180 protein-coding genes, 1 tRNA gene and 2 pseudogenes (1 of these 183 only partly in view) are annotated in these 230,686 nt (G+C 38.2%); 124 read left to right on the forward strand and 59 right to left on the reverse strand.

Translation table 11 applies throughout. From position 1 onward, the window contains the following. From F777_RS18565 to F777_RS0105150, 13 genes are all read left to right on the forward strand, one after another. Positions 1-153, forward strand: a 153-nt coding sequence (locus tag F777_RS18565) for a DUF6617 family protein (RefSeq protein ID WP_369791994.1), incomplete at its 5' end; no start/stop codon positions are given. Positions 154-258: 105 nt separating this feature from the next. Beyond that, a complete protein-coding gene (locus tag F777_RS15780) occupies positions 259-564 on the forward strand; it encodes a helix-turn-helix domain-containing protein (protein ID WP_037369145.1) in 306 nt (101 codons plus the stop codon). A gap of 30 nt (positions 565-594) precedes the next feature. Continuing rightward, positions 595-2,844 carry a DUF3987 domain-containing protein gene (locus tag F777_RS0105100; RefSeq protein ID WP_026751101.1) on the forward strand — a complete coding sequence of 750 codons (2,250 nt, stop codon included), beginning with the start codon at positions 595-597 and terminating at the stop codon, positions 2,842-2,844. A gap of 160 nt (positions 2,845-3,004) precedes the next feature. Next, positions 3,005-3,307 carry a helix-turn-helix domain-containing protein gene (locus F777_RS0105105; RefSeq protein WP_026751102.1) on the forward strand — a complete coding sequence of 101 codons (303 nt, stop codon included), beginning with the start codon at positions 3,005-3,007 and terminating at the stop codon, positions 3,305-3,307. Positions 3,308-3,334: 27 nt separating this feature from the next. Next, on the forward strand, positions 3,335-7,558 hold the full coding sequence (brxF, locus tag F777_RS0105110) for a BREX-3 system P-loop-containing protein BrxF (protein WP_026751103.1): 4,224 nt from the start codon (positions 3,335-3,337) through the stop codon (positions 7,556-7,558). 20 nt (positions 7,559-7,578) lie between these two features. After that, on the forward strand, positions 7,579-10,059 hold the full coding sequence (locus F777_RS0105115; protein ID WP_026751104.1) for a DNA methyltransferase: 2,481 nt from the start codon (positions 7,579-7,581) through the stop codon (positions 10,057-10,059). Positions 10,060-10,063: 4 nt separating this feature from the next. Continuing rightward, on the forward strand, positions 10,064-11,506 hold the full coding sequence (locus F777_RS0105120) for a PglZ domain-containing protein (protein ID WP_161631483.1): 1,443 nt from the start codon (positions 10,064-10,066) through the stop codon (positions 11,504-11,506). Further along, positions 11,503-12,207 carry a hypothetical protein gene (locus F777_RS0105125; RefSeq protein ID WP_026751106.1) on the forward strand — a complete coding sequence of 235 codons (705 nt, stop codon included), beginning with the start codon at positions 11,503-11,505 and terminating at the stop codon, positions 12,205-12,207. The genes F777_RS0105120 and F777_RS0105125 overlap by 4 nt, the downstream gene beginning before the upstream one ends. Before the next feature lie 27 nt (positions 12,208-12,234). Further along, on the forward strand, positions 12,235-14,289 hold the full coding sequence (locus F777_RS0105130) for a Piwi domain-containing protein (RefSeq protein ID WP_026751107.1): 2,055 nt from the start codon (positions 12,235-12,237) through the stop codon (positions 14,287-14,289). Positions 14,290-14,307: 18 nt separating this feature from the next. Further along, on the forward strand, positions 14,308-22,062 hold the full coding sequence (locus F777_RS0105135; protein ID WP_026751108.1) for a UvrD-helicase domain-containing protein: 7,755 nt from the start codon (positions 14,308-14,310) through the stop codon (positions 22,060-22,062). A gap of 104 nt (positions 22,063-22,166) precedes the next feature. Next, positions 22,167-22,445, forward strand: a complete 279-nt coding sequence (locus F777_RS0105140) for a hypothetical protein (RefSeq protein ID WP_026751109.1) — start codon at positions 22,167-22,169, stop codon at positions 22,443-22,445. 77 nt (positions 22,446-22,522) lie between these two features. Next, positions 22,523-24,283: an AAA family ATPase gene (locus F777_RS0105145; protein WP_026751110.1), complete on the forward strand. Its 1,761-nt coding sequence runs from the start codon at positions 22,523-22,525 to the stop codon at positions 24,281-24,283. Further along, entirely contained in the window at positions 24,283-25,650 is a 1,368-nt protein-coding gene (locus F777_RS0105150) for a 5-methylcytosine restriction system specificity protein McrC (RefSeq protein WP_026751111.1), read from the forward strand. The genes F777_RS0105145 and F777_RS0105150 overlap by 1 nt, the downstream gene beginning before the upstream one ends. Before the next feature lie 614 nt (positions 25,651-26,264). Here F777_RS0105150 and F777_RS17980 read toward each other — a convergent pair. After that, positions 26,265-26,432, reverse strand: a complete 168-nt coding sequence (locus F777_RS17980) for a hypothetical protein (RefSeq protein ID WP_161631484.1) — start codon at positions 26,430-26,432, stop codon at positions 26,265-26,267. Between the two features lie 527 nt (positions 26,433-26,959). On the opposite strand from F777_RS17980, the gene F777_RS0105175 reads away from it, so the two are divergent. Further along, positions 26,960-27,388: a DUF6943 family protein gene (locus tag F777_RS0105175; protein WP_026751113.1), complete on the forward strand. Its 429-nt coding sequence runs from the start codon at positions 26,960-26,962 to the stop codon at positions 27,386-27,388. Positions 27,389-27,899: 511 nt separating this feature from the next. Here the strand turns inward: F777_RS0105175 and F777_RS0105185 are convergent. After that, complete coding sequence (locus F777_RS0105185) at positions 27,900-28,649, reverse strand: hypothetical protein (RefSeq protein ID WP_026751114.1); 750 nt, start codon at positions 28,647-28,649, stop codon at positions 27,900-27,902. Positions 28,650-28,895: 246 nt separating this feature from the next. Between F777_RS0105185 and F777_RS0105190 the strand changes: the two genes are divergently transcribed. From F777_RS0105190 to ygiD, 4 genes are all read left to right on the forward strand, one after another. Continuing rightward, positions 28,896-29,084: a hypothetical protein gene (locus tag F777_RS0105190; RefSeq protein WP_037369874.1), complete on the forward strand. Its 189-nt coding sequence runs from the start codon at positions 28,896-28,898 to the stop codon at positions 29,082-29,084. 446 nt (positions 29,085-29,530) lie between these two features. Next, complete coding sequence (locus F777_RS0105195; protein ID WP_026751116.1) at positions 29,531-30,598, forward strand: Fic family protein; 1,068 nt, start codon at positions 29,531-29,533, stop codon at positions 30,596-30,598. Between the two features lie 151 nt (positions 30,599-30,749). Next, positions 30,750-31,217, forward strand: coding sequence for a phage tail protein (locus tag F777_RS0105200; RefSeq protein WP_026751117.1), 468 nt, complete (start codon positions 30,750-30,752; stop codon positions 31,215-31,217). A 139-nt stretch (positions 31,218-31,356) separates the two neighbouring features. Beyond that, on the forward strand, positions 31,357-32,190 hold the full coding sequence (ygiD, locus tag F777_RS0105205; protein ID WP_026751118.1) for a 4,5-DOPA-extradiol-dioxygenase: 834 nt from the start codon (positions 31,357-31,359) through the stop codon (positions 32,188-32,190). Here ygiD and F777_RS15785 read toward each other — a convergent pair. Then, the gene (locus F777_RS15785; protein ID WP_051408441.1) at positions 32,187-34,379 is read right to left on the reverse strand and encodes a TonB-dependent receptor family protein; all 2,193 of its coding nucleotides are present in this window, start codon (positions 34,377-34,379) and stop codon (positions 32,187-32,189) included. The two genes, ygiD and F777_RS15785, sit on opposite strands and share 4 nt — an antisense overlap. Positions 34,380-34,689: 310 nt before the next feature. Between F777_RS15785 and F777_RS0105215 the strand changes: the two genes are divergently transcribed. Genes F777_RS0105215 through F777_RS0105230 form a run of 4 tightly spaced genes read left to right on the forward strand, consistent with a single transcriptional unit; the run spans position 34,690 to position 39,251 of the window. Next, entirely contained in the window at positions 34,690-35,667 is a 978-nt protein-coding gene (locus tag F777_RS0105215) for a formylglycine-generating enzyme family protein (RefSeq protein WP_235785889.1), read from the forward strand. A 2-nt stretch (positions 35,668-35,669) separates the two neighbouring features. Next, positions 35,670-37,076, forward strand: a complete 1,407-nt coding sequence (locus F777_RS0105220; protein WP_026751120.1) for an arylsulfatase — start codon at positions 35,670-35,672, stop codon at positions 37,074-37,076. A gap of 3 nt (positions 37,077-37,079) precedes the next feature. Further along, positions 37,080-38,231: a galactokinase gene (gene galK, locus F777_RS0105225; RefSeq protein WP_026751121.1), complete on the forward strand. Its 1,152-nt coding sequence runs from the start codon at positions 37,080-37,082 to the stop codon at positions 38,229-38,231. Between the two features lie 3 nt (positions 38,232-38,234). Further along, positions 38,235-39,251 carry a UDP-glucose--hexose-1-phosphate uridylyltransferase gene (locus F777_RS0105230; protein WP_037369148.1) on the forward strand — a complete coding sequence of 339 codons (1,017 nt, stop codon included), beginning with the start codon at positions 38,235-38,237 and terminating at the stop codon, positions 39,249-39,251. Between the two features lie 58 nt (positions 39,252-39,309). Here the strand turns inward: F777_RS0105230 and F777_RS17180 are convergent, their stop codons facing one another. Further along, positions 39,310-41,091 (reverse strand): sensor histidine kinase, encoded by a 1,782-nt coding sequence (locus F777_RS17180; RefSeq protein ID WP_161631485.1) that lies wholly within the window; start codon positions 41,089-41,091, stop codon positions 39,310-39,312. Between the two features lie 217 nt (positions 41,092-41,308). On the opposite strand from F777_RS17180, the gene F777_RS15795 reads away from it, so the two are divergent. The 6 genes from F777_RS15795 (at position 41,309) to F777_RS0105265 (ending at position 50,248) form a co-directional block, all read left to right on the forward strand. Beyond that, a complete protein-coding gene (locus F777_RS15795; protein ID WP_081720468.1) occupies positions 41,309-44,695 on the forward strand; it encodes a VCBS repeat-containing protein in 3,387 nt (1,128 codons plus the stop codon). 20 nt (positions 44,696-44,715) lie between these two features. Further along, positions 44,716-46,029, forward strand: coding sequence for a vanadium-dependent haloperoxidase (locus F777_RS0105245; RefSeq protein ID WP_026751123.1), 1,314 nt, complete (start codon positions 44,716-44,718; stop codon positions 46,027-46,029). Then, positions 46,026-46,460, forward strand: a complete 435-nt coding sequence (locus F777_RS0105250; RefSeq protein WP_026751124.1) for a 6-pyruvoyl trahydropterin synthase family protein — start codon at positions 46,026-46,028, stop codon at positions 46,458-46,460. The genes F777_RS0105245 and F777_RS0105250 overlap by 4 nt, the downstream gene beginning before the upstream one ends. Before the next feature lie 70 nt (positions 46,461-46,530). Beyond that, positions 46,531-47,883, forward strand: coding sequence for a Gfo/Idh/MocA family protein (locus F777_RS0105255; RefSeq protein ID WP_026751125.1), 1,353 nt, complete (start codon positions 46,531-46,533; stop codon positions 47,881-47,883). Then, positions 47,883-48,923: a phosphotransferase enzyme family protein gene (locus F777_RS0105260; RefSeq protein ID WP_051408445.1), complete on the forward strand. Its 1,041-nt coding sequence runs from the start codon at positions 47,883-47,885 to the stop codon at positions 48,921-48,923. The genes F777_RS0105255 and F777_RS0105260 overlap by 1 nt, the downstream gene beginning before the upstream one ends. Further along, on the forward strand, positions 48,920-50,248 hold the full coding sequence (locus F777_RS0105265; RefSeq protein WP_026751127.1) for an alpha-L-fucosidase: 1,329 nt from the start codon (positions 48,920-48,922) through the stop codon (positions 50,246-50,248). Before F777_RS0105260 ends, F777_RS0105265 begins: the two co-directional genes overlap by 4 nt. A gap of 34 nt (positions 50,249-50,282) precedes the next feature. Here the strand turns inward: F777_RS0105265 and F777_RS15800 are convergent, their stop codons facing one another. The 4 genes from F777_RS15800 to F777_RS0105285 all read right to left on the reverse strand — a co-directional run bounded on the left by F777_RS15800 (position 50,283) and on the right by F777_RS0105285 (position 55,119). Further along, positions 50,283-50,930, reverse strand: a complete 648-nt coding sequence (locus tag F777_RS15800) for a PAS domain-containing protein (RefSeq protein WP_051408446.1) — start codon at positions 50,928-50,930, stop codon at positions 50,283-50,285. After that, entirely contained in the window at positions 50,908-52,974 is a 2,067-nt protein-coding gene (locus F777_RS0105275; RefSeq protein ID WP_369791995.1) for a PAS domain-containing protein, read from the reverse strand. The genes F777_RS15800 and F777_RS0105275 overlap by 23 nt, the downstream gene beginning before the upstream one ends. Positions 52,975-52,989: 15 nt before the next feature. Then, complete coding sequence (locus tag F777_RS0105280) at positions 52,990-53,994, reverse strand: IS30 family transposase (RefSeq protein ID WP_037369150.1); 1,005 nt, start codon at positions 53,992-53,994, stop codon at positions 52,990-52,992. 93 nt (positions 53,995-54,087) lie between these two features. Beyond that, a complete protein-coding gene (locus F777_RS0105285) occupies positions 54,088-55,119 on the reverse strand; it encodes a PAS domain-containing protein (protein ID WP_026751130.1) in 1,032 nt (343 codons plus the stop codon). A 65-nt stretch (positions 55,120-55,184) separates the two neighbouring features. Here F777_RS0105285 and F777_RS15805 point away from each other — a divergent pair, with 65 nt between their 5' ends. The 11 genes from F777_RS15805 (at position 55,185) to F777_RS0105345 (ending at position 79,245) form a co-directional block, all read left to right on the forward strand. Beyond that, positions 55,185-55,919 (forward strand): NIPSNAP family protein, encoded by a 735-nt coding sequence (locus F777_RS15805; protein WP_037369151.1) that lies wholly within the window; start codon positions 55,185-55,187, stop codon positions 55,917-55,919. A gap of 22 nt (positions 55,920-55,941) precedes the next feature. Then, the gene (locus tag F777_RS15810) at positions 55,942-56,337 is read left to right on the forward strand and encodes a hypothetical protein (RefSeq protein ID WP_037369152.1); all 396 of its coding nucleotides are present in this window, start codon (positions 55,942-55,944) and stop codon (positions 56,335-56,337) included. A 51-nt stretch (positions 56,338-56,388) separates the two neighbouring features. Then, positions 56,389-60,741: a CusA/CzcA family heavy metal efflux RND transporter gene (locus tag F777_RS0105300; RefSeq protein WP_026751131.1), complete on the forward strand. Its 4,353-nt coding sequence runs from the start codon at positions 56,389-56,391 to the stop codon at positions 60,739-60,741. 2 nt (positions 60,742-60,743) lie between these two features. Further along, positions 60,744-61,880: an efflux RND transporter periplasmic adaptor subunit gene (locus tag F777_RS0105305; protein WP_152530859.1), complete on the forward strand. Its 1,137-nt coding sequence runs from the start codon at positions 60,744-60,746 to the stop codon at positions 61,878-61,880. A gap of 26 nt (positions 61,881-61,906) precedes the next feature. After that, on the forward strand, positions 61,907-63,445 hold the full coding sequence (locus F777_RS15815) for a tetratricopeptide repeat protein (protein ID WP_081720470.1): 1,539 nt from the start codon (positions 61,907-61,909) through the stop codon (positions 63,443-63,445). Between the two features lie 112 nt (positions 63,446-63,557). Continuing rightward, positions 63,558-64,259, forward strand: a complete 702-nt coding sequence (locus F777_RS0105320) for a LolA-like protein (RefSeq protein WP_152530860.1) — start codon at positions 63,558-63,560, stop codon at positions 64,257-64,259. A gap of 8 nt (positions 64,260-64,267) precedes the next feature. Beyond that, complete coding sequence (locus tag F777_RS15820) at positions 64,268-67,306, forward strand: WD40/YVTN/BNR-like repeat-containing protein (protein ID WP_051408449.1); 3,039 nt, start codon at positions 64,268-64,270, stop codon at positions 67,304-67,306. A 350-nt stretch (positions 67,307-67,656) separates the two neighbouring features. Beyond that, on the forward strand, positions 67,657-70,716 hold the full coding sequence (locus tag F777_RS0105330) for a SusC/RagA family TonB-linked outer membrane protein (protein WP_026751134.1): 3,060 nt from the start codon (positions 67,657-67,659) through the stop codon (positions 70,714-70,716). Between the two features lie 114 nt (positions 70,717-70,830). Then, on the forward strand, positions 70,831-72,336 hold the full coding sequence (locus F777_RS0105335; protein WP_201767573.1) for a RagB/SusD family nutrient uptake outer membrane protein: 1,506 nt from the start codon (positions 70,831-70,833) through the stop codon (positions 72,334-72,336). Positions 72,337-72,441: 105 nt separating this feature from the next. Next, positions 72,442-75,861, forward strand: a complete 3,420-nt coding sequence (locus tag F777_RS0105340; RefSeq protein WP_026751136.1) for a VCBS repeat-containing protein — start codon at positions 72,442-72,444, stop codon at positions 75,859-75,861. Between the two features lie 3 nt (positions 75,862-75,864). Continuing rightward, positions 75,865-79,245, forward strand: a complete 3,381-nt coding sequence (locus F777_RS0105345) for a VCBS repeat-containing protein (RefSeq protein ID WP_051408450.1) — start codon at positions 75,865-75,867, stop codon at positions 79,243-79,245. A 37-nt stretch (positions 79,246-79,282) separates the two neighbouring features. Here the strand turns inward: F777_RS0105345 and F777_RS0105350 are convergent, their stop codons facing one another. Next, positions 79,283-80,209 carry a hypothetical protein gene (locus F777_RS0105350; protein WP_026751138.1) on the reverse strand — a complete coding sequence of 309 codons (927 nt, stop codon included), beginning with the start codon at positions 80,207-80,209 and terminating at the stop codon, positions 79,283-79,285. 80 nt (positions 80,210-80,289) lie between these two features. On the opposite strand from F777_RS0105350, the gene F777_RS0105355 reads away from it, so the two are divergent. The 3 genes from F777_RS0105355 to F777_RS0105365 are packed head-to-tail and all read left to right on the forward strand — an operon-like array spanning position 80,290 to position 83,339. Continuing rightward, complete coding sequence (locus F777_RS0105355) at positions 80,290-80,844, forward strand: hypothetical protein (protein WP_152530861.1); 555 nt, start codon at positions 80,290-80,292, stop codon at positions 80,842-80,844. A 52-nt stretch (positions 80,845-80,896) separates the two neighbouring features. Next, positions 80,897-82,225, forward strand: a complete 1,329-nt coding sequence (locus F777_RS0105360) for a vanadium-dependent haloperoxidase (RefSeq protein ID WP_026751140.1) — start codon at positions 80,897-80,899, stop codon at positions 82,223-82,225. A 34-nt stretch (positions 82,226-82,259) separates the two neighbouring features. Then, positions 82,260-83,339, forward strand: coding sequence for a transporter family protein (locus F777_RS0105365; RefSeq protein ID WP_026751141.1), 1,080 nt, complete (start codon positions 82,260-82,262; stop codon positions 83,337-83,339). A gap of 9 nt (positions 83,340-83,348) precedes the next feature. Here F777_RS0105365 and F777_RS15825 read toward each other — a convergent pair whose 3' ends face one another. From F777_RS15825 to F777_RS0105380, 3 genes are read right to left on the reverse strand one after another with little or no spacing between them, the layout of a single operon-like run. After that, entirely contained in the window at positions 83,349-85,331 is a 1,983-nt protein-coding gene (locus F777_RS15825; RefSeq protein ID WP_051408451.1) for an alpha-amylase family glycosyl hydrolase, read from the reverse strand. Positions 85,332-85,333: 2 nt separating this feature from the next. Then, the gene (locus tag F777_RS0105375; RefSeq protein WP_026751142.1) at positions 85,334-86,284 is read right to left on the reverse strand and encodes a carbohydrate kinase family protein; all 951 of its coding nucleotides are present in this window, start codon (positions 86,282-86,284) and stop codon (positions 85,334-85,336) included. Between the two features lie 11 nt (positions 86,285-86,295). Continuing rightward, a complete protein-coding gene (locus F777_RS0105380; protein ID WP_201767574.1) occupies positions 86,296-87,600 on the reverse strand; it encodes an MFS transporter in 1,305 nt (434 codons plus the stop codon). A 108-nt stretch (positions 87,601-87,708) separates the two neighbouring features. Between F777_RS0105380 and F777_RS0105385 the strand changes: the two genes are divergently transcribed. Further along, positions 87,709-88,188, forward strand: a complete 480-nt coding sequence (locus F777_RS0105385; protein WP_026751144.1) for a YcxB family protein — start codon at positions 87,709-87,711, stop codon at positions 88,186-88,188. 54 nt (positions 88,189-88,242) lie between these two features. Here F777_RS0105385 and F777_RS0105390 read toward each other — a convergent pair whose 3' ends face one another. Continuing rightward, positions 88,243-88,677: a GNAT family N-acetyltransferase gene (locus tag F777_RS0105390; protein ID WP_026751145.1), complete on the reverse strand. Its 435-nt coding sequence runs from the start codon at positions 88,675-88,677 to the stop codon at positions 88,243-88,245. A 57-nt stretch (positions 88,678-88,734) separates the two neighbouring features. On the opposite strand from F777_RS0105390, the gene F777_RS0105395 reads away from it, so the two are divergent. The 3 genes from F777_RS0105395 (at position 88,735) to rnc (ending at position 91,020) form a co-directional block, all read left to right on the forward strand. Continuing rightward, positions 88,735-88,971, forward strand: coding sequence for an acyl carrier protein (locus F777_RS0105395; RefSeq protein WP_026751146.1), 237 nt, complete (start codon positions 88,735-88,737; stop codon positions 88,969-88,971). Positions 88,972-89,055: 84 nt separating this feature from the next. Continuing rightward, positions 89,056-90,309 carry a beta-ketoacyl-ACP synthase II gene (gene fabF, locus F777_RS0105400; RefSeq protein ID WP_026751147.1) on the forward strand — a complete coding sequence of 418 codons (1,254 nt, stop codon included), beginning with the start codon at positions 89,056-89,058 and terminating at the stop codon, positions 90,307-90,309. A gap of 3 nt (positions 90,310-90,312) precedes the next feature. Then, positions 90,313-91,020 (forward strand): ribonuclease III, encoded by a 708-nt coding sequence (gene rnc, locus F777_RS0105405; RefSeq protein WP_026751148.1) that lies wholly within the window; start codon positions 90,313-90,315, stop codon positions 91,018-91,020. Here the strand turns inward: rnc and mce are convergent. Continuing rightward, positions 91,015-91,437, reverse strand: a complete 423-nt coding sequence (mce, locus tag F777_RS0105410; RefSeq protein ID WP_026751149.1) for a methylmalonyl-CoA epimerase — start codon at positions 91,435-91,437, stop codon at positions 91,015-91,017. The two genes, rnc and mce, sit on opposite strands and share 6 nt — an antisense overlap. A 125-nt stretch (positions 91,438-91,562) precedes the next feature. On the opposite strand from mce, the gene F777_RS0105415 reads away from it, so the two are divergent. From F777_RS0105415 to F777_RS0105440, 6 genes are all read left to right on the forward strand, one after another. Then, positions 91,563-92,777, forward strand: a complete 1,215-nt coding sequence (locus F777_RS0105415; protein WP_037369895.1) for an IscS subfamily cysteine desulfurase — start codon at positions 91,563-91,565, stop codon at positions 92,775-92,777. Between the two features lie 57 nt (positions 92,778-92,834). Continuing rightward, complete coding sequence (gene iscU / locus F777_RS0105420) at positions 92,835-93,251, forward strand: Fe-S cluster assembly scaffold IscU (protein ID WP_026751151.1); 417 nt, start codon at positions 92,835-92,837, stop codon at positions 93,249-93,251. A gap of 19 nt (positions 93,252-93,270) precedes the next feature. Continuing rightward, complete coding sequence (locus tag F777_RS0105425; RefSeq protein WP_026751152.1) at positions 93,271-93,627, forward strand: HesB/IscA family protein; 357 nt, start codon at positions 93,271-93,273, stop codon at positions 93,625-93,627. A gap of 117 nt (positions 93,628-93,744) precedes the next feature. Beyond that, the gene (gldG, locus tag F777_RS0105430) at positions 93,745-96,174 is read left to right on the forward strand and encodes a gliding motility-associated ABC transporter substrate-binding protein GldG (protein ID WP_051408452.1); all 2,430 of its coding nucleotides are present in this window, start codon (positions 93,745-93,747) and stop codon (positions 96,172-96,174) included. 12 nt (positions 96,175-96,186) lie between these two features. Next, positions 96,187-97,200, forward strand: a complete 1,014-nt coding sequence (locus F777_RS0105435; RefSeq protein WP_026751154.1) for a TerC/Alx family metal homeostasis membrane protein — start codon at positions 96,187-96,189, stop codon at positions 97,198-97,200. Between the two features lie 4 nt (positions 97,201-97,204). Further along, positions 97,205-99,787: a bifunctional UDP-N-acetylmuramoyl-tripeptide:D-alanyl-D-alanine ligase/alanine racemase gene (locus F777_RS0105440; protein WP_026751155.1), complete on the forward strand. Its 2,583-nt coding sequence runs from the start codon at positions 97,205-97,207 to the stop codon at positions 99,785-99,787. Positions 99,788-99,823: 36 nt separating this feature from the next. On the opposite strand, the gene F777_RS0105445 is transcribed toward F777_RS0105440, so the two are convergent. Beyond that, positions 99,824-100,750 carry a tetratricopeptide repeat protein gene (locus F777_RS0105445; protein WP_026751156.1) on the reverse strand — a complete coding sequence of 309 codons (927 nt, stop codon included), beginning with the start codon at positions 100,748-100,750 and terminating at the stop codon, positions 99,824-99,826. A gap of 154 nt (positions 100,751-100,904) precedes the next feature. On the opposite strand from F777_RS0105445, the gene F777_RS0105450 reads away from it, so the two are divergent. The 5 genes from F777_RS0105450 (at position 100,905) to F777_RS0105480 (ending at position 107,165) form a co-directional block, all read left to right on the forward strand. Continuing rightward, positions 100,905-101,513, forward strand: coding sequence for an outer membrane beta-barrel protein (locus F777_RS0105450; protein WP_026751157.1), 609 nt, complete (start codon positions 100,905-100,907; stop codon positions 101,511-101,513). A 37-nt stretch (positions 101,514-101,550) separates the two neighbouring features. After that, entirely contained in the window at positions 101,551-103,497 is a 1,947-nt protein-coding gene (locus F777_RS0105460) for a SprB repeat-containing protein (RefSeq protein ID WP_152530862.1), read from the forward strand. A gap of 50 nt (positions 103,498-103,547) precedes the next feature. Then, on the forward strand, positions 103,548-104,225 hold the full coding sequence (locus F777_RS0105465) for a lipoprotein signal peptidase (RefSeq protein ID WP_026751159.1): 678 nt from the start codon (positions 103,548-103,550) through the stop codon (positions 104,223-104,225). A gap of 144 nt (positions 104,226-104,369) precedes the next feature. After that, positions 104,370-105,533, forward strand: a complete 1,164-nt coding sequence (locus F777_RS0105475; protein ID WP_152530863.1) for an ATP-binding protein — start codon at positions 104,370-104,372, stop codon at positions 105,531-105,533. 9 nt (positions 105,534-105,542) lie between these two features. Next, complete coding sequence (locus F777_RS0105480) at positions 105,543-107,165, forward strand: amidohydrolase (protein ID WP_026751161.1); 1,623 nt, start codon at positions 105,543-105,545, stop codon at positions 107,163-107,165. Between the two features lie 230 nt (positions 107,166-107,395). Here the strand turns inward: F777_RS0105480 and F777_RS0105485 are convergent, their stop codons facing one another. The 5 genes from F777_RS0105485 to gltX form a co-directional block, all read right to left on the reverse strand. Next, the gene (locus F777_RS0105485; RefSeq protein ID WP_026751162.1) at positions 107,396-109,804 is read right to left on the reverse strand and encodes a TonB-dependent receptor; all 2,409 of its coding nucleotides are present in this window, start codon (positions 109,802-109,804) and stop codon (positions 107,396-107,398) included. Positions 109,805-110,179: 375 nt separating this feature from the next. Then, complete coding sequence (fumC, locus tag F777_RS0105490) at positions 110,180-111,580, reverse strand: class II fumarate hydratase (RefSeq protein WP_026751163.1); 1,401 nt, start codon at positions 111,578-111,580, stop codon at positions 110,180-110,182. Between the two features lie 41 nt (positions 111,581-111,621). Further along, complete coding sequence (locus tag F777_RS0105495; protein WP_026751164.1) at positions 111,622-112,401, reverse strand: enoyl-CoA hydratase/isomerase family protein; 780 nt, start codon at positions 112,399-112,401, stop codon at positions 111,622-111,624. A gap of 50 nt (positions 112,402-112,451) precedes the next feature. Further along, positions 112,452-112,859, reverse strand: a complete 408-nt coding sequence (locus tag F777_RS0105500; protein ID WP_026751165.1) for a cobalamin B12-binding domain-containing protein — start codon at positions 112,857-112,859, stop codon at positions 112,452-112,454. Between the two features lie 8 nt (positions 112,860-112,867). Further along, positions 112,868-114,466 (reverse strand): glutamate--tRNA ligase, encoded by a 1,599-nt coding sequence (gene gltX, locus F777_RS0105505; RefSeq protein WP_026751166.1) that lies wholly within the window; start codon positions 114,464-114,466, stop codon positions 112,868-112,870. A 48-nt stretch (positions 114,467-114,514) separates the two neighbouring features. On the opposite strand from gltX, the gene F777_RS0105510 reads away from it, so the two are divergent. The 5 genes from F777_RS0105510 to F777_RS0105530 all read left to right on the forward strand — a co-directional run bounded on the left by F777_RS0105510 (position 114,515) and on the right by F777_RS0105530 (position 120,521). After that, entirely contained in the window at positions 114,515-115,117 is a 603-nt protein-coding gene (locus F777_RS0105510; RefSeq protein ID WP_026751167.1) for a polysaccharide deacetylase family protein, read from the forward strand. Between the two features lie 207 nt (positions 115,118-115,324). Further along, positions 115,325-116,092: a TatD family hydrolase gene (locus F777_RS0105515; RefSeq protein ID WP_026751168.1), complete on the forward strand. Its 768-nt coding sequence runs from the start codon at positions 115,325-115,327 to the stop codon at positions 116,090-116,092. A gap of 71 nt (positions 116,093-116,163) precedes the next feature. Then, positions 116,164-116,250 (forward strand) — tRNA-Ser (locus F777_RS0105520). 334 nt (positions 116,251-116,584) lie between these two features. Continuing rightward, positions 116,585-117,751 (forward strand): ATP-binding protein, encoded by a 1,167-nt coding sequence (locus tag F777_RS15830; RefSeq protein ID WP_051408454.1) that lies wholly within the window; start codon positions 116,585-116,587, stop codon positions 117,749-117,751. 52 nt (positions 117,752-117,803) lie between these two features. Next, entirely contained in the window at positions 117,804-120,521 is a 2,718-nt protein-coding gene (locus F777_RS0105530; RefSeq protein ID WP_026751169.1) for a CHAT domain-containing protein, read from the forward strand. Here the strand turns inward: F777_RS0105530 and F777_RS0105535 are convergent. Together F777_RS0105535 and F777_RS0105540 are read right to left on the reverse strand one after the other, a co-directional pair. Next, the gene (locus F777_RS0105535) at positions 120,504-121,118 is read right to left on the reverse strand and encodes a tetratricopeptide repeat protein (RefSeq protein WP_026751170.1); all 615 of its coding nucleotides are present in this window, start codon (positions 121,116-121,118) and stop codon (positions 120,504-120,506) included. The genes F777_RS0105530 and F777_RS0105535 overlap by 18 nt on opposite strands. Continuing rightward, positions 121,111-121,623 (reverse strand): RNA polymerase sigma factor, encoded by a 513-nt coding sequence (locus F777_RS0105540; RefSeq protein WP_051408455.1) that lies wholly within the window; start codon positions 121,621-121,623, stop codon positions 121,111-121,113. Before F777_RS0105540 ends, F777_RS0105535 begins: the two co-directional genes overlap by 8 nt. A gap of 108 nt (positions 121,624-121,731) precedes the next feature. Between F777_RS0105540 and F777_RS15835 the strand changes: the two genes are divergently transcribed. Together F777_RS15835 and F777_RS0105550 are read left to right on the forward strand one after the other, a co-directional pair. Continuing rightward, the gene (locus F777_RS15835) at positions 121,732-123,102 is read left to right on the forward strand and encodes an OmpA family protein (RefSeq protein ID WP_081720471.1); all 1,371 of its coding nucleotides are present in this window, start codon (positions 121,732-121,734) and stop codon (positions 123,100-123,102) included. A gap of 24 nt (positions 123,103-123,126) precedes the next feature. Continuing rightward, the gene (locus tag F777_RS0105550; protein ID WP_026751172.1) at positions 123,127-124,320 is read left to right on the forward strand and encodes a hypothetical protein; all 1,194 of its coding nucleotides are present in this window, start codon (positions 123,127-123,129) and stop codon (positions 124,318-124,320) included. 1 nt (position 124,321) lies between these two features. On the opposite strand, the gene F777_RS0105555 is transcribed toward F777_RS0105550, so the two are convergent. Continuing rightward, entirely contained in the window at positions 124,322-125,029 is a 708-nt protein-coding gene (locus F777_RS0105555; RefSeq protein ID WP_026751173.1) for a FadR/GntR family transcriptional regulator, read from the reverse strand. Between the two features lie 182 nt (positions 125,030-125,211). Here F777_RS0105555 and F777_RS17890 point away from each other — a divergent pair, with 182 nt between their 5' ends. The 13 genes and pseudogenes from F777_RS17890 (at position 125,212) to F777_RS15850 (ending at position 146,159) form a co-directional block, all read left to right on the forward strand. After that, positions 125,212-125,922, forward strand: coding sequence for a carboxypeptidase-like regulatory domain-containing protein (locus F777_RS17890; RefSeq protein WP_152530864.1), 711 nt, complete (start codon positions 125,212-125,214; stop codon positions 125,920-125,922). A 29-nt stretch (positions 125,923-125,951) separates the two neighbouring features. Next, entirely contained in the window at positions 125,952-128,558 is a 2,607-nt protein-coding gene (locus F777_RS15840) for a SusC/RagA family TonB-linked outer membrane protein (protein WP_152530865.1), read from the forward strand. 29 nt (positions 128,559-128,587) lie between these two features. Continuing rightward, positions 128,588-130,111, forward strand: a complete 1,524-nt coding sequence (locus tag F777_RS0105565; protein ID WP_026751174.1) for a RagB/SusD family nutrient uptake outer membrane protein — start codon at positions 128,588-128,590, stop codon at positions 130,109-130,111. A 91-nt stretch (positions 130,112-130,202) separates the two neighbouring features. After that, positions 130,203-131,144: a dihydrodipicolinate synthase family protein gene (locus F777_RS0105570; protein ID WP_026751175.1), complete on the forward strand. Its 942-nt coding sequence runs from the start codon at positions 130,203-130,205 to the stop codon at positions 131,142-131,144. Positions 131,145-131,146: 2 nt separating this feature from the next. Then, on the forward strand, positions 131,147-132,289 hold the full coding sequence (locus tag F777_RS0105575; RefSeq protein WP_026751176.1) for a Kelch repeat-containing protein: 1,143 nt from the start codon (positions 131,147-131,149) through the stop codon (positions 132,287-132,289). Next, entirely contained in the window at positions 132,282-133,574 is a 1,293-nt protein-coding gene (locus tag F777_RS0105580; protein WP_037369155.1) for an MFS transporter, read from the forward strand. The genes F777_RS0105575 and F777_RS0105580 overlap by 8 nt, the downstream gene beginning before the upstream one ends. Before the next feature lie 44 nt (positions 133,575-133,618). Next, positions 133,619-135,175 carry a sialidase family protein gene (locus F777_RS0105585; RefSeq protein WP_026751178.1) on the forward strand — a complete coding sequence of 519 codons (1,557 nt, stop codon included), beginning with the start codon at positions 133,619-133,621 and terminating at the stop codon, positions 135,173-135,175. Between the two features lie 166 nt (positions 135,176-135,341). Beyond that, positions 135,342-136,399: pseudogene (locus F777_RS15845) on the forward strand (AGE family epimerase/isomerase). Continuing rightward, positions 136,396-140,277, forward strand: a complete 3,882-nt coding sequence (locus tag F777_RS17780; protein WP_152530866.1) for a family 20 glycosylhydrolase — start codon at positions 136,396-136,398, stop codon at positions 140,275-140,277. Before F777_RS15845 ends, F777_RS17780 begins: the two are co-directional and overlap by 4 nt. 7 nt (positions 140,278-140,284) lie before the next feature. Beyond that, positions 140,285-142,879, forward strand: a complete 2,595-nt coding sequence (locus F777_RS0105600; RefSeq protein ID WP_026751180.1) for a family 20 glycosylhydrolase — start codon at positions 140,285-140,287, stop codon at positions 142,877-142,879. A 43-nt stretch (positions 142,880-142,922) separates the two neighbouring features. Beyond that, the gene (locus tag F777_RS0105605) at positions 142,923-145,112 is read left to right on the forward strand and encodes a glycoside hydrolase family 2 protein (RefSeq protein ID WP_201767575.1); all 2,190 of its coding nucleotides are present in this window, start codon (positions 142,923-142,925) and stop codon (positions 145,110-145,112) included. 48 nt (positions 145,113-145,160) lie between these two features. Further along, on the forward strand, positions 145,161-145,310 hold the full coding sequence (locus tag F777_RS17985; RefSeq protein ID WP_161631487.1) for a hypothetical protein: 150 nt from the start codon (positions 145,161-145,163) through the stop codon (positions 145,308-145,310). Between the two features lie 60 nt (positions 145,311-145,370). Continuing rightward, on the forward strand, positions 145,371-146,159 hold the full coding sequence (locus F777_RS15850; protein WP_026751182.1) for a type II toxin-antitoxin system HipA family toxin: 789 nt from the start codon (positions 145,371-145,373) through the stop codon (positions 146,157-146,159). Here F777_RS15850 and F777_RS18330 read toward each other — a convergent pair. From F777_RS18330 to F777_RS0105625, 3 genes are read right to left on the reverse strand one after another with little or no spacing between them, the layout of a single operon-like run. Beyond that, complete coding sequence (locus tag F777_RS18330; protein ID WP_369791996.1) at positions 146,156-146,929, reverse strand: type II toxin-antitoxin system HipA family toxin; 774 nt, start codon at positions 146,927-146,929, stop codon at positions 146,156-146,158. The genes F777_RS15850 and F777_RS18330 overlap by 4 nt on opposite strands. Continuing rightward, entirely contained in the window at positions 146,920-147,303 is a 384-nt protein-coding gene (locus F777_RS18335; RefSeq protein WP_235785890.1) for a HipA N-terminal domain-containing protein, read from the reverse strand. Before F777_RS18335 ends, F777_RS18330 begins: the two co-directional genes overlap by 10 nt. Continuing rightward, positions 147,303-147,602 (reverse strand): helix-turn-helix domain-containing protein, encoded by a 300-nt coding sequence (locus F777_RS0105625; protein ID WP_026751183.1) that lies wholly within the window; start codon positions 147,600-147,602, stop codon positions 147,303-147,305. Before F777_RS0105625 ends, F777_RS18335 begins: the two co-directional genes overlap by 1 nt. A 189-nt stretch (positions 147,603-147,791) precedes the next feature. On the opposite strand from F777_RS0105625, the gene F777_RS0105635 reads away from it, so the two are divergent. From F777_RS0105635 to F777_RS0105655, 5 genes are all read left to right on the forward strand, one after another. Further along, positions 147,792-148,889, forward strand: coding sequence for a Fic family protein (locus F777_RS0105635; protein ID WP_026751184.1), 1,098 nt, complete (start codon positions 147,792-147,794; stop codon positions 148,887-148,889). A 17-nt stretch (positions 148,890-148,906) separates the two neighbouring features. Next, on the forward strand, positions 148,907-150,493 hold the full coding sequence (locus F777_RS0105640) for an LTA synthase family protein (RefSeq protein WP_026751185.1): 1,587 nt from the start codon (positions 148,907-148,909) through the stop codon (positions 150,491-150,493). 102 nt (positions 150,494-150,595) lie between these two features. Beyond that, positions 150,596-153,397, forward strand: a complete 2,802-nt coding sequence (locus F777_RS0105645) for an outer membrane beta-barrel protein (protein WP_026751186.1) — start codon at positions 150,596-150,598, stop codon at positions 153,395-153,397. A gap of 53 nt (positions 153,398-153,450) precedes the next feature. Further along, on the forward strand, positions 153,451-154,818 hold the full coding sequence (locus F777_RS0105650) for a hypothetical protein (protein ID WP_026751187.1): 1,368 nt from the start codon (positions 153,451-153,453) through the stop codon (positions 154,816-154,818). Between the two features lie 183 nt (positions 154,819-155,001). After that, entirely contained in the window at positions 155,002-155,607 is a 606-nt protein-coding gene (locus F777_RS0105655) for a hypothetical protein (protein ID WP_026751188.1), read from the forward strand. Positions 155,608-155,617: 10 nt separating this feature from the next. On the opposite strand, the gene F777_RS0105660 is transcribed toward F777_RS0105655, so the two are convergent. The 4 genes from F777_RS0105660 to F777_RS0105675 all read right to left on the reverse strand — a co-directional run bounded on the left by F777_RS0105660 (position 155,618) and on the right by F777_RS0105675 (position 157,195). After that, on the reverse strand, positions 155,618-155,977 hold the full coding sequence (locus tag F777_RS0105660; RefSeq protein ID WP_026751189.1) for a type II toxin-antitoxin system PemK/MazF family toxin: 360 nt from the start codon (positions 155,975-155,977) through the stop codon (positions 155,618-155,620). 9 nt (positions 155,978-155,986) lie between these two features. After that, a complete protein-coding gene (locus F777_RS0105665) occupies positions 155,987-156,277 on the reverse strand; it encodes a hypothetical protein (protein ID WP_026751190.1) in 291 nt (96 codons plus the stop codon). Between the two features lie 266 nt (positions 156,278-156,543). After that, a complete protein-coding gene (locus F777_RS0105670; protein WP_026751191.1) occupies positions 156,544-156,963 on the reverse strand; it encodes a type II toxin-antitoxin system VapC family toxin in 420 nt (139 codons plus the stop codon). Continuing rightward, positions 156,953-157,195 (reverse strand): DUF6364 family protein, encoded by a 243-nt coding sequence (locus F777_RS0105675; protein ID WP_026751192.1) that lies wholly within the window; start codon positions 157,193-157,195, stop codon positions 156,953-156,955. Before F777_RS0105675 ends, F777_RS0105670 begins: the two co-directional genes overlap by 11 nt. A 46-nt stretch (positions 157,196-157,241) precedes the next feature. On the opposite strand from F777_RS0105675, the gene F777_RS0105680 reads away from it, so the two are divergent. Then, positions 157,242-157,766, forward strand: coding sequence for a DUF983 domain-containing protein (locus F777_RS0105680; protein WP_235785891.1), 525 nt, complete (start codon positions 157,242-157,244; stop codon positions 157,764-157,766). A 36-nt stretch (positions 157,767-157,802) separates the two neighbouring features. Here F777_RS0105680 and F777_RS0105685 read toward each other — a convergent pair whose 3' ends face one another. The 9 genes from F777_RS0105685 to F777_RS0105730 all read right to left on the reverse strand — a co-directional run bounded on the left by F777_RS0105685 (position 157,803) and on the right by F777_RS0105730 (position 168,800). Beyond that, positions 157,803-158,216 (reverse strand): type II toxin-antitoxin system VapC family toxin, encoded by a 414-nt coding sequence (locus F777_RS0105685; protein ID WP_026751194.1) that lies wholly within the window; start codon positions 158,214-158,216, stop codon positions 157,803-157,805. Next, entirely contained in the window at positions 158,213-158,455 is a 243-nt protein-coding gene (locus F777_RS0105690) for a DUF6364 family protein (protein WP_026751195.1), read from the reverse strand. Before F777_RS0105690 ends, F777_RS0105685 begins: the two co-directional genes overlap by 4 nt. Positions 158,456-158,495: 40 nt before the next feature. Then, a complete protein-coding gene (murF, locus tag F777_RS0105695) occupies positions 158,496-159,920 on the reverse strand; it encodes a UDP-N-acetylmuramoyl-tripeptide--D-alanyl-D-alanine ligase (protein ID WP_026751196.1) in 1,425 nt (474 codons plus the stop codon). A gap of 41 nt (positions 159,921-159,961) precedes the next feature. Then, positions 159,962-160,291 (reverse strand): helix-turn-helix transcriptional regulator, encoded by a 330-nt coding sequence (locus F777_RS0105700; RefSeq protein ID WP_173399626.1) that lies wholly within the window; start codon positions 160,289-160,291, stop codon positions 159,962-159,964. Between the two features lie 4 nt (positions 160,292-160,295). Continuing rightward, complete coding sequence (locus F777_RS0105705; RefSeq protein WP_026751198.1) at positions 160,296-160,634, reverse strand: type II toxin-antitoxin system RelE/ParE family toxin; 339 nt, start codon at positions 160,632-160,634, stop codon at positions 160,296-160,298. Between the two features lie 143 nt (positions 160,635-160,777). Further along, a complete protein-coding gene (gene porV, locus F777_RS0105710) occupies positions 160,778-161,944 on the reverse strand; it encodes a type IX secretion system outer membrane channel protein PorV (protein ID WP_026751199.1) in 1,167 nt (388 codons plus the stop codon). 229 nt (positions 161,945-162,173) lie between these two features. Next, a complete protein-coding gene (locus tag F777_RS0105715; RefSeq protein WP_081720473.1) occupies positions 162,174-164,606 on the reverse strand; it encodes an SLBB domain-containing protein in 2,433 nt (810 codons plus the stop codon). Between the two features lie 78 nt (positions 164,607-164,684). Next, a complete protein-coding gene (gene porU, locus F777_RS0105720; RefSeq protein ID WP_026751201.1) occupies positions 164,685-168,278 on the reverse strand; it encodes a type IX secretion system sortase PorU in 3,594 nt (1,197 codons plus the stop codon). Positions 168,279-168,569: 291 nt separating this feature from the next. After that, positions 168,570-168,800, reverse strand: a complete 231-nt coding sequence (locus F777_RS0105730; protein WP_026751203.1) for a type II toxin-antitoxin system HicB family antitoxin — start codon at positions 168,798-168,800, stop codon at positions 168,570-168,572. A 258-nt stretch (positions 168,801-169,058) separates the two neighbouring features. Between F777_RS0105730 and F777_RS0105735 the strand changes: the two genes are divergently transcribed. From F777_RS0105735 to F777_RS15860, 4 genes are read left to right on the forward strand one after another with little or no spacing between them, the layout of a single operon-like run. Then, positions 169,059-170,624: an SUMF1/EgtB/PvdO family nonheme iron enzyme gene (locus F777_RS0105735; RefSeq protein WP_026751204.1), complete on the forward strand. Its 1,566-nt coding sequence runs from the start codon at positions 169,059-169,061 to the stop codon at positions 170,622-170,624. A gap of 18 nt (positions 170,625-170,642) precedes the next feature. After that, entirely contained in the window at positions 170,643-171,116 is a 474-nt protein-coding gene (gene ispF / locus F777_RS0105740; protein ID WP_173399627.1) for a 2-C-methyl-D-erythritol 2,4-cyclodiphosphate synthase, read from the forward strand. Next, positions 171,113-171,850 carry a YdcF family protein gene (locus F777_RS0105745; RefSeq protein WP_026751206.1) on the forward strand — a complete coding sequence of 246 codons (738 nt, stop codon included), beginning with the start codon at positions 171,113-171,115 and terminating at the stop codon, positions 171,848-171,850. The genes ispF and F777_RS0105745 overlap by 4 nt, the downstream gene beginning before the upstream one ends. 7 nt (positions 171,851-171,857) lie before the next feature. Continuing rightward, a complete protein-coding gene (locus tag F777_RS15860; protein ID WP_037369912.1) occupies positions 171,858-173,033 on the forward strand; it encodes a nucleotide sugar dehydrogenase in 1,176 nt (391 codons plus the stop codon). Here the strand turns inward: F777_RS15860 and F777_RS0105755 are convergent, their stop codons facing one another. After that, positions 173,034-173,987: a methylenetetrahydrofolate reductase gene (locus F777_RS0105755; RefSeq protein ID WP_026751207.1), complete on the reverse strand. Its 954-nt coding sequence runs from the start codon at positions 173,985-173,987 to the stop codon at positions 173,034-173,036. It lies immediately after the preceding gene. A 56-nt stretch (positions 173,988-174,043) separates the two neighbouring features. Between F777_RS0105755 and metK the strand changes: the two genes are divergently transcribed. From metK to F777_RS0105915, 32 genes and pseudogenes are all read left to right on the forward strand, one after another. After that, the gene (gene metK, locus F777_RS0105760) at positions 174,044-175,291 is read left to right on the forward strand and encodes a methionine adenosyltransferase (RefSeq protein ID WP_026751208.1); all 1,248 of its coding nucleotides are present in this window, start codon (positions 174,044-174,046) and stop codon (positions 175,289-175,291) included. 132 nt (positions 175,292-175,423) lie between these two features. Then, complete coding sequence (locus F777_RS0105765; protein WP_026751209.1) at positions 175,424-176,509, forward strand: hypothetical protein; 1,086 nt, start codon at positions 175,424-175,426, stop codon at positions 176,507-176,509. A gap of 93 nt (positions 176,510-176,602) precedes the next feature. Beyond that, positions 176,603-177,214: a P-loop NTPase family protein gene (locus F777_RS15865; RefSeq protein WP_051408457.1), complete on the forward strand. Its 612-nt coding sequence runs from the start codon at positions 176,603-176,605 to the stop codon at positions 177,212-177,214. 247 nt (positions 177,215-177,461) lie between these two features. After that, positions 177,462-178,471 (forward strand): annotated as a pseudogene (gene pseB / locus F777_RS15870) (UDP-N-acetylglucosamine 4,6-dehydratase (inverting)). A 9-nt stretch (positions 178,472-178,480) separates the two neighbouring features. Beyond that, positions 178,481-179,668, forward strand: a complete 1,188-nt coding sequence (pseC, locus tag F777_RS0105780) for a UDP-4-amino-4,6-dideoxy-N-acetyl-beta-L-altrosamine transaminase (protein ID WP_037369161.1) — start codon at positions 178,481-178,483, stop codon at positions 179,666-179,668. Continuing rightward, on the forward strand, positions 179,658-180,329 hold the full coding sequence (locus F777_RS0105785; protein WP_026751211.1) for a class I SAM-dependent methyltransferase: 672 nt from the start codon (positions 179,658-179,660) through the stop codon (positions 180,327-180,329). Before pseC ends, F777_RS0105785 begins: the two co-directional genes overlap by 11 nt. Then, complete coding sequence (locus F777_RS0105790) at positions 180,330-181,193, forward strand: aldo/keto reductase (RefSeq protein ID WP_026751212.1); 864 nt, start codon at positions 180,330-180,332, stop codon at positions 181,191-181,193. It begins immediately after the preceding gene. Further along, positions 181,184-181,945, forward strand: coding sequence for a cytidylyltransferase domain-containing protein (locus tag F777_RS18155; protein WP_201767576.1), 762 nt, complete (start codon positions 181,184-181,186; stop codon positions 181,943-181,945). The genes F777_RS0105790 and F777_RS18155 overlap by 10 nt, the downstream gene beginning before the upstream one ends. Then, on the forward strand, positions 181,942-183,252 hold the full coding sequence (locus tag F777_RS18160; RefSeq protein ID WP_201767577.1) for an aminotransferase class III-fold pyridoxal phosphate-dependent enzyme: 1,311 nt from the start codon (positions 181,942-181,944) through the stop codon (positions 183,250-183,252). The genes F777_RS18155 and F777_RS18160 overlap by 4 nt, the downstream gene beginning before the upstream one ends. A 3-nt stretch (positions 183,253-183,255) precedes the next feature. Beyond that, positions 183,256-183,813, forward strand: coding sequence for a GNAT family N-acetyltransferase (locus F777_RS0105800; protein ID WP_026751213.1), 558 nt, complete (start codon positions 183,256-183,258; stop codon positions 183,811-183,813). Next, a complete protein-coding gene (locus tag F777_RS15880; protein WP_051408458.1) occupies positions 183,810-184,247 on the forward strand; it encodes a GNAT family N-acetyltransferase in 438 nt (145 codons plus the stop codon). The genes F777_RS0105800 and F777_RS15880 overlap by 4 nt, the downstream gene beginning before the upstream one ends. Before the next feature lie 5 nt (positions 184,248-184,252). Further along, entirely contained in the window at positions 184,253-184,939 is a 687-nt protein-coding gene (locus F777_RS0105810) for a formyl transferase (protein WP_051408459.1), read from the forward strand. Further along, entirely contained in the window at positions 184,917-185,627 is a 711-nt protein-coding gene (locus tag F777_RS0105815) for a PIG-L deacetylase family protein (RefSeq protein WP_026751215.1), read from the forward strand. The genes F777_RS0105810 and F777_RS0105815 overlap by 23 nt, the downstream gene beginning before the upstream one ends. 12 nt (positions 185,628-185,639) lie before the next feature. Then, positions 185,640-186,677, forward strand: coding sequence for a pseudaminic acid synthase (pseI, locus tag F777_RS0105820; RefSeq protein ID WP_026751216.1), 1,038 nt, complete (start codon positions 185,640-185,642; stop codon positions 186,675-186,677). Beyond that, positions 186,677-188,020 carry a capsular polysaccharide export protein, LipB/KpsS family gene (locus F777_RS0105825; RefSeq protein WP_026751217.1) on the forward strand — a complete coding sequence of 448 codons (1,344 nt, stop codon included), beginning with the start codon at positions 186,677-186,679 and terminating at the stop codon, positions 188,018-188,020. The genes pseI and F777_RS0105825 overlap by 1 nt, the downstream gene beginning before the upstream one ends. Next, complete coding sequence (locus tag F777_RS17185) at positions 188,004-188,999, forward strand: acyltransferase (RefSeq protein ID WP_051408460.1); 996 nt, start codon at positions 188,004-188,006, stop codon at positions 188,997-188,999. Before F777_RS0105825 ends, F777_RS17185 begins: the two co-directional genes overlap by 17 nt. Further along, entirely contained in the window at positions 188,996-190,216 is a 1,221-nt protein-coding gene (locus tag F777_RS0105835) for a polysaccharide biosynthesis protein (RefSeq protein WP_026751218.1), read from the forward strand. The genes F777_RS17185 and F777_RS0105835 overlap by 4 nt, the downstream gene beginning before the upstream one ends. Before the next feature lie 12 nt (positions 190,217-190,228). Continuing rightward, the gene (locus F777_RS17190) at positions 190,229-191,122 is read left to right on the forward strand and encodes a phytanoyl-CoA dioxygenase family protein (protein WP_051408461.1); all 894 of its coding nucleotides are present in this window, start codon (positions 190,229-190,231) and stop codon (positions 191,120-191,122) included. Between the two features lie 127 nt (positions 191,123-191,249). Continuing rightward, positions 191,250-191,696 (forward strand): acyltransferase, encoded by a 447-nt coding sequence (locus tag F777_RS17195; RefSeq protein ID WP_152530867.1) that lies wholly within the window; start codon positions 191,250-191,252, stop codon positions 191,694-191,696. A gap of 12 nt (positions 191,697-191,708) precedes the next feature. Continuing rightward, positions 191,709-192,857, forward strand: a complete 1,149-nt coding sequence (locus tag F777_RS0105850) for an NAD-dependent epimerase/dehydratase family protein (protein WP_026751219.1) — start codon at positions 191,709-191,711, stop codon at positions 192,855-192,857. Between the two features lie 6 nt (positions 192,858-192,863). Beyond that, positions 192,864-193,850 (forward strand): WaaS/CpsH family glycosyltransferase, encoded by a 987-nt coding sequence (locus F777_RS0105855; protein ID WP_026751220.1) that lies wholly within the window; start codon positions 192,864-192,866, stop codon positions 193,848-193,850. A gap of 16 nt (positions 193,851-193,866) precedes the next feature. After that, positions 193,867-195,066 (forward strand): hypothetical protein, encoded by a 1,200-nt coding sequence (locus F777_RS0105860; protein ID WP_152530869.1) that lies wholly within the window; start codon positions 193,867-193,869, stop codon positions 195,064-195,066. Further along, positions 195,041-196,147 carry a glycosyltransferase gene (locus tag F777_RS0105865; protein ID WP_026751222.1) on the forward strand — a complete coding sequence of 369 codons (1,107 nt, stop codon included), beginning with the start codon at positions 195,041-195,043 and terminating at the stop codon, positions 196,145-196,147. Before F777_RS0105860 ends, F777_RS0105865 begins: the two co-directional genes overlap by 26 nt. Positions 196,148-196,186: 39 nt before the next feature. Beyond that, positions 196,187-198,100 carry an asparagine synthase (glutamine-hydrolyzing) gene (gene asnB, locus F777_RS0105870; RefSeq protein ID WP_026751223.1) on the forward strand — a complete coding sequence of 638 codons (1,914 nt, stop codon included), beginning with the start codon at positions 196,187-196,189 and terminating at the stop codon, positions 198,098-198,100. After that, a complete protein-coding gene (locus F777_RS0105875) occupies positions 198,091-199,242 on the forward strand; it encodes a glycosyltransferase family 4 protein (RefSeq protein ID WP_026751224.1) in 1,152 nt (383 codons plus the stop codon). Before asnB ends, F777_RS0105875 begins: the two co-directional genes overlap by 10 nt. After that, positions 199,239-200,246, forward strand: coding sequence for an NAD-dependent epimerase/dehydratase family protein (locus F777_RS0105880; protein ID WP_026751225.1), 1,008 nt, complete (start codon positions 199,239-199,241; stop codon positions 200,244-200,246). Before F777_RS0105875 ends, F777_RS0105880 begins: the two co-directional genes overlap by 4 nt. A gap of 2 nt (positions 200,247-200,248) precedes the next feature. After that, positions 200,249-201,229, forward strand: a complete 981-nt coding sequence (locus tag F777_RS15900; RefSeq protein ID WP_051408463.1) for a class I SAM-dependent methyltransferase — start codon at positions 200,249-200,251, stop codon at positions 201,227-201,229. Between the two features lie 820 nt (positions 201,230-202,049). Continuing rightward, entirely contained in the window at positions 202,050-202,991 is a 942-nt protein-coding gene (locus F777_RS0105895; RefSeq protein ID WP_037369163.1) for an NAD-dependent epimerase/dehydratase family protein, read from the forward strand. A gap of 3 nt (positions 202,992-202,994) precedes the next feature. Further along, positions 202,995-203,546: a sugar transferase gene (locus tag F777_RS0105900; protein ID WP_026751227.1), complete on the forward strand. Its 552-nt coding sequence runs from the start codon at positions 202,995-202,997 to the stop codon at positions 203,544-203,546. 70 nt (positions 203,547-203,616) lie between these two features. Then, positions 203,617-205,569 carry a polysaccharide biosynthesis protein gene (locus F777_RS15905; RefSeq protein ID WP_051408464.1) on the forward strand — a complete coding sequence of 651 codons (1,953 nt, stop codon included), beginning with the start codon at positions 203,617-203,619 and terminating at the stop codon, positions 205,567-205,569. A gap of 5 nt (positions 205,570-205,574) precedes the next feature. Beyond that, positions 205,575-207,026, forward strand: coding sequence for a capsule assembly Wzi family protein (locus F777_RS0105910; RefSeq protein WP_161631489.1), 1,452 nt, complete (start codon positions 205,575-205,577; stop codon positions 207,024-207,026). Positions 207,027-207,076: 50 nt separating this feature from the next. Continuing rightward, positions 207,077-208,522 carry a capsule assembly Wzi family protein gene (locus tag F777_RS0105915; protein ID WP_026751229.1) on the forward strand — a complete coding sequence of 482 codons (1,446 nt, stop codon included), beginning with the start codon at positions 207,077-207,079 and terminating at the stop codon, positions 208,520-208,522. On the opposite strand, the gene F777_RS0105920 is transcribed toward F777_RS0105915, so the two are convergent. From F777_RS0105920 to F777_RS0105980, 13 genes are read right to left on the reverse strand one after another with little or no spacing between them, the layout of a single operon-like run. Then, complete coding sequence (locus F777_RS0105920) at positions 208,488-209,552, reverse strand: hypothetical protein (protein WP_026751230.1); 1,065 nt, start codon at positions 209,550-209,552, stop codon at positions 208,488-208,490. The genes F777_RS0105915 and F777_RS0105920 overlap by 35 nt on opposite strands. 9 nt (positions 209,553-209,561) lie before the next feature. Beyond that, positions 209,562-211,877, reverse strand: coding sequence for an SLBB domain-containing protein (locus tag F777_RS0105925; RefSeq protein WP_161631490.1), 2,316 nt, complete (start codon positions 211,875-211,877; stop codon positions 209,562-209,564). A gap of 56 nt (positions 211,878-211,933) precedes the next feature. Further along, entirely contained in the window at positions 211,934-213,556 is a 1,623-nt protein-coding gene (locus F777_RS0105930; RefSeq protein ID WP_152530871.1) for a hypothetical protein, read from the reverse strand. A 10-nt stretch (positions 213,557-213,566) separates the two neighbouring features. Then, the gene (locus F777_RS15910) at positions 213,567-214,976 is read right to left on the reverse strand and encodes an undecaprenyl-phosphate glucose phosphotransferase (RefSeq protein WP_051408465.1); all 1,410 of its coding nucleotides are present in this window, start codon (positions 214,974-214,976) and stop codon (positions 213,567-213,569) included. Between the two features lie 18 nt (positions 214,977-214,994). After that, complete coding sequence (locus tag F777_RS15915) at positions 214,995-215,792, reverse strand: WecB/TagA/CpsF family glycosyltransferase (RefSeq protein ID WP_051408466.1); 798 nt, start codon at positions 215,790-215,792, stop codon at positions 214,995-214,997. Next, the gene (locus tag F777_RS0105945) at positions 215,734-217,002 is read right to left on the reverse strand and encodes a glycosyltransferase family 4 protein (RefSeq protein ID WP_026751233.1); all 1,269 of its coding nucleotides are present in this window, start codon (positions 217,000-217,002) and stop codon (positions 215,734-215,736) included. The genes F777_RS15915 and F777_RS0105945 overlap by 59 nt, the downstream gene beginning before the upstream one ends. Next, positions 216,986-218,077 carry an acyltransferase family protein gene (locus F777_RS0105950; RefSeq protein ID WP_037369165.1) on the reverse strand — a complete coding sequence of 364 codons (1,092 nt, stop codon included), beginning with the start codon at positions 218,075-218,077 and terminating at the stop codon, positions 216,986-216,988. Before F777_RS0105950 ends, F777_RS0105945 begins: the two co-directional genes overlap by 17 nt. Further along, complete coding sequence (locus tag F777_RS17200; RefSeq protein WP_051408467.1) at positions 218,064-219,242, reverse strand: glycosyltransferase family 4 protein; 1,179 nt, start codon at positions 219,240-219,242, stop codon at positions 218,064-218,066. Before F777_RS17200 ends, F777_RS0105950 begins: the two co-directional genes overlap by 14 nt. Beyond that, the gene (locus tag F777_RS0105960) at positions 219,242-219,763 is read right to left on the reverse strand and encodes a hypothetical protein (RefSeq protein ID WP_026751235.1); all 522 of its coding nucleotides are present in this window, start codon (positions 219,761-219,763) and stop codon (positions 219,242-219,244) included. The genes F777_RS17200 and F777_RS0105960 overlap by 1 nt, the downstream gene beginning before the upstream one ends. Beyond that, on the reverse strand, positions 219,760-220,608 hold the full coding sequence (locus F777_RS0105965; RefSeq protein ID WP_152530872.1) for a hypothetical protein: 849 nt from the start codon (positions 220,606-220,608) through the stop codon (positions 219,760-219,762). Before F777_RS0105965 ends, F777_RS0105960 begins: the two co-directional genes overlap by 4 nt. 9 nt (positions 220,609-220,617) lie before the next feature. After that, positions 220,618-221,610, reverse strand: a complete 993-nt coding sequence (locus tag F777_RS0105970) for an NAD-dependent epimerase/dehydratase family protein (RefSeq protein ID WP_026751237.1) — start codon at positions 221,608-221,610, stop codon at positions 220,618-220,620. Between the two features lie 9 nt (positions 221,611-221,619). Next, positions 221,620-222,552, reverse strand: a complete 933-nt coding sequence (locus F777_RS0105975; protein ID WP_026751238.1) for a glycosyltransferase family 2 protein — start codon at positions 222,550-222,552, stop codon at positions 221,620-221,622. A gap of 13 nt (positions 222,553-222,565) precedes the next feature. Next, positions 222,566-223,192 (reverse strand): hypothetical protein, encoded by a 627-nt coding sequence (locus F777_RS0105980; protein WP_152530873.1) that lies wholly within the window; start codon positions 223,190-223,192, stop codon positions 222,566-222,568. Between the two features lie 113 nt (positions 223,193-223,305). Between F777_RS0105980 and F777_RS0105985 the strand changes: the two genes are divergently transcribed. After that, on the forward strand, positions 223,306-224,220 hold the full coding sequence (locus tag F777_RS0105985) for a class I SAM-dependent methyltransferase (protein WP_152530874.1): 915 nt from the start codon (positions 223,306-223,308) through the stop codon (positions 224,218-224,220). On the opposite strand, the gene F777_RS0105990 is transcribed toward F777_RS0105985, so the two are convergent. Then, positions 224,189-225,472: an oligosaccharide flippase family protein gene (locus F777_RS0105990; RefSeq protein ID WP_026751241.1), complete on the reverse strand. Its 1,284-nt coding sequence runs from the start codon at positions 225,470-225,472 to the stop codon at positions 224,189-224,191. The two genes, F777_RS0105985 and F777_RS0105990, sit on opposite strands and share 32 nt — an antisense overlap. A gap of 187 nt (positions 225,473-225,659) precedes the next feature. Between F777_RS0105990 and F777_RS0105995 the strand changes: the two genes are divergently transcribed. Beyond that, positions 225,660-226,295 (forward strand): acyltransferase, encoded by a 636-nt coding sequence (locus F777_RS0105995; RefSeq protein WP_235785892.1) that lies wholly within the window; start codon positions 225,660-225,662, stop codon positions 226,293-226,295. Next, entirely contained in the window at positions 226,283-226,720 is a 438-nt protein-coding gene (gene dut / locus F777_RS0106000) for a dUTP diphosphatase (protein ID WP_026751243.1), read from the forward strand. The genes F777_RS0105995 and dut overlap by 13 nt, the downstream gene beginning before the upstream one ends. A 178-nt stretch (positions 226,721-226,898) precedes the next feature. Here the strand turns inward: dut and F777_RS0106005 are convergent, their stop codons facing one another. The 3 genes from F777_RS0106005 to F777_RS0106015 form a co-directional block, all read right to left on the reverse strand. Next, positions 226,899-227,759, reverse strand: a complete 861-nt coding sequence (locus F777_RS0106005; RefSeq protein WP_026751244.1) for a sugar phosphate isomerase/epimerase family protein — start codon at positions 227,757-227,759, stop codon at positions 226,899-226,901. Between the two features lie 81 nt (positions 227,760-227,840). Next, positions 227,841-228,437, reverse strand: a complete 597-nt coding sequence (locus F777_RS0106010; protein WP_026751245.1) for a mobile mystery protein B — start codon at positions 228,435-228,437, stop codon at positions 227,841-227,843. Continuing rightward, a complete protein-coding gene (locus F777_RS0106015) occupies positions 228,428-228,886 on the reverse strand; it encodes a mobile mystery protein A (protein ID WP_026751246.1) in 459 nt (152 codons plus the stop codon). Before F777_RS0106015 ends, F777_RS0106010 begins: the two co-directional genes overlap by 10 nt. 173 nt (positions 228,887-229,059) lie before the next feature. Between F777_RS0106015 and F777_RS17990 the strand changes: the two genes are divergently transcribed. Continuing rightward, positions 229,060-229,224, forward strand: coding sequence for a DUF6364 family protein (locus F777_RS17990; RefSeq protein ID WP_161631491.1), 165 nt, complete (start codon positions 229,060-229,062; stop codon positions 229,222-229,224). Positions 229,225-229,275: 51 nt separating this feature from the next. Here F777_RS17990 and F777_RS17785 read toward each other — a convergent pair whose 3' ends face one another. Both F777_RS17785 and F777_RS0106030 read right to left on the reverse strand, forming a co-directional pair. After that, positions 229,276-229,914 (reverse strand): zeta toxin family protein, encoded by a 639-nt coding sequence (locus F777_RS17785; RefSeq protein ID WP_026751247.1) that lies wholly within the window; start codon positions 229,912-229,914, stop codon positions 229,276-229,278. A gap of 1 nt (position 229,915) precedes the next feature. Then, positions 229,916-230,176, reverse strand: a complete 261-nt coding sequence (locus F777_RS0106030) for a hypothetical protein (RefSeq protein WP_026751248.1) — start codon at positions 230,174-230,176, stop codon at positions 229,916-229,918. Positions 230,177-230,475: 299 nt separating this feature from the next. Here F777_RS0106030 and F777_RS0106035 point away from each other — a divergent pair, with 299 nt between their 5' ends. Further along, positions 230,476-230,686, forward strand: the start of a protein-coding gene (locus F777_RS0106035; RefSeq protein ID WP_026751249.1) for a lipoprotein insertase outer membrane protein LolB1. It continues 617 nt past the right edge of the window; the window shows 211 of its 828 coding nt (coding positions 1-211); its start codon is at positions 230,476-230,478; its stop codon lies beyond the right edge, outside the window.

Raw genomic sequence — 230,686 nt, forward strand, 5'->3', positions numbered from 1 at the left:
CTATCATTATCGAACATTGAGAGGTCAAAAATCTTCTATTCTAAAAAGGATACACTGATTACTGCAAACAACCTTTCAGCAAGTGGTTCAAAGAACAAAATTGAACCAAAGGAAAAGGCAAACATTGATAAGATTTTTAAACATCTGCAATAAAAAACATTAAGATTATTCAGTAATGTGAGTAAGGGATTAACCCCTTAACCATTGCCCCTCTTGCATTTAAGAGGTTTGTGCCATCATTCATAAAAATAAAAAAAGATGGCACACGAAGAATTAATCTTAGACAAGCTCACCGAAATCGCTAACAAGCTGGATGAGCAAAACCTGTTACAAAAAACAGTACTGAACTTTAATGAGGCTTGCAAATATTTAGATGTAAGTCCATCGCATTTGTACAAACTCACCAGTACAAAACACATTCCCCATTTCTGTCCTCAGGGCAAAAAACTCTACTTCAAACGGGAGGAGTTGGATACCTGGTTACAACGTAACCGCAAATCAGCAGCAGATGAAATTGATCAGATGGCTGCCGATTATGTTATCCGCAACAAACGCAAGAAGTAGGATTTTTTTATTAACTGAAAGAACAGAACAATGGCATCAAGTACCATATTTAAAAATTTCACCGTGCCGGTGGAAAAGAAATCATTGCTTTTAATAGCCAATGATATTGCCTCCGGCAAATACAAAGCGGAGGTTGAAGAAATCAGGGCATTGCTGGAGCAAGGCAAAACGGAAGAAGCGGCCAATAAGAAAAAGCAATTGTTAGCCTTCACTCCATCCGCAGTATTCAGCGAGAAAAGGCAAATGCCTTTCCTTGAAATGTACAGCGGCTTTGTACATCTTGATTTTGACAAGCTGACACCAGAGCAGTTGGATGCAGCTTTCAAAGTCATTGCCGAAATCCCTTACACCTTCTTATGCTTTATCAGCCCAAGCGGTAACGGCCTTAAAGTGTTCATTGAGGTGAATACTGAAATTGAACACCACGACATTGCATATTTGCAGGTACAGAAGCATTACGAAGATGCAACAGGTTTAAAAGCAGACCCAAGCTGCAAGGATATTACAAGGCTTTGCTTCATGAGTTATCACCCTGGACTGTTTAAGAACATCCGTAACGAAAAGTTCAAAGTGCAGTTGCCCGAAATTTTCACGCAACCGGAAGTGCAACCAAAAGCAGAACCAGTAAACCCACCAGTTCAGGAACAACCCGAAGAGGATTTGAACATCGCTTTCATTTTCAATCAACAAATTCAATTCACCAATCAAAAAACCCAATACACCGATGGAAACAGGAACAATTATATTTATCGGCTTGCTTCTAATTGCAACAGAGCTGGTTTATCGCAGCCCGATACTGAACTTTTATGTACGCAACATTTTGACCTACCTGAAAGAGAAATTAAAGAGGCAGTAAAAAGTGTTTACTCCCACCACAAACCCGAGTTTGCAAAGTTTGCAAACACTGCAAAGCTGCAAAGTACAGAACAGCAAACACCACAGGAAGACTATTTAAAAGCTACTCCAACCATTCCAGAAGAATTGTATTTACAAATGCCTGAAATATTGCAACACGGTGCAATGGCATTTACCGATGAAAGAGAACGGGATGTTTTTCTCACAGGAGCATTGGCAATTCTCAGCGGATGTTTGCCCGGTGTAAAAGGAGTGTATGCAGGTAACGAAGTTTTTCCGAATGTCTTTTCATTTGCCATTGCCCCTGCCGCCAGTGGAAAAGGTGCATTGAAGTTTGCAAAGATGCTGGCAGACGAATACCACAGCTTTGTACTGAAAGCAAGCCGTGAAGCAGAATCACAATACAATCAGGAACTATCCGAACACAAGCAAAAAATCAGCAGCAAGAAAAAAGGCGACACCTCCACAGAAGAACAGCCCACCAAACCCACTTTTAAAGTGGTGTACATTCCGGCAAATACAAGCTATGCAAAAATCCTTTGGCACTTGGAGCAGAACGAAGGAACAGGTATTATTTGCGAAACAGAAGCCGACACCCTGGGCAATGTATTTAAACAAGAGTGGGGTTCCTATTCCGATATGCTTCGCAAATCGTTTCACCACGAAAGGCTATCCAGTTCCCGTAAAGGCAACAATGAATTTACAGAGGTAAATGCACCCAGCTTGTCTATTGCTTTATCAGGTACACCCAATCAGGTAACGGGCTTAATATCTTCTTCCGAAGATGGCTTATTCAGCCGTTTCATATTCTATGCTTTTAAGGTGGAGCAAAAATGGAAAGACGTTTCTCCCAATGCCAATAACATCAACCTCACCGAGCATTTCAAAGAACTATCCTTAAAGGTGTTTAACATGGTCCAGTTCCTGCAACGGGAAGAAACCAACGTAACCCTAACCAATCAACAATGGCAACAACTAAACCAAACCTGTGAGGCATGGCTCAATGAAGTAACCATGTTCACAGCCGAAGAAGCCGCCAGTATTGTAAAACGCTTGGGCTTGATTCTGTATCGTATGGCAATGCTATTTACCGCCTTGCGGAAATTTGAAAACGGAGAGGCAGCAAGCCAGGTGCTTTGCACCGATGAAGATTTCAGCACCGCTTTGCGGTTGGCCGAAATCTACCTCCACCACAGTATTTTAATGTTCAACAACCTGCCAAAGCAAAGCGAAGCCACACAGTTCAAAACAGGCGATAGCAAACGCAAATTCTTTGATACTTTACCATCAGAATTTACCCGCCAACAAGCCGTTGAAACCGGCAAACAGTTCCAGCTTTCTGCCCGTACCGTGGATGATATACTCCACAATGCCACCGGCAAGGCTTTGGAAAAGCTGAAGGCCGGGCTTTACCGCAAAATCTAAGCACAATTCCCTCCCTGCATTGCTCCCCATGCCGCCAAACGGATGGGGTTTTTGCATTGTTTGCAGACTTTGCAAGTTTTGCACATTGCTATTTTTCTTAGTATGCACTTGCTTTTCTTTTCTTATATTTGCCAATATTTGACAAGTCAATATTAAAACGATGAACAGCCAATTTGGTGAGAGGATCAGAACACTCAGGGAGAAGCAGAATTTATATCTGCGGCAAGTTGCACCATTGCTTGAAATGGACACGGCTCAACTGAGTAAAATTGAAAAAGGGTTGCGGCAACTCAAACGGGAACAGATACCCATCCTTGCCGAAATACTCAAAGCAAGTAGCGATGAATTAATGACACTATGGTTAGCCGACCAAATTTATGCAGTAGTGAAAGATGAGAAGCTGGCAAATGAAGCAATGCAAGTGGCTGAGAAAAATATTAACCAAACAAAACGCAAGAAATAAAACCAACAATTTAAAAGTAATCACATAATGGAAAATAACAGCAGACACATAGATACATATCTTGCTTTAGCGAATAGTCTTCGTTTTAAGCTATGGGCAATTGTTGGTGAGGACCTGATAAAAAAAAATACAGTAATCCAATATTTGCAAAAGCAGGGTTATCTGTTGGTTGATGTTGGTTCGGAATTGAGCAGCCTATACAAAGAATTAGATGCTAATGAAGAACCTTCACACGACATAGGCCAAAAAATAAAAGATTGGTTCCTGTCAAAACCGGAGAAGCTGATCTTAACCAATGCAAGCATTCTTTACCATAATGCTTTTACAAAGATTTCACCTGTTGGTGCTTTCAAATATAACTCCCGTAATAAGAGCAGTGTTCTGTTCTTGGAAGATGAAAAGATTATAAGCAATCGTATTTCTTATGGTCAGGCAGGTTCAGAAGAGTATTACGATAAGGATATTAACGACATTCTAATTACTAAAATCGGTGATATAGAAGAAAACTATGAAACACTTGCAGCAGAAGATGCAGTAGAATATAAAACTGGCGATAAATTACCTGATGATGCCATTGGTAATTTATTCAACTACACCGTAATTAAAGATGTTGTAGATATTGATACCGACTTAAAACAAGAAGATTTACAAAAGGAATTAATATCGAGTTACATTATTTCCGAAGGGCTTGAGCAGCAGATTATCGACTTCTTTGATAATCTGCAAAAACCAAATCATAAGGCTGTAAAGATTATTGGTAACTACGGTAGTGGTAAATCTCACTTAATAGCGTTCTTGGTAAGCATCATTAATAATGAAAGTTATCGTTCACTTATTAAAAATGCAAAGGTTAGAAAAGCGGCTGAAAAAATATCTCGAAAGTTTTTTACAGTTCAATTTGAATTGCAGCCGGTAGATGTTGACTTGTCTTTTTTCTTTTTCAGGGAATTAGAAAAGCAAATAAAACAGGCATACGGTATAGAAATACCGAAGCTGACAAAGGACACAATTAATTTCAAAGACCATTTAGCGGAGATAATTGAAATACTAAAAGCAAAAGACCCTTCAAAGGGTTTGATGGTAATTGTGGATGAAGTTTCTGACTTCTTACAAGCAAAGCAATCATTCCAGATAAAAAGAGATTTTCAATTTCTAAGAGTTGTTGCACAGGTTTGCCAGGATCAAGATATGCTTTTAGCTATTTCTATGCAGGAGGATATTTATTCAAGTCCTAAACTCAGCGATATTGCAGGTGATGAAGCTCGAATAAGTGAACGATTCCAGAATATCATTATCCGCAGAGAAGCAGTAAAGCAGGTTATAGCACAGCGTATTGTTTCTAAGACCAAACAACAACACATCGAAATTGAACAAAAGCTAAAACCTTTCATTGATAAAATTGAAGATGTTGCAAACAAGCAGGAGGAATATATTGAGTTGTTCCCTTTTACACCAGGCTTGCTAAACCTATTTCATGAATTGCCTTATTTTGAAAAACGGGGTATCATCCAGTTTGCTCAGAATGAATTGAAGTATGTTATTGCCAAACCTTTTCCGTACTTCTTTACATTCGACCGCATCTATGATATTTTAGCCAATAACCCCAATAACCGTAATCTCGAAGGGGTTTACGACTTGGTTAAAGTAGTGAGCATCGTAAACCAAAAGATTGCAGCCAACCTCGACAAAAAGCTGCAAAGTGATGCCTACAAATTAGTAAAAGGCTTAGCCGTTTATTCTCTTTGGAGCAAGGGTCAAAATGGAGCAACAGCAAAAGAATTGGCTGAACAGCTTTTAATTATTCCGCAGAATAATGCCTTAGAAGCCTTTATGCAAGTGTCTTTGATTGTTAAGAAAATAAGAGAGGCAACAGATGGTTTTTATATTAAGGTAGTTAAGGACGATGCTACAGGTAATGACTATTTTAAATTCGATCCTGCAATTGATGGCAAAGACCCGGAAGAGAGAATTGATAATGAAATTGTAGCAGTTGGCGGTGATGAAGATAAACAGGAAGCAGTACTATTTGACCAGATTAAAGAGATATTGGATTTAGACCATTACAAGAATACACCAAATGTATTTTCGGATGAATGCACCTGGGTATCTGTAAAATCATTCAGAAAAGGATTGGTTGTATTTCAGCGTAAAGAACAAGAGATTGAAAATCTTGATAAAGCAGATTATGTAATCAATCTTATTTCCCCATTCAGCAAAAAAGAACCAAAGAAATGCAGCGAAAATCAACTAAATATTAAAATCAAAGTTGGGAGCCAGGAAAGTATTGAAGTAATTAAACGTATCGTTGCTATCAAGTCATTGATAAGTAAAAATATTTTGGTATCGGCCATGAACAAGAAATTAACCGATACCATAGAAGGATACAGAAATCCGGCAGGTGTTGTTGTGCCTGGCATTAAGTACCGTATTGCCATGTGGATAATGAATTTATCAGAAGCAAAGCTCAATGATGATGCAATTTCTATCAAATCGCAATTAGGAAAAGACTTCAATAACCTTTCTGAAATCGTTTCAGAATTAAAAAAGAAAGTGTTTGACAAATGCTTCAATGATGAGTTTCCCGAACATCCTAAATATGCTGAAATATTATCCTCAAACAACATTACCAATACCATTTCAACAATTAGCGATGAAGTGACCAATGGAAATTTCAGGTCCTTGTCGCTTCGGAGTAAAAGTTTCCTAAATACTTTAAGCCTTTTAAATGCCAACGGTGATCCTGATGTAGCTTCTAATAAGATAGCTCAAATCATTCTTACCACAATAAATGCTAAGGCTGGCAAGGTGGTTGATATTGAAAAGGAAATTGATACTCCACTTGCCAAAATTCCTTATGGTTTAGAGCCAGAAATAGTTCATTTCTTTTTGATAATACTTACCACTTTGGGTAAGATTGCTTTGAAAGGAAAAGGCGGTGATGAAATAGATATTTCAAACATCAAGGAAAAATTCAAAAGCATTACCCAGTTTGAGAACATTGTATATGCAATTAAGAAGGATGATTTGTCTTATGACTTTGCAAACAATTTGCTCAATGCACTCGGTTTAAATGGTGCTAAGATGCTGCGGGAAAATACCCGTAATGAGAGCTTCCTCGAGTATAAAAACAAAATCAGGGCAATTGCTGATGATATTAGGGCTATCAATCTTCAAATAAGCAAGGCTGAAGCAAAAGCTGAGCTTTATATAAACCTTGACAGTGTTAAAAAGGAAGCTGTAAAAGTTACAGGCATCGATTGGGCAACATTAGACATTACCAACCATGCCAGATTCAATACCATCGAAAGTTTTAGTGGCAAGCTCACCGAGATTAAGGAGATACTAAGCACCATTGAGGAATTGAAAATTACTCTTATAGAGTACAATGAAAAAACACACAATGGCATTCGGTATATGAAAGATGCTTTGGATATTATAGAAGCAAATCAAAAATACTTGAGTGACCCACAAGTAGAAGTTAAGCTGAAACAATTCAGCAACGATACAATTAATGTTGTTAAAGATTTTGGTAAATACATACAGCTAAAGGAGAGGTTTCCGCTTGCAGGAAAGATTGATGCTTTTAAGAAAATGTATATCAATGAATTTTACTATCCTGCTTTACAGAACACCATTGGTAATAAAGTAGATTGGAAACCATTTGAAAGTTTTACCCGAAATACATTGTTTGAAAAGATTGGCATTTTGGCAAATGCAGATTGTAACGTAAAACAGAAAATAGATGGTAAAATCACATTATGGACTGGCATCCTGGCAATGAGAGCAAAATCAGTTGATGTAGATAGTTTGAACGATATTCCATTTGATACCCAAACTAATTTCATGAAAGTAGAGAGGGATTATTCAAGTATTGCAACTGAGGGCAAAAATATAGATGCTACACTGAAGGCAATTTTTGAAGACTACGCTTCTACTACAATCGCTGAGGTTAAGAACAAAGCCGACCAATTAGCAATTGTAAAAATACCGGCAGAACAGAAGAAGGCTATTGAAGCAATTGTCAAAACAGGAAAATTACCTGATACAATAAATCAGCAACTAATTGATGCTATCAACAAGCTGTTTGTAGATATAAAAATTGTTCAGTTGAAAAAGGAAGATATAATAAATGCCTTATTCAAAAAAGATGAATTGGTAACACTTGCACAGCTAAGTGAAGCCTTTTTTAACTTGAAAGAAAAACTGGAAAAGGAAAACAAAGGGCAGGAAGTACGTTTCAAAATTGATTAACAAACTTGAAAATAAACAGAATGGATTATAAAAAAGATTTGGCTGAACGCCTACCAGAATTAAAAAAAATGGATAGTTTTCCAATTGGGAATGACGAAGATATTATTTCGTTATCTCAACCTCCATTTTATACGGCTTGTCCAAATCCCTACCTAACGGAATTATTAGAACCAAATATATCAGCCGATGATAATTATCATTGTGAGCCATACATTGGTGATGTAAGTGAGGGAAAAACAGATCCGGTTTATTTAGCCCATACTTATCATACAAAGGTTCCATACAAAGCAATCATTCATTATATTGAACATTACACTAAAGAAGGTGATTTCGTCCTTGATGCTTTTAGTGGCTCTGGAATGACAGGTGTTGCTGCCAAGGTTACAAATAGGAACTGCATTTTATCAGATTTGTCACCCGTTGCAAGCTTAATGGGTGCATCAATAACTGGTCGCCCCGATTCCGTACGATACAAAGCAGAATTTATAAAATTACTGTCTCAGGTAAAGGATGAATTTAATTGGCTTTATGAAACGAATCATAAAGAAAATATTAAGGGTGAAATTAATTATATTATTTACAGTGAGATTTTAGCTTGCCCATATTGTAAAACCGAATATTCTTTTTGGGATGAGGCGTTTATCGAAAGTGATAAAATATTACAATCTAAGTTTAATTGTCCATCGTGCAAAGCTGTAATATCCAAAGCCGATTCAGAAAGTGTTATTGAGGATTATTTTGATGAGTTTATTCAAAGTAATTCACAAAGACTTAAATACAGACCGGTATTAATTAATTACAAAGTTGATAAAAAGGTTTTTGAAAAGAAGCCTGATGAAACAGATTTGTTGCTTTTTCGCAGAATTGAGGAATATAAAATTCCATATTGGCTTCCTTCGTATCAATATATGTTTAAGGATGGCAAGTGGGGTGATATGTGGCGAGCAGGTGTACACTTCGGTATAACTCATACTCATCATTTTTTTACTAAGGGAAGTCTTATTGTATTGTCACGTTTATTGTCACTTGCTAACAATTCAAACATGAAGCATTTGATGCTTTATACAATTACATCTTTTTTGACGAAAACGGGAAGCAAGTTGCATAATATTGGTTTTAAGGATGGAAAAATTAATTTAGCTGGAGCACAGCCAAATTCCCTTTATATCCCCAGCCTCTTTGCAGAAAGAAACTTATTCACATTATCTCTTGGTAAATCAAGAGATATTGAAAAGGCTTTAGAAAGTATTTACGACAGCAATAAATCGAAAGTATTTGTACAAGTTTCATCGGCAACACAGTTGCTTATACCAAATAATTCAATCGATTATGTTTTTACTGATCCCCCATTCGGTGAAAATTTAATGTATTCAGAAATGAATTTTATTTGGGAATCTTGGTTGAAAGTATTTACAAATAATCAGAAAGAAGCAATAATTAATAATTCACAAAATAAAGATATTGATTCATATTTTGATCTAATGCACGATTCGTTTAAAGAATATTATCGTGTTTTAAAGCCAAATAGATGGATTACTGTAGTATTTCATAACTCCAAATCTTCAATTTGGAATGTTTTGCAAAACGCTTTGTCAAGGGCTGGCTTTATCATTAGCCAGGTTTCAATTTTGGATAAACAGCAGGGAACAAAAAATCAACAGACTGCCGCTGGTGCAGTTGAAAAAGACCTTGTTATTTCTGCTTTTAAACCAAGGGCAGTTTTTGAACAAAAGTTGCTAAAAAATGGCGGTTTAAATTTGGAATATGACTTTATATCGGAGCTTCTTTCAAATCAACCAATTAAGCCTGTTTTAGAAAGGACTGAGAAAATGTTGTACTCAAAAATGATAGCCTTCTACATTCAAAGAGGTTATGAGGTAAAATATGATGCAAAAACATTTTATGCTTTACTAAAGACTTCCTTTATAGAAGAAGATGGCCTTTGGTTTACATCAAATCAAATAAACTCTTTTCTTGAATACAAGAAGAAAATGAAACTTGATGGCATTACGGAGCTGAAAACCGGCTCAATGTTTCTTTTCATTTCTGATGAAAAATCCTCTCTTATTTGGCTATACAGTTTTTTAGATTCTCCTAAAACGCTATCAGAGATTCATAGTTCTTTTACTGAATTGGCAAATTTTCAAAGTGATAAAGTGCCTGAATTAAAAGAAATGCTTAACCAAAATTTTATCTATGAAAATGAAAAATATAGAAGACCAAAATCCGAACCCGAACATAATTTGATTACTGAAAAAAGAGAAAAGGCTTTGCAAAGAGAATTTGAGGCATTGCTAATAATAGCAAAAACCGAAAAAGCCAAAATCAAACTTGTAAGAATGGAAGCATTATCATACGGTTTTGAATTGTGCTATAAGACAAAACGATTTGAAGATATTTTGTCGCTTGCGAAAAAATTGGATAAAACTATTTTAGAAAACAGCCCTGAACTCAGCGACTTTGTTGATGCTGCTGAGATTATGGTACAAGGTATTTCATAAAAATATGCAGTGGAAACTATACATATATACCAAGCTCAACTTAGAGGATAATACACCAAAGGTCATATCAGACCATACAGGTATTTTATCTTCTGCTTCTTTTTTGTCCTTCTTGGATGAAATGGCAGTTAGCTATTTGGTTACGGATAAAGTGCCTGAAATGCTTGCAGCATCCGGCACAATGCCGGTATTGGTAATCCTTACCAATATTAAGGACGTACCTGCATTTATCACAAATAAATTCCAGCACAAGCAATTTACATATGCTGATATTCCATTGAATGGCGATATAGCAGGCATTCTAAAAGGGTTATCTGCCGAATCCCTAATCCATCTCTTAAACTACGTTTATTCCACAGACAAGCACCTGGTAGTTACCAAGTATAATACTGAAGGTCTTTTGTCATTTGCAAAATCTCATGCTGCTATATCAGTAGTTAGTTCTTTGATTGAGCAAATTACTTTGTTGCTTCAAACTGTTCCGCAATTTGATACCATTCTACAATTAGGCAAGCTATGGGGCAAAGTAGTGTACCTGTCGGTTATCCATCAGGATACTCGTTATGAAAACTATATCAAACAAATTGATGCATTTGCAGCTTCGTTTATTGCCTCCGATGGAATGCAGCAAGCTACGTTTGCATCAACCGTAAAAAATCCCAAATCAGTCGACCGCATTTTAGCCAATATTAAAAGTCAGAACGATAAAAAAACGGCACTGATTTGTTTTGACTGCATGGGCTTTGCAGAATGGTATCTTTTACAGGAATATTTATCAGACATCAATCTCAACTTTACTGATATTGCTTTATTCACCATGTTACCTTCTGTAACATCCGTTTCAAGGTCCGCAATATTTCATGGCTCACAAGATGTTTACAATATCAAATCCCCAGGTAGAGCAGACGAAGCGAAGGCTTTTACAAATTATTTCAATGAGAAGGAAGTCAAATATTTTACTGATTCAGATATTATAACCGAGGACACTTTGTTAGGATATGACTGTATCAGTATTCTATACTCTTTCTTTGATGACCTTTCGCATTCAGCACAGTTTCCGCCAAACCATAGTAATAAGTCATTATACTTTGATGCTGTAAAAGGTTACCTGAATAATTCAAAAGTGTTGCAAACATTGCAAACATTGCAGGGCAATGATTTCACCGTTTATATATGTTCAGACCACGGCTCTGTTGTTGCCTTTGGCAACGGCCAAAAGCTGGATAAATACCTTATAGACAATTTTGCAAAAAGAGCTGTTATTGTTCCAGAAGTATCAGCAGATTTAATTGAGCACACTAAAATTAAAATTCCTTTTGTTGAAGGAAAGATTATTGTATTGCCTGAAGGCAGAACAATGTTTGCAAACAACAACCAAATAGAAATCAATCACGGAGGCATTACCGTTGAAGAAATGGTAGTGCCATATATTAAGTTACAGAAATGATAGGATACGATAGACCGTTAAAACCGGAATGGATATATAAAACCTTACAAATGGTGGAGGCAGGTAAGAAGCCTGAAGAATATTATGATGCCTATAATCAAATAGCAGTCGAACTCACCGGTAAGGATGGAAGAAGAAAAACACGTACCGTGTTATTCCGGACATTCATTTACAGCTTTCAGGAAAAAACAAGTGTTATAGAAAACAATATTCTTATCAGCCTATGTAAGCAAAAGGATTATGAGTACATGAAGCCAATTTTATTGGCAATGTTTATTCTGGATTACGAAATCTTGAAATACTTCACCCAGATGTATTTTAAAATATTCGACCCGTCTCAATCAGTTAGTTCGACAGCTCTAACAAAGAAAATGACAGAGGCTTATGGCGATACTGAAATAGTAAAAAGATCCACAAGAGCATTCCTTAAAACATTATCTGACTTTGGAATCATTGAGCCAACAGGCACAAACACTTTCCATCAAATAAATAAATCAAAATTGTCGGCAGAGCAGGTTTCAGATATTCTGAAACTCTATGCAACTGTAAAACACACAAAGCAAGTAGATATTCAAAACATTGATAAATCAATTTTTGCCTTTTACAATATTCCTGATTTGAGCACTGTAGCACACCAGTTTCACACTACCGAATGGGAATATATTAAAGGCATTGAAAGAGGATTATTGATGTTACATTAAAATTAAATAATAAAATAATGAAATAAAATGCAGCAAGAAATTCAACTAAACATCATTCCATTTACAGCTCCCGTTGAGGAAGCTGAATTTGCTTTTTACACAGCAAAGCAAGATGGATATTGCCCCATACACAAAGACGATTTAAACGGAGCAATTGAAGGTTTAGTTGATGAAAGTGACCTGCATTATGGAAACTGGCTCTACACCGATTTTGCACCCGCAAAAGAAAACGCCATTATCATTTCGGTAAACCTCAATGATTGTAAATACTTTGCCCAGCACTATTACAGGCATTTAATCCGTACTCATTTCAAAGGAGTTGCGGACATCATGCGGAAGAACTTCACCAATGAAATTGAAGTTTGGTTTCACAATACAAAAGCAAGCAGTACAAAATTCAAAGTGTACAATCAGTTTACACTGAAAGTACAGCACAACAGGGTTACCGATGGTCCCGAATTGGTTGTTTCATTTGATGGCACAACGAAAGTGCTGAATAAAAGCATTGCCGAAATACACAACTTTAAAACAGAGTTATACAACTGGATAAACTGCAACGGTGAATTGAACCGATGGAAATACCTCACCGATGATCAGAAATTGAACCATGAAAAAAACTATCCGGTAGTGAGCAATACATTAAAGCCACACTTTGATATTGCTTTTGATGTGCCGGATTTCAAAAACCGTTATCCCAAGTATTTCACCCTGCTTAACGACTTTTATAACAATTACCTCAATACAGATGCTTTCACAGCAATCCTGCCGCTTTCAGCGGACGGATTTTTCAAACCTAACGGTTTGTCAGTGCAACGCATCAATGGCACATCAAATGAATTGCAGTTTGGCAATGGTGTAGGTGTTGAACCCAAGAGAGATTTAAAAAGATTGAAGCCTTACAAGCCTGTTCCAAAGCCAAGCAACGTAAAGTTCTTTTTCATTTACCATAAGCCAGACAGAGAACATGCAGTAAAGAATATTTGGCAGTACTTTAAAGATGGCTACAACGGCCAATATCCATTTCCAAAAATGGAAGAGTACATCAGCCAGCCATTTGAATTGGAGGAGAACGGCAGCATTTCATTTGATAATATTGATGATGCAGTTTCAGTAGTTCAAAAAGCAATCAAGAATAAAGACAGGTTGCCCGATACAAAATATTTTGCGGTATACATAAGCCCTGTTCCTAAGTGGGAGAAAGACCCCAAGCGTAACAGCATTTACCACCGCATGAAAGAAATATTGTTGTACGAAGGCATCACCTCACAGGTGATTTGGAAAGAGAACATTTCCAAACCTGCATTCAACTTATTTCTGCCTAACATTGAAACAGCAATTTTAGCCAAGCTGGGCGGTGTTCCCTGGAGGCTGAAAAGAGATACTACCAATGAATTGATTGTTGGCGTTGGTGCTTTCTATTCCATTACCCGTAAATCAAAATATGTAGGATCAGCTTTCTGTTTCAACAACGAAGGCATTTTCAAAGGCTTTGATTGTTTCGGTGCAAATGATACAGATAGCATCGCAGGTTCAATCAGGGAAGCAGTAGGCAAATTCATTGCCTCCAATTACAAAGCCACAAGGCTGATTATCCATTTCTACAAAGACCTCAGTAAAAAGGAACTCAAACCCATCATTGACACCCTCCATGCGTTGGGCTTACCTATTCCAGTAATTGTAGTAACCATCAATAAAACAGAGAGCAAAGAACTATTGGCATTTGATACCAGCAGTCAAAAGCTGATGCCTTACAGCGGAACCATTGTGAAAGTGGGTGCAAAAGAATACTTGCTATTCAACAACACCCGTTACGAAGAAGCATCTGCACCAACAGACAGGGAGCACCACTTCCCGGTAAAGATTTCATTCTTCAGCGATAAAGCAGAATTATTAGATGACCCTGCATTGATAAACCAACTCATTGACCAGGTCTATCAGTTCAGTAGAATGTATTGGAAAAGCGTAAGCCAGCAGAACCTGCCGGTTACAATCAAATACCCCGAAATGGTGGCCGAGATATTCCCATACTTCACCCACGACAAACTACCCGACCACGGCAAGGAGAGCCTGTGGTTTTTGTAAAAACACCAGAACTGATTAATGGAACTAAACAACATTCTAAATACTGAAAATATAAATATTGAGCAGCTTCAAAAAGGATTGAAGCACATTGGGCTTAATCTATCCAGATTTGATGGTGTTGTGGAAGAACAGGTTCCGGGACTTTTAGAGTTATTTAAAATAGCAATTGATATTGATCCAAAGACTACAACCAAGTTTACCAAAATGGATCTTCGGTCAAAACTTGAAAAGGTTTTAAAAGGACAGCCAATTAATAATCACAGTAATACTGTTGCTGCCAAAGAGGTAACAGAAAAAAAAATACCAGCAAGTGATCAACCAAAAAACAATCACCAAACTTCAAATGTCAACCGACAGCCACAATTAGCTTCAATAAATAAAAAGCTTGGCAAAGTCAAATTTTTTGATTCTACAAAAGGATTTGGGTATGTGCATAGTTTCACGGATAACAAAGATTGTTTCATCCATGTATCAAAACTTATTACCTCAGGTATTGATGAGGATGATATAGTAATTTTTGAAACAGTTGCCTCAAGAAAAAAGCCTGGAGAATTAGATGCAATCAAAGTTTCTAACAAAATTCCTGTTTTTATTTTCAATAAAGATTCTTCGTCAAAATCCTTTGCCTATCCACTCTTAGATAATCAATTAGAAAAAGAAATTGCTTTAACAGAGAAATATGAGACTGGATTTGCTACAGTGACTGCTCATTATCGGGCATCAAGTTGGAGGACTTCGGTTATACCTTCTGAAATAATTCAAAAAGCAGAATCAATTTTATTTGGTAAGGCCATAATTGTAAAACTTTTACCCAACCTTAATGAATATAAGGGCACAATTGAATGGCTAACATCATTGCTACAAACAGAACTCAAAGAAGCCGAAATAAATTCAATATACATTGATGTAATTAACAATTTTGAGCAGAAGACAATTCCTGAAATAAATAAGGAAATAAAGAACATCAAGGACATTTCATTCTTTAAAATATACTTAGAAGAAAAGAAGAAAACACTAAATAAAATTAGCTTCGTTTTGTGGGCAATGGGCGAAGTTGAAAAGTTACCCAATCCCTCTAAGCAAGAAGAAGTTGACATTTGGCGATTTGAAGTGTTACCATCATTAGATTGGAAGACATTACAACAGGTATTAACAAAACTTCTTTCTGAACAAGGTCCAACAAAGCAAGTTGAAGAATCATATAAGTATTTAATTGGCCAAGGCTGGGAGATTAACAGTAAAGAAGAACTGCAAGCTGTTACTATATTTCTGGAAGCATTTAAAACTGCCTTCCCTTCCATCCCATTGGAAGAAACTAATTATAGATGCAATGCCAATCAGTTTTATATAGAACTATATAATTCAGGTTCAATAAAAGAGCTTTCGGAAGCTCGTACAAAGCAATACATTGAAGAGTTAAAGACTGATGATGAAAAAGCTGGCTTCATAGAAAAGCTGCCGTCTGATAAAATTCTATCTTATTATTTTTCTTTTCCATCCCTGTCAAATTATCAAGAAAAATACATTGCTGGTATACTTGAAAGCGAATTTTCAAAAATTGACTTTTTGTGTTTCGACTTAGAATCCGATGGTGAGAAAATAAATGAGTTTGCCTGGAAAAGCAGATTAGGCGTTAAAAGCGAATCAGATTTTAAAAAGCCAGAAGATGGTATTGCAGAACTGGTAACTCTTATAAATTCAGGTTCTATAATTATTGGTCAGAACATTAAGGAGTTTGACTTATCTGTATTATCAAATCATGGGGCTTCGCCATCTTCTGATTTTATTTGGGATACTCTCGATGTTGAAATGTTGCTTAACCCAGAACGATTTAGTTACGGACTTAAAACACAACACAGTGCAGCATCAGATACGGAACTCACTTACCGATTATTCAAAAATCAATTATCAAGGATAATAGTTTCGCAAAGTAATTTAGATGCAGTTAAAGAATTATTGCCTTCAAAAGCAATCGAAGCAATTAATCAAATTAGCAGTAATTCAAATTGGGCTTTGTTGGATTATGAATATTTTGTAAAACAGTCCAATGAGTTTTTCCGTCCTAATCCCACAAACCAAAATATTTCTGAACAAACATTTAATCAACTCACAGAAAAATTAAATGAAGAGGGGAACAAGGTTGTAATTGCTCCCGAATTTCTTTGGAATACATTATCTCATCAATTTGACCTCACATTTTATTCGGATAATAAGTCTTTAGGTTTTTGTTTAAATAAAGAAAAAATAGAAGTGACTCTTGGGGATGACAAGTTGCTCAAAGCTATCCTTTTTCGATTTGTGGATTCATGCATTTCAAAAGGGTTGCAGCCTTATTTTCAGCACCTGCCAATAGCCATACGTTTAAAGCTAAGCATTGAGCAATCAACGTTAATATGCGACAACATTGATGTTGACTTTGGAAATATTAATCACAAGCCTATCTGCATTAAGCCAACTGATATCGAAATCCTAAAACAGTATGGTAATCAAGTTTCAGATTTAAAAGTAATTGTAGTTGGTAATGAATTATACAATCTAACAAGTAAATTACAATTAGGCCAAGACTTTGATTTTGCGACAATTTTCGACAGATTAAAAAATGAACCTATATGGCTGCAAATGTCTGGTGGCAAAAGTTTCATTAGTCTCGAACAAAGTCATTGCAGGCAATTGGGTATAACAGAGTTTCCTGAATTTGTTCAAAATATTTGGTTAGAAAAAATTGGTAAGGGCAAATTCAAAGTATGGTGTAATCTCAACTTCGAAGCCTGTATAAATGATTTGCCTATTAATGAGGCTCATTATATTGATTGGGTAGATGAAACCTTTACAAAAACAAATTCATTCATTATAAGGCCGGATGCCAGGAAGTCTGGTTATATAGCTGAACAAAAAAGGGTTAATCCTGAATCGTTGTATAGGAAAATATATTGGGTATATCAATTCAAATTATTTGAGGGTATTGGCAATACAAATAATCCTAAAGTCTTAATTGTAAACGATGAATTGGAAACTGAAAAGCTGTCGGCTTATGCAAGGCGTAAGGGGTATTTTATTCCTGATACAAAGGCTTCATTGGCAAGACAGGTAGAATTACTGCATACACATAGATCACCTAACAAACTTTTAATAGCTTCTTTCCTAACCTTAGACAAAATAATTTCAAGCAACTATACTGGCCCATTAGATTTTATATGGGATAGTTTTTTGCTACAGGAGAAATTGCAAATATTGAAGGGAAAGATACCGGTAGAATTTGAAACTAATGAAGAACAAAAGGAAGATGACTATCAAGCTGACATTAATGCGGTTCAAAAGGATTACGATTTATTTTCGCTAATAAAACTGCACAAACCACTTATTGATTATTACTATAAAATGCTTTATGATAATAATCCAGATTCACAGCTATTCCTTTGTGATACAAGACTGACTGACTATTATGGTATTGAGAAAAGTTTAAATCTTAATGCTAAAAGTGTTCAGATGTGGTTTAAGGAAGCAGATTACGATACAGATAAGGAAATTGCAGCGGAGTTCTTTTCATCAGCTCATGAGAATGCAGACACCGACTTTAATATTGATGAAGCGAAAGAAATACTCCGGCAAATCTTTTTGATTCCAGAAGAGGGTGGTGTTCCATATCCGTGGCATGATTATCAGCACCCATGTTTAAATGAAATTTTACCGGCAAAAAAGGATTTGCTGATTTCCTTACCAACTGGAGCAGGTAAATCTTTGTTATTTCAAGGACCGGCCTTATTCCGTTCAGCATTTTCGTGTAAGCTTTCAATTGTTATTAGTCCACTTCGAGCTTTAATGCAAGATCAGGTAGATGCCCTTTGGAATAAGGGCTTTTATAGCAATGTTGAGTTCCTAAGTGGAGACAAATCTCATGTAGAAATTAGAGATATTTATCGAAGGATTTCTGGTGGCGAGGTTACTCTTCTTTATATAACACCAGAACGGTTTAGGTCTCGTTCATTTGAAAATTGTCTTCTTACAAGATTGGATGCTGATAGTGGATTAGAGTATGTTGTATTCGATGAGGCACACTGTATTTCGCAATGGGGTCAGGAGTTTCGTCCTGATTATTTGAATGCAGGCAGAAAAGTTGCAGGTTATTCCGGAGTCTATCAAATGCGAAAGCTGCTATTTTCAGCTACAATTTCCGAACAGGTTTTTGAAGAAATAAGTATTCTCATGCCAGGCGTTGTAACTGTAGAAGGCACAGAGAAAAGTTACAATCCAGTAAGAGACCACATCAAAATGGATTTCAAACATAATGTGGTTGAAGATGATAGGCTTCTTGAAGTAGCGAATTACTTAAAATCAGGCAAATTCAATCCAAAATTAAGCCGGGCAATCATTTTTGTTAAGAGCAGAAAAAAAGTTGAAGAATGCTCTCTAATAATGTCGGATAGTTTAAAAGATGTATTTGGAGCTGACTGTAGTTTTGCGGAAAAGGTAGGTGCGTTTCATGCTGGAATGGATGCAGAAGATAGAAAGGACACTTATGAAAAATATAAAACGGGTGAAATTCTAATTTTATTTGCAACAAAAGCATTTGGTATGGGAATGGATATCCCAAATATTCATTTTGTAACCCATTATTCACCACCCAGTACGTTTGAGGATTTTCTTCAAGAAGTTGGCAGGGCTGGTAGAAACGAGAAACAACGATTAGAAGCAGGTTTTAATAATAGTGAAAATCCGATTAAGACACTTTGTCTTACCACCAATAATGATTTCGCAAAATTAAAAGACCAACTGCATGAAAGCAGAATTTCATGGCATGAGGTAAAGGATATTAAACAGGTATTGGAAGAATATATCGCAAGGTTTAAACCCTTGACACCGGATACTGAAATTCCAGTGGCAGTGCCGTTCAATCTATATTCAAATGAAAAAGGTTCTGTAAATGATGACCTTGATAACAAATTCAGAATTGCATTGCATTGGCTGGAACGATTAGAAAGAATTAAATTAGGGTATTTCACAATTACTCATTTAGAATTTGATTCTGCATCATTAAACAAATTAGCCGAACGTATAAATAAATGTCCGGATAAGGATTGCGAAAAAGTATGTCATGCTATACTTGAATTACTTCCAAGTGATGCTCAATCTAATAAAGTAGTACAACTTTCTATTGCATCGTTACGAAGCATTTCAAAGCTAAGTCTTGAAAACCTATTTACTGCTTTATTAAAAAATCATGCTGCGGGTATATTAAAGCTATTGCAAGATGTAGTTATTGTGCCAACTAAAATACGTTTAGATGAAACAAATCATTGCAAGAATATTTATTATGAGAATGAAAAGTACCCAGCACTGCAAGTGGTATTTTCATTAGCATCTAAAATACTGAGCTCAGTTCCTTCTAACAGCTCCAAGTTTTTTGAAGGAGAAGAATTAGATGATTACTTAAAGGAATCTGTAAATGAAAATATAAACTTTAAGAAGCTACCCTGGACAAAGAAAGACAATGCAGAAGGTCAAACAAAGGAATATAACAATTACATCAAGGATATTTTCAAAAAGAGAAGCAAACATGCCTTTACTATCATTCGGTTGTTGGGGAAGACTAAACACGAAACCAAAATGGAAAAGGTTACTGATGGTAACCGGAAAGTCAGAATAAAGCAGTCAATATTTAATGGCTATCACAAAAAGGAAGAATGGTCAAATAAAATCACACAATTAGAGAAAGACTGCATAAAACTATTGGATTATGTAGCAAAGCAATACTTTGATAAAAACATAAAGAATTTCAACTGGCCGGATATTATTTCTGATTTGGATTTCAAAGGGAACGTACAATATTTATCTGACTTGCTCTTTATATTATCTGTATTAGGATATAGTAAAACAGGAGGCTTACTTCCTACCGGTATTGAGATTTACCTTACCTCAATCGAGAATATTGACGAAACAGATTTGCAATCGCTTGATAAAAAAATATTTGAAGAATTTGAGGAAACCAGAAAAGTAAGAGAACTTAAATTGATAGCATTAGAGGTGTTGGCTGGATTCCAAAAAGGTGGATTAGGTAATGATGCAAGTACAGTCAGAAAAAAGCAAGATACTTTTATTAGGAAATACTTCGGATGTAATTCATTGGAAAGCTTATTGCAATTATTACAGGATGAACTTCCACCGAATGACCCATTGCTTGTTAAATGGAGGGGTGATGCTATAAAAACTGAAGAAGACCGCCTGAATGAGGAACAACGTAAAGTTTATGATGCCGAAATAAACCAGCATATTAATGTTATGGCTGGTCCTGGTTCCGGTAAAACACATACATTGACTCTTCGTGTTGCAAGATTAGTACATCATATTGGGACAAATCCAGAAGAAATTTTAGTGCTGGCATATAACAGAGCAGTTGTTTCTGAATTGAAAGAAAGGTTAGGCCGCCTATTCAACGACTTGGGTTACGGAAATTTAGCTAAGAGAATCAAGATATTTACCTTTCATGGTTTGGCTAAAAGATATTGCCAAAATGAAATTAAAGGTCAACCATTTGATGAATGGGAAACAATTTTACTTGATCAACTGAATAATGCTCCTGGGCAAATAATGAATCAATTAGCCCCATTAAAGCATATTTTGGTAGATGAATTTCAGGACATTAATAATGTAAGAATTAGGCTTTTAAACAAACTGCATGAATTAACCGATTCTCATTTGTTTATTATAGGCGACCCAAATCAAAGCATATATGGCTATGAAAGAATAAAAGAAGGTGGAAGCATGAGCCCTTGGCCATACTATGCTGATTTTAATGAGATATTCAGTCCAACTCAATTTGAATTGTATGACAATCACCGGTCTTATCCGGCAATTTTGAATTTAGCAAGTCAGATATTGACACTTCCAGAAGAGCACCAGCATTTAATTCCAAGACCAACAAGAGTTCCTGATGAGAATTTCATCGCTAATTATGCTCAAATTATAGACAGGACACAGCAAAGGGTTGATTGGTGGGATCAGATTTCAATATTAATGCAAGAAAGAGTTGGGCAACGGCCATATAAACAGATAGCAATTCTTTTCAGAACAAACAATGAGGTGTATAGAGGCTTTCAAAAAATAAAAGGACTTAATCTTCCCAATATTAGAATCCGTATTCAAGGTAGCTTACCTTATGAGTTCACTCGTATAAGAGAATGTCATGCAGTTATATTGTTCTTGAAATCTAAAATAGGTCAACAAATTCCGTTAGATTTCAAACAAACATTTCGTGTATTTATAAACGACCTGATAAACAACAACCAAAATTGGAATCATTTTTACATTAGAGTAATTCATGCACTTGTTTTGGAATACTTGGAAGAACAAGATGAAAGTCAGGTATTCGATAATTTATTAGAGTTCATAACCGAATTAACCTATAAGGATGATGGTCAGTTGTATAAAATATATGAAAAACATTTAGATAGAATTTCGGCTGCAACTCATGAAACGGAAATAGTTTTAACTACAATGCACAAGGTTAAGGGGCTCGAATTTGATAGCGTTATTATCCCTCCATCATTCTCAAATCTACCTTTAAAAATCAACGACCTGTTAACTCAAGCAGAACTTGATGAACAGTTAGACGAAGAAAAACGATTGGCATTTGTAGCTTATACAAGAGCAAGGTATCGTTTGCTAATCTTCAAGCATTTCAGAGAAATTGCGTTAGCAAATAATAACCGCTATGTCATTCCTGAAAATGCAAATGTGGGCCTGGGCATCCCTGTACAGCCGGAAATTAAAAACTAAAAATAGGCTGGGCTGCTAAAGCATTTAATTTTAATGGCGGTGTAAACAGTTATATTAATACTTCGGTCAAAAGTGGTGATTTTGTTTTTGTAAGAAGGAGAGTTGTGCCATACAACGGCACACAATTCATTGTTCATGAACTGCTAAAGGAAAACACAACAAGACCCATCGGAGAATTAGCGGGTAACGCCAATATTGTCAGAGACCACCAAACTGTTTCAGGATTTGTTGTGAACGAAGTGGTGGTTTGGTCATATGAGGACACTTGCAAATTCGATTCAGAGAATGATACAAATTTTGCAAGAGATTGGTGTCAGGAAGCAAGGAATCAAGGTTACATTTATTTGGTAGATTTTGCTGGCTTTGGTGTTCCGGCTGATTGATTGGTAGGGTAAATATGATTTCAGAAATAGTACGTAACATAATTTGCTTTTTGCAAATAGAGATAAAAAAATAAAATATGAAAGTAAATTCGGCATTGCCAGTGTATGATTTATACACACAGTTCATTGAAACTTGCATCCTTCAAGGGAATAGCTTATTAACTGATGATAAGGACATTTTTACCATTGCAGTTGCTGATGAGGTTATTGATAGGTTTATTACCAAAGGCTTGGTAGGTGGAGATAACTTTGAAACTAAAATTCGCAAACAATTTGATGGTGCAGATTACAAAACCCTTTTATTCTTTGCCCATGCAAATTGGCTTTGGGCAATGTCTCCAAGTGACATAACTCAATGGAGGAAACAGCAGGTAGTTAAGGACGTGATGAATGATCAGGGCATTGTCTTGCATCAGGATAAATTTCCAGCTCAGGGTTTTGGTTCGGCAGGTCAATGGCACCGGCAAAATAAACATGCTGAAATTACTTTCATCATATTTCTGATTAAGCAATTGCTTTTGTCAAAGGAAGCCGGTAATTTAAAAACAGTTGAAGATGCTAATACCATTGCGGAAAAGATATGTTTGAAGTGCAAATACGATTGGGATGGCGATAAGGAATTTATTGATGAAGCAATTTGGAAAGCAATTCCGGAAGGAAAACTTGCGATGTATAATATTTTGCCTCATTTATGTAATCCGGCACATTACGAGCCAATAGCATCAGAGAATCATAAGCATAGAATTATTAATACATTTCACAGTCTACTGTCTGATGCTCCAAAAGAAATAATGGACGGTAATACAGACCAGAAGATATTAGCCATTCGACAAAAAATTGCCGAATACTGGGGTGTACCAGATTTTAGTTTTTATGATGATGAATTAATAGAGATATGGAATTATTATAGCGGAATTTCTGACTTCGATGCTTTTCAAGCAATTCAATATAAGAAGGCTATTATATTTTATGGTCCTCCAGGCACGAGTAAAACACACTCAGCTGAGCAATTGGCTACCAACTTGATATATCAGCATTATTTTGCAAAACCAGAGAATGTAAGGGCTTACTTTAAGGATAACCCGGAAATTAAAAAAGAACGTATCCATCATCTACAATTGCATCCAAATTACACCTACGAAGATTTTATTGGCGGTACGCAGTTTAAAGACGGGAATACAATTAAGCAGGAAGGTTATTTATTAAAACTGTTAGAAAAGGTAAGAAAAGATGATTACCCAAATGTTTTGATCTTGGATGAAATAAATCGTGTTGATTTATCGCGTTTGTTTGGTGAACTGTTCTCAGCTTTAGAAAAAAGAGAAACAGATATTGCAACATCAGTCGGTGATTTCATCATCAATGTTCCGAAAAATCTGTATGTCATTGGTACTATGAATGAAATTGACTTTTCATTAGAAAGGCTTGATTTTGCTTTGAGAAGAAGGTTTGTTTGGTTTTTCTTTGGATACAATCAGGATACATTAAAAAATATACTTAGGCAAAAACGCACTGCATCAGGTAGCAATATTAAGGATGAGGAAATTGAGGAGTATATCGCAAAATGCACAGCTCTAAATATAGCAATTGAAGGCATTGAAGAGTTGGGGAAACAATATCAAATTGGGCACACATTTTTTGCAGAGATTGTAGATATTCATGAATCATTCAGAGACTTAGAGGGATTCCCCCGACTTAAACTATTGCGTAAAAACGCATCGGTAAAAGTTCTTTGGGATATATCAATTAAGCCAATGTTGGAAGCATTTTTAGGGAATATGGACAGGGCTACAAAAGAAGAGCATATTAATAAATTAGCTCTAATACTATTGCCATAATGCAAGTAAATGACTGCATAAATATTGAAACAAAAGATTGCAGCTTGCTGCAAATTTCTTCTGAACATTTGGAAGCTATAAAGTCATTCAATACAAATGCTGTGGCATTTAATTGTTTTAATTTTAAAGCAAATCCATACTCAGAAGAAAGTACTTCTTTACTTGAATATGACTACAAAAATAATTCATGGTGGTCAAGTAGGTATATAGGTGAGGCAAACTTTAAACACAATGGTCAGGAATATAAATTGACAATTCAGCCAAGATTTGGTGAATTATTTTTATTTAGGATGTTCGAAGAAATATATAACATTCGTCTTACACATTCAACAAATAAAATTACTAAGTCAACCGATATTCAGTTTTTAATTCGCAAGGTCATTTCATTTATTTGGGTTCAACTTTTAGCAAATGCAAATAAGCATGGTGTGCCAAAGAGAAATGTTACACGTTCTTATCAAGGTTCAAAAATCAAAGGTAAAATTGACATCACAAAAACGATTCAGTCTTTGACAAAACTGAATTTAATAACATCATCATACAAGGAGAAAGCAGTTGATTCCACAATTTCGAGCATCATTTTACGGGCGTACAAAATACTTAAATCAGATTATGGATTAGACAGTATAAACTTACCCGACAATGCACAAGATGCGTTGAATGATTTGTTTATAGAAACCAAAGATGTAAGTAATATAAGTAGTCATCAATACAAGAATATAGTTTACAAGGATATATATGTTTCTTTTAAGCCATTAGTCGATTTCTCCTGGGATATAATTCAAAGGAAAAATATTCTAAATCAAGAAAAGAATAATAAGCAAAATAAAGGGTTTAGCTTTTTTATTGACATGGCAGAGGTTTGGGAATTATATCTTAAATCGCTTTTGAAGAAGAAATTGCAACCGCAAGGTTGGAAACAGATAGATGCTAATCATTTTATTTACAAGGATAAATTTTACCGTAGAAGTATTATCCCGGACATTGTTTTATTGAACGGTAATAAAAGTATTGTATTAGATGCTAAGTATAAGCGAATGTATTTTTTTGGAACAGAGTTAGATCGAACTGATTTTTTTCAAATACACACCTATTCTGGCTTTTATTCAATAAACAGTAATTTAATCACAGCTGGTTTATTATATCCGATTACTTCAAAAGCAGATAGCACAAAGTTGTTATCTCATCATTCTAAAGGACTTTTTGGAGAATCGACTTCTAACACAAATTTTGTTGTAGATGGTATTGATATTTCATTCTTAAATGAAGACTCAATTTCTCATGATGATAAAATGGTTTTAATGAAGGAAAAGGAAACCGAGTTTATTGATCGCATTTCAGTAACATTAAGCGAAGTCATTAATTAGGCATTTTAGTTCCTTTAAGACATTCTCCCCCCAGCCAGCCCACAAGCACTGCTTATGCAGTGGCTAACACACAAAGCCAACGCTTCCACTGCATCTATGGTGTTGCCGCCATTTTTAACTGTCATACTTTTTGTGGCTATGCTCCCCACGCTTTTGGCACATTGCCTGTTCCGCTTCGCTACACAGCCAAAGAGCCAAGCCAACCCAAGCATAGCAACAAAAAGACGCTGCACTCCAACCACCACCACCGTTTCGCTTATGCCAGTATAAAAATTGGCGGAAGCATACTTAAACATAATGCGGTCTTATGTGTTCGCTTCGCACAGCCACCCATCGCTTATGCAAGCATCCCACCGCAGTGGCTGTCACATAAGTCGCCATTATGTTAAGTAGCCAACACCATAGCATCCCGTGAAAAACGGGATGAAGCCGTGCTTTTTGCCACCGCACCCCCCAAGAGCCACACACCCCTCCACCCTTTCAATGGTGCAGCAAAAAATAAAGCATGATTTGTTTAATGGCCATGTGCTTGCGGTAGGTTCATTCACTTCATCTCCATTCCGTTCAGGCGTTCCGTTCATTCCGCTTCGCTTCATTCTCTACACTATCCTTCACTACATTCCGCCTACGTTCATTTCACCAACCTCAGCACCGCACAGCAAAAGCAATTCCTTCTCTGCATTCCGCAAAGCCATCACACAGGCTTTCCGTGTCTTGGCGTCCCGATAGCCCAAGCACAAAGCCATCCCACAATCGGGACTGCTCATGCCACTCCAAGCCACCAACCCGGTTTGCTCCATTCCGTTCAGTCATTGCATTTGCTCTTGACCCACCGCACGATTGAAAGCGGTATGCTTTATTTTTTCCTGCGAAGTGTTTACCCCAGCCGACCCTCGAAAGACATCTCCGTTCCAATTGAAATTTAATAGCGATTGATAAGCATTGTAGAAATACAATTCGGATTTCCTTTTTGTAAAGAAGAATAGAAATTGAAAAGATGATCCTGAAAAAAATAAAAATAAAAAGTGCAGCAAAGGTAGGTGGCTGGCACAGGCCAACGCTTGAAAAAAACCAAAAGACTACGGCATAATGAAAGGCAAATAATCTGTTTATTTTTTTATTGGTATTTGCCTTTCACCCTTCGGGACTTATTCCGTTTCCTTTTGGTTTTTTAGCCACGCCACCTCTGCGATTGCTTTCTTTTTTTTTCTGTTTTTTTTCTTTGTCAAATTATATATGTGTTGCGTAGCGTAAGCGAAGCAAGCGGTTGGCAAGGGCAAAAGCAGATACAAACTTAAAAGCGAGTATTATGCACAGTCCAAAAATTCACTCATTCAATCCAAAAAATCAAAGCACCAGTTTTGAATTTTACATTCTCTCAAAAGGTTTAAATAGTGGTAAGCCACTAACTGCACCTTGTCCAAATTCGTTTGTTTGCACTTGCAACAGTCAGGAGCAAAAAGATTTTTACTACTGGTTGCTTTTCGGTTTGTGGAAGGCAAAATATTTTCATCAGTTCCTTACTGGTTCCGTTATTCCATTCCTTCGTATATCAGATTTGAAAAATGAAGTTTGCATACAAGCCGAGAAGGTGGGCAGGCAAAAAGAGGAATATAAAAGCACCGTTGATAAAATCAAACTACTGGAAGAAAAGGAAAAAGCCATCAGGCAAAATCTGGCATTAATCAACGACCTGAAAAGAGCAATGATTTACCGCCACCTAAAAAGCAAAATGTAGGGCAGCCCTCTACATGTGGCTACTCGTTGCATAAATAAATTTTAATGTGCAAAGGTAGCATGGCGGGCAGACGCACAGAGCCAACCAAAAAAAACCAAAAGACTACGGCATAAACACAGACCCACCGCACAAGGCTATCTTTTATTCCGTTTCCTTTTGGTTTTTTTATCCGCCATGCTGAGAGATGCACATAAAATTTATTTATTATGCAAAAGCATCCACGTATCAGTTCCGGCAGCCATCCAGGCATTTGCCCATTTACTCCGCAGGTCCTTCATCAGTTCTTGCAGCTTGCACCTCATGGTTATAGTCGCTATATCCGCAGGTCGTCACTCATTGCCCAGCATCACACAGGTGTTAAGGTTTATCGCCTTCCATGTGGTTGTTGCCTTTGGCGTTATCCTTCAGGTGTTCGCCAGCTTTCAGCATTGCCCTTTTAGGGGCTTTGCTTAAATGAAAAAGCCCCACCATTTCGGCAGGGCTTTTTCCTAACTGAAAGAACGAACAAAGGTTATGCAGCATCAACAATATTCAGCACGTTGTATGAGCCATTTTTAAGCGAATACTGGATACCGTTTACTTCCTGAAAGAACTCAATCAGCAACAGGTAAAACTTAGTACCTGCACCGGCAGGAACGCCAGCAGGGGTCAGTGTTACAGGAGTGTTGGTTCCGTCAATCGGCAAATTGGTTACAGGACTGTACTCAATTGCACTGATTTCGTTGGCGAAGTCCACATTTGCGAAAGCACCTTTCATGCTGATATGCGTTGCCCCTGAAGGGTAAGAAATATCGTTAATCGGCACAAACGCAGGGATATTGATTTCCCCAGTAGCAGGTGTTACGGTGAACGGTGCGAACATCACACCACTCAAAAGAGCTTTGTCGTTGAAATCAAAATCTTTCAACAGTGCCAATGCATCAGGATCAGCAATACCATCAGCAACGGTACGTTCACCACGTACAGAAGCCACATCGTAATTTTTAATTTGCGTCATGATTTGCGTTAAACGACTGGTAACACGATTGTCAGCAGCGTTCATCATCAAATTACGAACTGCATTGCGTAATACTTTACCGGCAGTCGCAGAGCTTCCAAATTCAGAACCGTTTTCACGGGTACGCTGAAAGTTTGGATCATTTGCGATACGGTCAGCAGATACACCACCTTTGGTTTTCACCAGGTGGCCATCTTGTGTTTTGTAGAAGGTTAACTCATCCAGAGTCCCTTCAATTTTTAAAATACCTTTTAATTTTGCCATTGCTTAAAATTTTTATGAGTTAGTAAAACCGTTTCTTTTTTAGCCGTTTTATCAGCATTTGAAAACAAAAATAGAAGCAGTATTTAGGCTATGCAAAAGTTGAAAGTCATCCGTTCCGTTTCTTCCGCATTATTCCAACAAACACACTTTTACCACCCATGAAAATGAATTATCTTTGCAATGTCACTTTCATAACAGAGGTATATCATCGATATGGATAGTGTATTAAAAAGTATAATTGAAATAATGAATAGACTGTGCATTTATCCGAAAGACATTCAGGTAATCACAGGCAGAAGCGACAGGTATGGCAGAAATCTTATTAAGAAGATTAAGGACCACTTCAGTAAACAACAACACCAGGTTGTTACAGTTGATGAGTTTTGCCAGTACATGGGCTTGCAACCGGAAACGGTTGCCAAGCAACTCAGATAAGTAGAAACCTTATCTTTGCTTTTGCCTTTGGTAAGGCACAGCACACCCTGACCACATCAGGATTTTTTCTTTTCTTTGTGTAGCGTTTTCCTTTACTTAATCATTCCTTGTTGGCTATTTGTTGCCCTATCACCACAAACCCTTGATAGTAAAGGGGTCACTATTTTTTGTATCGGGAAGTAGCCCCTCTACTAGTCATTACTATTCTACAGTGTTTACATTGATTATCAGCAGGTTTTATTTGCCTTTACTTGCCGTTTCTTGCCTTTAGTAGCCAAATAGTTGTGACTATTTCGGTTACTACTTTTTATTAGTAACAGATTTGGGAAATGAGGGGGAAATTAAGGGGTCGATACATACTTTTCAGATATAGATAAAATAAGGATAAAATAAAGATATCTATAAAATCATTACTTTTATGGATAAAATAAAGGTAAAATAAGGATATGCATACCCCTAAGCTTGACTTTGACAGTAAGACAATGCAAAAGGTCATCCAATCAATTGGAAAGATTGACGCTTTTAAAGGAAGGTGGGGGAGCATTGAAAACAAAAGCGATCGCTATCTGAGAGAACTAAGGAAGATCGCCACCATTGAAAGTATCGGTTCATCGACCAGAATAGAAGGGGCTGTTTTGACTGATGAAGAAGTTCAGCAATTGGTCAATAATATCAAGGTTACAGAATTTAAAAGCAGGGATGAAGAAGAAGTGTTCGGCTATTACGAGGCACTGGACATTATTTTAGACAATGCACCCAGCATTGAGTTATCCGAATCCTACATTCTACAACTGCATACCATATTATTAAAGTACAGCAGCAAAGATCAAAGACATAAGGGCACATACAAGAACCTGCCCAATTCTGTTGTCGCCAACTATCCGGATGGGAATCAAAGAACCATATTCAACACAACTGCACCCCACCTTACCCAAAAGGAAATGCAGGAAATGATTGATTGGGTGAATACAGCTTTACAACAATCATCCGTCCATCCATTATTGGTTATTGGATTATGTGTATATGAGTTCTTATCTATCCATCCGTTTCAGGATGGTAATGGAAGATTATCACGCTTGCTCACAACGTTGTTATTACTAAAGACAGGATATGGTTTTGCACAATACATATCATTTGAACATATCATCGAAGAAAGAAAAAAAGAATACTACCAAGTGTTGATGCATGACCAACAGCATAGAGGAACTGATAAAGAAATCATCAGCGAGTGGATACTGTTTTTTTTAAGTAGCCTTGAAATATTGATAGAGAAACTGGAAAATAAATATGCTTCTTATAAAGAGCGCGGTAATTATACAAACGAAAGGCAGCAACAGATCATACAATATATTGAAACAAAGCAACCAGTTAAACTGAATGATATTGTAAAAGGATTTCCTGATCTTTCAATGCACACTATCAAGAAGGATCTGCAATTATTAGTACAACAACAAATGATTAGTAAAGCGGGTGAGAAGAAAGGAACGGTCTATGTAAAACTGATAAACAAATAGCGTCCTAAGAAACAATATTTTTAGTCGAAATCTGTTACTATTCTGGTTCTAATTTCTCTGTAACCCACTAAAATCAACACAAGTCATTTTCTGCATTGGGAAGTAGCCGACGAGCAAAACATTTTTTACCCACAGCAAAAATTTATTATTTATGCCTCCAGATACTAGTTTTAGACAGGGACCTAATTGGCCTTTACCAAAATTCAGATATGAAGTTGATTTTGGAACAGAATTAACAGGTGTTGTATTCCAAGAAGTATCAGGTATGGAATTAGAAAGCCAAGTGATTGAATATCGTGTGGGTGGAGGTTCTAATTCCTCAACAGTAAAAATGCCTGGCATAGTTAAGTTTGGAAACATCACAATGAAAAGAGGTGTCTTTGTAAACGACAATACTTTTTGGGATTGGCACAACGAAATTAAATTGAATACTATTAAACGAAGAACTGTGCTAATTAAATTGCTTGATGAGAATGGAGAGGTAACTATGCAATGGCAGTTGAATAATTCGTGGCCTATCAAAATCACTAGTACAGACCTTAAATCAGATGGCAATGAGGTTGCAGTAGACACCATAGAAATGGCATATGAACAATTGATTCTTATTAGCAATCAGTAGTCATAGAAAATTTTTTAATGAACTTGTATATAAATCAAAGTGGCAACTGAGTTGATGTAAATCAATATTTTCCGTTATCAAAGGTCATTGTGTACAAGTAGACAGCTGACTAACTTTGCATTTATAAATGCTGGAGGATATGACCACATTATCTGAATTCAAAAGCTTTACGCAGGGTTTACCAAAGAACGACTACCTGATGCCCGTTTTATTTATTGGGCATGGTTCTCCTATGAATGGAATAGAAGACACCGAATTCAGCAGAGGCTGGAAAAAAATGGCTTCAGAAATTCCAACCCCTGCAGCTGTATTGGTGATTTCTGCGCACTGGTTTACTCGTGGTACACAAATTACGGCCATGGATTTTCCTAAAACCATTCATGACTTTGGTGGTTTTCCTCAGGCCTTATTTGATGTTCAGTATCCTGCACTGGGTAATCCGGTTTTGGCAAAGGAAACCGCATCCATGATTCTGTCTACACAGGTAGAGCTGGATCACGATTGGGGTTTGGATCATGGAACCTGGACTGTTGTGCGACATATGTATCCCGAAGCCAATATTCCTGTATTGCAATTGAGTATTGATTATACAAAAGGTCCACAATTTCATTATGACTTAGCTAAGGAATTATATGCCTTGAGAAAGAAAGGCGTATTAATTATTGGTAGCGGCAATATGGTACACAATTTAAGAATGGTAGCATGGGATAAGCTTAATGAAGATCAATATGGCTATGATTGGGCAATTCAAATGAATAACCAGTTCAAATCATTAATTGAATCAGGAGATCATGCACCTTTAATTCATTACACCCAATTAGGCAGGGAAGCCCTGTTGGCTATTCCTACTCCGGAACATTATCTGCCATTACTGTACACTTTAGGAGTAGGAACAACCAGGGATGAAATCTCTTTTTTTAATGATAAAGCCGTAGGAGGATCATTAACCATGACCTCGGTTAAGCTTGGTTAAAGTTTTGCCTGCAGTGAAATAAAAAACGTTCTGCCATCAGCTGGTAATGCACCAGGTCCGGGATAACCTCCTGCTCTTCTGGTGAAGTATCTTGCATCGAATAAATTATTCAGCCCGCTTTTTATATTGAATTTGTTATTCATTTTATAAGTCAGGGTGATATCTGTAATATTATATGCAGGTATCAGGCCATTGTTCCCATTGGCTGTTGGCGTTAGGGTGTTATTCGCATCACTGAATGCCTGACCTACATGACTGTATTGCCAGGTAAACAACCATTTTTTATATCCTGCGGTTATACCTGCTCTCATAATATGTTCAGGCGCATTTTCAACGCGCTTTCCTTTGGTGTTTGCGTCCTTATGATTGCCACTGTACCTGGCATCTGTATAGCCATAGGAACTGAATACAATCAGATCAAAGGGAGTGGGTGCATTAAATGCCCTGGCAGGATTAAACTCCAGATAGCTTTCAATCCCTTTGCTGGTGCTGGCCCCAACATTGGTGATTAAGCGATAGTTTGAACCATTCGGCGTAACAACTCCAACCCGATTATTATACTGTAGGTAAAAACCACTGATGTCAAATTGTAAAAAGTTTTTAATTTTCCCTCTGTAACCAATATCAAAATTGTATCCCTTGGAATCTCTTAAATCAGGATCTACCATATCGGTAGTGGGTGGTGCCTGTAAATTGGCAAACTGAATGGGACGATAAGCCTGTGAATAATTGGCATAAATCTCTGTAGTTTTGGTAATATGGTATTCTGCACCCATTCCTGCTAAAAGAAAGCCTCTGTTTCTGGTAATATTTTGTAGCAGAATTTCATTTCCATTCGGCGCAAAGCCATTTCTGCCTGAGGCTGATCCTTGTATCCATTCATATCTGAAACCGGGAATAAGAATCAGCTTTTCATTAATACGGAAAATATTTTCAACAAATGCAGCTACATTGTTTGATCTGAAAACAATATCTCTGGGATGTTGGCCGCTGATGCTGATATCATAGTTGTTGCCTGTTGACCCAACTCCATCTGCCTGTCTGCTGGTAGTGCCGGTATATAATCGAATACCAGCCGACAAATTGTTCTGCATTTTGCCTAAAGTATAGCTGGTTATTATGCGGCTCTCCAATCCATAATTTCTATACTGATCTAAGCTGACTGTTCTGGAGTTATAGTTTCCGGTTAGGGTATTGATAGAATCTTTCACTGTAATTGGCAACATGAAACCTACGCTGTTTCTATCTCCGAATGTGGTAAACAATTTTGTGTTCCATCTTGTGTTTTCGCTGATTTCGTAATTCGCAATCAATGCTGGTGTGGTCCAGGTAATATCGAACCAATTTCGGCTCCTCAGGCTTTGTTGTGCATTCTGAACAATTTGATTATCTGTTAATCCACCTGGTTGCTGTGATCGCATATTTGAACGCATCACTTCAGCTGTTAGCGAAAACTTATTGGTAAAATGATAAGTGATAGTTGCGTATCCGGAATTATTATAGAATCGGCTATTCTCTCTCCATCCATTCCCTTCCCTGTGATCAAAGAAAGAGTAGTAATGAATTTTTCCTTTTTTACCTCCTATTGCGTTATACGAATTGAATAGTCCGTTGCTTCCAAAGCTCTGTTGTGTTTCTAATTCAATAGGTTTGTTTATTTCACTGCCGTTGCGAAGAATGTAATTGATTAAACCTCCAAACTGCGGTCCGTATTGTAAGGATCCCTGACCTCTGACCACTTCAATTCTTTGCACTGCCTGTAACTGGGGGTTATAATACGCTTCAGGATAGCCATAAGGATCTGCTGCAATATCGTATCCATTTTGTCTGACATTGAATTCCCAACTTCTGTTGGGGCTTAAGCCTCTGGCTGCAATTCCAATTTGAATACCACTCGGGTCGCTTTCCCATATATGAATACCGGGAATTTTTGCCATCACCTGGCGCATGGTATTATTCACCACATTTCCCTGCACATTGTCCATTACTATTAAGGCATTTTTTTTACCTGCATAAATATTGGTTCCAACAATCTCGGGCATTTGCTGATAATCGCTTTTACTGTTTCTGCCAACTACGGTTATATCAGGTAAATTTTTGCTTGCTGCTGTATCTGTTAAAGAAGGTGACGTTTGTCCATTTAAAACCCAAGTGATACACACCAATGCTAACACTGCAATTCCTCTCATTTTTTAAAATTTGAGCTGCGAATTTCAGCATTCTCCATTTTTGGGGTTTATTAAATCAGGAATTCGGTTTACATAATCGGGAAATCCTGAATCCGATGTATCTTTAAAATTGTAATTGTTAAATACTTTGAATTTATTTTGCCATAATATATTTAATAGCCATTTTTTCTTTAGAGAAAGTGTTGTCTTTTTTCTATTTTTTTTAGTTGTTAGTTGTAATTACAATGATTCCACGAATGGGTTATCTGAGGGATTGCATCAGCCTAGAGACTCTGTGCATGTCTGCATGCAAGTGCCACAACGATTTGGAATGTCTGATGACACTTCCATTAAATTTAATAGCGATACCTCATTACGGAATATGGTTTTAATTCCCGGTGGAAGTTTTGATATGGGAGGCGATAATGATCAGGCAGACAAAGATGAATACCCTAAACACAAAGTGACGGTTGATTCCTTTTATATGGACATCACTGAAGTAACGAATGCACAATTTGCTGCATTTGTAAAATCAACCGGCTATATCACAACTGCGGAAAGAAAACCCAACTGGGAAGAGATTAAAAAAACGGTTCCACCCGGTACCCCTAAACCCGCTGATAGCTTACTGGTGGCGGCCTCTCTCGTTTTTAAGCAAACCAGTGGTCCTGTGAATCTGAATGATTATAGTCAATGGTGGAGTTGGGTTGAAGGCGCTAACTGGAAGCAGCCGCAAGGGCCTGGCAGCAATATCAAAGGCAAAGAGAATTTTCCTGTTGTGCATGTAAGTTGGGACGATGCCATGGCCTATTGTAAATGGGCAGGAAAGCGGTTGCCAACAGAAGCAGAATGGGAATATGCAGCCAGAGGGGGAAGAGTCAATCAGATTTATCCATGGGGAAATCAGCCGGTTAATCAGGGTACACCAAAGACCAATAGTTGGGAAGGTAATTTTCCTTATTACAATGAACAGATAGATGGCTTTCTAAAATATGCACCTGTGATGTCATTCACATGTAATGGTTTTGGACTTTTTGATATGGCAGGAAATGTATGGGAATGGTGCAGTGACTGGTATCATGCAGATTATTATAAAACCCTTGCAGGTAAAAATACATTGAATCCAAAAGGGCCTGCAAAAAGTTTTGACCCACAGGATCCTTATACACCCAAAAAAGTATTAAGAGGCGGAAGCTTCTTGTGTAATGATGCCTATTGCAGTGGATATCGTGTTGCCAGAAGAATGAAAAGCAGTCCTGATACAGGTTTGGAGCACACAGGGTTTAGAGGTGTAAAAGATATCCGCTAAGTATGATAATAAATATTTTCTGTCTTTGGCTTACGCTTTTTACAGCTCCGCTTTTAATGGCGCAGGTAAAGCAAAAACAAGCTACTCAAAAGCAACCCAATATTGTTTTTATTCTCGCTGATGACCTGGGATACGGCGATCTGGGCTGTTATGGTTCAGCCCGGATACGCACTCCCCATTTAGATGCATTAGCTAAATCAGGTGTAAGATTTACCCGGTTTTATTCTGGCAGCACGGTTTGTGCTCCTTCCAGGGCTTCTTTAATGACTGGTCAGCATACGGGTCATGTTAGCGTTAGAGGGAATGGAGAAGTACCACTTTCTGCATCAGATAAAATACTGCCCCAATATCTAAAGGAAGCAGGATATACAACCGGACTATTCGGCAAATGGGGTCTTGGTCAAAAGGATACCGATGGAGTGCCGGAGAAAAAAGGATGGGATTATTTTTCTGGTTTATTGCATCATGTTGAAGGGCATTACCAAAAACCAGATTCCGGTTGGCAAATCATCAATGGGGTTTCATCAAGAGTTGCCATTCCGGATAGTCAATTCAGTAATGGTTGGTTTACTCAGGAAGCAAAGTCATTTATTAGTAATCATACTCAACAACCATTCTTTGTTTATCTGGCATTCACTTTACCTCATGCAGAATTAAATGTTCCTGGTAAGTATTTGGATACTTATCTGAATCCATCGGGCAAAAGTATTTTCGAACCAGAAATAGCCCATGTTCCCGGCAAGCATTATGGCCCGCAACCATTTCCTAAAGCGGCCTATGCCGCTATGATAACGCAAATGGACAGTTATGTAGGTGAGCTGGTTGATCTGTTGAAAAAGAAAAACCTTCTCGATAATACCATTCTGATTTTTACCAGCGATAATGGAACACATAAAGAAGGTGGAAGAATACAGGATGATATTGCGTTTTTTAAAAGCAGCGGAGAATTTCGTGGGGCAAAAAGAGATTTATACGAAGGGGGTATTCGGGTACCTTTTATTATTAGCTGGAAGAATGGACTCGAAAAAAACATAGTTAAACAGGATATGGGTGCGTTTTGGGATCTGCTTCCAACATTGGGCGAAATGGCGGGTACAAAAGCGATTGATAAACTAGATGGAATTTCATTATTGCCAGCTTTAAAGGGGAAGAATAAGGTAGCACATCCGCCATTGTATTGGGAATTTTATGAAGGTGGATTTAAGCAGGCAGTTATTTCCGGAAGCTGGAAAGCAATCAGATATTACAAAGGAGAAGAACCCAGTCATACAGAGTTGTATAATCTTGCAGCTGATCCGTCAGAAAAAAACAACCTGGCTTTACAAAACCCTGAAAAACGAATTGAATTGGAAGCAATCATGCAGAAGGAGCGAACCCCTTCAACAAATCCTTTATTTAAAATTAAATAAGTTATGAAAAATGAGTTGACAAGATTATTTATAGAACAATTTCAAACTTCGCCTCAGGTAATTGTTCGCTCTCCAGGAAGAGTCAATATAATAGGGGAACATGCCGATTACAATAATGGCTTTGTATTACCTGCAGCCATAGACAAAGCAGCTTATATTGCTATTTCGTTAAGAGCCGACGATGAAATTCATTTGTGTGCTGTGGACCTGAAAGAAAACTTTTCAACGAACATTCATAATTTAAAACCCATTGGAGATGTAAGCTGGTCCAACTATATTTTAGGTAGTGCTGCTCAATTTGTTAAAAAGGGTATTTCCCTAAAGGGATTTAACGCGTTACTCACCAGCGATGTGCCTATTGGAGCAGGTCTTTCTTCCTCTGCAGCAGTAGAATGCGCAACTGTTTTTGCATTAGATTATTTATTACGGACAGGTTATGAAAGGATAGAAATGGTTAGTATGGCCCAAAAAGCCGAACATGAATATGCTGGCGTAATGTGCGGTATCATGGATCAGTTTGCTTCCATGATGGGAAAGGCAAATCAGGTTATTAAACTGGATTGCAGATCACTCTCGTATCAATACGTGCCTTTTAAATTAGATGGAATTAAAATTTTACTATTAAATACAAATGTTAAGCATTCACTGGCTTCTTCTGAATACAATACCAGAAGAGCCGAATGCGAGAAAGCAATTGAATTAATTAAACCCCATCATCCTTCCGTAGCTTCTCTTAGGGATGCAACGGTTGAAATGCTGGATCAATATGTATTGCCTGTAAATGAATTGGTGTATCGCAGAAGTAGGTTTGTGGTAGATGAAATGGAAAGGCTGAATGATGCCTGCAAGTATCTGGAACAGAATGATATCGCATCTATGGGGGAATGCATGTTTGAAACCCATGAAGGATTAAGTAGTCAATACGAAGTAAGTTGTAAGGAGCTGGACTTCCTGGTCAATTTTGTAAAAGACAGACCAGAAGTAATAGGAGCCAGAATGATGGGGGGAGGATTTGGCGGATGCACCATTAACCTTGTACAGGAAAATGCCATTGCGCAACTGATAAGCGAGATAAAACCAGCATACGAAGCTGCCATGAACTTACCACTCGATTTTTATATCGCATCTATTGAAAACGGAACCGAAATTTTATAAATCATGTTTAACCGATCCGAACATCCGCATACACGTTTGAATATTTTAACCGGGGAATGGGTGCTGGTTTCCCCTCATCGCATGAAAAGACCCTGGCAGGGAAAAGTTGAAGCATTACCCAAACAGGACAGACCTGCCTACGATCCCGGATGTAACCTATGTCCCGGGAATTCCCGTGCAGATGGAACGATAAATCCTGCATTTACTGGTCCCTTTGTTTTTACGAATGATTTCTCAGCTTTACTCCCCGACACTCCTGTTGGTGGAGAGAATATCAACGGATTACTCGTAAGTAAGAGTGCCAGTGGAATCTGCAGGGTAATCTGCTTTTCGCCAGACCATAGTTTAACGCTACCTGTTATGTCAGAGGACGCCATTGAACAGGTTATTAAATTATGGAAAGATGAATTTGAAAGTTTAGCATCCAATCCCAATATCAGGTATATCCAGATATTTGAAAACAAGGGAGAAATCATGGGATGCAGTAACCCGCATCCGCATGGACAAATCTGGGCTTCTTCAGATATTCCTGTTGAATTAATGAAGGAAACCAATCAGCAGGAAGCTTATTTTAAGCAACACGGTAAATCTCTGTTATCTGCTTATCTGGATATTGAATTGGAGCAAAGTGAGAGAATCATTATTGAGAATGATCATTTTGTTGCGCTGGTTCCTTACTGGGCAGTTTGGCCTTATGAAACAATGATTATTTCAAAGCGACATATACAGCAAATAACAGAATTTACAGCTGAAGAAGACAAATCATTTGCAGAGATTTTAAAAACTTTGACTATTAAATACGATAAGCTTTTTGATATGTCTTTCCCTTATTCGGCCGGAATGCACCAGATGCCTGTAAATGATGTTGAATACAAGGGCTGGCATTGGCATATGCACTTTTATCCTCCCTTATTAAGAAGTGCAACGGTTAAGAAGTTTATGGTGGGATATGAAATGCTGGCAAATCCACAGCGGGACATCACGCCCGAGCAGGTAGCGAAAACGCTGCAAGGGCTATGAATATACGGCAGGACTTCTCTTAATCAGATTTCGTGAATATTTTTTTTGAGCCGTTCTATTAATTGTGCGAAAGCGTAAAATGAAAAGTTAACCCTTTGTCGGTATCAGACTCTGCAAATATAGTGCCCCCATGTTTGTCTACTATTCTTTTCACAATTGCCAGGCCTAAGCCATTCCCTTCAAATTTGCTATGGTAGCGTTTGAAGGGAGTGAAAAGGGTTTTCATTTGATCTTCATTTAATCCTACACCATTGTCTTTAACGTAATAATAAGTCTGATGCTCCTTTTGATAGGAACCGATTTCAATTTCCGGTTTATCTTTTTTCGATGAATATTTAAAGGCGTTGGAAAGCAGATTATTGAATAGTTGTTTCAGGGCCGCTTCATTCCCATAAGCATTAGGTAAATTATGTAGTTGAATGGTCCCCTTAAAGTCTAACGGTTGTTGTTGTTTAATTACTTCTGCAACCAGTACCTGGAGGTCTACATCTGCTTTTTCCAACGGTTGTTTGCCTAAACGGGAGAAAGTTAAAAGATCTTGCGTCAACATTTTCATATTCTGAACAGTGGACTTAACCATATATAAGAATTCTCTGTTCTCTTCGTCGAGTGTACTGGGGTCAACTAAATCAACAACGGTCATGATTTTGTTGATTGGATTGTTCAGGTCATGAGCGGCAGAGGAGGAAAAAGCCTTGATGTCTTCGAGTTGTCTGATTTCTTCGGTAATATCATTGATGCTAACTACATAGGCTACTCGAGAGCCATGTTCGTCCATTAACGAATTAGATTTAATATCAATGATGATTTTCTCCCCATCTTTGCGAATGATTTCCGTCTGGTAATTTTCGGAAATACCTTTTTTTCTCCTTTCCAGTCTTTCATAAAACTCTTTTCTTCTTTCAATAGGTATAATCATATCAACCACAACTTGACCTATCAGTTCTTTCTCTGTGTAGCCGAGAATATTGCAGTAACTCTGATTACAATAGATAAGCCTGCCTTCATAATCAATACTTCCCACACCCTCTTTTAAAGAAGAAACCAGTTCTCTGAATTTTCGTTCACTTTCACTGAGTTTTTTCTCTAATGCAATACTTGCTTTTTGCTTTTTGTTAAGCAGATTGGCGTAAGTGTAAATTAAAATGAATGCGATTATCGTTAATGCAATAGTAAATAGCTCAGTACCCATTTCAGTGTTGTAAAGGCCCAGATTTTCACCTTTTAGTCTTAAATAACCTAGAAACGGCGGTAAAAATAAAATTAAAAAGGTTGATCTTCTTAATAAGGTGCTGCCTTCTAATAAAGAAGCAAATAGTTGAGGTGTTCCAGTTTTAATATTTGTTAAAAACAATCCTGTGCTCAGTAAAAGAAAAAGTATGGCTGTACTAAGTGCAATGGTCGAAATCCCCTCTACTCTGTATGCAGAGTCCCTACCATAGACATAGCCTAAGATAGAAGTATACGATAAAATGAAAATGACAATGCTAAAAAAGGCCCGCAGTTTTAAAATCCATTTTTTGTTTGCTTCAATGCTAATCATATTAAACCCGCAAAGGGTAAATAAGACTGCTGTAATTGGGGCCATATGTGCATTGATACTGCTCGACTCTATTTTGTTCTTAAATAAAAAATGATCAAATCGTATCCAATCTATGTGCAGCAAATAAGCAAGTGAATGCAAAGTCCCAATCAGAAAAATGGCAGCAGCAATAATCAATTTAGTAAATCCAGGTATTTGTTTTGATTCCCTAAATCCCATTAACCAAAATCCAGATAAAATAAATGTTATGGCTGTAACTGGATTCATAGCGGTCATTTCCGGGGTTATGCTTTTCAACAGTGTAATATTGAATTGCCAGCCAATTAATACCAGAAGGGCTATAAGCTGAAGCATATATCCAAGAACCTCTAAGTATAGTAAACGTTTTTTGATGTACATGTGGTTATTGAATGAAAGTGTGTTAAATCAATGGTTAAACACTTAAATTGTATTGTAATTTTTTAGTCTCTTATAAAATTAACATTTACTTTGAATCAGAATTTTAAATCTTAGTATGCGCCGGTCTTTTTATCTCTTATTTAAAAATACACTCCTTTTGTGTGTGTTTGTCCTTTTTGCTTGTAATCAGAAGAAACCATTATTTCAAAATATAGATCCGGAAATTTCTGGCCTGAAATTTTCCAATGATATTATTGAAACCAACCAATTGAATGTATTAAACTACGAATACATTTATAATGGTGGTGGGGTAGGCATTGGTGATTTCAATAACGATAGTCTACCTGATGTTTATTTTACCGGAAACCGAGTACCCAATAAATTATTTCTGAACAAGGGCGATTTACAATTTGAAGACATAACAGCTAAAGCAGGTGTAGATGGTCAGGGGAAATGGAATAAAGGAGTAAGCATTATTGATATCAACAATGATGGTTTACTGGATATTTATGTGTGTGCCGCTGTATTGCCGGATAGTAATGCCCGGAAAAACATATTATATGTAAATCTGGGCATTGATGCAAAATCCGGAATCCCCTCTTTTGCAGACAAAGCGCAGGAGTATGGTCTGGATGACGCTTCCAATACCCATATGTCTAGCTTTTTTGATTATGACAACGATGGAGACCTGGATGTGTATTTGTTGATTAATGATTTGGATGGAACCTACCCGAATGAATTCCGGCCTATCCGGAAAGACGGCAGCTGGCCCAATACAGATAAACTACTCCAAAACAACTTTGATTCTTCTTTAAAACATCCGGTATTCAAAGATGTATCCAAGCAGGCAGGTATACTGATTGAAGGACACGGACTTGGCATCAATATCACGGATATCAACGAAGATGGTTGGAAAGATATCTATATCAGTAATGATTATTTATCTAATAATATACTTTATATCAATAATAAAAACGGAACCTTTACCGATCAGTGTGCCCTTTATTTTAAGCATACCAGTAAGAATGCTATGGGCAACGATATTGCAGACATTAATAATGATGGCAAGGCAGATCTGATTGAAACGGATATGATGCCGGCAGATAATTACAGACAGAAAATGATGCACTCTGATATTAGTTATCAGACTTTTCAGAACAGCGATCGGTATGGTTATATCTATCAATACCCAAGAAATACCTTACAGTTGAATCAGGGGTTCCTTCCTGAAGGATATGATTCTGTTAACCGTCCTGCATTCAGTGAAATAGCCTACTTCAGTGGTGTTGCACATACCGATTGGAGTTGGGCGCCCTTGCTGGCAGATTTTAATAATGACGGTTGGCGGGATTTGTTTGTTACGAATGGTCTGCCCAAAGATATGTCAGACAAGGATTTCATGGCATACAGGCAAAATGCTTATGCTGCTTCTTCGCTTGATGAAGTTTTAAGACAGGTTCCGGAAGTTAAAATCAGTAATTATGTTTATCAAAATAACAAAGACCTGACTTTCACTGATCAAACTAAAAACTGGGGTATTGACTTTCCTACTTTTTCTGCCGGAATGGCCTATGCAGATTTGGACAGAGACGGAGACCTCGATCTGGTAATCAATAATACCAATATGCAGGCTACTTTACTAGTGAATAGATTTCAACAACAAAATGAAGAAGCCCGCTATTTAAAAATAAAACTGAAAGGACCTGCTAATAATGTTACCGGGATTGGGTCACAAATTTTTGTTTATGACAAGTCCGTAAAGCAGTTGGCTGAAGCAAACCCATACAGAGGTTACTTGTCCAGTGTTGAGTCGGGTGTACATTTTGGAATGGGGAAAGTTGAAATGGCAGATTCCATTCTGATCATCTGGCCCGATCAAAAAAGACAGGTATTAAAAAATATAGTAACCAATCAACAACTCATACTGGATTATGCGAATGCAAAAATTTCAGCATCGCCAATTGATCAATCAGCACCTGGCAATTCTCTAATGACAGAAATAACCAAAGCTTCAGGATTGCAATTTGGTTTTTCTGAGGTTGATTTTATTGATTTTGATATTCAGCGCATGTTATTGCATAAGCTTACACAATATGGTCCGTCTTTAGCCGCAGGCGATATTAACGGGGATGGATTGGATGATATAGTAGTTGGTGGCGGTTCCCCTTTTCATGCCTCTCTTTTTGTTCAGAACGATCAGGGTAAATTTACCAGAAAATATTTGCCGGGATATAAGGAGCCTCAGTTGCAGGACGATGCTGGAATACTTTTATTTGATGCAGACAAAGACAATGACCTGGATATTTATATTGCTGCTGGGGGTGCTGAAAATCAGCCTGGGGCTAAAGCATATGCAGATCATATTTATCAGAATGATGGGAAGGGTAATTTTACAGAAATCAATGGCGCAATCCCTGAGAATTTAATTGCAAAGAGCGTAGTTGTGTCAAACGATTATGACGGTGATGGAGATTTGGATTTATTTGTAGGTGGAAGGGTAACCCCTGGCAGATATCCTTTGCCGCTGAATAGTTTTATATACAGAAACGATTCGCAAAAAGATAAGATTCAGTTTTCTGATGTAACCAAAACCGTTGCGCCTGCACTCATGAATACAGGCATGGTAACAGCTGCTGTTTGGTCAGATATTAATAAAGATGGTAAGACTGATTTATTTATCACAAAAGAATGGGGAGCGCCCATGATCTTGCAGAACAATGGCAACCAGCTATTGCCAGTAGCCACTTCATTGGATTCCGCCAGAGGCTGGTATAATAGTGTGGTGGAAGCTGACATGGATAATGACGGGGATATGGATTACGTGTTGGGTAATTTTGGTAAAAACTCCTTTTTAAAAGCTTCACCAGAATATCCCATATCTGTTTATGCAAAAGATTTTGATAATAATTTTAGTCTGGATGTTGTTTTTTCACATTGGCAGTTGGATAAAGTAAATGGTGTGCAAAAAGAAGTGCCTGTAGCTGGCAGAGACGTCTTGTTAAGAGAAATGAGTTCTTTTAAAGAGCGATTTCCTAACTACAGCAGTTATGCAAACGCATCCATTCAGCAATTGCTGAGTCCGGAACAATTAAAAGATGCCATGAAGCTGAGTGTAAATGAGTTGCAGTCATATTGGGTAGAAAACAAAGGTGGATTTAAGTTTGAAAAACATGCATTGCCCTCTGGAGCACAGATGGCGCCCATATTTGGAATATTGGCAAAAGACGTTAACGGAGATGGTTGGCTGGATATTATTCTGAATGGGAATGAATATGCCATGTCACCTTATCTGGGAAGACAGGATGCTTTGAATGGATTGGTTTTATTAAATACAGGGAAAAAATCCTTCAGAGAAACCAGTATTGCAGAGAGTGGTTTTTACAGCCCGGCTTGTGGACGATCACTGGTTGAATTGACCATCCAAAATAAACCGGCAGTGCTCATTGGTCAGAACAGAGATTTTTTGAGGCTGTTCCAAATAAATGTGGCGCAAAACAAATAACCAGAATATTTAACCCGCAGATGATGAAGACATTTCAATATTATAAACTGATTTTATTGTTACTTTTCTTTACAGCTTGTAAGCAATCAAAAGTGAAGCGCATTAATGAGGATCATATTCAATTTTTTTGTGAGGAAAAATTGACGAACGTAATTGTGCATGATATAAATACTCCTCCGGTTGCAGCAAGAATGTATGCATACAGTAACCTTGCATTTTATGAAGCACTGCGACCTGCCTATCCGGAAGCCATTTCTTTTCTGACACGATTAAAAGGTTTTGATACCCTGGTAGCTGATAACGATAAAAGCGCTCAAGTGAATTATTCTTATGCCGCTGCGCTGGCATTTATGAATGTGGCAGAATCATTGGTATTTTCAAAAGACAGTATTCGTGTAGTAAAAGATAGTTTAGACTTCCAGTATGAATACTTAGATAAATCGGTTATTGAGCAATCCATTTCCTGGGCCAATCAAGTATCAGCAGTGATTTTGAAAAGAGCTTCGCAAGACGGATACAAAATAACGCGGGGTATGCCCAAGTTCAGTGTATATAAAGAGAGAGGTATCTGGCAGCAAACACCTCCCGATTATGAGGAAGCCATTGAACCGAACTGGAGGTATATCAAGCCCTTGCTGATGGACTCTGCTGCTCAGTTTAAACCGGTAAGACCACCCGCTTATGACTTGAATAAAAACAGCCAGTACTACAAAGAGTTGAATGAGCTGTATCTGATGAGTCTTAACTTGACAGATGAACAAAAGCAGATAGCTAAATTCTGGGACGATAATCCCTTTGTTTCAGAGCATAAGGGGCATTTTACCTATGCCACGAAGAAAACAACACCCGTAGGTCACTGGATGGGGATTATCGGTATATTGGGCAAACAATCCAAATTGAAGCCTATTGAAATTGCAAAAGCCTATGCCATGGCATCAGCTGCTGTGTTTGATGGATTTATTTCTACCTGGGAAGAAAAGTTCACCAGTAAAACGGTAAGGCCTATTACAGTTATCAGAGAACAGTTTAATTCTGAATGGAATGCATTTTTACAAACGCCACCATTTCCGGAATATACCAGCGGGCATAGTGTTATTTCTGCTGCTGCCGCAACCGTATTAAGTAGTATTTTTGGAGATCAAACACCATTCAGAGATACGGTTGAATTAAAGTATCTGGGGATGGAGCGCTCTTTTCCTTCCATCAATGCCGCTGCCAATGAAGTAAGTATCAGTAGAATGTACGGAGGGATCCATTATCGTTCAGCTGTTGAGAACGGCCAGAAGCAGGGACAGACTATCGGAAATTATTTTATTCAAAAGTTACAGAAATGATTCAGGTTACAAAAATTTTCAGGTTCGAAACGGCACATGCCATTCATGGATACAACGGGCATTGCAGAAATATTCATGGTCATTCTTATGTATTACATGTAACAGTTGGATCAGATGCCGATGATGTGGCATACCTGCCTAAACCAGGATTCGTGATTGACTTTAAAGACCTGAAAAAGATTGTGAACCGGATCATCGTTGATCAGCTCGATCATCGGTTGATTTTATCCAAGGATTTTCTGGCAGAACATCCGCATGCAGCTGCATCCGAGAACCTGATTGTATGGGAAATGGAGCCTACAGCAGAAAATATACTTTTATACATCCGCAATATATTACTCGCAGAGTTGCCATCTGATATACGTTTGAGAAAATTAAAGATTTATGAAACCAGCGATTCCTATGCAGAATGGGAAAACACAGCCAGATAAATCATATCTTGAATATTGCTCAAACATACTTAACTATACTACTCATAATTAAAAGATTAATCCTGCAAAAATGAATCGCAAAAACTTCCTGCAAAAAACTGCCATGGCATCAGGTGCAATGGTGTTGTCTGCGAATATCTTATCTGCTAAGCCTTTGGCTTCTAAAGTAAAAATGGTGATTATAGGAACGGGTTTGCGCGGGCAAAACCATCTGGATCTCTTGCTGAGAAGAGAAGACGTAGAGTTAACAGCCATCTGTGATATTAACGACAGAATGCTGGCAACAGCAAAAGGGATGATTGAGAAGTCTGGAAAGAAAATGCCGAAAGTATATACAGGCTCTCCGGTAATCTGGAAAGAAATGGTGACAAAAGAAAAACCGGATGGGGTAGTTATTGCTACCCCTTGGGAACTCCACAAGGAAATGATTATTGGGTCTTTGCAGGCTGGAATAAAATATGTTGGAACGGAAGTAATGCTGGGTACAACATTACAAGATCACTGGGATGTGGTGAAAGCGGCAGAGCAATACAATGGTCAGGTAATGATGCTCGAGAATGTTTGCTATAGAAGAGATGTAATGGCTGCATTGAATATGGTCAGGCAGGGATTGTTCGGAGAAATTATTCATTTGCAGGGAGGATATCAGCATGACCTAAGAGAAGTCAAATTCAATGATGGGGTTAAGCCTTATGGCGGCGGTGTGGAGTTTGGTGAAAAAGGCTTTTCTGAAGCGGCATGGCGAACAACTCATTCGGTTTACAGAAACGGCGATTTATATCCCACCCATGGCATTGGTCCGATTGCACATTATATCAATATCAATCGTGGGAATCGATTTTTATCTTTATGCTCTTTCTCTTCTAAGGCAAGGGGCTTACATAACTACGTTGTAAAGAAAGGAGGGGAGTCTCATCCCAATGCAAAAGTTCAGTTTAAATTGGGCGATGTAGTAACAACTTCAATTGATTGTAATAATGGCGAAACCATTTTATTACAACACGATACCAATTTGCCCAGACCTTATTCGCTGGGTTTCAGGGTGCAGGGAACAGAGGGTATGTGGATGGATCTGAACAAGTCTGTTTATATAGAGGGTAAATCACCCAAGCCCCATCAATGGGAATCTCAGACAGAATGGTTTAATAAATACGATCATCCGCTTTGGGTAAGATGGAGTAAGGAGACAGCTGGTGCAGGTCATGGTGGCATGGACTTTTTTGTTATTCATGCTTTTGTTGAGTCAATCAAGAATCAAACACCCACGCCAATGGATGTGTATGATGCAGCTTCCTGGAGTGCCATTACCCCATTGAGTGAGCAGTCGATAGAATTGGGTAATCAAACGGTAGAGTTTCCCGACTTTACCGGCGGTCAATGGATGTTTAGAAAACCTGTATTCGCCTTAAATGATCAATATTGATGGAAGCGGTTCTGCAGAAATTTGGTATCCCCTCCGACGCGTTGATGATTCCCATCACTTCAGGAATCATCAATAAAACATGGAAGGTTACCAGTACCAAAGGAAACTTTATTCTGCAGCAGATCAATGATCATGTTTTTATTAATCCGGAACTGATACACGGAAATATTGCAGCCATCGCTGCCTATTTAAAAAAGAACTATAGTAATTATTTATTCCCTTCTCCTGTTTTAAATGTGGAAGGAACGCAATTGCTGAAAGAGAAGGATTCCGGTTATTTCAGGGTATTCCCTTTTATTGAGGGAACCCATACCATTGATGTGGTTGAAAATCCTAAACAGGCTTTTGAAGCAGCGGAACAGTTTGGAAGATTCACGGCTTACCTAGGAGGTTTTGATTGTACAAAACTCAAAATAACCATCCCCGATTTTCATAATCTCAGCTATCGGTACCAGCAATTTCAGGAAGCCTTATCAGCAGGCAACCAACAGCGGATTCAAAATGAGAAAAATCTGATAGGGAAACTGGAAAGACTGAATTTTCTGGTAAAACAATACGATGCCATTACACAAAATCCTTCATTTAAAAAAAGGGTAACGCATCACGACACCAAAATCAGCAATGTATTGTTTAATGAGCAGGATAATGCTGTTTGTATCATTGATCTGGATACAGTTATGCCAGGTTATTTTATCAGCGATGTAGGAGACATGATGCGAACGTATCTCTGTTCGGTTTCGGAGAATGAAGAAGATATAAGTAAAATTCAAGTAAGGCCTGCTTATTATTATGCAATTGTAGAGGGCTATTATAAGGAAATGGAAAATGAATTGACTGCGGAAGAAAAAAAGCATTTCTTTTTTGCAGGTCAGTTCATGATTTATATGCAAGCGTTGCGGTTTTTAACAGATTATCTGAACAATGATATCTATTATCAGATTCAGTATCCTACACATAATTTAGTTCGGGCTATTAATCAGGTTGTATTGCTTGAATGTTTAATGGAATATGAAACCGAATTCAAAAAAATGAAATTATGATGCGCCATACTCTTTTCTTATTGTTTGTTTTGTTTTCACTGCAAACAACGGCTCAGACCTACCAGCCAACACCCGCTAATATTCAGGCCAGAAAGCAGTTTCAGGACAATCGCTTTGGGTTATTTGTGCATTGGGGTGTATCCAGTATGCTGGGCTCAGGTGAATGGGTAATGCAAAACCGCAACATCAAAGTGAAAGACTATGTAAGGTTGAAAGAAACATTTTATCCTAATCAGTTTAATCCAGCAGAATGGGTATCTGCCGCTAAAATGGCGGGGATGAAGTATATTATTTTTATTACCCGGCACCACGATGGCTTTTCCAACTGGGACACAAAGCAATCAGACTGGAAGATTACCAATACACCTTATGGAAAAGACGTTTTGAAAATGTTGGCGGAGGAGTGTAAAAAACAAGGTGTGCAACTGGGCCTATACTATTCAACCTTGGATTGGTTCAGAGAAGATTATCCTTATGCTACAGGCAGAACGGGACAGGGAACAGGCAGAAAGTCCGGTGGCAATTACGATTCCTATCTGCAATTCATGAAAGCGCAGCTAACTGAATTATTAACCAACTACGGTGATATTATGTCTATCTGGTTTGATGGACACTGGGATCAGACCAATCCGGAAGGCTCAGCAGACCGGTCTTCCAGAATCAACTGGAAGTATGAAGAAATTTATTCGCTGATACATCAATTGCAACCCCAATGTTTAATTGGAAACAACCATCATTTGGATCCCATACCGGGAGAAGATTTCCAGATGTTCGAAAAGGATTTGCCTGGTCAGAATCATACGGGTCTGAGTTTTCAAAAGCCTTCAGATCAATTGCCACTGGAAACCTGTGAAACCATGAATAATTCATGGGGGTATAATATTACCGACCATGCTTATAAGTCTACCAGACAAATCATTCATTATCTGGTTAAAGCAGCTGCACTAAACACCAATCTTTTGCTAAATGTTGGACCCATGCCCAATGGGAAAATACAGCCTGAGAATCTGGATACGCTTAAACAGGTAGGGGTTTGGATGGAAAAGTATGGACATTCTATCCAGGGCACCCACGGAAATATTTTACCTGCACAGGAATGGGGTGTTATTACTGCTAAAGAAAACACGCATTATATTCATTTGCTAAGCCCACAAAAAAATCCTTTTATTTTTATTCCACTCTCGGGTAAAAAATTAAAGAAAGCTGCTCAGCTTTCCAATGGGAAAAGGGTCAACTTTAAACAAGTGCAGGAAGGTGTTTTTTTGTATACGGAAGGTATTGCATTTGATACAATCGATACTGTTGTTGAATTGAACTGGCAATAATATTGTTGTAGCAAAACTAAATCATTCAAAATACTTATTTGAGTCTCGCGTGGTGCGTTTTGGCTGCTATATCATGTATCACTTGATCTAATTCTGATGCACAGGCATTCAGGTCATTCAGTAGTATTGATTTTTCAACCTCATCCAGATCCAGTCTTTGCAATAAATGAATAATGCCCATGATTTTTGCAACCGGGGCTCTCATTACATGCGATTGAAGCCAGGCTATGTCTTGTAATTCCTTGTTCTTTGTTTCAATGGCGCTGATATATTCCAATCGGTCAGTGATATCGTTTACAAGAATCACTCTGGCATGTCTGCCTTTATAAAGGATATAGTTGCTTTGAACGTCAACATCAATAATTTCACCATCTTTTTTAATATGCCGGAAAACACCCGACATGAAATCTCTGGGAGTTTTTCTTGCAAGTTCCAATTGTTTTTCAAAGGCAGGTAAGTCTTGCTTGGGACGTATATCCCTAAGTGTTATTTTTTTGAATTCTTCCTTTGTGTAGCCGTAGTGTTTTTCTGCGGCTTCATTTACGTCCAGAAATTCCAACGTTTCAATATCGTAAACCCACATTGGTAATGGACTCAAATGGAAAAGCTCACTGTATCTTTTCTTGGCTTCTGATAATTCAATTTCATTTTGTTTCAGTTTACTGATGTCCTGTTGAACCAATCATTTTTAGCACTTTCCCATTGCTTGTTCTTACAATATAGCCCCGGTCATATACATAAGCATAACTGCCATCTGCCCGCTTGCAGCGATATTGATCTTCCCAATAGGTTTTTGAGGGGTCTTCAAAAACGGTATTTCTATTGTTTTCTACTCTTTCCAAATCATCCGGGTGAATCAGATTTGTCCAAAGTGATTTGTCTGACTTAGTGAAATTCTCCTTGTATCCCAGGTTTTCAAAGAAGGAAGTTCCCAGGCGTATGGTATTGCCGGTAATCACATCCCAGTCCCAGATTAAATCGTTGGTTGCTTTAGCAACAATATTGAAACGCTCATTACTTTCAAGCAATTTTTGTTGTGCAAGCTTTTTCTCATTAATATCCTGAAAGCTTCCATAAACCCTGATGCATTTTCCATTTAGAAATTCACCTTCACCGATACTTCTGACCCACTTCCAGTTTCCTTTAAAAGTTTCAATTAATAATTCTTCATCCCAGGGTATTCCATGTTCAATGCAATTCTGCACGTTCTGCTGTATTTTATTTCTGTGTTCCCCTTCTTTGAATTTTGAAATTCCTAATTCCAGTGTTGGAATAAAATCCTCATCTACTTCCCTTATTTCTTTAGTAATGTCCGACCAATAAACTGTCCCTTTGTTTATATTGATTTCCCAGCTACCGATTCTGGCCAGTCTATTAGATTTATTCAGAATATCTTCCAGATTTTTCTTTTCAGTAATGTCTTTGCCTATTCCATAGATTAAATTGTCATCCTTCGAAGGAGTAAATGTCCATGCAAGCCATTTGATATCTCCTTTTTTGGAAATCAATCGATTTTCAAAATAAAGTATGGATTCTCCTCTTGATAGTTTTTCTGCTTCTTTTCTGGTTGCTTCTTCGTCGTCTGGATGAATAAAATGGGTAAAAGGTAAATCAATGATTTCTTCGGGGCAATATTCCAGAATAGCTGAAATAGCCGGATTGGCCTTTTTTATTTTACCTTCTAAATCTGCTATAATAATGAGGTCTCCGGATGAAGTAAAAATCTTATTTAACTCAATGGTGAGTTTTTTTCGTATGATTTCGGCAGCTAAAACCTGGCTTAGCTGTTGAAGAATATTGATTGAGATTTTGTGTTTGAGATTGGTTTTGGTTAATCCCAAACACATAACCCCCACAAATTCATTGCCACTTATTAACGGAACACCATACATTCCGGATAGTTCATATTTCTCTGCCAATCTTTTTCTGATATATTCCGGATGATTGGCCGGGTCTTCCCAATAAGTAACTTCTTTTGTTTTCCAAACATTACCAGGTAATCCCTGATTTTTTTTAATATATTTAAAATAATCGTTTTCCAGATAAAACCCTTTGATTTCATCAGTTATACCTGCAAAGGCCGTTAAGGATAGGGTTTCATTGCTTGCACTAATCAACCAGATTTCTGCCAAATTGAATTCTTCGTAGGCAATTATTTTTTCTAATGATTTTGAAAGTATGGTTTCAAGTGAAAAAGGTTCTAAGAAAAGATTACTGATTTCTGCCAGTAATTTCTTTTCTAATTCCAATTTTTTTGCTTCGGTCACATCTCTTTCAACAGCAATCCAGTGAGTAAACCAGCCTTTTTCATTGGCAATGGGTGTAATGGTAAAATTAATCCAAAAGGGCTCCCCGTCTTTTTTATAATTGATTAGAGTGGTCTCGTATTTTTGCCAATTTTTTATAGCCTCACTCAGTTTTGCTAATTCCAATTTATCAGTTTTAGGCCCCTGTAGTATTTTTGGTGTGTTGCCAAGCACTTCTTCCGTATTATATCCTGTCATTTTTGAGAATGCTTCATTCACAAAAATGATTTTGGGGCCATGATTATCATAAGATTCGGCTTCCGTTATTATTATAGCGTCACTGGTATTGGTAATAACAGACTCCATCAATTTCAATTCCCTTATTGCTTTTTCTCTTTCAGTAACATCTCTGAAATTAATTACAATCCCTTCAATATATATATCATCTAATAAATTGGTTAATGTAAATTCTATGATGATCCAGTAATTCTAAGTTCAAGTAATAAGTGCAATTTTTTGTTGTAGCACTTGATTAGGGGTTAGGTAATTAAATTTTCTTACTGGTCTATCGTTTAATAATTGTTCAACACGTTTTACTTGATAATCAGTCACCAGACTAAGGTCAGTCTTTTTAGGGAAAAACCTTCTGATCTGTCCAATTCTGTTTTCAACTGTTCCTTTATCTTGACTGGTATACGGTCTAGTAAAGTAAGTTTCAACATTCAACGCTTCGGCAACATCCATATGATTAGCAAATCCCAAGTCATTATCAAAAGTTACAGTGTACACTGGATAGTCTGCCTGCTCCAGCTTTTTAATAATGGCTTTACTTACTGTTTCACTACGCCTGTTACGAAGTTTGTGAAGACTGGTATGCAAAGTAGCCCTATCTGTCATTACCAATAATGCTCCTTTATGATTCTTACCCATCATAAAATCAACTTCAATATCTCCTGGCCTAATTCGTTTATTGACTATTTTAGGTCGCTTTTCAATTGGTACTCTGTTAGAAATTATACCACGGTTATCTTTTCTATTACCCCGCTTTCTTCTTCGTTTACCGTGTTTAAGGTGCAGATAGATCCTTTTATAAGGTTTATCAGCCCTTTTGTTTCCATGCTTACATTGCCAAATCCAGTGATAAAGCCACTCAATACTCAAAGGACACTTACCCGTTTGATTACCCTTAACACTAATCAGTTCTGGGCTCCACTTTTCAACAGACAACCATTCAACAGCTTGTTTTTTCATAGCCAGATCAAACTTTACCAACTTGGGTTTAAGCTGGTGTCTTTGTTCCGTTCTACGCTGTGCATTGGTGGCCAAATAAGTTCCAGCAGTCCTATCGCGTTGAGCAGTATTCCTTTTCAATTCTCGACTAATAGTCGAGGGATGTACTCTAAGCTGTTCCGCTATCCACTTTTGTTTCTTTTCCGCTTTAATAAATGCCTGAATCTGATACCTTTGTACCAAACTAAGTTGAGTGTAATTTTTTGTCATAGTAACCAAAAGGTCGCACTACTTGGTCAAAAGGCAAAAAGCCCTCAAAAGCTTTTTTGCCTTTTGTTTAAAAATTGCACTTATCGGTTGAACTCAGCAATCGTTATTATGTTTAAAGCGAATATTTTCCGCATAAATAACTTCAGAAGGTTTTTCTAAAGCAATTTGGTAATATTTTAATAATGCCGGTATATCATTTGGGTGTATCTGGTCCAGGATTTTTGTAGCTAGTATTGCTACTTGCGTAAATCCGGTTAATTTAAAAATAGATGGCGAAGAGTAGATTGTTTCTCCCTGTTTATTGACAATTATAATTGCATCTGAAGCATTATTTACTAATGCATGATATCTTTTCTCATTCTTTAATTGTAATGCTTCCTGCTTCTTTATTTCTGTAGCATTTCTGGCAACACAATACATCATTTTATCTTCAACATCCCAGTAGGCAGACCAAATGATAGGAATAATTTCTCCACTTTTACTAACCAGTTTATTTTCAAAATTAGTCATACTCACACCGCCCATGATGGTTGATCTGGCTTGTTGTGTAGGCTGATAGTCTTCTTTATAAACGAAATCCGTATAATGTCTTCCTATCATTTCCTCTGGCTTGTATCCTAAGGTTTGATAACAAGCTGCACTAACCGATTCATAAATTCCTGCTTCATTAACCGAACATATAATATCCAAAGAGGACTCAAGTATTTTATTGAGCTTGTTTTTGGTTTGCGTAATTTCTATTTCTTTTAATTTGGTCTGGGATATTTCCTGAATTACGCCTAATATAACAGGATTAGCAGATTGGTTAATTTGTTTTAATGATAAATAGCAATTGATGTAACGGAGATTACTAGCAGTATCGTAAATTCTACACTCAACTTGAACTTCTTTCCCCGATTTTAGTAGTTCGTCAATCGCTTTTTTTAGTATTACCAAATCTTTATCTTCAAATTGAGTTTTAATAGATTCAAATGATGGTAGAGTCTCCGTTGATGGCCAGCCAAAAATCAACTTGACACCCTCGGAACAAAAAAGTTGTTTCCCTTGAGTATTGTATTCAAAAGTTCCAAAATGCGTAATCGCTTCCGCAACAAAAAGTAATTCTTTATTTCTATTAGTCGGCATTAATTTTGGAAGATCTACATAGCTTCTAACTAAAGCTTCTTAAATTTACGAGAAAATAATCAGAGATGAGAAATTGTTTAGTCTTGGTATTGTCATGTTGGTTAAGCTTTGTGCAAGCGAAAGACAACAAAGAGTATTACAAATTGATAGTATATCATTTTGCATCTTCTGATCAGGAAAAGAAAATAGATCAGTTTCTTTCTGACACCTATCTTCCTAAACTTCATCAAATTGGTTTTACGCATATTGGCGTATTCAAGCCGATTGTGAATGATACGGCAAAGGACAAACAGATATTGGTTTTACTGAATCACGATAAATTAGAAAAGTTGAGCCAGCCCTTTCAGTGGGGTCTATCAGAGTTAGGCAGTTATGATCAACCCATCTATACCCGATACGAACAAATATTACTGAGTGCATTCAAGGATATGTCTAAAATGAAGGTTCCATCCAATGACATTTCTAAAAATGATAGGGTTTTTGAACTAAGAAGCTATGAAAGTCCTACAGAATCTGCATATAGAAATAAGGTGCATATGTTTAATGAGGGAGGAGAGATCAAATTATTTGATGAGCTTGGCTTCAATGCTGTTTTTTACGCAGATGTATTATACGGTTCTGCAATGCCTAATTTAATGTACATGACCAGCTTCAGTAGTATTGAAAGCAGAAATGAACACTGGAAACAGTTTGGAGCTTCTGCTACCTGGAAAAGATTGTCTTCCATGGAATTTTATAAGAACAATATGTCTGCATTGCACAGCTATTTGCTTAAAAGCACTGCATATTCAGATTATTAATAATTAGTGTACCTTTATTGTCTTGAAAAAGGGCATTGCCATATTATTTCTTTCCATATATCTCTGCACGGTTACAGAGGCACATGAGTTATTGAAACTGCCTGTCATTTTTCAGCACTTTATAGAACATCAATCTGAAGACAATAGTATCACGGTATTTCAGTTTTTGAAAATCCATTATGGGCAGGATGATGTAAGGGATGATGACTACGCAAGAGATATGCAGCTGCCATTTAAAACGGCTGGCGAATTCTTTACTTCTTCCGTTTCGCCCTTTGTCCCTTTAAATTCAATCATCGTATTGCCATATCCTTCCGTTTTCTCGGAAAATCAATACAAAGGCCATCACTCCCTCAAGTTCTATTCGAACTATCAGGTAAATATCTGGCAGCCTCCCAAGTCTTGTGTAAATGCTTAATTACAAAGACTTACTTAAAAGATATTTACAAAAATCATTTAACGAAACATAATGCTGACAAGAATTATTGAGTTTTCCGTTAGGAATAAACTCATAGTAGGATTATTTCTGGTAGCGTTGATTGGATATGGTACAATAGAATTGACCAGACTGCCCATTGACGCTGTGCCGGATATTACGAATAACCAGGTGCAGGTAATTACAGTGGCTCCTTCTTTTGGTGCTACTGATATAGAACGACTGGTAACTTTTCCCATTGAACAAGCCAATAACAATATATCGGGTTTGCTTGAAATCAGAAGTTTTTCCAGATTTGGTTTATCGCTGGTAACCATTGTATTTGATGATAATACAGATATCTATTGGGCAAGGCAGCAAGTAGCAGAGCGATTGTTACAGGTTCAATCACAGATCCCTGCCGGCATTGGAACACCCCAGCTGGGGCCGGTTTCAACAGGTCTGGGTGAAATTTATCAATACGTTGTAAGGCTCGAAAAAGGATACGAAAATCAATATGATATTACTGAATTAAGAACCATTCAGGACTGGATTGTCAGAAGACAATTACTCGGTGTAAAAGGTGTTGCGGAAGTGAGTTCATTTGGCGGAAAATTAAAACAGTATTCTGTTGAAATAGATCCTGCAAAATTACTCAGCTATAATATTACCATTTCCGATGTGTTCAATGCCCTCGAAGCTAATAACCAGAATACGGGCGGAGCATACATTGAGAAAGGACCCACTGTACTTTTTATCCGATCAGAGGGTTTGTTGGGCAATATTGAAGACATTCAGAACATCGCTATTAAAAAAGTTTCCGGAGGAACACCGCTATTCATCAGAGATGTAGCAGAAGTTAAAATTGGTCATGCGACCCGATACGGCGCCATGACATTTAATGATCAGGGAGAAGTTGCAGGAGCAGTTGTGATGATGCTGAAGGGTGCCAACAGCAATGTGGTCATTAAAAATGTAAAAGAACGAATTGCACAAATTCAGAAATCCCTGCCAAAGGGCGTGGTGATTGAACCTTTCCTCGACAGAACTAAAATGGTAAACAATGCCATTGGAACGGTAGAGAAGAATTTATTGGAAGGTGCATTGATTGTGGTTTTTGTACTCGTGATATTCCTCGGTAATGTAAGAGCTGGATTGATTGTAGCATCAGTGATTCCATTGTCTATGCTTTTTGCTGTCATCATGATGAATCTCTTTGGTGTGAGCGGAAACTTGATGAGTTTGGGCGCACTGGATTTTGGGTTGATTGTAGATGGCGCAGTTATTATTGTAGAGGCTGTTATGCATCAGCTTAGTCATAGCAAAAAGTTTGCGGTGGTCAATCGGTTGTCGCAACAGCAGATGGATAAGGAAGTAAATCATTCAGCCAGTAAGATGATGAATAGTGCCGTCTTTGGTCAGATTATTATTCTGGTTGTGTACTTGCCCATCTTTACTTTACAAGGTATTGAAGGTAAAATGTTCAAGCCGATGGCACAAACCGTTGCTTTCGCATTGTTGGGTGCTTTCCTTTTGTCGTTGACCTATATTCCAATGATGAGTTCTGTATTCTTAAGCAAGAATATTTCTCATAAAGCCACCTGGTCAGACAGAATTATGGGCCAGTTGGAAAGACTTTACAAGAATTTGCTTTCAAGGGTTATCGGCTACTCTAAAATGGTGTTAACCGTAGTAATCGGATTGTTTATAACAGCCATGGTTATTTTGTCTGGTCTGGGTGGTGAATTTATTCCTGCTTTGGAAGAAGGAGATTTTGCTGTTGAAACCAGGGTGCTTACGGGAAGTAATTTAAACACGACGATTGAACGAACGCAGAAGGCGGCAGGTTTATTAATTAAAGAATATCCGGAAGTGGAAAAAATCGTAACCAAAATTGGTAGCGGTGAAATTCCAACCGACCCCATGCCCATGGAAGCCAGTGATTTAATGGTCATTTTAAAACCCAAAGAAGAATGGACTTCTGCCAAAACCTTTAACGAACTGGCAGAAAAAATGGGGAATACCCTATCTGCTGTTCCCGGTATTACCACTGGTTTTCAGTTTCCTGTTCAAATGCGTTTTAATGAATTGATGACAGGAGCAAGACAGGATGTGGTTTGTAAAATATTCGGAGAAAATCTGGATAGTCTGGCTGCTTATGCTGCAACCGTTGGAAAAATTGCCGGTACTGTTGAAGGGGCTGTAAGTGTGTATGTGGAATCTGTAACAGGCATGCCTCAGATACTAATTGAATACAATCGGAATACCATTGCGCAGTTTAATCTGAATATAAGTGAGATCAATAAAATTGTGAATGCCTCTTTTGCAGGACAAAGTACCGGGTTGCTCTTTGAAGGAGAGAAGCGTTTTGATTTGGTAGTAAGAATTAAAGGAGAATTGAAACAAAACCTGAAAGACATTCAGCAATTGTTAATTCCCACACCAAGTGGCATACAGGTTCCTTTGTCGCAGCTGGCAACGATTACCATTAAAGACGGCCCCAATCAGATTCAGCGTGAGGATGCAAAAAGAAGAATCATCATTGGGTTTAATGTACGTGGAAGAGATGTGGAAAGTATTGTAAATGAGTTGCAGCAAAAGATTGAAAAGCAAGTAAAGTTTCCTGCAGGATACTATATTACCTATGGAGGTGCTTTCGAAAATCTTAATGCAGCAAAAGCAAGATTGATGATAGCAGTACCTGTTTCTCTTTTATTGATATTCCTGTTATTGTACTTTGCTTTTAATTCTGTTAAGCACGGGCTCCTTATTTATTCAGCTATTCCCTTATCTGCCATCGGTGGTATTTTCTTCCTGGCATTAAGAGACATGCCGTTTAGCATAAGTGCCGGTGTTGGATTCATTGCCTTATTTGGCGTAGCAGTATTGAATGGGATTGTATTGATAGCAGAATTTAACCGACTTAAAAAAGATGGTATGGAAGATCTGAGAGAGATTGTTTTAATGGGAACAAGTTTACGATTAAGACCTGTTCTAATGACTGCATTTGTTGCTTCACTGGGTTTCCTTCCGATGGCATTGAGTAACGGAGCAGGAGCAGAGGTTCAAAGACCGTTGGCAACGGTGGTAATTGGCGGTTTGTTGATTGCCACTTTCCTTACTTTATTTGTATTACCTGTATTATATATCATGTTCGAAAAAGGATTTAAAAATTCAGGTAACTCTGCAAAAGCAACCGCTATTGTTGTAGGACTCTTATTCTCTGTTTCTGGCTTACAGGCACAGAATAAACCCATTGGTCTGAAAGCGGCCATAGATTCTGCCATTCAGAATAATCTGTTATTGAAAAACGAACAGCTAAAAGTAAAATACCAGGAACTATTGGTTGGTACAGCCGGTCAATTGCCAAAGACGGCATTGATAAGTGAAATAGGACAAATCAACAGTATCTATAATGATACAAGGTTTGGCTTAAGTCAATCTTCTGCATTTCCTACTGTTTATAAACGTGAAAAAGCATTACTTCAGGAAGAATTCAAAAGCAGTGTCTTGAATATTGCTGTGCAGGAAGCACTATTGAGAAAGCAGGTTCAGCAAGTTTACTATGCATTGGTTTACATGCAAAAGAAAAAAGCACTCCTGCAATTTTCAGATAGTTTGTATGCGGCTTTTTTTCAGAAATCAGCCTTGCGGTTAAAAACCGGGGAAACCAATATTCTGGAAAAAACAAGTGCTGAAACTTTACTCGGACAAATTAATCTACAAAAGGAACAATTGCTGAAAGATGAAGCTGCCATGCAGTTACAGTTTCATTTGTTGCTGAACACAAACGAATTTCTGGTACCAGCCAATGACAATACAACTTTAGAAGTATCGGCCATTTTGGATACGGCTTTAATCAATAATCACCCCGTATTACAAAGCATTCAGCAGCAACAGCAAATTGCACAGGCCGGGGTAGCTTTTGAGCAAAGCAAACTGTTACCGGATCTTTCACTGGGTTACCTGAACGGAAGTATCCGTGGTATTGGTGCGGATGATATTTTTTATTCGGGAAAAAGATTCAGTGCCTTTCAGCTGGGAGTAGGTATTCCTATTTTTAACAAAGCGCAGAAAGCCAGAATCAATAGTGCTACCCTCAATGAAAAAATTGCACAGTCGCAATACCAGCAGGTAAAGCAGCAGATCAATACAGAATACCAGGTAGCAATGGCGCAGTACCAAAAGTTTCAATCAACCGTTCAATATATGGAAAGAACGGGTTTAAAAAATGCTCAAATCATTACGGAAACAGCCAATAAGCAACTGGCTGCAGGGGAAATCAATTACCTTGAATGGGTACAATTGATTAATCAGGCAACCCTGGTAAAAAGCGATTATATAGAAGCTGTCAGAAGTTTAAACGAAGCCATAATCCAATTAATTTACTTTATTCAATCTAAATAATTATGAAACAATATTTTTTTATACTGGCATTTTCAATTGCTTTTATTGCCTGTGGAACTAAATCTACTCCAGAAGAAACGGAAGCTGCCGGTGGCACGGGAATAGATACGATTACATTAACCGATGCCCAGATCAAAAATGCAGAATTTCAGACAGGGCCATTGCAAACCGGTGAGATATCCTCTTTGCTGAAAGTAAACGGGAAAGTAGATGTGCCTCCACAGAATATGGTTTCAATCAGCGTGCCGCTTGGTGGTTATTTAAAGACCAGTAAGTTGCTGCCTGGTATGCATGTAAATAAAGGTGAAGTAGTAGCCATTATGGAAGATCAGCAATACATTCAATTGCAGCAGGACTATTTAATGGCAAAAGTGAAATTAAGCCAGCTCGAGAAGGAATTTGCAAGACAAAAAGAACTGAATGCCAGTCAGGCATCCAGCGATAAAATGTTGCAGCAGGCAGAAGCCGATTTAAAATCACACAGGATACTTTCAGCTGCGCTGGCACAGAAACTGCAACTGGTAGGGATTAATCCGGTAAATCTTACAGAAAACAATATCAGCAAGAGTGTTAATATTCATTCTCCCATCGATGGCTATGTTACCAGAGTGAATGTGAATGTTGGAAAATATATTTCTCCCACTGAAATTATGTTCGAACTGGTGAATCCAACAGATATTCATCTGGCTTTAAAAATCTTTGAGAAGGATTTACCCAAATTATATATTGGACAGGAATTGATAGCGTATACCAACAACAATCCTGAAAAAAAATACGATTGTGAGGTTTTGCTGATGGGCAAGGATATCAATGCAGAAGGATATACCGATGTGCATTGTCATTTTGAACAGTATGATAAAGTGTTGATTCCGGGTACTTATATGAATGCGGAAATAAAAGTAAAAAACCGCAAAGCGACAGTTCTGCCTGCAGACGCCATTGTGCGTCATGAAGGAAAGCATTTCATTTTTAAAGAAGTGGCCAGACAGAAGTATGCCATGCTGGAAGTAGCGGTAGGCGAAACAGAAAACGGGGTTACCGAACTGATTGTTCCGGAATCAGTGCTTTCTGAAAAAGATAATTATGTTGTAAAGGGGGCTTATACTTTGCTGATGATGTTAAAGAATGAAGCAGAGTAATTAAATTGCGACCAATCTTAAGCAATATGATGAATAGAGGGGTACTTAAATGCTTGTTTGTTTTCTTTTTTATCGGGATTACAGTGAGTGGAATGTCTCAAACACTGGATCAGCTGGTAAAACGTGGTTTGCAAAGAATGGCTGCTAAGAATTATAAAGGTGCTGTTGAAGATTTTACACAGGCGCTGGAAGAAACGCCTGACGACATCAATTTGTTTTTGAACAGAGCAATCGCAAAAAGAGAACTGAAAAATTATGAAGGTGCAATAGAAGATATCGGGTTTGCATTGGAGGTGAACGACGCCAATGCAAACCTGTATTTCAACAGGGGTATTATAAAAGGTTTGGCAGGGGATGCAGCGGGAGCAGTGGAGGACTACAATAAAGCCATTACGCTAGGGCCTGCAACAGCCAATATGTTTTTTAACAGAGGAATTGAGAAAGAACATATGGAGGATTATGCAGGTGCCCTGAAGGATTACAACCGCGCATTGCAGCTTAAACCCAATTATGGCGAAGTATATTTTAACAGGGGAGTGGTTAAGTATGCCTTAAAAGACTTTGCCGGTGCATTGGCAGACTATAGTAAAGCCATTGTTTTTAATCCGGAAAATACAGATGCCTGGTTTAACAGAGGGTATGTAAAAGCGAAACAGAATAACCACAAAGCGGCCATTGAAGATTACAATGAAGTGATTGCCATTGACTCTTCGGTTGAGAATGTTTTTTTTAACAGGGCAATCAGTAAAATACAGTTAAAAGATTTTGATGGTGCATTGCCCGATCTGAATCTGGCGTTGGAAAACAATCAGTCGAGTCCGGATATTTATTTTAATCGTGCATTATTATACAGAGACAAAAAGCTTTTTAAAGAATCTAAGGCAGACTTTGACAGGGCTATTGTACTCAATCCCAAGAATGCGGATCTGTTTGTAAACAGAGGCCTGATTCAGTTGGAATTAGCTGATACAGCAGCAGCTGTCGATGATTTTTCCAGTGCCATCGAATTGAATAAAAAGAATGTGAGTGCATTCTTCAACCGGGGACTTCAGTTTGAAAGATCCGGCGACTATGAAGCTGCATTGGAAGACTATAATCAGGCATTAAAATTGGATCCCAATTATGGCGATATTTATTTTAATCGTGGTTATGTAAAAAATGCATTGGGAGACAAAAAAGGCGCATTGGCAGATTATAATAGCTGTATACGGTTAAGGCCCGCAAATGCAGGCGCCTGGTACAACAGGGGTTTGGCTAAATATGCAGCCAAAGATTTGGCCGGTGCTTTGTCAGATTATAACAAGGTGATTCAGTTAGATCCTCAGATGCCCAATATTTTCTTTAACCGAGGCATTGTAAAAGGCCAGTTGAAACAATATGCATCTGCTATAGCTGATTATGATAAAGCCATAGTACAGGACCCCAAAAACGGGGATATTTATTTAAACAGAGGGATTCTAAAAGTAATTTTAAAGCAAAATGCTGCTGGTTGTGAGGATCTTCAAAAAGCAGCAGCTATGGGCGTATTTGCTGCTACTATTGAGTTAGAAAAGTCCTGCAAATAATACCGTTTGTTGAATTAATATACCATTAACACTTATAAAAGTTAAAACTAATACCAAAACTGTAATATTGGAATTAGTTATTATACTAATGGGAAAAATTAAACCAACAAACATGAAAAAGTTATTCTTATCTGCTTTTGTATTACTTGTTGCAGTTATCAGTTTATCTGCGCAAAATGTTGATGAAGTAATCAGTAAATATGTACAGGCCATTGGCGGCGCAGAAAAATGGAGTAAGGTCCAGTCGCTAAAAGTAGAAGGCCAAATTGAAGTACAGGGCTTAGCCATACCATTTACCATGCAGGCTGTACATATGAAAGGCATGCGTGTGGATGCAGAATTTCAGGGGAGTAAAATCATTGATATCACCACTCCTACCAAAGGATGGTCTCAGAATCCATTGATGGGTAAAACCAGTCTGGAAGAAATTACTGCCGATGAATTGAAGACTAAATTAGATGAATTAGATGTACAGGATGAGTTTGTGAACTACAAAGAGAAAGGTTCTACTGTGGAATATTTAGGTAAGGAAGAAGAAGAAGGAACTTCTTATCAAAAAGTAAAATTGACCACCAAAAACGGTAACGAGAAAACCTACTACTTCGATCTAAATACTTATTTGATTTACAAAGAAGAAACTACAATAAAACAGCAGGGGCAAGAGATTAAGCAGGCAGTAAAATACCTGGATTATCAGACTTTGGAAAATGGCATTAAAATGGCATTCAAGTCAGATATGGGTATGATGATGATGGTAACTAAAAAAGTTACGGTAAACCCAACCATTGACGAAGCTATTTTCTCAGGCAAATAAATCATTTTATGCGCAAACTTTTTTTGTTCCTGTTAACAGGAACCGCATCTTTATTGCATGCACAGAACATCCCATCCTTTAATACTGCACAGTTTCAGGTACTGGGAGCAAGGTCTTTGGGGCCATCAACCATGAGCGGACGTATCACTGCTATTGAGGGAGGTTATGCGGATGGACAGCTCAATTTATATGTGGGTACAGCTGGTGGCGGAATCTGGAAATCACAGAACGGAGGTCAGTCTTTTAGTCCCATTTTTGATAAATACTCGCAATCGATAGGAGCGCTTGCCATTGAACCTGGCAACACGCGTGTTGTGTATGCAGGAACAGGAGAAAGTAATATGCGTAATTCAGTTTCATTCGGAACTGGTTTGTATAAAACAACGGACGGAGGAAATAACTGGCAAAAAATGGGTTTGGATAGCACAGAACATATTGCCAAAATTCAAATTGATCCGACCGATAAGAAAGTGTTGTATGTAGCAGCTCCGGGTCCGCTGTTTAAGCCTTCTGCGCACAGAGGTTTGTACAAGTCATCCGACGGAGGAAAAACCTGGAATAAGATTTTGTACATAGATGAAAATACAGGTTGTGCAGATATTGCCATCAACCCCCAAAATCCCAATATTATTTTTGCATCCACCTGGGAATTTCGAAGAAAACCATTCTCATTTGTATCGGGTGGAGCAGGATCTGGATTTTACAAATCCACCGATGGGGGAAAAACATGGAAGAAGCTGTCGAAAGGATTGCCTGAAGGCAATCTGGGAAGAATTGTTATTGCCGCTAATCCATCTAAACCTTCTCATTTGCTGGCGTTGGTAGAAGCCAAACAATCCGGCTTGTATCAATCGGCAGATGATGGTGAATCATGGACCCTGTTAACCACTGCAACCGGATTAATGGCACGTCCTTTCTATTTCAGCACATTGGTGATAGATCCAAAAGATCCGAAACGTGTTTACAGACCTGCTTATGAATTTGCTTATTCAAATGATGGAGGTACCACTTTCAGTAATACTGTTATTGGAGGTGTAACACCACATGCAGATCATCATGCTTTGTGGATTAATCCTTCCAATACCGATATGTTGTTTTTAGGAACGGATGGTGGTGTATATCTCAGTTATAATAAAGGCGTAACCTGGCAATTCCTGAATAATTTACCGGTACCTCAGTTTTATCATGTAAGTGTAGACAACCAGACACCTTACAATGTATATGGGGGATTACAAGACAACAACAATTGGATGGCCCCTAATACTGCACCGGGCGGCGTTGCTGCAACAGACTGGAAAGCTTTGGGTGGTGGAGATGGCTTCTGGGTTCAGCCTGATGTTGTAGACGAAAAGATTGTTTATGCGGAATCACAGGGCGGAGAAATGTATCGGATTAATCTGAGAACCGGATTATCCAGCACAATGAAACCTAAAAAACAATCCGGGGAAGAAGATCACCGATGGAATTGGAATACGCCAATCGTAACGGGTAAATCAAGTTTGAAAAATGCAGCCGGAAAACCACTGAGTAATTTGTATGTAGGTGCTCAATATCTTTTTAGATCAAGAGATAATGGAGTTAATTGGGAAAGAATTTCTCCGGATTTAACCACCAATAATAAAGCCATTCACAACAAGTCAGAAAACAGTGAAAGCATTACCGGTGATAATACCAGTGCAGAAAATCATGGCACCATTTTTACCATTGTGCAACATACTTCCAATGAAAATAATATCTGGGTAGGAACCGATGATGGCAATTTGATGGTGACCTATAATGGTGGTAAAACCTGGGAGAATAAAAATGCAGGAATCGCAAAAGCAGGTGTGCCCGCTCAGGCATGGATCAGTAGTATTGAATTGTCAGTGCATAATCCAAAAAGAATTTTTGTAACCCTTGATCATCATATGTATGGAGACAACAACACTTATGTAGTTGTTAGCAATGATGGAGGCAATACTTTCAGCAAATTTGAATCGGAAGAATTCAGTGGTTATGCGCATATCATCAGAGAAGATTTCAAAACACCGGATTTACTTTTCTTAGGCACTGAATCCGGATTTTTTATTTCTCTGAATGCAGGCAAAACATGGATGCGAAGTAAATACCAGAATTTGCCCTGGTACAGTCCGGTGAGAGATATTAAAATTCATCCGGCCACCAGTGATTTGATAATTGCAACCCATGGAAGAGGCGTTTATATTGTTGACAATATTCAGCCGTTAAGAGAAATGGTAAAATCCGATTTGAGTAAGTCGTTTTTATTTTATCCGATTCAACCTTTCAAATATGAATATGGTGCTCAGTATCCGCAGGCCGCTTCCAATTTAACAGGATATACAGGTGCGGCTAAATCGTTGGCACCAACATTCTATTATTATTTGAAAGAGAGAAGTAATGATGTTGTGAAGATTGAGATATATAATAGCGACAACAAAAAAATCAAAGATATCAATGGTACAGGTGTTAAGGGTTTAAACAAAGTAATGTGGACTTTAACATCCAACCCGCCTAAAGTAGCCAAGGGCGGATTTGTTGCGCAATCTTCTGTGCAATATGCGGGTGTATTTGGTCCGAAAGTACCTGCAGGAAATTACAGAGTAAAAGTGAGAGCAGGTAAAGACAGCATTGAGCAGGTATTGCAGGTATTGCCCAATCCTTCAGCAGGGTTAAGTGCAGCTGCCCTGCAGAAATTATATCAGCAAAATATGCGGATGTTTACTTTGATTGAGCAACTGGCCGACATGGTTAACAACATTGACTCCAGTTTAAACAGGTACGCAAAAGATACTACCAGCACTGAAGCAGGTGTTTCACAGAATGCAAAGGCCAAAGTGGCAGCTTTAGATTCCTTCAAAAAAGAATTGCTCGAGTTGAACCGCAAGTCTATATTCTTTGATGAAGTAAAATTCAGAAGAAAACTCACGGATTTTTACCTGAATCTGGTTACGGCACTTGAGCCTTTATCCCCCAATCAGGAAAAAGGAATCGATTTGCTCGAGACCGAGTTTAAACAATACCAGCAGCGACTGAAATCAATATTTTAACATTTGACCCTCAAAAACCGCAAGAAATATCCATTTTTTGCGGTTTTTTTATTTTAAATATGCGACATTCTGCGTCTTTCGAGGAAATGCAACATTTTATTCTTTTTTAATGCGATTAATAGTACTAATTTCTCCATATTCACGTTAATAATCACCACTTTTCCCATTAAAAAGTTTGTTTATTCATGCAACTTTTTAAAACGCTGAGTGGTCATAAAATAGGTACAATTCATTCATATATAGGTGATAAATAAATTTTTCTAATTTTTCTTGTAAGAATTAACAAAAATTTTGTTTAAACCAAAAAATGTGTATTTTGTACACGCTTAATAACCAGTAAACTGCCATTTATGAATCTAAGACTGCTTGCTAGGCCCATATTAATGGGAGCCCTCGCTTGTCTGTTTGCCATCTTCTCGTATGCGCAAACAAAAACAGTTACCGGTAAGGTAACTGACTCAAAGGACGGATCACCGCTCGCTGGTGCATCTGTAGTAGCTAAAGGAACTTCAACAGGTACCCAGTCGGGTGCAGACGGTTCCTTCAAGTTAACCGTTCCAGCTTCAACCAAAACTTTAGTGATTTCTTTCGCGGGTTATGGTAATGTTGAAGTGAACGTTGCTTCTTCTAACACAGCCAATGTAAAACTTACATCTACCGCTGATGCGTTAACAGATGTAGTTGTAATTGGTTATGGTAGCAGAAAATCTAAAGACGTAACAGGTTCTGTTGCGCGTGTTACAGAGAAGGACTTTAACAAAGGTCAAATTGCTTCTCCTGATCAGTTGTTACAAGGCCGTACTCCTGGTGTGTTGGTAACTCCATCCACTGGTGAGCCAGGTGCTGCAGCAACAATCAATATCAGAGGTACCGGATCTATCAGCGGTGCTCAGGAACCATTATATGTAATCGATGGAGTTCCATTGATTCAGGGTGGTACTTTGGGTTCTGCAAGTGGTGTTGAAGGAAGTACTACTCCTAAAAACCCATTGATCTTCTTAAACCCTAATGATATTGAAAGTATCACTGTATTAAAAGATGCATCTGCTGCTGCGATCTACGGATCCAGAGGTGCGAACGGTGTAATCTTAATTACTACCAAGCAAGGTAGAGGTGGTAAAGCTGGTGTTTTCAATTTTGGTGCAACTACCAGTTTGGCAAACACTGCTCGTCGCTACGATTTGATGAATGCACAGGACTTCTTGTTGGCTGCTAAGAAAGCAAACATTGATGGTGGTGCAGATCCTGTTGCTGCTGGTGAAGCGGTAAAAGGAATTGACAACGGTGCAAACACCGATTGGCAGGATCAGATTTTCCGTCAGGCAATTTCTCAGAACTATAACCTAAGCTGGGCTTATAGCAACAAGGGAACTACTGCCAGATTAAGTGCTTCTTACGATGACCAGCAAGGTATCGTTAGAAACAGCGGACTTAAGCGTATCACAACTCGTGCTAACCTTGGTCAGAAATTGTTCAACGACAAATTAAAATTAGAAGCGAACATCACTTATTCTAATACTAAGAACCAATATGCTCCATTGTCTAACAATGCGGGTTATCAGGGTTCTTTGTTAGGTGCTGCTTTACAGTTGAATCCAACCAACCCTGTTTATAACAAGGACGGTTCATTCTTCCAGCCTGGTGATCAGCGTAACCCGGTTCAAATGCTGGCTTACTTTGATGATCGTGACTTCGTAAACAGATTCTTAACTAACTTATCTGCTACTTATCAAATTACACCAAGCTTATCTTACCGTGCTGTATTAGGTTTGGATAATTCTAAGTCTGAGCGTACTGCATTTGCTGACCCTCGTTTGGGTTCTAACGCTTACGGTGGTACTATCAACGTATTTGGTAGAGATTATCAGAATGGTATTCAAGGTAATGGACGTGTAACCAGACAAAATCTAGAGACCAAGTCTACTTTGATTGAACACTATTTCACTTTTGATAAAACTTTCAATAGCGTTCACGCAATCAACGCTGTTGCAGGTTATTCTTATCAGAGCTTCCAGAACAGCTACACTGGTAGATTTGGCTGGGGCTTAAATACGCCTGTAGTTGCTCCTACTGATGTATTTGTAAAAGATTTCAACAAGTTCAAGAACTACGCAAACTTTGTTCCTGGTTTCGACAAGAACGAATTACAGTCTGTATTCGGTCGTGTTAACTACACATACAAAGACAAGTATTTCTTAACTGCAACTGTAAGGTCTGACGGATCTTCTAAGTTCGGTTCCAACAACCGTTACGGTACTTTCCCTGCGTTTGCATTCAAGTGGAGAGTATTGGAAGAAGGATGGGCTCAGAAGTCTTTGGGTAAATTATTCAGTGACTTCAACGTAAGAGCTAACTATGGTAAATTAGGTAGCCAGGATAACCTGGGTTCTTATGCAGCCTTAAACCTTCAGCAAACTTTTGATGTAGGTAGCGGTCCAACCACTCGTTTCATTCAGCAAGGTAACCCTAACCTGAAGTGGGAAGAAGTAGCAACTACTGGTGTAGGTGTAGACTTCACTACTAAGAATGGTCGTTTATCTGCAACTGTAGATTACTACAAGAACGAACGTACCAACATGTTGTTCTTTGCTCCAACTCCAGGTGGATTTGCTCCTACCAGCAGCTGGTGGATCAACTTACCAGGTAAGGTTAACAACGAAGGTTGGGAAATCAGTGTAAACTACAAGTTGGTTAAGGGTAACAAGTTCAACTGGGACGTAAGTGCCAACGTAACTACTGTTAAAAACAATATTACCGGTTTACCTACACCAATCAACACTGGTGCGGTTAGCGGACAAGGTTTAACAGGTGCATTCGCACAAACTTTAACCAATGGTTCTCCAATTTTCACATGGTCAATGCCTGTATTCCAGGGATTTGATGGTAACGGTAACGCACGTTATGCTGCAGGTGCTGCTAACCAATTGGTTGGTACTGCATTGCCTAAGTTGTTTGCTGGTTTAACCAATAACTTCTCTTATGGAAGATGGAACTTGAGTGTATTCTTAAATGCGGTTAGCGGTCACTACGTTTACAACAATACAGCCAATGCGTTGTTATTGAAAGGTAGCTTGCGTAACGCACGTAACGTAACTTACGCAGTAGGTAACGGTCCTGAGAATCCATTTAACCCAGGTTCTGTTTCTACAAGATTCCTTGAGAAGGGTGATTTCATCCGTTTGGCTAACATGAACCTAAGCTATGCGTTCGACATTAAGAGCGGAAAAGCAATTAAGACTTTAACTGCTTTTGCTTCTGGTCAGAACCTTGCATTGTTCACTAAGTACTCTGGTATTGATCCTGAAGTTAACGTAGACAAGAGCATCAACGGTATCCCTTCACGTGGTTTCGACTACACCCAGTATCCTAGACCAACTGTAATTACATTAGGTGTTAACGTAGGATTTTAATAAAGAACAACATAAACATTGATTATTATGAAAAATATATTTAAAAGCTACATTTTACCTGCTGCGGCTGTAAGTGTACTTGCGATCACGTCTTGTTCCAAGCTTGATCCCAAGTTGGAGGCGCCAAACTCCATAGCTCCGAATCAGGCTGGTGGTGCTCCTTCGGCACCATCTATTGCTGCGGTTTACGAGCAATTGAACCAATTAACCGGTGGCCAGGGTAACTGGTTTGGTATGCAAGAGCATTCCACCGACGAAATCATGGGACCAACACGTGGTACTGACTGGGATGACTTTGGTACATGGCGTCGTTTACACCTTCATACCTGGGGTCCTGACCATAACCAGATCAATGATACCTGGAATGGTTTGAACGGTGCACTATTCCAAACTACATTGGTTGCTGAAACCAAGACTGGTCTTGAAAAAGCCGAAGGTCAATTCTTACGCGCTTATTTCCGTTTCTTAACTTGTGACTTATATGGTCAGGTACAATCAAGACCTGCAACTGCAGCTGCAAATGCAATTCCTGATGTGTTAACCAGATCTCAGGCAATTGATGCTATTATCACTGAGTTAGAAGCTGCTGTTCCTAACTTACCTGCTTACAACGGTGCTAACCGTGGACAGGCTACTAAGGAAGCTGCATGGACTTTATTGGCAAAAGCATATTTAAACAAAGCAGTTTATAAGCAAGATCCAACCAAACCAGCTGGACCTTACACTTTTGCTGCTGCTGATATGAATAAGGTAATTGAGTACTGTAACTTAGTTGCTGCAAACACAAACCTTGCTATCGATTCTTACTACTGGGATAACTTCAAGTGGGATAACGGTACCGCTTCTTCTGAGAACATTTTTGTTCGTAAGGCAGGTGGTGACGCAAGAGCAGGTAACGGTGCAGGTTTAAGATGGCAGACTTCTCAAAGCTGGCACTACAACCAAACTCCATCTTCATGGAATGGTTTCGTAACACTTTCTCAGTTCTATGATAGCTTCGAAGGTAACGACGTCCGTAAGAGCGATACTTTGGCTGGATTCACTGATAGAGTAGGTGCAACTGCTGGTCTACTTGTTGGACAAGCTCGTGGTCCTAAGAATGGTGTAATTGGCGATCCAATCGTTGATTTGAAAGACCGTTCTGGTAACCCATTGATCTTTACCCGTACAGCTTCTATCTTCTTTAACGGTGAAGCAAGTGGTATTCGTTTAAATAAATTCCCTCTTGACCCATCAACAATTAACGATGGTGCTTGGGGAAGTGCTAACGAGTTTCCTTTCTTCCGTTTCTCTGATGTTCGCTTAATGAAAGCTGAAGCTTTATTAAGAGGCGGTACAACAGGTGCTAACGGTGAAACAGCTTTATCAATTGTTAACGACTTACGTTCTAAGCGTAGAGCTTCTGCTCTTGGCTCAATCAACCTAGCAAGTTTGTTAGCTGAAAGAGGTCGTGAACTTTACTTAGAAGGTCACAGAAGAACTGATATGATTCGTTTTGGCGTATTCAACGCTCCAGTTGAAGAAAGACCAAATGCATCTGATGCATACAAAGTGGTTTACCCAATCCCAACTATTTCATTGTCTTCTAACCCTAACCTGAAGCAAAACTTCGGATACTAATATCCAGGGTTAATTATAATCAATCCCTCCGCGATCATTTGATTTCGGAGGGATTTTTTTGTCCGAACGGTAACCTAACAAAGGGCACAATGCGTATTTTAGCATATGCGCAAGAATCAGATTTTATGGATTGGTTTAATAGTAGGGTTGTTTGTTTCCTGTAAATCAAAGCAATCAGAAACCCTTTTTGAAGAAGTAAAAACCAATATTCAATTTTCCAATACGCTAAAGGAATCCGACGAGTTCAACGTTTTCAAGTATCGCAATTTCTATAACGGAGGTGGCGTTGCTACCGGCGATTTAAACAACGATGGTTTGCCGGAAGTTTTTTTTACTGCCAATCAGAGCAGCAACAAACTCTATTTAAACAAAGGCAATTTTGAATTTGAAGACATTACCGAAAAAGCGGGTATTGTGTACAACGGTGAATGGAGTACCGGTGTGGTTTTTGTAGACATCAACGCTGATGGATGGCTGGATATTTATGTGTGCAATGCAGGCAATATGCTGCAGAAAGAAAAGAGAAAGAACAAACTATACATCAACAACCACAACAATACATTTACAGATAAAGCCGCTGAATTTGGTCTTGCTGATGATGGGTACTCTACACAAGCGAGTTTCTTTGATTATGATTTAGATGGTGACCTCGATTGTTTCTTAGTGAACAACAGCCCTATTCCGGTAAATACGTTGAACTATGCAAACATGCGCAATATACCGGAGGCCAAAGCGCCATTTGCAGAATTCCTGAAAGGAGGAGGCGATCATTTATTTAGAAACGATAATGGAATTTTCAAAGAAGTTACTTACGAAGCAGGTATCTATGGCAGCATCATCAGTTTTGGATTGGGCGTAACGGTCGGTGATATCAATCTGGATGGCTATCCGGATATCTATGTATCCAATGACTTTTTTGAAAAAGACTATTTATACATCAATCAGAAGAACGGAACCTTCAAAGATGAAATTGGAACCCGTACACAGCATATCAGTTTTTCCTCCATGGGTGCCGACTTGCAGGACATCAACAACGATGGCAAGCCTGATATTTTTACAACCGATATGCTTCCCGGAGACGATTATCGTTTAAAGACCAATACCTCATTTGAGAGCTATGATGTTTTCATGCTTAAGAAAAACCAGGATTTCTTCAATCAGTTTACGCAGAACTCACTCCAGGTAAACAACGGCGAAGGAAAGTTTCTGGAAACTGCTTTTTATAGTGGCGTTGCTGCCAGCGACTGGAGTTGGGGTGCACTCATGTTTGATGCCGATAACGATGGATGGTCCGATATCCTGGTTTGCAATGGTATCTACAGAGATGTAACCGATCAGGATTTCATTGACTTTTTTGCCAATGATGTTGTGAACCAAATGGTGTTGAATGGAAAGAAAGAACAGGTAAACAATGTGATTGATAAAATGCCTTCGGTGCCTATACCGAACAGCATGTTCAAAAACAAGGGCAACCTGAAATTCAGTGATGAGTCTGCCAATTGGGGATTGGACAAGCCGAGTTTTTCTAATGGCGCAGCCTATGCAGACCTGGATAATGACGGAGATCTGGATCTGGTCATCAATAATGTAAACCAGCCTGCAAGCGTTTATAAAAACAAGCGAATTGAACAATCGAAAAAAAGCGCAACCGACAACAAAAAATCAGATAAAAACAATATTCAGGAATCGGGTGACAATGAAGACTCAAAATGGATGGCAGTTCAGTTGCAGTTTCAAAAGCCCAATCTCTTTGCCATCGGAAGCACAGTAAAAATATTTAAAGGCGAAAAAATCATAACCCGTGAGTTAATTCCCAGCAAAGGATTTCAAAGTTCTGTAGAATACAAACTGACTATTGGGCTGGGAACAGGCAAAGTTGATTCCATGCAAATTATCTGGCCCAACAGAATGGTGACCACTATTCAAAAACCGGCAGCGAATCAACTTCACAAAATTTCCTATGATGCTGGTAAGGCGATTCCTTATTCAGCAGGGCAATCTGTAGCTGGTAAATTATTGGAAAACAATCTAAAATCAAATAATTCCACAGCTTTATTGAAGCAACAATCCATTGCCCTGGATAAACACACAGAAGACGATCAGGTAGATTTTTATGTAGAAAGAAATATTCCGTTCATGTTAAGTAAGCTGGGGCCTAAGGCTGCAGCTGCGGATTTGAATGGAGACGGAATCGAAGACCTTTTTGTTGGTGGTGCCAAAGGCCAAGCCAGTCAGTTATACCTGCAAACAAAGGCAGGTATGAAGAAACAGACGGTGAAAGATTTTGAACAGTATAAATTCAATGATGTAACTGCTGCATTTTTCTTTGATGCAGATCAGGATGGCGATATGGATTTATTTGTAGGAGGTGGCGGTAATGCAGCACCTGCCAGTTCAGATATGTATCAGAACCAACTGTATATTAACGATGGCAAAGGAAATCTATCATTAAAATCCGGTACGTTTTTAATTAGTCATACCAATTGCGGAGTGGCTATTCCGTTGGATTATGATAAGGATGGTCGCCAGGATATTTTTATTGGAAGCAGGAGTACCCCGCAGCAATATGGTGTGGCACCACAAAGTTCTCTTTACCACAACGAAGGCAATGGCGTGTTTAAAGAAGTGAGTGCCAGTGTTGCTCCCTTTCTGGCCAACCTTGGAATGATAACCGGTGCAGTATATGCCAATGTACTGGGGGATGATAAAAGCGAACTGGTGATTGTGGGAGAGTGGATGTATCCTCATGTATATCAGTTTAATGGCAAACAGTTTCAGGAACAGAAATCCGGGATGGAAGATCAGTATGGTTGGTGGCAAACCGTTGTGGCAGAAGACCTGGATAAAGATGGAGACCTTGATTTGGTGTTGGGAAATTTGGGAGAGAATTTTTATTTAAAGACTTCCAGAGAAGCACCGGTGAAACTATTTATCAAAGATTTTGATAAGAACGGAACATTGGATAAAATTTTCAGTCATACACTGAACGGAAAAGATATGCCTGTGTTTTTGAAAAAAGATATCACAGATCAGTTACCCTATTTAAAAAAGGAAAACCTGAAACACCAGGACTTTGCGCACAAAACCATACAGGAATTATTCCCGAATCAATTGAGAGATGCACAGGTATTACAGGTGAATAATGGGGCATCCATGATAGCCATTAATGAGCAGAAAAAATCGTTTACCCTGGTGTCTTTGCCCTATCAAATACAGCTCTCTAGTGTAAATGCAATTGCTGTTGATGATTTTAATGGAGATGGCATAAAAGATATTTTAGCTGCTGGTAATTTTATTGATCTGCTTCCACAGTTTTGCAGTATTGATGCTTCTTATGGCAATCTATTACTGGGTAAGGGTAATAATCAATTTGCTGTAAGTGCGCCACAGCAATCTGGTATAAGTATCAACGGACAAATCAGACAAATACTTCCGCTGAATATGCAGCAAAAACAAGGATACCTGTTTTTACAAAATAATCAGGTACCACTGTATTTTACCAAAACCCTTGCAGGCAAAAAATAGTCTATGAAAATGAAATGGAATATCAGGGGTTTGGTGGGATTGATTACGCTGGTTATGGCCAGCGGCTGCAAACAATCGAATACCCCTTCTTTATTTACACCTATTGATTCAAAGGAATCAGGGCTCAATTTTACCAACACGCTTACACCAACCACAGAATTCAATTTGTTTTCCTACATGTATTATTACAATGGTGCAGGAATAGGTGCAGGTGATTTTAATAAGGATGGAAAAATTGATTTGTTTTTTGCAGCCAATCAAACGGGTAACAGGCTGTATCTGAACAAAGGCGCCATGCAATTTGAAGATATTACCTCAACCGCGAAAATCCCGAATGATGGTGCATGGAGTACAGGGGTATCTGTTGTAGATATCAACAACGATGGATTGCTTGATATTTATGTGTGCAGGGTAGGTAATTACAAAGTGTTGAAAGGGAAGAATCAACTACTGGTATGTACGGGTATTAGCAAAGACGGTATTCCTCAATACCAGGATCAGGCAGCAGCCTATGGTCTTGACTTTTCCGGCTTTAGCACGCAGGCTGCCTTTTTAGACTATGACGGAGATGGCGACCTGGATGTATTCTTATTGAATCATTCAGTAAATCACGACGGAAATTATGCACCCAGAAAAAATTTTGAGAACACATTTGATGCGTTGGCGGGGCAAAAATTTTATCGCAATGATACTCAGAAAAACCAGGCAGGTGGCCTAATTGGTAAGTTTACAGATATCACTACCACTGTTGGCATCAATGGATCTAAAATTGGTTACGGATTAGGTGTAGCCGTATCTGATATCAATGTAGACGGGTGGCCCGATATTTATGTGGGTAATGATTTTCATGAAAACGATTATCTCTACATCAATAACCAGAAAGGAGGCTTTGAAGAAAAAGGCAGAGAATCCCTGATGCATACCAGTCAGTTTTCTATGGGGGTAGATGTAGCAGATGCCAACAACGATGGGCTTCCCGACATTGTTTCTATGGATATGCTTCCCTACGAGTCGTATATGCTCAGAAGGTCTTTATCAGAAGACGACTATAATATTTTTCAGAACAAACTGGCATTTGGATATACCTATCAATATGCCAGAAATAATTTGCAATACAATCGTGGAAATGGTCAGTTCAGCGAAGTAGGCCAGTATGCAGGTATCCATGCAACAGACTGGAGTTGGGCATCTTTGTGGATGGACTTTAACAATGATGGCAAGAAGGACTTATTTGTTTCGAACGGCATTCCTAAAAGGATGAACGATATCGATTATATCAATTTTGTATCCGGCGAAGCTTTGCAGGAAAAACTGAAAAGCAATAGTTTGGAAAGCAAGGATTTAACATTAATCAATCAATTCCCTGAAATCAAAATTCCCAATCAGTTCTTTCAAAACCAGGGCCAGTTCAGTTTCAATAATATCACAGAAGCGATTGATAAAAATCCGAACAGCTTTTCCAATGGAGCAGTTTATGCAGATCTGGATAACGACGGAGACCTGGATATTGTTGTGAACAATATCAATGATCCGGTATTGATTTATCAAAATAACACTAATACGCCTGAAAAAAATCAACATAATTACACATCATTGCGCTTAAAGGGAAGCTCGCAAAATACCATGGCGGTAGGAGCAAAGCTGCTGGTATACGCAAAGCAGCAGGTGCATACATACGAACAGTATCCGGTGCATGGCTTTTTATCGAGTATGCAGATTCCTTTGCTGATTGGCTTAGAGAATATACAACCCGACTCTGCAATCCTTATCTGGCCCGATCAAAGTTATCAGCTGGTTCAATTACAGCCTGGAAAAACAACCGAGCTCAGCTACCAGGCAGGTCTTCCCAAATTTGATTATCAGCAACATGCTGATTCAAACAAGCCTGTCTTTACTGATATTACAGAAGCAACACAACTGAACTATCAGCACAAAGAGAATCCATTCAATGAGTTCGACAGAGAGCCGTTGATACCACATATGAATTCTGCAGAAGGTCCTGCATTGGCCATTGCTGATATTAACGGGGATGGATTGGAAGACGTATTTATCGGGGCATCTAAATCTCAGCACAACGCAGTATTTGTACAACAGGCCAATGGAAAATTCAAACCATTGCCCCAGCCTGCGTTGCTGCAAGATTCCATTTGGGAAAATACGGATGCCGTATGGGCCGATGTAAATAAGGATGGGTTTAAAGATTTATTGATTGCGAGTGGAGGCAATGAATATTATGGAGAAGACCAGCATTTGCTGCCCTTGTTATACCTGAACGATGGAAAGGGCAAGTTGAGCAGAAAGGCAGATGCTTTTTCCGGAATCTATACTACGCAAAGCAGGATGCTTGCAGAAGATTTTAACGGAGATGGTGCTGTTGATTTATTGTTAACCGGAAGAGTAGAGCCCTGGAAATATGGAGTAGCGCCCAGAACCTATTTGCTGGAAAATGATGGCAAAGGAAATTTTAAAGATCAGACGACTCGATATTCCAAAGACTTACTGAATCCCGGAATGATTACCGATGCGCAGATAGCTGATATTGATCAGGATGGAAAGAAAGACATTGTGTTTGCCTCTTTATGGGGAACGGTTGATGCGTTCATTAGAAAGGGAAATCAATTTGTGAAGCAGACTTTGCTGAACCAAAAAGGCTGGTGGCAATCGATATCGTTGATAGACATTGATGGCGATGGAGACCAGGATATAGTAGCAGGGAATTTTGGATTGAACAGTCGCTTGAAAGCCAGCGCAAAAGAACCGGTTCGTATGTACTTGAACGACTATGATAATAATGGAAGAATGGAGCAGGTAATCACGTATTATTTACAGGGAAAGGAAATGCCTTTTGCCAGTAAAATACAATTGGAAAAATCATTGCCTGTTCTGAAAAAGCAGTTCCTGTATGCAGAAGATTTTGCCAAAGCATCTTTAGATGATTTATTTGGCAAAGAGAAGCTGACAGCAGCTACGAAACTTGAAGCAACACAAATGGCCAACATGCTATTGATAAATGAGGGAAAAGGAAAATACAATGCCATGCAATTACCCGTAGCAACACAGTTCAGTAATATTCGTGCTGTTGTGCCAATCATGGCTGATCAAAATGCGAGGGCTGCAAATCCTTTAATTACCGGGGCCCTGTTGCTTGGCAACTTTGGCTACAACAATATTGAAATAGGCAGACAGGATGCTAATTTTGGAACCCTGCTACAGACAACAAAAGCACAACCCAATAAAGGCTTGCAAATGGCAGCCTTTCAATTACCAGGCTTAGTTATAAAAGGCGAGGTAAGAAAGGCTTTGCCCATAGTTATCGGGAACGAAATATGTTATGTGCTTGCAAAGAATAACGGCAACTTACAAGTATTAAAAAAAGCCCGGTAATCGCCGGGCTTTTTCATGATCTTATCTTGATAAATGTTTACTCGAATACCGGATAGTTAATAGTGGTTCTCCATTTAGTACTGTCCCTTACTGTTCTTCTGTTGGTGATTAATCTTTCAAAAGAAATAGCGGGGCTCACTTTGCGATGATCCTGTACATAGTTCTTAACGGCTTCGTTGCATTTCTGAATAACGGTTTTATCGCCGGTTACTTCGCAAACAACAATATTGCCGAGCATCATATTTTTGAGCATGAACTTTCCGCTGGAAGGAATATCTCTTTCGGTGGGTACGGCCACCATGGCTGTATAGCTGGAAGAATCTTCTCTGAAAACGTTCAAAATAGGATAGTTCACAATTTTCACTTCAACTCCGGCAATAAATTCATTCACTTCATCAATCAGTGCATAAATTTCATCGGTAGTTGGTTCGTGGTCATAGGTTTGTTTGGCAGATACATAAGAAGAGTTAGGTACTTTTTGCATCTCTATGGGGTAACCATACACTTTGGCCACATCAGAAAAATAATCCTGAATCTGGTAAAGCAATCGCTTACTATCATCTTCTGCACTGTTCAGCTGAAAAAAGTTTTTATAGCGGAAAAACGGGTTGTTAGACATTTTCATCACCGTATTCAGGGTGAATTTGGTTTTGGCATTGTGGTCTGCTATGAAGCTAAAGTCTAAGGAAATTTCCATGCCATTGTAAACAAACGTCGCCTGAAACCCATTCATCAACACTTTGTGAATGGTAATAGGGTTGTCGTAATAACTGTAAGTGGAGTCGTTAATCTTCTTACCCGGGAACCATTTGGTCCATTCCTGGGGATTGGTCATTACCCGGGTAACTGCATCCACCGGCATAGCAACTGAAACGGTTTCAGTTGTCGGTTTTTGAGAGGGAAGCAGGTAAGAAGCACCAATAAAAAATAAAACGGGAACCAGAACATACAATCCTTTTTTCATATCCGTGCTGTCGTTTAAAGGGGAATAAAAACTAAAATTAAATCTTTTGCATTGCAAAAATAAATACTATTTTTAGGGAGTTGAAAAAGGTTTTATCCATACTATCATTGTGTTTGCTGCTCTTTAGCTGGGGCGGATACAACCTGCTTTTGAACTATCTGGAAAATAAGTCTGATATTCAGTTTCAGGCCAGCCTTTTCCAGGATCAGTATGATGAAGCCAACCTGATACACCTGAAAGTTGCGGCCAGTACCCCTTATGGTCCCAACAGCGAAGAATTTGAAAGTGCAACCGGAGATGTTGAAATCAATGGTGTTACTTATCACTTTGTAAAACGTCGTTTCTTTAAAGACTCATTGGAATTATTGGCAGTGCCCAATATTGAAAAAATCGGCATAAGAAATGCGAGAGACCAGTTTCTTAATCTGGCAGCCAATTTCAACAGTACTTCACAGAAAGAATCTTCTAATAATCAGCATATAGTACTTAAGTTTTCATTGTCAGACTTCACGGGTGACCATTGCTTTACCTGGCAGTTTCGTAATGGAGACATTTCAAAGGAGTTTACTATGCAAAACGGACAAGTGCAAACGACTGATTACACAAACGCTTTGGAACGACCACCGCAAGCCTAATGCTGGTACATTAAGCATTGTATATTTCCTTTCATTTTATAATTGACTGTTTATGTTGAAGCGCTTTGCGGTGCTGGGTATTTTTATATTTGCCCTTCAGGCCTGTAGTACGAACACTGAGTACAAAACTTTTTTACACGATCCCATTTTATATAGCCATACAGTACATGAACTGAATACCGTGGTCATGGGGAATAACTTCCCTCCAATGGTAGCTTCCAGAAACTATGCGTATGCAGCCATTGCAGCCTATGAAGTTATGGCAGCAGCCAATTCAGATAAGTATGAGTCGCTGGGTGGACAACTAAATGGATTGTCTCCCCTTCAGCTACCAGCTATCAAGCCCGAAGCGGACTGGCAGCTGGCCGCTTTGTTGTCTTATATGAAAGTAGGTGAGTCGGTTACCTTCCCCGAAGGGAGCATGAAAGCTTATGAGGACAGTATTTTAACATTGGCCCGTAAGAAAGGATTGCCCAAAAAAGTGGAAGCCGCATCCAGAGAATTGGCAGACAGCGTGAGTGCTGCAATTATTCGCTGGAGTAAAAAAGACAATTACCTGGAAACAAGAGGTGCAGAAAAATACACCGTAACAGATGAACCGGGCAGATGGGTGCCAACGCCCCCCATGTATGCCAGTGCAGCTGAACCGCATTGGATGGAAATCAGAACCATGGTGATTGACAGCGCAAGTATTTACGAACCCGCTCCTCCGCCTACCTTCAACATCAAAGACAAGAACAGCAAATATTATCAGGAAGTGATAGCCATCAAAAATGCAATTGATAGTTTAACGCCTGAGCAAAAGCATATTGCAGAATTCTGGGACGATAATCCATTCAAAATGAATGTAACAGGACATGTGATGTTTGGCAGTAAAAAATTCTCGCCACCCGGACATTGGATGAGCGTTGTGGGGATTGCCGCTAAACAGGCCAAGTCTGATTATCCCGAAACCATTTATGCAACAGCTAAAACAGCCATTGCTCTATTTGATGCATTTATACAGTGCTGGTATGTAAAGTACAAATACAATACCGTGCGTCCGGAAACCGTCATCAATCAATACATTGATATTAATTGGCGACCTTATTTGCAAACACCTGCTTTCCCTGAATATACCTGTGGACACTCTACCATTTCTTCTGCAGCAGCAGAAGCACTGACCAGTGTGTACGGAGATAATTTTGCCTATACCGATTCAACTGAACTGGAATTCGGAATAGCCAACAGGAGTTTCAAATCTTTCCGACATGCGGCCGAAGAAAACAACTGGGCTCGCTTTTACGGTGGATTGCATTTTCACAATTCCTGTATCATCAGTACCGATATTGGTCAGAAAGTTGGGAAGCATATTGCTACCAAACTGAAGATGAAAAAGTAAGCTTCATTTATTTATTTCTTAACAGAAATCATTTATGAAATATTATTTAGCAATGGCATTGCTATGCTTGGTATTTTGCCAACAGGCAACTGCTCAAGGCTGCGTCGCTATAAGAGGAGCGGGCGGAGCAACTTGTAGTATTACCGGACATTTATTACACCCTGATACTACTGGATACACAATCAGTGTGAATACCAGATATTTTAAGTCATATAAACACTTTGTAGGAACAGAGGAGCAAAAACAAAGAGTAGCACAAGGAACAGAAGTAATAAACCATACTTTTAGTACAGATATTGGTATAACAAAAACAATTAACCGCAGATGGAGTACTGCCTTGTATATTCCTGTTATTTACAATAATCGGTCTTCTTTGTATGAACATGCCAATCGCGGAAGATTCACCACTTCTTCTTTTGGCCTGGGTGATATAAGAATAGCGGCATATGCCTGGTTAATTGACCCGGTGAAAATGTCCAAATTTAATTTGCAGGCAGGCTTGGGCATAAAGCTGCCAACAGGGGATTACCGCTATACAGATCGATTTACTACAGCTAGCAGTACAGTAGTTGGTCCCGTTGATCAATCTATACAATTAGGTGATGGTGGTACAGGATTTACTGTAGAGCTAAATGCTTTTCATCGTTTTGGAAAACGCCTGAACGCTTATGGAAATTTTTATTACCTCATTAATCCGAGGGAACAAAATGGAGTATCTACCGCAAGAGGTGGAACACCCTCACCAACTGCAGTTTTATATACTACCGATGTAATGAGTGTTCCTGATCAATATTTAATTCGCGGTGGATTTAATTATCAAGCCGGTAAGTGGACATTATCAGGTGGGCTTAGGTTTGAATGTATTCCTGCAAGGGATTTAATTGGCGGTAATGAAGGTTTCCGAAGACCAGGCGAAATACTAACCATTGAACCAGGTATAACCTATTCATTGAATAAGCTTAATGTATTTTTATACGTGCCAGCTGCAATCATGCGTAATAGAACACAAAGCTACCCTGATAAAATAAGATCAGCGTTAACTGGTGTCAATTACAAGGGTGATGCAGCGTTTGCAGATTATTCAATTAATCTTGGGTTCAGCATTAAACTGTAAAAAGAAAGACTACATTAACTCAAAAATTGCAAACTGGTAGGGCTCCATCACAAGGTATTCGTGATCGGGTCCTACTTTTTGTTTTTTACCCGTCCAGTGATCATGCACTTCTGTTGGCGCAAAGCCCTGTTCTTTAAATAGGTACCAGGTAATATAAGCCGCTTTACTATTGAAGTTAAACAAGCAATAATAGTGTTTGCCTTCTCCATGTCTAATGAATCCAGCCACATGAATATTGTGTGGTGTTAACCAGGTAATATTTTTCTGATCACTAAAAGCAGCAATGGATTTTCTTAATCGAATCAATTGTTGGGTAGCACTGAAAATTCGCTGCTCAACACTTCCGGCAACTTTTCTCAAATCATTCTTTTCCCAACGAATCACCGGACGATGCATCCATCGGTTGTCGTAACTTTTTCCGGGATCAACCAAATAACTATAGTCATTGGTATATCCTACTTCATCACCATAAAATAACATGGGAATACCACCCAACAGCAGGGATTGTGCCTGCATCAGAATGATTTTGGAAATTGCAGTCTGAACAGCTGGATTGTTTGAACCTGCATCAGAAAGACCGCTATTCAAGTCACCCGCAAGCGCTTTTTCCAGTCCGCAGAGGGAAGCTAAACTGCCGCTGATTCGGGCATCCTGTGTTTTGGGATTCACCGAAAACAGCGCACCGGATGCGGGGCTGCCAGGATAACTACCGGAATAATATTCTTTCAAAAACTTACGATGCTCATAAGCATTAAATCCAGCTGCCGCAATCATGGAATCATCGTATCCCAATCCAATATCATCGTGGCAACGGGTATAGGTAATCCAGGTTGTGCCCAATGGTTTTTGTAAAAGTTCGTGTTGAGCCGCCAGCATAACACGGGTATCACCTGTTGCCAGTGCATCCCATTGCAAAGCCATTTGTGTAGCATTGTAAGCGATATCGCATTCTTTGGCAACAAATGCATCTGTGCCAAAATATTTCATGATTTCTTTGGGTGCCACAATGGCTTCTCCTAACAATGCCATGCCTGGTGTAGCAATATGCACACAATGTTTAATCAAACGAAGAAGGGTATGTGCTTGAGGCAGGTTCTGGCAAGTAGTACCCAATTGCTTCCAAATAAATGCAGGTGCATCAATGCGTAAAATGTCAACACCTAAATTGGCGTAGAAGAAAATATTCTCCAACATGGCACTGAATACAGCAGGATTGGTATAATTCAGATCCCATTGGTAATGATGAAAAACAGTCATTACCCATTTGTTGCATTCTGGCACAAAACTGAAACTGCCCGGTGAGGATTCCGGAAAAATTTCGGGCATGGTAGCATCCAGCTGATCGGGAATTTCTCTGTTGTCGAACATGTAAAAAAAGTCCTGATATTTTTTGTCACCCGCTTTGGCTTTTTTAGCCCACTCATGATGATGAGAAGTATGATTGAGTACAATATCAATCATCAGATACATGCCTGCTGCTTGCATTTTTTCTTGCAAACTTTTAAATTCATTCAAGGTTCCGAAGCGTTCATCAATTTTTCTGAAATCAGAAACGGCGTAGCCACCATCGCTTTCTCCTTCCGGACTTTCAAACAGGGGCATGAGGTGCAAAAAGTTTACGCCCAGTTCCTGCAGATAGGGTAGTCGCTCTGGCATATTTTTTAAGTTGCCGGCAAAACGATCTACATATAAACTCATACCCGTAATCTGATTACTCGTAAACCAGGCGCCTTGTTCTTCTTTTAGTGCATCTCTTTTTTTGAATGCCGGTTTTCTTTGTTTATAAGTTTCAATTAAAAGCGCTAATAAATTGTCAAATGGATTTTCAATGGATTGACCATTTGTATTTCCGTAAATAGAATAATATAGTTCCTGTAATGTATTTGCATTGGCAATCATACGTAAATAAAATGCATGATCAGGGCCGGCTATGTCCAGTAAATGGGTAAGGCAAAGTGTTTTTATTTTCTGATGCAATTCGTATTGAAACATAATTAGTCAAAAATTTGATTATTCAAATGTTTAAAAGCTTCCATAGCTCCCATGTACTCGCAAGTTCTTGCGCCGGCTTTATTGGCATTGATGACCATATGCGACCACATTTCCAATGAAAGGTCATTGAAGGTGGCAGGTTCCAGTTTACTTAGCTGATATAAAACAGCGCCTACAAATGCATCACCTGCTCCGGTTGTATCAACGGGTTTAACTGGAATAGAAGGAATAATATGTTGTTGACCATTGTAGCCGAGTAAAGTCCCATCCTTCCCCAATGTAATAGCAAATACTCCCTTGGTTTCGTCTAATAAAATAGCTGTTGCGGCTTCCAGGGTTTCTGTGTTAGTTAACAACATGGCTTCTTCGTCACTTACTTTAAAAAAATTGCAGTTGCGTAAAAAATGCCAGCTCTGACTAACAAAAGAATCGGTATTGTTTTTAAATAATAAATGTCTGTAGTTGGGATCAAAGCTGATGAAAATATTATGGTGTAGCGCTTTCTGAAGCAGGTGCAAATAAGCAGCCTGCAAAGGGCCTGGTAAAAAACCAGTTGCCGATCCAAAATGTATAATAGAAATATTGTTCAAGTTAATAGAATCTATATCGTCAATGGACAATTGTGCATCGGCTCCTCTGTTAAAAACAAAATCTCTTTCGCCATTATTCATCAACGACACAAAAGCAAATGTGGTAAAATGGTTGGGGTCTTCTAACATCGCTTGAATACCCACTCCAAAAGAACGCATGGTTTCTATCAACTGATAGCCAAAAGGGTCTTTACCTACTTTGGCTGCGAGTTCCACTTTGCCACCCAGTGCAGCAATGGCAGCGGCAACATTGGTGGGAGCCCCCCCTGTCTTTTTTAAGAAGTTAGATCCCTCCGATAAAGGCATTCCTTTATCTGTGCAGATCATATCAATTAAGGCTTCTCCAATACAAAGAATTTTCATACAATTATTTTTTAATGGCCCCCCGAAGAAACCGCCTGCAGTTCTCCTTCAGGTTTAACATCTTTAATAAGCAAAGTGGCTGCACAAGCTAGTAATAATAATACACCTGCAAAAGAAATGGCTTTGCCAGAGTCGTTATTTAAATGGTGTTCCATAACGAAGCCAAAGCTAGTAGTTTGTAATATCATCGGAATCACAATCATCATATTGATGATTCCCATATATACGCCGTATTTTTCTTTAGGAATATCATTCACCACCATCAGGTAAGGTATGCCCATCATGCTAGCCCATGCAATGCCAAATCCTGCCATCGGAACAAACAAAAGATACTTGTTTTCAATTTGAGGAAACCACAATAGTGCAAGGCCTGCCATCAATAAACAAACCACATGTACTTTTTTAGGACTGAATTTTTTAGCCATCCATACCAAGGCAAAAGCAGATAAAAAAGTTACCACATTGTACCATCCATTCACTAAGCCTGCCCATCCCACTGCTTCTTCATACAATGCTTTGTTTTCTGTTGGACTGGTTTTCCAAACAGACTGAGCAATACTCTTAGACGCATTTTGCCAATAACAAAACAAAGCATACCATTGAAACAGATATACCAATGCTAGTTTCCACATCACTGCGGGCATATGAATGATGGCTTCCCCAATTTCTATAAAGGGTTGAAGCAACCCTTTTTTCTGTGCACGAAGAGCGGACAGTTCTTCTGGAGTAGGAGGTATCTCCGGCGTTTTAGAAATGCTCCACAACACAGAACTAATAGAACAAAGAGATCCTAGAAAGAAAGAGCCAAATACCCAGTAAGGAATGGCACCATGCTGACCCGGAATATATTTCTGAAAAAGAAAAAGAGAAATATTGGCCAGGGTAATGCCCAGACCGGTGAAAAAACTCTGCGTTAAAAATCCGGTAGCCAGCTGATCGCTAGGCAACTTATCTGCAATAAATGCACGGTAAGGTTCCATGGCGGTATTGTTGGCCGCATCTAACACCCATAACAAACCTGCAGCCATCCACAAGGTTGAGCTGAATGGATAGAGAAACAAACAAAGACTGCAGAACAAAGCGCCAATAAAGAAATAAGGTTTTCTTCTCCCGAAACGGGGATGCCAGGTACGGTCACTCAACACGCCAATAATCGGTTGTATTAATAAACCTGTCATAGGACCTGCCAAATTCAGCAAGGGTATTTCATCGGGCTTGGCACCTAAAAAATCATAGATTGGATTCACAGCACTCTGCTGTAAGCCAAAGCTGTATTGTATTCCAAAGAAACCCACATTCATGTTAATGATTTGCATGAAGCTGAGTTTGGGCTTGCTCAATTGCATAGATAATATGTTAGTCTCTAAAAATAATGAATTGAAGGCAAAAAAACATCCGCAGTGAAAATTGGCTAAATTTGCAAAATGCAACATGCTTTTACCTACGAGAAGAAAAAAGTGATACAAGGGCTTCGGTACCATTTTGTGCAAAGACCCGAAGTGAAAGTATTGGTTGTATTGGTAAATGTATTTGCTATTGTTGCAGCCATCCTTTTTTACAGTAAAAAAATAAGACCCGAACCCTTTTTACTGGGTTCATTTATCTGGGTAATTATGATGGCCAGTTTCTGGTATATTTTGCCGAATTCTATTTATAAGCAAGCGAAAGATACCTTCCTTGATCGGTTTACCATTGCTTTTAAAGACAATGGCGTTACCCTCGAAAATGAAAAAGGGTATAAGCACTGGAACTGGAACGAGTTCTCTCATTATTTTGAAAGTCCTCATTTCTTTCATCTGTACTTTAATGCCAAGTCTTTTTTTATGGTGCCCAAAGAAGGAATGGGAGATGAGTTCCGCCACGAACTCAGGGGTGCACTAAAAAAAGGCATTGCTTCAAAGTAGGGTTTGGCCATCGGTGGAACCTGTTTAATTTATCCCCGATTTCAATCCCCCCAACTAATCCGAAAGTTCCTTGCCCATGATTACATGGGGAATGGTGAGTTCAATAAAGGGTTCGCTCATTACTTCGTATCCCAGTTTTTCAAAAAAATGGATGGAATCTTTGCGGGCATGCATGATGATTTTTTCAAAGCGATTATCGCGGGCCAGGTTTTCGGCAAACTGCACCATGGCTCTGCCAATTCCCTTACCCTGTAATCCGGATAATACAGCCAGCTGACGCAAACGGACGGTATCGGGCGCAACTTTTACCAGCATGCAGCAGGCCTCCATGATACCTTCATCGGTATAGGCCAATAAAATATGATTCTTTTCTTCGGCCAGTTCTTCCGCACCAAAATCCAGGCCTAGGGGTTTACGCAACAACTGGCGTCTCAATGCTACCATTTGTTCGTATTCTGCGGAACCGTGCTGAATCATTTTTAGTGCCATAATACTAATATAACCATAAAATACATATTTTTGCCGCAGTAAACAAAAACTTTTACAATGTCAGACATCGCAACAAGAGTAAAGAAAATCATCGTAGACAAATTGGGCGTAGACGAAGCAGAAGTAACCAATGAAGCTTCTTTTACCAACGATCTAGGTGCAGATTCTTTGGACACCGTTGAATTAATTATGGAATTCGAAAAGGAATTCAACATCTCTATTCCTGATGAGCAGGCTGAAACCATCACTACTGTAGGTCAGGCTGTTGCTTATTTAGAAGAGCACGCTAAGTAAGATATCTATTTAGTTAGGAATAATTTTAATCCGCCTTCTGATCGAATGTTAGAAGGCGGATTATAACATAAACAGGTTTGTTGTATGCAATTAAAGCGCGTAGTTGTTACAGGTATTGGTACTATTACTCCTATTGGTAATAATCTGGAAGATTATTGGCAAGGGTTACTGAATGGTATTTCCGGTGCTGCACCTATCACTTTATTTGATGCAAGTAAATTCAAAACCCGTTTTGCCTGTGAAATCAAGGGATTTGACCCCACTACTTTCATGGAGAAAAAAGAAGCCAGAAAGCTGGATCGCTTTGCACAATTAGCAATATATGCAAGTGATATGGCCGTGGCCGACGCCAAAATATCTGCAGAAAATATTGATGCAGACAGAGTAGGGGTGATTTTCGCCAGCGGTATTGGAGGTCTCCGTACTTTCCAGGAAGAGATGATGAATTTTGCAGGCGGCGACGGTACGCCCAGATTCAATCCTTTCTTTATTCCTAAAATGATTTTAGATATCGCAGCGGGTCAGATTTCCATGCGTCATGGATTTCGCGGACCCAACTTTGCTGTGGTAAGTGCCTGTGCATCCAGCACCAATGGCATTATTGCAGCAGTAGATACCATTCGCTTAGGCAAGGCCGATATCATTATTAGTGGTGGATCAGAAGCCGTTATTAGTGAAGCAGGCGTTGGAGGATTTAACTCCATGAAAGCCATGAGCGAAAGAAACGATGATCCAGCAACAGCCAGCAGACCTTATGACAAAGACAGAGATGGATTTGTAATGGGAGAAGCAGCCGGTTGCTTGGTATTAGAAGAATACGAACACGCCGTTAAGCGTGGTGCAAAAATTTATTGTGAGATTGCTGGTGGCGGCGCCACTGCAGATGCATACCATTTAACCGCTCCACATCCGGAAGGATTGGGTGCGCGTAACGTAATGGCTGCTGCATTAAAAGATGCAGGTATGCAGCCAGATGAAATTGATTATATCAATACCCATGGAACTTCTACTCCATTAGGAGATGGTGCAGAAGTGAAAGCGATTACTGAAGTGTTTGGTAGCCATGCGTATAATTTAAATATCAGTGCAACCAAATCTATGACCGGACATTGCTTAGGTGCAGCCGGCGTAATAGAAGCCATCGCATGCATTCAGAGTGTGATTCATGATATTGTTCCCCCTACAATTAATCACTTCACAGATGATCCTGAACTGGATCCGAAATTGAATTTTACTTTCAACAAGCCACAGCAAAAAATTGTACGTGCTGCTTTGAGTAATACATTCGGATTTGGCGGACACAATGCCTGTGTGATCGTGAAAAAATTCGTAGCATAACAAGTGCAATTTTTAATAAAGCTATTTAAACCCAAAGCTGCTTCTGCATTTGAAGAACAGCTCAGCAATATGCTTGGCATCAGGCCGGGTAATTTGCAATTGTATCGCAGTGCCCTGAGTCATCGCTCTGTTAAGGAAACCCCTGATGAAAACAATGAGCGGCTTGAGTTTCTGGGAGATGCGGTACTGAGTGCGGTTGTAGCCGATTATCTTTTTAAATTATATCCTTACAAAGGCGAGGGATTCCTGACGGAAATGCGATCTAAAATGGTGAACCGTCAGCAGCTGAATGATATAGCCCTGAAAATGGGTCTGCGCAAATTAACTTTCTACAACAAGTTCGACAATGCTTTAAAGGGTAGTCAGATTTTTGGGAATACGCTGGAAGCATTAATAGGAGCCGTATACTTAGACAAGGGATATCCCAAAACCCAGAGCTGGATTCTGAAACAGATCGTGATTCCGCATTTGTTTATGGAAGACCTGGAAGTGATTGATATCAATCTGAAAAACAAACTGATTGGCTGGGCCAATAAAAACGGCAAGACCATTACGTTTGAAATGGCCGATGAAAAGTTAGAAGGCAACCGCCGCGTATTCACCATGAATGCCGTACTTGATGGTGAAATATTTGCACAGGGAAAAGCCGGTAACAAAAAAGACGCCAGTCAGATAGCCGCGCAGGTCGCAATAGAAAAACTAGGATTATAGAACGTGCGCATCCGGGTGATGGATCTCCTGGCACAATTCAATTAATACCCCATTGGTTCCTTTGGGATGTAAAAAGCAAACCAGTTTATTGTCCGCTCCTTTTTTGGGCGTTTCATTCAAAAGGGTAAACCCTTCCGCTACCAGTCGCTTCATTTCGGCATGAATATCGGTAACGTCAAAAGCAATATGGTGCATGCCTTCTCCTTTTTTGCTGATGTATTTGGCAATCACCCCTTCCGGATCGGTAGAAGCCACCAGTTCAATTTTGGATTCCCCGGTTTTAAAAAAAGCCGTCATTACTTTTTCTGAAGCCACTTCTTCGGTTTTATAGCAGGGGGTATTGAGCAATTTTTCAAAAACCGGGATACTTACAGAGAGGTCATTTACCGCGATTCCAATATGTTCAATTTTATTCATGATGATTTTTTTATATATGGGGTTACGAATTGAGGAAAAACAACTCCTGTGTACCTCCTGCGCCAAAATTATAGAACCTATTGTTATACTTTTGCGTTATAAGCAAAAACAAGCAATCATTTATGTTGAAGTTACCTGTTTACTTAGACAATAACGCCACTACACCCATGGATCCAAGGGTTTTGGAAGCCATGTTACCTTATTTTACCGAGCATTTTGGTAATGCCGCCAGCCGTAACCACCCTTTTGGATGGGAGGCAGAAGAGGCGGTAGATTATGCCCGTGAGCAAGTAGCTAAATTAGTTGGTGCCGATCCCAAAGAAATCATTTTCACTTCCGGTGCAACCGAAGGGGACAACCTGGCTATCAAAGGTGTTTATGAAATGTATGCTTCAAAAGGCAACCATATCATCACCGTAACTACTGAACACAAAGCGGTTTTGGATACCTGCAAACACCTGGAAAGAGCGGGTGCAGAAGTAACCTACTTAGAAGTAAAGCCTGATGGCTTAATCGATTTACAACAGCTGGAAGCGGCTATTAAGCCTACCACTATCCTGATTGCGGTAATGTATGCCAACAATGAAATTGGCGTAATTCAGCCGGTGAAGGAAATTTCTGCCATTGCCAAGAAGCATGGTGTATTGTTCTTCTCTGATGCAGTTCAGGCAGTAGGTAAAATACCAGTAGATGTAAACAAAGACGGTATTGATATCATGGCATTTACTGCACATAAAATGTATGGTCCAAAAGGTATTGGTGCATTGTATGTGCGTCGTAAAAATCCACGTGTTAAAGTAACTGCCCAGATGGATGGTGGTGGCCACGAGCGCGGAATGAGAAGTGGTACCTTGAACGTTCCGGGTATTGTAGGTTTTGGTAAAGCATGTGAATTGGCTCGTTTGGAAATGGCAGATGATGCTACCCGTTTAAGCAAATTGCGCGATAAATTAGAGACTGCATTAATGGGTCTTGAAGAAGCATACGTAAACGGAAACAGAGAACACCGTTTGCCACATGTTGCGAATATTTCTTTCAAATACGTAGAGGGTGAAGGTTTATTGATGGGCTTTAACAAGAACATCGCTTTGTCTTCTGGTTCTGCCTGTACTTCTGCTTCTCTTGAGCCAAGTTACGTGTTGAAAGCATTGGGTTTAGGAGACGATTTAGCGCATAGTTCATTGCGTTTTGGTTTGGGAAGATTCACCACCGAAGAGCAGATCGACTATACCATTAAAGCAGTAAGCGATACCGTATTGAAACTAAGAGACATGAGCCCTCTATGGGAAATGTTTAAGGAAGGCGTAGATATGGATAAAATTGAGTGGGCTCACCATTAATCGTGCTCCCAACTAAGCAAATAAAATTTTAACTCTAACAAAATAAATTAACATACCATGGCATACTCAGAAAAAGTAATCGACCACTACAATAACCCTAAGAACGTAGGTACTTTAGATAAGTCTAAGACCAATGTGGGTACCGGTTTAGTAGGTGCTCCTGAATGTGGAGACGTAATGCGTTTACAAATTGAAGTAGACGATGCAACCGGCGTTATCACCGATGCTAAATTCAAAACCTTTGGATGTGGCTCTGCTATTGCTTCTTCTTCATTGGCAACTGAGTGGTTAAAGGGTAAAACCTTGGATCAGGCAGTAGCAATCGACAATATGGAGCTAGTAGAAGAATTGAATCTTCCTCCGGTAAAAATCCACTGTTCTGTATTGGCCGAAGACGCTATCAAGAGCGCCATTAACGATTACAGAAAGAAGAATGGTTTAGAAGAGCTGGTGTTCGAAGATAGAATTCACTAATCGTGTTAAATAGAATTGTATGAGTGAAATAGCTGCAGAAAATAGCATTTACGTAAGTGATAAAGCCAAGGCCAAAGTAAAACAACTGATGGACGAAGCAGGAGTTGCCGGCGACCCAAGCTATTTCTTAAGAGTAGGTGTAGTGGGAGGAGGTTGTTCTGGTCTTAGCTATAAGCTGGATTTCGACAACGAAATCAAACCCATGGACCAGGTTTTTGAAGACAATGGTGTAAAAGTGGTGACCGATTTAAAGAGTTTTCTTTACCTGGTAAATACCGAGCTGGATTTTTCTGATGGACTAAACGGCAAAGGATTTTATTTCAACAATCCCAATGCCAGCAGAAGTTGCGGATGTGGCGAGAGTTTTGCGGTTTAAAAACCGAAAGCTCAATCGCTTTCTGTATCAGCGACAGACTTTGTTAAATTAAAAGCAATCAATAGTAAAACCCCGATTCGTCGGGGTTTTTGCGTACAAAAACTTTAGATTTGGGCTATGTGGAAGATCTGTAAAAAAGAGTGGCAACAGTTTTTTGCTTCTTTAACCGGATACCTGGTGCTCAGTGTATTTCTGGGTGTAGCCGGATTGTTGTTTTTTGTATTTCCAGACACCAGTCTGCTCAATTTTGGCTACGCCAGTCTTGCGCCTTTTTTTCAGTTAATGCCCTGGCTATTATTGTTTTTAATTCCGGCCATTACCATGCGCAGTATTTCCGATGAAATGCGCACGGGTACTTTTGAAATTTTACAAACCCTTCCCTTATCGCTCAGACAAATTATTGCGGGAAAATACTTCGGCACTTTATTAATTATTGCAGTGGCGTTGTTTCCAACCGTAATCTATGCCATCTCTATGCAGTCTTTAAGTATTACTGGAGGGATTGATATTGGCGCAACCATCGGGAGTTATATCAGTTTGTTCTTATTGGCCGCAGTTTATGCAGCCATTGGCATTTATGCCAGTAGTGTAACTACCAATACCATTGCAGCATTCGGATTAGGGGCCATTATAGGCTTTGCATTATTTGCCGGGTTCAGTGCGATAGCGCAGTTGCCTGTGTTCAGCGGAGGGATGGATTATTATATAGAACTGCTGGGCATTCAAATGCATGCAGCCAATATCAGCAGAGGGGTAATGGCACTATCCGACATTTTATATTTCATAGGATTGATTGTATTTTTTCTATACCTCACACAAATTCAATTACAGCAATCAGGCAAGCAAAAAAAGCAGATTGTTGCTTCTATTATCGCCTTACTCTTAGTGGCTTTTGCTGGATCCAGATTCAATCAAAGACTCGATTTAACCGAGGACAAAAGATTTACCCTGAGTCCCTCCACCATTCGCATGCTGGAAAAAATAGACTCTACCGTAAAAGTGGAAGTTTTTCTTACAGGAGAACTACCCGCAGATTATAAAAAATTAAGTCTGGCCACAGCTGATATTCTTGAGTCATTTAATAGCTATGCCAACAACCAGATTAAAGTTGAATTTATTGATCCGGTAGAAGGCCTGGCAGACGATACGGCCAAAGCCATGCGCTATGATAGTTTGCAAAAGATGGGTATTGTATTTGAGCAAGTCAATAATCAGTGGGTTTTGCCATCGGCATTGGTGTATTACAGAAAAAATCAGGCACCCATACCAGTAGACTTAAGAAGCAGCAGAAAAATTTATAAGCAATTCAATGTGATTGCAGAGGAACCGCAGGAAGATGTGGAAGCCACACGCAATGCGGCAGAAGCCTTACTCGAAAACAAGTTTGCTACTGCCATAGATAAAATGACGCGACAGGAAGTACCCACCATTGCGTATGTGGTAGGGAATGGGCAACCCACCGATTTAACGGTAAACGATTTAGGAGAGAGCCTGCGCAATGAATACCGGTTAGGCATATTCAATTTAAAGCAAGGTTATCCGGATGCATCCATTATTAAAATCCTGCTTGTAGTAAAACCCAAAGAAACTTTTACAGACGAAGATTTGCTGAAGCTGGATCAATATGTAATGCATGGAGGCAATATCATCTGGTTTATAGATAAGCTACATGCAGAGTTGGATAGTTTAAAAAGAACAGAAGGGCAGTATACGGCTTTTGACAGGGGATTGGGGTTGGATGAATTATTATTCAAGTATGGAGTAAGAATTAACGGAGACCTGGTGCAGGATTTAAATTGTTCAAAAATACCCTTGGTGGTGGGCCGCAATCCGGATGGAAGTATCCGCATGCAAAGAATGCCCTGGCCTTATTATCCACTTCTTTCTTCCAGAACACCCAATCCTATTTCAGCCAATTTAGACAGGGTTTTACCCATATTCCCTTCGAGTATAGACACGGTGATGGCAAGGGGCATTCAGAAAACCATTTTGCTTTCAACCGATTCAAGCAGCAGAATCCTGCCATCCCCTGCAGTGGTTTCACTCAACAGTGTGCAATCCGAAGAAGACCTATACAGTTTTAATAAAAGTTATATCCCGGTAGCGGTTTTACTAGAGGGTAAATTCAATTCTTTGTTCAGTAATCGATTGCCTAAATCGGTATTGGATTCGGTAAAGCAATTCACGGGCAAACCCTTTTTGGCCAAGGCCACTAAAGCTGGAAAACAAATAGTAGTAGCAGATGGAGATATCGTAACCAACGAAGTTAGCCAGACAACCGGCCCCTTACACATGGGGATGATACAGATGGAAAATTATCGCTTTGCCAATAAGGCTTTCTTTTTAAACAGTGTAGATTATCTGTCTTCTGATAATTCATTGTTTGAAAGCCGAAACAAAACAGTAGTCCTGAGATTGCTGAACAAACAAAAATTACAGGAGCAAAAGACTTTATGGCAGGGGATTAACGTACTTTTACCCGTCATTGTAATTCTGCTGACCGGATTCATTTTCCAGTGGTGGAGAAAAAAGCAATACAGCATTTAATTATCACGCATCATGAGCGCACATCAAATTGTTTATCTCGTATTTGGAATTGTGTTAACCATTGCACTGGCTTTTGACCTTGGACTCTTAAGTAAGAAAAACAAAAGTATTTCCATCCGTCAGGCATTGAATCAAACCATGTTTTGGGTAGGGTTGGCAGTTGCCTTTTTTGTTTTCTTATGGATAGAAGGCCCGGCCCTGGCATTGGAAAGTTCCGATGCAACCGGAGAAGTCAGCAGACACCAGTTGCCCTTTGAATTTTTGAGTGCCTATTTAATGGAATGGAGTTTAAGCATCGACAATATTTTTGTGTTCATTCTGATTTTTAATTCCTTCAATGTTAAAGAAGCGTTTTACTCAAGAGTATTGTTGCTGGGAATATTAATGGCCATTATTTTCCGTATCGTATTCATTACCTTGGGTGTTGCACTGGTAGCCAAGTTTTCCTGGGTACTTTATATTTTTGGCGGGTTTTTAATTTACACCGGCTATCATATGTTCAATGCCAATGACGATGAACAGTTTGATCCGCAAACCTCCAAAATTTACAAGTTCTTAAAATCCTTCCTGCCATTGGTGAACCACGATGGAGGAGGTAAGTATATTATCCGTGAAAATGGGAAGCCTGCTTATACCACTTTGTTTGTAGTAGTGGTATTGCTGGCAGCGATTGATCTGGTATTTGCACTGGATTCTATTCCTGCAGTAATGGGTATATCCAAGGATCCGTTGATCATTTATACTTCTAATATTTTTGCAGTGTTGGGATTGCGTTCACTGTTCTTCTTATTAAGAGGCGCAGTAACCAAATTTGATTATTTACAACAGGGTATTGCGATTGTACTGGTGTTCATTGGAATAAAAATGCTGGGGGAACATTACTTGAGCATGTGGATGAGCAAAACCAGTCAGGTAGCCTTGTCCTTAGGAGTAATTGTATTGTGTATTTCCGGCTCTATTTTGTATTCAATAGTATTAGATAAGAAAGGAACACCAAAGGATTACGTAGACGATTCTGTAAAATAAATTTATGCCTTACTGCCTGGGTGATATTGCCGCTATTTTACAGCAGCGCATTTTAACAAATGCAGCACAGCCTGTAGAGTACCTGGTAACCGACAGCAGAAATATCATTGATCCGGCAAAGAGTATTTTCTTTGCCATCAAAGGGCCACGTCGTTCCGGAATTAGTTTTGTAAACGAAGTTTACCAACAGGGCGTCAGGATATTTGTAGTAGAAGAACCCATTGAATCCTCTATATATGCTGAAGCTGTTTTTATACAAGTGCCCAATGTAATTGGGGCTTTGCAGCAATTGGCAGTATATCACAGAAAGCAGTTTAATATTCCAGTGATTGGTATAACAGGCAGCAACGGAAAAACTATTGTAAAGGAATGGCTGTATCAGTTACTGCAATCCGATTATCATATTGTAAGAAGTCCCAGGAGTTATAATTCCCAGATAGGGGTTCCGCTAAGTGTATGGCAAATGAATACACAGCATACACTGGCCATTTTTGAAGTGGGTATTTCTGCAAAAGGAGAAATGAATGCACTGGCCAATATTGTGCAACCTACTATAGGAGTGTTCACCAATTTAGGAGAAGCTCATAACCAGGGTTTTGAGAATCCCGCACAGAAGCTGGAAGAAAAAGCGATATTGTTTCAACATACTCCAATCATCATTACATCGGCGGATTATATGCCAGCTCCTTTTTTAAAAAATGAAAAAGTAGTTGCGTGGGGATCAAAATCGCTGGAGCAGGAAGGGGGTTCTCTTCCTCAATTACGGGTAGTAAAGCAAGAGAAGAAATTAGCGGAAACCATTGTACAATTACGGTATAAGAATAACGCATCTAACCATAATGAAACTGCTGAAACGGCTTCCACCAATCCAGAGTCCTTTGAATTGGCGCTGCCTTTTACAGACGAAGTCTCTGTTCAAAATGCACTCACCTGTGTATTGGTGATGTTGCAACTGGGCTATGCGTTTCCGGTAATTCAACAAAGAGTAAAACTATTGCAGCCGGTAGAAATGCGGATGCAATTAAAGCGAGCCATCAATCAGAGTTATGTATTGAATGATAGTTACAGCAACGATAAAGTATCGCTGTCACTGGCATTGCAGTTTTTAAAAGAACAGGCCGGAAATCAACCCATTGTTGCAATACTATCTGATATTGTAGAATCCGGAGAGCCACTGGATCAATTGTATAATCATATAACGCAGCAACTGGCGAATGCAGGAGTAAAAGTCCTGTATGCAGTAGGTCCGCAGATGTGCAGTTATTTTAAGGAGGCTTCCTTTTCTGACCCAACACCACATTTAAGTTTAAACGAAAACACTCAACTTAAAAATAAATTCTTCCCATTCAAAGTTCAGTGCTACGAGCAAACCAGTAATTTGTTGGAAGCGCTTAACGAATCGCATTTTCAGCAACAATATATATTGCTGAAAGGTGCAAGAAAATTTGCTTTTGAACAAGTAGCTCACTGGCTGGAACAACAGGTGCACCAGACCATCATGGAAATTAATCTGACTGCCATGGTGCACAATTTAAAAGCTTACCAGTCGCTGCTTCAGCCTCAGACTAAAATGATGGCAATGGTAAAAGCATTTGGTTATGGCAGCGGGGCAGGAGAAGTAGCCAGAAGATTGCAACAACAACAGGTAGATTATTTGTCCGTTGCTTATGCCGATGAAGGGGTAACACTTAGAAAAGCGGGTATTCATTTACCCATCATGGTCATGAGCGCCGATGAATATTCATTTGATGCCATGGTGAATCATTCGCTGGAGCCAGAATTGTTTTCCTTTCCCATTTTAGAAGCTTTTCATCATTATATAGCTCAACAGGGTTTACAACAATACCCCATTCATATCAAACTCAACACGGGTATGAACCGGTTAGGATTTGATACGGCTGAAATAGACCAACTATGCAATTGGTTGAGCAATCAAAATTTGCTGCGCGTTAAATCGGTGCTAAGCCATCTGGCGGCAAGCGAAGACAAAAACGAAGATGCATTTACACAGCACCAGGTAGAATTGTTTTCTGTTGCAAGTGCAAAAATTGAAAATGCACTGGGATATCCTATTATTAAACATATTGCCAACACAGCAGCCATTCGCAGAAATCCGAACTGGCAGTTCAATATGGTAAGGCTGGGTATTGGGCTTTATGGTGCCGATACTATTAAAGACAGTGAATTGGCATTGCAAACCGTAGCTACATTAAAAACAACCGTAGCTCAGGTCCGGAGCTTGAAAGCAGGAGAAACCGTGAGTTATAACAGATCTGGGGTATTAACCAGAGACAGTGTTATTGCAACCGTAAGAATTGGATACGCGGATGGCTATTCCCGAAGAATGGGAAATGGGACTGGGAAAATGTTTGTACGAGGTGGCATTGCCTTAACCGTTGGAAAAATCTGTATGGATATGTGTATGATTGATGTAACCGATATTCCCGGGGTAAAAGCAGGCGATACAGTAGAAATTTTCGGAAAGCATATTTCCATTCAGGAGGTAGCCAAAGCGGCAGATACCATTGCCTACGAAATCATGACGGGCATAAGCTTAAGAGTAAAAAGAGTCTATATTGAAGAGTAGTAATTGGATTGCTCCAATGTAAACGTTTTGGTAAGTTTATTTGCAGAATTGCTTTTTCAGCAAAGCTGCCTGTAAACTTCCCAATTTTTCAGCCTGCGAAAAGTCGGAGCAGGAGCCAGATTTATCATTCATTTTTTGTTTGGCCAATGCTCTTTGTAAAAAGAAAGGGGGCTCTTTGGCATTGAACAAAATGGCTTTATTATAAAACTTGATGGCCGATTTAAAATCAGCAGCACTGAAATAGGTGTTCGCCAACTGAAAATACAGCATCTCATTGCTATCATCAATTTCAATAGCAAGGTTTAAATCTAATACCGCGGCACCAAACTGTCCCAATGCCTGTCTAATTTCAGCCCTGATTCTATAAGCTTCTGTTTCATTTTCATCCATATCAATGGCTTTATTGCAATCCTGCAGTGCACCATTTATATCCAACATTGCTTTTTTAATAGCAGCACTAATTAAGAGCGGTTCAACCTGATTGGAGGAGGCTTTGATCACTTTTTTAATATCTTCCAACGCCTCTTCCAGTCGGTTTAATTTCAATAGGGCTTTGCTTCTGTTGGTATAAGCATCGGCATAAGTCATGTTTTTTTCAATAGCACCGTTGAAAAGCTTTAATGCTTCCTCTGTTTTTTCCATTTGCATTAAAAGCTGTCCCTTGAAATTGAGGGCTTCTACATTATCGGGCATTAGCTGGATAGCGTTATCAAAATCGGCCAGTGCTTCTTTCCATTGTTTAAGTCCTGCATATGCTTTGCCCCTTATAAAAAAAGCACGGGAAAGGATTTCGCTGTTTTTCTCAGCCTCAATCAGTTTGTTTAGGCCAGGCAAGGCCTCTTTAAAGTTTTTGAATAATACTTTATTGTTGGCTGCTTTTAATAAATCTGAGGATGACTGTGCTCCTACCCAATATACATTAGAGACAATAGCAATGACCAACAGCCAAAAGAATTTATTCATGACGGTTTTTCTATTTCACGTTAAATCGGGGGGCAGCGAAGTTCAGTAATCGGGGGATTTTTTTATACCTAATTATAGGTAAAACGGATCGAAGCTATCAATTTTTAAGGAAAAGTTAACCAAATTTTATATTTTTAGCCTTTAACTAACTAATATGAAACTAAAACTTTTATTCACTACTGCTATTTTGGCAATTTCTACCTTAGGTCTTTTGGCACAGGACAAGAAAAGAAAGGAAATTGGTTTTATTGTTGGGCTTCAAAGATCCAACCTCGACTACAATCAAATTTCCACAATGAATGTAGCAGAAGAAGCAAAAAGCAATATCGGAGGTTCATTTTTCTTGAACTCCAGACTAATTGGGCATTTTATTACCCTTAGAACCGAGTTGGGATTTTATTCAAAAGGGGGTACTTATACAAGCGCAGATCCCACTGTGCCGAATGAAACAAATCTATCTTATGTGGCTGCACCTGCTTTATTGTTACAAACCAAAATAGGTTTTTTAAAAGCCTATGCAGGTCCTCAATTGGGCTTCTTAATTACGGCTAAATCTAAAACTGGTAATACAGAACAGGATGTAAAAGCTGCATTTAAAACTACCGAATTGTCCGGTGTAATTGGCGCAGAAATGAATTTACCACTGCGCTTAATGGCGGGTGTTCGTTATAATTTTGGTATTTCCAATATCAATGAAATTGCACAAGGAACCAGCAGACCAGGCATGTATATGTTATATGTTGGATTAAGATTACGTAAATAATTGGCCTCCCCCCCAGGCTGGAAAGAAAAGAAACTTCATGAAGGTGATAAAACTTTTATCATTGGCGCTGTGCATGGTTGGTATATACCAGCCGGCAAGTGCCCAAAAGAAAATTCAGGTAAATATTCAGGTAACCGATGTCCATTTGAAATATTCAAATAAAAGCGGAACTGACCCCCGAATTAAATTCTTCAACAAACAAAATAATGCCTTATTGAATCCAAAAGATTCGGAGGGATTTAATTGTTTGCACTTAGTCGATTTTAAACAAATGGATGCAATGGTCGATTATCCCTTGCTACCCATAGAATGGGATTTGGGCAGCGGATCGGCCATTGGGTTAAAGATGGAAGCTTTTGAAAAGAACAAAAAGAAGGGAGATTGTGATTTTGATGGCAGTGGTTTGTTCAATAAAGATAAAATGCATGAATTTGGCGAATGGACGATTGATTTAAAAACCATTAAGCCAGGGGTTTCTTCCAGTAAAATGACGGCGACTACTGCAGGAGGTAATTTTTCTATAGAGTACACGGTAAAATATTCTTTGCCATCGGCAGATGCTGTTGTGATGGACAATCCAACCGGTAAGTATTGCAGCAATACCAAAGTAAAATTAACCACTGGTGCTTCTTTATTGCCCAATAAGGAAGATGTATTGTACAAATGGGAGTATCAGCTGGAAGGATCTGGCAGCTGGAGTTTATTAACCACAACATCTTCACCAGAAGTTCAAGTAAGCATGGGGGATGTGTTAAAAGCACAGCCCGTTGCCAATCAGAAAATCATGGTAAGGGTATCTTTAATGGTGGGATCAGAACTGGGGATGCCAGCAGAGAATAGTTTTGTTTTTATGCCCGCTGCACCCACATTGCAATTAAGCGATATTTCGGTTGCCAACACCTGTAAAGATTTGTCTGAAGGAGTCGTGAACATAAAAAATATTCAGGGCTATACTGAAAAATATGCACTGCAATTGAAACCCACTGATAAAGTAGTAAAATCAACAGATGGCACTGCTCAGTTTACAGGCATAGCAAAAGGACAATACCAATTGATTTTAACCAATGACGATCAGAATCAGGGGGTGTGCAATGTGAGTTATCCGGTAGTAGTGAACGAGCACCCTGCCTTAATTGAAGGTGCCAAAAAAATAAATCCTGTAACCTGTAATGGTCTGTCAGACGGATCGGTTACGCTAACTGTCGGCGGTGGTAATCCAGCAGCGCTGAGAGCTACTATCTTACCTAATGCAGGAAATCTGGTGATTAAGAACAGAGAAGTTAGTTTTACCGGGCTACCAGCAGGAAAATATGTAATTCAGGTATTGGACTCCTGCAACAACAAAATAGAATTTTCAGCAACCCTTACCGAACCGGTAGCTGCTAAAATAAATGTAACCAATATTGTTAAGAGCAGTTGTACTGAAACTCCAAACGGATCATTTACCGTGAATATTACTCAGGGGGTAGGACCTTTCCGATATGTATTAACAAAGACAGAAACCAAAAAGGAAATTGTTAAGACCGATTTCACCAATAACCCAACCTGGTTGTTTAGCAACCTGACTGCAGGTGAATACACTGTTTTGGTTTACTCTAACAACAGCGATGTTTGTAAACCAATCGAAAGAAAACTACGTATAGAAGAATCGGTTCTGGAGGCAGAAGTAAAATTGACGAAGAATATTCCGGCAACCAGTGAAGACGCCAAGAATGGGGTATTACACTTTGCGGCAACAGACAGTAAATTATCGCTGCAATACATTCTTACAAATCTGGTGAACAATCAGGTGTACAGTAATACAACGGGTCATTTTGACAATATTCCAGCAGGAAGGTATTCGCTAGCATTGAAACGTGCAGATACCAATTGCGGGGATATGCAAAAAATTAATGAAGTATTCACCATAACAGCTACTCCGGTGCAGATTGTGGAAGACACCACTAAAAAAGATACTTCCAGATCGGGCGGTTCAGATTTATGATTTTATACTATAACTGCACCTTATCTTTGTTTTTACGATAAAATTAAGCCGTGAAAGCAAAACAGATTATACTTCTAATACTCGCCATTCTGCTGATTGATCAGGGATCTAAGTTCTATATTAAACTGAACTACTATACCGGTGAAGAACACAATGTATTGGGCACCTGGTTCAGACTTCATTTTGTTGAGAATGAAGGAATGGCATGGGGTTGGAAATTCGGAGGCGAGTTTGGTAAAATTGCATTGACTTTGTTCCGTCTAGCAGCGGTTATCTGGGGTAGTTTTTTAATCCGGAATTTTATCCGCCAGAAACAGCATAAGGGTTTCCTTATTTGTGCTGCTTTAATTTATGCCGGAGCCTTGGGCAATTTGATTGATAGTCTTTTTTACGGATTAATTTTTGAAGCCAGCAATCCTTTTACACAGAACGTTGCCACATTTTTGCCCGCTGGCGGTGGCTATGCCGGGCTGTTTCATGGGAAAGTGGTAGACATGTTGTATTTCCCCATTATCACCAATTCTCATTATCCAAGCTGGATTCCCATTGTAGGTGGGGAAGAGTTTGAATTTTTCAGACCCGTGTTTAATGTGGCAGATATGGCCATTTCAACAGGAGTAATTGCAATTTTGATTTTCCAGAATAAGTTTTTCAACAGACCCGAAGAAGTGCAGCACAACACAGTTGTAACCAATGCGGATGTAAGCGATAAGACGCAGATTTTTTAAAATACGCCCATTCCATTTTTGCAAAATTTTGCAAAAATGGAGTCTGATTCCATTTTTACATATATTTGCAAATCTGGAGTTTGATTCCATTTTTGCATATTTTTGTAAATCTGGAGTTTGATTCTGTTATCAAAACAGGGCGATATGGCAAAATTGATTAAAAGGGAGATTTTTGCTCAGGCTGAATTTAAATTAAGTCAGTTCAGGGCCTTATGTATTACAGGACCAAGGCAAAGTGGTAAAACTACTTTGAGTAAGATGCTGTTTAAAGACAAGCCCTATGTCAATTTTGAAACTCCTTCTACTCAAGTAGCCTTTCTGGAAAATCCAGAGATTTTCTTAAAAACTTATAGCAAGGGAGCCATATTTGATGAAGTGCAGAGAGTGCCTTTAATATTCAGGTATCTGCAGGAAATGCTGGATAAAAATACCCAACGTGGCCAGTACATATTAACGGGCTCTAATAACTTTTTACTCCAGGAACAGGTGTCGCAATCTTTAGCAGGGAGAGCTGGATATTTGTCTTTATTGCCGCTGAGTTTTGAGGAAATATTGTCAGCAGGTTTGCCTTCAGAAACAGTTGATGAGCTAATAATAAATGGGGGCTATCCGGAAATATGGCAGGAAAAGTTACAGCCAACCGTCTGGTTAGAAAGTTATGTGCAAACCTATGTGCAACGTGATATTCGTCTGCTTAAAAACATCAATGATTTAGCCACTTTTAGTCGGTTTGTATTTTTATGCGCCAATTATGCAGGACAGTTGGTCAATAGAGAAGCTTTGGCAAAAGGGACAGGTGTTGATACAAAAACGATATATTCCTGGTTGGGTTTATTAGAAAGTAGTTTCCTGGTTTATCAATTGCAACCCTGGTTTAACAATGCGAATAAGCGGTTAATCAAGAGTCCCAAATTGTATTTTCATGATACAGGATTATTATGTTATCTGTTGGGAATACAGCATAAAACACAACTTAGAAAACACCCTCAATACGGGGCTATTTTCGAAAACTGGGTTATCTCTGAAATTCAAAAAAACCGAATAAATGAGGGGGATACAAAGCCCATGTATTTTTATAGAGACAGCACTGGAAATGAAGTTGATTTACTCGTTCATAAAAACGATGAACTATTTGCTGTGGAAATTAAATCTTCTAAAAAGGTTGATTCGTCAATGCTAAAGGGGTTAAATCATTGGAACAAATACCATCCGGATGCCAATACTTTATTAATTTACGGGGGAGAGAAAGCCGATGAAATAAAGCCCAATCAAAACCTATTGCCCTGGAATCAAATTAATCAGTTCTAAAAAATACAAATGAAAAAGATATTCTTCCTTCTTTTTGTTGCAGCGCTAACTGCGTGCAACTCAAATAAAGTGGATACTATTGTACACCATGCTAAAATTTATACCGTAGATTCTGCCTTTACTGTGGTGGAAGCCATGGCTATTAAAGATGGTAAAATTGTAGCAACCGGAACCAATGATGACATCACTGGTAAATACAAGGCGGACAGTGTAGTAGATGCCAAAGGAGCAGCGGTGTATCCTGGATTTATTGATGCACATGCCCACTTCCTGGGATATGCATCTTCTTTGTTTCAGGTGGAGTTGTACAATACCAGCACCTGGGAAGAAACCGTTGACCGCATAGTTGCATTTGCTAAAGCACATCCGGAAATTAAATTCATACAGGGCAGAGGATGGGATCAGAATAAATGGCCTGGGAAGAAATTTCCAACCAACGAATTGCTAAATCAATACTTCCCCAAAACGCCAGTAGTAATTCAACGGGTAGACGGACATGCATCCATTGCCAATGCAGCAGCCTTAGAACTGGCAGGCATAAAGCCAGGTGACAAGGTTGTCGGTGGAGAAATTGAAACCATCAATGGCAAGCTGACTGGTGTGATGATTGACAATGGAGATGCAGCCGTTTATGCCAAAATACCTGCACCCACCAAAGAAGAATGGGCGACCTGGTTAAAAACAGCAGAGAAAAATTGTTTTGCTCAGGGCTTAACCACTATTACCGATTGCGGTTTAAGTCATCAGGATGTTGATTTATTGGATGGTCTTCACAAGAACAATCAATTGAACATGCGTTTGTATGTGATGCTTTCTGATAATCCGGATAACTATAACGTATATCTAAAGAAAGGTCCTTATAAGACAGACAAGTTATTCGTAAACGGGTTCAAAGTATATGCAGACGGTGCCCTTGGAAGCCGTGGTGCTTGCTTATTAAAACATTACTCCGATAAACCTGGATGGGGAGGATTTTTATTGCGCAACAAAAGCCATTACGATTCATTGGCCAATGTGTTGAGCAAGACGGAATTCCAAATGTGTACCCATGCCATTGGAGACAGTGCAAACAGGGAGATCTTAACCATCTATAACAAATACTTGCAACCAGGCAACGACAAGCGCTGGAGAATAGAGCATGCACAAATTGTAGCACCCGAAGATTTTCAGTTGTTTGGCAAAGTGAATGTAGTTCCTTCAGTACAACCCACGCACGGAACAAGTGATATGTACTGGGCAGAATCCAGACTGGGTAGGGAAAGAATGAAAGGCGCTTATGCATTCAAAGATTTATTGAAGCAGAATGGATGGATTCCATTGGGAACTGATTTCCCGGTAGAAGATATTTCCACTTTTAAAACTTTCCTGGCTTCCGTTGTGCGTAAAGATGCAGCAGGTTATCCTGCAGAAGGATTTCAAATGGAGAATGCATTATCCCGCGAAGAAACCATTAAGGGCATGACCATCTGGGCAGCTAAAGCTGGATTTTTAGATAAGGAAGTGGGAAGCCTCGAAACAGGTAAGAAGGCTGATTTTATTATCCTTGACAAGGACTTAATGTCTGTTCCTGAAACCGATATTCTGAATACAAAAGTTACAGCAACTTATCTGGGCGGGAAGAGAGTGCATTGATATTTTTATTATTAGTAACAGGGAGGGCATATGCCAATTCTCGCGGCCCTCAAATTTTAGCATAATTATTTTTAGTTACATGAAAAGTAGCTTTGCTAAAATTTGAGAAATGCTCGAATCAGCATATATCCCTCCCTTTTCATTTAATTAATAAAAGTATCAGTACAACCGCTCTAGCCTATTGTATGTTCCTCTACACTTTTGTTATGTGATACAATTACTATTTAATCTTAAATCTTGTGTATGTATCCGATTCTGAATACCTGCGTCTCGTAATATTCGCTGCTGGCTAATGTGAATCCATTTCCGTTCAGTGTTTTCTTAATGCGAAGTGTGTTGAACAAATCAGTTGCATTCATAAAAAACTCCGATTTTCCATTGGTTAGTGTTTTCTTGACTCCGGCATCTATGGAGAATCGGCTATTGATTCTTCCTTGAGGAATCAGGTCGGCTGCCAGATAAATGGCAGTCATTTGAATGTCTACTTTTTTAGGAAGATGGAAACTGCTGTTTAGTTTAATATTACCCGATGTAACAGACTCTCTCTGTGCCGTATAAATTGAAGGAACTGGATATTTATTGACAACCGTAAATGCATCTATGGTTGAGCGATATACATTTATATTGCTGTTCAGTGATACTGCCTTTGAAAATTCTTTATTAAAAATCAATTCTACACCCGTGTTGGTGCTTTTCCCCGCATTTTGAAAGACAGTATATATTAAAGTGCTCGGTGGTACTTGTGTTGCAATTCTGGTAATGGTTCCATTGGTTACCCGATGGTAAATAGAACCAACAAAGTAACTTTTCAACATAGACTTCTTATAGCCTAATTCAAATGTATGGGTAAACTGAGGGCTTAAAGCCGGATTCCCTACTTTAATGATTTCTGCATCATCGTATTTGGGAAAAATACGAATATCTACTTCATTGGGACGATCTACTCTTTTGTTGTAAAAAAAGGATAGTTTATTGTTATCATCTAATTTCAAAGCAAGCCGCATATTGGGAAATGGTTTTGTATAGTTATAACCATCGCTTTTATAGGTATTGTGATTGGGATTTACCTTGTATTTTAAATCAACATATTCTACTCTTAGCCCAACTTCCGCTTCCCATAATTTGTTTTCAAATACATAAGTCCCATAAGCAGCCGGAATAATTTCAGTGTAAGTAGCTGCCCCTCCCGCACCCGTATCCAATGGTGAATTGATGCCAGGCTTAAACTGCATATTGGTAGGGATGTCCCGATACCTGAATTTGATACCTGTTTCCAGTCTGCCTTGGCGTAAAGGTTTAACGTAATCAAAGTTTGCATCCAATATATGCTCATCAGATAATAATTTGAAAGAGTCAAGTCCTATAAAAGTTGAAGTAGTATTTACGAAATTATATTTTTCATCTTCTCTGTGAAAAGTATAATTGATACCAAGATTGTATAAGTGGCCAGGTTCCTTATACTTGTGTTGAAAATTTGCCGCAGCTACAATAGTGGTTTTTAGCTCATCTTCTAAAAATTGCCATAGCCTGTTTCTGACCGTATAGTCTTTGTTAAAAAAAGGCTCATCCCCTCTGTCAATGATTTTTTCAATTCCATACAAGGCAGACAAACTTAATGTGTTGCTTTCATTTGCATTCCAGTCAAAGCCCATTTTAGTGGTAAGAAAATGGGTATTTCTGTTTCTTTTTAATTGCTGATTCACTATGTTTCCATCCGAAAAAACCCGAGTTGAAAATTCGTTTTTGTTAAGTGTTTCTGTATACAACCAGTCTGACTGTAAGAATGCATTTATTTTTTTTCTTCTATAATTCAAGGAAATGGAAGGATTGATTTTAGGTGTTCGTTGATACTGGGGCCGAATGCCAGGTAAGTTCTCCTTCTTTTGCCAAAGCGCACCCAAGCCTCCGGCTAATCCAATTTTACCATTGAAACCTTCCTGTTTGTTTTTCTTGTAAATAATATTGATAATGCCGGCATTACCATTGGCATCGTATTTGGCTGAGGGATTGTTGATGATTTCAATTCGTTCAATGGCAGATGCAGGAAGGTTATCCAGTCCTGATTGGCTTCCAAAGCCCGTTAATGCAGATTGCTTACCATCTATTAGTATAGCAACTTTATCACTGCCTCTTAATTCAACTTTGCCATCCTGTGTAGTGGTGACGCCGGGTAAATTTTTAAGTGCCTGCAAAACGGATCCACCAGACTGACTAATATTGGAGGATACTGAATATGATTTTTTATCTAATTGCTCAACTGATTTCTCTCTTGAAGTATTAACCGTTACTTCTTTTAAATCAGATACAATGCCCAATAGTTCAATATTTCCTAAATCAATGAAATTGCTTAAAGAGCCAATCAGTATTGGTTTTTGATAGTTTGAAAAACCCGAATGAATAATTTGTAAAAGGTAGTTGCCAGATTTTACATTGTTCAGGGTGAACCTGCCTTCTTCATTCGAAATAGTTCCGGTAATAAAGGAACTATCTTTTGTATTTTTAAATAGAATATTAGCAAATGCTACAGGACTATTTTCATTCTTGACTTTAACTTTTCCAGAGACTGTTACTGAAGATGTCTGGCCATAGGAAAGAAAAGACGAGATCGCTAAAATGAATGTGGTTAAGATGAATCTCACGAGCTACTTTTAAATCGAAATGTAAGTTAGCCATAAAATATCCAGCCAACACTCATTAAAAATTCATTAAATATAAAACGGATGCTGATTCGAGCATTTGCCAAACACCCAAGCGCATTTACTTAAAAGTAAGTTGAAATAATATTAAGGGGTATGACAATTTTATGGGGCTAAAATAAATAGGAGATTATATAAATAAAGAAAGTGGATGCTGATTCGAGCATTTCTCAAATTTTAATTTTGATGAATAAACATGTTTTAATATTTATTCTTTTAAAATTGGAGGGCAGCGAGAATTGGCATCCACTTCTTTTTTAAAGAACTATTATTTGAGGGCAGCGAGAATTGACAAATACCCCTTACGAATATTACAATTTACTTTAACTCCCCTACCATTTGCGAAGGCACCACCCAAAGATCAAACTCTTCCGCAGTAAGGTATCCAAGCTTAATAGCCATTTCCTTCAAAGTAGTTCCTTCCTTATGTGCAGTCTGTGCAATTTCAGCGGCTTTGTAGTAACCAATCTTGGTGTTTAGAGCAGTCACTAACATCAAAGAATTGTTTACGTGCTTCTGAATATTTGCTTCAATAGGTTCTATACCCACTGCACACTTATCGTTAAAGCTTACACAACCATCCCCAATTAAACGCGCGCTGTGTAAGAAGTTGTAGATCATAACAGGTTTGAATACGTTCAATTCAAAATGACCATTAGATCCACCGATATTAATAGCTACATCATTACCCAATACCTGTGCAGCAATCATGGTTAAAGCTTCACACTGGGTAGGGTTTACTTTACCTGGCATGATAGAAGAACCTGGCTCGTTGTCTGGAATAAACAATTCACCAATACCACTTCTTGGTCCGGAAGACAACATACGGATATCGTTCGCGATCTTCATTAAGCTAACGGCAACAGTTTTCAAAGCACCATGTGCTTCAACAATTGCATCGTGAGCCGCTAATGCTTCAAACTTGTTTTCAGCAGTTACAAAAGGCAAACCAGTTAAGTCAGCAATATGCTTAGCAACGTTAACATCGTAACCCTTTGGGGTATTGATACCAGTACCTACGGCAGTTCCGCCTAATGCCAATTCACTTAAGTGTTCAAGGCTGTTCTTGATGGCTTTTAAACCATGGTTTAACTGAGAAACATAACCGCTGATTTCCTGACCAACTGTTAAAGGAGTAGCGTCCATGAAATGCGTACGGCCAATCTTTACAATATGCATGAAAGCCTTGCTCTTGGCTTCCAATGTGTCGCGTAATTTTTCAATACCAGGAATGGTGGTCTCCACTAAAATTTTGTACGCTGCAATATGCATCGCAGTGGGGAAAGTATCGTTACTGCTCTGAGACTTGTTTACGTCATCATTTGGATGAAGGAACTTGTCTTTATCGGTTAAGCTTCCGCCTTTTAATACGTGTCCGCGATAAGCAATCACTTCGTTCACGTTCATATTGCTCTGGGTACCGCTACCTGTTTGCCATACGACCAATGGAAACTGATCACTTAAAGTACCCGATAATATTTCATCACATACAGTACCAATCAATTCTGCTTTTTCAGCGGGTAAAACACCTGCTTCCATATTGGTTAAAGCAGCAGCCTTTTTTAAATAAGCAAATGCCGCAATAATTTCTTTTGGCATTTTATTAATGTCCTGCGCAATCGGAAAATTCTCAATACTGCGCTGTGTCTGTGCGCCCCAGTATACATGTGAAGGCACTTTCACCTCGCCCATGGTATCTTTTTCTATTCTGAATTCCATATATTGGTTTTTATCGGTTTAATTTTAATGTTTCGCGAAAACTACTTCCCTCCAAAATTCGCCTTGCGTTTTTCTAAAAATGCAGAAGTGCCTTCTTTCATGTCTTCGGTACCAAAGCAATTTCCAAACTCTGCAATCTCAACGCTATAGCCATTTACATTTTCTTTGTACACTGCATTGGCACTGAGTATGCAACCTGCAACAGCCAACGGCGCTTTTTCGTTAATCACAGATAATATAGAAACCGCTTTTGCCATCAACTCTTCAGGAGCTACTACATAGTTCACCAAACCGTATTGTAAAGCAGTTGCGGCATCAATCATACCGGCACTCATCAACAATTCCAGTGCACGTCCTTTACCAATCAACTGCACTAGACGTTGTGTACCACCATAACCAGGAATCAAACCCAGGTTTACTTCAGGTTGACCAAATTTTGCGTTGTTCGATGCAATGCGGAAATGACAACTCATCGCCAGTTCACATCCACCCCCTAATGCAAAACCATTTACGCAGGCCACAACCGGCTTAGGAGAATTTTCAATCTTAAAAAAGATGTCTTGTCCTTTTTTAGCGAGGGCCATTCCTTCTGCAACAGAAGCACCAACAAATTCACTGATGTCTGCACCTGCAACAAATGCTTTGGGGCCTGCACCGGTAATGATTACCGATTTAATCTCGGCATTGCTGTACACTTCATCCATGGCGGCACTTAAGTCGCTCATGACTTGTTGATTCAGTGCGTTTAATTTGTCTGGACGATTAATGGTAATAGTGAAAATACCCTGGTCGAGGGCAGTCAATAAAGTTTGGTAAGCCATCTCGTTAAATTTGGCGCAAAGATACGCCAGTTTGGGGATTACCAGTCTTTCTAAAAAGGTCTATTTGCCGCCACCCATTCCTTAATATAATTCGCGATATCGGTAGTAGAAGTGCCGGGTGCAAAGAGTTCACCCACGCCCATATCCTTGAGGACTTTCATATCGTCTTCAGGTATGATCCCGCCGCCGGTAAGCAAAACATCGTTCAGACCTTTTTCTTTCATTAAACCAATGACTTTAGGAAAAACGGTCATATGCGCACCACTTAAAATGCTGATGCCAATGGCATCCACGTCTTCCTGTAATGCAGCGTTCACCACCATTTCAGGGGTTTGTCTCAGGCCGGTATAAATGACTTCCATGCCTTCGTTGCGCAAAGCGGTGGCAATAATTTTTGCTCCGCGATCGTGTCCGTCTAATCCCACTTTTGCTACTAAAACCCGGATAGGTCTGTTCATATCACTGGTTAATTATGTTCTAAAATACTCAACACTTTTTTAATTCTTTTTATCGTGGCTTCTTTGCCGATGATTTCTGCAATATCAAAAACGCCGGGTCCAAATTTACCACCCACCAGCATGATACGCAATGGCAACATCAGTTCGCCGGGTTTTAAATCCTGGGCCGCCGCAATTTCCTTCAAAGTTTTTTCCAAATCCTGTGCTTCCCAAACCACACTGCTTTCATACGCTTTTACGAGTTCAATGAAGAACATATTTTTCTGATCATTCCATTTGGGTTGGATCGAAGCTGTATCAAATTCAGAAGGGGTTGAAAAGAAGAAAGCAGCCTGTGGAACAAAGTCTGCCAGCAAAGTGCAACGCTCTTTCACTAAGTGAATCACGCGCAACAATTTTTCGCGATCAATCCAAGCGCCACCTCCCGTACCATCAGGATGGCCATCACTTCCTCCTAAACCTGCATTTACAAAACCCTTAACCCCGGCCGCAGCAAGGGTTTCAGATACCTGGTCTACCAGCTGTTCCGGAGCAGCGCGTTTAATCCACTCCTGGTTATACCACAATGCTTTTTCATAATTGAACTTTGCGCCACCTTTGTGCACGCGGTCCATAGAGAAAGCATGAATCAATTCGTCCATGGTAAAAATTTCCTGATCGGTACCATCGTTCCAACCCAATAAAGCCAATAGATTCACAAAAGCTTCCGGCAAAAATCCACGCTCTTTAAAGCCAATGGTTTTTTCACCGCTTTTAGGATCGGTCCAGTCCATGGCAAAAACAGGGAAGCCCAAACGATCTCCGTCGCGCTTGCTGAGTTTACCATTTCCATCGGGTTTCAAAATCAATGGAAGATGCGCCCACTGAGGCATATCGGCCGACCAGCCTAAATATTTCCATAACAAAATATGAACGGGTGCACTAGGCAACCATTCTTCACCACGGAATGCGTGGCTGATCTTCATTAAGTAATCATCTACTACTACCGCTAAGTGATAAGTAGGCATGCCATCGGCTTTCAACAGCACTTTATCATCCACCTGCGATGTATGAAAACTCACTTCACCACGAATCATATCTGTGAAACTAACCGTTTCATCCAAAGGCATTTTAATGCGCACCACATGGGGCGTACCTGCAGCCAGTAATGATGCAACCTCATCTGCACTCAATGTAAGTGAGTTGCGCATTTTCATACGCAATGCATGATTATACTGAGGAGAGGGATTTTCTTCAGTTTTGTATTGCACCCGCATCTGCTCTAATTCTTCGGGTGTATCAAATGCATAATAAGCATTCCCTGCTTTCACCAGTTGCTCTGCATATTGCTTATACGTTGCTTTTCTTTCGCTCTGTCTGTAAGGCGCATAAGGTCCGCCATGCACAGGGCTTTCATCAGGTGTAAGACCACACCAGGCAAGGGTATTAAAAATATATTCTTCCGCACCGGGTACAAAACGGGACTGGTCGGTGTCTTCAATTCTCAGAATAAAATCGCCGCCATGTTTTTTAGCAAACAAGTAATTAAATAATACCGTTCTAACGCCGCCCAAATGCAATCCACCTGTAGGGGATGGGGCAAAACGCACCCTTACTTTCTTATCCATGCTGCAAATATAAATCATTCGTGCAGCCCTAATGAATATCTTTGCACCATGTATCTGGTAAAAACACCCTGGTGGCTAAGGGCCTGGTTTTCGGGCTATACCTGGCGCATGCCTCGTAACGAAAAAACCATTTACTTAACATTCGACGATGGCCCGCACGAAAAAGCCACTCCCTTTGTGTTGGATACCTTGCAACAATACCAGGCCAAAGCCAGTTTTTTCTGCATTGGAAAAAATGTGCGCAAGCATCCGGATATCTATCAGCGCATTATTGCAGAAGGCCATACCGTGGGCAATCATACAGAGCATCATTTGAATGGATGGAAAACGCCGGACGAACAATACTTGCAGAACATACTGCAGGCGGAAGAAATAATTGAAAGTTCTTTTTTCCGTCCGCCTTATGGCCGAATCCGCCGTAGTCAGGCAAAGCAGCTGGATAAACAAATAATTATGTGGGATGTGTTAAGCGGCGATTTTGATCCCAATTTAACCCCGGAGGGATGCCTGGCTTATTGTATTAAACATACCGAAGCGGGATCCATTGTGGTATTTCACGACAGCGAAAAAGCATTCACTAAAATGTCGCATGCATTGCCCAAAATGCTGGACTATTTTTCGCAGCAGGGTTATCAGTTTAAAAGTCTATAAAAATGGAAGGCCGGGGTAGAAACCCCAGCCTGTTTTTAATCCGTACCCTATGAAAACAAAGGTTACTGCTGCTGTTTTTCAACGTTCGCAGGGATTCATTTAATATCTTAAAATTCTTCTTTCGGTTTAATTGCCTTTCGTGCATATATAAACGCAGTGCTGTTAACTTTATTTTAAATGCAGTAAAAAAAAGTAGAATTTTGATTTATGAAATGGATCGATACCCACTGTCATTTATATGTAGAGGAATTTAAAGAGGATGTAGATGCAGTAATAGCAAGGGCTCAGGCGCACGGAGTTACCCAATTTTATTTACCGGGCATTGACAGTGAATCCATTCCGGCCATGTTGGCCCTGGAAGCTAAGTACCCCGGGGTATGTAAAGCCATGATGGGATTGCACCCCTGTTATGTAAAGGAAAATGTACAACAGGAGCTGGCCATTGTAGAGCATTGGCTGGAACAAAGAGATTTTTGTGCCATTGGTGAAATCGGCCTCGATTATTATTGGGATACCCAGTTTAAAAAAGAGCAACAGGAAGCATTTGCCACCCAGATGGAATGGGCAGTTCAAAAAAACCTGCCAATTGTGATTCATACCCGCAATGCCATGCAGGAGACCATTGATATGGTAAAGCCCTTTGCGGCTAGGGGGCTGAAGGGAATTTTTCACTGTTTCAGCGGGTCTTATGAGTCGGCCCAGCAAATTGTAAATATGGGATTTTTACTGGGCATTGGAGGGGTGCTAACTTATAAGAATGCAGGTCTGCCCAAGGCATTGGAAAAAATCGGGGTAGAGCACCTGGTGCTGGAAACCGATGCGCCCTATTTAAGTCCGGTTCCTTACCGGGGCAAGCGCAATGAACCCGGGTATTTGGTGCACGTGGCAGAAGTATTATCGGCGGCCAAGGGGATTACAACTGCCGAATTAGCAGAAATAACTACTGCCAATGCAACGGCCTTGTTTAGAGGATAGGTTTCTTTGAAAACCTTATGGATTCTGCCGATTTGCGCCTATATTTGCAGCCCAATAAAACAACCATATACAGAGAGGTGTCCGAGTGGTTGAAGGAGCACGCCTGGAAAGTGTGTATACGGGAAACTGTATCGAGGGTTCGAATCCCTTCCTCTCTGCAACAAGATTGAACGAAAAAAACCTGACGAAGTCAGGTTTTTTTATGCCCCAGTTCGATTCCGGGACTTTAGTCCCGAGGGAGAAATGGGGCATAAAAAACCAGGGCACTGCGTGCCCGGTTTTTCCCGTTCTCATCTTATTGCTACCCCCACTTTGGGATCATCGAAGTTAATCGCTGGGCACAGCTGCGAATACCCAAAGGGTAGATCAGCTAATCCTTTCTTAGCGGAGCTTACTAAAAGGCAACGCAACTAAACCAACGGGAATAAAAAACTCCTTATTTGCCCCAATTCATGTAAATTGCGACAGTAGACTAGCCTAATTTACATAAATATGGATATTCCTCGTATAGTACAAACACAAATTGAGTCCAAAATTGGACAACAAAAAGTAATCCTATTGTATGGTACAAGACGTACGGGAAAGACAACAATCATAGAAAAGGTTGTTCAAAAATATTCGAAAGATGCAATGCTATTGCATGGAGAAGATATGCAGATATCAAACATCTTACAAAATAGAACGATTTCAAATTATCAAAAACTAACCAGCGGAAAGAAAATCATTATTATAGATGAAGCACAAGCCATTCCAGAGATTGGCAAAATTTTAAAACTATTAATTGATACGGTAAAAGGAATTACAGTAATAGCAACCGGAAGTAGCAGTTTCGATTTAGTAAATAGCGCAGGAGAACCCTTGGTTGGAAGAAATTTTGAATTTTATTTATTCCCAATCGCTCAGGTTGAATTGTCCACCATTGAAAATTTTATTGAAACCAATCAAAATTTAGAAGAGCGACTTGTTTATGGAAGTTATCCTGAGTTGTGGCATTTAAATACTACACAAGAAAAAGAAACTTACTTAAAACAGATGGTAAATAGCTATTTGTTGAAAGATTTGCTTTCTTTTGAAAATATAAAAGGTGCTGATATTCTTTTTAAATTATTGCAAATGCTTGCTTGGCAATTAGGTAGTCAGGTAAGTACAGTAGAATTAGCCTCACATTTACAAATAAATAAAGCTACAGTTGAACGTTATTTAGATTTACTCTCTAAAGTATTTATCATCTATCCATTAACAGGATATAGTAATAATCTTAGAAAGGAAGTTACTAAAAGTAAGAAGTGGTATTTTTTTGATAATGGAATCAGAAATGCTTTAATAAACAATTTTAGTCCTTTGGATCAACGAAATGATATTGGTCAGTTATGGGAACAATATATTTTAAGTGAGCGTATTAAATTCAATCGTTACAATAATTATCAACCTCAATACTATTTCTGGAGAACTTATGATGGACAAGAAATAGATTTACTTGAATTAAATAATGGTCACTTACAAGCATTAGAATGTAAATGGAAAGACTCAAAAGCTAAAGTTCCGGTTGCTTTTGCTAAAGCATACCCAGAAGCTAATTTTTCAATAGTAAACAAAGACAATTATTTAGATTGGATTACCCCTTCTACGATTCATACGGGGGTACGGGAAGCAGGATAACACTTGCTTCCCTTTTTTTGATTAATTTGTGCGTAATCAAAAAAAGAATGAAATGCGGATAAGGCTTGCCATTGCAATTGTATGTTTTGTTTTTTCTGCAGCGGTATTCTCACAGTCGCCTTCACTTAAGAAACAGCCAACCACAATTACTGATAAAGCCCATCCCCAGCAAGTTCAAAGCAATGCACAAACGGCACAACAAAAAATGGACAAAGCTTTGCAGTTTTCCAAAGAAGGAAAATATGTGGCATCCATAGAATTGTACCAGGACCTGCTCAAGAACCATGTAGCAGAATTAAAAAAAGACATTGCGCTTCAGGCATTGGTGTATCTGGAATTGTCTTTTAGTCATTCCAGTTTGGGCAATCAGAAAGAAGAAATTGACTATGTAGAGAAAGCCATTGAAATAATGGAAAGTCATTTTACGCAGATTAAGGAAACAGACTATGTAACGGCCTATAATAATCTGCATTACTATTACGGAGAATACGACGACAGCAAAGGTTTGCAACAAACCCATCAAAAATTTGCTGCTTATTTTAAGGCCCGATTCAAAACGAAAGAAGCTTCTCCTGTTTATTACTATGCCAGAAGAGTGCTCAGAAAAATGGAAGTGATAGCCGCCGGATTAAAAGAAGATCCTGTAAAAGCAATCGCCATTATTCAAGGTTTCCGGGACGAAATAAAACAAAGTCCTGCAGAAGAAAAAAATGCTGACTGGTCTTATTTACTCGCCAGTTATTCCAGCCTCTGTGACTATTACAATTATAGTTCAACCGATCATGCAGCAGGCATCGAGGCAGGTACTGCTTTTTTGCAGACAGCCATGGTTTTGAAAGACTCATTCAATATCATGTTGTCGCATTCTAAACTGGCCAATCAGTATCGGGAACTGGGCAACTATAAAAAAGCTTTGTATCATGTGGAAGCTTCCTTGCAGAGTTTTCAATTTCCACCTACAAGCATGAGTCGGTTTAGTTTAGAAACCATGAAAGCCATGAATATGGCTAGTTTGCAGGATTACGTACCTGCACTGGCAATGGTAGAAAAGAATATTCTATCTCTGTTGCAAACGCATATTGGTCCTAACCAACAGATACTCAGTTTCAACCCACAACTGATTAAGCAATTAAATAATAGTCGCTATGTAAATATTTTCGCCAGTTCTGCTCTCATCTTTATTGAAGCCTATCGGCAACAAAAGAAACACCTGTATATAGAGAAGGCAGAGAAGCTGGTATCAACTGCTTCCTTATTGTTTGGCGAGTATTACAAAAAAGGCAGTTACAACAGTACCTTGAATAACCTGCACAAGAAAATTGTGGAAGGATATTTATTTGTTGCGATCGAAAAATATCCCAATGCCTATCTACCTAAAAAAAGAATTCTTGAGCAAATAGAGAAGAATACTTCCTTTCATTTAGCCAAGTCTTTTGAATTGCAGTTATTAAAACAAAATACCCCGATTGCAAAGTTGATGCATGAACTGCAATGGCAACAACAGCAAAAGGAATTTTGGTCGCAGGAACAAATTGAAAAAGGGAAAACAGTAGACTATTCAACAAAAATTCAGGAGCAGGTAGTAGCCATAAAAAAACTGGAGAAAGAAATAGCCGAAAAGCAAAAAGCATTTACCAATTTTACATTGGCCAATTATTCTGTAGATGCCTGCATGCAATTGCTGCAACCTCAACAAGCCATCCTGAAATATTATGTAGCTACCCAACATGCATTTCGTGTATTGATTACCCATGATGATATTGCCATTCAGCAACTGGGTACTGTAAAAGAACTGGCTAAAAAAGTAAATGCATACAATACACTCATTAAAAAGCCGAATAGCAATTGGAAGCCCTTGTCTGCCACATTGTACGAGCAGCTGGTAAAAGGAGTTCAACCGCAACAAATCACCATTATTCCCGATAATTTTTTAAATTATTTGTCTTTTGAAAGTCTCTACAATGAAGCAAGCAAACAGTTTTTGGTGAGTAGTTTTCCGGTCACTTACAACTATTCTCTTTCCTTGTGGTACTTGCATCAGAAGAACAGAAATACACCTGAAAACACAAAGCTTTCTGCATTTGCTCCTGATTATACAGCGACTGTTTTTAAACAAGCATCATTGGCAAAACTGCCCTTTGCCAAAGCAGAAGCAGAGCAGGTAGCCCGAATTTACCAAGGAGAAGCTTTTACCGGCAGTGCTGCATCCAAAGAAAATTTTTACGATCAATCCAACAAAGCCAGTATGCTGCATTGTGCAACGCATGCAGTTTTGTACGATAATAATTTTAATGAATCCTGTCTGTTATTCAATCAAGCCAAGCCCTTGTATTTAAAAGAACTGTACACCACAGCCATGCCTCTGGAAATGGTGGTGCTTAGTGCCTGTAATACAGGTGCGGGTAAATTGGTGGAGGGAGAAGGACTGATGAGTTTATCCAGGGCTTTTACCTATGCAGGCGTAAAAAGTACAGTGGTAAGTTTATGGCAGGTGCCCGACAAGGAGACCGCAGCCATTATGGTTTTGTTTTATCAGAATTTACATAAGGGATTGAATAAGGCAGCGGCATTGTCAAAAGCAAAACAGGATTTTGTAGGCCAATATCCATTGTATGCTCATCCTTATTTCTGGAGTGGATTTATACTAACGGGTAATGATGCCCCCCTTTCTGCGCAATCGGGCCCATGGTTCTGGGTAGTATTGATAGGAGCAGTGTTGCTGCTTGCTACAGGGGTATACTATTTTATACGCTTAAGGAAAAAAGCCTAATTCATTTCCCAGTTTTTTTGCGTTACCTGCAAATGGGTTATCGGTTGCTGCCGTTGATTGAATCAATGGTTTTGCTTTCTCAGGCTGCTCTAATTTAATGTACAATAACCCTAGGTACCAGGTAGCAATGGAAGCCATTTCTCCTTTGGCGGCAATAGCGGCTTCAAAACTTTTTCTGGCTTCTTCATTTTGGTTCAGTGCCATTTGAGCAATTCCCAAATACAATTGCAGGTCTTTCCATTGATCGCTTTGTTGTAATTGCTGAAATGCTTGGATGGCTTTTTCGTAATCTCCGCCATCATAGTAGGCAAATGCCTGAGATAAGCGGGTATCGGAATTGGCTGTTCTTTCTACGGGTGCAATGGTATTGGGATAGGGTTCGTAATAAGCAGAGAAAAGGGCATCATAGTCGGGGCCACGCAAAAGCTGAAGGGTTGTAAATAAGGCAGCAACAACAATGGAAGCAGCAGTTGCCCATTGCCAGATATAGCGCTTCTTTTTTGCCGCAATAGATGCTTCCAAAGCCTGTAATTGCTTTTTAGCAGCGGCTCTTTCCGCCAGGTGAATACTGATTGATATTTTTGATTCTTCATCCATTGTGTTCGGCAATTAGTGTTTTGAGTTGTTTAATGCACCTTGATTTTTGCGATTTAACTACATCTTTATTTTCATATCCCAGCAATTGAACAATCTCTTCCAGTTTTTTCTCTTCGTAATAAAACAGCTGCAATATCTTTTTACAATGCTCTCCCATCTTTTCGTAATACAATTGCAGTAAACCAACCTGCTCCTCTTTTTGGGCGGCTTCCATAAAATCCCATTCTATTTCGGGTAAATCTTCTATTTCAACCGTAAGTCTTTTCTCTTTTTTTAAATAATGAAACAACATGTATTTGCCAATGGCAAACAAATATGTAGCAACCGAGCTTTTAACAGCAATGGGTTTGTTCTTTTTTATTTGTTCCATCAACGCAACCACTGCATCCTGATAAATATCAATGGCTGTTTCTTTTGAAACGGAATAACCAAGGGCAAAGCCAATGAACTTCTCCCGATTTTCAGTGTACACACGTTCCAGGTCAAAAGACTTGTTGTTGATCATTAGTGTAAATATCCTTAAAAGGTAAATCGGAAAAAAATAATCTCTTTTTGGGGTTTACTTTTTTGCCTATGGCACACTAAAGCTAGTAACCATTCTAAAACCTTCATTATGAATTCTTTAAAGTTATTGTTCTTATTGGGCTGCCTATTTACTCAATTGGCTGTTCAGGCACAGGAAGAAAAGAAAAATCTGTTCAAGCGCATTACAGAAAAAACAAAGTCTACTTCAGAACAACGAGCAGAAAATACCGGAGACAAAATCGGCAATAAAATTGGCGATAAGGCAGATGCGGCAGTGGATAGTTTACTCAGTGGAGCCTGGTTCAAGAAAAAGAAAAAGCCCAATGTTGATAATAATAAGAACCAAGAAAAAGGGAAGGCAAAGTCTAAAAAAGAGGGTGATGATGAAGAAGATTCGAATGAAGAAGGGGCCAACGGAGACCGCAAACCCAATGTAAAAAACGGCCCGCAATCGGTTGGGGCCTTTGGAAAGTTCGATTTTATTGCAGGGGAAAAGCAATTGTATTTCGACAATTTTGATCGGCTGGAAGTGGGGGACTTTCCTGCTGAAATGAATACGAATGCCAGTGGCGAAGTAGTGAAGCTGGAAAACAAAGAAGGCAAATGGTTAAGATTGAGCAAGAATGGCTCTTTTGTTCCGGATGCCATGCAAAAATTACCCGAAAACTGCACCATTGAATTTCAGGTAGGAATCAATGCTGACCCCAGCAATAATATGTCAGGTTTTGGATTAAATTTTACCACCATACAGGAAGACCTGATGAAAGATGCTTTTTTTTCTAAGGGTACTTCTATCGTGTATCTGCATCCGGGTGCCGCTGAAGCGGGCATATTTATTAATCCTACCAACGGACCAGAAATCGACAACCAAATAAAAATGCCACAGTGGGATGTAAAAACGGGGGAGCAGTTTGTAAAAGTTTCTATATGGCGCCAGAAGGGAAGGCTTCGGGTGTATATGAATGAAGACAAAATCATTGATGTGCCCAGGTTCTTTACAGAAACCAGCAACTACGGATTTGCTTTTTTCAGAAGTTTCTTTAACGACTGCGATCTCTATCTTACCAATCTCCGCTATGCAGTTGCAGGAGCAGATACCCGAAATAAATTACTTACGGAGGGAAGGTTTACCACCAATGAAATTTTGTTTGATGTAAACAGCGATAAAATAAGGCCTGAGAGCAATACCATTCTCTCCGATATTGGAAAAGTGTTGTCAGAGAATGCTACTGTGAATGTTAAAATCATTGGGCATACCGATAACGATGGAGACGCAGCTGCCAATATGGTCTTATCTAAAAAACGTGCAGAAGCGGTAAAAATGAGATTGGTTTATGGATTCGGCATAGACGAAGCCAGAATTCAGACGGAGGGAAAAGGTGCAAGCGTTCCCTTGAATGCCAATAAAACACCGGAAGAAAAAGCCATTAACCGAAGAGTGGAATTCATAAAATTATAATTCTCTAATTCAGAAATCATTGATATGAAAAAAATTATCCTGTTCGTATTGTGTTCAGCCGGTTTTGTAGCCAATGCGCAATTTCGTTTACACACCAAGTGGACCAATTCCTTACAACATACCAGTGGCCCTGATGCAGGCATCACCCGTATTGCCAGAGAATTGATTTTTGCCACACCTGAGGCCAATACCTTAAAGATGGTGGATCCTTTTACTGTTATTGCCCGACCTACCAAGCCAATCAGCATTGATATGGAGAATGGTGTATACGTGAATAATATCAGCGCTTTCGATGCAAAAATATTTGATGCAGCGCTCAACCGATATATCATTGCGCTGCCCATGGTTCGTCTTTCCGATACCAAAATTAATGGCAAAACTTTTGGAAGAGGCAAGCGCGTTTATCTGGCTTTGTATAAAAATAATTTCGACAGTACCCGATTAACGGTAGTAGAAAAACACGCATCTCTTAACTGGACAATCGGCAATCAAAGCCCTGCGGTGCGGGTAAGTAGCCCCAGTATCAGCGAGTATACTACAATTGCTGTAAGGTTAGACAGTGTGGAGTTCAGAGCTGCTGCGGGAACCAGTACGGGTTCTTTTCCCAAGCTAATTGATCTTACTAAAGCTATGCCACAAAGTATTCAATCTAATCGACCGATTGTACTTCCTCCTAAACCTGATGATGACGATAGTACTCAGCTGCTGAATGTAACCAGAACCAGTACCAGTTTTCGTTTCATGGTAAAAAGTATTGAGACCCTGAATATTGATACGGATGACGAGAAAGTAGTGCCAAATGCTTCCTTTAAAAACAAGGCAGAGTATCTGGGCGTACTGGTGGCAGAAGCCATTACCAGTAACAAGGTTTTTTCAGTTAACTTTTTCAATTTTCCCTCAAGAACCAATAGTGCAGCCAATCCTGTTCGGTTGGCAATGGGAGAGAAACGTACTATTCCCAATAGCGGTAATACCATTTTTACCATACCCAGAAATCAGTTTGAAACAGCCAAACTAAGGTTCGCAGGAAGTTTATCCGAAATTGATGAAGACTACAAAGTTGAAATGTCGTACACATCTGAACTTATTTTAGACAATAACCAATTCAGAGAAGTCTTAATGAAAAATCTTTTCAGCGGCACCAATTATTTTGATATCAGGCGTCCGGGCGTTGGGTTTACTTTGCGGGTCCATTTTGAGATAGAAGAACTGAATTGATTTATTCAAACAGCCTGGTAAAATGGTTCTCCAGATGACTTCTCATGCCATTTCTGAATTCGTCAGGAGAACCATTCTCTAATATTTCAACAAGTTCATTGTGTGAAACGAATGTTTTTAGCATGGGCTGTTTTTTCAGCAAACCACTGTTATGTACAAAATCAAACACAGGCAGCAACATTTTCTGGAATTTCTTTAGCGTTTCATTACCTGTAATTTCATACAGCTTTCCGTGAAACGCAATCTCGTGTTCAATATTAAATAAGTGATATTGAGTAGCTGGGGGTTCACCCGCAACAATCTGTCTTAATGCTGCAATATCTTCTTTGGTAATTCTGTGAAATAATAAGTCGGCCATGCCTATTTCCAATACCAATCGGATTTCAAAAATTTCTTTTAATGTTTCAGGAGCTAGTATATGAGGATTCATACTCTTGCTCATCATTCCAAAAATATCCGGACTGGTTATCACAGATCCCTTTTTCTTTTTAGACTCAATAAGACCCATTATTCTCAGACGAGTTAAAGCTTCTCTGATTACGGTCCTACTCACTCCCAAAGCCTCTGCCAATTCAATTTCCTTTGGAATCACATCGCCCACCGATAGTTTTCTTTTTTGCAAAAGATCTACCAGGCTATTTTCCACTTTGTCCACCAGGCTACTAGTGTCCATGGGTTTTATTTCATTCTTAATGAAAGCCAGGGTCATTAGATTATGTATTACTTATTATTTGCGAAGTCCAAAGTTACCAAAAATGTAGCGATTTTTCGAATAACTCGTAATGCATTAAAAATCAATATATTATAAAATTGTTAAAATTTATTTGGCAGTTAATAAAAAACATTATTAGTTTTATGTCATACATAATACCAAAATAAAAATTGCTTACCATGAACGTAAATCGCTTTAAACTCAGCCTGATTGCATTGTTTACAATGCTTTCCACTGTGTTGTTAGCCCAAACCAAAAAAATCTCCGGCACTATCCTGAGTGATGATGCCAAACCCATTGCCGGGGTTTCTGTTACCATCAAGGGTAAAAAATCGGGAACCCAAACCAACACTCAGGGTATATTTACCATTGAAGCCAACGAAGGATCAACCCTCGTTTTCTCTATGGTAGGTTTTACTACCCGGGAAGTAGTAGTTGGTAATAGTGCTATCGTAGATCTAACGCTCAGTGCTGTAGTTTCTGAGTTAGAAGATGTTGTAGTAACCGGTTATGGTTCTCAAAAAAGAAAAGAGATCACCGGTGCGGTAATTACAGTGAATCCCAAAGCTTTTGAACATTCACCAACCACAAACGTTGCCACTGTATTGCAGGGTAATGCACCGGGTTTAAGAATCCAGCAGCGTACGGGTCAACCCGGCACCACCCCTTCTATTACTTTCAGAGGAGGTACAGAATTTGGTGGCGGTGGTACCCCTTTGTTTATTGTTGACGGAGTAATTGTTCCCTCTTTGTATGGATTAGACATCAATGATGTAGCAACCATCGATTTATTAAAAGATGCCGCAACTACTGCTATTTATGGTGCAAGAGCTGCAAACGGTGTAGTGTTGGTTACTACTAAAAAAGGTAAAAAGGAAAAGCACAAGTAACTTACTCATATCAGAATACAACCAACTATATCCGTAAAAATCCCTCCGAGTATTTGAGTGCATCAGATTATATCCGCATGAACCGTTTGGGTATTCAGGCGAGATTCAGAGGAGATTCCTTAGACAATAATACCAACGCCATGAATACTGATCGTGGTCAATTATTAGGCGCTTGGGGTTGGGCAGTAAACGCAGGCTGGAGAACAGATATCGGTTTGTATACCACTCAATTATTAAACAATGCGAACAGATCATTACTCAATGATTCAAGATGGAAGCTATTGGTAGATCCCAATCCATTTGCGCCCGGTACCATGGACAGCATCATCTTTACCGATATCAGTGCAAGAGAAAGAGAGATGATGATATTGCAACAAAACAATACCAGTGAGCACAATATCAATTTCTCAGGTGCAAATGAGCAAGGTAATTATGCATTGTCGTTAGGTTCTGTAAGAGATAACGGTATGATTATCGGCTCTCAGTTAAAGAGAATGAATTTGAATTTTAACGGGGGATTGAATATTGGGGAAAGATTAAAAGTGTCTACCAATATCAGCGCGTACAATGTTGAACAGGCTTTACCTTATGGCGGATTTGGCGGTGTTGATCCGGAAGGAGGTGCATCTGGTGGTTTATTACAACGTTTTGTAGGTGTTGCTCCAACCATTCGATATACCAACTATGCAACAGGTGAAATTCTTCCTGGTCCAAACGATGTAACCTTGGGTAACCCGGCATACTGGAGTAACTTAACGGTAAACAATACTAATCAGCAACGTTTCCTGGGTGGTATTAATTTAGAATACACCATTCTGCCCTATTTAAAAATATTGGCGAGTGGATCAGGATATTATCAATACACCAATAACAATTTCTTTACCAAAGCGTATCAGCAAGGTAATGGTGGTGCCATGAATACCAACAGAGCTGCCAGTTTTAATACATCCAAAACCATGCAGTACACCACCAATGCATTCTTGCAATTCAGCAAGCGTTTTAAAGAACACAATGTAACGGCATTAGCAGGGATGGAATTTTATGATTACAAAAACTATGTTACTTCTGGATTTGCGCAAGGAGCTCCAACCGATTTAATTCCATGGTTGGCAGCAGCAACCCCTCCTAATGTGCAGGGAACTACCATAGTAAATCCTGCAGGTGCTTCTTCTAACTTTGATCAGTGGGAAAGAATTGCTTCTTCTATTGCCCGGGTAAACTATTCATTCATGAATCGTTATTTATTAACCGCAGTTGTTAGAGTGGATGGTTCCAGCCGATTGAAGAAAGGAAATTATTATGGTACATTCCCCGGTGTTTCTTTGGGATGGAATATGCACGAAGAAGGTTTCTACAAAAACTTTTTCTTGTCTAAATACATAACAAGAGTTAAGCCAAGATTAAGTTATGGTGTTAATGGTAATGTAAGCTCCTTAGGATTCTTTGCTACTTCTCAGGTATACAACAATGCAGGAACCTATAATGGTTTCGGTGGTACTTATGTAGCCAACTATATCAATTCCGATGTTAGATGGGAACGTACGAATAGCTTGAACATTGGATTGGATGCAGGTATTTTAAATGAGCGTGTTACTTTTAGTGTAGACTATTTTGTAAGAAACGTATTTGATAAGCTGGCTGGTTTAAATATCTCTTCTCAAACTGGTTTCAGCAGTTTCACCACTAATTTGGGACAATTGCAAAACCGTGGAGTTGAATTGATGGTGAATGCTAAAATCATCGAGCCTAAAACAGACGGAGGATTTGCTTTATCAGTAGGAGCCAACTACTATCATGTAAAAAGCTATGCAAAGAAACTACCTTTCAATGGTCTGGAAGGAAACAGAACCAGCGGCTTTTTTGTGTGGGACAAAAATAATCCGGGTAAACAAATTTATGTAGGGGGCTTAGTGGAAGGTCAGCGTATAGGCTTAGATGAAGTATGGGCGCCTAAGTGGAATGGTATTTACACCGATCCTTCAACCATAGCCAGAGATGCCAATGTTTATAATGCATTCTTACCTTATAATAACAAACGCATTAAGCAATTGGGTGATGCTCAATGGCATCAGGTAAATCCAAACGATACCATCGACAGCAGACAATTTGTTTATGTAGGCAGAACAACACCACAACATATGGGTGGTTTTAATATTGCCAGTTCATTTAAGGGCATCCGATTATATGCACAGTTCGATTATGCATTTGGTTTTGTTGTTTTGAACAACCAAATTGTAAGAGGACTAAGTCAGGTGCAAGGTTCACAAAACTCAACCACAGATGTATTAAAAACGTGGACACCAAACAATCCTACTGCAACCATGCCCAGATACTATTGGGCAAACCAGGGTAGAAACTATGCTACCGATGCAAGTGGAAATAATCCTGCAGCCAACTTATGGGAGAAGGGAGATTATGTAATGCTAAGAGAATTAACCCTGGCATATGATTTACCCGGGACCGTTATCAGCAGATATTTAGCCAACAGAGTGAAAGGATTGAGCGTAAACGTTACGGGATCTAACTTATTCTATCTGTCCGGTTACAGCGGCAACTTCCCTGAAGTGGGTGGAGTAGACCAAGGTAAATTCCCACTACCCAGAAGATTAACCATTGGCGTAAGAGTAACCCTGTAAAGGATTGTTCAATTATTAAAATGAAAGTAATGAAACACAATAAAATATTTACAACAGCTGCACTGCTACTCATATTGGTAGCGGCAGCATGTACCAAAAAATTAGATGAAGTAGTACCCCAGAGTAGCATTAGTAAAGATCAGGCACTCAAAGATCCCAATGCTGCCAGAACACTCTACTATGGTACTTATGGATTATTCCGTTCTTATGCCAGTACCTTTTATCAGCTGGGCGAGATGCGTGGTGATATATGGGTAGATGGTTTATTCACTGAAAGTGTTGACGGTGGTTTACAAAATTTATACCGTCACAATATTAGCAGTCTGAATGTACCATTTGCTAACTGGGGTGGTATGTACAATCTTTTATACAACTTTAATAATGTTATAAAGATTATACCTCAAACACCTTTGCCAGATGCTGAAAAAACAAGAATCCTGGCGGAAGTTCACGGGTTAAGAGCCTATGTATATTATACCATGCTAAGAACCTGGGGAGATGTTCCTTTGAACACCGAACCCGTTGAAACCCTTACCAATACAGCAGCTACCTATAAGCCAAGAACAGGAGCGGATTCAATCATGCTTCAAGTAAAAGCAGATATTGCAAAATCCTTGGAGCTTTTTGGAACGGCAACACCTGTTTCCACTGATAAGCGTGTGGTATGGAGCAAACTGGCAACGCTAGTATTAAAAGGAGATGTGTTTATTTGGTCAGGAACCCATATGGGAGGCGGAGCGGCAGACTTTACAACCGCAAAAGCTGCTTTGCAAGAAGTAAGAAATTTGCAGGGTGCCAATTTGAATTTACAAGCCAACTATCGCGACATTTTTGATCCCACCAAAAAAGTGAACAATGCCGAAATGATTTTTGCAGTAAACTACGAATTGCAACAAGCACAACTGACTTTCTTTGGTAATTTCTCAGTAAACTCTATACAGGCAAATACCCTATCATTTGCACAGGCAGCTACACCAACGGTGGCTTCAGTATATCCTTATGTAAGTGGTGCCAACAGAGTAGGAATGAACCAGGCAATGATTACCCGATTAACTTCAGGCTTAGCAGATCAGCGAATCAGCAATACATTCAGAGTAATGTATTCCAATGCCGCTCCCTTTGCTATCAGAGGGGTAATGTTGACCAAATATTTGGGAACAGTAGCGGGCACATCACAAATTTACAATAATGATTATCCTATTTATCGTTATGCGGATGTTTTGTTATTGTTAGCGGAAGCCAAAACCAAATTGGGAGAAGACCCTTCAGCTGAAATCAATGCGATTCGTTTGCGTGCATATGGATCGGGTTATACTCCTTTTGTGAGTGGAAGCCAATCAGCTAATATGAACGCAATTTTAGAAGAATACCTGCGTGAGTTTATTGGTGAAGGCAAGCGTTGGTGGGCACTTCGCAGAGCTGGCGATAGTTATGTGTATGCCAATACCAATCCGGCTTTCCTGAGCCCAAGCAGTACAGCCAAGTTCTTATTGCCACTTTCTTTGACCATGCTGAATGCAGACCCATTGTTAAAGCAAACAGCTGGTTACTAAAAAATAGTTTATTAAGCAAGCATAAATGGTAGTTTTGAAAAACCAGGGGGGTAGCCATACCCCCCTGCATTTATCCTTATAAATTTTTGTTATGGAATTTACCCATTTGCAAGGATTGATTGCTGCCCCTTTTACACCGATGCATGCTGATGGTAGTGTGCATCTGGAATTGATTCCTGATTATTATGCTTTACTAAAAGCCAATGGAATTACGGGTGCTTTTATTTGCGGATCAACAGGTGAGGGTGTTTCCCTTACACTAAAAGAAAAGAAGTCTGTGGCAGAAGCCTGGGCGGCTTGTAGCAAAAATGATCCTTTTTTTTCTGTGATGCCCTTGTTAGGGGGAACCTGTATTGCCGATGCCAAAGAGTTGGCAATGCATGCAAAATCCATAGGATTGGATGCCGTTTCATTTACCGCACCTTCGTATTTTAAACCTGCCAATGTGCAAATGCTGGCTGAATGTTGCAAAGAAATTGCCGCAGTAGTTCCAGATATGCCTTTCTATTATTATCATATTCCCGTATTAACCGGAGTGGGATTTCCTATGTATGATTTATTGCAGGCAGTGGATGGCCTCATCCCCAATTTTGCCGGTGTAAAATATACCCATGAAGATTTTATGGATTTTCTTTCTTGTTTGCATTTTAAGAATGGAAAATACGATATGGTCTGGGGGAGAGATGAAAATATGCTTCCGGCCCTGGCTATCGGAACCAAAGCATCTATCGGCAGTACTTATAATTATGCAGCTCCTTTGTATCATCGTTTAATTCAGGCATTTGAAGCAGGCGATTTATTAAGTGCACAGCAATTACAACAACAATCTATTAATATGATCAGGTTGTTGGGTAAATATGGTGGAATAGCCACTGGTAAAGCCTATATGAAATTGATTGGACTGAATTGTGGTGAGTTTCGATTGCCTGTAAAGAATATGGATGCAATTGCTTTTGAACAATTTAAACAAGAGGTAGCAACCTTATCTTTTGAACAGTACTGCTCAAAAAAACCCATTGCAACAAAACAATAATCATGCGAGTTCATGTTATTATTTTATTCTTTCTACTAATTTCACAGCATGTGATTGCTCAATTACATTTCAATACTCATCTTAAAACTGCGGTTGCCGCAGAACTACCTAATATAGGAGTGGCAGGGCCTGTTACAGGAACTGTTAATAATTATTTAATGGTTGCAGGAGGGGCTAATTTCCCTGAAGCAATGCCCTGGAAGGGAGGGGCAAAAAAATATCAGAATCAAATTTTTATTTATCAGCAAGCAAACAGCAAACTTATTCTGAAGAGCAAGACACAACAATTGCCTGCGCCGGTTGCGTATGCTGCTGTATGTAGTTCTCCGCAAGGTATTGTATATGCAGGTGGTGAGAATGCCGAAGGTATCAGCAACAAAACCTGGTTGCTGAAATGGAATTCAAAACAAGAATCGGTTGTAATAAAAGCCTTTCCTGATTTGCCCATTCCAATTACCAATGCTTCTGCTGTTTTTGTGAATAATCGGGTCTATCTTGTTGGAGGCGAAACAGCAAATGCCACCAGCTCCGCACTTTATTTTTTAGACCTGCTGAATATTGAAAAAGGCTGGCAAGGATTGTGCAATCTTCCTCAACCCTTATCACACCTGGTATTAACGATAATCAATAAAGAAAATACCTCTTCTCTCTATGTAATGGGTGGGAGACAAAAAAATCCCGACGGTATTAGTAGTTTCAGCAATAAAACCTATCGATACCATATAAAAAATGATTCCTGGGAAACAATGGAAGATATGCCTTATGCGCTTAGCGCAGGAACAGGTGTTTGTTGGAACAATAACCAACTAATCATTTTTGGGGGCGACCGTGGTATTGTATTTAATCAGGTAGAGCAATTGTTGGTTGCTATAGCCAATGAAACAAATACTGAAAAAAAGCAAGCATTGATTCATCAGAAAAATCAGCTACAGGAAAACCATCCCGGCTTTAGCAAAGAAATACTTGCTTACAATATAAATACGAATCATTGGAGTAAAATTGGAGAACTCACATTGGCAACACCTGTTACTACTACTGCTTTTTTTTGGAATAGTGCTGTGTTTATTCCGAGCGGAGAAATAAAAGCGGGTATACGATCAAATAAAATTTTACAAATTAATCTTCAACCCCCGAACCGTGAATAAACATAAAAAGTATTCATGGATTGTAGTGGCGTTACTCTGGGTAGTAGCGCTGCTCAATTATATGGACAGGCAAATGCTGAGTACCATGAAACCCGCTATGCAGGCGGATATTGAGGCATTGAACAGTGCTACCAACTTTGGGTATCTCATGGCTGTATTTCTCTGGATTTATGGATTTATGAGTCCGGTATCCGGAATTGTTGCAGACAGGGTAAACAGAAAATGGTTGATTGTGGGTAGTTTGTTTGTGTGGAGTGCCATTACATTTGCCATGGGGTATGCAACTACTTTTAATCAGTTGTATTGGTTAAGGGCAGGTATGGGTGTTAGTGAAGCATTGTATATTCCGGCCGCTCTTTCCTTAATTGCAGATTATCACGATAACAAAACAAGATCCCTGGCCATTGGTATTCATATGACCGGGTTATATATGGGCCAGGCATTGGGCGGTTTTGGTGCAACCATTGCTGCCAGCTATTCCTGGCAATCGGCTTTTACCAGTTTTGGGTTGATTGGAATTGTCTATTCCATTGTACTGATTTTGTTTTTGCGGGAGAAGCCGAAGGAAATGGAGAAAGAAATTTCTACTTTAAAGAACAGGATATTAACTAATGAAGACAAGAAATCTCTTCTAAAAGGGTCTGAAAAAAACAAGCGCGAGTCTTTGTTTAAAGGCCTGACTGTTTTATTTTCTAATATTTCTTTTTGGGTCATCCTGTTTTATTTTGCAGTACCCAGCTTACCGGGATGGGGGGTAAAAAACTGGCTACCTACTTTGTTTGCAGAAAATCTGCAAATAGAAATGTCTTTAGCGGGGCCTTTGTCTACCATCACTATTGCAGCTTCTTCCTTTATAGGCGTATTGTTTGGTGGAATTCTTTCGGACAGGTGGGTGCAAAAAAACATTCGCGGAAGAATTTACACCAGTGCTATTGGGTTGGGATTAACCATTCCGGCTTTGCTATTGATTGGATTGGGTAGCAGTATGCTGCATATGGTGGGAGCGGTGTTTTTCTTTGGATTTGGGTATGGTATGTTCGACGCTAATAATATGCCTATTCTCTGTCAGTTTATTTCGGCAAAGTACAGGGCAACTGCTTATGGTTTAATGAATATGACAGGTGTATTTGCCGGTGCATTCATTACGAATGTATTGGGGAAGTCTACCGACGCAGGAAGTTTAGGAAAAGATTTTGCATTGATGTCGATAGTGGTGGTTTTTGCCTTGGTTTTACAATTGACAGTGTTAAAACCGAAGCCAGTTGAATCTGAAATTTCATCTTAATTGTTTAAGTATCATTCTAATTATTCAGCATATAAATTCTTGCTATGAAAAAACTTTCTATAATTAGTGTATGTATTTTATTGTTGGTGCAACTCGGTTGTGCCAAAAAAGTATTGGCAGTTCCAGGTGAAGTTAAGGCAACTGCTTTTGCTCCTGCTATACCCGTTTTAAAAGGGATGGAACAGAATCCGGTTCTGCGTGTAGGTATTTTTATACCGGCCGATTTGCCTCAGCAGGATTTTCGCAAAATCAATATGACGGTTAATTCAGCTGCATTAGCAGATATAGAAAAAATTCATTTCTATTTAACAGGCGCAGAGCCATTCAATGCACAGCAATTGATCACAAGTGTTCAACCAACGACTACACAGGTTGAAGTGCCTGTTTCATTAAAACTAAATCCGGGTACTCATTTTATTTGGGTAAGTGTACAATTAAAACAAACGGCTTCTCTTCAGGGAAACATTGAAATCAGAGCAAAAAAAATCATTTCTGCTAACGGTAAAAACATGATGATTGCCGAACCCGCTGGCCCTTATGTTAAGTTTAAAGGAAGTGCAGTCAGAAAGGCCAATGATGACGGGGTTCATACTTATCGAATACCGGGTATTATTACCACCCATAAAGGAACTTTGCTTTCTGTGTATGATATCCGCTATAAAAATACGGCGGATTTGCCTGGGAATATAGATGTAGGTTTAAGCAGAAGTACCGATAGCGGCAAAACCTGGCAGCCCATGAAAGTTATTATGGATATGGGAGCGCCGCACGAAAACAACGGTGTGGGAGATCCAGCCATACTATTTGATCCCATCACAAAAAAAATATGGGTAGCTGCCTTATGGAGTAAGGGAAACCGCTCCATTGCAGGTTCTTTACCTGGTATATCTCCGGATACAACAGGACAGTTTGTATTGGTAAGTAGTGATGACGATGGACTTACCTGGTCTGCGCCTTACACCATCACACCACAAATAAAAAATCCAAAATGGCATTTATTCTTTAATGGTCCTGGCTCAGGTATTGCCATGCAAAATGGCAAACTGGTTTTTGCTGCGCAGTATTGGGATGAAGTAAAGAAACCTTACTCAACCATAATTTACAGCGAAGATCATGGTAAAAACTGGGTAGGTAATGTAAATGGACCTAAATCTAATACAACCGAAAGCCAGGTGGTAGAAACTACACCTGGAACAATCATGTTGAATATGAGGGACAACAGAGGTTCTTACCGAAGTGTGGCAACAACTTCCAATATGGGAGCAAGTTGGACGGAGCATGCAACTTCTTACAATGCCTTGCAAGACCCTGTTTGTATGGGAAGTCTTATTAAGGCCAAGGTGAAAGTGAAGGGGGTACTAAAGGAAGTATTGTTCTTCAGTAATCCCAATACTACCAATGGTCGTTACAATATGACTATCAAAGCTAGTCTCGATTTGGGAGAAACCTGGTTGCCGGCGAATCAATTATTGATTGATGAAAGAAATGGTTACGGATACTCTTCTTTAACACAAATAGATGCAGAAACCATTGGTATCTTATACGAAGGAACCCGCGATTTGTATTTTGTGAAAGTACCGGTTGCAGCCATCATCAAGTAAAGAAATTTTTTTCAATTCAATTAATCAGATCATAAAAGTGAAAATGATGTATTCCTTAAAAGAATTAGCAGAGCTGTCTTCCTTTTACGAAAACCAATTGCTGAACAGTACGGTACCTTTTTGGTTTCCCAGGTCTATTGATGAGGAGTTTGGTGGATTTCTGCTCATGCGTGATGCAGATGGATCTCTGATTGATGATGATAAAGCAGTGTGGATACAAGGTAGGGCAACCTGGTTGTTGGCTACATTATATAATACCGTAGAGCAAAAACCTGAATGGTTAGAAGGCGCTAAGCGAGGGTACGATTTTTTAAATCAGTATTGTTTTGATTCAGATGGTCAAATGTTTTTTCATGTAACCCGTGATGGAAAACCTATCCGAAAACGTCGGTATTTTTTTCTGAAACATTTTATGTAATTGCTGCCGCCGCATATGCCAAAGCATCAGGAGACGAACAGGCAGCAGCCAATGCTAGAAAGATTTTTGACCAATGTATAAAGTATGCCATAACTCCCGGATTGCTGCCCGCTAAATTTACGGAAACGAGACCTAGTAAGGGTATAGGAGTACCTATGATTATGATGAATACTGCTCAGCAGTTAAGAGAAACCATTGGTCATGCACCCTGCGATGAATGGATCAGTCAATGGATCTACGAAATAGAAACCTATTTTGTAAAAGATGATATTCAGTGTGTAATGGAACAAGTGGCACCGGATGGATCTATAATTGACCATATTGATGGCCGCACCCTGAATCCGGGTCATGCCATCGAAGGTGCCTGGTTTATTTTGCATGAAGCAAAATATAGAAACAACGACCCTCATTTAATTCAACTGGGTTGTAAGATGCTGGATTATATGTGGGAGAGAGGATGGGATAAGCAGTACGGGGGCATTCTCTATTTCAGAGATGTATACAATAAGCCTGTTCAGGAATACTGGCAGGATATGAAATTCTGGTGGCCACACAATGAAGTAATCATAGCCACTCTTTTAGCTTATTTAATGACCGGAAATCAGAAATATGCTACCTGGCATAAGATGGTACACGATTATGCTTATTCGCATTTTCTGGATATGCAGCATGGCGAATGGTTTGGGTATTTGCACAGAGATGGCACTATAGCCCAAACAGCCAAAGGAAATTTATACAAAGGGCCTTTTCATTTACCAAGACAAGAGTGGTACTGCATGCAAATTTTAAAATCTTATTTATCATGAGACCCTTTGCTCTGCAATTGAAAATCTCTATTAGCTTCTTGATTGTTTTTTCTGTTATCTTTTTTTACAGTGCAAATGCTTCGTACCATAGTGATACCCTTCTGTTTTCCGTAAATAGGATCTTCACCAATAATATGGTATTGCAGAGAGACCAGCCCATACATATTTGGGGTAAGGGTTTGCCAGGCAAGACAATTCAGGTTCAGCTAGCCCCAGCCATGAATGCGGAAACAATGAACAAAGATTGGCAACAAAAATTTGCAAAAACAATCGTAAGGCAAGACAGTAGCTGGTCGGTTTATTTGCCGGCGCAATCCGCCAATGCAGCACCACAGACATTACAAATAGCGTCGGGAAAACAAAAGCTTCAATTCAATGATATTTTAATAGGAGATGTATGGCTTTGTATAGGTCAAAGCAATATGGAGTGGCCCATGCAGCGGGAAATGAATTATAAGGAAGCCATTGTTTCTGCCCAACAGCCCTTGTTGCGATTTTATAATCCCACCTACGCGGGAAAAAATATTTTCAACCAATATTTTGCTGATTCTGTTCTGCGAAACTTGTCTCCGGAAAATTTTTTTGCAAAGACCCATTGGGAAGTTAGTGATAGCAACCATTTTAAGACCATGAGTGCGGTGGCGTATTATTACGGAAAGGAAATAGTAGAGAGAACCAAAGTTCCGGTTGGTTTAATCAATCTCTCAATTGCAGGTGCACCACTAGAAACTTTTATAGGAATAGATGCCCTTAAATTGAATCCTGTCTTTGCCTCCAAAGCCAAAGAGCCCTGGTTAACCAATCCTTTTTTACCCGTTTGGGTTAAAGAAAGAGGGAATCAAAATTTGCGAACAGGAACGAATCATCCTTTTAAGCCTGGTCATGTGTATAAAGCAGGTATCAAACCCTTGTTTCCATTTGCCATAAAGGGGATTATTAATTATCAGGGGGAAAGCAATGCGCAGGAAATAGAAAGAGTAAATGAATATGTGGCCTTATCTGCTTTAATGGTGAAAGACTATAGAGCCAAGTTTAAACAACCCAAATTACCGTACTACTTTGTACAATTGAGTTCCATCGACAGTGTAAAGTACAAGGGGCAATTCTGGCATTTGTTTCGCAACGAAGAAAGAAAAATGCTGGAGCAAATTCCTTATTCAGGTATGGCCGTTATAACCGATCATGGCCTAAGGGATAATGTTCATCCAACCAATAAAAAAATAGTAGGGGAAAGATTAGCCCAATGGGCATTGTATAATGACTATGGAAAAGCGGTTGTGCCATCTGGGCCTTTGCCACTCAAAGCCATCTATACTAATGGGCAATTGAAAGTGTATTTTAAATATGCAGCGGGGGGATTGCATACATCGGATGGTAAAGCTTTGCGGGGTTTTTCGCTGGACGGTATTACAGCCGTAGCAGCACAGATTGATTCTGTAAAAAACGTTGAGCAATTCCCTGGCTCAAATCAAGGGAATTTTACGGTAGTGATTCAATCACCCGATTTACCTGAATATGTTTACTACGATTGGAAACCATTTACTGACGGTAATTTAATCAATAAGGCAGGTTTGCCCACTACTACTTTTAAACTGGCGGTTGAACAGAAAACGCTTTCTACTTTAAATATTATTCCTGTACCTGTTCGTGTGCAACAACAGGACGGCGTATTTGTTATTCATGATCAAACAGCAATTGAATTCTTTGCACAAAAGAAAGAGTTACTTTCTGCAGCCAGATTTCTTCAACAAGGCATCCAGGAAATTTCGGGATTCACCCTGCCTTTAAAGCCAGCCAATGGTCAACAAAAAGCGGGTAAACCAAAAATTGTATTGGCATTTATTACTGATACAACGCTAGGAAACGAAGGTTATCATTTAAAAGTAATGCCTGAACTCATTTCTGTACAAGCCAATACAAGAGCAGGCATCGTCTATGGCATACAATCTTTAATGCAGACATTGCCTGCTGTCCGAAACAATGCAAAGCTGCTAGTTCCTTCAATGGTAGTTACAGATTATCCAAGATTCAAGTGGAGGGGTATGCACCTGGATGTGAGCAGACATTATTTTGCCCCACAATTCATTAAACAATACATTGATTTACTGGCGACGTATAAGTTTAACACCTTTCATTGGCATTTAGTAGACGACCAGGGATGGCGTATAGAAATTAAAAAATATCCAGCTCTAACTCAAACAGGGGCCTGGCGGGTAGACCATACAGATAAGGTTTGGGGATCAAGGCCGCAGGCTAAACTTGGGGAGCCTGCTAATTATGGTGGATATTACACACAGGAGCTAATTAAGGAAATTGTTGCATACGCTGCAGAGCGAAATATTACTGTGGTCCCGGAGATTGAAATGCCCGGACATGTAGCATCAGCCATTAGTGCATACCCTTATTTAAGTTGTGCCCAACAAGAGCAATTGCCGTTAACAGGCGGTAATTATACCAATATGGCATCTAATTACTGTGCAGGCAATGATTCGGTATTTCATTTTTTAGAAGATGTATTAACAGAAGTAATAGCATTGTTTCCATCCAGGTATATTCATATTGGGGGTGATGAAGTAGACAAGGCCTCCTGGAAGAAATGTGCCAAATGTCAACAAAGAATGCTTGCGGAGCATTTAAAAGACGAAGAGGAATTACAGAGCTATTTTATTAAGCGAATTGAGCGGTTCCTACAATCTAAAAAACGAAAAATTATTGGCTGGGATGAAATACTCGAAGGTGGATTGGCACCTGATGCAACCGTTATGAGCTGGCGGGGGGAAGCAGGAGGTATTGCAGCAGCCAAAATGAAGCACAATGTAGTGATGACGCCGGGCAATCCTGTTTACTTTGATCATTATCAGGGAGATCCTGCAACTGAACCTTTGGCCATTGGTGGTTTTAATACCTTAAAGCGTGTATATGATTATGAGCCATTGCCCAAGGAATTGTCATCAGCTGAAGCCAACTATATTTTAGGGGCACAGGCGAATCTCTGGACAGAATATATCACAACACCCAAACAAGTTCAGTACATGGTAATACCCCGCATGTTGGCTCTGTCAGAAGTTTTATGGAGTTCTGCAAACAGTAAAGACTGGTCTAATTTTAATGAAAGACTACAATCTCATTTTATTGGATTTGATCAAAAGGGATTGCATTACAGCAAGGGAAATTTTAAAGTTGATATTAAGCCTTCTTTACAAGCAGGAAAATTATATGCAACGCTTTCTACCGAAGCTTATAAGGGCCAAATACAATATACCACTGATGGATCGCACCCTAACATAAATAGTAGTGAATACGCCAATCCTATTGAAATAAATTCCTCTGTTACCATTAAGGCAATCACAACAGTGAATGGAGAAGTGAAAAGTATTTTTCCTGCCGAGCAAAAATTTGCCATACATAAGGCAATAGGGAAGCAGGTAGTATATACAAACCCTATCAGCCGATATTATATGGCTGATGGTCCTAATTCCTTAACAGATGGCATCAAGGGAACAACTGCTGTTAATAAATTTTGGCATGGCATTTCTGCGAATGACTTAATAGCTACAATTGATTTAGGAGAGGAGAAAATAATTCAGACTCTATCCTTGGGATGTTTACAGCAATATGCAGATTGGATCATGATGCCAGAATGGGTAAAGTTTGAATTTTCATTGGATGGTATCCATTTTACAGAAATAGGTACAGTTAACAATACAGTATTGCAGCAAGATAAAACACCCACCATCAAAGACTTTATTGCTTCGTTCACACCGGTAAATGCAAGATACGTAAGGGCTACAGCAAAAGTGTTGAATCAATTACCGAAGGGTCATTCCGGTGAAGGAAAGCCGGCCTGGATTTTTGCTGATGAGTTCATTGTTGAATAATAAGACTATGAAAGTAAATTTTATATGTAAACTGTTGGTTTTACTTTGTCTTTTCCTACAAGGTCAAGCGCAGATTCAATTGCCAAAATATCCGGATTCAATTTTTACGACTTACTATCACCAGCGGGTAAGTTTGTTTCAATTGCTGCAGGGTTTCGAAAATAGTAAAGCCGTTAATGAGCAGAATAACCAATCGATAATCTTCCTGGGCAACAGCATCAACGATGGAGCGGAATGGAATGAACTATTTACGAATAACGGGATAAACCAAACTGATAGCAGAATTATGAATCGAGGTATCAGCGGCGATATTACTGCGGGTGTGATGCATCGTTTGGATGAGGTTGCGAAAAGAAAACCAGCCAAAGTATTCCTGATGATTGGGATTAACGATTTAGGCAGAGGCCTGACTCCGGACTCAGTTGTTAAAAATATTTTACTCATCAATGATTATTTGCAACAAGAAAGCCCGGCAACCAAAATATTTATTGAAAGTATTCTCCCGGTAAATCCATTATTTGGAAAATTTTCCGGACAAACCAGTAAGACGAAAGAAATTTTGATTGCAAATGCATTTCTCAAAAATGCAGCTGAAGCACATCAGTACACTTATATTGATCTGCATTCTTTTTTTACCGATCACCAGGGATATTTAGATAAAAAATATACCAATGACGGACTGCATTTGATGGGAGCGGGTTATCAGCATTGGCGACATTTGATTTATCCTAAAGTATTTGGACTTACAGAAAAGCCAGCTTTAATTCCGCTGCCAAAACTGGTAGAATGGAAACCTGGTTATTATCCATTACAATCCGGAAAAAGTATCAAAGATCAGGTTGCTATTCTTATAGAAAATAGTTCCGAGGGTTTTGAAAGGGATAAAAATGTTGTAGGGGCAAAAATCAAGAAATCGAAAGTAAATCTGCGTAAGGATGATGCTAATGAATCCTATGAACTCAATGTCTCCGAAAGTCAAATCAACATCAAAGCAAAAACGCAAAAGGGCGTATTCAATGCCATGCAAACATTGGAACAATTGGCTCGCAATGGAAAAACCATTGATGCAGTGGAAATTAAAGACGAACCAGCTTTTGCCTGGAGAGGATATATGATTGATGTTGGAAGGAATTATCTATCCATGGATTTGCTGAAACAGCAAATTGATAGGATGGCAAAATACAAGCTAAATGTTTTTCATTTTCATGCCACAGAAGACATAGCCTGGAGAATAGAGAGCAAGCGGTATCCGCAGCTTACTTCGCCAGCATATATGCTGCGCAATAAGGGGTTGTATTATTCAGAAGCAGAAATAAAAGAACTAATACAATATTGCAATGACAGAAATATTTTATTCGTACCTGAGATCGATATGCCTGGTCATAGTGCGGCTTTTAAACGCGCGATGAAAACAGATATGCAAAGTGATTCCGGATTGATTATTGTAAAAAATATACTGGAAGAGTTCTGTACTACTTATGATGTTCCATATATCCATATCGGAGCAGATGAAGTTAAAATCACCAACCCGAATTTTATTCCTGAAGTTACCCGATACATTCAAAGCTTTGGAAAGAAAGTGATTGGATGGCAACCCGGGGGCAATTTTCTCGACAGCACCATTCGCCATTTGTGGATGGATGACCTGGGTAAGATTACGAGCGATAAGCAAGTTCAGTATATAGATTCCAGGCATTTGTATTTGAATCATATGGATCCCCTGGAAGCCGTAACCACTATTTTTAATAGACAATTGACCAACAAAGATCAGGGTGACCAAAATGCTTTGGGTGCCATTATCTGTACCTGGCACGACAGAGCAGTGGAGAAGCAGGAAGACGTATTAAGAATGAACCCTGTATATCCTGCCATGATGGCTTTTGCCGAAAGAAGCTGGAAGGGAGGCGGAAAGCCAGGGTGGATTGCCAATATCAGTGATGGGGACAATAAAGCGTTTGCGGAATTTGAAGTACGGTTGCTTAATCATCGGCAGCAGTTTTATAGTGCAGCAAGTACTTCAACTACTCCAGTTGCTTTTCCTTATCAAAGCCAAAGCCATCTGCAATGGAAAATTTACGGACCATTTGCAAAAGCGGTGAATGAAAATCAAAATTATTTGAGCGAACAAACCATTGCTGGCTCTTATTACAAAACAGTAACTGGAGGAACCGTGGTATTGCGCCATTGGTGGGCGCCTTTGATTAAAGGGGCTATTGATACCCTTACACCCAACACAACTGTTTATGCCGAAACCGAAATCTGGAGTAAAGAAACCGCTGTGAAACCCTTTTGGATCGGATTCAACAATTTGTCTCGTTCACCCGCAACGGATTCGCATCCGAATGGAGAGTGGAGTTTTAATAACCCAACTGTTTGGGTAAATCAGCAAATAATTGCACCGCCTGTATGGAAGCGTGGAAGTCAAAAAGGCGATGCAGAAATTCCTTTATCAGATGAAGGATACGAATACAGAGCGCCAACTATGATTCTTTTGCAAAAAGGACAAAATAAAGTGCGTATCAAAATTCCTATAAAAGAATTAAAGGGCAAAGACTGGCAGAACCCTGCTAAGTATATGTTCACATTTGTACCGGTTGAATAAGCAAAGCATTGTTCCCATCAAAAGTCTCAATAAAAGTATCCGCATGAACAAAATAGCAAAGCGTAGCAGCGACGTCAAAATGTTAAAATGGTCAACATCTATGGGTAATCAAAAATGCTTTTTGATCAGTGTTGTATGGTTCTCTATTTCCTTTTTAATGCAACCGAAATACTTATTGGCCCAGCGTGATACCGTTTGGCTGAACAGTAATTGGAAATTTAAAACCGACAAGCAATCGGAGGGATTAAAAGCTGCCTGGTTTACAGCGCCACTAACCAATAGCAGAACGGTTTCCATCCCTCATACCTGGAATATTGAAGACAGCAATCAAACGCACTATGGATGGGCCTGGTACCAGCGTAATTTAGCAATTCCGGCCTCTTATAAAAACAAACAGGTAGTAATTGAATTTGGTGCCGTTAACCACACAGCTCATATATATGTAAATGGAATAAAGGTTGCAGATCATATTGGCGATGGGTTCAATAAATTCAAAGTTGATATTAGTAAAGCCGTTCAGCCTGGAAAAAGCAATCAGCTAACAGTTGCCGTGAACAATGACTATGGTAAGAACAAAGTACCCTATGGAAGTTCTTTTGACTGGCCGAATGATGGGGGCATGATCCGAAAAGTGAAAATGATTGTTACGCATCCCATAGCGCCACAACAAATATGGGTAAGGCCTACTTTATACAAAGATTCATCGGCAACCCTAAAAATTAAACTGCCATTTAATGCGGCAATACTCGAAAAGAAATATGCAGGGCTCAAAGACAAATTGAAGCTCAATATTCAAATTGCTCCTGATTGGGAACAATACAAGCAAATGAATCGACAGCCCAATTTAACAATGCATGAATTGGCCAGAACCCAGATGGTTACCGCCTTGGTAAAGCCAGAGTGGGACGGAGTGAATGCGTATGCTACGGTTCAAATCCCGAAGGTAAAACCCTGGCATTTTGATTTTCCACACTTGTATTTCGTAGGTGTTTTTATTACTACTGATACAGAAATGATTGATATTATTGGAACCCATACTGGTTTTAGAAACTTGGAATTCATTAATGGGCAAACCCATTTGAATGGAGAAAGAGTAAAGCTAATGGGTGTTGAATGGACAGCAGGATCTAATCCGGATTACGGTTTTGCCGAAACAGATTCTGTAATACTGGCGAATTGCAAATTGATGAAAAATGTAAATGCAATTTTCACCAGACAGCATTTTCAGCAGGACGATTTGTTTTATGAATTCTGTGACCGAAATGGCATATTGGTGCAACAGGAAGTTCCTTTGTGGGGGCCTGAAACCCCAGCCAGCGAAGCCGTTCAGCAGATTGCCATGCAGCAATTGGGAAGCATGATTGATAATCTGTATAATCATCCCAGTATCTTTTCCTGGGGTGCAGGAAATGAATTGCGCGCCAGAGATGCAGACATGAAACCCTTTATTAGTGCATTAATGAAAAAGTCAAGAGAGCTGGATCCAGGCAGGAATACTGCCTACGTGAGTAATACGCTAACACATGGTTATATCACGAATCCCAATTTTGTTCCCGATGCAGCTGCGGAGGGAGATTATTTAATGATGAATGAATACGGGGGAAGTTGGTGGTCTATACCCACTGGAAAAATTCATTTATACCTGGATAGTGTACATATGAGTTACCCTGACAAGCCTTTTTTTATTTCAGAATTTGGTTTGTGTGAGCCTAATTTTAAAGGGGGTGATGAGCGAAGAGTAGAAGACCTTATTTATCATATGGCGATATATGAAAGTAAGCCTTATGTAGAGGGCGCCATCTATTTTGATTTAACGGATTACCGAACGCACTATCCCGGTACCACCGATTTTGGAAAGTTCAGAAGAAGAATTCATGGGGTGTATGATATGTATGGAAATCCCAAGCCTTCTATGAAAGTATTAAGAGAGCAATCATCGCCTATTGAAATTCAACACGTGGCCAATGGGGAAAAAGGAAAAATCAATATTACCCTTTATGGTAGTATGGGTTTACCTCAGCATACAGTGAATGGATACCAGTTATTTATTTCTTCACAACAAGATAATTACCTGCAAACAAAACCTTATTTAATTCCCACGCTGAAACCGGGGCAGCGGCATAGCTTAAAAGTGGATGCTATTGCGGGTTCAGGTTCTGGTGATTACTTTATTACAATTGTGCGGCCGCAGGGGTATATTGCTACGCAGAAAGGTTTTTCAGGTGGTTTTTAACAATATAATGTTGTAAAATTCCATCATTAATGCCTCTATTTGCTATTAATGATGGAAAAAACCAACATAAAATGGCTTGAATTGACTGATAATGCCATCCTGAATCAATTAGGAGCGTTTATTAAAGAGACCCGTTTGTACCAAAATAAAACCCAGCATTATAAGCCCATTGCTTTTGGCGAAAAATGCGCTTTCTAAAAAGAAGAGAGTTTCTGCGCATGTAGCTAAAATAAAACCAACACCTAAATCTAATTGGTAATGGTAAGCAATGCATTTATTAAAATCTGGGATCAACTAGTGGGTGCAAGTGCATGGGATGCCGCTAAGGGCATTGCTTTTTTTGAATTCGAACCCGTTATACAAGATGGCTTTAATAAAGCAACCAAAATTGAAGTGAGTCAATTGATTGAGACTGCGCAAGCCATTCTATACAATGAAAAGACGGGTGAAGTAAAAGCAGGGCAAGTAGAAGCGCCCAGAGGTTTTACCCATTGGTTGATGAAGTTTGACGGGGTAAGCGATTCAGAAATTGGTATAACAAAAGGATATGGCAGGGTAGAAATGGCTTATCATTTAATGGCTAAAGCGGCAGGTATTGAAATGATGGAATGCAGACTCTACGAAGAAAATGGAAGAGCACATTTTATGACCCGGCGTTTTGATAGAGTAGGCAACAAACAAAAGCTTCATGTACAAAGTTTTTGTGCACTCAATCATTTTGACTTTAACCTCGTTAATGATTTTAGTTATGAGCAATTGTTTGGAAGAATGTCTTTTAATGTAATTGCCCCTGCATTTCATATCTGTCATGCTTACAGACCAGAAAGTAACTGGGTAAGCCAGCATGCACTAAGTGTAAATGGAAAGCGATCCTATATTACCAGAGATGATTTACTGGCAGTTGCTAAAAATATGAATATCAAAAAAGCACCTGCCATTTTGAATCAAATTAAAGAAACGGTTGCATCATGGAAAAACTATGCAGTAGAAACAAAAGTAGCCCCCAAATTAGGAGATGCAATTGGTCAAACATTGATTTTGCTTTAGAACATAAACGCACCGGCCATTTGATTTTGTTCTGTCCTTGAAATTCCAATTTGATTCGCAATTTTTTTCCAGTTCTGAACAGATAATTTAACATCATCAATAATGGAATCCATTTTTTTGGAACTAAGCTGAAAAAAAGCCCCCACGCTTTTTGCAAGTTCCAAATCCAATGAATTATTGTTCATGTCAATATTTAGTGCAAGCCCATTTTTATACACCGATGGATTAATGTCATAAGCTGGTGACAGGTGCCATCCGTTATTTTTAATTAGAAAACCATGATTTCTAAAATGGTCATCTGTATTGGATATGGTAATATTAAATACGATTCTTCTCCATAGTTGCTCTAAATCTGCAGAAATATTAGCTCCGTGAAATTGTATAAATTCTGCTATTTCCAAATAGCTTCCCATATTATCTCGTATCAGGTTTTCATTGTTACCTGTCATTGTCATGGCAGAAGCAAAATGAATTCTTTCTCCATTCTCTCTGTCAAATCTTTTAGTAAAAAATGTATGATGCTTTCCTGCAATTTTTTCAATTTTACTCTCAGACATTTGTATGCCTGCATCTCTTGCCAGTAAATAAGCCAGATATTCCCATGAAGCTTTATCTACCTCATCCGTTTTTGAAGGAAATTTTGCAATCCATGGATGGTGTTGATTATCGAGGATATTAGCTTTAGGTCTAGCTCCACCAAGTGAAGAACCAGGAGCTATTAAAATTTCAAGCCAATTATTTATAAGGGAGTCGTCATTGTTTAATTCAATGGCTTTTGCTGCGTTCTGCTTTCGTCATTCACTCCCAATAAAAAATCTATATCTGTTAATTGTCTGTTTTCAATACCACTTTCTAAGGCAAGTTGAGCAGCTCTTTTTTTCATCAATGTTCTCCCCCATGTGTCTGGCATTGAATCTAGAAATACACCAAAATTTTCTTTATTGGTTGGGTGTTGCGTTCCTGTGAACCAATTAATATCCGGGTCTAATAAAAATTGTTCTTTTTGGTTTAACCAGGCATCATCATAGGTAAAACTAAAAGCAGTTTTGCCTCTTGCCATTTGAACAGTTAGCATGCCTATTGCTTTAGGTTCGTTTAAACCCAGCCAATGTGCATATACTAAAATGTTCTTTTTATCTGCCATTATTTATTTTTTGTCAGCAAATTCAGGTCCTGCAATTTCCTGCCATAAGTATCATCAGCCGCTATTTGTAAAAAATCTTCATGTAAACCCAAAACCCTTAAAGTATTAAAATACGCACCCATTGAAACACTAGGATTCCCTTTTTCAATTTCGTAAAGTGTGGATCTATCAATATTGGCTCTTTCTGCTGTTTGAATAGTGGTTAACTTCCTCCTTTTGCGTGCCAGTTTAATATTCTCTCCTAGTTCTGCCAGAATCCGCTGGTGTTTGGGGAATAATATGGTTTTCTTAGATTTCATGTTGTTTAATATCTACAAAATTAATAATATTGTTGAAAATAAGCAACAAATAAGTTAATTCACCATTATCCCAGCCAAACAACCATTATGATGAAAATATTTCATAATTTCATCATAAATAAATTTTGATGTCGAATAGACTACCACCAGTTTGGGTTGATGTTGAAATTTTCGCCAAAATTCATCATTATGGCTTTTGATAGAAATACGCCTTTCAACGAATTACCCAATTTGCCTCCTTTGGGCTTTGTTGAATCGCCCGAAATATTAAGACAACTAGCTAAAGCTGCTCGTTATTTGGGAGAGCTGAATGGCCTTTGTGCGTCTTTGCCAGATTCCCAAATACTTATCAATACAATTATACTACAAGAGAGTAAAGAAAGTTCTGCAATTGAAAATATTGTTACAACACAAGACGAATTGTATAAAGCTGCAGCAGAAGATGGTACGGCAAATCCAGGGGCAAAAGAGGTATTAAGTTACAAAGAGGCTTTGTATGTGGGATTGAAAAGAATGCGTGATCAAAAAAATCTTTTACTTACCAATACCATGGTAGAAATAGTTCAAACCATCAAGCAAAATAATGCTGGAATTAGAACTATACCCGGGACTGCTTTAAAAAATGCTATAAACGGAGAAATAGTTTATACTCCGCCTTGTTGTGAAGATGTGATAATTGAAAAGTTAAGTGCATTGGAACAATTCATCAATGACCCGGTATTATCTACATTAGATCCTCTGATTAAAATGGCTTTAATTCATTACCAGTTTGAAGCAATTCACCCATTTGCTGATGGAAATGGCAGAACGGGTAGAATCTTAAATGCATTATATCTTGTACAGCAAGACTTATTAACACAACCTGTACTTTACCTGAGTTCATATATCGTAAAACATAAAGCAGATTATTATCAGCTATTAAGATCCGTTACTGAAAAAGAAAATTGGAACGATTGGATCATGTATATGCTAACAGCTTTAATTGAAACAACACAACTCACTACAAAAAAAATAAAATCAATACTTTCATTAAAGAGTGATTATGAAACTCAAATGAAAGTTGCCTTAGGGTCTTCATTTAGTTATGAATTACTTCAGTTGATGTTTACTTTACCCTACTTAAAAATAGATTCAATTGTAAATAATGAAATTGCACACAGACAAACTGCTTCAACTTGGTTAAAGAAGCTCACAGAAGCCAATTTATTGAGACCACAAAAAATGGGAAGAACAACCTATTACATCAATTATCGATTGATGGAAATCTTAACCAGTAATTTTCTTTAACCAAAACTCGTAAAAACTTGCAAGTCCTTTCTGCCATATTCAAACTGATTTTACTGTTAGCCATTCAAATACTGATTGAACAGGCACCGCAATTGATACTGGGACATCCTGAAGTGGTTGTTAATCTCAGCTTTATTTTCATTATCAATTGCGGATTACTTTTGTTTACCAGCAATTACCGATGGTTTTATATTCTGCAATATATATCCCTGGCTATTTATGCCATTGTACTCGTGCCACAGTTGTTCTTCTTTAATATGTTCAACTTTTATGCGCGGATGAACTATATCTTTTTAAGTCCGGGCAATTTTATCATTGCATTTGTTTACTTGTTGATGGTAGCTGCGTTAATTACCGGTATCGTATGGTTACAGGTAAAGCTGATGAAAAGCATGGGCAGACAGGTTTATGTGGTGCCTGTATTTGCAGGACTCTTGCTGATAGCAGAGTTTGTGGCGCCCCCTGCGGAGTTTTTATCCGCCCGCGCCATTCCATTATCCAAATCCAATACTTCTTCGAGTGCCACAAAAAAATCATCGGTGGCAGATGATGCTTCCAATGAGCCCTTTGTTCCCTGGCGTAAGCTGATCATCAGTTATATCGGTAACAACAATATTGCTCAAATACAAAAAGACTATAACAAATACGCCAAGGGAAAAAAATCCATTACGCCCTATGCCTGTGACACGGCCAGCGATGGGTTAACCGCCAGTATGGCTCCCTCCATGCAATACCTTTACGATACCAATGCCAAGAAAGATTTTTTATTGCTGATGGAAAGTTGGGGAGAACTGGCAGAGCCCGGTGAACAGGAGAAGCTGATGAACCATATCCGCAATTTGTTCAACCGACATGGGGCAGCGCTTACCAGTAACTATACTTTAGAAATGGGCCGCACTTGCTTTCATGGCAATACCAGTTCGGCGGAAGGACGTGAAATGCTGAACATGAACGACGAGGAATCTTATCGCGCATTTTTAGAACATGGAGTAAAACCTACGCATAATATTACCGAATATAAAAATCAGCATGGGTATCATACCATTGCCGGATTCACTGCGGCTAAACAGTACGGCAGCAACTCCAGCAATGCAGAAGGATTCCGCAGAGCACTGGGTTTCAAGAGCCGTTTTTATTACGAGGAACTCAGCAAACATTATCCCGACAACAAAGAGAATACTTATAAAGCGGTCTTTGATGAGAATATGATTGACAGTATTCTTAACGAGAGCAAGCGCTACGAAAAAGTATTTGCCTATGCGCTGACCATTAATACGCATACTCCATTTCGACTGGATGTAAATAACAATATCGATGGCAGATTTTATTACAAGGTAAAGGGCCAACTTTTTAAAAGCTTTAAAGAGAACCAGCAGGCATTCGACCAGTTTTACCGGATTGCCTCTATTATCGACCATACCTTCAAACGCCTCGCAGAATCCACGCCCAGCCAACCCGCCACAGTCAGCGCCAACGCCACAACCGCCGCCACCCCCTTCGACCGCATCCTCATCATTGGCGACCACGCCAACCCCGATTTCCGGACCCGCGGCCTATATAATATGAAAACCGTGCCCTTCCTAATTATCCGGCGCAAAAAATAGCGAGGTAACAATTTGGTAACAATGCCGTAACAATTGCGTAACAATGGCGTAACATTGAGGTAACACTGCGCTGATACTTTTGCATCATAAAATATTCAAGTGATGCAACAACCCCCGGCAATCAGATTATTTTTTACCTTTTTCTTCACTATTCTGGCTTCAGCAGTGTTTTCACAGGCCAGAATCAACGGTAAAGTAATCTCCGCCACCAACGAAACCTTATCAGGAACTTCTATCAAATTAGAAGGACCCACTAGTAGAACCGTAGCCGCCGATGTAGAAGGTCGTTTCAGCATTTCGGTAAAGCCAGGAAAATACACCCTGACTTTTTCAAGAGTAGGTTATCAAACCAAAGTATTGGAAGACATCGAAGCCAAAGAAGGCATTGAAGCCAATGACTTAAACGTAGTATTAGATTTAAAAACCACCACTACAGAAGTAGTGGTTCGTTCCTCTGCCCGTAAAGAAAGTTCCAATGCCATGATTGTGTTTCAAAAAACCAACACAGCCATGTCGAGTGGATTGGCGGCAGACTTCATCAGAAGAACACCCGATAGAAATACTTCAGACGTATTAAAGCGTGTGAGTGGTGCTTCTATCCAGGACAATAAATTTGTGGTGGTTCGCGGATTAAGCGATCGTTACAACCAGGCTTTGTTGAACAATGCTTTAATGCCCAGTTCAGAGCCGGATAAAAAAGCATTTTCATTCGACATTATTCCAGCGGCCATGATTGATAATATCATTATCAACAAAACCGCTACGCCTGATTTGCCCGGTGAATTCGCAGGTGGATTGGTGCAGGTGAATACCCGCGATATCCCCACTAAGAATCAATTGAACGTTACCGTTTCTTTGGGATACAACTCTCAAAGTACTTTCAAGAGCTTCACTGGTAATATGCGCAGCAATACAGCCTGGTTGGGTTTTGATGGCGGTGGCAGAAACCTGCCAGCCAGCATGCCAAATACGGTTACTTACAGAGGCTTGACCGATAATGAGAAAATTGCCATCAGCAAAGACTTTGACGGTAATGCATACGGTGAAAGAGTAAATACAGCAGCGCCTATCCGCACCGTAAACTTAGCATGGTCTAATACCAAGACTTTCAAGAACGAAGCCAAATTGGGATCTATCATCTCTGTTTACTACAGAAATGCTTCTATTATTTATGATGATGTGGAAAGAGGTCGTTTCGAAAAAGTAAGAACCCCCATTTTCACTGGTTCTGAAGTACAGAATCGTTATTCAACCAACTTGGGTGTAATGGCCAACTTCACTTATATGAAGGGGGCAACTAAAATCTCTTTCAGAAATATTCTGAACCAGGTGTACGAAGAGAATTACTTAAACAGAAATGTAGAAAATATAGGTCGTTTGCAAAATGTATCCCTGCGTTCAAACTTCTTAAACCAGCGTTTGTTGGTGAGCAGCCAGATCGAAGGAGAACATTTGTTAAGCAGCAGCCGCGGTATCAAGTTTATCTGGAATGCCAACGGTTCTTTCAACAGCAAATCACAGCCCGATTTCAGAACGGCTCAGTATACCCGTAACCTGGGTGCAACCACTGGTGCCTATACTTTAGACGATGATGATACCAGAAGATTTTTCTCTGAGCTAAAAGATTACGCTACAGGTTTAAATGGTACATTGATTGTTCCATTCAATATGGGGGGAATCAAGCAGACGATGAAACTAGGAGGCTCTACTTTGCTGCGTTTCCGTGATTTCAATGCCCGTGTTTTCCGTTACAGACCTGTTGGAAACAATGCGGACTTAACCATCCCTTACGACAAAATGTTCTTAAGTAGCAATATCAACTCCAATGGTTTATTGCTGGAAGAGCAAACTCAAAATACAGACCGTTATTTTGGTATTTCAGCCTTGAACAGCGGATACTTAATGTTCGACAATAAATTGAGCAATAGTTTAAGAGTGATCTGGGGAGCCAGAGCAGAATTCTTTGAGCAATTCCTAAGCAGCCGTGACCTTGCTTTGAACAGAGTAAGAGTGAATACGCAGAAGTGGGATTTCTTACCTTCTTTGAATATTACCAATAGTTTCAATAACCAACACCAGATTCGTTTTGCGGTATCTCAAACCGTTGCCCGTCCTGAGTTCCGTGAGATTGCACCCTTCCAGTTCTTCGATTACGAAAGCATCTGGGGTATTGGCGGAGAAACATCTTTAAGAAGAACCAAGATTTTCAATGCAGATATCCGTTACGAATACTATCCTAAGTCTGGTGAAATGATTTCAGTAGGGGTGTTCACCAAGAAATTCACCGATCCAATTGAGTTAAGAATGGACGGAGGAAGTAACGCAGACCGTTGGTTGTTCAGCTATACCAATGCAGCTTCAGCAACCTTAGTAGGAGCAGAGGTAGAAATTAGAAAAGGAATGGACTTTGTAAGTGACAAGTTAAAAGACTTCACTTTCATAGGTAACGTAACCGTATTACAATCTACTGTAAAATTGAATTCTACCCAGGCAAGCGGAAAGGAAACCACACAGAACAGACCTTTATTTGGTCAGTCTCCTTACTTAATTAATGCTGGCTTCCAGTACACGAATACAGAAAAAGGATTCAATGCTTCTATTTTATACAACAGACAGGGACCAAGATTGTCGTTGGTAGGAGATCCAGATGGAGCTGGTTTCTATGATATCTATGAAAAGAGCAGAAACCTGTTAGATGTACAAGTGTCTAAGAAAGTATTGAACAATGCTGGTGAGTTTAAACTTACTGTATCTGATATTTTCAATAACCAGTTTGCCTTCTACGATAATGCAGACAGCAAGCCTGGATTCAGTTATGCTGCAGGGGACAGAATCAACTATGCATACAGACCTGGAACAACCGTAACCGTATCATTCAGCTACGATATCAATTTTAAAAAGTAGTTCAAACGCGACAATTTCAACAACTGAGAATAAAAAATCTTAAAACCAAACAAATGAAAAAGCTTACTCAAATTTTTATCGCAGGAGCCTTAGCGCTAACCGCAACTTCTTGCGTGAAAGTAAACTTTGAAGATCCCATTGCCAACACCGGAACAGGTGCCAATTCGGACGATCCCAACACCACCAGAATCTTAAAAGGTTCTTATGAAAGAAGCATTACTTTAACGGGTGGTACGTATACCATTCAGGGATATGTGTACTTTCAGCAGGGAGCTACTTTAACCATTCCTGCAGGAACCATTTTAAAAAGTGATATTTCACAGAAGGGTGCGCTGATTATTGAAAGAGGTGCAAAGATTGAAGCGAACGGAACAGCGAGTAACCCCATTGTATTTACCTCCGGTAAGGCAGCAGGATCCAGATTACGTGGAGACTGGGGTGGCGTTATCTTGTTAGGTAATGCACCAACCAACAGACCTTTATCACCTGCTCCTTTAGTTGAAGGTGGAGTAGACAGAAGATATGGCGGTACCACAGCAAACGATAACTCTGGAACAATGCGTTATGTGCGTATTGAATTCGCAGGAATCGCCGCAGAACCTGGAAGCGAAATTAATGGGCTAACACTGGGGGGTGTTGGTTCAGGCACTACACTTGAATATATCCAGGTTTCTTACGGAAACGATGATGCGTATGAGTTTTTCGGTGGTACCGTAAATGCAAAATACCTGGTGTCTTATGCAACGTCAGATGATGATTACGATTTTGATTTTGGCTATACTGGTAAAATTCAGTTTGCTGTAGCACAGCGTCGTCCTGAAATTGGCGATACCGATGCGGGTAATGGCGTAGAAGCCGATAACGATGGATCTGGTACATCCACAAGACCTTTTACACGTCCGGAGTTGAGCAACTTTACCTGGATTGGTTCCAATGGTGCACCGAATACTCAGGCCAATGAAAATTTTGGTAACAGATGGAGAAGAGCAGTACGTTTCTCAGTACGCAACTCAATTATGATGGGCTTCCCTAAAGGTGGATTCTCTATGGAATCTGCTTTAACCGGAACTGCATTCAACAACGATTCATCTGAATTTAGAAATAACCTGGTACATGCTTTAGCCGATGCATATAAAGTAGACGCTTCAGCGGGTGGGATTATCACCGCTGCACAAGTGAAAACCAAGGCAGAAACCAATGGTGGTATCACTTACACGAATGCAGCAGATATTATGTTGACTGCTCCGTTTAATGTAGATGCGCCGAATTATTTACCAATGACTGGTTCACCAGCATTAACAGGAGCCAGCTTTACAGGTGCTGACGCATTCTTTACAGCAGTAGCATATCGTGGTGCATTTGGAACTTCCAACTGGTTAAATGGTTGGGCAAGCTTTACCCCACAAACCAACACATACTAGTTTTCTGCGGCCCAGCCGCAACTCATATTTTAATTGGCGTTTTATAACAGTTTAAGTTAAGTACGGGTCCCATTTCTATGGGACTCTTTTTTTGGCTCCGCTCGGCGCGGAGGTCGCCGCGGAAATCAGGGGGGAGGTCTTGTGTCGAATTTGTAAATTTGCTAAAAAAATATACCAATAGTAATGAGCATATACTTCAAGCATTTTTTTTCGCGCATTTTTGTTTTTGAAACAATATGTTTTGTGGCCATGGGGATTATAACTGGCTGTAATAGCGGAGGCGCTGATAAGGCTGCAGGCAGTGATGCTAGTAAGGATTCTACGCTGCGAAACCACCAAGCCCCTGCCACCCAAACAGCAATTGAAATTGCAGGTCTTCGCGGAGCAGATAGTGTGCAAATTTTATTCTTTACAGATCCCTACGGAAAAGATTCCTTGCGATACACTCGCTTTTTCAAGCACTATAATTCGGGTGATACAACCATTGTAAATCCTTTACTCCAAAATCTTGACAAGCTTTTTGTTTTGCGCAATGAAGTCATGAATTGCCGTTCAGAAGGAAAAATGTTTTTCTTTAAAGGAGAGCAGGAGTTAAAGACAGTTTATTTTAATACCGGGTCAAAAACTTCAGCAAACAATGCGTCAGTTTCAAATAAAAATGAAAACTGTGCATTCTTATATTTTATAAAAGATGGGGGCTTTTACTACGTTCCAGTAGATTCAGAAATTGCTGCTTTGCTAAACAAACTTAAACCAATGGCCAAGAAGCCAGTAGCAGAGGTGAATTAATTAAACTGTTTTAAATCATAAATCCCATAACCAGGGCTAAGTTTCGCCTAAGTTTCCTTTTTTCTTCAAAGTCTAATTCACCTACTTTTTTTATCAGTGCCTCGGTATTTATAGCGGTTACTTGGTCTATAAGTACGGTGAATTCTCCAAAATCGTAAACATATGTGCTCATGCGCAATACAAAGCAACGCGGTGTGAACATTTTAGATAAGGGGCAGACTAAAGCAGATACAGGATTTTTGGTATTCATGTAATCGCTTTGAACAATTACTACTAGCTTAATATTTTGGGGATTATTCCTCCATTCCACTGCCCAGATTTCATACTGCTTAGCGACTTGTACATAGTTAGGCCACTCGTAGGTTTTCATATACTTTTTTTAGAACTCCTGTGTTAGCGTAATCGTATTTAGTTCCTCCAATTCCTTTATAATAAATCTATAATAGGGGGTTGTTTCAAAGTTCTCGAATGCAATTTGATCTTTTACCATTTTATAACGCTGGTAATGATTGAAAGCGTCAATGGCTAGATTGATGTAATTGTTTCTGTTGATTTTTAGTCTTTCTCTAACTGCTTCCATATTGTCCAAAACGGTTGGGTTTAGTTTCAGCGAAACTGGAATCATCTTGGATGGAGGAACTTCTTCAAAGTCGGGTTTAAATCTAGCCATGGACACTTATGTTTCGTTTTTGAAAATTTGACAAAAAATATATCAATAGTATATCACAGGGTTTATTTGCTACCATTTTAAAGGTTCAATTCTTGTGAACATATTCGATTGGTATATCTTTTGAGACATTTTCCCAATTCGCAAGGACCATTTTACCCCCCCCTAAATTCTTTTATTGATATCTATTGGAGAAGAAAGTTAATACTGATAAAAGCTTTCTGTATGTGTATTTATACGTAAGAAGCGAATTTTTAAACCTGTTGGAGTTATGAAATTTCTTCTAAGAATTCTTTAGGGGTATAAACGGGTAAGGTAGGACTGCTTTGTTTTTGCAAATTTTTATCTCTAGAGATAAAGTAGTCTATATTGTAGTGCATCGCTGTAAAGTATTGCAATGCATCTTCTATATCAGTTAGTTTAGAATGCAGTGCATTTACCACAATTTCATGTGGAATATCTATAACTGTAACATCTGTTAGGATAGTAAGTATTAGTTCTTTAGCTTTCGTATTCCCGTATGCCTTCGTAAGCCAATAAGCTAATATATGTACAATTGAGGGCGTAATATATGCTTCTATTGTTCCCTCTACTGCTAATGAGACTATTTTCCCAGATTGAGCAAAGTCCGATCTTTTCATTGTGATATCTAACAAGATATTTGCATCAAGAAATACTTTAGAAGCCATATTTCTTTGCGTTTTCTTTATAGTAAAGTTCTTTTAAATCTGCATCATGTGGAATATCTGGTTTTTCTAATTTTTCAACCAAGTCTAATATAGATTTTCGTTTAGCTGGTTTGGTTATTTTTTTAAAATAAGTTTCAACCAGGTCAGATACACTTCTATTTTGTTTAGTCGCATATGCTTTTGCATCTTCCAATACTGCATTGTCAATGGTTATATTTAATCTGGCTTTCATTAGGTAAATATAAGTAAAATCAATAAAATGCGCATAAAATTAAATAATGCGTATAAATACTTATTCAACTTTTGTTACACAAGTCCTCCGGATAATTTCGGTACCTTTGTATAGTATGGATCTTAAGAAAACCTATTTAGTGAGTGCCCTTTCCAATAAGTGCCCAAGATGCCGGGAAGGGGAGTTATTCGTTCGTAAATCTGCGTATGGACTAAAGGGTAGTGCTACCGAAATGCACGAGACCTGTCCGGTTTGTCATCAGCCCACTGAGATTGAAGTTGGATTCTACTATGGCACTGGCTATGTAAGCTATGCCCTTTCTGTTGCTTTAACTGTGAGCACATTTGTAGCCTGGAAAGTATTAATCGGAATGACTTTCGATATTGATGATAACCGCATCTTTTACTGGATGGGAACCAATATTGCCATCTTGTTACTACTACAACCCGTATTGATGCGACTGGCCAGAAGCCTTTGGTTAAGCTGGTTTGTGAAATATGAGCCCAACTGGAAAGAGAAGCCTTTAAAAGCGCCTGAGAGAATCAATAAGGATCAGTTTGCGAATTGGTAAGCCAGATTTTCGTTTGAGTAGATTAAGTACTTCAAACTAAAGCTTAGCACAGATTTCATCTGGAGAAAGTGCTGGAATTTCACTTCCTTTGAAATCTTTGATATTTCTAGTTACGATACAGTCCATTCTCTGAATACTGCAGGCAGCATACAATTGTAAAGCATCTTCGAAATCTCTTTGCTTTGATTTTAGTCCTTTGTTAATCATTGAACTGTCTATGGGTATCACTTTTACATATTCAATCAAACCAGAAAGTGCTTCCCTGAGTAACTTATCTTCTAAAAACTTTTTTAATAAATAGTAAGATGTTGCTATTGAATGCGAGGAGGTATAAAGAATAACTTGCTTGTTTTCAGCAGCTGAAAATATTTCCATGGCAAACTTGCTAAATGGTTTTCTGTCTGCCAGTAAGTCCACCAAAATATTTGTGTCTAAAAAAAGATTTCTCATAAATGCTTTTTCTCCAGATAGGAAAGGTATTCTTTCTTTTCATCAAAGTCTTTAGGTAGTTTTACTATACCCACAAGCTTTTTTAGTTTTGGTGAAATTTTTTGTTCTGTTTTTTCTTGCGTAATGCTATCCAGGTATTTTTCTACCAATTCAGACAAGCTTCTTCCTGAATTCTTTGCATAGGATTTAGCTCTCTCAATCACTTCTTTTTCAACTGTTAGTGTGAGTTTGGTAGTCATTGTACGTGTATTTATTTCAAATATACGTGTAAAGTTTGAATTATTGAATCACCTGCTCCATTTTCATAGACCGAGAGCCCTTTACTAAAATATAGCTATCCTGTGGATTCAGCTGTTGTAGCCATTCACGGGCTTCCAAGGCATTGTCCTTGTATATGAAATTCGCATTGGTATATTGGGTGAACAAATCTTTTGTGTAGATAAAGTCTCCGCCAACCAGCACTACTTCCTTGAAACCCAGGGAGGCAATCAGTTCTACCAGGGCTTTGTGTTCCACAATGCTTTCTGCTCCCAGTTCCATCATGCCGCCTAATAATAAAATCTTGCGATTGGCGTGAATGCGGGCAAAGTTTTCAATGGCCACTTTCATACTACTTGGGTTGGCGTTATAGGCATCCAGAATAATATGATTGGTTCCCTGCTCAATCAACTGAGAACGGGAATTGGAAGGAGCGTAATCTTCAATGGCTTTGATCATCTTAGCTGTGGGTACGCCGAAGAATTTGCCGATGGTTAGTGCGCATAAAATATTGGGCAAATTGTAATCGCCAACGAGTTGTGATTTTATTAGGATTGGATTATTTAGCGTTTTATTGTCTTGCGAAGCCTGTTTAATCCCTTGTTGCGGTGCTGTGGTTGAGGAATCGGCGCCTGTGTCAACTGAGTCCAGCCCCGCCGTTACCGCCACCGTTAAAAAAGGTTCGGAAGCTTCAATCCTCCCTTGCACCAAACCCTTGTTGTGACCGTATTGTATAATATTGGCAATGCCAGCACTCATGGGCTGCAGGTAATCGTAGTCGGCGTATACAAAGGCAGTGCCGTTGTGATCCCGCAGAAACTGATAGAGTTCGCCCTTGCCTTTTCTTACGCCTTCAATCCCTCCAAACCCTTCTAAATGCGCTTTGCCGCAATTGGTAATAACGCCATGGGTAGGCAGGGTATAGGAACAATAGCTTTCAATTTCTTTCTGGTGATTGGCACCCATTTCAATCACGGCCATTTCCGCATCTTTGCGAATGCTTAGTATCGTAAGGGGTACACCAATATGGTTGTTTAAATTTCCCTGTGTGGTATAGGTTTTAAAATGAGAAGCCAGCACCGCATAAATCAATTCCTTGCTGGTGGTTTTACCGTTGCTGCCTGTAATGGCAATAAAAGGAATATTCAACTGCTCGCGATGATGTTTCGCCAGTTGCTGTAAGGAAGTTAAAGCATCATCAACCAGGAGGAGCCGCTTCCCAATTCCCGGCTCGGACAATTCTGCGGCAATGCGTTCACTCTCTATGGGCATTTCATCAATGAGTGCATAAGCCGCCCCATTGGTCAATGCCTGTAGGGCAAATTTATTTCCATTGAAATTGGGGCCCTTCAGAGCTACGAAAAAATCATCTTCTTTCAACTTCCGGGTATCAGTCTGAATAGAGGGATGTTTTAAATAAATCTTATAAATTTCTTCTATGAACATTAACTAATAATTGCACTTTTAAGTTATTATTTGACAAATTATTAGGCGACAGAAAGCTTTTTATTGGATAGTTTAACTTTAAAATTAACTTTTGCATCTAATGCATTAAATACTTTTAAAACAGTATCAAATCTTGCATTTGTGAAGTTATTTTCTAGTTTGGATATCTGCGCTTTCTGAACACCAACTAGTTTCCCTAATTGCTCTTGTGTTAGGTTGTGGTGAAGTCTAGCTTCTTTAATTGCATATCCCAGTAACTCAAGTTTTAATTCTTGTTCAAAATTATTTCTTGATTCCGTTCCAATTTTTCCAATATGCTTGTCAATCATTGTTTCCAATGAAACCGTTTTTATTTTTTTCTTGGTTTGCATATGTTTAGTTTTTTTCAGCGAAATATTTATTTCTAATTCTTTCTGCTTTTTCTAAATCTTTTGTTGGTGTTTTTCCTGTTTTCTTTTTAAGTCCGTGGGTAGCTAAAACCAATGTTTGCTTCCCATCTATATTATCCCAAAATGCGAAAATTCTATAGTAAGTTCTATTATATAAAGTCCTAAATTCCCAAATATTGTCATTAAGTTTTTTAAATAAAGTTGAATCAGTCAAGTATTGTGATTTTCTAATGTTAGAATAGATTTTTTCTCTTGATTTCCAATCTAGCCCCTCCATAAAATCGACCGCATCAGGAAGAAATTCAACCTTAAATCGTTCAACCATCTAATAATTTTAGTCAAATATAGGGTTTCCTTATAAAGAAACTATTAAAAAATTAGTTGATTGGTATAAATTGCGATCGCCCCGAAAAAATTCGGGGCGATCGCAATATTTACTTTTTTTGTATTCGTTGTGTCGTAAAACCTTTAGAACTCGTCGTTACTCAGGTTAAAGACCAATCCCAAACGCAAAGTGTTGGATAATGGATTACGTGTTACACCAGAACCAGAAGGTACTAAGTAAGACACGTTGATCTCCATGAACTTGGCGTTGAAACCTGCGCCAGCTGTGAAGTAGCGGCGATTGCCTCTGGTTTTGTCTTCGTAGAAATAACCTGCACGCAGTTTGAACTGGTTGTTGTAATTGTATTCCATACCTGCAGAAATCTGGAAGCTCTTGCTAAGGCTGCTGCCATCAGAGAAAGATTTCATCCAGGAACTAACCACAGAAGTATTTCTGTAATTGGCCAAAGCGGCAGAGTCGGTTGCAAAAATACCTGTAGTAGTAGGAGCCATCGGCACCAATAATTTATTTACATCCAGGGCAAAGCTAATGCTATTGCCTTCACTCATTACTTTGGTATAAGACATACCCAGACCTAAATTGGCGGGTAAAAAGTCTTTGTTACGAGCATCGTTGGTATAGCCTACTTTGGTACCCAAGTTAGAAAGGACTAGGCCAAAATTTAAACCCTGACCATCTACGTCGCGGCCGTTGTAAAACAGGGAAACATCCCCAGCCAATGCGTTACCCGCTTTGTACACCACACCAGTACCAACATCACCTACCACCAAGCGAGAATTGATATAACGTAATGCCACAGCCAGGCTTAGCTTGTCGTTCAATACACGGGTATAGCCTCCGTCTATGGAGAACTCGGTAGGGCGAACCGTATTTAACACGTTACCAGAGAAGTCGGTTAACTGAATATTACCCAGGCTAAAAAAGCGCATGGATCCGGAAATCACTGAATAGTCGTCAATCTTTTTATAAGCAGCCGCACTGGCTAAATATACATCGTTTAATCCCAGGTCGCGTAACCAGGGGGTATAGTTCAATGCCACGGCAGAGCGCTTTTCTGCAAAAGCTGTCTTTGCTAAGTTCCAGAAAGGAGCGTTGGCATCGGGATTGGTAGCAATGGCTGCATCTCCCATACCACCCGCACGTGCATCTGGAGAAATGCGTAAAAACGGAACGGCCGTAGAAACAATATTAATGGAATCTGCTTGCGCTATTGTAACTGTAGGCAAAGCAGCAGCAAGGCCCAAACACAATAACGCTGATACGCATAGTTTTTTTGATGCATTTTTCATAATCAAATAATTGAATATCTGTCATTGCACAACAAGGCACAAAAACAATGATTAAAACGAAAACGAAATTTTAGCGTAGAAATTATGCCATTCGGTTTATTTAGTGGCGCAGTGGGGAACTGCTATACAATGATACGAATAAACTGCAAATTGTTGTATAAAAAAAGCGCAATAAATGCGATTGACATTTATTGCGCTTGAAACTACCAACTGGTTGGTAGGATTCTACTTATTTAGTTGCATTGATAATACCAATAATCAAGGCACCCATACCCACGAAGCTGCTGGTTAAGCCCATGATTTCAGCTGTTGTCAAAGGTTTCTTGTTCTTACGAACCGGCACATATAATTCCGCACCTGCTGTTAGCTTAGGATAGGTTTTGAAGAACACATAGTTGTGAACGGTTTTAATTTTACCGTTCGGGTACAGCACATAAGTGCCTTTTTTATTCGCATTCTCAGAGAACCCCCCTGATTCGCTGATTAATCTGCGAGCAGATAAGCCTCGGTAATACGGTACTTTTTTCTGAATGTTCACGCCACCAAATGCTTGTACAGAAGTAGGTGTTTTAGGAATGGTAATTAAGTCACCTTCTTCCAAATAAATATCATCATCAGAACCTGGATTCTCAATAGCATTACGCAGGTTAACAGCTAACAATACTTTTTCTTTGGTTAAAGCACTATCCAGGAATTTCTTGGTTAGTGTATCGGTGCTCAATTGCTTAGATAAAGACTTTTTAATTTCCAATACTTCTCCTTTTAAGGCTTCCTGATAGGTATTGCGCAGGAAGAAAGCAGAGCCCAAAGATCCAGATTCTAAAATCCCACCCGCTCGTTTGAACAAATCACTCACGCGGTCTTTTTTGGTATTCAGTAAGTAAGTTCCCGGGAATAGAACTTCTCCTGTAATTGTTACAGAACCCGCAGCCTGGTTACGTGGCAGGTTCTTTACGTTAACCACATCGAAGGGTTCTAACTCAATCGCACCCTGATTGGTTGTTAATTTTAGACTATCAGAAAGATTAAACCGGAAAATGGTATTGTACGCTGCTGTGTCAGATAGAGTTTGGTCTTTGCGGAGTCTGCGCAGTACTTCTACTTCTTTTAAAGATGCACGATCTTTTAAGCCCCCACCTAATAGAATCAAATCTTCTAAGCGCATGCCTTCAGCATAACCAAAAGTGCCGGGATTATTTAATTCACCAGTAATGGTAACTGTTCTCAACTCTCTTAATTCTATTTTGCTGTATACATGCAAAGAGTCATCGTTTCGTAAAGATAAAGCCTGGTCAGCAGGTGAATCCAGATTCACCGCAGTAACCGTAGTGTCTTTGGTTTCATTGGTTCTGAACAACAAAGCCCTTCCCTTATAAGCATTTTCTTTTAGCTGAGCCGCTTTGATTAAAGCACCTAAAGTAGGGTAGGATGAAACAGCATAACTATTCGGGTAATAAATGGCACCAGCTGCAATTACACGGTTCTCAAAGCGTTTGGGTACAGCACCTACAACCACTGAATCCGAACTCTTGATAGAAAATTTATTTAATTGATTGTATTCAACATTCAGGATGGATTTTCCTAAATCGCCAAAACGCTGAATGGTAATTTTATTTCTGTTGGCAGAGTCGGCAAAACCAGCTGCGTATTTTTCAATGACGGTAGCCAGGGTTTCATTGGGTTCTGATTCATAAATAGCGGGTCTTTTCACCGCACCGTTTACAAACAAACGAACCGCGTAAGGATGGACCTTAATGATATCGTCGTCTTTTAATAAAAGGTTCTTGGTCAAGTCTCCGTTCAATAAGAAATCATACAAATCGAAGGTGACCAATTTTTTACCGTTACGAATCAGATCGATTTTTCTGAAAGAACCGTTGGCAGCAGGACCACCCGATGCATATAAGGCATTGGCCAGGGTAGCTAATGAAGAGAGTTCATAAGTTCCGGGTTGTTTTACTTCTCCTATTAAAGTAACACGTATACTTCTGATTTGCCCCAGGCTTACCTGTAAGAAAGTATTGCCTGTTTTTAAACCCGGATAGGTCTTGGCCATTACGTTTCTCAATTTGGTTTTGGCTTCTTCAATGGTTAAACCAGCTAATACCACCGGGCCTATATTCGGGATACGAATCTGCCCTTCTGTATTAATTTTGTATTTGGAAGTCTTTTCAGAGAAACCATAAATATCTATTGATAATTCATCATCTACTCCCAATACATAGTTGCTGGGCGTTGCGGTACGCATATTGGGTTCAAAAGTCAGGTTGGCATTGGAGAAAAATTCGGATCCAAAAATCTGTAACCCATCTTTTGATAAAGCGTTGAACTCGTTTTTAGTGTTTACCGGTTTTCTGGATTCGTAATTCGCTCCTGTTGTTTTTTGTGTTCCTGTAGCCACTGTTCCCATGCTACCCATTCTCGCTTTGATCTGTGCAATCTGGGTAGCTGATAAACCTCTTTCCTTGGCTTTTGCTTCCAGTTCGGCTTCAGATAGTCCGCTCAACTGAGCTTGTTGTAAATAGGCCTGAAACTGTGCGTCTGATAAGGCATTGATATCAATGCTGGAAACCTGTGGAATAGTAGGTAACTGTGCAAAAACCAAGGGTGTTGTGGAAACGAACAATCCCATCAACAAAGCTTTCATCCAAATTTTCTTCATGTGAACTATTTTATACTAACTATTTACTTGTTTTATAGCGGGGGATTGGGGGCGAAGATAGCCCGAAAACCCTAATACTCAAAGAATCATGATTTGTCCTGCAGTACTTTGGGTGCTCATACTTGGATTGCCAGTAACTGCAACGGAAAGTTTGTAATAGTAGATCCCTGGCAGGCATTTTCGCCCTTGTTGGGTGGTGCCGTCCCAGGCAATTTCGATATTGCGGGTGCCTTGGGTGTTTAGCGTCCTGCGAATTTGGGTAACGGAGGCACCCGCCGCATCCACTATGTCTATCCGCACTTGTAAATCGGTATTGGGTTGGTTGTGTTCAAAAGCAAAGACCGTTTTTCCGCCCATTGCTTTGAAAGGATTGGGAAAATTCCTGACCTGCGCTATTTTCAATTGCTCTTTATTTACCACCGTAAATTCTAAACTTGCCATGTTGCTATTGTTGACCAGGTCCCAGGCTTTGAGTTGCAGCTGGTGTTTACCCGGGGGGAGTTGGGCTAACTGGTAACGCAGGGTTCCGCGCTGGTATTCGTTCAGCTCGTTGCTGAAAAAGGAATTCAGTAAAAAACTGTTGCGCTGGTCACCATTGAGTACTAAAACCAAATCATGCCCAATGCCATTTCCTGTGGCATTGATGCCAGATGTGTCAAAAAGTTTGGCTATTAAAACAGGGTTCTCATGGGTGATGCCCCCGTTTTTAAACGCTTCATCGTTTAGGTATAATTTGATTTCAGGTCCCGTTGTATCACGGGTATTATTCTCCGTATTTCCCGCAATTCTCATGGGCAATGCACCCGCAGCTGGTTGCGTATTGGTACTGTCTGAACGCTGTGCAAAAAACTTGATATTGGCTTTGTTGGGGCCAAAGCTGATATCTCTTGGGATTTTTAATTCAACCCTAAATTGTCCATTTTGAACACTTGCTTTTCCGTTAAATAAAATGGTTTTCTCTGTTGAATAACTGGTACGAGGGCTTTCCGAAGTGTTGCCTAAGGTAAAAACTTGCTGAGGTTGGTCATAAAATTGCACAGACACAATACCGTTATAATCATTTGCCATACTGCCATTGGGCTGATTAACTTGTCCGCTGATTTCATAGGTTTTCAAGGCAATTAAACTATCTGAGAACGGGATGATATTACCCGTATTTTTTTCTTTTATCTGGTTAACCTGAATGGGTAGTTCAGGTAAAGCCAGTTGCAGGGCAGGGTCTCCCAATAGAGCAAACTTTCTGCTGTTCAAAGGGTCACCGCTGGTTTGTGTATTGCTCTGGTTACTGAGATTCTTGGCAACTCTTACCGCCTCACCTAATGAACGATACAAGTATCGATTATTTCCTGTACCGCTATTATTCATGGGCTCTAAAGCCGCTTTGATAAAATTCTGGTTCATGATGCGATTGCTGTAAGCAAATACCAATCGAGTTGTCGTCAATAATGCAATCGCACCATTGTTGCTGCCATACAATAATGGTCTGGCAATAGAAGGTTTACCCGGTTGATCAAAGGGATCAAAATCGCAACTGGCGGTAATGAACAGCGGCAATTTATCAGGATTGTTGAAACGATTGATTTCATTGGCACTAATCACCGCTTCTTCGGATAAGCGCAGGTGATTGCCATGCCCAGAGTAGTTTACGATTAATGCCCCAGATAACACCTGGTTTACAATAGCATCACTCACTGCAGGATATCTGGCGCCACCGGCACCGCTTATCAAAGGATAAGCATCCAGATAAATTTTATTGGCGGTTAATGCAGGATTAGCTGAAAGTGCAGTAGCAGCAATGCTTTCGGCATCATTAAGGTGCAGGTTCTGGTCTTTGTCATCTGCAATAAAAACCAATTGACTGCGCCAGGCATTATCTGTATTACTAGTGGAAGAATTGTTATTTCTATTGGGTTGATGATAACGAATCAGTTTGTTGATGTATTGATTGGCTTCGGTCAAATTACTGACAGGAATGCGACCTACTGCAATGGACAAAGGAGCATCGTTCAATTGATTCACATCGTCGCCGTTGTTGAGCATGGCATAAAAATCATCTGATGTATAAGAAAGCAATGGTGATAAGCTATTGCTGCTTTGAAAAGTGGGAATCAGATTGCGCTCATTGTATTGGCTATTCTGTAAAATATTTTTTGGATCGTACGTGCCCGCACCGAATAAGACAACGTATTGTAAGGTTTTCCCATTGGCTGTTGATGACGGTACTGAATTGTCGTAAAATAATTTCAGGGTATTTCTGATGGCGGCAGGGTCGGGTATGCCAGCAGCAAATTCATTATAACATTGCGTAGTGGTAATAACCAAATCCTTGTATCCGTATTGGCTTTGGTGAAAATTGGCCAGGCGATTGGCGGCCAAAAGTAAAGAGGGATGGACAATGATGATGCCTTTGTAGTCATTGTTTGTTCCTTTTGCCAGATCAAGAAGGTTTTGATTAGGTACATTGGGATTGTTGGGAATAATCGGCGTTAAAGCTTGCGCAGGGTTAAAACACGCAAATTCTTTCCGTATTTCTACGATGGTTTTTACCGTGATTTCACTGCCGGAATTTGCGGAAACTACGATGGAAGGATTGAGCAGATCACTGATATCCCAGACACGGGTGTCTGTGGGAAATACGCTTGGGTTGCCGTTGTTTAGCGGTGCAGAAATCCGCAATTCTGCTGCTGAATCACGGGATAGATTACCCGTGTTTTCGCGGGTAATGGTAAAGTAAAAACCCTGGGTATTATTTGGGGGGATTAACTGTTTTTGACCCTGAATGCTAAAACGGTTGAGCCACCCTTCTGCGCCACTAATGCCATTGTATTGAAATTGAACAGAAAGGTTACTAACACTTCCTAAGTTGGAGTGCAAAATGGAAGTTTGTGTTTTAACTTCTCGGGCGTAGTCATCCAATAAGCCACCTGAAACGCCTGATAAAGAAATGTTTTGAGCCGGAATTCCATTTAGTGAGACTCCGAATTCAGCGGATGCCCCCAGACTTCTGGAAGTGAGATGGGTGAAGAGTTTTAATGGTTCAGCTGAAACTGCATTGGTCCAAGGGATGGAAAAAGTTCTGGTGGTCTGATTCGCATTAAAATTTTCTCCTACCCATTCCTTGCCACTGCCCAATAAATTACTTTTTGGATTTTCGTAGGCATAACGATCGGTGTAGGTTCTAACAATTTTACCAATTGGCAGCGGAGAGGCGGGGTCAGTTTGTATTCTTTTAGGCAAACTCCCATTAATAGGATTGGAGTTGATGGTTATAAAATACCAGGCAGTATCGCTATACAAATTTTTCTCAAAACGGAAAGTTTGTGTTACCGAATCATAATACCATGCATGAGGGCCTGGAGCATAAAATAAAGCATAATTGGAACCCGTTTCAATGGGAATTTCTGTTAAACTTATAAGTGAAGCTGAATCTATTTTCTCAGGTAAGTTTCCTCCCTTTTTTCCAAAAATCCGGAGGCTATTGGTGGGGAAGGGGTTGGCGTTTAAACCCAAAGCAGATAATTGCGAAGCTTCAATTTTATAAATGCCGGATTGGGTTAGACCTATCCTAATCCATTGACCGGCAGATAAAAAAGAAGTATTTAAAAAATTTTGTTGAGAGTTAATTTCAAGACAAATAAAGGAAAAGCCTAAAAATAGAATTACTTTTTTCATGCAATAATGCGAATTCCGTTTATCTATCAGGATAATGTTTGTTTTTTATTTCATCAGCAAGGGGCTCAACTGGTTTGCATGGATCAGGTATAGGTATGTATAATTGTTTGCACATTGTGCAAACAGTAAAGCATTTCATTGGTTTATCATTAATTGGGGTATCCAAATAGACATAAGCATTGCTATGTGGACTGTTGACTTTTATGATATTCCCTCTTGTGTCTTCTGCAAGGGGTGCAATTGTGCACCTATGAGCAATTAACCAATCGTAAAAATCGGCTCTTGTCATAATTAAGCAATAGATAAATTAAACTGCTTTGTTCTAACATTTGGTTGATGAAAACCGTTGTTTTGTTGGTGTTCAAAGACGGTTTGCACAGTTTGAATCAAATTTTTTGTTGCTTCTTCTTCTGTATCACCCTCAGCAATGATATTGGGTAATTGCGCAAAAAATGCAGTGAAACCTTTGTCAATTGGGTCCTGAACAAATATCCCTGTTAGCTGAAAATTTTGTGCTTTCATGTTTTTTAGGTTTACTGGTTGACGACACAAATTATACAAAAATCCCAAAAAATGACACTTCACCGTGTTAAAACTGCCTGTTTCAGGTATTTGCCGCAAAGGTGATTGGTAAAATATTTATTCAAATACAACGTTTTAGGTAATTATTGGGTCTAAAATTAGGATTTTGCTAACTAATATTTCTATACATTCGTTGTTATAAAAAACCGAATTTTATAGGCCAATTATACACTCTAATCAGTATAACAAAATCAAACAATGCAGGTAAATAAATTTGTGCGGAACACCGTTTTATTGGTATCCCTAATGAGTGTAGCGGCAGCTTGTAATCCTTTTAAAGCCAAAAAGGAGAAGTCTACTGCGACCGGATGGAACTATAACGACCAGCAATTTGGCAACTTCAATGTGGTTAAACCCAAGGATATTCAAACTGCTCCGGGACTTGTTTTTGTTCAGGGGGGGACTTTTACCATGGGCGCTACTCAGGAAGATATTATGGCTGACTGGAACAATATTCCGCACCGTGTAACAGTTAATTCCTTCTTTATTGACAAATACGAAGTAAGCAACCTGAACTACCGCGAATACCTATATTGGTTAGAAGGTACGTTTGGTGCTGCGGGTATGGATTCCATTGTTACCCAGGCTTTGCCGGATACCCTGGTTTGGAGAGAGGAGCTGGCTTATAACGAACCGATGGTGGAATATTATTTCCGCCACCCTTCTTATAACAACTACCCTGTGGTGGGTGTAACCTGGTTACAGGCTACTGAATACTGCAAGTGGAGAACCGACCGTGTAAATGAATTGGCTTTGATGAAGAAAGGTTTCCTGGATCCTAAAACACAGGTGAAGAAAACTTTGAATGGTGCAGGTCAGGATAACTTTAATACCAAAGCTTATTTATTGGGCGAATATCAAGCAGTTCCTGGTAAGGATGTTACTTCTAAGAAAAACCCATTGAAAGATGCACAAGGCCGTCCCAGAACCGTTGCTAAGTTTGAAGACGGATTGATGTTTGGTGACTACCGTTTGCCAACAGAAGCAGAATGGGAATACGCGGCATACGGCTATATTATGGAGAACCCACAGCGTAAGAGCAACAAGGGGATCAAAGGAGAAGAATTGATTGCCAATAAATCCATTTATGCCTGGAGAAACGATGGATATGATAACCTGAGAGCTACCAAAAAAGGCGCAGCTCAAGGCTCTTTCCTTGCTAACTTTAAAAGAGGTACAGGTGATAATATGGGTGTAGCAGGTGGTTTGAACGATAATGCTGCAGTAACAGCAGAAGTAGATCAGTTTGTACCGAATGGATATGGCATTTACAATATGAGTGGCAACGTGAGTGAGTGGGTGGCTGATATCTATCGTCCTTTGACCAACTCTGAAGCCGAAGATTTTAATCCATTCCGTGGTAACGTTTTCCAACAAATTGATATGAGTGGTGGACAAGGGAATTTAAGAGATGATAAGGGTAGAATCAAAATGAAACCTGAACCAGATTCTTTAACCCGTAATAGAAGAAATTACCAGAAAGCCAATGCACTAAACTATTTAGACGGTGATTCATTAAGCTCAGTTACTTATGGCTATGGAATCACAACCTTAATTTCTGATAAATCCAGGGTATACAAGGGTGGTAGCTGGAATGACCGTGCGTATTGGTTAAGTCCTGGTACCCGCCGTTTCTTACAGGAAGACGAAAGCACCAATACCATTGGTTTCCGTTGTGCTATGAGCCATTATGGTGCGCCTGAAGGAATTGGCAGTAAAGCCAAAACCGGAAATAATTTCCCTCCAAGAAGAAATAAAAGATAGACGCTAAAGATTATTGCTATGCGCATAGGCTATGGGATTGATTTTCACCAATTGGTGGAAGGTAGGGACCTTATGATTGGTGGAGTTAAAATTCCGCATACCAAGGGTGCTTTAGGACATAGTGATGCAGATGTATTGTTACACGCTATTTGTGATGCATTACTCGGCGCAGCTTGCTTAGGTGATATTGGGGTACATTTTCCTGATACATCCGTTGAATTCAAGAATATTGATAGCAAGATTTTATTAGCCAAGACCAGGGATTTAATAGCAGCCGAAGGATATTCAATTGTGAATATAGACGCCTCTCTTTGTTTAGAAAAACCCAAGATTAAACCCCATATACCTGCTATGCAGGAAACCATTGCCAATATTCTGGGCATTGGACTCAGAGATATTTCTATCAAAGCAACCACCAATGAGAAAATGGGTTTCGTGGGCAGGGAAGAAGGTTTGGTGGCGCATGCGGTTTGTCTGCTTCAAGCTAAATGATTTATCTACATAAAATATTGCCGGTATTTGTGATGCCCATCATGCTGATCATTTACCTTTTGATTTTTGCTTTGTGGAACAAAAAAAGATGGCCGATTTATACTGCCATTATTTGTCTGTATATTTTTTCTACACCAATTTTTGCTAGTAATTTCTTCAAGTTGGTTGAAGGTTCCGAAGTGAGGAAAACACCCAAGGATATGCCGAATGCAGATGCCATTGTGGTTTTGAGCGGGATGATCAATCAAGTAAAATCTACTGAAGGGGTTTATCCTGAATGGGGGGATCCTGACCGATTTTTTGGGGCTATTGAATTGTTTAAAGCTGGCAAAGCCCCTAAGCTTATTTTTACTGGGGGCAAAATGCCTTGGGATACCACTAAGCTGACCGAAGGTGAAATTTTAAAACTATTCGCAAAACAGCAAGGGATATCTGATTCTGCTATATTATTGACTGGAAATGTTGAGAATACGGCAGATGAGGCTAAAGCTGTAAGAACTTTAATTGGGAGAAATAAAAAAATCATATTGGTTACATCCGCCTATCATATGCCTCGCTCAAAAATGCTTTTTGCAAAGCAAGGCTTTTGGGTAGTTGATTATTCGGTTGATTTTAAAGTAGATAGAGTAAGTAAACGGACATTTATAGATTACTTGCCTGATGCAGACAGTTTCCGATTACTGAATTCAGCATACAGAGAGTTGATTGGCAGGTTCATTTATTTATTAGTTTAGCAATCTAATGGAGAAGGAAAAAAAGATTGCCATTGTAGGATTAGGGTATGTAGGACTACCACTTGCTATAGCTTTTGCGGATAAATACAAGGTTTTAGGCTTTGATATCAATACACAGCGCATTGATGAATTAAAAAAGTGTTTTGATAAAACGAAGGAAGTAGAACCTTCAAAGTTTAATACAGCGTATCCATTAAAATTTACTGATTCTCTCGATGATCTCCAGAGCTCAAATATTTTTATTATTACAGTGCCTACTCCAATTGATAATAATAAGCAGCCTGATTTAAGTTTTCTTCTTTCCGCATCATCCAAGATTGGTTCAATCCTCAAAAAAGGAGATATTGTCATTTATGAATCTACAGTCTATCCTGGATGTACAGAAGAGGAGTGTGTACCTGTTTTAGAGCAAAAAAGTGGCCTATTTTATAATAATGATTTTTTTGTTGGTTATTCTCCTGAACGGATTAATCCTGGAGATAAAACCAGACCCATTCAGTCCATTGTAAAAGTTACTTCTGGCTCTACACCAGAAATTGCTGAAGTTGTTGACAAATTATATAAAACCGTTATTATAGCAGGCACATATAAAGCCCCAAGTATTAAAGTTGCAGAAGCCGCCAAAGCCATAGAGAATGCACAAAGAGATGTAAATATCTCATTCATGAATGAATTGGCGTTAATCTTTGATAAACTTAATATAGACATTGATGAAGTGTTGGAAGCTGCAAAAACTAAGTGGAATTTTCTACCTTTCAAACCTGGATTGGTTGGTGGCCACTGCATTGGAGTAGATCCGCATTATTTGGCTTATAGAGCTATGCAGGTAGGTTATACGCCAAAGGTTATCTTATCAGGGCGGGAAGTTAATGAACAGATGGGTGTATGGAGAGCTGAGAAAATTATTGCTGAATTGGCTAAAAAGTTTAATGGTAATATATGTGGCAAAAAAGTATTGATTTTAGGTTTCGCGTTCAAAGAAAATTGCACTGATACACGTAATACTAAAGTTGTTGATGTCTACAATACCTTGAAAAAAGCTGGGATAGAAGTTTCCATTTATGACCCCTTAGTTGATGCAATTAATGTAGAAAAGGAATTCGGCATTGAATTGGCACAATCAAAAGAAGGGCAATTCGACTATATTTTCAAAGCGGTTAGCCACTCTATTTTCAATGATTAATTAAACAATTTCTTTCACCACATTCCAGATTACTTTAGGTTTTCCCAATGTATAGTAGTGTAAAACAGGTACCCCGAAAGCTTTCAACTCCTTGCTTTGTTGAATCAGCCACTCTGTTCCAACCTGTTCACATTCCGCATCCGTTTTACATTTGGAAATGGCATTGGATAAATCGGTTGGAATGTCTACATGGAATATTCTGGGAAGAACAGAGAGCTGTTTTTTATTGGTGATTGGTTTTAAACCAGGAATGATGGGAACATTTATGCCCATTTCTCTGCAGGCTTTTACATAATCAAAATATTTCTGGTTGTCGAAAAACATTTGTGTCATGATATAATCTGCACCAGCATCTACTTTTTCTTTCAGTCTTTGTAAATCAATTTCCAAATTAGGTGCTTCAAAATGTTTTTCAGGATAGCCAGCTGTACCAATACAGAAATTGGTTTTTCCTCCATTCTGGATATCATCATCCAGATAAATTCCACTGTTCAGGTTTACAACCTGCTTTTGTAAGTCGATGGCATATTTGTGACCATCGGGTTCTGGTTCAAAGCTGGCTTCATTTTTAGCGGCATCCCCTCTTAATACGAGTACGTTGTCAATACCAAGAAAATTCAGATCAATCAGCGCATCTTCACTTTCTCTTTTGTTAAAACCTCCACAAATAAAATGGGGTACAGTATCTATTGAATAGTGGTTCATAATGGCGGCACAGATACCTACTGTACCGGGTCTTTTGCGCACTTCTACTTTTTCGAAAGTTCCGTCTGCTTTTTTTTTGAAAGCCGTTTCACTTCTGTGGTAGGTAACATTGATCCAGCTCGGTTTAAATTCCATTAAGGGGTCGAGATGGTCAAAAACGTGATTTATACTTTTACCTTTCAAAGGGGGAAGTATTTCAAATGATATGAGTGTCTTTTCCGCTTTTTTTATATGGTCAATTACTTTCATCCTATTCAAATATTTCGTAATCTTGCAAACTTAAAGTAAAAGTTCAAAATTTAGTTATGCCTTATTTATTTACCTCTGAGAGTGTATCTGAAGGACATCCGGACAAGGTAGCGGACCAGATATCCGATGCGTTGATTGATAATTTTTTAGCGTTTGATCCGCAGAGTAAAGTGGCTTGTGAGACTTTGGTTACGACTGGTCAGGTTGTATTGGCTGGTGAAGTGAAGTCTAAAGCTTATTTGGATGTACAGGAGATTGCGCGTGGTGTGATTCGCAAGATTGGCTATACCAAGAGCGAGTATATGTTCGAAGCGAACAGTTGTGGTATTTTATCAGCGATTCACGAGCAGAGTGCAGACATCAACCAGGGGGTAGATAAGAAGAAGAAAGAAGAGCAGGGAGCAGGTGACCAGGGTATGATGTTCGGTTATGCAAGTAACGAGACTGAGAATTATATGCCTTTGGCCTTGGATTTAGCCCATAAGATCCTGATTGAACTGGCTGCATTAAGAAGAGAGAACAAAGCCATCAAATACCTGAGACCTGATGCGAAGAGCCAGGTGACTTTGGAATACAACGACAACAATCAACCCGTAAGAATCGATGCGATTGTGGTATCTACCCAGCACGATGAATTTGATACGGAAGCGAAGATGTTGGCCAAGATCAAGAAGGACATCATCGAGATTTTGATTCCAAGAGTAAAAGCGAAGTACAAGAAGTACGCGAAATTATTTAACAAAGACATCAAGTACCATATTAACCCAACCGGTAAGTTTGTAATTGGTGGTCCACACGGAGACACAGGGTTAACCGGCCGTAAGATCATCGTTGATACTTATGGTGGTAAAGGAGCACACGGTGGTGGAGCTTTCAGCGGTAAAGACCCCAGTAAGGTGGACCGTTCTGCTGCCTATGCTACCCGTCATATTGCGAAGAACCTGGTTGCTGCGGGTGTAGCCGATGAGATCTTAGTACAGGTTTCTTATGCGATTGGAGTGGCACAGCCTACATCCATCAACGTAAACACTTTTGGTACGGCCAAAGTAAACCTGACCGATGGCCAGATTGCGAAGATTGTAGAGGGCTTATTCGATATGCGTCCTTACTTTATTGAGCAGCGCCTGAAGCTGAGAAGCCCTATTTACAGCGAAACCGCTGCTTATGGTCATATGGGCCGCCAGCCGGAAGTAGTTACCAAGACTTTTGTATCTCCTGACGGAAAGGAAAAGAAAGTAAAAGTGGAGCTATTTACCTGGGAAAAACTGGATTATGTAGCCAAAGTGAAGAAGGCGTTTGGGTGAAATAAGTTTTTTAATTTCACACAATAAACAACGGCCGACCATTTTTATGGTTGGCTTTTTAGTAATGTTTTTTTATGCCCATTAACTATTCTATATTTGTAATCCCCTTAGAACTTACTTTATTTCCACAATATGACTGATTTAATGCTCGAAGCATCCGATGAAATTTCTTTTAAAGATCTTGTTTTAAAAATTCAAGAATGGTTCAAATATTTATTGACTAAATGGACTCTTATTGGATTTTTAGGATTATTGGGAGGGGGTGCTGGTTTTTTTTATGCCCATTATCAAAAACCCAAATATAATGCAAAAATCACTTTTGTATTAGAAGAAAACAAAAACACTTCAGGTAGTTTAGGTGGACTTGCTTCGTTGGCTGGTCAATTTGGCGTGGATATTGGAGCTACTTCAGGTGGAGGATTACTATCTGGGGATAATATTTTGTTATATTTCAAAAGTCCTTCCTTAGCCAGAGAAGTACTGATGTCTAGATACAAAAATGATTCTAATGAATCCATAGCGGATCAATATGCTTTAGTATATGGGCTTACAGAAAAATGGAAGAAAAATAAAAAAATAGGAATAGTTAATTTTCCTATTTCAGAATTAAATAAACCATACTCGCGACAGCAAGATAGTTTATTACAATCAATTATCAGTTCGATTAATGCAAAACAATTTGCTGTTTCGAGAGTGGATAAAAAAGCTGGATTCATTGATGTAAGTTGTTCTATGGAAAGTGAGCCACTCGCCAAGGTATATTGTGAGCGGATTGTTCAAAGAGTGGTTGAACGATATATTTCCATTAAAACACAAAGACAAAATGCCACTGTAGAAAAACTTCAATTTAGGGTAGATAGTATAGCTGGTTTATTAAAACAAAAAACAGTTTCAAGTGCTTCTTTACAAAATACTTCTAGTACAATGGATATTAATCCATTATATCGCACAGGTACTTCAGTAGCCGTTGAAACTACGCTAAGGGATAAAACACTATTGTCTACCATTTTTGCCAGCGTAACACAAAACTTAGAAATGGCAAAGTTCACTTTGAGTCAAGAAACGCCCGTAATCCAAATTGTGGATACACCAATTTTACCTCTTAAGGTAGAAAAGCTTTCTAGATTAAAATCTGCATTAATTGGTGCTCTCATATTTGGGTTTATAGTTGTTATTGGTTTAGTAATTCGCCGATTGTATGCTTCAGTGATGGCTTAATCATTTTAGGGCATACTATTTTTGCGTTTTTTTTTGAAATATAATAAAATTGAGTAATTTTAGTACTCAATTTTGTATCAGTAGTCAAATTTTGTGACTCACTGTGCTTTAGCATTTATAGAACCCTCCTCCCCACTTATTTTGATTAATCAACTTTTCACTGGAAAAATTCGATTGAAATTACTTTCACGCATTCTTTTAAATCCCGAAACTCAAGTTTATTTGCGTCAATTAGAAAAAGAATTCAATGTTAGCAGTAATACAGTTCGAATTGAGTTGAATAAGCTTACAGAAATGAAACTTATTGAGGAGGTATTTGGTGAGAAAATTAAAGTTAAGAAATACAAGGCTAATTTATTACATCCCTTGTATCACAGCTTACGAAATATTATATATCAATATTTGGGTATTGACCACCTCATTGAAGACATTTTCAATAAACTTGGGAGTTTACAGGAAGTTTATATAACAGGGGATATTGCAGAAGGGAAAAATTCTTTATTCATTGATTTAATTGTAGTAGGTGAGATAGATAAATTGTATTACAACCGATTGGTTGAAAAAGCAGAATTAATTTTAAATAAGAAAATACGAACCGGATTCTATTTGCCATCAACGTTTTCAACCCAGATTTTAAGAGAAGTAACATGTGTTTGTATTTTTACGTCCGATAATAATAGTCTAAATAATTTAATTGATGATTAGTTTGGTCCAGACCAGCAATAGTTGTATGATAATAATGATAAATACGTAAATAATTGAAAATGGTTTCTATTTTGTATTGTATATTTAAATTAAATCTTCAAAAATTAATCAAAAGTTAGGTTATTCGTGCGCACTTTGGTGCGTATAAATTCATAAGTTTAAGAAATCAAAAACATCCATAATAATTGGTTGTCTCAACCCAAAGAGGATACATATTATATTTTAACTCTGTAAATAAATTGCTTAAATGAACATAGAAAATAAAACGGTATTAATAACTGGGGGTACAGGGTCTTTAGGAAAAGCCTTGACTACTCATATTCTTCACCGCCATTCGAATATTAAAAAGTTAATCATCTTATCTAGAGATGAACAAAAACAATTTCAAATGGCTCAGGAATTTCCTGAGAATCAATTTCCTCAAATTCGGTTTTTCTTAGGGGATGTTAGAGATGAGAAAAGATTAATAAGGGCCTTCCAAGGAGTCGATATTGTAATTCATGCTGCTGCTATGAAGCACGTTCATTTATCTGAGTATAATCCAGATGAATGTATTAAAACAAATATTGGTGGAGCACAAAATGTAATTCATGCGGCGTTGCAAACCAGTGTGTCAAATGTGGTTGCTTTATCAACTGATAAGGCTTGTGCACCTATAAATTTGTATGGAGCTACCAAATTAACTTCAGATAAACTATTTGTAGCGGCTAATAACATTAAGGGAAATAAACTCATTAAGTTTTCCGTTGTTCGTTATGGTAATGTAATGGGTTCCAATGGGTCTGTTATTCCTTTTTTATTAAGAAAAAGATGGAAGGGAAATTACCAATAACAGATCCTCTTATGACTCGTTTTAATATTTCCCTGCAAGGAGGAGTTGATATGGTAATGCATGCTATTGAAAATGCATGGGGGGGTGAAATATTTATCCCTAAAATCCCATCTTATAGAATTACGGATGTAGCTACTGCGGTAGCACCAGATTGTGAACAAGTTGTCATTGGTATTCGACCTGGTGAGAAAATTCACGAAGAAATGATAACCTCTTCGGATTCCTATCACACCTATGATTTAGGGAAATATTACACTATTTTGCCATCTATTCCGAATTTCAATATAAATGACTACGTTAAGTCATTTGGAGCAAAGAAGGTTCCAGAGGGCTTCAATTATAATTCTGGAACGAATACTGAATGGGAAACAATTGAGTCATTGAGAGTACTTATTAAAAAACATGTCGATTCTAATTTTGAATAACTAATCACTATGATTCCATACGGTAAACAGACTATAGAACAAATTGATGTTGATACAGTAATTTCGGCATTACAATCTGACTATCTTACTCAAGGTCCGAAAATAAAGGAGTTTGAAGAAAAATTCGCTGAGTATGTCGGTAGTAAGTATGCTGTTGCAGTATCTAATGGTACAGCTGCCTTACATCTATGTACTTTAGCTTTAGGAGTAAAAGAAGGTGATAAAGTAATTACAACACCAATAACATTTGCGGCATCGGCAAATTGTATTCGCTATTGTGGTGGAGAAGTTGTTTTTTCAGATATTAATCCCTCTACTCTTCTCTTAGATATCGAAAAAGTTAGAATATTATTAGAGAACTCACCCAAAGGGTCCTATAAGGGGATAATTCCAGTTGACTTTGGAGGTAGAGTCGTTGACTTGCAACCATTTAGAAAATTAGCTGATGAATTCAATTTGTGGATTATTGAAGATGCGTGTCATGCCCCAGGAGGTTATTCTGTAGATGAAAGTAATAATAAGATAGCAAGTGGAAGTTGTAAATATTCAGAATTGGCCATATTTTCTTTTCATCCTGTAAAGCATTTCACTAGTGGAGAAGGCGGAATGATAACTACAAATCATTTTGATTTATATCAAAATTTATTGAAACTTCGTTCACATGGCATCACAAAGAATGAGGATGAGTTTTCAAACTCCATTGAATTTGCTTGTGGTCAGACTTCAACTAGTAATAATTATCCAGCTTGGTATATGGAAATGCAAACTTTGGGTTTCAATTATAGATTAACTGATTTTCAAGCTGCTTTAGGATTAAGTCAATTGGAAAGAGCTAACATATGGATTCAAAGAAGAAGGGAAATTGCCCTTTATTATTCTAATTCTTTCAAAGATTTACCATTTATAAGAGGACAATCTGGCACAATAGAAGGTCATGCGTATCATCTATACATTATTGAAGTTGAGGATCGATTGGGCTTATATAATTATTTAAGAGAAAATGGAATTTTAGCTCAAATTCACTACATACCTTGTCATTTAATGCCTTATTACAAACAGTTTGGTTGGAAAGAGGGTGACATGCCAATATCCGAGAATTATTATAAACATTGTATTAGCTTACCAATTTTCCCTAGCTTAACAAATGACGAGCAAACTTTTATAATTAACTGTGTAAAAAAATATTATGGAAAGTGAGCAAAAAAATGCCTTTTTAAAATATGAAGCTGACAAATGGTTTTTGAGGAATAGTCAAGCTATTAAAAATTATAACTCATCAAAAGATGAAGTAATTAATATCATTAAAGAATATAATCTTGAAGTTAATTCGGTATTGGAGTTGGGATCTTCAGCTGGGTATAGGTTAAATGCAATCAAGAGCCTATTTCCAACTAAAAATTTAACAGGACTTGAACCATCAAAATTAGCAATCGAATATGGACAAGAGAATTATCCAAGTATTCATTTCGTCCATGGAACTGCAGATAATTTAAGTTGCCTTAATGATAATTCATATGATTTAGTTATTGTTGGGTTTATTCTTTACGTTATTGATCGAAATCTTTTGTTAAAAGTTATTTCTGAAATAGATAGAGTATTGAAGGATGGAGGTGTTGTTATTCTCGTCGATTTTTTTTCTGAAAAACCGGTCAAAAATAGTTACGAGCATATACACGATTTACAAGCCTTTTCTTTTAAACAAAATTACGATGAAATATTTACATCATCGAAATTGTATTATTTATTAGACAAATCATCCTTTAGTCATGATAATAAAATTAAAGATGTAAGTAGTGATTACCATAACAAGTACAGTATTTCTGTTTTGAAAAAAGATCTTACTGCAAGTTATAAATAAATGAAGCTGATTTTAGGAACAGCCCAAATGGGTTTAAATTACGGAGTTAATAATCGAGTTGGTAAAATTTCAAACGATGAAAGTTGTAAAATTTTAATCAAGGCAGATTCTCTTGGTATTACAATACTCGATACTGCTGAGGCTTATGGCGATGCCCATCAAGTAATTGGATTATTTCATCGAAAACATCCCAATTGCAGGTTTAAAATAATTACCAAGATGCCTCATAGTATTGAATATAATTCGGTTCAATCGAGAGTTGAAAGTTATTTAGCATGCATTGGAGTGGATGCTCTAGAAGTATTAATGTTTCATTCGTTCGAATCATTTCTTAATAATCCCAGAGTGCTTGAAGTGTTAATTGACATGAAATCAAAAGGCTATATTAAGAACATAGGGGTTTCTGTATATACAAATGATCATTTAGAATATTTATTGAATGAAGATGAAATATCTGTAATTCAATTACCATTTAATTTACTTGATAATTTGAGTATCAGGGGAAGCTTAATGGAGCAATTAAAAGCAAAAGGGAAAACAATTCATTCAAGATCTGCTTTTTTGCAGGGTTTATTTTTTAAAAATACTATAGAGGAAAACAAAATAGTTTACAAGCTTCATAAGCATTTGGATTATTTGTTACAAATATCTAATCAGTTAAGTTGTTCGATTGAGGAGTTGGCATTAAGTTATTGTATACAACAACCGAGTATAGATCATGTCATTATTGGGGTCGATTCAGTTAATCAATTGGAAGCAAATTTCAAGGCATCTACTTATATCTTGAAGCAAGACATAAAGCAAATAATTGATAATATTAAAGTTCAAGATCGAAATTTACTTAATCCATCATTATGGTATTAAAAACGGTTTTAGTTACACAGGCTAGAATAGGCAGTACTCGGTTACCTTGTAAAGTGCTCAAAAAAATTGGTGATAAGGAACTACTGCAAATACATTTGGACCGATTGCGAAAATGTAAAAATGTTTCTGAAATTGTAGTCGCAACTACGATGAATGAGGAAGATGATATCATATATAATAAAGCCATTGAATGGGGTTTTATCGCATTCAGAGGGTCAGAAGCTGATGTCTTGGATAGGTTTTATCATTCTGTCAAAGAAAAAAATGCTGATTGGATAGTTAGAGTAACTGCGGACTGTCCACTAATAGATTCAATTTTGGTTGATCAGGTAATTGAATTTGTTCAAAAAAGTAATAATGATTATGGTTCAAATGTTTTAATTGAAAACTTCCCAGACGGACAGGATGTTGAAGTTTTTAGATTTTCAGCCTTAGAAGCAGCTTGGTTAAATGCCAAATTATTATCAGAACGCGAACATGTTACTCCATACATCAGGAATAACTCGAATTTTACTGGTGGAAATCTGTTTAAAGCCATTAATTACCCATGCGATGTAGATTATTCAAAAATAAGAATGACTGTAGATGAGGAAAGTGATTTTTTATTAATAGAAAGACTTATTAATGACTTAGGTGTTGAGAAAACTTGGTTAGAGTATACAAATTATATTTTGGAAAATAATTTAAATCTAATAAACTCTTTCATTATTAGAAATGAGGGTCTTTTAAAATCTATAAAAAACGATAAATGATGGGCAAAGGACAAGAATTATATATGAAAGCAAAAACGCTAATTCCAGGTGGAACAATGCTTTTGTCAAAAAGACCGGAAATGTTCTTGCCGGACCAATGGCCGTCATACTTCTCCAGAGCAAAGGGCTGCTCGGTATGGGACCTAGATGGTAACGAGCTTATAGATATGTCAATTATGGGTATTGGAACTAATACCCTGGGTTATGGAAATGAAGAGGTAGATGCAGCTGTTTTGGAAACTATAAGGAAAGGCAACATGAGCACATTAAATTGTCCAGAGGAGGTTTATCTAGCTGAAAAATTAATTGAAATTAATCCGTGGGCTGACATGGTTCGATTTGCTAGAAGCGGAGGGGAAGCAAATTCAATTGCGATAAGAATAGCAAGGGCAGCTTCTGGTAGAGATAAAGTAGCAATTTGTGGTTATCATGGGTGGCATGATTGGTATTTATCGGCAAACCACAATGGAGGAGATGAGTTGTCAGGTCATTTATTAGTAGGTTTAAGTCCTAAAGGAGTTCCTAAAAATTTAAAGGATACAGTTTATCCATTCAATTATAATAATTTTGAAGAGTTACTATCTATAGTTGATAGTAATGATATTGGGGTTATAAAAATGGAAGTGGTAAGAAATTTTGGTCCAGAGAACAATTTTTTGCATAAAGTAAGGCAATTAGCAACAGAGCGAAATATTGTACTTGTTTTTGATGAATGTACTTCTGGTTTTCGAGAAACATTTGGGGGTATTTACAAAAAATATGGTGTAGAACCAGACATGGCTATGTTTGGAAAAACCATTGGTAATGGGTATGCTTTAACAGCTGTTGTGGGTAAAAAATCGATTATGGAGGCTGCTCAAAATACCTTTATTAGTAGTACTTTTTGGACCGAAAGAATAGGTCCCTCAGCTGCTTTAGCAACGTTAAGAATTATGGAAGAAATTAAATCATGGGAAATAATTACTGCCATTGGGAATCGAATGAGAAAAGGTTGGCAACAATTAGCGGATGAACACGATTTAAAGATTACTATTTCAGGGATTCCGTCATTAAGTACTTATAGTTTTAATAGTAGCAAGGCATTAGAATACAAAACATTTATATCTCAAGAAATGTTGACTAAAGGATTTTTGGCTAGTACTAGTTTTTATGCGTCAACAGCACATAATGACGATAATTTGAAATTATATTTTGAAGCATTAAATGATGTATATAAAGTAATTTCAGACTGTGAAAAAGGAAATGCAAGGATAGAAAATTTGTTGAAAGGGCCTGTGTGTCATGCGGGATTCAAGCGGTTAAATTAAAATATGAATTCATATTCTGCTTTAAATAAACAAATTTTTATAGATGGGATTCATAGTATAGTACCTATTCGCAATGAGGATAGGTTTGATATTATGAAATGGCGAAATGAACAAATTTATCATTTGCGTCAGAGTGTACCACTTACAGTAGATGATCAAGAATATTATTTTTCGAATGTAATAAAAAGTCTTTTTGCACAAGAAAAACCCAATCAGATTTTATTTTCATTTTTAGAAAATGAAAAATGTATTGGTTATGGTGGGTTAGTTCATATTAATTGGATTGACAAAAACGCAGAAGTGTCTTTCGTAATGAAGACAGAACTTGAGAGTGAAAAATTTGAATATAACTGGATAAAATTCCTGGGCTTATTGGAACAAGTTGCTTTTGCGGAATTAAGTCTACATAAGATATACACTTATGCATTTGATATTAGACCATTATTATATAAAGCATTAGAATTTTTGAATTTTAAAAAGGAGGCTGTTCTAATTGAACATTGTTTATATAGTGAAAAATTTATTGATGTAGTTATTCATTCCAAAATAAATAAAAGATGAATAATCTTTATTTGAGAGATGCGGATTTTAATGATTTAAAATTATTATATAAATGGGTTAATGACGATGATGTTAGGTATAATTCATTAAATCAAGCAATTATTACCTGGGAAAATCATAAAAAATGGTTTGAATCAAAGATAAACAACATAAGCTCTAAAATATATATATTAACCGATGGCGATAATAATTTTGGTCAAATACGAATAGATAGAGAGTTGAATTTTTGGGTCATTGATTATTCAATAGAGAGTAAAAATAGAGGTAAGGGTTACGGCTTTTTAATTTTAGAATTGTTGATAGATAAGCATAAAAATTTTAATTTCAAAGCTTTTGTGAGGAAAGAAAATTTGTCATCAATTCGTATATTTTTAAAGTTAGGATTTAAAAAAATTGTAGGTCCATTAGACGACATAATATATTTTGAAAAATAACAATAGTGAAAAAAAATTTTATTATACTCTCTGAAAAAAAATGGCATAAAGAGTTATTTTATCGATTACAAAGGGAATTTATAAATTGTAATTGGGTATTAATAGATGAAAAATCAAACTTCAAATTTTCCGAATTAGATAATATCAAACCAGATAAAATATTTATTCCACATTGGTCATATATAATACCTGATGAAATATTTAATAATTTCGAATGTATTGTTTTTCATATGACCGATTTGCCATTTGGAAGAGGAGGTAGTCCTCTACAAAATTTAATCGTAAGGGGTTTTAAATCTACAAAAATATCTGCAATTAAAGTACAGTCAGGTATTGATTCAGGTGATGTATATTTGAAAAGAGATTTAAATTTAGAAGGTTCTGCGAAAGAGATATTTGAAAAATCGGCATCAATCATAGAAGATATGATTAGAGAAATTGTCCTTACCAATTGTACACCCTCCCCTCAAATAGGCCATGTAGTAGAATTTAAAAGACGAAGGCCGGAGGATAGTGACATTGCAAATCTATCGGAATTAGATAAAATATATGACTACATTAGAATGTTAGATTGCGAAGGGTATCCTAATGCGTTTATTGAATTTTCTAATCTACGATTCGAGTTTACAGATGCAATTTTTGATACTAATAATAATTTTATAACTGCAAATGTTAGAATTTCTAAGAAATAAGAGAATAATGATTGTTGTGGCTCATCCTGATGATGAATTATTAGGTTTGGGAGCTACCCTTCATAAATTAATTAATGAATACAATGTTAAAACGCATGTTGTTATTTTAGGAGAAGGGATAACCTCTAGGTCACCAAAAAGAGATGTTAAGACTTGGGAAAAGGAGCTCAAAATTCATCGTGAAAATATTAATAAAGCACAATCATCTATTGGTTATCATAGTTCAAGTATTTATGATTTCCCGGATAATCGTTTTGATTCAATTGCTTTATTAGATATAATAAAAGTTATTGAAAGTGAAAAAGAAAAATTTTTACCAGATGTAATATTTACACATCACGGAGGTGATGTTAATATCGATCATCAGAGAACCTTTGAAGCTGTAGTCACTTCTTGCAGACCTATGGTAGAAGAGAACGTTAAAACAATTATAACATTTGAAACTCCTTCTGGTACAGAGTGGAGGTCACCTACTGATCCAAGACATTTTTTACCTAATATTTTTGTCTCTGTATCAGAAAATGATTTAGATGCTAAAATCAAAGGGATGGAGAGCTATGAATATGAACGACGGGAGTATCCTCATCCTCGTTCACCTAGAGCCCTTAAAATTCAAGCGGAAAGATGGGGAGTATCAGTTGGAGTAGATTTTGCAGAAGCTTTTTGTTTAATTAGGTCAATAAATTAATTTATCCTTTATATGACAATAGATAATATAGAAATTAGTGATAATTCCTCAGTTTTTATAATAGCTGAACTATCTGCTAATCATAATGGCAGCTTAGAAACAGCCATTGATACGATAAAAGCAGCCAAAAGAGCTGGAGCCAATTGTATTAAGTTGCAAACTTATACCGCTGATACCATGACAATTGATTGTGATAATGATGATTTCATTATTAAAGGTACAATTTGGGATGGTCAAAATTTACACAAATTATATCAGGAAGCATATACACCATGGGAATGGCATGAAGAGTTAATGAAAGCAGCTAAGACGGAAGGCATAGTTTGTTTCTCTACTCCTTTTGATAAGACTGCGGTTGACTTTTTAGAAAAATTAGACGTACCTGCTTATAAAATTGCATCTTTTGAAATTACAGATATTCCATTGATTGAATATGTAGCATCCAAAGGAAAACCAATCATTATATCTACAGGAATTGCTGAATTGGAAGATATAGAATTAGCCTTAGACGCTTGTAGAAGGATGGGAAACAATGACATCGCTTTGTTAAAGTGTACTTCAAGTTATCCTGCGCCCATTAATGAGGCAAATATGGTTATGGTAAAAGATTTAGCAGAACGATTTAATGTAATTAGTGGTTTGTCAGACCATACCATGGGAGTAACTGTTCCTGTTGTAGCTACTTGTTTTGGTGCTAAAATAATTGAAAAGCATTTCATTTTGGACAGATCAATTGGTGGTCCGGATGCTTCATTTTCTATGAATGAAGAAGAGTTCACAGCTATGGTTAAAGCGGTTCGTGAAGCTGAAAATGCTATAGGGGTAATTGATTATACTTTGACAGAAAAACAACTAAAAGGGAAAGATTTTTCAAGATCTTTATATGTGGTTGAAGATATGAATGCTGGTGATATTGTTACTGAAAAAAATGTGCGTTCGATTAGACCTGGATTTGGGTTGCACCCTAAACATTATAACGAAATATTAGGTAAAAAAGTTTTGGAAAATATCAAAAAGGGTACCAGGTTAGATCAAAACTCAATTAGTTAATGAAGCCAAAAATTCTTTTTTTTGCAAGGGATTATCAATCTTTTTTTTTCCCGTTATTAAAATCTGATAAATACGACTCAATTTATATTGTAAAAACTATTCAAGAGAAGAAGAATGTTTTAAAGAATGGAGGCGATAATGTTTTTTGTTTTGAGGAAGAATTCGAATACTTGAACACCAACTTTTTATTAGAATCTTATTTAGAATATTCCTATGGCTGTGATAGGTTTTATAAAGGATTAAGCTTATTAGAACGTGAACAAATTTTAAAAAAAGAAATTTCATTTGTCCGAAGTATATTAGAACGTTTTGAGCCTAAATATATAATTAATGAGACTGTAGCAATTGAACTAGCAGAGGTATTAGCGATTGAAGCAAAAAAACTAAATATTAAATATTTGTCGTGGATGAGTTTTCCCAAAAAAAACACATTTTATTGGCAAGAAAATCCATTTCATAACTCACTAAAGAAAAGTCTAGATAAAATAATTCCAACAGAAAAGGAACTGAGTGAAGCTCAATTGTTTATTGATGGAATCAAAGATGGTTTAATTAAACCATTTTATGTTGAAAAAACAAGCAAAAGAACTTCAATATTTAAATTATTTCAATTAGTAAAATCCTTATTGCTTGAAATGATTATTTTTATCACAAACTCAAAATTAAAACGAAAAGTTATTTTAGGTGGTTCGTTGAGTCTTAAGTTCAGAGATTTAAAGTTATTCGCTAATTCACTTTTTTATAGTCACTTTTATGATAATATCGATGATTTTAATGATAAGGAATTAATATTCTATCCGCTTCATTTTGAACCCGAAGCTTTATTATTTTACATGGCTTATTTTTTTGACAATCAGGTCACTGTAATTGAAAATGCATTAAAATGTTTAAATCAAAATCAATTTCTCGTTGTCAAAGAACATCCACAGCAATTAGGGATGTTATTGGAAAAAAGATTTAGGAAAATTAAGCAGAGGTATCCAAATTTGCTGTTTATTAGAGGTGAAGAAAAAACAGTTCAAGTAATTAATAAGTGCACTGTGGTGATTACCTTAGGAAGTACCGCTGGGTTTGAAGCAATTGCTTTAGGAAAAAAAGTAATTAATTTAGGACGTATTTTTTATGATTCCTTTGAAGGCGTAAATAATTGTAAATCTTTTGAAGAAGTATACGATTTATTTCGAGGAAATAAGTTGTTTAATAAACAGGAAAATTTCGAAATATTTGTTGCAAAAATGCTACAGTATGTAAACAAGGGCAATCCTTTTCCTCATTCTGATTTGTATTCTGATTCGAATATAGAATTGGTTAGAAAAGCTATCGAAAATGAGCTTATTAAATAAAATAGTCGGACGTTTCACAAACTATTTTGAGAAATTGTGGCTTTTCTATATTAGATTTTCGCTTGGGAAAAAATTGGAATTGGGGGCATTATCAAAGGTGAGGCAATCATCAAGGATTCAGAGTTTTGGAACTGGAACAATCAAAATCGGCTCATATTTTTACATCGGATATAACTCTGAATTGTATGTATGGAATAAGCATCTAATTATTGGGAACAATACCTCCATTAATGATAATTGTAAAATTTACGGTGAAGTATCCATAGGTTCAAACTGCTTGTTTGCATCCAATATTTTTGTTTCCTCAGGTTCGCATACATATGATCATTCTCCGTTTTTACCAATCAAAGCGCAGGATAAGTTAGTCGGTTTAAATTCTCAAGTGATTATTGAAGATGATTGCTGGATAGGACATGGAGTAGTCATTATGCCAGGTGTGTATATAGGAAAAGGTTCAATTATTGGCTCCAATTCAGTTGTTACAAAGAATATTTATCCCTATACCATCTGTGCAGGAGCACCCTCAAAAGAAATAGGAAAACGTATCGATTTTTCAAATTCATTCATCGGATTAAGCAGCAGCGTACCAGAACATTGGCCATTTTTTTATAGGGGAATTGACTATCGCCAGTTTGAATTAGCAGAAACATTGCCTGATGGTATTGCAGTAGTGAACGACGTTTCAGTGTATCTTCTCGCAAGGGAATTTTGTAATGGTGTTACAATATCAGGAATAGCCAATGTATCATTGCAGTTCGAAGTATATGTGAATAATCTTAAATCTGAGATAATAAGTGTTAATAAGGGAGAATTCAACATTGAGGTGTACACTATCCTTTCACATAAGCATATTCTTGATGAATTCATAAACCTTCCAGCTAATATAAAAAGTAACTTTAATGTAGTTATAATCAAAACTTTGGAGGTTAATCAATCAAATGCAGAATTATTCAAAGTTAGTTCAATTATTCTGATATGACATTTTTGGACTTAATTTTCAATCCTAAATCAAAGTTTATAGTAATAACCTTTCTTGTTAGTGTAATTGGCTTTTTTAAAAGCTTTATTATCTTAAAAATTTTTGATCTTGAAGCGTTAGGGTTGGTTACTTTATCACAGACAATCGTCACTTCAATATCATTATTGCAACTTGGTGTAGTTACAGGAGGATACAGACTGTTTTCATATAAGAAAGAGTTCGTACTTAATGGCGTTAATTCTGCAGTTTTAGTGTTTTTTATACTGCTGAGTATTTTACTGATAATAGGAGGTTTTTTTGTAAAGCTTTTATTAAAACCAGGAATAGACACGTTGGTTATTCTTTTTTTTATAGTGATTGGAATTATTTCTCTTTATGCAAATTGGGTAACCTGTAAATTATTAGGGATAAAGAACATTGCCTTATTAAATAAGGCTCAACTTGCATCTGCGATTGTATCGTTTATTGTTACTGGGTTTGCATTTTATTTTGGTCTTTTGGCAGTTTTTTTAGGTATTATTCTTCAGCCTATAATTTTAATACTTGTTATATATATTGCTGTTCCATCTTTACGACCAGTATATAATTTAAAAAGTTTCAAAAAAATTATTTTGAAAGTCATTGCACTTGGATTCATCCCATACCTTACTACGGCCTTGAATTATCTAAATACCCAATTAGGGAGATGGGTTATTACAATTAGTTTAGGGACGATTTTTCTGGGTAAAACCTTTTTGGTGACACTATTCATATCATTGGTAAGTGTATTTCCAGTAGCTGTAAGTAACCTCTTTTTTCCTTCTATAATTGAGAAATTTGAAATGAATTTGAAAGAAGAAGTGATCTTATCGTTGAAACGTCAATTTCTATTATTGTTTATTTATTTTTTAGGAGTAACTTTATTTACATTACTTCTAGCGAAGGTGCTAGTTTCCTATTTTTTCCCAAAGCATCTTGATTCAGTATATCTTATTTATGCAATAATTCCTTGTGTTATACTTCTGAATCTAAGTAGTCCTGCCATTATATTTTTTAATGCAGCAAAGAAATTTAAACAGATTCTCGTTGGAAGTATCGTTTCGGTACTTTCTTATATTATTCTTTTGATGTTGTATATTGCTTTCTTTAGAACCAAAATTGTTGGATTTTTAGTAATTGAAAGCATTGCAGCCTCTTTTTTTTTCTATACAATAGCTATTATTTTTTTTACTTCTTAAAAACTTATAGACATGCTAACCAGAATATTTAAAAAAGCAGGTTTCGTTATCCAGCGTAATTTTTACAATGTTCAAATAAGAAATTTATTGTCTGGGATTGTCAAAATTTTTCTTCCTATTGGAAGTCGAAACGAAGGAATCGAGTATCTCAATATTAATCGAACCGAAAATGAAATAGCCGATGACCTCAAACAATATGGATTCTCTAATCTTGGACTAGTCATTTCTAACGATAAAATCACTTCAATATTTGAAAAGCTCAGTAAGTTAAAAAGCTATGATACGAATAGGTCAGGTCATCCAATTGTAGATTTAAATAACCCAGACGATGAAACTCAGCTAGCACATTATACCCGAACAGACTTGTCAAATTTTGAAGAGGTTCTGATGATTGCAAATGATTCAAAGATTTTGAATGTTGTTACGAGTTATTTTGGAGCTAAACCAACCATATCTAATATAAATTGTTGGTGGTCGTTTAGTGGCAGACAGTCTGCCAAGGAAGCTCAGTTCTTTCATCGAGATATGGATGACTATAAGTTTTTGAAAATGTTTATCTATTTAACAGATGTTACGGAAGACAGTGGGCCGCATATCTATGTAAAAGGATCGCATAAGTCTAACAAACTTGCTCAGCTTAAGAGGTTTAGTGATCAGGAGGTAATAGATCAGTATGGGGATGAAGAGATATTGACACTTGTTTATCCGAAAGGTTATGGTTTTATTGAGGACACGTATGGCATACATAAGGGGCAACTACCTTCAAACGGCAGAAGATTATTACTTCAGATTCAGTATTCATACCTTCCATTATTTGTGGAAAAATACGAGCCTGTGAAAAGCAACAATGTTGAGAGAATGGGTTTAGATCCTTATATTAACAGACTTATAGTTCAACAGAAATAAGAACGCATTGAATATATTTAGACTTTACGAATCTTTTTCCGGAATTTTTTGGGGGAACGTACTAAAGTATTTTTTTAAGGAACATGGTGATAAATTAAGGATTATTAAACCTCTAAAATTTATTAACATGAAGGGAATGTACTTTGGTGATTATGTACGTATAAATTCAGGCGGATGGCTTCAGGTTCATGATAATAACGGGGTGCTTAAGATTGGTTCCAGCTCAACGATAGGACATTTCAGTCATATATATGCTTATCGTGAAATTATTATTGGAGAAAGTGTTCTTATAGCTGATAAGGTCTATATTTCTGATTGCCTTCATGGATACACGAATGTTCAAGTGCCAATAATGCTTCAGGATTTGAAAGCGATTCAGAAGGTTTATATTGGAGATAATAGTTGGCTTGGAGAAAATGTAGTGGTTCTGGGCTCAAGAATTGGCAGGCATTGTATTATTGGTTCTAACAGTGTGGTAACTAAAGATATTCCGGATTATAGCATAGCAGTTGGAATACCAGCAAGAGTGATAAAGAGATATAATTTGGAACTTCAAATCTGGGAAAAAATTTAATTTATAAAGAGTATGGGAAAATTAGTTTTGATAACCGGCGGTGCTGGATTTATTGGTTCGAATTTGGCACTTAAGCTTCTTGCTAAAGGTTATAGAGTAAGGATTTTAGATAATTTGTCGCCTCAGATTCATGGTGCTAATCCTGAGGTTACGTCCTTCCTGTATGGAACAATAAAGAATAAATGTGAGTTCATACTCGGATCAGTTATTAATGACAAAGATATTGCGACCGCAATGAGTGGGGTGAACTATGTGATTCACTTAGCTGCAGAAACTGGAACAGGTCAGTCAATGTATCAGATTGCAAAGTATGTTGAAATAAATTCGATTGGCACAGCTAAATTGTTAGACTACATAGTTAATCACAAAAATGAAGTTGAGAAGTTTATTATTGCATCTTCAAGGTCTATCTACGGTGAAGGCAAATATTATTCTGCTGAGCTCGGGAAATTTGTTTTTCCTTTATCTAGGTCACCTCAGCAGTTAGAAGCCGGAGATTTTGATGTTAAATATAACGGGGTCAATTCTCCTTTGAGTCTTTGTGCAACTGATGAGGATTCAGCAATTAATACGGAATCATTATATGCTGTAACTAAATTTAATCAAGAGCAAATGGCTCTTACTGTTTGCAAGTCAATTGGGATCTCTTGTGTAGCATTTCGTTATCAAAATGTATATGGACCAGGCCAGTCGCTGATTAATCCTTACACTGGAATATTGGCAATATTCTCTTCACTAATAAATAGTGGGAGTACAATCAGAATATTTGAGGATGGATTAGAGAGTAGAGACTTTGTATATATTGACGATGTAACGGATGCTACTATTATGGGGATGGAAGCCAATATTTTTAATGAGGTGTTCAATATTGGGTATGGAGAGCCTATAAGCGTCATTAGGGTAGCTAATACATTAATGGACTGTTATAATAGAAAAACAGAGATGATTATTACTGGTGAATTCAGACTTGGTGACATACGGCACAACTATGCTGATATTACAAAAATCAAAAAGGTTCTTGGGTTTACTCCGAAAATCAATTTTGAGGAAGGAATCAGAAAATTTGCAAGTTGGGTAAAGATTCAAAGACCGGTAAGTTCCTCATCCGAAAGTTATGAAAGATCTCTTGAGGAACTGAGAGAAAAGGGATTAATGAAATAGGTATCTATGAGTGATAAGAACATCCTTTTTATTGGGCCGATATTTCACGACTATCATAAAAAAATTATACACCAATTAGAAGAATCAGGGTATATCGTTACGTTTGTACCTGATTTCTCTCGTGACATAGTTTACTTCTTTCTAAAGTCATTTTTCCCATTGTATCTCTCTAAGTACTGTATCAACAAGAGTAAAGATTTGCTCGGAGACATTAAAGTTGTGGAATTTGACAGGGTCTTTGTTGTAAAAGGAGAAGGATTCTCAAATTGTTTCTGGAAGGACCTGAGAACCAAATATAAGTTGGCTAAATTTTATTTGTATCAATGGGATTCCTTAGCTAATTATAGGTATGAAAATATTTTGCAATATTTTGATCATTGTTATTCTTTTGATAGTATTGATGTTATTCAACTAAATCAAGAGAAGTTAAAATATCTTCCATTATTCTATGATGACAGTCTTTCTTCTCAGCATCTGGATAAATCATATGATTATGATATTACATTTATTGGTGGTGTAACCCTAGAGCGATACTACTGGCTTACCGACTTCAAATATAAATGTGATAAGATAGGTTTGAATGTCCATCTGTTTATGTACCTTCCTTTCTTTACTTACATGAGTCTCGTAATAAGGGGTAAGGTTATTAATTTCAATAAGATCCATTTCAGACCAATTTCTTTACAACAGATTAAGGATATTTATTCCAGGACAAATACGATTATAGATATCCACAGTCCCAAACAAAGCGGACTAACCATGCGCACATTTGAAGCACTTGGTTCCGGCAAAAAGTTAATGACCACTAACTTCAATATAACGAAAGAGCCTTTTTTTAACACTGATTATATTTTCACATTCAAATTATTGGATGATATTAAGCCAAAAGAAATCATTGACTTTGTAAGAAGCAATAGGAATAGAATTAGTCTAGATCAATATAAGCTTAGCTCATGGCTGAATAACATATTTAATGTACCAGCTGAATCTTAAAAGGTTAATAATAAAAGTGTTAGTATTTCTCCTTGTCCTAAGCAGTGGAGGGATATTGCATATTGTGTTTGGTGCAATTCTCAGTCCTCTTTTTTATTTACTTCTCTGTGTATTGTATGTAAAATATAATCATGGATTTCATAGAGATTTATTGATCAGATTGGGAATTTCTCAGTTAATAGTAGGAGCATTCATGGCTCTCAATTGGATTATTGTGCCTTTTTACAATGACTTATGGTTTTATGTAAAGCTGTATCTCAGGATAACATCGGTGAATATTTTTCTTATGTACCTCTTGAATGAAAAAGAAGATATTCAAAGACATCTATTCGGAGTAATGAAATTCATATCGTGGCATGCAGTAATTAACTTTGTGCTTGCCCCTTTATTCATTCTGATAGCCTATCGCTATGAAAATGAAATTAATGTAAACACTTTACTCTTCATATTTAATTACGAATCTCTTATTACATTTGGGCCATTGGAATTGTTTAGGAATCAATCGTTTTTTTGGGAACCGGGAATTCTGCAGATTTACCTGAACATTTTGTTTTATCTTTCTGTTTTCGTATTCGACAGTAAGTTCTACCGCTGGCTTTCAGCATTGTTAATTATCTCAACATTTTCAACAACTGGGTTCATTATACTAGTTTTACAAATCTTATTCTTTTATTGGAAGTATTTATTTCACGGAAAGTCAGTATGGGGGCGATTGGTTTTATTATTGCTCATTCCTGTCATTTTTATTCTTGCTTATGAGAACGTGATGTTAAAGACAAAAGGAGATGGGGTGGCTTCATTTGATATGAGAACATATGACTTGCTGAATGCCGTAAACCTTATTAGGATTTTTCCCATGACAGGAATTGGTATGGATATGAATGTGTACAAAGAAATTCAGAGTGCCTATTTATCAAGCGATTTACCTGATTTCACCGTTAATGTTTTCGATATGATAGGGGAGCGTGGAAATACAAATTCTACCATTATGTTATTTGCTTCAACTGGGCTGATATTAGGTGGTATTTACTATGTCACGTTATTAAAGCAACATGTTTTTACAAAAAAAAAGGTTGTTGTGTTCCTAATTATTTTATTAGGAAACATGTCCGAACCGTTGCTTTTGGGAAATTTCTTTTTGTTATTTGTGTGTTCAACTTTTTACGGCCCAAAATTTTTTGAAAATAAGAATGAAAGTCTTGTATATTATCAATAACCTTTCAAAAGGTGGAGCCGAGTCGTTGCTTGTTGATTTTTTGAGAGAGGTAAGGCAGAACCAACAATTTGAGTTTGAATTGTTATTATTAGAGAACACTGGACATAGCTCAAATTTCGAAGTTCTGGCAGCTAATCATATCAAAGTTCATTATTTATCCGAAACTGGGATGTACAATTTTTTTTCGATTATGAAAAAAATGGTGCACTTTATAAAGAAAAGTGACTTTTCATGTGTTCACGCTCATTTATTTCCATCACTTTATTATCTGGCTTTTTTGAAATTACTGGGTTTTATCAAAATCCCTATTATCGTTACGGAGCATACAACCAAAACTAACCGAATGAATAAGCTGGTTTTTAGAATGCTGGATAAGGTTGTATATGGACAGTTTGAAAGGATAATTTGTGTTTCTTCATCGGTAATGCTCAAATTGTCGGATTATCTCAAATCCATTAAGAGTTTGTTGGTCATTTCTAATGGAGTAACAAGTTGGAATGAAATTGTAAAGACACCTATACGTAATGAGTTAAAAATTCTACCCAATAAAAAGCTTGTATTGATGACTGCAAGGTTTCAACCGGGGAAAGATCAGCTTACGGTAATAAAGGCACTTGGCTTATTATCAGACAAAGATATTTGTTTATTATTTGCCGGCGAGGGTCCCTTAAGAACGAAAGCAGAACTGTTGATTGAAGAACTTGGTTTAGAGGGTCAGGTCTTTTTTTTGGGCGTCAGGAAGGATGTCCGTTCAATCATGTCGCAAGTTGATCTAAATATCCTCTCTACCGAGTTCGAAGGTTTATCGGGTGTTACATTGGAAAATATGTATGCTGCAAAACCATTCTTAGGTACTAGAGTGCCTGGTGTTGAAGAGCTTGTAGGTGATGAAAATAGCTTGTTCACATATATGGATTTCATAGAATTGTCAAAACGTATGAAAGAATTTTTAACAAATGAACAGGCTATGCGTATTAATGTAGAACTTAATCTTAAAAAAGTTGCAGGATTTGGAATGAATAGTATGGTAAATGAACATTATAAAGTCTATGAAGAAGTTTGCGGAATTAGACAAAATTAACATATACCTATTTAAGTAAGAATCAAATTCAAATATGTAATGTGTAGAATTGTAGGATGGAAAAAAAAAGGACAGTACTATGATAATTCTGTTGATGATCAATTGATTTATAGTATGATTGGTTCATTAATTCATGGTGGACCTGATGGAGAAGGTGTTTATATTGATCACGATGAAGGAGTTGCGTTGGGGCATACAAGGCTTGCAGTTCTTGATCTATCAGATTGTGGACATCAGCCGATGAGCTGGGAAAATTGGGTTATAACATTCAATGGTGAGATTTATAACTTTCGCTCTATTAAGGACGAGCTCATTTCATTGGGATATACATTTAATTCCAATTCTGATACAGAAGTAGTGCTTAAGGCCTTCAATTGTTGGAATTTTGCGGCAATTGATAAGTTTAGAGGTATGTTTGCATTTGCATTATGGAATAAATTAACAAAGAAGTTAATTCTTTGTCGTGACAGAGTAGGTGTAAAACCACTCTACTATTATCATAAAGATGGATTGTTCATGTTCTCCTCAGAGCTGAAAGCATTTCATATGCATCCTGATTTTGACAAGGAGATTGACGTTTCGGGTTTGCCTTTTTATTTTAAAAAAGGATATTTTAATGAGAGCAGTTGTATCTATAAATATGTAAAAAAAGTTCCTCCGGCGTCTATTTTGGAGTTCGGCAAAGAAAGCAAGATTAAGATTTATAAATACTGGGATATTAATCAAGTCGCTGAGAATGCAGTGATAAAAGTAAAAAGTGAGCAAGAATGTATTAATGAACTTGAAATTAAAATGCAGGAAGCCTTCAATCTGAGAATGATTTCAGACGTTGAAGTGGGGGTTTTTTTAAGTGGTGGGATCGATTCATCAGTAGTTGCTGCACTTTTACAAAAGGACAGAGTTACACCAATAAGAACATTTACAATTGGGTTTGAAGATAAAAAGTATGATGAATCAGTGATAGCTGAAGAAATTGCACAACAACTTGGCACTAATCATACCAGTGTAATATGTACGGATGAGGACTTGAAAATAGCTCTTCCCGAATTGCCCTATATTTATGATGAGCCGTTTGGAGATATTTCAGCAATACCTACCATCCTTGTTTCTAAAATAGCAAGAAAAAATGTAAAAGTTGCCCTTTCAGGTGACGGTGGTGATGAGTTATTTGGGGGATATTCAAAGTATAAATTTATCTATCAGAATCGAGGTATACTAAATGTTCCAATAGGTGTACGAAAGATGTTGTATGATTTTTCAAAACATGTTGAACCTGGAGTGATTGAGAAAATTGCTTCTAAGTTAAGTTATAAAGGGTACTCGCAGATAGGAGATAAGTATCATAAGCTTAAAGAGACACTGCTTGCAAAAAACTTGGATGATTTGTTTGATCGATCATCATCATTTTGTAACGATCAATTGATTTCAGAATTTACTTCTCAGGAGATAAGTTCTATTATTTCTAAAAAACTTAATGGTAGTGAAGGTTTAATCAGTTATATGGGTCTGAAAGATATGGTCTCATATTTACCGGGAGATATATTAACTAAGGTTGACAGGGCTTCGATGAGTGTAGCTTTGGAAGCTCGGGAACCATTTCTTGATCATAAGCTGATCGAGTATAGTTTTACAATTCCTGACCATTTAAAAATTTCTAAAGAAGGGAAGAATAAATATCTTGTTAGAAGGGTGCTTGAAAAGTATGTAGATAGAGAATTAATTGATCGACCGAAACAGGGATTCTCCGTATCAATAAAAAATTGGTTGAAAACATACCTGAGACACGAAATTGAAGCAATGAGCTTTGATTATGAATTTTTTAGAGTATTTGGGCTTAATCAGAGTTTTTTTCAAAAACTTTTAACAGGTTTTTTTCAAGGTCAAGATGCTGTTAATGCACATTTCATTTGGTTTGTTTTTACCCTATATAAATGGCATAAACAATGGAAGTAGTAGGTGCAAAACGTGTATTGTTGATTGAAAATTTTTCCTCTGATTTTTTTAAAGCTAGATTACCACTTGCTAAATTTCTACAGAAGCAGGGCTACGAGGTTTTTGCTTTAGTTCCGAATGATGGTTACCTCGAGAACATCAAGGATGCAGGTATTCACGTTATAGGGTATGATCTTGATAGAAAGAATAAAGGAATACGTCAAATTATTAGGTTAACTAAGATTTACAAAATTGTTGCAGAAGAAAACAGTATAGATATTGTGCATTCATTTCGTTTTCAGCCCAACTTGTTAAATGTATTGGCTAATTTTTTTAATAGAAGAAGAGTGGTATTGCATGTGACTGGTCTGGGAATAGCATTTTCAAATTTTTCAGTATACTATTTGGCACTCCGGTTTATCAGTCAATTAATTTTCCAATTAAAATTGATAAGAGCCAATGCCTTGATTGTTCAGAATGAAGATGATAAAACTGAACTTTGGTTTAGTGGGTATTGGGAAAAAAAAATTTATTTAATAAATGGTAGTGGTGTTAATACTAGTATATTCGACCAATCTCTGTATGATAGAAAGTCATTAAGAAAAGAGTTTGGTATTTCAGAGCAAGATTTTATATTCATTTGTGTAACAAGACTAATATTGGAAAAAGGAATAGTTGAAATGACAACGGCCTTCCAGCAGTTAAACGACCTTAATCCTAATATTAAATTATGGATTGTGGGATGGGCTGATATTGACAACCCTCGGCATGTTCAGGAGTCCTACATAGAGAAATATAAAAACAGTCCAGCAGTGAAATTTTTAGGACGAAAGGACAATGTTAAGGAGTTGCTTGCAGCAGTTGATGGCTTTATCTACCCAAGTTATTATCGCGAAGGTATTCCGCGAGGTATTCTGGAAGCACTATCAATGGGTTTACCTATATTGACTACAGATACTCCAGGCTGTAAAACGACAGTAAGGGAAGATCAGAATGGTTATCTTTTCAAACCCCGTTCTTCAGAAGAAATAAAAAAACATGTGCTTAAATTGATAAGTAACCCAAAGCTTAAAGCGTTTGGCTTACAAAGTAGAGCAATGGCTAATTCTAAGTTTTCAGAAACCATTATTTTTTCACAAATCGAAATGTTGTATTCAAAATGAAAGTGCTTATAACTGGTGCGGCTGGTTTCATTGGTTTTCATACCGTTGAGTGTTATGCAAATCTAAACTATGAAGTAATAGGGATTGATAATATTAACGACTATTATCCGACTAGCTTAAAGTATGACAGATTAAGAGAAAGTGGAATAAATGAGTCAGATATTCACTACAATGCTTTAACTCAAAGCTCCAGATTGCCTAATTACAAGTTTATGAAAATGGACTTGGAAGATGCGGGTGGGATAATGCAGTTGTTTCAAACAGAGAAGTTTGATTTGGTAATTAATCTGGCTGCTCAGGCTGGAGTACGGTATAGCCTTGAAAATCCGAAAGCATATATTAATAGCAATATAGTTGGGTTTCTTAATATTCTGGAAGCTTGCCGGTATAATGGAGTGGTAAAGCTTATATATGCGAGCAGCTCTAGTGTTTATGGTATGAGTGATAAGGAATTATTATCGGTTGAAGATAGAACTGATCATCAAGTTAGCTTATATGCTGCGACTAAAAAATCAAATGAATTAATGGCTCATGTTTATAGTCATTTGTATGATCTAAAGACAATTGGACTCCGTTTTTTTACCGTTTACGGCCCATGGGGAAGACCCGATATGGCACCTTTTCTATTTGCTGATAGGATTATTAACAATCAACTTCTTCAGGTTTTTAATCATGGTGATATGCGTCGTGATTTTACTTTCATTGATGATATTGTCGAGGGTATTTTAAAGGTATCAGTAGCAGATATTAATGAAAAGTATAAATTATTCAATATCGGTAATAACTCACCGGTGAACTTAATGGATTTCATTAGTTGCCTTGAATCTGAATTAAATATCAGTGCAAGGTTGGAGATGCTCGGAATGCAACAAGGAGATGTTATTGCAACTTGGGCGGACACAACCGAATTGATTTCTGCTACAGGCTATTCGCCTAAAACTTCAATTCAGGATGGAGTGAAGTCTTTTGTAAAGTGGTATAAGGAATATTATAGAATAATTTAGTAATGATATCTAATAATAATTTTATGTTTGGACCTGGTAACTTACCAATAACAAATTTTATTTGCCCAAATTGTCTGAACCATGGTCTCAAAATTGTAAATAAGAAGTATTATTGCATTAATGCAGATTGTACAAATTCAGATAATGCATATCTGTCAGTTGATGGCAAACCTGTTTTAATTAATTTTACTTACTCATTGGTTAATGAAAACATTTTTGCAAATGAGGGAGGTGAGAGCAATGTAGTACGAACCAGCTCAAGACTTATTTTATCAATTCGAAAATTAATTAATGGCGTAAGTCCTATTACTAGGAAAAATATTTCTAGGCTTTGTGGGGAAATTGAAGTTTTGAAAGATCCTAAAATCTTGATTGTAGGAGGTGGAGAAATTGGTAGCGGAATTGCTGAGTTGTACAGTAAATTCTCAAATAATATAGTTTCTTTTGATATTTATAACTCTAAACATGTTGACTTTATCGCTGACGGTCATTTTATTCCGATAATTGATGCTGTTTTTGATGTTGTGATTATACAGGCAGTTTTAGAGCATGTTCTAATTCCGCATGATGTAGTTGCAGAAATACATCGTGTATTAAAGCCCAATGGGATTGTTTATGCTGAAACCCCTTTTATGCAGCAGGTACATGAGGGTCCGTATGATTTTACGAGATTTTCTGAATCTGGGCATAGGTATTTATTTAGGGATTTTCAATTGATTTCATCTGGCTACACTGCGGGTGCCGGATCTTCTTTATTGTGGTCGCTTGACTTTTTTTTCTCAGGAATTTTTCGAACAAGAAAAGCAGGAAAACTATTCAGATTTGTTTTTTTTTGGCTTAGAAAATTCGACATTTTAATACCTCAAAGTTTTAATATAGATGCTGCATCAGGTATTTATTTCTTCGGAAGAAAAAGTCATTCACAAATGCCGCAAAAACAAATCATTGATCACTATATGGGGAATCAGCGAACCAATTTTTAATACTTATTTGATTATATAACTAGCTAAATAGTTTTTTCTAATTACATTTAAAATAGTAATTCTTCCAATTAATTATATTCTCCAACATAATCGAATAATAATCTTGATAATGAATATAGCCTAGTTTATTACAGGCATTTTATTTATTTTGTCATGATGAATTTGTATTTGTGTATGTTTTCTTTGTCAAAAATATGCAGATAGACATAGCAAACTGAATGAAATTAGTATCTTTTCTCACGTTTAGAATTTAATGGAGTCGGCAATATCCGTAATTTTTATTCTTTCTATTTGTTTAAACATTGCATAAAATGAATAAGTATTGGTTGAAATTTTAAAAGCAGTTGGCATTTAAGTGAATAATTTTCTCGAAACGGAAATTTTTAAGAGAAGTTGTTAACGTTAGATGAAATATATTTTTGCCGCTTGTATTGATTATGAAATCGTTTACATATTGCTTGGGATTTTTCTTACATATAATTAAGCACATTGTTTTGTTTGGTCATCTGAATCAAACAAATCGATTTTAGATTTTTTTAGCCTGCTTGCCCCCCTCAAATATTGAAGCCCTTCAATGTATTTAATGAAAGTAATATTTATCCTCAGCCAAAATATAAAGAAAAGCAATCGATTACAGAAAGAGTAGTGTAGTACGCTTTAATGCTGAAACCTAGTTCCTATAATTAACTTTAAAAGATGAGCAAATTGTAAAAGTTAATTTGCTGCTGATTAGCTTTCCTATTTTTTAGGGTATAAGTCAAAAGAAATAATGCTTTTGAACAATACCAAATGATAATAGTGTGAAAAAATATATTTATTGATGGTTAAAAAAATTGTTATTACCGGTGCAAGTGGGTTTGTAGGACAAAATGCGCTCCATTTTTTTGAAGATTCTGGATATGAATGTATTTCTGTTTCACGCAAGTCTCATAAATTTTCGAATTCCCGGAATATTGGATATGATAATCTTGAATCTGTTCTTAAAACCGATTATTCAGTCTTAGCTATTATACATTCAGCTGGAAAAGCTCACGATATTAGAGAAAATTCAAATTCAGTCGAATATTATAGAGCTAATACCGTATTAACACAGCAAGTATTTGATGCTTTTTTACAATCAAATGCGTCAGTTTTTATATATTTAAGTTCTGTAAAGGCATTGGCAGATAAAGCAGATAGTATCTTAACTGAAGATATGCAACCTAAACCTTTTACGGATTATGGTAAATCTAAATTAGCGGCTGAAGAATATTTACAAAAACAAATATTGCCTTTTGGGAAACGGCTCTATATTTTGAGACCATCAATGATATATGGTCCTGGAAATAAGGGGAATTTGAATCTACTATATAAATTTGTTAACAAAGAAATTCCATGGCCATTAGGAGCTTTTGAAAATCAACGCTCATATTGCAGTATTGAAAACCTTTTATTCGTAGTAAATGAATTAATTGAACGTGACAGTATTCCTTCAGGCGTTTATCATGTTGCTGATGATATTTCTTTATCGACAAATGATTTAATTTCAATAATTGCAGAATCACTAAATCGAAAACCCAAAATATGGGAAATATCCAAATTTTTTATTCGATCAATTGCAAAATTCGGAAGTCTATTTAGGCTTCCTCTGAATGAAGAACGTTTACAAAAGCTAACTGAATCTTATGTGGTGAGCAATGCAAAAATCAAGTCAGCAATTGGCAAACCTTTTCCAGTAATTAGTAAAGATGGGTTATTAAAAACATTTAAATCTTTTCAATAAAAAATGGTACGTTTTTTCGACATAATTTTTTCTTTTATAGGGCTTTTAATTTTAAGCCCAGTTATTCTATTATTACTTGTAATCGGTTTTTTTGATACAGGTTCCCCTATATTTAAGCAAGAACGAATAGGCGTCAACAAAAAAGTTTTTAGACTTTTGAAATTTCGTTCTATGGATATTAACACCCAAGCAGTTGCCACACATTTGGTACAAGTAAGTGCGATTACTAGATGGGGCTCCTTTTTACGTAAGTCTAAGTTAGATGAGATACCTCAACTATTTAATGTACTAATAGGTGATATGAGTTTTGTTGGCCCAAGACCTAATTTATATAACCAAGTAGAATTAATAAAAGAGCGTGATATTAGAAATGTATATCGGGTTCGACCTGGAATTACAGGGTTGGCACAAATCAGTAAAATAGATATGTCAACCCCTGCATTGTTGGCTACCACTGATGCAAAAATGATTGCCGAATTTAGTCTGCTACAATACTTCAAATACATCTTCTTGACTCTATTAGGTAAGGGCTTTGGAGACAGGGTGGGAAAATAGCTCATTTTTATTTCATTTTATTGAATTCTTTCTTATCTTAGACATCCCCTTCTATCCCAATTAATTGTGTATGCTTAAACGTTATCGTTTAAAAAGGATTAAAAATTTATCCATAATACCAAGGTGGGTAATTTTCATTTTAGATATTCTAATCAGTTCCACTTGTTTTTTATTGGCATATTTAATTAGATCTGATTTTAATTTCAGTGTTTTTAATGAGTCTCAATTACTTATTAATTTACTTATTCTAATTGCATTTAATATTACTTTATTTACACTTTTTAAAGTATATGCAGGTATCATCAGATTCACTGGGCTGCAGGATACCTTCCGAATATTTTATGTAGTATTTTTTGCGAATGTGGGTTTTTATTTGTTGAATCTGTTTATGATTCAATGGTTTGAATTGAAGGTGATTTCTGCTTCGGTATTAGTCATCAATACCCTTTTATCTTTTGTTGCTTTAAGTTCTTATAGAGTTATAATTAAATATTTATTTTCATACATTACAACTATTAATGTAGACAAAAAAAGAGTAGCTATTTATGGGGCAGGTGATGTAGGTATTTCTACTAAAAGAGCTTTGGAGCATGATATGACGGCCAATATTCAAATGGTTTTATTTTTGGAGGATGACCAGCGTAAAGTGGGTAAGAATATTGATGGAATTAAAATCTGCTTATCTACCCAGTTAGAAGTTTTGTTGAAACAATATTCCATTGACGAATTAATCATTGCTACTAAAAAATTGCCTTCAAAGCGTAAAAATGAAATTGTTGATTTTTGTTTAGATAATAAAATCGAAGTATTTACAGTACCACCTTTAAAAAGTTGGATTAATGGGCAATTAAGTACTAAACAATTGCAGAATGTAAAAATTGAAGACTTATTAGAGAGAGAACAAATCAAAATTTACAATGAAATCTTGTTTAAACAGCTCAATAATAAAACAGTTTTGGTTACCGGTGCTGCGGGTTCTATTGGGAGTGAAATAGTACGCCAATTATTGCAATACAGACCCAAATACATTGTGTTAAATGATCATGCAGAAACCCCTTTGCACGATTTAAAATTAGAATTAGAGGAATTGGGCTGCAATTATTTTATCTTGGCTTTGGGTGATGTTCGAAATGAATTATTTGTTGAAAAAATATTCCAAAAACACCAACCTGATTTTGTATACCATGCAGCTGCCTACAAGCATGTGCCAATGATGGAAAATAGTCCATTAGAAGCAGTTAGTACAAATGTGGGCGGCACTAAATTATTAGCTGATTTATCCATAAAATATGGTGTAGAGCGTTTTGTTATGATTTCTACAGACAAAGCTGTGAATCCAACTAATGTAATGGGGGCATCAAAACGCATTGCAGAAATGTATGTACAGAGCTTGTACCAAAACCAGGAAATTTTATTTCAAGCAGGTCTAACTTTATCTAGAACTAAATTTATTACTACCCGTTTTGGAAATGTTTTGGGATCGAATGGGTCGGTAATTCCTCGGTTTAAGAAACAGATTGAAGCAGGTGGACCTGTTACTGTGACTCATCCCGATATTACACGTTATTTTATGACTATACCTGAAGCATGCCAACTTGTTTTAGAAGCGGGCTCTATGGGTAATGGTGGGGAGATATTTGTATTTGATATGGGGCAGCCAGTTAAAATAGCAGATTTGGCTCGTAAAATGATTAAACTCTCTGGTTTAGAGCCAGATGAGGATATTAAAATTGAATACAGTGGACTCCGTCCCGGTGAAAAATTATATGAAGAGCTTTTGAATAATGCAGAAAATACTTTGGCAACTTATCATGAAAAAATTCTTATTGCAAAGACTAGAACGTTGGAGTACGCTAGTTTATCATTACAGATTGATGCCCTGATTAATCCTGCAAAAATTCAGGCATCTGTAATTGAAATAGTAGCTGCTATGAAATCATTAGTGCCAGAATTTATCAGCAATAATTCTGAATTTGAAAAATTAGATTCCCCGATTGTCGTAAACATGAATAATGTGGGGTAATGCACATGAAATCATTTTTTATTTCTTTTTACATTTTTCTTTTTTTTAGTGGAAAATTAAATGCCCAAGGATACAATCTAGAACAATTAAATCTCAATTCTGCTAGAAATCAACAACTATTGATAAATAATGATTCCGGAGTTTCATTTTCAGTTCGATATAATACTATACTTGCTGGTGCAAAACCATCTTGGATAAAGCCATCTTTCTCAATACTTCCATTTATTTTAACCCAACAGGTAAACTCGCGTAATTCCTATGGATGGAATGATGCGTCTTTGATGCAGGTTAAGGGATATCAAGCATTTTTTAGACCAGGTGTAAATATCCGTTATGGAGTTTTTGAAGTCCAGGCTGCTCCAGAATTTTTGCTTGTTGGGGCAAATAAGTATACGAATGTACTTCTTGGTCAGTCCTCTATAAAGACTCATTTAGGACCATTATCAATAGGAGTCTCATCAGAAAATTTGTGGTGGGGTCCAGGTATTTATAGCTCATTATTAATGAGTAATAATTCGCCCGGTTTTAAACATGCATTTATTGGATCAAATAAACCAATTAAAACACCTATTGGTCGTTTTGAATTCAATATAATTGGAGCAAAACTTACTTCAGACAAAAATCTAACTTATGAAAATAATTACAATCAACTTAGGAATATAAATGATGATTGGCGCTACCTAAATGCTTATGTGATTAGTTGGCAGCCCAAATGGATAAAAGGGCTATTTCTGGGGATGACTCGATCACTTCAACAGTATGGTGAACAAGTACAATCCCAGTCTGCTGGATTTGTAAATAAATATCTACCCGTTCTTGGGTTGGCTTTGCAGAAGCAGAATAATCCGGGGGATGATACTTTATACAGAGATCAATTAGCCTCCTTTTTCCTTCGTTGGGTTTTGCCCAAATCAAATGCTGAAATTTATGTTGAATATGGAAAAAATGATTATGGAGTGAATATCAGGGACTATTTAATGGCACCATCTCATTCTTATGCTTATACCGTTGGTGTTAGAAAATTGCTTCCAAAGACAAAGGAGAATTATGTCCAATTGGAAGCTGAAATAACACAAATGAGTCAATCGCCGGATGCAATCGTAAGAAATGCAGGTAATTGGTATGTACATAGTCAAATATTTCAAGGATATACACACCAAAATCAGATACTAGGAGCTGGCGCTGGTTTTGGGGCGAATGTGCAAACAGTATCTGCTACTTGGATTAATGGAGATATTCGCAATGGATTTTTGATGCAAAGAGTGGAAAGAGATCCTGAAGGAAGGCTCAATAAATGGACAGACATAAGCATTGGTTGGATGCCCCAATGGAAATACAAAAATATGCTCTTGGGTGCTAAGGTTCAATTGATCCGCTCCAATAATTATAATTGGGAGAAAGGGAATCATAGTTTTAATCTGCATTCCCGTTTAATGATTCAATACAATTTCAAATAGTGAGAGGTAAAGGGCTAGTCATATTCTTAAGCAGCATATTTTTTTTGCATTTGGCTTTGCATGCCCAATGGGTAAATAAAGATATTAATAGAGAGTTAGCCATTACGCAGCAATTATTGGGTAACGATAACGATTCGGATTCAATTTTATACCAATCCAAACAAATCATTAATAAAAAGAAACTAAAGATAGAGCTACTACCCATTGGGATGACACATCTTTATCATTCTGCTTTACCAACTGGCTATAACTTGGGTTCGGTCATTGCAGCCAAAGGATATCAGATACAAGTTACAGGAGGCTTTAAAGCAAGTGTTGGGGATAAATGGAAGGTCCAATTGAATCCGGAATGGGTAGAAGCCAAGAATCAGGATTTTGAACAGCTATCTCAAACATTAGGAGATAGGACTTGGGCTGATTATTATCGCTTCGCCAATAATATTGACCTGCCAGCTAAAATAGGAGAAGGCCCATATTCCAGAGCATTTTTAGGACAATCCTTTATCAAATACCAGTGGAATAAAAACTGGGAAGCAGGCATATCTTCTGAAAATATATGGTGGGGGCCAGGATGGAAGAATGCGCTTATCATGAGTTACAATGCACCAGGGTTTTTGCATGCAACCATCAATACCCGAAAACCAATTGATACCAAATGGGGCAAAATTTCTTTTCAATGGATAGGCGGAAATCTAAAAGAGTCTGGCGTATTGCCAATGCGCATCAATAGTGTTTACAATGGTAATTTTGTCTACCAACCCAAGATGCAGGAAGACCGTTTATTAACTGCCATTCATCTAAGCTGGACACCCAAATGGACGCCCAACTTAACCTTGGGTTATTCGGGAGCTGCTTATTTCTACGCCAATGATTGGGGAACTAAAGCCAGTTTAGGGGCAATTTATGCCAGATACCGCATGCCTGAAGATTTGGCGGAACTCTATATGGAGTTTGGTGCATTAAAGGATTTCAGAAGAGCCTATGTTACCGGATTCAGAAAATTATTCCCTACTACTAATAATGCCCATATTCAGTTTGCTGCTGAACTAACGCAGATGCAGGCACAGACAGCAGAATTAATCCGGGACCCTAATAGCTGGTACACCAGCGATAAAGTCAGACATGGCTATACCCATTTAGGGAGAACTATCGGGGCGGGTATTGGTCCCGGTAGCAATAGCCAGAACATTGAAATTGCCTGGGTAAAAAAGAACAACAAGATTGGATTGCAGTTTGAAAGACTAAGACACAATAGCGATTTCTATTATTTTGCTTTTGAACGAATTGGAGATTTTAGAAGACATTGGATCGATCTTTCCTCTAGCGCTTTTGCCAGCTGGCAATTCAACAATATCTGGATTAATGCCAGACTGCAATGGATGCGAACCTTTAATTATCAATGGTTGATTATTCAAACAGAGCCCAATAATTATTTTCAACCGGGTAATGAATATCGCAATATTAGCGCATCCCTCTCGGCCATTCTCCGCCTGTGAGGAACAACCATATCCCTCCTGCTATAAAGGCTGCCAGCATCCCGCTCAAAGCTTTTACCCACCAATTTTCTTCTGTTGAATTCAAGGGTAAATCTGGATAATCCACCACTTGAACGGTTGGGGTTTCCTGTATCATCGCCGTCTTACTGATTTCCAGGTTCTTGATAATCTCTCCATAAATAGTAGATTGTACATATTTATCCCTGGAAGAAATTTCAGCAGACACAGTTGGGGCTGCATAAACCGGATTTACATTCAACAACAATTTATTGGTTTCTGCGGTTGAGTAGGTTTTCCTGTTCAGCATCAATTCCAGGCTATCCGCCTTGGCCTGTAAGCGCAGCACATTAGATTGCAATCTTCTGGTCTTGGTATTTACATAAAAATCAGTAGCCACTTTCAATAAACGGGTACAGAACAATTGGCTGAAATTTTCATCCTTGCTGATGACACTGAGTTCAAAAAAGCCCAGCTTTCGATCGGGCTTTAATACCGATAAGTTCTTTTCTGTAATTTTCTTAACGACTATTTTTAATAAACTATCCTGCAAGCGATCCATTTTCTTCCCAACAGGAAAATCAATCCACTTACCCACTTTTTTCTTGCCCTCCCATTTCTTCTTTAGATCTTCCGTTTCTGCATACACATCTGCCAGACTTCTTTTTCCATCATAATCAGTAAGCAGGGTTTGTTTAATCAAGGTCCCGCTCTTTAAAAGCTGTAACACATTGTCTCCCGCCAACACCCCACTGGTGCCCGACAAACTTCCCAAATCAAATCCAAATTGACCTGCCAGGGCAGACATTAAATTTCCGCTTCCCGCTTTGGATTCTTCTACCACAAAACTGGTGCGGGCAATATATTCAACGGGTTTTGCCCAATGATAAATCAATCCCCCCCCAAATCCAATAACAGCCAGTGTAAATAGGAATTTCCATTTAGCTAAGAGAAGGCTAATAAAAGCCTGAATCTGTGCCTGATAGGGCTTGGTTTCAAAAGCAGGATCTTCGGGTAATATCTTGGATTGCATAGGTTGTTTTTAGTTCCTTAAAATACTTACCATACTCACAATGGCCGTTAGGATACCGGTTAAAGCTGACAATTCAAAAACAGTTAGTCCTTTCTTTTCATTCGGATTGATTTCAGGTACGATGATTTTACTGCCTGGTTGTACTTTGGGGTAGAAGCGGACAAACAAAAAGGATTTGATTTTCTTGTTCACCCCATTGCTGTATTGGATATAGGCTTTTTTCAGGTTTCCCTTATCGGTAATACCACCTGCATCTGAAATATACGACCTGAATCTTCTGGACTCAAAAGCAAAAATCTGCTGGTTAAATACCTGTCCCTGCACTTCCACAAAAGATTCATTTCTCGGAATATGTATGCTATCGCCGGGTAATAACAAGAATCGCCCATCGCTTCCCATTTCATTCTCTGATAAAATGGTTGTGGCTACTCTTAACTTATTGCGATACACTTGTGCATTGGCAAATGAACCATTTGGCGTTACCCCCCCCGCTCTTTTAATAATTTCCTGTACGGTTTCGTCTCTTCTTTCCAATGAATAGTCTCCGGAATACAATACTTCCCCTCTTACTTTTACACCCCCTAAATTTCTATAGTTCAACAAACGGGGAACAAAAATATAATCCTGTGGTTCCAATAATGCCTGTGTGCCCAATCGCTTACTCAGGCTGGAATCTACTTCCACTTTAATCAAATCAATGAGTTTATTGGCTAGTGTATCCGATTTGTTTTTTTCCAATCGGGATATTTCAACTTTGTGCGTGGCCGCATCATTGGTAAATCCACCTGCCAGTAAAATGGCATCTTCCACTGAAATCCCTTTTTTGAAACTAAATGTTCCTGGGTTTTTTACATTGCCCCCTACGGTGATGGTGAATTTGTCTTCCATTTGGTCCTTGGCGTAAATATGTATGGAATCATCTTTTGCCAGAAGAATATCAGCTGTTTTGCCACTCAACAAATCGCTTACTTCAAAACTGATAATGGATTGCTCATAACTCTGAGGGTTTCTTCTGAAAATAGCAGCACGGTTGGTATAAGCTTTTTCCAGAATGCCGTTGGCTTTCTGTATTAGTTTCACCAGGCTTAGATCTTTAGTGAGTTCATAGTTGCCAGGTCTGTTCACGGCTCCGGCCAAAATTATCCGGTTATTGTAAATGGTAGGTACTTTCTCTATATAGATGGAATCGGCATTGCGGGGAATAAAATAGGCAAAATCGGCAGCAGGTACATCTCTTAATACCCGCTCTTTGCTGTTAATCTGCACCACTTTCACTGCATCCTTAAATGCAGTGTCGCCCATGCCTCCGGCAATAGTAATTAGATCCTGCAGGGTTTCTTTTTCCTGTAATTCATAAATGGCTGCTCTTTTAATTTGTCCGTTTACCGATACCCTTTTTTGATATACGGGAAAACGTATTATATCCTGGTGTTCCAGTTGCAGCGTTTTAGACATTGTCCCCTTTAATAGGAATTCATAAAAATCAATTTGTGCAATTACTTTGTTATTGCGGATGAGTTCAATATTTCTCAATGACCCATTCGCAGAAGGCCCCCCCGAAGCATACAATACATTGAAAAGATTGGCAATAGAACTCACCGTATAGGTACCTGGTTTTTCTGCCTCACCAATTACATGGATTTGCATCGACTTCACATTGTCTACCGTTACCAGTACCTGGGTTTTACCAGAGCTTATAAAAGGGTAGGCAATTTTTAGTTTCTGTTTTATTTTTTGAGTAGCCTGTTCCAGGGTTAACCCATTTAAGTTGACCACCCCGGCGTAGGGCAGCAAATAATTACCTTCTTTGGAAATGGTATTGGTAAAATCAGTTTCATTGGCACCTGTAATGGTAACGGTTAGTTCATCACCTGGTCCTACCAGATAATTTTTGGGAGGCGCCATCGCAAAATTGGCTTCAAAACGAATATCAGGGTTACTGAAAAAATCATATCCAAAATAAGGGGAAACTTTTTTTACCTGGGGTACGGCCAATATCCAGCTGCTATCTCTTAAAAAGCCCGCAGTATCCCGAATACTATTCTGTGCGCTGAACGATGATTTATTGGCAGTTTGTACCTGTATCAATCTTTGTTTGAATTGATTCACTTCAGCTGCTGACAATCCTCTTTTTACTAATTCTTCTATGGCTTCATTTTCAGACATACCTGCTTTCTGGGCACGTTGCCACAATTGGGTAATCTGCTTATCAGACAACTGAGAAACTTTAAGCGTACTGGAGCCAGGTATTTGGGCCCTTACAGCAATGCTGATTCCAAGGAAAAAGAACAGCGTTATGCAAAATATGATCAGTGTACGATTCATCAATTTCATGGTTATTACATACATGGTACGAATATCGGAAATAATGGTCAATCCCCTTAGAATCCATAGCGGAAGCCTAAGAAGCCCTGGGTAAATCCATTGTTCTGGGTACGGTAACTGCCGGTAATATATAAGTTATTATATAGTTCGTATTGGCTCTGCAAAAACAACTCGCTCTGGTTAAACATATAATTAAACAGGAATGGCGGTTGGGGTTGCTGAAAATATTGTTGGTCCAATGTACCTGCACCTCCTTTTCGGATATATTGGTATTGAGCCAATAGTTTTAAACGGGGGATCGGGGTGTATTTTACATTGAACAAAAAACGGTCAGCATTACTACCCATCCAGTCGCCTAAAGAGTAACCAAAATGGGTATAATTCTGGGCAGGCAATAAATTACGGTATACAAAGGGATTGATTCTGGTGTATTCCACCGTAGCGGTTAAATAGGGTAGCCCAATATCGGTTACACTGGCTCCCAGTGTAAAGCCTAGTTGGTTGCGGCTTTTTTCACTGTTGGCAATGGCGCTCAGTCTTACTTCATCAATAAAAATGGTTCCGTATAAATGGGTGTTTTTAATATTGTTTCTGGAGCTGACACTTAAGAATAATTGGCTATTGGCACCGGCATTGATATTGTTATTGGCTGTTTGAATTTCAAATGCTTTAAAAAAGGAAATGGGGATTAAATAGCCTGCATTCAGTTGATCACTGTACACGACGGATTCTCCCAGTGAAACATGCAATCCTCTTTTGATTCGGATGTCTATGCTATGCTGGACCATGTATTTATTAATGTATTGCTCCCTTCTACCACCGTAGGTGGTGGTACCCGTATTATAGGTTCTGCTGGAATCAATTAAATCAGAGTTCAGCCAGGCATGGGTATAATTGAAACTCAGCCAGGGCAAAGGTCGATAATCAAATCTTAAATAGGGATAAGTAGGTGCTTTATTGGATAGCACAATTCTTCCGTTTTCTCCATACCCATAAGACAACTGATCCTGTCCAAATCCAATGCTGCCATTCTTAAACTGGTAATAAATACCCGCTCTTAGCTGAGAATAGTTATGGCTTTTTTGGTTCAGGGCAATCCGTGTAGAATGACCTGTTTGCGGGCTAAAACTCCAGGTAGTATCAATACCCTTTCCCTTTTCATTTACATCATTAAAGGAAAGATAGAAACCCCAATGTTTGCCTGCATAGCCGTATAAATTAAATCCGGAACCGTATTGGGTAACAGACTGGTCTTTGCCTTGAAATGTGCCGTATTGCAAAATAGGGTCAACGCGCATGCTAAAGTCCTTGCTCTGCAAAGCAATGGATCGGAAACGGCCAAAAGGGTCTTTGGTAAAATAAGTATTTCGGTTCTCTGCTGATCCGTCTGGAAGCGGCTTCCCATCTGTAAAGTCTCTGAGATAGAATTCCAGTTCTTGTTTTTCAATCTCACTGAGTTGTTGCGATTTGGTTTGCAAACTGTCCAGACAGGCTTTGATATATACTCTGCTTAGTGGTCTGATGAGATCATGAAAAGCAACCAATCCCTTCTGGTCCATACGGCTCAGGTAATTGTAGACTTCATTCTGAGAATATTCAGTGACAATCTGTGCAGTGGCAGGTAGGTTATAGAACGACAGTATAACTAAAGTGTAAAAAATGCGTTTTCTCAATTGCATGAATGGTATTTTAATAGGCATTCTGATCGCCTCTGATCATATTAATGATGGTTTGTAAAATAATCTGACAATCAAACCAGAATGTCCAGCGATGTATATAGTACAAATCAAAATTCACTCTCTTCTGCATAGAACCGGGTACTTTGGTTTCTCCTCTGTATCCATTCACCTGGGCCCATCCGGAAATACCCGGTCTCACTACGTGTCGCAACATATAGTTGTCAATGGTCTGCATCGATTCTAAGTTGAGTGGAGTAGGGTGTGGTCTGGGTCCAATCACCGACATATTGCCCAATAGCACATTCCAGAATTGGGGCAATTCATCCAGATTGCTTCTTCTTAAGATGGCGCCTATAGGTGTTATACGTGGATCGTGTTTATGTGCTTGCTGATATTGTCCTTTTTCGTCTAGATCCTTGCTTTCCTTCACCATCGTTCTGAACTTATAGCAGGTAATCTTTTCATTGTTCAGTCCCCATCTTTCCTGCGTAAAAAATACCGGCCCCTTAGATGTGAGCTTGATTAATAAAATTAAAATGGGGAAAAGCCAACTGGCAATCAGTATAAAAAACAAAATAGAAAATACAATATCAAAACTTCTTTTCAGCAAACGGTTGGCGGCTTTATCTAGCGGCAGCTCACGAATATTGATCACCGACAACAAACCAATATTATTTACCTGCAAATTGGAGGAAGTGTATTGTTCAAAATCGGGTAAGATCCTGGTTTGCGTAGCATACTGATCACAGATATCAATGCACTCTTGTATTTCTTTGTTGCGGTGCGTAGGTAAGGCAATCACCACTTCATCTATTTGCGTTTCCTTAATGGTTCGGGCCAATTCCTTTACGCCTCCCTTATAGGGGCAACCATTCATTTTGGTTACCTGATCATCTAAGAATCCCACACATTTGTATCCGTAATAATAGTAGCGGTTAATGGCTTCGTAAAAATCCTGTGCTGCAGGAGTAACGCCTACAATCAGAATATTGTCCAGCAATTTCCCATGCGAAATGGCAGAGTGTAAATATTTCCTGATAATGTATTTGGTAAAACTTAGCAGCACAAATAAAATACCATCCAGGCTTACAAAAAAGTTGGTACTATGCTCCCTGCCTAAACTATCCCCAACAAAGAAAAAGACAGAGCTCAGCATGATCGTATAAAGCCCCAACGTGTAAATAATGAAAATAATTTCTTCTGAATATTTATTGGATCGGCGATCGGTGTATAAATGAGAAAAGTTGGTGGTAATATACCAAACCGTAATAGCAATCAGTACAAATAAATAGGTTGTCCACTCATTGTTCCAGATACTATTATTGAGGCTGATGGCAGAAGCCAACAGATAGGACATGCCCACAATGGCCCCGTCTGTGATATAGCGAATAATGGAATATTGATTAATTTTTCTGGGCATACTTTGTTCGGAAATCCTTTATTTATTCGCAAATTTTTGTTTAAGTAAAATAGGAAGAATAGCAGGAGCTTCCACAAAATAACGACGAAACAATCTTCGGGGCTCCTTTATAAATCGGTACAACCATTCCAGCCCATTTTTTTGCATCCAGACAGGTGCTCTGTTAAATTTTCCAACCGCTACATCCAATGCACCGCCAATCCCAATATTCAATACGCTTTTGAGTTGAGGTAAGTTTTGGGCAATCCAGTAGTCCTGCTTGGGGGCGGTTAAGCTCACCCATAAAATATCTGGTGCTGCCGCATTAATCATTTCCACCATTTTCTGGTTCTCCTCTGCACTAAATTGGGCTGCATAAGGAGGACTATAAACGCCTACCACTTCTATACCGGGATACTTTGCTTCCAGTTGTTCCTTGTATTGTGCGGCTACTCCAGGGGCTGACCCTAAAAAAAATACGGTATACTTTTTTTGATAAGCCCGCTCCATGTATTGGGGCAATAAATCCAGACCCGTTACTCTTCCCCTTAATTTTTGTTTTCCAATAAAAGAAGAAGCCCAAATCAGGGGCACCCCATCGCATAGGGTAAGGTCTGAATCGTTATAAATTTTTTGCAGCCTGTTGTTTTGGTAGGCCCATACGACACAGTTCACGGGGGTCACACAAATTTGCCGGGGCTTCTTTTCGGCAATCCATTGATCAAATAAATCCATGGTCTCATGCAGGGTAATATCACTGATACCCGTACCCCCAATATTAATCTTGGGAATCCTTCCTTGCTGCTGCTCCTGAAATGTGTTTTGCCCTGGATTCAAAATGATACAACAACTTTAAAGCGTTAATATGCTGGTTGATGGTATAAGACCGCTGAAACCGACCGTATGCAGCCTTAGAAAGGGCATCTTTGGTTTCGTTGGAACGGGCTTCAAATATACTAATAACCTCGTTTAGTTGATTGGTTGGATTTATAGCGTATAAATATCCGTCTTCCTCATGGGAAATCATGCCCCGCATATTGGCAGAATCTGCCGAAATCACAATCGTACCCTTGCTCTGGGCCTCAATCACAGTCATAGGCTGCCCCTCGAACCAGCGGGAGGGGAGAATCAATGCTGCACAGGTCTGGTAGAGTTGTGCCAGGGATTCCCGGGGGACGGCAGCTAAGTATTCAATATTTGATTTGTTATGATTTTGTGACTTTTCATGAACGGCACCTTGATTTTGATCCTGAATCCGCTCTTTAACCCAGTCCGCCAACGGTCCATCTCCCACAATTTTCAGAGGCTTTCCATTTTGAATAAACGCTTCTACCAAATCACGGATTCCCTTTTCCTCACTTAACCGACCTACATACAAGTAAAAATTTTCTCTTTGCTCAAATGGGATAGGGGTAGCATCTGAAAATCCCAGCAGAAAATTGGGCTTAGCAAATATTTTTTCCTGGGGGATGCCGCTGTTCAATAAAAATTGTTCCTGCAAAGGATTGATAACAATGTACCGGTCTATTTTATTCGAAAAAGTTTTAAGCTTTTTATGGAAACCATAGGAAGCTGCCAGCACCCTGGAAAACAAACCTGAATTTTTAAAACATTTTCGCTCAATCCCTGCTGTAAAATTTTTATCATCATAGCACTTTGTACAAGGCTGGTTGTTATAATACATAAATCCATTCAGGCAAAACAGGCGGTAATTGTGTATGGTTAAAATTGTTTGCGCACCAGCTGCTTTGGCTGCCCAGAATACAGAAGGTGAGGCACGGTAATAAAAATTATGTACGTGCACCATTTGTATCCGATGTTTTTTAACCAGTCGGTACACTTTGTAAAAAGCAGATAGGTTAAAGAACAACTGAAAGGGATACTGAAAAATGGGTCTTAGCCCTGCGGATTGATTTTCGAAATACAGAGGTACAACGTTATAGCCCGTATTTTGTAAATAGGAAAGTTCCTGTGCTACTACCGTGTCTTCTCCTCCTTTGTTCAGGTAGCGATTGTGTATCAGTAGTATACTAGGCTTTGCTTCCATATTTTTTCCTGAGCCCTACAAAAGGTTGTTCAATAAAATAGTAAGACCCGATGGATAATAGTAAAGTTAAGGGCCAGAAGAACAACTGCCATTGCCAGCTCCATTCCTCAAAATAATGATTCCCCAGTTTAGCAGCGATCCAATGAAACAAATACAAGCTATAACTGATCTTCCCTACAAAAATCATGGCAGGGTTGCTCAGGATATTTTTGATCCACGGGTTATTGAACAAGCCAATGGCTGGAATCGTCAGAAATAATCCTATGCCCTGCAAACTATAATGCAGGCTTTGTCTGAATCCTTCGTTTCTAATAACAAGGGACAACAAAATGAACAAAATGCCCAGAACGAATACCCAGGTATTTTTTATTTGTTCTATGTATTGTTTGCTTTCAACACCAAATAAAAGGATGGCTGCCAGACAGCCCCAGATAATGGAATCCAATCGGGTATGGGTAGAGAAATAAATGCGACCGGCAGCGTCTTCAACAGCAGGATAGAATTGCTGATAGGTAAACCAGCGAATGGCGAGGCTGGCGATGCAGAGTACCAAGAGAAACCATGCAAATTTTACCAACTTTTCATCATTCAGTTTCGCTTCGCTGGATTTTATAAAAAACTGCAGCAGCAAAGGAAATGCCAGATAAAAATGTTCCTCCACAGACAAAGACCAAAGGATATCCAGAATTCTTCCCGGATCTTCCACAGGCGTTCGGAACCAGCCTATATAATAATTGGTATAATAAAAAAGGGAAGCCCAGATATCGTTCATCGGCAGTGCATACTGCATAATCTTGGTGGCAATCACACTGCAACCAATCATGACCAATAAAGCAGGGTACAAGCGGAACAACCTGCGCAAATAAAAAGAACCAAAATCAATCCCGCCTTTTTCCTGCATTTCAGCCAACAGCAATCGCGTGATTAAAAAACCACTCAGAAAGAAAAACAGCGTAACACCAAATTTTCCGGGAATAATATGACCCAGCCCTGCATGCGACAAGACTACAAAAGCAATGGCAATGCCTCTGGCACCATCTATATAAGGTATGTAGCCTGTTTTATGCGTTGCCATGGGCTGCTTTTTTAAATACTTCAATCAATTCCTTGCTTGCTTTTTCCCAGGAAAAATACGCCAATCTTTTTTTGCCTTTTTCTTTTAAAAATTCCTGTAAAGCAGCATCAGTTAGTACTTGCTGCATAAGGGTTGCCAATGCATGTACATCATTGGGATCAAACCCGAGTACTGCATCACCACCTACTTCAGGCAAACAGGAATTATTCGCAACCAATACAGGCAATTGGTAACTGAAAGCTTCCAGCACTGGAATGCCAAAGCCCTCGTTATAAGAAGGGAATACATAGAGGCTGGCTCCTGCATATACTTTTGCCAGATCCTCATCCGATAAATATCCGGTACAAATTACATGTTTTGAAAGCCCCAATTCGCCAATGGTTGATTCAATGGCTTCTGTGTCATCGGAAAACATTCGCTGATTTCCTGCACCTGCCAACACCAGTTGATAATTCAGATTGGACGTATTTAAAAATTGGCTGAATGCCCTTAATAGAAAGGGGATATTTTTTCTTTTTTCCCATACTCCAACGTGCAATAAATAAGGAGCTCTTATCTTTTTGAAGTGAGTTGTAAAATCTTCTTCTTCTTCTGTAGACTTCTTTACAGCGTTAAAAGTTTCTCTTTCTTCTGTTTTATTGGATAAACTTTTTGGCCCTGGATAAATGGGTACAATTTTCGATAAAGGAATATCAACAAATGCGTTTATTTTATTTTTCGCATACTGCGAAGTCGTAATGATAAACGCTGATTTCTTTGCTGCAGGTAGTGCAATCGTTTTAAAGAGTTTTAGCCATAGCTGATTGTAATGTTGTGGATATTCAAAGAAAAATGCATCATGAAAAACCTGGACATTTTTAAAGCCGGGTGTTAAAAGGGGTGCAAAGTAATCGTTGCAAAATAAAATATCGGCTCTCTTGAAAAATGTTTTCAAGGGTAATAAAATCTGTTTCCATAATTGAAACACAAGGTGATTGCCAATAATCCCTATTCTGGTATTTCTGGAAAACCGAGGAAGTCTAGGTGAAAAAAAAACAAATTCAATTGTAGGATCCTGATGTATTAAAAACTGTTTATAATATTCCTCCAGAATTGTTTTCTGACCTGTTTTGGCAAACTGTAAGTCCAGAAGATCTACCGCAATTGTTACTTTATCTCTCCCCATTACTTCAATTTTAAAGGATCTTCACTTTCATACCAACTCATGGTGTTCAATAAACCTGCACAGAACCAGGTAATATAGGAGATATATACATAGGATTCTGTGTTTGCAGTAAAGGTAGGAATGATCATGCCTATTTTTACCAATAAAACACAGAGGGCAAGTTGCTTGATTTTCCCTTTTTTCTGTTTGAATTGCTGAATACTCAAGCGAATCAATCCAATATAAATAGCCAGATAAATAAGTACGGCAATAATACCTGCCTGTACACCAATAATGACTAACTGGTTTTCTCCACCAATATTATCACCTACTGCTCCTGATACTCTTCCCGACATACCCAACCCCAATCCCAATGGGCTTGAAATCATTGCTTCCACACCATCCAACCATTGTACTACGTGGAATGCACTGGAACTGTCACTGAAATTGATGGTGTTGATGATAAATTCATAGATGTCGCCTTGTAAATAAAATAAAACAGCAATGCTGATTGCAGCAACTCCCGCGTAAAATAATTTCAACCATTGTTTTTTATGAGTGATGATTGCATATACATAAAAACAAAAAAATAACTTACAAGGGAAGCACGGGAAATGGCTAGAAAGATAGATAGAATGCTAACAACTATAGCAATCCTTCCTAATTGATTAGGTATAAAATCCTCATTTCGTTGTGTGTACAAAACCAAAATAGCAGCAAGTGTAAAAATGCTATTCACACCCAATTCCAAAGGTCCTCCATAAAAACTTGCATATCTTTTGAGCCCGTTACTGGTTTCAAAAGTCCAGCTTAGTCCGTAGTTTCCAGTTGGTTCGGTATCAAAAAAGCGAACATGGAATTCAGCATAACCCGTTAAGGTTTGCAAATGAGTATTAGTAAAATATTCGCCTAATAAAACGATACCCGCAGCAATTGATACCAGTAAAATATGACTGAAACTGGTTTTTAGATTGACCAGTTTGGGGTTCATCAGTCTTCCTGTAAAATAAATAAACGGGAAAAAGCTCAGGCTTTTCAAAGCTAGAAGCTTTTGAACGAATCCATAATTGCCCAATGGCAATACCAAATAAATACTGGTATAAATAAAATAGAAGAGAACCAGTTTGTCTATCTGGGTAAATTGTATTTTTTCAGTTTGATGGTAAATCAAATAGCCCAGGGTGCTAATAACAATGATTTCCTTAAATCCTTGGAACAAAGTCATTAGATTACCCAGCCCCAGCTGGTTCAACAAAGACAATGCCGTAATATAGACGGGCAATCCAAAAACAAAAAAACGAAGGATTAACTGAGGTTTATGCTGAATCAGCTGATGCATGGAATAGAGAAAGGAAAATACGTATGCACATGAGATGATATACAGCATGTTCGTGAATTATTTTTTCCAGAATCCGTACATACCTTTTTCTAATTCATATTGATCCCACTCTTTTCTGGTTCTTTTAGGTTGTTGCTGAGCCCAATTCCACATGATTTGCAAACCCTCTTTTAAAGGCGTAATATCTTTATACCCTAAGATGGTCTTAGCTTTTTCATGTGTAGAGTAAGCATTTATTACTTCATGTCTTTCTTCCAGGTGTTCTATTTCGGCCCCACCTACAATCTCCTGCAATTGATAAGCAGCATCAATTACTCTGGTTTCAATAGAACTACCCAGATTGATGATTTGTTTGGAAGCCTTTTCGTTAACGGCACATTGCCAAAGTGGTTCTAAACAGTCATCAATAAAAGTAAAAGCTCTTTTCTGATGCCCTTTGCCAATTACGGTAAAAGCCTCGTTGTTGAGTTTCTGATACATCCAGATACCCAAAACATTGCGGTATTTGTCCCAGATATTCTGATGTTGGCCATACACATTGTGCGGCCTCACAATACACCAATCCAGGCCATGTTGCTCTCCTGCAATTTGTATATCCATTTCGCAGGCATATTTTGCTACACCATAAGGATCTACCGGATTGGGTTGGTGAGCCTCGCTGAAGGGGGGAGTGCCAATTCCATATACAGCCATGCTCGAAGTAAAGACCAATCTTTTTACGCCGTATTTAATACAGGCATTCACTACATTGGCAGTGGCAACCAAATTATTGGTATAATTAAAACAACGAATAAACGGGCTCAAGCCTTCAGCAGCATATGCTGCCAGGTGATATACATAGTCCACGTTTTGGTTTGCAAGCAATCCATCCAATGAATCGGTTGACAAATCAAGTTGTGTAAACTGAACTTTGTCAGGAATGTTTTCTGTGTAGCCACCAGATAAATTGTCAACCCCAATTACTTCATAGGAAGGGTGTTTTTCAATAATGTATGCCGCCAGTCGGGATCCAATCATGCCTGCAACCCCTGTTATCAAAACTTTCTTCATGCTTTTTGCTTATTCGTATTGGATGGAACCTTTTATTCCGTCCTTCACACCATTTACAATGGCCATGAATTTTTTTGGCCTTCTACGGACTGCAAAATACCCTAAAATGAGCGTAGTATAAAAAAAATTAAACAGGATTACCGTTGGAATTGCGTACCAGGGAGTGTATTTTTTCTGGATCCAGATTCGGTTTCGCTGGTTGAGATAATGAACGATGGGATTAACGATTCCTTCTTTATCTTTTACCTTTTTTTTGTTGGATGATCCTGCTATATGGTAAATGATAGAATCAGGAATATAGACCAGATCGTAGCCTTTTTGCCGAATTCTGAAAGAGAGATCTACATCTTCAGAATAGATAAACATGTTTTCTGCCAATAACCCTGTCTCTTTTAGCACAGATGTTCGAACCATAAAAGCGCAACCTGTAATCCAGCTCATCTTCTTTTGCTTCAAATGTCTGGGTTTGGGTAGTTGATTTTCTCCGCTGGTATTTGCCCATCCTGTAAAATAGTTGAACCCATTGCCCCCATTCCATAAAAGAGTGCGGTCGTGGTTAAAATAAATACGGGATTGAACAGCTCCTGTTTCCGGATTTGCTTCCAAGTGTGCTACCAGTGGTTCCAGAAAATCGGGTTCAACAAATGTGTCGTTATTCAATAACATGGCATAGGTGAAACCATGTTCAATAGCATACCGAAAGCCAATATTATTGCCGCCTGTAAATCCTTTGTTGTCCGGAGAAAATAAAACGATAATATCCGGATGTTCAGCCTGTAAACGTTTGCCTGATTCGTCTTGGGAACCGTTGTCTACAACGATGATAGAAAAATCAGCCGAACGGGCTTTTTTAAGCGATTGAATACAATCGTTGGTAAAATCAAAACTATTCCAGTTTACTAAAATGATGGCTATTCGGTTGGATACAATTCCCTCGTTCATTTGATTCTTTATACTAATTATAGATAGCCGTGATTTTTAAGTTATCAATTGACCAACTTTTACTACACAAATTCCCGGCACTGAAGTTGACATCTTGTAAACTAATTTCCAGTGAACCAGTGTGCCCTGTTATGTATTCAATTTTATACCAGCTGGTGCCATTCGAAAGATTTTGTTTAGCACATACGCCCGGGAAAACACCCCATGAATTGGCTAATGCTGGGTTATTGATCATGTTGTTTTGATAATCATTGGGGAAGGATTGAGGATTACTATCATTTGAAAAGGTTGTAACAATTATTGGGTTGTTATGCAACTTCATTTGCCAGATGTCAGGAAACTGGCTGCCAGGTGCAAGAAAGTTACCCTTCCAGTTGTCATGAAGAAATAAATCAAACTCAATTTTTACCACATTATGTTTTGGAAGACTGTCTAATTTAAAAAGTATTGCATTATCCCTAAAGCGCCCAAATACTTTGTTATTATTAAAATTATATATAGTTGATGTGTCTACCCTTCCAGCAGAACCAAATACAACTAATTGATGGCTTGAGTCCCCTTCGAAATCATTGAAATAAGCTGTCTGTCTTTGTGTAACATTTTTTGAGCAAGCAGAAATTACCATAACCAGCAATATCATTCCGCCCATAATTCCAAAATGAAACAAATTCTTACGAGTCATGTTATCGAAGGTACAATTTTATCTATTTTGCGTCTATGAATTTAATTCAAAAGATACTCCAAAGTCCGATAATGCAGTCACAGCCACTTGTTTTGATTGATATTGGCGCTTCTGGTGCTATTCATCCAATCTGGAAACAGTTGGCACCCTATGCTACCTGCATTGCTTTTGATGCTGATGAAAGGGACTTTGATCCAAACCGTTCTGAGAAGAAAAGCTTTCAAAAATTGCTGATAAAAAATAGTTTGGTAAGTGATACTATTGCCAAAGATCAGCCCTTTTATTTAACGGCTTCTCCACATTGCTCCAGTTTATTAAAGCCAAATAAGTCTTCGCTAGCCAATTGGTCTTATGCACCTTTTTTTGAAGTGATAAAAACCCTCCATTTTAATACTACCACTATTGAAGCTACGCTGCAGGAATTTGGTATAGAATATATTGATTGGTACAAATCGGATTCGCAGGGCATTGATTTACGATTGTTTAAAAGTTTACCGGAAAACATCCGCAATGGAATAACGGTTGCAGAGTTTGAGCCTGGTATTGTAGACGCATATGAGGGAGAAGATAAGCTAAAAGACATGTTGCAGTATCAGGAAGAGAATAATACGTTTTGGCTGGCGAATCTAAAAGTTAAGGGGCGCGTGCGAATGCCTTCTGCTGCTTTTCAGCAATTGGTGCCCAATGGTTTCTTGCAAAAAGTGCTTAGTCAAATTGGACCTATTGCTCCGGGATGGGCAGAAATGACTTATTTGAATGCTTGTAAATCGCCTGAAACCCAATCACAGAGGACATTAATGGTAGCATGGATTGCGGCTACTCTTCTAGGGCAGCATGGTTTTGCTTTTACCCTTGCCGAAAAAGGCATGGACTTTTATGATGATTCCTTGTTTTCAGAGATGAAAGCCTATTCAACCAGGAAATTAAAAGGCAGCTTTTTTACATTTAAATATTTTAGTTGGATGATGGAAAAGATGGGGAAATGATATTTGCGCTACTTTTTCGTAGGAAGTATAAGCTGATTGGGATAGAAGCTAATTCTACAATTACGAGGTAATATCCAAATAATTCACTTTGGTTGGTATAAATAAAAAATGCAGTAGAGACAAGAACAAAGACTAATAGGCATAAGCTGTTTAGAAATATGAATTGATATTTATTTCTTATTAATAGCTCGATTGTGTTCATAGAATTCATGGCTGCAAATAAAGGAGCCAATGCAATTGAACGAATATAGAGAGCAGCAGAATCATTTTGTTGTCCTGCCAATAAATGTACTATGGATTCATTGAACAAATAAATAACTATGGTTATTAATAAGAAGGAATAAAATAATAGTTTATTCATTTTGATTTTAAAATTAGTCCAGTATTCTTTTTGGTTTTCATACATTATTGCTGCTTTTGGATATAATGCACTTGAAAATGCCACTAATAAAATCCGAAAAGAAGAAATGAGCTTGTCAGCTAAAGAATATGCACCAACTACTATGGGGGTGCTCACAAGTGGTAATAAAATCAGGAATAAAGACTGCTGTAAGTGTACAGTTAAGTTGTTGCAGACAAGAAAAAAATTTGTTTTTATTATGTGCAAAATGTGTTGAATATTGAATGCAGGAGGAATTAGTTTATTTTTCTGAATTGCATATAACATTAGTAATCCGAAAAAAATAAAATTTCCAATACCCATATAAAAATTCACCATCCAGGCCGGTGTTAAAGGATTTATGAATAATATAATTAAAGCAAATGAACACAGTTTGCCTAAAAAATTCCCCAAATTATATATAGTTAGTTTTTCAATACCATTAAAGTAAAACAATGGGTTAATTAATTCTGCAAGGATTATAGGAGTGGAAAATAGTAAATACTTGATCTGTTTATATTCAAAAATAAAAAGTATGATTGGAAGGACACTTGCAACTATAAAAAGCGTAATTCTTGTATAATAGATGTTGTAAAATAGTGTTTCAAGAATGGATTTATTGCTTTTATTAATTGCGATATCTTTTATGCCAGATAAATTTGTACCGTAATTAATAAACAATCCAATGAAACTTGCGATTGAAGTTGCCACGATAATATAACCAAAGGATTCTATACCAACCAGCCTGATAATAATTGGAAATAATATCAATTGGATTAATATGTTCGAGGCTTGAATAAAGCCAAGGTTGACAAAATTTGCAAATAAGCTAGTATTTTTTTGAGTAAATTGTATAATCCTTTTCTTGTTCATTCTTATTAATAGGCAATTACCTAATAAATATCTGATTTATCAATTTTTAAAGAGAAATTCAATTATAATAATTCTTTCTGTATTTTCAATTTTTTGATGATTCTAGTGCCATTTTTATGGTTTTACAATCTTTAAAGCAAATCAATAGGAAACTGATATGAAACAGATTGGTCGATTTTTTCAGAAAATGAATGTCAGAACCCTATACTTCAATTTTAAGTATCTACCCTTTAATCAGGCTATTAAATTGCCAATACTACTATCGAGTAATCTTTGTCTAAAAAAATGTTCTGGTCAGATTTATATAGATGCACCCGTTAAAACGGGTATGATTCAAATAGGTTTTGGAGATGTTGGTTTATTTGATAAAAAGAAATCAAGAAGCATCTGGGAAGTTTCTGGAATTGTTCGATTTAAAGGAGAATGTCATATTGGGCATGGAAGTAAAATTTCAGTTGGACCAAAAGGGAAATTAATCTTTGGAAAAAATTTTTTGATGACAGCAGAATCAACTATTGCTTGTTTCCATCATGTGGAATTTGGCGATAATTCTTTGTTGTCCTGGGATATCTTAATAATGGACACAGATTATCATTCAATCATAGATGAATCAGGTAAGGTCGTAAATCCTGATAAGCCAGTAATTATTGGCAGTAAGGTATGGATTGGCTGCAGATGTTTAATTCTAAAAGGAACAGTTATACCCAATAATTGTGTGATTGGGGCTAATACAACCGTAACGGGTACCTTAGAAATTGAAAATGCATTATATGCAGGGAATCCTTGTAAACTCCTAAAACAAAATATAACTTGGAAACTATAAAAATCATCAATCAATCCAATAATCCCTTACCCGAATACGCTACTTTGGGTTCCTCGGGGATGGACATTCGCGCCTATATGGAAGAGCCGATGGTCTTACAGCCCTCTGCCCGTGTGTTGGTACCAACGGGTTTGTTTGTGGAGATTCCTTTGGGCTATGAAATTCAGATACGACCCAGAAGTGGACTGGCCATTAAGCAGGGCATTACTTGTTTGAATACACCCGGCACGATTGATGCAGATTACAGGGGAGAAATCAAAGTGATTCTGATTAATCTTTCTTCGGAGCCGCAGACCCTAATGCCCGGCGACCGCATAGCACAAATGGTCTTGCAAAAAGTAGAGCAAATTCAATGGGTTCCTGCTACGGAATTAGCTGCCTCAGATAGAGGTACAGGAGGATTCGGCAGTACCGGGAAAATTTGATTTTTGAAGCATATTCAAATTCTCGTTAGCTAATTTTTGCGCAGCAAAAATTAAATGCCTCGAATTTATATATGCTTCAAAGCAAACTATTTCCTTGCTTAAAGGAGTGAGCGGAAATTTGGCATTTAAGATTTTCCGAAGGAAAAGATTGCAGCCGAATTTTCGCTCACCCTTTAAACTATGAATACTTTTGTGAGCTTAAAAATTGGTGGCTTGATTTTAGGCTTTCGAAAATGTCCCCTTTGCTAATGTCCTGCTCCACAAACCAATGCTTCAAACCTGCTTTCTTGCGGGCAGCAAAGATCTTGGCAAAGTCAATAGTACCATTGCCCACTTCGGTAATTTCTCCTGCAGTAGACATATCTTTTACATGCCATAGCGGGAATCGGCCCGGGTACTTGTCAAAATACGCCAACGGATCCTTGCCGGCTTTATAAATCCAGTACAGGTCTAACTCCATCTTTACCAAATTGGCATCTGTTTTATTCAGCAAATGGTCATAAGCCAGTGTGTCTCCGAACTTTTCAAATTCAAACTCATGGTTATGATAAATAAACTGAATGCCTGATCCCTTGGTTACTTCTCCGCAGCTATTTAATAAATCGGGTAATGCGGTATAAATTTCATTGGTTCTTTCATTGGGGAATAAGTAAGAACAGCCCATGTATTTCGCATCAATCGCTGCCAGATCATCCACGGTTTGTTTCCAATTGTCCTGTAAACTGCCCTTCATTTTCATGCCATACCCCGAAACATGGTGAGAGCTGATCACTTTCATGTCTGTATTGGCCAAAATGGTCTTGAACTCCTTGGGTGTTTTGCCAAAGAAAGTTCCGTTGTAGCCATATATTTCCAATTGGTTATAACCAATACTGCGCAGCTTTCTCAGCGTTCCTTCTAAATCTTTGGCAACGGCATCTCTTACCGAAAAGAGCTGCATGGCAAAGTTTTTGGGCTTTTTGGATTGAGCAAACACGTCGCCCAGGCCAACACTAAGCGCTCCAAGGGCAACAGACTGGATAAATTGACTTCTTTTCATGTCCTCAATTTAGTTAATTCTGTTCAAATATGGGGGCAGACAATACATCGCAGCCCCAACTGGTTTTTTCAAAAAATGAATTTATGATCTCGCAAATTTCATTAGTAAATCATATTCACCTTTATCTGCTTTCCTAATTGCCGTAAGATATTGTTCTCTAATATCCAAGTTATCCGAAAGATTTGCTCCACCCCAAGAAAATACAGATTGTTTGTAGATTTTTTCTATAACTAAATCTGCTATCATACGGCTATGACGTCCGTTGCCATTTGGGAAGCAATGTATACTTACTATTCTATGTTTTATTCGTATTGCAACTTCATCGGGTTCATATATATTGTGTTCAACCCAATATTTGGCATCGTCTAATAATGTCCTTAATGCAATAGCAATTTCTTGTTTGTCTACACCTATGTTCTTATTTGTTTTTCTGAATTTACCAGCCCAACTCCAAACCCTACCGTACATTTTTCTATGGAGATCCTGAATAAATGATTCTGAAAGAATTTGTTCCAGTTTAAATTTTCTAGTCAAGCTCCACTGTATTGCATCTTCTATGTTTTGTTGTTCAAACTCGTCTAATTCTTCTCTTGTAGAAATAGATTTTATCAATAGACCATCTTTCTCATCTTCGTCGAGTGGGGTTTGGCCATCATTGTATATCATATTTAGTCCCATAGAATTTTAGGTGTATTTTTAATAATTTCTGCTGCCCTTTCTTTTATTGCAGTTTCAATACGTTTTTTTGAATTTGCTTGATCTTCTAATTTCATAGAAGTGGAAGTTCGTAACACAATTTTTGTAGCGATTTCTAAAGCCTTCTTTTCAATCATTAGTTCCAGGCTTCCCTCGGTAGGAATAAATCCATAAACAAACTTCATATCCATAGCATTTGCGATTTCTTGCATTGCTTTTATTGTGATAGCACCTTCTTTTTCGCGTTTTTCTATATCCATAACAGCTTGTTTGGTAATGGATAGTTTTTTGCCTAATTGTTCCATAGACATGCCAATCCCAGTGCGAATTGTTTTAATCCAACCTAAAGAAGGCAATATAAAATGCTGTAAATCAGTAAATTTTGCCATTTTTTCATTCAGTTGCTGAAACTGAAGCTTTGTATTTTTCATAAAGTAAAGTTTAAGCTTGACTTATTCATTACAAAAGTAAATATATTACTTTACATAAACAAATAAAAAGTAAAGTCATGTATTTACTTTTTAAGCATTGTTAATTGCCAAATAAAAAGTGAATCTCGAATTATCATTAATTAAATAAAGTTTTTCTTAAATATCTTTAAATCATGAAAGCTAAACAGTCATTGAAGTTGGGTAAAGTAGATCTGAATATCAAAACTGAAAACATTAGTCCTAAGGTTAAAAGCTTATCAGGCATTGTGAAATTGCCTAAAAACTTTGATGAGAAAAAGGAGTATCAGAATCATTTAGAAAAAAAATACGGGGTATGATTTGCTAATTCTTTTCAGTGATCTGTCAATTTTCACTTTAAAATTCAACACTCACTTTTCTGTAATTTGAGCGATAGTTGAAGTAATTATTGGTAAGTTTAAGGTAAACCATTCTGGAAGTTCATTTATTGCAACAGAAGAAAAGCATTTCCCCTTTTTCATCACAGCTAATCCTATATGTTCAATACCAGAAGTATCAAGAATTGTAACAGAATCAAAAATCTTAAAATACTGGTCTAATTTTTCTAGATTCCCATAAAAATTAGAAGATAAGGTAAAAGGGTCAACATAATGACCGCCTTCTTGAGCTCTTCCGATTACACGAGTTTCAGAAAGAGCAGTGTCCGTTAAACCAAAAAAAATTAGATGTATTTTATATCCAGACTCCATAAACTTTTGAGGTATACTCCAAGTTGCATCATTCGTAAAGTGACCTTCATATGCAAAATCTTGATTGTATTCTAAAGCAGTATTGACTAATTGGTCAAAGGTAGTTTCAACAAATTCTGCTGCAAGTTTTTTACACTCTTTGTGTGACTTTATGCCATTTACCCAAAACTCGCTTCTTTTCTTCATAAAGAGTTTATCACCATCAAAAATCGAGCTTCTTAAATGAGTGGGAATATATTCAGGCCCTACAGATGATTTACCGGCACCATTAGAACCCGTTATGATGTAAAGAAGGGGCATCTTACTTTACTTCTGAGAAGTGAAAACGTTTTCTTAAATGTGTGGCCTCTGTCTTTGATAATTCACGAACCACATCAATGTCTCTTGATGAATGAACAACAGTAATTAATTTAATACTGCCATTTGGGTATTCAAGGTAGCATTGGTTGGTGGATAATTCTTTTACGTTAATCATAAATGGAAGACCACTTCTGAGTTTATGTTCACGAAGTTTTTTTACTGCATTGGTCCCTTTTTTACTAGCTATTTTAACTATAGACATAACGCGAATTTACTATTAATTAGCCATTTTTTTGAGAAATAAATTGTCAAAGTAAACCTAATTATGAGTTGTTAGAAAGGTATATACACATTAAAATAAGTCTTTTGACATAAAAACCTTTAAACCTGTCTAAAAGCCTTGTTTTTTGTGTTTCTGGAGGCTATTAAATTGGCTATCTTTGCAGCCGCTTAATCCTTTTGGGGATGTTTGAATTTTAGTTTTGAGGCATTTAATTTTTGCGAAGCAAAAATTAGCTAACGAAAAACTGAAATTCAAATACCTCAAAGAAATTTAAATACATGAAATATTTAAAAATACTACTACTAATCACTATCGCAGCCAGCTGTAAGACAGTGAAGAAAGTAGCCACCATCCAAGAAGCCATCGACAAAAAAGACACTACCCAAACCGTAGTCATCACCGAAACCCCCAAAGTAGACTCCGCCGCTATTGTCCGCAATATCATGGAGAAAGTGGTGACCAACAATATTCAGTTCAAGACCTTCAATG

Source organism: Sediminibacterium sp. C3 (genome assembly GCF_000508085.1).
Taxonomy (GTDB): domain Bacteria; phylum Bacteroidota; class Bacteroidia; order Chitinophagales; family Chitinophagaceae; genus Sediminibacterium.

Bases quoted from the DNA above. Each gene is read 5' to 3' on its own strand.
- F777_RS0105690 (WP_026751195.1), bottom strand. From the start codon at position 158,455: ATGACTACCAAACTCACACTAACAGTTGAAAAAGAAGTGATTGAGAGA.
- F777_RS0105125 (WP_026751106.1), top strand. From the start codon at position 11,503: ATGATAGGATACGATAGACCGTTAAAACCGGAATGGATATATAAAACC.
- F777_RS0105730 (WP_026751203.1), bottom strand. From the start codon at position 168,800: ATGAAAGCACAAAATTTTCAGCTAACAGGGATATTTGTTCAGGACCCA.
- F777_RS0105985 (WP_152530874.1), top strand. From the start codon at position 223,306: ATGCAGTCACAGCCACTTGTTTTGATTGATATTGGCGCTTCTGGTGCT.
- F777_RS15905 (WP_051408464.1), top strand. From the start codon at position 203,617: ATGCTTAAACGTTATCGTTTAAAAAGGATTAAAAATTTATCCATAATA.
- F777_RS0105635 (WP_026751184.1), top strand. From the start codon at position 147,792: ATGGCTTTTGATAGAAATACGCCTTTCAACGAATTACCCAATTTGCCT.
- F777_RS17780 (WP_152530866.1), top strand. From the start codon at position 136,396: ATGAGACCCTTTGCTCTGCAATTGAAAATCTCTATTAGCTTCTTGATT.
- F777_RS0105945 (WP_026751233.1), bottom strand. From the start codon at position 217,002: ATGGAAGCAAAGCCTAGTATACTACTGATACACAATCGCTACCTGAAC.
- F777_RS0105875 (WP_026751224.1), top strand. From the start codon at position 198,091: ATGGAAGTAGTAGGTGCAAAACGTGTATTGTTGATTGAAAATTTTTCC.
- F777_RS0105965 (WP_152530872.1), bottom strand. From the start codon at position 220,608: ATGCTGTATATCATCTCATGTGCATACGTATTTTCCTTTCTCTATTCC.
- F777_RS0105535 (WP_026751170.1), bottom strand. From the start codon at position 121,118: ATGGATGAAGAATCAAAAATATCAATCAGTATTCACCTGGCGGAAAGA.
- F777_RS0105130 (WP_026751107.1), top strand. From the start codon at position 12,235: ATGCAGCAAGAAATTCAACTAAACATCATTCCATTTACAGCTCCCGTT.
- F777_RS0105745 (WP_026751206.1), top strand. From the start codon at position 171,113: ATGATTTATCTACATAAAATATTGCCGGTATTTGTGATGCCCATCATG.
- F777_RS0105265 (WP_026751127.1), top strand. From the start codon at position 48,920: ATGATGCGCCATACTCTTTTCTTATTGTTTGTTTTGTTTTCACTGCAA.
- F777_RS0105260 (WP_051408445.1), top strand. From the start codon at position 47,883: ATGGAAGCGGTTCTGCAGAAATTTGGTATCCCCTCCGACGCGTTGATG.
- F777_RS0105320 (WP_152530860.1), top strand. From the start codon at position 63,558: ATGAAAAAGTTATTCTTATCTGCTTTTGTATTACTTGTTGCAGTTATC.
- murF (WP_026751196.1), bottom strand. From the start codon at position 159,920: ATGTTCATAGAAGAAATTTATAAGATTTATTTAAAACATCCCTCTATT.
- F777_RS0105715 (WP_081720473.1), bottom strand. From the start codon at position 164,606: ATGAAGAAAATTTGGATGAAAGCTTTGTTGATGGGATTGTTCGTTTCC.
- galK (WP_026751121.1), top strand. From the start codon at position 37,080: ATGAAAAATGAGTTGACAAGATTATTTATAGAACAATTTCAAACTTCG.
- F777_RS0105950 (WP_037369165.1), bottom strand. From the start codon at position 218,077: ATGGCAACGCATAAAACAGGCTACATACCTTATATAGATGGTGCCAGA.
- F777_RS0105675 (WP_026751192.1), bottom strand. From the start codon at position 157,195: ATGAAAGCCAGATTAAATATAACCATTGACAATGCAGTATTGGAAGAT.
- porU (WP_026751201.1), bottom strand. From the start codon at position 168,278: ATGAAAAAAGTAATTCTATTTTTAGGCTTTTCCTTTATTTGTCTTGAA.
- F777_RS15805 (WP_037369151.1), top strand. From the start codon at position 55,185: ATGAGAAATTGTTTAGTCTTGGTATTGTCATGTTGGTTAAGCTTTGTG.
- F777_RS17785 (WP_026751247.1), bottom strand. From the start codon at position 229,914: ATGCCCCTTCTTTACATCATAACGGGTTCTAATGGTGCCGGTAAATCA.
- F777_RS0105350 (WP_026751138.1), bottom strand. From the start codon at position 80,209: ATGAAAAAAGGATTGTATGTTCTGGTTCCCGTTTTATTTTTTATTGGT.
- asnB (WP_026751223.1), top strand. From the start codon at position 196,187: ATGTGTAGAATTGTAGGATGGAAAAAAAAAGGACAGTACTATGATAAT.
- F777_RS0105570 (WP_026751175.1), top strand. From the start codon at position 130,203: ATGGAATTTACCCATTTGCAAGGATTGATTGCTGCCCCTTTTACACCG.
- F777_RS0105555 (WP_026751173.1), bottom strand. From the start codon at position 125,029: ATGACCCTGGCTTTCATTAAGAATGAAATAAAACCCATGGACACTAGT.
- F777_RS0105500 (WP_026751165.1), bottom strand. From the start codon at position 112,859: ATGAACAGACCTATCCGGGTTTTAGTAGCAAAAGTGGGATTAGACGGA.
- F777_RS15820 (WP_051408449.1), top strand. From the start codon at position 64,268: ATGCGCAAACTTTTTTTGTTCCTGTTAACAGGAACCGCATCTTTATTG.
- F777_RS0105825 (WP_026751217.1), top strand. From the start codon at position 186,677: ATGAAGCCAAAAATTCTTTTTTTTGCAAGGGATTATCAATCTTTTTTT.
- F777_RS0105115 (WP_026751104.1), top strand. From the start codon at position 7,579: ATGGATTATAAAAAAGATTTGGCTGAACGCCTACCAGAATTAAAAAAA.
- F777_RS0105515 (WP_026751168.1), top strand. From the start codon at position 115,325: ATGAAATGGATCGATACCCACTGTCATTTATATGTAGAGGAATTTAAA.
- F777_RS0105995 (WP_235785892.1), top strand. From the start codon at position 225,660: ATGAATGTCAGAACCCTATACTTCAATTTTAAGTATCTACCCTTTAAT.
- F777_RS0105175 (WP_026751113.1), top strand. From the start codon at position 26,960: ATGCACAGTCCAAAAATTCACTCATTCAATCCAAAAAATCAAAGCACC.
- F777_RS0105255 (WP_026751125.1), top strand. From the start codon at position 46,531: ATGAATCGCAAAAACTTCCTGCAAAAAACTGCCATGGCATCAGGTGCA.
- F777_RS0105900 (WP_026751227.1), top strand. From the start codon at position 202,995: ATGGTACGTTTTTTCGACATAATTTTTTCTTTTATAGGGCTTTTAATT.
- F777_RS17190 (WP_051408461.1), top strand. From the start codon at position 190,229: ATGCTAACCAGAATATTTAAAAAAGCAGGTTTCGTTATCCAGCGTAAT.
- F777_RS0105445 (WP_026751156.1), bottom strand. From the start codon at position 100,750: ATGAATAAATTCTTTTGGCTGTTGGTCATTGCTATTGTCTCTAATGTA.
- F777_RS0105655 (WP_026751188.1), top strand. From the start codon at position 155,002: ATGAGCATATACTTCAAGCATTTTTTTTCGCGCATTTTTGTTTTTGAA.
- F777_RS15850 (WP_026751182.1), top strand. From the start codon at position 145,371: ATGGTAAGCAATGCATTTATTAAAATCTGGGATCAACTAGTGGGTGCA.
- F777_RS0105250 (WP_026751124.1), top strand. From the start codon at position 46,026: ATGATTCAGGTTACAAAAATTTTCAGGTTCGAAACGGCACATGCCATT.
- F777_RS18160 (WP_201767577.1), top strand. From the start codon at position 181,942: ATGATGGGCAAAGGACAAGAATTATATATGAAAGCAAAAACGCTAATT.
- F777_RS0105510 (WP_026751167.1), top strand. From the start codon at position 114,515: ATGTATCTGGTAAAAACACCCTGGTGGCTAAGGGCCTGGTTTTCGGGC.
- F777_RS0105785 (WP_026751211.1), top strand. From the start codon at position 179,658: ATGGAAAGTGAGCAAAAAAATGCCTTTTTAAAATATGAAGCTGACAAA.
- F777_RS0105800 (WP_026751213.1), top strand. From the start codon at position 183,256: ATGAATTCATATTCTGCTTTAAATAAACAAATTTTTATAGATGGGATT.
- F777_RS0105300 (WP_026751131.1), top strand. From the start codon at position 56,389: ATGCTGACAAGAATTATTGAGTTTTCCGTTAGGAATAAACTCATAGTA.
- F777_RS0105790 (WP_026751212.1), top strand. From the start codon at position 180,330: ATGAAGCTGATTTTAGGAACAGCCCAAATGGGTTTAAATTACGGAGTT.
- F777_RS0105975 (WP_026751238.1), bottom strand. From the start codon at position 222,552: ATGAACGAGGGAATTGTATCCAACCGAATAGCCATCATTTTAGTAAAC.
- F777_RS0105700 (WP_173399626.1), bottom strand. From the start codon at position 160,291: ATGCAAACCAAGAAAAAAATAAAAACGGTTTCATTGGAAACAATGATT.
- F777_RS0105680 (WP_235785891.1), top strand. From the start codon at position 157,242: ATGCGTATAAATACTTATTCAACTTTTGTTACACAAGTCCTCCGGATA.
- F777_RS18335 (WP_235785890.1), bottom strand. From the start codon at position 147,303: ATGGCAGATAAAAAGAACATTTTAGTATATGCACATTGGCTGGGTTTA.
- mce (WP_026751149.1), bottom strand. From the start codon at position 91,437: ATGAATAAAATTGAACATATTGGAATCGCGGTAAATGACCTCTCTGTA.
- F777_RS0105390 (WP_026751145.1), bottom strand. From the start codon at position 88,677: ATGGCACTAAAAATGATTCAGCACGGTTCCGCAGAATACGAACAAATG.
- F777_RS15795 (WP_081720468.1), top strand. From the start codon at position 41,309: ATGCGCCGGTCTTTTTATCTCTTATTTAAAAATACACTCCTTTTGTGT.
- F777_RS15900 (WP_051408463.1), top strand. From the start codon at position 200,249: ATGATATCTAATAATAATTTTATGTTTGGACCTGGTAACTTACCAATA.
- F777_RS17985 (WP_161631487.1), top strand. From the start codon at position 145,161: ATGATGGAAAAAACCAACATAAAATGGCTTGAATTGACTGATAATGCC.
- F777_RS15835 (WP_081720471.1), top strand. From the start codon at position 121,732: ATGAATTCTTTAAAGTTATTGTTCTTATTGGGCTGCCTATTTACTCAA.
- F777_RS0105755 (WP_026751207.1), bottom strand. From the start codon at position 173,987: ATGAAAGTAATTGACCATATAAAAAAAGCGGAAAAGACACTCATATCA.
- F777_RS0105340 (WP_026751136.1), top strand. From the start codon at position 72,442: ATGCGCAAGAATCAGATTTTATGGATTGGTTTAATAGTAGGGTTGTTT.
- porV (WP_026751199.1), bottom strand. From the start codon at position 161,944: ATGAAAAATGCATCAAAAAAACTATGCGTATCAGCGTTATTGTGTTTG.
- pseI (WP_026751216.1), top strand. From the start codon at position 185,640: ATGACAATAGATAATATAGAAATTAGTGATAATTCCTCAGTTTTTATA.
- ispF (WP_173399627.1), top strand. From the start codon at position 170,643: ATGCGCATAGGCTATGGGATTGATTTTCACCAATTGGTGGAAGGTAGG.
- F777_RS0105345 (WP_051408450.1), top strand. From the start codon at position 75,865: ATGAAAATGAAATGGAATATCAGGGGTTTGGTGGGATTGATTACGCTG.
- F777_RS0105245 (WP_026751123.1), top strand. From the start codon at position 44,716: ATGATGAAGACATTTCAATATTATAAACTGATTTTATTGTTACTTTTC.
- F777_RS0105450 (WP_026751157.1), top strand. From the start codon at position 100,905: ATGAAACTAAAACTTTTATTCACTACTGCTATTTTGGCAATTTCTACC.
- F777_RS0105440 (WP_026751155.1), top strand. From the start codon at position 97,205: ATGCCTTACTGCCTGGGTGATATTGCCGCTATTTTACAGCAGCGCATT.
- F777_RS0105365 (WP_026751141.1), top strand. From the start codon at position 82,260: ATGAAATATTATTTAGCAATGGCATTGCTATGCTTGGTATTTTGCCAA.
- fumC (WP_026751163.1), bottom strand. From the start codon at position 111,580: ATGGAATTCAGAATAGAAAAAGATACCATGGGCGAGGTGAAAGTGCCT.
- F777_RS15860 (WP_037369912.1), top strand. From the start codon at position 171,858: ATGGAGAAGGAAAAAAAGATTGCCATTGTAGGATTAGGGTATGTAGGA.
- F777_RS17195 (WP_152530867.1), top strand. From the start codon at position 191,250: ATGAAGGGAATGTACTTTGGTGATTATGTACGTATAAATTCAGGCGGA.
- F777_RS0105880 (WP_026751225.1), top strand. From the start codon at position 199,239: ATGAAAGTGCTTATAACTGGTGCGGCTGGTTTCATTGGTTTTCATACC.
- F777_RS15830 (WP_051408454.1), top strand. From the start codon at position 116,585: ATGGATATTCCTCGTATAGTACAAACACAAATTGAGTCCAAAATTGGA.
- F777_RS0105215 (WP_235785889.1), top strand. From the start codon at position 34,690: ATGTCTGATGACACTTCCATTAAATTTAATAGCGATACCTCATTACGG.
- metK (WP_026751208.1), top strand. From the start codon at position 174,044: ATGCCTTATTTATTTACCTCTGAGAGTGTATCTGAAGGACATCCGGAC.
- F777_RS0106005 (WP_026751244.1), bottom strand. From the start codon at position 227,759: ATGAAAAGAAGTCAATTTATCCAGTCTGTTGCCCTTGGAGCGCTTAGT.
- F777_RS0105650 (WP_026751187.1), top strand. From the start codon at position 153,451: ATGAAAAAGCTTACTCAAATTTTTATCGCAGGAGCCTTAGCGCTAACC.
- F777_RS15880 (WP_051408458.1), top strand. From the start codon at position 183,810: ATGAATAATCTTTATTTGAGAGATGCGGATTTTAATGATTTAAAATTA.
- F777_RS0105220 (WP_026751120.1), top strand. From the start codon at position 35,670: ATGATAATAAATATTTTCTGTCTTTGGCTTACGCTTTTTACAGCTCCG.
- F777_RS0105330 (WP_026751134.1), top strand. From the start codon at position 67,657: ATGAATCTAAGACTGCTTGCTAGGCCCATATTAATGGGAGCCCTCGCT.
- F777_RS15910 (WP_051408465.1), bottom strand. From the start codon at position 214,976: ATGCCCAGAAAAATTAATCAATATTCCATTATTCGCTATATCACAGAC.
- F777_RS0105670 (WP_026751191.1), bottom strand. From the start codon at position 156,963: ATGGCTTCTAAAGTATTTCTTGATGCAAATATCTTGTTAGATATCACA.
- F777_RS0105910 (WP_161631489.1), top strand. From the start codon at position 205,575: ATGAAATCATTTTTTATTTCTTTTTACATTTTTCTTTTTTTTAGTGGA.
- F777_RS0105765 (WP_026751209.1), top strand. From the start codon at position 175,424: ATGACTGATTTAATGCTCGAAGCATCCGATGAAATTTCTTTTAAAGAT.
- F777_RS0105920 (WP_026751230.1), bottom strand. From the start codon at position 209,552: ATGCAATCCAAGATATTACCCGAAGATCCTGCTTTTGAAACCAAGCCC.
- F777_RS0105285 (WP_026751130.1), bottom strand. From the start codon at position 55,119: ATGCCGACTAATAGAAATAAAGAATTACTTTTTGTTGCGGAAGCGATT.
- F777_RS0105435 (WP_026751154.1), top strand. From the start codon at position 96,187: ATGAGCGCACATCAAATTGTTTATCTCGTATTTGGAATTGTGTTAACC.
- F777_RS0106030 (WP_026751248.1), bottom strand. From the start codon at position 230,176: ATGTCTATAGTTAAAATAGCTAGTAAAAAAGGGACCAATGCAGTAAAA.
- gldG (WP_051408452.1), top strand. From the start codon at position 93,745: ATGTGGAAGATCTGTAAAAAAGAGTGGCAACAGTTTTTTGCTTCTTTA.
- F777_RS0105135 (WP_026751108.1), top strand. From the start codon at position 14,308: ATGGAACTAAACAACATTCTAAATACTGAAAATATAAATATTGAGCAG.
- F777_RS0105305 (WP_152530859.1), top strand. From the start codon at position 60,744: ATGAAACAATATTTTTTTATACTGGCATTTTCAATTGCTTTTATTGCC.
- ygiD (WP_026751118.1), top strand. From the start codon at position 31,357: ATGACCACATTATCTGAATTCAAAAGCTTTACGCAGGGTTTACCAAAG.
- F777_RS0105540 (WP_051408455.1), bottom strand. From the start codon at position 121,623: ATGATCAACAACAAGTCTTTTGACCTGGAACGTGTGTACACTGAAAAT.
- F777_RS0105660 (WP_026751189.1), bottom strand. From the start codon at position 155,977: ATGAAAACCTACGAGTGGCCTAACTATGTACAAGTCGCTAAGCAGTAT.
- F777_RS0105480 (WP_026751161.1), top strand. From the start codon at position 105,543: ATGAAAAAGATATTCTTCCTTCTTTTTGTTGCAGCGCTAACTGCGTGC.
- F777_RS0105930 (WP_152530871.1), bottom strand. From the start codon at position 213,556: ATGCAATTGAGAAAACGCATTTTTTACACTTTAGTTATACTGTCGTTC.
- F777_RS0105395 (WP_026751146.1), top strand. From the start codon at position 88,735: ATGTCAGACATCGCAACAAGAGTAAAGAAAATCATCGTAGACAAATTG.
- F777_RS0105990 (WP_026751241.1), bottom strand. From the start codon at position 225,472: ATGAACAAGAAAAGGATTATACAATTTACTCAAAAAAATACTAGCTTA.
- F777_RS0105705 (WP_026751198.1), bottom strand. From the start codon at position 160,634: ATGGTTGAACGATTTAAGGTTGAATTTCTTCCTGATGCGGTCGATTTT.
- F777_RS0105970 (WP_026751237.1), bottom strand. From the start codon at position 221,610: ATGAAGAAAGTTTTGATAACAGGGGTTGCAGGCATGATTGGATCCCGA.
- F777_RS0105815 (WP_026751215.1), top strand. From the start codon at position 184,917: ATGTTAGAATTTCTAAGAAATAAGAGAATAATGATTGTTGTGGCTCAT.
- F777_RS0105100 (WP_026751101.1), top strand. From the start codon at position 595: ATGGCATCAAGTACCATATTTAAAAATTTCACCGTGCCGGTGGAAAAG.
- F777_RS0105865 (WP_026751222.1), top strand. From the start codon at position 195,041: ATGAAAGTCTTGTATATTATCAATAACCTTTCAAAAGGTGGAGCCGAG.
- F777_RS15785 (WP_051408441.1), bottom strand. From the start codon at position 34,379: ATGAGAGGAATTGCAGTGTTAGCATTGGTGTGTATCACTTGGGTTTTA.
- F777_RS0105230 (WP_037369148.1), top strand. From the start codon at position 38,235: ATGTTTAACCGATCCGAACATCCGCATACACGTTTGAATATTTTAACC.
- F777_RS0105495 (WP_026751164.1), bottom strand. From the start codon at position 112,401: ATGGCTTACCAAACTTTATTGACTGCCCTCGACCAGGGTATTTTCACT.
- iscU (WP_026751151.1), top strand. From the start codon at position 92,835: ATGGCATACTCAGAAAAAGTAATCGACCACTACAATAACCCTAAGAAC.
- F777_RS0105565 (WP_026751174.1), top strand. From the start codon at position 128,588: ATGAAACACAATAAAATATTTACAACAGCTGCACTGCTACTCATATTG.
- F777_RS0105280 (WP_037369150.1), bottom strand. From the start codon at position 53,994: ATGACAAAAAATTACACTCAACTTAGTTTGGTACAAAGGTATCAGATT.
- F777_RS0105385 (WP_026751144.1), top strand. From the start codon at position 87,709: ATGCAACATGCTTTTACCTACGAGAAGAAAAAAGTGATACAAGGGCTT.
- F777_RS0105475 (WP_152530863.1), top strand. From the start codon at position 104,370: ATGGCAAAATTGATTAAAAGGGAGATTTTTGCTCAGGCTGAATTTAAA.
- F777_RS0105375 (WP_026751142.1), bottom strand. From the start codon at position 86,284: ATGAAAATTCTTTGTATTGGAGAAGCCTTAATTGATATGATCTGCACA.
- F777_RS0105645 (WP_026751186.1), top strand. From the start codon at position 150,596: ATGCAACAACCCCCGGCAATCAGATTATTTTTTACCTTTTTCTTCACT.
- F777_RS0105895 (WP_037369163.1), top strand. From the start codon at position 202,050: ATGGTTAAAAAAATTGTTATTACCGGTGCAAGTGGGTTTGTAGGACAA.
- F777_RS0105190 (WP_037369874.1), top strand. From the start codon at position 28,896: ATGAATAGACTGTGCATTTATCCGAAAGACATTCAGGTAATCACAGGC.
- F777_RS0105855 (WP_026751220.1), top strand. From the start codon at position 192,864: ATGAGTGATAAGAACATCCTTTTTATTGGGCCGATATTTCACGACTAT.
- F777_RS17890 (WP_152530864.1), top strand. From the start codon at position 125,212: ATGAACGTAAATCGCTTTAAACTCAGCCTGATTGCATTGTTTACAATG.
- F777_RS0105605 (WP_201767575.1), top strand. From the start codon at position 142,923: ATGAACAAAATAGCAAAGCGTAGCAGCGACGTCAAAATGTTAAAATGG.
- F777_RS0105195 (WP_026751116.1), top strand. From the start codon at position 29,531: ATGCATACCCCTAAGCTTGACTTTGACAGTAAGACAATGCAAAAGGTC.
- F777_RS0105200 (WP_026751117.1), top strand. From the start codon at position 30,750: ATGCCTCCAGATACTAGTTTTAGACAGGGACCTAATTGGCCTTTACCA.
- F777_RS0105735 (WP_026751204.1), top strand. From the start codon at position 169,059: ATGCAGGTAAATAAATTTGTGCGGAACACCGTTTTATTGGTATCCCTA.
- F777_RS0105835 (WP_026751218.1), top strand. From the start codon at position 188,996: ATGACATTTTTGGACTTAATTTTCAATCCTAAATCAAAGTTTATAGTA.
- F777_RS0105585 (WP_026751178.1), top strand. From the start codon at position 133,619: ATGAAAAAACTTTCTATAATTAGTGTATGTATTTTATTGTTGGTGCAA.
- F777_RS0105530 (WP_026751169.1), top strand. From the start codon at position 117,804: ATGCGGATAAGGCTTGCCATTGCAATTGTATGTTTTGTTTTTTCTGCA.
- F777_RS0105925 (WP_161631490.1), bottom strand. From the start codon at position 211,877: ATGAATCGTACACTGATCATATTTTGCATAACGCTGTTCTTTTTCCTT.
- F777_RS0105550 (WP_026751172.1), top strand. From the start codon at position 123,127: ATGAAAAAAATTATCCTGTTCGTATTGTGTTCAGCCGGTTTTGTAGCC.
- F777_RS0105685 (WP_026751194.1), bottom strand. From the start codon at position 158,216: ATGAGAAATCTTTTTTTAGACACAAATATTTTGGTGGACTTACTGGCA.
- F777_RS0105185 (WP_026751114.1), bottom strand. From the start codon at position 28,649: ATGGCAAAATTAAAAGGTATTTTAAAAATTGAAGGGACTCTGGATGAG.
- F777_RS0105360 (WP_026751140.1), top strand. From the start codon at position 80,897: ATGTTGAAGCGCTTTGCGGTGCTGGGTATTTTTATATTTGCCCTTCAG.
- F777_RS15780 (WP_037369145.1), top strand. From the start codon at position 259: ATGGCACACGAAGAATTAATCTTAGACAAGCTCACCGAAATCGCTAAC.
- F777_RS17200 (WP_051408467.1), bottom strand. From the start codon at position 219,242: ATGGGGAGAGATAAAGTAACAATTGCGGTAGATCTTCTGGACTTACAG.
- F777_RS0106015 (WP_026751246.1), bottom strand. From the start codon at position 228,886: ATGAAAAATACAAAGCTTCAGTTTCAGCAACTGAATGAAAAAATGGCA.
- F777_RS0105145 (WP_026751110.1), top strand. From the start codon at position 22,523: ATGAAAGTAAATTCGGCATTGCCAGTGTATGATTTATACACACAGTTC.
- F777_RS0105625 (WP_026751183.1), bottom strand. From the start codon at position 147,602: ATGAAATCTAAGAAAACCATATTATTCCCCAAACACCAGCGGATTCTG.
- F777_RS15815 (WP_081720470.1), top strand. From the start codon at position 61,907: ATGATGAATAGAGGGGTACTTAAATGCTTGTTTGTTTTCTTTTTTATC.
- F777_RS0105120 (WP_161631483.1), top strand. From the start codon at position 10,064: ATGCAGTGGAAACTATACATATATACCAAGCTCAACTTAGAGGATAAT.
- F777_RS0105665 (WP_026751190.1), bottom strand. From the start codon at position 156,277: ATGGCTAGATTTAAACCCGACTTTGAAGAAGTTCCTCCATCCAAGATG.
- fabF (WP_026751147.1), top strand. From the start codon at position 89,056: ATGCAATTAAAGCGCGTAGTTGTTACAGGTATTGGTACTATTACTCCT.
- F777_RS0105150 (WP_026751111.1), top strand. From the start codon at position 24,283: ATGCAAGTAAATGACTGCATAAATATTGAAACAAAAGATTGCAGCTTG.
- gltX (WP_026751166.1), bottom strand. From the start codon at position 114,466: ATGGATAAGAAAGTAAGGGTGCGTTTTGCCCCATCCCCTACAGGTGGA.
- F777_RS17990 (WP_161631491.1), top strand. From the start codon at position 229,060: ATGAAAGCTAAACAGTCATTGAAGTTGGGTAAAGTAGATCTGAATATC.
- F777_RS0105850 (WP_026751219.1), top strand. From the start codon at position 191,709: ATGGGAAAATTAGTTTTGATAACCGGCGGTGCTGGATTTATTGGTTCG.
- F777_RS17185 (WP_051408460.1), top strand. From the start codon at position 188,004: ATGAGCTTATTAAATAAAATAGTCGGACGTTTCACAAACTATTTTGAG.
- F777_RS0105575 (WP_026751176.1), top strand. From the start codon at position 131,147: ATGCGAGTTCATGTTATTATTTTATTCTTTCTACTAATTTCACAGCAT.
- F777_RS0105105 (WP_026751102.1), top strand. From the start codon at position 3,005: ATGAACAGCCAATTTGGTGAGAGGATCAGAACACTCAGGGAGAAGCAG.
- F777_RS18155 (WP_201767576.1), top strand. From the start codon at position 181,184: ATGGTATTAAAAACGGTTTTAGTTACACAGGCTAGAATAGGCAGTACT.
- F777_RS0105380 (WP_201767574.1), bottom strand. From the start codon at position 87,600: ATGCAAATCATTAACATGAATGTGGGTTTCTTTGGAATACAATACAGC.
- pseC (WP_037369161.1), top strand. From the start codon at position 178,481: ATGATTCCATACGGTAAACAGACTATAGAACAAATTGATGTTGATACA.
- F777_RS15825 (WP_051408451.1), bottom strand. From the start codon at position 85,331: ATGTTTCAATACGAATTGCATCAGAAAATAAAAACACTTTGCCTTACC.
- brxF (WP_026751103.1), top strand. From the start codon at position 3,335: ATGGAAAATAACAGCAGACACATAGATACATATCTTGCTTTAGCGAAT.
- F777_RS0105980 (WP_152530873.1), bottom strand. From the start codon at position 223,192: ATGATATTGCTGGTTATGGTAATTTCTGCTTGCTCAAAAAATGTTACA.
- F777_RS0105460 (WP_152530862.1), top strand. From the start codon at position 101,551: ATGAAGGTGATAAAACTTTTATCATTGGCGCTGTGCATGGTTGGTATA.
- F777_RS0105600 (WP_026751180.1), top strand. From the start codon at position 140,285: ATGAAAGTAAATTTTATATGTAAACTGTTGGTTTTACTTTGTCTTTTC.
- F777_RS0106010 (WP_026751245.1), bottom strand. From the start codon at position 228,437: ATGGGACTAAATATGATATACAATGATGGCCAAACCCCACTCGACGAA.
- F777_RS0105425 (WP_026751152.1), top strand. From the start codon at position 93,271: ATGAGTGAAATAGCTGCAGAAAATAGCATTTACGTAAGTGATAAAGCC.